Source organism: Mesorhizobium sp. M1252, assembly GCF_040318265.1.
Taxonomy (GTDB): domain Bacteria; phylum Pseudomonadota; class Alphaproteobacteria; order Rhizobiales; family Rhizobiaceae; genus Mesorhizobium.
The window spans coordinates 283,089-511,981 of record NZ_JAMYLX010000002.1 but is presented as its reverse complement, the minus strand read 5'-3'; the positions used below and the strand labels follow the sequence as shown (position 1 = coordinate 511,981).

199 protein-coding genes, 5 pseudogenes and 1 riboswitch (2 of these 205 cut by a window edge) are annotated in these 228,893 nt (G+C 63.4%); of the genes and pseudogenes, 110 read left to right on the top strand and 94 right to left on the bottom strand.

Translation table 11 applies throughout. The features are described 5' to 3' along the window. Positions 1-13, top strand: the end of a protein-coding gene (locus tag NKH22_RS05905) for a caspase family protein (RefSeq protein WP_352909145.1). Its footprint begins 2,618 nt before the window's first position; only the last 13 of its 2,631 coding nucleotides appear in the window; the start codon falls outside the window, past its left edge; the stop codon is at positions 11-13. A 145-nt stretch (positions 14-158) separates the two neighbouring features. Beyond that, positions 159-2,630 (top strand): DNA topoisomerase (ATP-hydrolyzing) subunit B, encoded by a 2,472-nt coding sequence (gene gyrB / locus NKH22_RS05900; protein WP_352909143.1) that lies wholly within the window; start codon positions 159-161, stop codon positions 2,628-2,630. Positions 2,631-2,861: 231 nt separating this feature from the next. Here gyrB and NKH22_RS05895 read toward each other — a convergent pair whose 3' ends face one another. Next, entirely contained in the window at positions 2,862-4,313 is a 1,452-nt protein-coding gene (locus NKH22_RS05895) for a hypothetical protein (protein ID WP_352909141.1), read from the bottom strand. Positions 4,314-4,382: 69 nt separating this feature from the next. On the opposite strand from NKH22_RS05895, the gene NKH22_RS05890 reads away from it, so the two are divergent. Both NKH22_RS05890 and NKH22_RS05885 read left to right on the top strand, forming a co-directional pair. Beyond that, on the top strand, positions 4,383-4,646 hold the full coding sequence (locus NKH22_RS05890; RefSeq protein WP_352909139.1) for a hypothetical protein: 264 nt from the start codon (positions 4,383-4,385) through the stop codon (positions 4,644-4,646). A gap of 9 nt (positions 4,647-4,655) precedes the next feature. Continuing rightward, positions 4,656-5,573 carry a membrane protein gene (locus tag NKH22_RS05885; protein ID WP_023725943.1) on the top strand — a complete coding sequence of 306 codons (918 nt, stop codon included), beginning with the start codon at positions 4,656-4,658 and terminating at the stop codon, positions 5,571-5,573. A gap of 92 nt (positions 5,574-5,665) precedes the next feature. Here the strand turns inward: NKH22_RS05885 and NKH22_RS05880 are convergent, their stop codons facing one another. The 10 genes from NKH22_RS05880 to NKH22_RS05835 form a co-directional block, all read right to left on the bottom strand. Further along, complete coding sequence (locus tag NKH22_RS05880) at positions 5,666-7,063, bottom strand: NAD(P)(+) transhydrogenase (Re/Si-specific) subunit beta (protein ID WP_023671337.1); 1,398 nt, start codon at positions 7,061-7,063, stop codon at positions 5,666-5,668. 6 nt (positions 7,064-7,069) lie between these two features. Next, the gene (locus NKH22_RS05875) at positions 7,070-7,495 is read right to left on the bottom strand and encodes a proton-translocating transhydrogenase family protein (RefSeq protein WP_032885960.1); all 426 of its coding nucleotides are present in this window, start codon (positions 7,493-7,495) and stop codon (positions 7,070-7,072) included. Further along, positions 7,495-8,772: a Re/Si-specific NAD(P)(+) transhydrogenase subunit alpha gene (locus NKH22_RS05870; protein WP_352909137.1), complete on the bottom strand. Its 1,278-nt coding sequence runs from the start codon at positions 8,770-8,772 to the stop codon at positions 7,495-7,497. The genes NKH22_RS05875 and NKH22_RS05870 overlap by 1 nt, the downstream gene beginning before the upstream one ends. A 101-nt stretch (positions 8,773-8,873) precedes the next feature. After that, positions 8,874-9,098, bottom strand: a complete 225-nt coding sequence (locus NKH22_RS05865) for an aa3-type cytochrome c oxidase subunit IV (protein ID WP_023671340.1) — start codon at positions 9,096-9,098, stop codon at positions 8,874-8,876. 164 nt (positions 9,099-9,262) lie between these two features. After that, positions 9,263-9,412 (bottom strand): DUF3096 domain-containing protein, encoded by a 150-nt coding sequence (locus NKH22_RS05860; RefSeq protein ID WP_023671341.1) that lies wholly within the window; start codon positions 9,410-9,412, stop codon positions 9,263-9,265. A gap of 104 nt (positions 9,413-9,516) precedes the next feature. Further along, entirely contained in the window at positions 9,517-10,284 is a 768-nt protein-coding gene (locus NKH22_RS05855; protein WP_023671342.1) for an N-acyl amino acid synthase FeeM domain-containing protein, read from the bottom strand. A 167-nt stretch (positions 10,285-10,451) separates the two neighbouring features. Then, complete coding sequence (locus tag NKH22_RS05850) at positions 10,452-12,794, bottom strand: putative bifunctional diguanylate cyclase/phosphodiesterase (protein ID WP_502896363.1); 2,343 nt, start codon at positions 12,792-12,794, stop codon at positions 10,452-10,454. A gap of 112 nt (positions 12,795-12,906) precedes the next feature. Beyond that, on the bottom strand, positions 12,907-16,377 hold the full coding sequence (locus tag NKH22_RS05845) for an indolepyruvate ferredoxin oxidoreductase family protein (RefSeq protein ID WP_023732630.1): 3,471 nt from the start codon (positions 16,375-16,377) through the stop codon (positions 12,907-12,909). A 221-nt stretch (positions 16,378-16,598) separates the two neighbouring features. After that, complete coding sequence (locus tag NKH22_RS05840) at positions 16,599-17,129, bottom strand: hypothetical protein (protein ID WP_023671345.1); 531 nt, start codon at positions 17,127-17,129, stop codon at positions 16,599-16,601. Continuing rightward, on the bottom strand, positions 17,122-17,733 hold the full coding sequence (locus tag NKH22_RS05835; protein ID WP_023683519.1) for a CGNR zinc finger domain-containing protein: 612 nt from the start codon (positions 17,731-17,733) through the stop codon (positions 17,122-17,124). Before NKH22_RS05835 ends, NKH22_RS05840 begins: the two co-directional genes overlap by 8 nt. Before the next feature lie 89 nt (positions 17,734-17,822). Here NKH22_RS05835 and NKH22_RS05830 point away from each other — a divergent pair, with 89 nt between their 5' ends. The 4 genes from NKH22_RS05830 (at position 17,823) to NKH22_RS05815 (ending at position 22,368) form a co-directional block, all read left to right on the top strand. Beyond that, positions 17,823-18,728: a branched-chain amino acid ABC transporter permease gene (locus tag NKH22_RS05830; RefSeq protein ID WP_023683518.1), complete on the top strand. Its 906-nt coding sequence runs from the start codon at positions 17,823-17,825 to the stop codon at positions 18,726-18,728. A 197-nt stretch (positions 18,729-18,925) separates the two neighbouring features. After that, positions 18,926-19,531 carry a TRAP transporter small permease subunit gene (locus tag NKH22_RS05825; RefSeq protein ID WP_023683517.1) on the top strand — a complete coding sequence of 202 codons (606 nt, stop codon included), beginning with the start codon at positions 18,926-18,928 and terminating at the stop codon, positions 19,529-19,531. Next, positions 19,528-21,306 (top strand): TRAP transporter large permease, encoded by a 1,779-nt coding sequence (locus NKH22_RS05820; protein ID WP_023683516.1) that lies wholly within the window; start codon positions 19,528-19,530, stop codon positions 21,304-21,306. Before NKH22_RS05825 ends, NKH22_RS05820 begins: the two co-directional genes overlap by 4 nt. Positions 21,307-21,339: 33 nt before the next feature. Continuing rightward, a complete protein-coding gene (locus NKH22_RS05815) occupies positions 21,340-22,368 on the top strand; it encodes a zinc-dependent alcohol dehydrogenase family protein (protein ID WP_023683515.1) in 1,029 nt (342 codons plus the stop codon). Positions 22,369-22,619: 251 nt separating this feature from the next. On the opposite strand, the gene NKH22_RS05810 is transcribed toward NKH22_RS05815, so the two are convergent. Next, complete coding sequence (locus NKH22_RS05810; protein ID WP_023671351.1) at positions 22,620-23,729, bottom strand: TRAP transporter substrate-binding protein; 1,110 nt, start codon at positions 23,727-23,729, stop codon at positions 22,620-22,622. 294 nt (positions 23,730-24,023) lie between these two features. Here NKH22_RS05810 and NKH22_RS05805 point away from each other — a divergent pair, with 294 nt between their 5' ends. Beyond that, positions 24,024-24,797, top strand: a complete 774-nt coding sequence (locus NKH22_RS05805; RefSeq protein ID WP_023671352.1) for a gamma-glutamyl-gamma-aminobutyrate hydrolase family protein — start codon at positions 24,024-24,026, stop codon at positions 24,795-24,797. 10 nt (positions 24,798-24,807) lie between these two features. Here NKH22_RS05805 and NKH22_RS05800 read toward each other — a convergent pair whose 3' ends face one another. From NKH22_RS05800 to NKH22_RS05780, 5 genes are all read right to left on the bottom strand, one after another. Next, positions 24,808-25,218, bottom strand: coding sequence for a hypothetical protein (locus tag NKH22_RS05800; RefSeq protein ID WP_023683514.1), 411 nt, complete (start codon positions 25,216-25,218; stop codon positions 24,808-24,810). An 82-nt stretch (positions 25,219-25,300) separates the two neighbouring features. Then, the gene (locus NKH22_RS05795; RefSeq protein WP_023671354.1) at positions 25,301-26,284 is read right to left on the bottom strand and encodes a 2-hydroxyacid dehydrogenase; all 984 of its coding nucleotides are present in this window, start codon (positions 26,282-26,284) and stop codon (positions 25,301-25,303) included. Further along, on the bottom strand, positions 26,281-27,303 hold the full coding sequence (locus NKH22_RS05790) for a LacI family DNA-binding transcriptional regulator (RefSeq protein WP_352909205.1): 1,023 nt from the start codon (positions 27,301-27,303) through the stop codon (positions 26,281-26,283). Before NKH22_RS05790 ends, NKH22_RS05795 begins: the two co-directional genes overlap by 4 nt. Before the next feature lie 67 nt (positions 27,304-27,370). Then, positions 27,371-28,255, bottom strand: coding sequence for a DMT family transporter (locus tag NKH22_RS05785; RefSeq protein ID WP_032886143.1), 885 nt, complete (start codon positions 28,253-28,255; stop codon positions 27,371-27,373). Positions 28,256-28,437: 182 nt separating this feature from the next. Further along, positions 28,438-29,340 (bottom strand): LysR family transcriptional regulator, encoded by a 903-nt coding sequence (locus NKH22_RS05780; RefSeq protein WP_023694713.1) that lies wholly within the window; start codon positions 29,338-29,340, stop codon positions 28,438-28,440. Positions 29,341-29,468: 128 nt separating this feature from the next. Here NKH22_RS05780 and NKH22_RS05775 point away from each other — a divergent pair, with 128 nt between their 5' ends. After that, a complete protein-coding gene (locus NKH22_RS05775) occupies positions 29,469-30,257 on the top strand; it encodes an alpha/beta fold hydrolase (protein ID WP_023689240.1) in 789 nt (262 codons plus the stop codon). Here NKH22_RS05775 and NKH22_RS05770 read toward each other — a convergent pair. After that, entirely contained in the window at positions 30,254-30,661 is a 408-nt protein-coding gene (locus tag NKH22_RS05770) for a DUF2000 family protein (RefSeq protein ID WP_023694715.1), read from the bottom strand. The two genes, NKH22_RS05775 and NKH22_RS05770, sit on opposite strands and share 4 nt — an antisense overlap. A gap of 45 nt (positions 30,662-30,706) precedes the next feature. On the opposite strand from NKH22_RS05770, the gene NKH22_RS05765 reads away from it, so the two are divergent. Beyond that, entirely contained in the window at positions 30,707-31,570 is an 864-nt protein-coding gene (locus NKH22_RS05765) for an AraC family transcriptional regulator (protein ID WP_352909134.1), read from the top strand. Positions 31,571-31,596: 26 nt separating this feature from the next. Here NKH22_RS05765 and NKH22_RS05760 read toward each other — a convergent pair whose 3' ends face one another. Then, a complete protein-coding gene (locus NKH22_RS05760) occupies positions 31,597-32,067 on the bottom strand; it encodes a MarR family winged helix-turn-helix transcriptional regulator (protein ID WP_023694717.1) in 471 nt (156 codons plus the stop codon). Positions 32,068-32,488: 421 nt separating this feature from the next. On the opposite strand from NKH22_RS05760, the gene NKH22_RS05755 reads away from it, so the two are divergent. After that, the gene (locus tag NKH22_RS05755) at positions 32,489-33,544 is read left to right on the top strand and encodes a CobW family GTP-binding protein (protein ID WP_023694718.1); all 1,056 of its coding nucleotides are present in this window, start codon (positions 32,489-32,491) and stop codon (positions 33,542-33,544) included. 248 nt (positions 33,545-33,792) lie between these two features. Beyond that, positions 33,793-34,767 carry a WD40 repeat domain-containing protein gene (locus tag NKH22_RS05750; RefSeq protein WP_023689246.1) on the top strand — a complete coding sequence of 325 codons (975 nt, stop codon included), beginning with the start codon at positions 33,793-33,795 and terminating at the stop codon, positions 34,765-34,767. A 1-nt stretch (position 34,768) separates the two neighbouring features. Here NKH22_RS05750 and NKH22_RS05745 read toward each other — a convergent pair whose 3' ends face one another. Then, positions 34,769-35,221: a hypothetical protein gene (locus tag NKH22_RS05745; protein WP_023683507.1), complete on the bottom strand. Its 453-nt coding sequence runs from the start codon at positions 35,219-35,221 to the stop codon at positions 34,769-34,771. A gap of 155 nt (positions 35,222-35,376) precedes the next feature. Here NKH22_RS05745 and NKH22_RS05740 point away from each other — a divergent pair, with 155 nt between their 5' ends. The 4 genes from NKH22_RS05740 (at position 35,377) to NKH22_RS05725 (ending at position 41,119) form a co-directional block, all read left to right on the top strand. Then, positions 35,377-36,759 carry an aspartate aminotransferase family protein gene (locus NKH22_RS05740; protein WP_023689247.1) on the top strand — a complete coding sequence of 461 codons (1,383 nt, stop codon included), beginning with the start codon at positions 35,377-35,379 and terminating at the stop codon, positions 36,757-36,759. Positions 36,760-36,794: 35 nt separating this feature from the next. Further along, a complete protein-coding gene (locus NKH22_RS05735; RefSeq protein WP_023683505.1) occupies positions 36,795-38,180 on the top strand; it encodes a glutamine synthetase family protein in 1,386 nt (461 codons plus the stop codon). A gap of 231 nt (positions 38,181-38,411) precedes the next feature. After that, a complete protein-coding gene (locus NKH22_RS05730; RefSeq protein WP_023707780.1) occupies positions 38,412-39,647 on the top strand; it encodes a putative DNA modification/repair radical SAM protein in 1,236 nt (411 codons plus the stop codon). Positions 39,648-39,649: 2 nt separating this feature from the next. Further along, the gene (locus tag NKH22_RS05725) at positions 39,650-41,119 is read left to right on the top strand and encodes a UdgX family uracil-DNA binding protein (RefSeq protein ID WP_352909131.1); all 1,470 of its coding nucleotides are present in this window, start codon (positions 39,650-39,652) and stop codon (positions 41,117-41,119) included. A 138-nt stretch (positions 41,120-41,257) separates the two neighbouring features. Here NKH22_RS05725 and NKH22_RS05720 read toward each other — a convergent pair whose 3' ends face one another. The 4 genes from NKH22_RS05720 to NKH22_RS05705 all read right to left on the bottom strand — a co-directional run bounded on the left by NKH22_RS05720 (position 41,258) and on the right by NKH22_RS05705 (position 46,060). Next, positions 41,258-42,538, bottom strand: a complete 1,281-nt coding sequence (locus NKH22_RS05720; RefSeq protein WP_352909204.1) for a glycerate kinase type-2 family protein — start codon at positions 42,536-42,538, stop codon at positions 41,258-41,260. Between the two features lie 168 nt (positions 42,539-42,706). Continuing rightward, positions 42,707-43,213 (bottom strand): heme-degrading domain-containing protein, encoded by a 507-nt coding sequence (locus tag NKH22_RS05715; protein WP_023671370.1) that lies wholly within the window; start codon positions 43,211-43,213, stop codon positions 42,707-42,709. 310 nt (positions 43,214-43,523) lie between these two features. Next, positions 43,524-44,840: a guanine deaminase gene (guaD, locus tag NKH22_RS05710; protein WP_352496981.1), complete on the bottom strand. Its 1,317-nt coding sequence runs from the start codon at positions 44,838-44,840 to the stop codon at positions 43,524-43,526. A gap of 2 nt (positions 44,841-44,842) precedes the next feature. Beyond that, complete coding sequence (locus tag NKH22_RS05705; protein ID WP_352909129.1) at positions 44,843-46,060, bottom strand: urate hydroxylase PuuD; 1,218 nt, start codon at positions 46,058-46,060, stop codon at positions 44,843-44,845. A gap of 135 nt (positions 46,061-46,195) precedes the next feature. Here NKH22_RS05705 and NKH22_RS05700 point away from each other — a divergent pair, with 135 nt between their 5' ends. The 3 genes from NKH22_RS05700 (at position 46,196) to NKH22_RS05690 (ending at position 49,445) form a co-directional block, all read left to right on the top strand. Then, the gene (locus NKH22_RS05700) at positions 46,196-47,116 is read left to right on the top strand and encodes a LysR family transcriptional regulator (protein ID WP_023671373.1); all 921 of its coding nucleotides are present in this window, start codon (positions 46,196-46,198) and stop codon (positions 47,114-47,116) included. Between the two features lie 134 nt (positions 47,117-47,250). After that, on the top strand, positions 47,251-48,189 hold the full coding sequence (locus NKH22_RS05695) for an LLM class flavin-dependent oxidoreductase (RefSeq protein ID WP_352909128.1): 939 nt from the start codon (positions 47,251-47,253) through the stop codon (positions 48,187-48,189). Beyond that, positions 48,186-49,445 carry an LLM class flavin-dependent oxidoreductase gene (locus NKH22_RS05690; protein WP_352909127.1) on the top strand — a complete coding sequence of 420 codons (1,260 nt, stop codon included), beginning with the start codon at positions 48,186-48,188 and terminating at the stop codon, positions 49,443-49,445. Before NKH22_RS05695 ends, NKH22_RS05690 begins: the two co-directional genes overlap by 4 nt. On the opposite strand, the gene xdhC is transcribed toward NKH22_RS05690, so the two are convergent. From xdhC to uraH, 4 genes are all read right to left on the bottom strand, one after another. Then, complete coding sequence (xdhC, locus tag NKH22_RS05685; protein ID WP_352909125.1) at positions 49,442-50,452, bottom strand: xanthine dehydrogenase accessory protein XdhC; 1,011 nt, start codon at positions 50,450-50,452, stop codon at positions 49,442-49,444. The genes NKH22_RS05690 and xdhC overlap by 4 nt on opposite strands. A gap of 74 nt (positions 50,453-50,526) precedes the next feature. Next, a complete protein-coding gene (gene xdhB, locus NKH22_RS05680; RefSeq protein WP_023742580.1) occupies positions 50,527-52,893 on the bottom strand; it encodes a xanthine dehydrogenase molybdopterin binding subunit in 2,367 nt (788 codons plus the stop codon). Beyond that, positions 52,893-54,374: a xanthine dehydrogenase small subunit gene (gene xdhA, locus NKH22_RS05675; RefSeq protein WP_023742579.1), complete on the bottom strand. Its 1,482-nt coding sequence runs from the start codon at positions 54,372-54,374 to the stop codon at positions 52,893-52,895. Before xdhA ends, xdhB begins: the two co-directional genes overlap by 1 nt. 3 nt (positions 54,375-54,377) lie before the next feature. Beyond that, entirely contained in the window at positions 54,378-54,752 is a 375-nt protein-coding gene (gene uraH / locus NKH22_RS05670; RefSeq protein WP_023694734.1) for a hydroxyisourate hydrolase, read from the bottom strand. Between the two features lie 183 nt (positions 54,753-54,935). On the opposite strand from uraH, the gene puuE reads away from it, so the two are divergent. Genes puuE through NKH22_RS05650 form a run of 4 tightly spaced genes read left to right on the top strand, consistent with a single transcriptional unit; the run spans position 54,936 to position 58,338 of the window. Then, positions 54,936-56,354, top strand: a complete 1,419-nt coding sequence (gene puuE / locus NKH22_RS05665; RefSeq protein ID WP_352909123.1) for an allantoinase PuuE — start codon at positions 54,936-54,938, stop codon at positions 56,352-56,354. Positions 56,355-56,386: 32 nt separating this feature from the next. Next, complete coding sequence (locus tag NKH22_RS05660) at positions 56,387-57,244, top strand: bifunctional allantoicase/(S)-ureidoglycine aminohydrolase (protein ID WP_502895707.1); 858 nt, start codon at positions 56,387-56,389, stop codon at positions 57,242-57,244. After that, positions 57,241-57,741, top strand: a complete 501-nt coding sequence (locus tag NKH22_RS05655; protein WP_023732614.1) for an ureidoglycolate lyase — start codon at positions 57,241-57,243, stop codon at positions 57,739-57,741. Before NKH22_RS05660 ends, NKH22_RS05655 begins: the two co-directional genes overlap by 4 nt. Before the next feature lie 3 nt (positions 57,742-57,744). After that, a complete protein-coding gene (locus tag NKH22_RS05650; protein WP_023683488.1) occupies positions 57,745-58,338 on the top strand; it encodes a nucleoside deaminase in 594 nt (197 codons plus the stop codon). A gap of 10 nt (positions 58,339-58,348) precedes the next feature. On the opposite strand, the gene NKH22_RS05645 is transcribed toward NKH22_RS05650, so the two are convergent. Next, a complete protein-coding gene (locus NKH22_RS05645; RefSeq protein ID WP_023683487.1) occupies positions 58,349-58,660 on the bottom strand; it encodes a BrnA antitoxin family protein in 312 nt (103 codons plus the stop codon). Continuing rightward, positions 58,647-58,903 (bottom strand): annotated as a pseudogene (locus NKH22_RS05640) (BrnT family toxin). Before NKH22_RS05640 ends, NKH22_RS05645 begins: the two are co-directional and overlap by 14 nt. A 179-nt stretch (positions 58,904-59,082) precedes the next feature. Between NKH22_RS05640 and NKH22_RS05635 the strand changes: the two are divergent. The 9 genes from NKH22_RS05635 to NKH22_RS05595 all read left to right on the top strand — a co-directional run bounded on the left by NKH22_RS05635 (position 59,083) and on the right by NKH22_RS05595 (position 70,117). Then, positions 59,083-61,068 (top strand): CocE/NonD family hydrolase, encoded by a 1,986-nt coding sequence (locus tag NKH22_RS05635; protein ID WP_023683486.1) that lies wholly within the window; start codon positions 59,083-59,085, stop codon positions 61,066-61,068. Positions 61,069-61,222: 154 nt separating this feature from the next. Further along, positions 61,223-62,809, top strand: coding sequence for an ABC transporter substrate-binding protein (locus NKH22_RS05630; protein WP_023671387.1), 1,587 nt, complete (start codon positions 61,223-61,225; stop codon positions 62,807-62,809). A 16-nt stretch (positions 62,810-62,825) separates the two neighbouring features. Further along, entirely contained in the window at positions 62,826-63,785 is a 960-nt protein-coding gene (locus tag NKH22_RS05625) for an ABC transporter permease (protein ID WP_023671388.1), read from the top strand. Positions 63,786-63,794: 9 nt separating this feature from the next. Further along, on the top strand, positions 63,795-64,619 hold the full coding sequence (locus NKH22_RS05620; RefSeq protein WP_352909120.1) for an ABC transporter permease: 825 nt from the start codon (positions 63,795-63,797) through the stop codon (positions 64,617-64,619). Then, entirely contained in the window at positions 64,619-66,274 is a 1,656-nt protein-coding gene (locus NKH22_RS05615; RefSeq protein ID WP_023683485.1) for an ABC transporter ATP-binding protein, read from the top strand. The genes NKH22_RS05620 and NKH22_RS05615 overlap by 1 nt, the downstream gene beginning before the upstream one ends. Before the next feature lie 64 nt (positions 66,275-66,338). After that, positions 66,339-67,178, top strand: a complete 840-nt coding sequence (locus NKH22_RS05610) for an alkaline phosphatase family protein (RefSeq protein ID WP_023689265.1) — start codon at positions 66,339-66,341, stop codon at positions 67,176-67,178. Positions 67,179-67,465: 287 nt separating this feature from the next. Further along, positions 67,466-68,032 (top strand): sigma-70 family RNA polymerase sigma factor, encoded by a 567-nt coding sequence (locus NKH22_RS05605; RefSeq protein ID WP_023683483.1) that lies wholly within the window; start codon positions 67,466-67,468, stop codon positions 68,030-68,032. A 14-nt stretch (positions 68,033-68,046) separates the two neighbouring features. Then, positions 68,047-68,715: a hypothetical protein gene (locus tag NKH22_RS05600; RefSeq protein WP_023690251.1), complete on the top strand. Its 669-nt coding sequence runs from the start codon at positions 68,047-68,049 to the stop codon at positions 68,713-68,715. Continuing rightward, positions 68,705-70,117, top strand: coding sequence for a S8 family serine peptidase (locus tag NKH22_RS05595; RefSeq protein WP_023711314.1), 1,413 nt, complete (start codon positions 68,705-68,707; stop codon positions 70,115-70,117). The genes NKH22_RS05600 and NKH22_RS05595 overlap by 11 nt, the downstream gene beginning before the upstream one ends. 23 nt (positions 70,118-70,140) lie before the next feature. On the opposite strand, the gene NKH22_RS05590 is transcribed toward NKH22_RS05595, so the two are convergent. Together NKH22_RS05590 and NKH22_RS05585 are read right to left on the bottom strand one after the other, a co-directional pair. Further along, positions 70,141-71,487, bottom strand: a complete 1,347-nt coding sequence (locus NKH22_RS05590; RefSeq protein ID WP_023711313.1) for an NAD(P)/FAD-dependent oxidoreductase — start codon at positions 71,485-71,487, stop codon at positions 70,141-70,143. Positions 71,488-71,653: 166 nt separating this feature from the next. After that, positions 71,654-72,676, bottom strand: a complete 1,023-nt coding sequence (locus tag NKH22_RS05585; RefSeq protein WP_023684299.1) for a substrate-binding domain-containing protein — start codon at positions 72,674-72,676, stop codon at positions 71,654-71,656. A 363-nt stretch (positions 72,677-73,039) separates the two neighbouring features. On the opposite strand from NKH22_RS05585, the gene NKH22_RS05580 reads away from it, so the two are divergent. The 5 genes from NKH22_RS05580 to NKH22_RS05560 all read left to right on the top strand — a co-directional run bounded on the left by NKH22_RS05580 (position 73,040) and on the right by NKH22_RS05560 (position 79,665). After that, positions 73,040-74,395, top strand: coding sequence for an ABC transporter substrate-binding protein (locus NKH22_RS05580; RefSeq protein ID WP_023690253.1), 1,356 nt, complete (start codon positions 73,040-73,042; stop codon positions 74,393-74,395). 251 nt (positions 74,396-74,646) lie between these two features. Continuing rightward, entirely contained in the window at positions 74,647-75,660 is a 1,014-nt protein-coding gene (locus NKH22_RS05575; protein ID WP_023668891.1) for a carbohydrate ABC transporter permease, read from the top strand. 1 nt (position 75,661) lies between these two features. Continuing rightward, the gene (locus NKH22_RS05570; protein WP_023668890.1) at positions 75,662-76,816 is read left to right on the top strand and encodes a carbohydrate ABC transporter permease; all 1,155 of its coding nucleotides are present in this window, start codon (positions 75,662-75,664) and stop codon (positions 76,814-76,816) included. Between the two features lie 5 nt (positions 76,817-76,821). Beyond that, positions 76,822-78,486: a beta-galactosidase BglA gene (bglA, locus tag NKH22_RS05565; RefSeq protein WP_031198273.1), complete on the top strand. Its 1,665-nt coding sequence runs from the start codon at positions 76,822-76,824 to the stop codon at positions 78,484-78,486. Positions 78,487-78,552: 66 nt separating this feature from the next. Beyond that, positions 78,553-79,665 carry an ABC transporter ATP-binding protein gene (locus tag NKH22_RS05560; RefSeq protein ID WP_027049229.1) on the top strand — a complete coding sequence of 371 codons (1,113 nt, stop codon included), beginning with the start codon at positions 78,553-78,555 and terminating at the stop codon, positions 79,663-79,665. 73 nt (positions 79,666-79,738) lie between these two features. Here the strand turns inward: NKH22_RS05560 and NKH22_RS05555 are convergent, their stop codons facing one another. The 3 genes from NKH22_RS05555 to NKH22_RS05545 form a co-directional block, all read right to left on the bottom strand. Then, entirely contained in the window at positions 79,739-79,972 is a 234-nt protein-coding gene (locus NKH22_RS05555; protein ID WP_023715518.1) for a DUF680 domain-containing protein, read from the bottom strand. Between the two features lie 71 nt (positions 79,973-80,043). Further along, positions 80,044-80,247 (bottom strand): DUF680 domain-containing protein, encoded by a 204-nt coding sequence (locus NKH22_RS05550; protein ID WP_023668886.1) that lies wholly within the window; start codon positions 80,245-80,247, stop codon positions 80,044-80,046. A gap of 66 nt (positions 80,248-80,313) precedes the next feature. Then, positions 80,314-80,520 (bottom strand): DUF680 domain-containing protein, encoded by a 207-nt coding sequence (locus tag NKH22_RS05545; RefSeq protein ID WP_023668885.1) that lies wholly within the window; start codon positions 80,518-80,520, stop codon positions 80,314-80,316. A 499-nt stretch (positions 80,521-81,019) separates the two neighbouring features. Then, a riboswitch (cobalamin riboswitch) is annotated at positions 81,020-81,221 on the top strand. Between the two features lie 117 nt (positions 81,222-81,338). On the opposite strand from NKH22_RS05545, the gene NKH22_RS05540 reads away from it, so the two are divergent. The 8 genes from NKH22_RS05540 to NKH22_RS05505 all read left to right on the top strand — a co-directional run bounded on the left by NKH22_RS05540 (position 81,339) and on the right by NKH22_RS05505 (position 89,179). Further along, the gene (locus NKH22_RS05540) at positions 81,339-82,586 is read left to right on the top strand and encodes an aromatic ring-hydroxylating oxygenase subunit alpha (RefSeq protein WP_352909116.1); all 1,248 of its coding nucleotides are present in this window, start codon (positions 81,339-81,341) and stop codon (positions 82,584-82,586) included. Between the two features lie 37 nt (positions 82,587-82,623). Then, the gene (locus NKH22_RS05535) at positions 82,624-83,724 is read left to right on the top strand and encodes an FAD-binding oxidoreductase (RefSeq protein ID WP_023755571.1); all 1,101 of its coding nucleotides are present in this window, start codon (positions 82,624-82,626) and stop codon (positions 83,722-83,724) included. Positions 83,725-83,885: 161 nt separating this feature from the next. Then, entirely contained in the window at positions 83,886-84,308 is a 423-nt protein-coding gene (locus tag NKH22_RS05530; protein WP_023696905.1) for a PqqD family protein, read from the top strand. Positions 84,309-84,460: 152 nt separating this feature from the next. Continuing rightward, on the top strand, positions 84,461-85,510 hold the full coding sequence (locus tag NKH22_RS05525) for a serine kinase (RefSeq protein ID WP_352909115.1): 1,050 nt from the start codon (positions 84,461-84,463) through the stop codon (positions 85,508-85,510). Continuing rightward, positions 85,507-86,250 (top strand): glycosyltransferase family 2 protein, encoded by a 744-nt coding sequence (locus tag NKH22_RS05520; protein WP_352909114.1) that lies wholly within the window; start codon positions 85,507-85,509, stop codon positions 86,248-86,250. Before NKH22_RS05525 ends, NKH22_RS05520 begins: the two co-directional genes overlap by 4 nt. A gap of 33 nt (positions 86,251-86,283) precedes the next feature. After that, positions 86,284-87,036: a glycosyltransferase family 2 protein gene (locus tag NKH22_RS05515; protein WP_023684291.1), complete on the top strand. Its 753-nt coding sequence runs from the start codon at positions 86,284-86,286 to the stop codon at positions 87,034-87,036. After that, on the top strand, positions 87,021-87,713 hold the full coding sequence (locus NKH22_RS05510; protein ID WP_245260725.1) for a glycosyltransferase family 2 protein: 693 nt from the start codon (positions 87,021-87,023) through the stop codon (positions 87,711-87,713). The genes NKH22_RS05515 and NKH22_RS05510 overlap by 16 nt, the downstream gene beginning before the upstream one ends. Next, on the top strand, positions 87,713-89,179 hold the full coding sequence (locus tag NKH22_RS05505; RefSeq protein WP_352909112.1) for a nucleotidyltransferase family protein: 1,467 nt from the start codon (positions 87,713-87,715) through the stop codon (positions 89,177-89,179). Before NKH22_RS05510 ends, NKH22_RS05505 begins: the two co-directional genes overlap by 1 nt. Before the next feature lie 45 nt (positions 89,180-89,224). Here the strand turns inward: NKH22_RS05505 and NKH22_RS05500 are convergent, their stop codons facing one another. From NKH22_RS05500 to NKH22_RS05475, 6 genes and pseudogenes are all read right to left on the bottom strand, one after another. Further along, complete coding sequence (locus tag NKH22_RS05500; RefSeq protein ID WP_352909111.1) at positions 89,225-89,965, bottom strand: FAD-binding oxidoreductase; 741 nt, start codon at positions 89,963-89,965, stop codon at positions 89,225-89,227. Then, a complete protein-coding gene (locus tag NKH22_RS05495) occupies positions 89,962-90,573 on the bottom strand; it encodes a sulfite oxidase-like oxidoreductase (RefSeq protein ID WP_352909110.1) in 612 nt (203 codons plus the stop codon). The genes NKH22_RS05500 and NKH22_RS05495 overlap by 4 nt, the downstream gene beginning before the upstream one ends. A 134-nt stretch (positions 90,574-90,707) precedes the next feature. Next, positions 90,708-90,932, bottom strand: a pseudogene (locus tag NKH22_RS05490) (PDZ domain-containing protein); the annotation flags it as partial. A gap of 21 nt (positions 90,933-90,953) precedes the next feature. Continuing rightward, the gene (locus tag NKH22_RS05485) at positions 90,954-91,718 is read right to left on the bottom strand and encodes an MBL fold metallo-hydrolase (RefSeq protein WP_352909108.1); all 765 of its coding nucleotides are present in this window, start codon (positions 91,716-91,718) and stop codon (positions 90,954-90,956) included. After that, positions 91,718-92,884 (bottom strand): diphosphate--fructose-6-phosphate 1-phosphotransferase, encoded by a 1,167-nt coding sequence (locus NKH22_RS05480; RefSeq protein WP_352909107.1) that lies wholly within the window; start codon positions 92,882-92,884, stop codon positions 91,718-91,720. Before NKH22_RS05480 ends, NKH22_RS05485 begins: the two co-directional genes overlap by 1 nt. 99 nt (positions 92,885-92,983) lie before the next feature. Continuing rightward, on the bottom strand, positions 92,984-93,751 hold the full coding sequence (locus tag NKH22_RS05475) for a L,D-transpeptidase (RefSeq protein WP_023668871.1): 768 nt from the start codon (positions 93,749-93,751) through the stop codon (positions 92,984-92,986). Positions 93,752-93,980: 229 nt separating this feature from the next. Between NKH22_RS05475 and NKH22_RS05470 the strand changes: the two genes are divergently transcribed. From NKH22_RS05470 to xylB, 3 genes are all read left to right on the top strand, one after another. Continuing rightward, entirely contained in the window at positions 93,981-94,604 is a 624-nt protein-coding gene (locus NKH22_RS05470; protein ID WP_352909106.1) for a LysE family translocator, read from the top strand. A 24-nt stretch (positions 94,605-94,628) separates the two neighbouring features. Continuing rightward, a complete protein-coding gene (locus NKH22_RS05465; RefSeq protein WP_352909105.1) occupies positions 94,629-95,954 on the top strand; it encodes a tetratricopeptide repeat protein in 1,326 nt (441 codons plus the stop codon). An 81-nt stretch (positions 95,955-96,035) separates the two neighbouring features. Then, positions 96,036-97,490 carry a xylulokinase gene (xylB, locus tag NKH22_RS05460; RefSeq protein WP_352909104.1) on the top strand — a complete coding sequence of 485 codons (1,455 nt, stop codon included), beginning with the start codon at positions 96,036-96,038 and terminating at the stop codon, positions 97,488-97,490. A gap of 191 nt (positions 97,491-97,681) precedes the next feature. On the opposite strand, the gene NKH22_RS05455 is transcribed toward xylB, so the two are convergent. Continuing rightward, on the bottom strand, positions 97,682-98,044 hold the full coding sequence (locus tag NKH22_RS05455) for a nuclear transport factor 2 family protein (protein WP_352909102.1): 363 nt from the start codon (positions 98,042-98,044) through the stop codon (positions 97,682-97,684). Positions 98,045-98,157: 113 nt separating this feature from the next. Between NKH22_RS05455 and xylA the strand changes: the two genes are divergently transcribed. Further along, positions 98,158-99,483: a xylose isomerase gene (gene xylA, locus NKH22_RS05450; protein WP_023684279.1), complete on the top strand. Its 1,326-nt coding sequence runs from the start codon at positions 98,158-98,160 to the stop codon at positions 99,481-99,483. 471 nt (positions 99,484-99,954) lie between these two features. Here xylA and NKH22_RS05445 read toward each other — a convergent pair whose 3' ends face one another. Continuing rightward, complete coding sequence (locus NKH22_RS05445) at positions 99,955-100,935, bottom strand: GlxA family transcriptional regulator (protein WP_023668864.1); 981 nt, start codon at positions 100,933-100,935, stop codon at positions 99,955-99,957. Positions 100,936-101,013: 78 nt separating this feature from the next. Here NKH22_RS05445 and bcoG point away from each other — a divergent pair, with 78 nt between their 5' ends. From bcoG to NKH22_RS05410, 7 genes are all read left to right on the top strand, one after another. Beyond that, positions 101,014-101,937, top strand: coding sequence for a 3-dehydrocarnitine:acetyl-CoA trimethylamine transferase BcoG (gene bcoG / locus NKH22_RS05440; protein ID WP_352909101.1), 924 nt, complete (start codon positions 101,014-101,016; stop codon positions 101,935-101,937). Positions 101,938-101,950: 13 nt separating this feature from the next. Further along, entirely contained in the window at positions 101,951-102,574 is a 624-nt protein-coding gene (locus NKH22_RS05435) for an HD domain-containing protein (protein ID WP_023715529.1), read from the top strand. Between the two features lie 2 nt (positions 102,575-102,576). Beyond that, the gene (locus NKH22_RS05430) at positions 102,577-103,671 is read left to right on the top strand and encodes a carnitine 3-dehydrogenase (protein ID WP_352909099.1); all 1,095 of its coding nucleotides are present in this window, start codon (positions 102,577-102,579) and stop codon (positions 103,669-103,671) included. A gap of 5 nt (positions 103,672-103,676) precedes the next feature. Continuing rightward, positions 103,677-104,840: an acyl-CoA dehydrogenase family protein gene (locus tag NKH22_RS05425; RefSeq protein ID WP_023696921.1), complete on the top strand. Its 1,164-nt coding sequence runs from the start codon at positions 103,677-103,679 to the stop codon at positions 104,838-104,840. A 3-nt stretch (positions 104,841-104,843) separates the two neighbouring features. After that, entirely contained in the window at positions 104,844-106,922 is a 2,079-nt protein-coding gene (locus tag NKH22_RS05420) for an acetate--CoA ligase family protein (RefSeq protein ID WP_023711295.1), read from the top strand. Then, complete coding sequence (locus tag NKH22_RS05415) at positions 106,915-107,697, top strand: carnitinyl-CoA dehydratase (RefSeq protein ID WP_023696923.1); 783 nt, start codon at positions 106,915-106,917, stop codon at positions 107,695-107,697. The genes NKH22_RS05420 and NKH22_RS05415 overlap by 8 nt, the downstream gene beginning before the upstream one ends. A gap of 123 nt (positions 107,698-107,820) precedes the next feature. Beyond that, positions 107,821-108,762, top strand: a complete 942-nt coding sequence (locus NKH22_RS05410) for an alpha/beta hydrolase (protein WP_023696924.1) — start codon at positions 107,821-107,823, stop codon at positions 108,760-108,762. 6 nt (positions 108,763-108,768) lie between these two features. Here the strand turns inward: NKH22_RS05410 and NKH22_RS05405 are convergent, their stop codons facing one another. Both NKH22_RS05405 and NKH22_RS05400 read right to left on the bottom strand, forming a co-directional pair. After that, positions 108,769-109,632 carry a hypothetical protein gene (locus NKH22_RS05405; RefSeq protein ID WP_352500292.1) on the bottom strand — a complete coding sequence of 288 codons (864 nt, stop codon included), beginning with the start codon at positions 109,630-109,632 and terminating at the stop codon, positions 108,769-108,771. 6 nt (positions 109,633-109,638) lie between these two features. Continuing rightward, entirely contained in the window at positions 109,639-111,231 is a 1,593-nt protein-coding gene (locus NKH22_RS05400) for an ABC transporter substrate-binding protein (protein ID WP_023696926.1), read from the bottom strand. A 202-nt stretch (positions 111,232-111,433) separates the two neighbouring features. Here NKH22_RS05400 and NKH22_RS05395 point away from each other — a divergent pair, with 202 nt between their 5' ends. From NKH22_RS05395 to NKH22_RS05375, 5 genes and pseudogenes are all read left to right on the top strand, one after another. Further along, the gene (locus tag NKH22_RS05395) at positions 111,434-113,689 is read left to right on the top strand and encodes an NHL repeat-containing protein (protein WP_352909097.1); all 2,256 of its coding nucleotides are present in this window, start codon (positions 111,434-111,436) and stop codon (positions 113,687-113,689) included. 10 nt (positions 113,690-113,699) lie between these two features. Next, positions 113,700-116,768 (top strand): annotated as a pseudogene (locus NKH22_RS05390) (DUF7929 domain-containing protein); the annotation flags it as partial. Positions 116,769-117,861: 1,093 nt separating this feature from the next. Next, positions 117,862-118,539 (top strand): ribulose-phosphate 3-epimerase, encoded by a 678-nt coding sequence (gene rpe, locus NKH22_RS05385; protein ID WP_352909093.1) that lies wholly within the window; start codon positions 117,862-117,864, stop codon positions 118,537-118,539. A 494-nt stretch (positions 118,540-119,033) separates the two neighbouring features. After that, positions 119,034-119,771: a GntR family transcriptional regulator gene (locus NKH22_RS05380; RefSeq protein WP_023694237.1), complete on the top strand. Its 738-nt coding sequence runs from the start codon at positions 119,034-119,036 to the stop codon at positions 119,769-119,771. Positions 119,772-119,984: 213 nt separating this feature from the next. Continuing rightward, positions 119,985-121,496 carry a malonate--CoA ligase gene (locus tag NKH22_RS05375; protein WP_352909091.1) on the top strand — a complete coding sequence of 504 codons (1,512 nt, stop codon included), beginning with the start codon at positions 119,985-119,987 and terminating at the stop codon, positions 121,494-121,496. 72 nt (positions 121,497-121,568) lie between these two features. On the opposite strand, the gene NKH22_RS05370 is transcribed toward NKH22_RS05375, so the two are convergent. The 6 genes from NKH22_RS05370 to NKH22_RS05345 form a co-directional block, all read right to left on the bottom strand. Next, complete coding sequence (locus NKH22_RS05370) at positions 121,569-123,623, bottom strand: ABC transporter ATP-binding protein/permease (RefSeq protein WP_352909089.1); 2,055 nt, start codon at positions 123,621-123,623, stop codon at positions 121,569-121,571. A gap of 72 nt (positions 123,624-123,695) precedes the next feature. Next, a complete protein-coding gene (locus tag NKH22_RS05365; RefSeq protein WP_023696931.1) occupies positions 123,696-124,808 on the bottom strand; it encodes an NAD(P)/FAD-dependent oxidoreductase in 1,113 nt (370 codons plus the stop codon). A gap of 9 nt (positions 124,809-124,817) precedes the next feature. Further along, positions 124,818-125,993: an N-acetylglucosamine-6-phosphate deacetylase gene (gene nagA / locus NKH22_RS05360; RefSeq protein ID WP_023806186.1), complete on the bottom strand. Its 1,176-nt coding sequence runs from the start codon at positions 125,991-125,993 to the stop codon at positions 124,818-124,820. After that, positions 125,990-127,021 (bottom strand): SIS domain-containing protein, encoded by a 1,032-nt coding sequence (locus NKH22_RS05355; protein WP_023684262.1) that lies wholly within the window; start codon positions 127,019-127,021, stop codon positions 125,990-125,992. Before NKH22_RS05355 ends, nagA begins: the two co-directional genes overlap by 4 nt. Next, the gene (locus NKH22_RS05350) at positions 127,018-127,800 is read right to left on the bottom strand and encodes a GntR family transcriptional regulator (RefSeq protein WP_023696933.1); all 783 of its coding nucleotides are present in this window, start codon (positions 127,798-127,800) and stop codon (positions 127,018-127,020) included. The genes NKH22_RS05355 and NKH22_RS05350 overlap by 4 nt, the downstream gene beginning before the upstream one ends. After that, on the bottom strand, positions 127,797-128,675 hold the full coding sequence (locus NKH22_RS05345; protein ID WP_023702502.1) for a glucosamine kinase nucleotide-binding domain-containing protein: 879 nt from the start codon (positions 128,673-128,675) through the stop codon (positions 127,797-127,799). Before NKH22_RS05345 ends, NKH22_RS05350 begins: the two co-directional genes overlap by 4 nt. 198 nt (positions 128,676-128,873) lie before the next feature. On the opposite strand from NKH22_RS05345, the gene NKH22_RS05340 reads away from it, so the two are divergent. From NKH22_RS05340 to NKH22_RS05315, 6 genes are all read left to right on the top strand, one after another. Continuing rightward, positions 128,874-129,830 carry an N-acetylmuramic acid 6-phosphate etherase gene (locus NKH22_RS05340; protein WP_023822102.1) on the top strand — a complete coding sequence of 319 codons (957 nt, stop codon included), beginning with the start codon at positions 128,874-128,876 and terminating at the stop codon, positions 129,828-129,830. A 1-nt stretch (position 129,831) separates the two neighbouring features. After that, the gene (locus tag NKH22_RS05335) at positions 129,832-131,091 is read left to right on the top strand and encodes an ABC transporter substrate-binding protein (RefSeq protein ID WP_023711281.1); all 1,260 of its coding nucleotides are present in this window, start codon (positions 129,832-129,834) and stop codon (positions 131,089-131,091) included. Positions 131,092-131,333: 242 nt separating this feature from the next. Then, positions 131,334-132,263, top strand: a complete 930-nt coding sequence (locus tag NKH22_RS05330; RefSeq protein WP_023822104.1) for a carbohydrate ABC transporter permease — start codon at positions 131,334-131,336, stop codon at positions 132,261-132,263. 226 nt (positions 132,264-132,489) lie between these two features. After that, the gene (locus NKH22_RS05325) at positions 132,490-133,329 is read left to right on the top strand and encodes a carbohydrate ABC transporter permease (RefSeq protein WP_023668842.1); all 840 of its coding nucleotides are present in this window, start codon (positions 132,490-132,492) and stop codon (positions 133,327-133,329) included. Between the two features lie 250 nt (positions 133,330-133,579). Continuing rightward, positions 133,580-134,641 carry a Gfo/Idh/MocA family protein gene (locus tag NKH22_RS05320; protein ID WP_023729667.1) on the top strand — a complete coding sequence of 354 codons (1,062 nt, stop codon included), beginning with the start codon at positions 133,580-133,582 and terminating at the stop codon, positions 134,639-134,641. 30 nt (positions 134,642-134,671) lie between these two features. Continuing rightward, complete coding sequence (locus NKH22_RS05315; RefSeq protein WP_023668840.1) at positions 134,672-135,670, top strand: ABC transporter ATP-binding protein; 999 nt, start codon at positions 134,672-134,674, stop codon at positions 135,668-135,670. Between the two features lie 26 nt (positions 135,671-135,696). Here the strand turns inward: NKH22_RS05315 and NKH22_RS05310 are convergent, their stop codons facing one another. The 5 genes from NKH22_RS05310 to NKH22_RS05290 are packed head-to-tail and all read right to left on the bottom strand — an operon-like array spanning position 135,697 to position 140,552. Next, a complete protein-coding gene (locus tag NKH22_RS05310) occupies positions 135,697-136,590 on the bottom strand; it encodes an ROK family protein (RefSeq protein ID WP_023822105.1) in 894 nt (297 codons plus the stop codon). Then, positions 136,587-137,390, bottom strand: coding sequence for an alpha/beta fold hydrolase (locus NKH22_RS05305; RefSeq protein ID WP_023822106.1), 804 nt, complete (start codon positions 137,388-137,390; stop codon positions 136,587-136,589). Before NKH22_RS05305 ends, NKH22_RS05310 begins: the two co-directional genes overlap by 4 nt. Next, complete coding sequence (locus NKH22_RS05300; protein WP_023725883.1) at positions 137,387-138,223, bottom strand: sugar phosphate isomerase/epimerase family protein; 837 nt, start codon at positions 138,221-138,223, stop codon at positions 137,387-137,389. The genes NKH22_RS05305 and NKH22_RS05300 overlap by 4 nt, the downstream gene beginning before the upstream one ends. After that, positions 138,223-139,302, bottom strand: a complete 1,080-nt coding sequence (locus NKH22_RS05295; RefSeq protein WP_023822107.1) for a Gfo/Idh/MocA family protein — start codon at positions 139,300-139,302, stop codon at positions 138,223-138,225. The genes NKH22_RS05300 and NKH22_RS05295 overlap by 1 nt, the downstream gene beginning before the upstream one ends. A 14-nt stretch (positions 139,303-139,316) precedes the next feature. Beyond that, positions 139,317-140,552, bottom strand: a complete 1,236-nt coding sequence (locus NKH22_RS05290; RefSeq protein WP_023746608.1) for an ROK family transcriptional regulator — start codon at positions 140,550-140,552, stop codon at positions 139,317-139,319. A gap of 139 nt (positions 140,553-140,691) precedes the next feature. Here NKH22_RS05290 and NKH22_RS05285 point away from each other — a divergent pair, with 139 nt between their 5' ends. From NKH22_RS05285 to NKH22_RS05275, 3 genes are all read left to right on the top strand, one after another. Next, positions 140,692-141,435, top strand: a complete 744-nt coding sequence (locus NKH22_RS05285) for an ATP-binding cassette domain-containing protein (RefSeq protein ID WP_023822108.1) — start codon at positions 140,692-140,694, stop codon at positions 141,433-141,435. Positions 141,436-141,487: 52 nt separating this feature from the next. Beyond that, the gene (locus NKH22_RS05280; RefSeq protein WP_031198520.1) at positions 141,488-142,468 is read left to right on the top strand and encodes an ABC transporter permease; all 981 of its coding nucleotides are present in this window, start codon (positions 141,488-141,490) and stop codon (positions 142,466-142,468) included. Positions 142,469-142,584: 116 nt separating this feature from the next. Beyond that, the gene (locus NKH22_RS05275; protein ID WP_023822109.1) at positions 142,585-143,595 is read left to right on the top strand and encodes a sugar-binding protein; all 1,011 of its coding nucleotides are present in this window, start codon (positions 142,585-142,587) and stop codon (positions 143,593-143,595) included. 84 nt (positions 143,596-143,679) lie between these two features. On the opposite strand, the gene NKH22_RS05270 is transcribed toward NKH22_RS05275, so the two are convergent. After that, complete coding sequence (locus tag NKH22_RS05270) at positions 143,680-145,482, bottom strand: dipeptide ABC transporter ATP-binding protein (protein ID WP_023822110.1); 1,803 nt, start codon at positions 145,480-145,482, stop codon at positions 143,680-143,682. Positions 145,483-145,673: 191 nt separating this feature from the next. Between NKH22_RS05270 and NKH22_RS05265 the strand changes: the two genes are divergently transcribed. The 8 genes from NKH22_RS05265 (at position 145,674) to NKH22_RS05230 (ending at position 154,163) form a co-directional block, all read left to right on the top strand. Further along, entirely contained in the window at positions 145,674-147,032 is a 1,359-nt protein-coding gene (locus tag NKH22_RS05265) for an LLM class flavin-dependent oxidoreductase (protein WP_352909086.1), read from the top strand. Positions 147,033-147,047: 15 nt separating this feature from the next. Further along, on the top strand, positions 147,048-147,824 hold the full coding sequence (locus NKH22_RS05260; RefSeq protein ID WP_023725876.1) for a DUF427 domain-containing protein: 777 nt from the start codon (positions 147,048-147,050) through the stop codon (positions 147,822-147,824). A 35-nt stretch (positions 147,825-147,859) separates the two neighbouring features. Next, positions 147,860-149,503, top strand: coding sequence for an ABC transporter substrate-binding protein (locus NKH22_RS05255; protein WP_023668830.1), 1,644 nt, complete (start codon positions 147,860-147,862; stop codon positions 149,501-149,503). A 37-nt stretch (positions 149,504-149,540) separates the two neighbouring features. Beyond that, a complete protein-coding gene (locus NKH22_RS05250; protein ID WP_031198523.1) occupies positions 149,541-150,500 on the top strand; it encodes an ABC transporter permease in 960 nt (319 codons plus the stop codon). Next, positions 150,497-151,378 carry an ABC transporter permease gene (locus NKH22_RS05245; protein ID WP_023668828.1) on the top strand — a complete coding sequence of 294 codons (882 nt, stop codon included), beginning with the start codon at positions 150,497-150,499 and terminating at the stop codon, positions 151,376-151,378. Before NKH22_RS05250 ends, NKH22_RS05245 begins: the two co-directional genes overlap by 4 nt. Before the next feature lie 98 nt (positions 151,379-151,476). After that, on the top strand, positions 151,477-151,962 hold the full coding sequence (locus tag NKH22_RS05240) for a hypothetical protein (protein WP_023745190.1): 486 nt from the start codon (positions 151,477-151,479) through the stop codon (positions 151,960-151,962). A gap of 165 nt (positions 151,963-152,127) precedes the next feature. Next, complete coding sequence (locus tag NKH22_RS05235; protein WP_023822111.1) at positions 152,128-153,567, top strand: aldehyde dehydrogenase family protein; 1,440 nt, start codon at positions 152,128-152,130, stop codon at positions 153,565-153,567. A 14-nt stretch (positions 153,568-153,581) separates the two neighbouring features. Continuing rightward, positions 153,582-154,163 carry a DUF1349 domain-containing protein gene (locus tag NKH22_RS05230; protein WP_023822112.1) on the top strand — a complete coding sequence of 194 codons (582 nt, stop codon included), beginning with the start codon at positions 153,582-153,584 and terminating at the stop codon, positions 154,161-154,163. Positions 154,164-154,182: 19 nt separating this feature from the next. Here NKH22_RS05230 and NKH22_RS05225 read toward each other — a convergent pair whose 3' ends face one another. Then, entirely contained in the window at positions 154,183-154,962 is a 780-nt protein-coding gene (locus tag NKH22_RS05225; RefSeq protein ID WP_023822113.1) for a helix-turn-helix transcriptional regulator, read from the bottom strand. A 110-nt stretch (positions 154,963-155,072) separates the two neighbouring features. Here NKH22_RS05225 and NKH22_RS05220 point away from each other — a divergent pair, with 110 nt between their 5' ends. From NKH22_RS05220 to NKH22_RS05200, 5 genes are all read left to right on the top strand, one after another. Then, a complete protein-coding gene (locus NKH22_RS05220) occupies positions 155,073-157,232 on the top strand; it encodes a hydantoinase/oxoprolinase family protein (RefSeq protein WP_023822114.1) in 2,160 nt (719 codons plus the stop codon). A gap of 13 nt (positions 157,233-157,245) precedes the next feature. Further along, positions 157,246-159,450 carry a hydantoinase B/oxoprolinase family protein gene (locus NKH22_RS05215; protein ID WP_352909084.1) on the top strand — a complete coding sequence of 735 codons (2,205 nt, stop codon included), beginning with the start codon at positions 157,246-157,248 and terminating at the stop codon, positions 159,448-159,450. Beyond that, positions 159,447-159,932 (top strand): acetone carboxylase subunit gamma, encoded by a 486-nt coding sequence (locus tag NKH22_RS05210; protein WP_023729650.1) that lies wholly within the window; start codon positions 159,447-159,449, stop codon positions 159,930-159,932. The genes NKH22_RS05215 and NKH22_RS05210 overlap by 4 nt, the downstream gene beginning before the upstream one ends. A 101-nt stretch (positions 159,933-160,033) precedes the next feature. After that, positions 160,034-160,861, top strand: coding sequence for an SDR family NAD(P)-dependent oxidoreductase (locus tag NKH22_RS05205; protein ID WP_023822116.1), 828 nt, complete (start codon positions 160,034-160,036; stop codon positions 160,859-160,861). A 274-nt stretch (positions 160,862-161,135) separates the two neighbouring features. Beyond that, entirely contained in the window at positions 161,136-162,419 is a 1,284-nt protein-coding gene (locus NKH22_RS05200) for an O-antigen ligase family protein (protein WP_023822117.1), read from the top strand. A gap of 10 nt (positions 162,420-162,429) precedes the next feature. Here NKH22_RS05200 and NKH22_RS05195 read toward each other — a convergent pair whose 3' ends face one another. From NKH22_RS05195 to NKH22_RS05185, 3 genes are all read right to left on the bottom strand, one after another. Next, the gene (locus NKH22_RS05195; RefSeq protein WP_023822118.1) at positions 162,430-163,521 is read right to left on the bottom strand and encodes an acyltransferase family protein; all 1,092 of its coding nucleotides are present in this window, start codon (positions 163,519-163,521) and stop codon (positions 162,430-162,432) included. A gap of 176 nt (positions 163,522-163,697) precedes the next feature. Further along, on the bottom strand, positions 163,698-164,921 hold the full coding sequence (locus NKH22_RS05190; protein ID WP_032885928.1) for a polysaccharide biosynthesis/export family protein: 1,224 nt from the start codon (positions 164,919-164,921) through the stop codon (positions 163,698-163,700). Positions 164,922-165,137: 216 nt separating this feature from the next. Then, a complete protein-coding gene (locus NKH22_RS05185; RefSeq protein WP_023668816.1) occupies positions 165,138-165,815 on the bottom strand; it encodes a sugar transferase in 678 nt (225 codons plus the stop codon). A gap of 576 nt (positions 165,816-166,391) precedes the next feature. On the opposite strand from NKH22_RS05185, the gene NKH22_RS05180 reads away from it, so the two are divergent. Then, positions 166,392-166,694, top strand: a complete 303-nt coding sequence (locus NKH22_RS05180; RefSeq protein ID WP_348524462.1) for an exopolysaccharide production repressor protein — start codon at positions 166,392-166,394, stop codon at positions 166,692-166,694. A 47-nt stretch (positions 166,695-166,741) separates the two neighbouring features. On the opposite strand, the gene NKH22_RS05175 is transcribed toward NKH22_RS05180, so the two are convergent. The 6 genes from NKH22_RS05175 to NKH22_RS05150 all read right to left on the bottom strand — a co-directional run bounded on the left by NKH22_RS05175 (position 166,742) and on the right by NKH22_RS05150 (position 172,454). Then, the gene (locus NKH22_RS05175) at positions 166,742-168,577 is read right to left on the bottom strand and encodes an ABC transporter ATP-binding protein (RefSeq protein ID WP_023822121.1); all 1,836 of its coding nucleotides are present in this window, start codon (positions 168,575-168,577) and stop codon (positions 166,742-166,744) included. A 5-nt stretch (positions 168,578-168,582) separates the two neighbouring features. Further along, complete coding sequence (locus NKH22_RS05170; protein ID WP_023715553.1) at positions 168,583-169,551, bottom strand: phosphoenolpyruvate carboxykinase (ATP); 969 nt, start codon at positions 169,549-169,551, stop codon at positions 168,583-168,585. After that, on the bottom strand, positions 169,551-171,467 hold the full coding sequence (locus NKH22_RS05165) for a lasso peptide isopeptide bond-forming cyclase (RefSeq protein ID WP_023711263.1): 1,917 nt from the start codon (positions 171,465-171,467) through the stop codon (positions 169,551-169,553). Before NKH22_RS05165 ends, NKH22_RS05170 begins: the two co-directional genes overlap by 1 nt. A gap of 3 nt (positions 171,468-171,470) precedes the next feature. Then, positions 171,471-171,845 carry a lasso peptide biosynthesis B2 protein gene (locus NKH22_RS05160; protein WP_245263585.1) on the bottom strand — a complete coding sequence of 125 codons (375 nt, stop codon included), beginning with the start codon at positions 171,843-171,845 and terminating at the stop codon, positions 171,471-171,473. Between the two features lie 25 nt (positions 171,846-171,870). Then, entirely contained in the window at positions 171,871-172,140 is a 270-nt protein-coding gene (locus tag NKH22_RS05155; RefSeq protein ID WP_245261370.1) for a PqqD family protein, read from the bottom strand. Positions 172,141-172,301: 161 nt separating this feature from the next. Then, positions 172,302-172,454, bottom strand: coding sequence for a lasso RiPP family leader peptide-containing protein (locus NKH22_RS05150; protein WP_023684233.1), 153 nt, complete (start codon positions 172,452-172,454; stop codon positions 172,302-172,304). Positions 172,455-172,939: 485 nt separating this feature from the next. Between NKH22_RS05150 and NKH22_RS05145 the strand changes: the two genes are divergently transcribed. The 9 genes from NKH22_RS05145 to NKH22_RS05105 all read left to right on the top strand — a co-directional run bounded on the left by NKH22_RS05145 (position 172,940) and on the right by NKH22_RS05105 (position 183,587). Then, positions 172,940-174,064 carry a nucleotidyltransferase family protein gene (locus NKH22_RS05145; protein WP_023711260.1) on the top strand — a complete coding sequence of 375 codons (1,125 nt, stop codon included), beginning with the start codon at positions 172,940-172,942 and terminating at the stop codon, positions 174,062-174,064. Between the two features lie 143 nt (positions 174,065-174,207). Beyond that, positions 174,208-175,230, top strand: a complete 1,023-nt coding sequence (locus tag NKH22_RS05140) for a glycosyltransferase family 2 protein (RefSeq protein WP_023742531.1) — start codon at positions 174,208-174,210, stop codon at positions 175,228-175,230. A gap of 214 nt (positions 175,231-175,444) precedes the next feature. Beyond that, positions 175,445-175,753 carry a hypothetical protein gene (locus NKH22_RS05135; protein ID WP_488494595.1) on the top strand — a complete coding sequence of 103 codons (309 nt, stop codon included), beginning with the start codon at positions 175,445-175,447 and terminating at the stop codon, positions 175,751-175,753. A gap of 121 nt (positions 175,754-175,874) precedes the next feature. After that, positions 175,875-176,774, top strand: coding sequence for an endo-1,3-1,4-beta-glycanase ExoK (exoK, locus tag NKH22_RS05130; RefSeq protein ID WP_023668806.1), 900 nt, complete (start codon positions 175,875-175,877; stop codon positions 176,772-176,774). Between the two features lie 54 nt (positions 176,775-176,828). After that, positions 176,829-178,160, top strand: coding sequence for a UDP-glucose dehydrogenase family protein (locus tag NKH22_RS05125; protein ID WP_023755600.1), 1,332 nt, complete (start codon positions 176,829-176,831; stop codon positions 178,158-178,160). Between the two features lie 31 nt (positions 178,161-178,191). After that, entirely contained in the window at positions 178,192-179,271 is a 1,080-nt protein-coding gene (locus tag NKH22_RS05120; protein WP_352909081.1) for a glycosyltransferase, read from the top strand. Positions 179,272-179,494: 223 nt separating this feature from the next. After that, positions 179,495-180,736: a glycosyltransferase gene (locus NKH22_RS05115; RefSeq protein WP_352909080.1), complete on the top strand. Its 1,242-nt coding sequence runs from the start codon at positions 179,495-179,497 to the stop codon at positions 180,734-180,736. 221 nt (positions 180,737-180,957) lie between these two features. Beyond that, positions 180,958-182,127, top strand: coding sequence for a glycosyltransferase (locus NKH22_RS05110; protein WP_352909201.1), 1,170 nt, complete (start codon positions 180,958-180,960; stop codon positions 182,125-182,127). Further along, the gene (locus NKH22_RS05105; RefSeq protein WP_023684224.1) at positions 182,124-183,587 is read left to right on the top strand and encodes a lipopolysaccharide biosynthesis protein; all 1,464 of its coding nucleotides are present in this window, start codon (positions 182,124-182,126) and stop codon (positions 183,585-183,587) included. Before NKH22_RS05110 ends, NKH22_RS05105 begins: the two co-directional genes overlap by 4 nt. Positions 183,588-183,812: 225 nt before the next feature. On the opposite strand, the pseudogene NKH22_RS05100 reads toward NKH22_RS05105, so the two are convergent. Then, positions 183,813-184,862: pseudogene (locus NKH22_RS05100) on the bottom strand (polysaccharide pyruvyl transferase family protein); the annotation flags it as partial. 294 nt (positions 184,863-185,156) lie between these two features. Here NKH22_RS05100 and NKH22_RS05095 point away from each other — a divergent pair. The 6 genes from NKH22_RS05095 to NKH22_RS05070 all read left to right on the top strand — a co-directional run bounded on the left by NKH22_RS05095 (position 185,157) and on the right by NKH22_RS05070 (position 192,794). Beyond that, a complete protein-coding gene (locus tag NKH22_RS05095; RefSeq protein WP_352909079.1) occupies positions 185,157-186,329 on the top strand; it encodes a glycosyltransferase in 1,173 nt (390 codons plus the stop codon). Between the two features lie 44 nt (positions 186,330-186,373). After that, on the top strand, positions 186,374-187,369 hold the full coding sequence (locus NKH22_RS05090; RefSeq protein ID WP_352909076.1) for a glycosyltransferase family 2 protein: 996 nt from the start codon (positions 186,374-186,376) through the stop codon (positions 187,367-187,369). Beyond that, on the top strand, positions 187,366-188,313 hold the full coding sequence (locus NKH22_RS05085; RefSeq protein ID WP_352909074.1) for a glycosyltransferase family 2 protein: 948 nt from the start codon (positions 187,366-187,368) through the stop codon (positions 188,311-188,313). The genes NKH22_RS05090 and NKH22_RS05085 overlap by 4 nt, the downstream gene beginning before the upstream one ends. Next, the gene (locus NKH22_RS05080) at positions 188,303-189,253 is read left to right on the top strand and encodes a glycosyltransferase family 2 protein (RefSeq protein WP_352909073.1); all 951 of its coding nucleotides are present in this window, start codon (positions 188,303-188,305) and stop codon (positions 189,251-189,253) included. The genes NKH22_RS05085 and NKH22_RS05080 overlap by 11 nt, the downstream gene beginning before the upstream one ends. A gap of 75 nt (positions 189,254-189,328) precedes the next feature. Beyond that, positions 189,329-190,225 (top strand): UTP--glucose-1-phosphate uridylyltransferase GalU, encoded by an 897-nt coding sequence (gene galU, locus NKH22_RS05075; RefSeq protein ID WP_023668795.1) that lies wholly within the window; start codon positions 189,329-189,331, stop codon positions 190,223-190,225. Between the two features lie 190 nt (positions 190,226-190,415). Next, on the top strand, positions 190,416-192,794 hold the full coding sequence (locus NKH22_RS05070; protein ID WP_352909072.1) for a polysaccharide biosynthesis tyrosine autokinase: 2,379 nt from the start codon (positions 190,416-190,418) through the stop codon (positions 192,792-192,794). Between the two features lie 89 nt (positions 192,795-192,883). Here the strand turns inward: NKH22_RS05070 and NKH22_RS05065 are convergent, their stop codons facing one another. Both NKH22_RS05065 and NKH22_RS05060 read right to left on the bottom strand, forming a co-directional pair. Further along, a complete protein-coding gene (locus NKH22_RS05065; RefSeq protein ID WP_245260639.1) occupies positions 192,884-193,585 on the bottom strand; it encodes a metallophosphoesterase family protein in 702 nt (233 codons plus the stop codon). 71 nt (positions 193,586-193,656) lie between these two features. Next, complete coding sequence (locus NKH22_RS05060; RefSeq protein WP_352909070.1) at positions 193,657-195,564, bottom strand: propionyl-CoA synthetase; 1,908 nt, start codon at positions 195,562-195,564, stop codon at positions 193,657-193,659. Positions 195,565-195,782: 218 nt separating this feature from the next. Here NKH22_RS05060 and NKH22_RS05055 point away from each other — a divergent pair, with 218 nt between their 5' ends. From NKH22_RS05055 to NKH22_RS05040, 4 genes are all read left to right on the top strand, one after another. After that, complete coding sequence (locus NKH22_RS05055; protein WP_352909068.1) at positions 195,783-196,580, top strand: DUF2259 domain-containing protein; 798 nt, start codon at positions 195,783-195,785, stop codon at positions 196,578-196,580. Between the two features lie 546 nt (positions 196,581-197,126). Next, complete coding sequence (locus NKH22_RS05050) at positions 197,127-197,414, top strand: PqqD family protein (protein ID WP_023684213.1); 288 nt, start codon at positions 197,127-197,129, stop codon at positions 197,412-197,414. After that, complete coding sequence (locus NKH22_RS05045; protein WP_352909067.1) at positions 197,414-197,848, top strand: lasso peptide biosynthesis B2 protein; 435 nt, start codon at positions 197,414-197,416, stop codon at positions 197,846-197,848. Before NKH22_RS05050 ends, NKH22_RS05045 begins: the two co-directional genes overlap by 1 nt. Further along, on the top strand, positions 197,845-198,834 hold the full coding sequence (locus tag NKH22_RS05040) for a serine kinase (protein ID WP_352909066.1): 990 nt from the start codon (positions 197,845-197,847) through the stop codon (positions 198,832-198,834). The genes NKH22_RS05045 and NKH22_RS05040 overlap by 4 nt, the downstream gene beginning before the upstream one ends. Before the next feature lie 7 nt (positions 198,835-198,841). On the opposite strand, the gene NKH22_RS05035 is transcribed toward NKH22_RS05040, so the two are convergent. From NKH22_RS05035 to NKH22_RS04960, 16 genes and pseudogenes are all read right to left on the bottom strand, one after another. Continuing rightward, positions 198,842-199,849, bottom strand: a complete 1,008-nt coding sequence (locus NKH22_RS05035) for a formyltransferase family protein (protein ID WP_352909065.1) — start codon at positions 199,847-199,849, stop codon at positions 198,842-198,844. Further along, entirely contained in the window at positions 199,839-200,864 is a 1,026-nt protein-coding gene (locus NKH22_RS05030; protein WP_352909063.1) for a nucleotidyltransferase family protein, read from the bottom strand. The genes NKH22_RS05035 and NKH22_RS05030 overlap by 11 nt, the downstream gene beginning before the upstream one ends. 363 nt (positions 200,865-201,227) lie before the next feature. Beyond that, positions 201,228-202,214, bottom strand: coding sequence for a dihydroxyacetone kinase subunit DhaK (gene dhaK / locus NKH22_RS05025; RefSeq protein ID WP_352909062.1), 987 nt, complete (start codon positions 202,212-202,214; stop codon positions 201,228-201,230). Positions 202,215-202,240: 26 nt separating this feature from the next. Then, complete coding sequence (locus NKH22_RS05020) at positions 202,241-202,666, bottom strand: hypothetical protein (RefSeq protein WP_352909061.1); 426 nt, start codon at positions 202,664-202,666, stop codon at positions 202,241-202,243. Between the two features lie 11 nt (positions 202,667-202,677). After that, positions 202,678-204,264: a phosphoenolpyruvate--protein phosphotransferase gene (gene ptsP / locus NKH22_RS05015; RefSeq protein ID WP_352909060.1), complete on the bottom strand. Its 1,587-nt coding sequence runs from the start codon at positions 204,262-204,264 to the stop codon at positions 202,678-202,680. Next, positions 204,248-204,550, bottom strand: coding sequence for an HPr family phosphocarrier protein (locus NKH22_RS05010; protein ID WP_352909058.1), 303 nt, complete (start codon positions 204,548-204,550; stop codon positions 204,248-204,250). Before NKH22_RS05010 ends, ptsP begins: the two co-directional genes overlap by 17 nt. Positions 204,551-204,571: 21 nt before the next feature. Then, positions 204,572-204,961, bottom strand: coding sequence for a dihydroxyacetone kinase phosphoryl donor subunit DhaM (gene dhaM / locus NKH22_RS05005; protein WP_023690004.1), 390 nt, complete (start codon positions 204,959-204,961; stop codon positions 204,572-204,574). Further along, a complete protein-coding gene (gene dhaL / locus NKH22_RS05000; RefSeq protein ID WP_023732533.1) occupies positions 204,958-205,560 on the bottom strand; it encodes a dihydroxyacetone kinase subunit DhaL in 603 nt (200 codons plus the stop codon). Before dhaL ends, dhaM begins: the two co-directional genes overlap by 4 nt. 70 nt (positions 205,561-205,630) lie before the next feature. Then, on the bottom strand, positions 205,631-207,274 hold the full coding sequence (locus tag NKH22_RS04995; protein ID WP_352909057.1) for a dihydroxyacetone kinase subunit DhaK: 1,644 nt from the start codon (positions 207,272-207,274) through the stop codon (positions 205,631-205,633). A gap of 64 nt (positions 207,275-207,338) precedes the next feature. Beyond that, on the bottom strand, positions 207,339-208,352 hold the full coding sequence (locus tag NKH22_RS04990; RefSeq protein WP_023806151.1) for an ABC transporter ATP-binding protein: 1,014 nt from the start codon (positions 208,350-208,352) through the stop codon (positions 207,339-207,341). Continuing rightward, a complete protein-coding gene (locus NKH22_RS04985; RefSeq protein ID WP_023707800.1) occupies positions 208,345-209,457 on the bottom strand; it encodes an ABC transporter ATP-binding protein in 1,113 nt (370 codons plus the stop codon). The genes NKH22_RS04990 and NKH22_RS04985 overlap by 8 nt, the downstream gene beginning before the upstream one ends. Before the next feature lie 2 nt (positions 209,458-209,459). Further along, the gene (locus NKH22_RS04980) at positions 209,460-209,663 is read right to left on the bottom strand and encodes a hypothetical protein (RefSeq protein ID WP_023668776.1); all 204 of its coding nucleotides are present in this window, start codon (positions 209,661-209,663) and stop codon (positions 209,460-209,462) included. A gap of 229 nt (positions 209,664-209,892) precedes the next feature. Next, positions 209,893-210,828, bottom strand: a pseudogene (locus NKH22_RS04975) (carbohydrate ABC transporter permease); the annotation flags it as partial. Next, positions 210,825-211,772, bottom strand: coding sequence for a carbohydrate ABC transporter permease (locus NKH22_RS04970; protein ID WP_031198535.1), 948 nt, complete (start codon positions 211,770-211,772; stop codon positions 210,825-210,827). The pseudogene NKH22_RS04975 and the gene NKH22_RS04970, both read right to left, overlap by 4 nt. A gap of 229 nt (positions 211,773-212,001) precedes the next feature. After that, positions 212,002-213,333, bottom strand: coding sequence for an ABC transporter substrate-binding protein (locus NKH22_RS04965; RefSeq protein ID WP_023684201.1), 1,332 nt, complete (start codon positions 213,331-213,333; stop codon positions 212,002-212,004). A gap of 254 nt (positions 213,334-213,587) precedes the next feature. Then, entirely contained in the window at positions 213,588-214,286 is a 699-nt protein-coding gene (locus NKH22_RS04960; RefSeq protein ID WP_023715560.1) for a PIG-L deacetylase family protein, read from the bottom strand. A 26-nt stretch (positions 214,287-214,312) separates the two neighbouring features. Between NKH22_RS04960 and NKH22_RS04955 the strand changes: the two genes are divergently transcribed. From NKH22_RS04955 to nhaA, 5 genes are all read left to right on the top strand, one after another. Beyond that, positions 214,313-215,203, top strand: coding sequence for a DMT family transporter (locus tag NKH22_RS04955; RefSeq protein WP_023702319.1), 891 nt, complete (start codon positions 214,313-214,315; stop codon positions 215,201-215,203). A 40-nt stretch (positions 215,204-215,243) separates the two neighbouring features. Further along, a complete protein-coding gene (hrpB, locus tag NKH22_RS04950) occupies positions 215,244-217,706 on the top strand; it encodes an ATP-dependent helicase HrpB (protein WP_352909056.1) in 2,463 nt (820 codons plus the stop codon). A 32-nt stretch (positions 217,707-217,738) separates the two neighbouring features. Next, complete coding sequence (locus NKH22_RS04945; RefSeq protein ID WP_352909200.1) at positions 217,739-219,064, top strand: ActS/PrrB/RegB family redox-sensitive histidine kinase; 1,326 nt, start codon at positions 217,739-217,741, stop codon at positions 219,062-219,064. A gap of 85 nt (positions 219,065-219,149) precedes the next feature. Further along, positions 219,150-219,713, top strand: coding sequence for an ActR/PrrA/RegA family redox response regulator transcription factor (locus NKH22_RS04940; RefSeq protein ID WP_023672848.1), 564 nt, complete (start codon positions 219,150-219,152; stop codon positions 219,711-219,713). Between the two features lie 359 nt (positions 219,714-220,072). Then, entirely contained in the window at positions 220,073-221,260 is a 1,188-nt protein-coding gene (nhaA, locus tag NKH22_RS04935) for a Na+/H+ antiporter NhaA (RefSeq protein ID WP_352909055.1), read from the top strand. A 53-nt stretch (positions 221,261-221,313) separates the two neighbouring features. Here nhaA and NKH22_RS04930 read toward each other — a convergent pair whose 3' ends face one another. The 3 genes from NKH22_RS04930 to cueR all read right to left on the bottom strand — a co-directional run bounded on the left by NKH22_RS04930 (position 221,314) and on the right by cueR (position 223,255). Next, the gene (locus NKH22_RS04930; protein ID WP_023692665.1) at positions 221,314-221,814 is read right to left on the bottom strand and encodes an MmcB family DNA repair protein; all 501 of its coding nucleotides are present in this window, start codon (positions 221,812-221,814) and stop codon (positions 221,314-221,316) included. Between the two features lie 563 nt (positions 221,815-222,377). Beyond that, positions 222,378-222,548, bottom strand: coding sequence for a hypothetical protein (locus tag NKH22_RS04925; RefSeq protein ID WP_023685143.1), 171 nt, complete (start codon positions 222,546-222,548; stop codon positions 222,378-222,380). 290 nt (positions 222,549-222,838) lie between these two features. Beyond that, complete coding sequence (cueR, locus tag NKH22_RS04920; protein ID WP_023698939.1) at positions 222,839-223,255, bottom strand: Cu(I)-responsive transcriptional regulator; 417 nt, start codon at positions 223,253-223,255, stop codon at positions 222,839-222,841. 238 nt (positions 223,256-223,493) lie between these two features. Here cueR and NKH22_RS04915 point away from each other — a divergent pair, with 238 nt between their 5' ends. Next, positions 223,494-224,111 (top strand): L,D-transpeptidase, encoded by a 618-nt coding sequence (locus tag NKH22_RS04915; protein ID WP_023692663.1) that lies wholly within the window; start codon positions 223,494-223,496, stop codon positions 224,109-224,111. Between the two features lie 182 nt (positions 224,112-224,293). Here the strand turns inward: NKH22_RS04915 and NKH22_RS04910 are convergent, their stop codons facing one another. From NKH22_RS04910 to NKH22_RS04890, 5 genes are all read right to left on the bottom strand, one after another. Next, positions 224,294-224,863, bottom strand: a complete 570-nt coding sequence (locus tag NKH22_RS04910) for a NifU family protein (protein ID WP_352534560.1) — start codon at positions 224,861-224,863, stop codon at positions 224,294-224,296. Between the two features lie 200 nt (positions 224,864-225,063). Continuing rightward, positions 225,064-225,555, bottom strand: coding sequence for a universal stress protein (locus NKH22_RS04905; protein WP_023672856.1), 492 nt, complete (start codon positions 225,553-225,555; stop codon positions 225,064-225,066). A gap of 101 nt (positions 225,556-225,656) precedes the next feature. Then, the gene (trpS, locus tag NKH22_RS04900; RefSeq protein WP_352514575.1) at positions 225,657-226,724 is read right to left on the bottom strand and encodes a tryptophan--tRNA ligase; all 1,068 of its coding nucleotides are present in this window, start codon (positions 226,722-226,724) and stop codon (positions 225,657-225,659) included. A 172-nt stretch (positions 226,725-226,896) separates the two neighbouring features. Beyond that, positions 226,897-228,504, bottom strand: a complete 1,608-nt coding sequence (gene murJ, locus NKH22_RS04895; RefSeq protein ID WP_352651193.1) for a murein biosynthesis integral membrane protein MurJ — start codon at positions 228,502-228,504, stop codon at positions 226,897-226,899. A 76-nt stretch (positions 228,505-228,580) separates the two neighbouring features. Further along, positions 228,581-228,893: the end of a [protein-PII] uridylyltransferase gene (locus NKH22_RS04890; RefSeq protein WP_352909052.1), read on the bottom strand. Its footprint extends 2,483 nt past the window's final position; only the last 313 of its 2,796 coding nucleotides appear in the window; its start codon lies beyond the right edge, outside the window; it ends in the stop codon at positions 228,581-228,583.

The window sequence follows — 228,893 nt, the reverse complement described above, 5'->3', positions numbered from 1 at the left end:
CGCGAAAAAATAGCCGGCTGCCAGCTCGGGATTCAGCCCTGAAATGCCCGCAAACCTTGGAAAAACCGCCTTTTGCGCCTATATCTAGGACATCAAAGCGGCGTGATTCGAAGCCATTTTTTCGCGCTGAGCATCCGGCATCAATCAGACAGGTTTTCATGAGCGATCAAAGCGACAACGCCAATGGCGCTGAGGCCGAATACGGCGCCGATTCCATCAAGGTTTTGAAGGGGTTGGACGCTGTCCGCAAGCGGCCGGGCATGTATATCGGCGACACCGACGACGGCTCGGGCCTGCATCACATGGTCTATGAGGTGGTCGACAACGCCATCGACGAGGCGCTGGCCGGCCATGCCGACCTGGTCACGGTGACGCTCAATCCCGACGGTTCGGTCACCGTTATCGACAATGGCCGCGGGATTCCGACCGATATTCACACTGGCGAAGGCATTTCGGCGGCCGAAGTGATCATGACGCAGCTGCATGCCGGCGGCAAATTCGACCAGAATTCCTACAAGGTGTCTGGCGGCCTGCACGGCGTCGGCGTCTCGGTGGTCAACGCGTTGTCGGCCTGGCTGAAGCTGAAAATCCGCCGCAACGGCCAGATTTTCGAGATGAGCTTCACGCATGGCAATGCCGATGCGCCGCTCAAGGCGACCGGCAGCTATGATCAGAACAAGCAGCCCGGCACCTATGAGGGCCGCAGCGGTTCCGAGATCACCTTCTTTCCGTCGTCCGAAACCTTCACCATGGTCGAGTTCGACTTCGGCACGCTGGAGCACCGGCTGCGCGAACTCGCCTTCCTGAATTCCGGCGTGCGCATCATTTTGACCGATGCCCGCCATGCCGATCTCGTGCGCCACGAGTTGCACTATGATGGCGGCCTGGAAGAGTTCGTCAAATATCTCGACCGGGTCAAGAAACCGCTGATCGACAAGCCGATCGCCATCAAGGCCGAGCGCGACGGCATCACCGTCGAAGTGGCGATGTGGTGGAACGACAGCTACCACGAGAACGTGCTGGCCTTCACCAACAACATCCCGCAGCGCGATGGCGGCACCCATCTGGCCGGCTTCCGTGGCGCGCTGACGCGCCAGATCACCGGCTATGGCGAATCGTCGGGCCTGACCAAGAAGGAAAAGGTGGCGCTGATCGGCGACGACTGCCGCGAAGGCCTGACGGCGGTGCTGTCGGTCAAGGTTCCCGATCCGAAATTCTCCTCGCAGACCAAGGACAAGCTGGTCTCGTCAGAGGTGCGGCCCGTGGTCGAAGGCCTGGTCAACGAGGCGCTTGGCACCTGGCTGGAAGAACACCCCAGCGAGGGCAAGGTGGTAATCGACAAGGTGATCCAGGCGGCTGCGGCGCGCGAAGCCGCGCGCAAGGCCCGCGACATCACCCGCAAAAGCTCGCTCGGCGTCACCTCTCTGCCCGGCAAGCTTGCCGACTGCCAGGAACGCGACCCGGCGAAATCCGAAATCTTCATCGTCGAGGGTGACTCGGCCGGCGGCTCCGCCAAGGGCGGCCGTTCGCGCCAGAACCAGGCGATCCTGCCGCTGCGCGGCAAGATCCTCAATGTCGAGCGCGCCCGCTTCGACCGCATGCTCGGCTCCGAGATGATCGGCACGCTGATCACCGCGCTCGGCACCTCGATCGGCAAGGACGAGTTCAACGCCGACAAATTGCGCTACCACAAGATCATCCTGATGACCGACGCCGACGTCGACGGCGCCCATATCAGGACCTTGCTGCTCACCTTCTTCTTCCGCCAGATGCCGGAGCTGATCGAGCGCGGCCATCTCTACATCGCCCAGCCGCCGCTCTACAAAGTGACGCGCGGAAAAAGCTCGCAATACATCAAGGACGAGAGCGCCTTCGAGGAATTCCTGATCGGCTCCGGGCTGGAAGAGGCGTCGCTGACGCTTGCCTCCGGCGAGGCGCGGGCCGGACAGGATCTGCGCGGCTCGATCGACGATGCACTGGCAGTACGCCAGCTCATCAACGGGCTGCATACGCGCTACAACAGGGGTGTGGTCGAACAGGCGGCGATCGCCGGCGCGCTCAATGCCGACGTGTTGAACGATCTCGGCCGCGCCAACGCCATGGCCGAGCGCGTCGCCCAGCGCCTCGACATCATTGCCGAAGACACCGAGCGCGGCTGGACCGGCCGGCTGTCGACCTCCAATGAGGGCGTCGGCGGCTACGTGTTCGAACGCACGGTGCGCAGCGTCAAGGAATTCGCGCAGCTCGATGCCGGGCTGATAAATTCGGCCGACGCACGCCAGCTCGACCGCTATGCCCCGCGCCTCATGGAAGTCTATGGCGAGCCGCCGGTGCTGCGCCGCAAGGATGTCTCCGAAACCATTTCGGGGCCGCTGGCGCTGCTCAACGCGGTGTTTGCGACCGGCCGCAAGGGCCTGACCATGCAGCGCTACAAGGGCCTCGGCGAGATGAATGCCGAACAGCTCTGGGAAACCACGCTCGACCCGAATGTGCGCTCGCTGCTGCAGGTCAAGGTGAATGACGCAACCGATGCTGACAGCTTGTTCTCGCGGCTGATGGGCGACGAGGTCGAGCCGCGGCGCGAATTCATCCAGGACAATGCGCTGTCGGTGGCCAATCTGGACATTTGATGGCTGCGCGCCCATCGCTTCGTCATCCTAGGGCGGAGCAAGGAGCGCAGCGACGCAGCGCAGACCCTAGGATCCATGCCGTGAGGTTAAGGCCTTGAAAACGGTGCAGAATTCTACGCCGCTGCATCATTCGACCGAGGTCACGGAATGGATCCCAGGGTCTTCGCGACGGAGCTTCGCTCCTGCTTCGCCCTAGGATGACGAAGTTGAGGGGCTTCAGTCAATCTCCACTCAACTCGGTTCCAGCTTTCGCCCGAGGTCCACCGCGTCGCGCAGCACTTGCAGATGCGAGCGCGGCGCGGTGCCCGCCGGCGGGGCGATTTCGACGCCGTTTGCCGTCGATGACCAATAAAGCGTGTGGGTGAAGATACGGCCAAGTGAGCTGCGAAGCTCGACCTGGATGTTCTCCACACCGGGGCCGAAATTTTCCGTCATCGGACCGGAAATCGGATCGCCTGTCGCCCAGCCATTGCCGCGGTCGTAGACGTTCGTCCAGCGCGTTGCCGCAAACACCGCGCCATGATGCACCGCGCGCTGCGCCTTGCCTGCTTGGCTGTGTCCTTCCTGGTAAAGCACGGTGCCGCCGGCGCGCCCGTCATCGGCAATCGGCGGGCAGGCCGAGAACAGGCGCTCGGCAAGGCCACGCCTGAATTCCGCGAGATTGTAGGTCACCAGGAATTCGCTGTGGGAGAGCGGACTGCCAAGCGTGACGAAATCGCTGATCTTCCAGGGCAGCGGGTGGTCGGCGTCCTTGGTCCGAAGCTGCTGGTAGAGCGCCCATTGGCCGCGCCGGAACCCGGCGAGGTCTTCAAGATTGTTTGGCCACGCTGACCCATCAGAGCCGAGCGTTGCCTTGTCGATGGCCTCGACCGCCGCCAGTTTGGCCTTGTCGCGGACCGCTTCCAGCCTTCGCGGCCGGAACTCGGCCCACAGGATCTGCAGCAAATCATAGGCGATGATCGACCCAAGGCTGTGCGAGACCAGCACGATGCGGTCGTAAGCATCGTCCTTCATCAGCGTCTTGAGCAACGTCAGGCCTCTGTCGCGGATCAGCGCACGCTTCTCGATCGTCGCCGCCTCGGCGCGCACATAAGCGGCGACGTCGCCGAAATAGGGCAGGGCGAACTGATCCACCGCCCAGATGACAAAAGAAGCGAGGGTGGTGATCATCAGGCCGGTCGTCAAGGTAACGGCCTGTTGCCAGACCGATGTTGCCAGCACGAGTGCTGCGCCCAGAATGACGATAACGATCAGAAGTGTGGCGACGTAAAGCTTGCGGGCGTCGAGCGGAATGTCGGCGGGCTTGCGCCACAACAGGTTCGTCACCCAGGCGGCCAGCCGGCCGCGCGTCGTGCCTTGCGTGATGTCGGCCCAATAAAGCTCGTAGAAATCGGTACGGCGGCCATCGACGTCGTAGGGCGTGGTGATGCGGCGCAGCTCGTGTGACTTGGCCCGGCTGTCGGGCGTGATCCAGCTCTGGTTGATCGTGGCGCCTGAAACGGCCGGATCAGGGATGCGGGCGTAAGGCGGAGCACGGGTGGGGTCGCTGCTCCAGACCGCCTGGACGAAGCCGCGCAGCGTACCCATCGGCCGCTGCTCGCCCATGCCATGCACGATCACCACCGCCTGGCTGGGCCTGTGCGGGGCTTTCTTGGAAGCCGACAATCCGACAGCGTCAGGCACCAACGTCTCCGTTGACGGCAGTCCATCGATAGGACCGGACTTCCATCATGCTACCCCTGAACCCCGCTGATGACCAACAGCACGTTGCAGCCATGCCGGATTGACAGGTACCAATCCACAGTTTTGCGGTCGTGGCCGGGCCACGCGGAAAATGGTTCCGCTCCCGGCAAGCAAATCATTTCATTGCCCGTCGGAACGGAAATCGCTCAGGAACATTGTGACGACATCGATCAATTTCTCGCAGGGAGGCTCTTTATGGGACGCGGTATTTTGCTCTGGTTGCTCGGTATTCCGATCCCGATCATCATTCTCATCATGCTGTTCGTACGGTAGGAGGCGTCGATGCAGTCCACCGTATCGGCTGTCGACGTATCCGCCTCAACAGAATCCTCCGCCCCGGCCGTCAGCTGGGGTCCGATCATCGCCGGCGCCTTCGCGGCCTCGACGCTGACCTTCATCCTCATGCTGCTCGGCTCAGGACTGGGGCTGACCATGGTCTCGCCATGGTCCGGCGCCAGTGCCTCGCTGACCACCTTCGCGGTGTCCGGCGCGATCTGGCTCATCATCGTGCAATGGCTGTCCTCCGGGGTCGGTGGCTATCTTGCCGGACGCCTGCGCACCAAATGGGTCGGCATCCACACCGACGAGGTCTATTTCCGTGACACCGCGCACGGCCTCCTCGCCTGGGCGCTGGCGACATTGCTGGTCGTCGGCATTCTCGGGTCGGCGCTGTCGGCAGTGCTTGGTTCAGGCGTGCAGGCGGCTTCTACTGTTGCCTCAGGCGCCGCCATGGGTGCTTCGGCCGGCGCGTCCGCCAATGCCGGCAGCGCACCGGCCGACAATGCAACGTCCTATCTTGTGGATACGCTGTTCCGTCCGGCTGATGCCGCCAGGCTCGCGGCGGCCAATCCGGACAGCGATGCGGCTGCGGCCGGGCAGGCTTCGCGCATCCTCGTCGCCAGTGCGGCGGCAGGCGAAATTTCGGCTGACGACAAGACCTATCTGTCGCAGCTGGTCGCCGCCCGCACCGGGCTTTCCGAGGCTGACGCCAAGGCGCGTGTCGACGCCCTGGTGGCCAGGGTCGAGGACGCCAAGGTCAAGGCCAAGCAGGCCGCCGACGCCGCACGGAAAGGCAGCGCCACCTTCGCATTGCTTGGCGCCCTGTCGCTGGTTATCGGCGCCTTCATCGCCAGCGCTGCGGCAGCACTGGGCGGCAGGCAGCGCGACGACGAGGAAGCGGTTTTCCTGACCAGCCGCTGAACCGGTCTTCAACATCAAAAAGCCCGGTCGAACCGGGCTTTTTTGTTTCCGATGATGGACCGACAACCTTCCAGTGGAAGGTTGCGGCGGGGTCAGTGATCCATGGCCTTGACGATTTCCTCGGTCATCTTCTTGGCGTCGCCGAGCAGCATCATGGTGCCGTCCTTGTAGAACAGCGTGTTGTCGATGCCGGCGTAGCCCGAGCCGAGCGAGCGCTTGACGAACAGGCAGGTGCGGGCCTTGTCGACGTCGAGGATCGGCATACCGTAGATCGGCGACGACTTGTCGTCGCGCGCGGACGGATTGGTGACGTCATTGGCGCCGATGACATAGGCGACATCGGCCTGCGCGAACTCGGAGTTGATATCTTCCAGTTCGAACACTTCGTCATAGGGAACATTGGCTTCGGCGAGCAGCACGTTCATGTGGCCCGGCATGCGGCCTGCCACGGGGTGGATGGCGTATTTGACGTCGACGCCATTGGCCTTGAGCTTATCGGCCATTTCGCGCAGCGCGTGCTGGGCCTGGGCGACCGCCATGCCGTAGCCCGGCACGATGATGACCTTCTGTGCGTTCATCATCAGATAGGCGGCGTCGTCGGCCGAGCCCTGCTTGACCGTGCGTTCGATGCCGTCATCGGCAACCGCCGCGGTCTCGCCGCCGAAGCCGCCGAGGATGACCGAGATGAACGACCGGTTCATGCCCTTGCACATGATGTAGGACAGGATGGCGCCGGACGAGCCGACCAGAGCGCCGGTGATGATCAGCGCCAGATTGCCAAGCGTGAAGCCGAGTGCGGCCGCCGCCCAGCCGGAATAGGAATTCAGCATCGAGACGACGACCGGCATGTCGGCGCCGCCGATCGGGATGATCAAGAGGACGCCGAGCGCCAGCGACGCCGCGACGATCAGCCAGAACACCAGCTTGGCCTCGGTGGTGACCAGAAGCACGATCAGCACGATCAGCGCGATGCCGAGGACCGCGTTGATGATGTGACGGCCGCCGATCATGATCGGCTTGCCCGACATGCGGCCATCGAGCTTGAGGAAGGCGATGACGGAGCCGGTGAAAGTGATGGCGCCGATGGCAACGCCAAGGCTCATCTCGATCAGCGCCTGGGCGTGGATGTCGCCATTCGTGCCGATGCCGAAACTTTCCGGCGCGTAGATGGCGGCTGCCGCGACCATGACGGCGGCAAGGCCGACCAGCGAGTGGAAGGCGGCGACCAGCTGCGGCATCGACGTCATGGCGATGCGGCGCGCTGTAACGGCGCCGACGCCGCCGCCGATGGCTAGACCAAGCACGATCAGGCCGAAGCGCCCGGCGGACGGAGTCGCCAGCGCCAGCGTGGTGGCGATGGCAATGCCCATGCCGATCATGCCGTAGAGATTGCCTTGGCGGCTGGTGGTCGGATGCGACAGGCCGCGCAGCGCCATGATGAACAGGACGCCGGAGACCAGGTAGAGGAAGGACGCGAAGTTGGCGTTCATGGCGCTCTACCGGTCCTTCTTCTTGTACATGGCCAGCATGCGCTGGGTGACCAGGAAGCCGCCAAAGATGTTGACCGAGACCAGCATCAGCGCGACGAAGCCGAAGCCGGTGGCAATGCCGGAGGCCGAGATGCCGACGGCCAGCAGCGCGCCGACGACGATGACCGAGGAGATGGCGTTGGTGACCGCCATCAGCGGCGTGTGCAGCGCCGGCGTCACCGACCAGACGACGTAGTATCCGACGAAGATCGCAAGTACGAAGATGGCGAAGCGGAAGACGAAGGGATCGATGGCGCCGCCGGACAGTGCGTGCGCGGCATCGCCCGCCGCATCGGCGCCACCGGGCGCGTTGGCCAGGTTCTGCACAGCCAGCCGGACGGCGGCACTTGCCTGGTCGAGCTGATCGAGGGCTTTCTGCAAGGTCTGATCCATCACGCGATCCCCTTCGGCTTGGCGGCGGACTTGCCGGCAGTGGCTTTGTCGGACACCTTTTTCGGTGCAGCCTTCTTCGGCGTGGCATCAGCCACCATGGTCTCCGCCGGAATGGCCGCCGGTTCGACATGGGGCTGTTCCGCCGCCTTGGCGAAGGCCGGATGCACCACGCGGCCAGCGTCGGTCAGCATCGTCGCCTTGACCAGATCGTCTTCGCGGTTGATGGCGAGCGTCTTGCTGGTCTTGTCGACCAGCGTCTCGAGGAAGGCGAACAGGTTCCTGGCGTAGAGCAGCGAGGCCGATGCGGCGACGCGGCCGGGCACGTTGAGGTGGCCGACGATTTTCACGCCATTGGCCGTGGTCACCACCTGGCCTGCAACTGCGCCTTCGACATTGCCGCCGCGCTCGACGGCGAGGTCGACGATCACCGAGCCCGGCTTCATCGAGGCGACCATCGCCGCCGACACCAGCTTCGGCGCCGGACGGCCGGGGATCAGCGCCGTGGTGATGACGATGTCCTGCTTGGCGATGTGCTCAGCGGTGAGCGCTGCCTGCTTGGCCTGGTACTCCTTCGACATTTCCTTGGCGTAGCCGCCGGCGGTCTCGGCCGCCTTGAACTCCTCGTCCTCGACGGCGAGGAACTTTGCGCCGAGCGACGCCACCTGTTCCTTGGCGGCGGGACGAACGTCGGTGGCGGTGACGACGGCGCCGAGACGGCGCGCCGTGGCGATCGCCTGCAGGCCGGCAACGCCGACGCCCATAATGAAGATCTTCGCTGCCGGCACGGTGCCGGCCGCCGTCATCATCATCGGCAGCGCGCGGTCATACTCCGATGCGCCGTCGATCACGGCCTGGTAGCCGGCGAGATTGGCCTGCGACGACAGCACGTCCATCGACTGGGCGCGGGTGATGCGCGGCATGAATTCCATCGAGAAGGCGGTGACCCCAGCCTCGGCAAGCGCCGCGACCGCGGCATCATTGCCGTAGGGATCCATGATGGCGATGACCGCCGCACCCGATTTGTAGCCCTTCAGCTCGGCGTTGGTCGGCCGGCGCACCTTCAGCACCACATCCGCCCGGCTCGCATCCGAAGCCTTGCCGATCGCGGCGCCCGCCTTGGCGAACTCCTCATCGGGAATGCGCGACCTGGTGCCGGCGCCCGTCTCGACGGTGACGTCGAAGCCCAGCGCCGCCAGCCGCTTCACGGTATCGGGCGAGGCCGCGACACGAGGCTCGCTGGCATCGAGCTCGCGAGGGATGAAAACCGTCTGTCCCACCGCATGATCCTTTCGGCTGGAACCTGTTTGCGCAAGAGTGCGGCTTTGCGAAAGAGTGCGGCCGGATGTCCGGCTACGCCCTTGGCAAGGGTCTGAAGAGACTATCGGAGAATGAAGGCGCCGAGGGCGAGGATCAGCACGAACAGGATGGTCGCGGAGAAGAAGCCGCCTGCGAAGAAGCCGAAAGCCATGGCCAGGAGCAGGGCGCCGCAGAACAGCGAGCCGTATTTGGCCAGCGCCAGAAAGCCATGATAGGTGCGGTCATGTTCGGCATAGTCCATCTTCGCGCCCAGTTCGACAGGACCGGTCGGCGTGTGATCAGCCATAGGAATACCCCTTCGAAGACATCTTTGAGGCACATAGCGAAAAGCCGGGCCAAGAGCAATGGCGCTATTGCCGCACGACCAGTGACAACAGCCTCAAAGGAATGTTGAAAGCCGGCAGTAGGGCTTGTCGCCGGCCTAACGTCGAACGTTGAGCGTTTTGCGTTTCAACCGGCTAGATGCGGAAACAGCCCGAGCAGCCCAATGACGATCAGATAGAGCGCGACGATGTAGTTGAGCAGCCGCGGCATCACCAGGATCAGCACGCCGGCAATCAGCGAGATCAGCGGGGTCAGTGCTAGCTCGGGAATATGCATGTCGGTTCCTTTCTATGGCCGCATCGGGGTCGTGACGTCCAGAACGCCGAAGCGGCCGGAAAGCTCCTCGCACCGGGCGCTAAAGTGCGCCGGCTTTGCCGACATTACGCTGCTTCGCGAAAATATTTAGCGGTGGGCAGGATGGTCAGCGGCGCGAGCTCGCCGGCCGGCGCCTTGGCAAACAGCATACGCCGCTCCAGCGCCGTCGACTGGAAGAAGGGAAAGCGCTCCAGCGTCGGGGCCATGTTCTGCTCGCAGATCGATTCATAGAAGAAGATCGGCATGGTGAAGGGCGGGTAGAGGCGCGGCTCGCCGACCTGCACCGATCCGAAGATGCGATGGTAGAAGGCCGTGTGCTCCTCGCGGATCATCGAAATGCAGCTGGTGGCGTTGAAGAAGGTGTTGGCGATAACCGCGAGCCGCAGCGTGACATAGGGCAGGGCGCGGTTGGCCGACGACATTTGCGGATCGATCGCCAACCGGCTCGGGTCGATGAAGGTTTCACCGCGCGCCAGCCGCAGCAGCAGCCGGTCGCCGAAAACGGTCATGATCGGCGCTTCGGGGGTCTCACGGGTCAAATGGTGGAGCCTGACGGTGCTGACCAGCTCGCCATCCATGAAGACGCCGAAACAGTAGCAATTGCGCACTTCGTCAAGGTGATCGACGAGCTTCTGTTCGGTAATGGTGTCAAGCAGGCCGTGTGTATGAAAGGCCTTGTAGCGCAGCCGGTAGACCGCTTCGAGATCCTCGCCGCTTTCGCAGCGCCGGTATTCGACACGCTCGAGGACGTCGAGGACGTTGCGGGCGAACAGGGAAGGCGGGCCAGATTTGACTGCCGCACCCGAAAGCACACCTGACTGATGCGTGTCCATTACTTCCCCTCGTACCGCCGCAGGAGAACAATACCGGACGACCGAAGGAACAAGAAGATGAAACTCTAATCGTCTGTGTTTACCGATCATTAACCTTAACAATCAGTTAACGTCTAGACAATACAACGCTTTTTAGACGGGCTTTTCAAGCGCAATTTAATGACGGGTCAGGGCGTGGCGAGTTTTGCCGCCGGCCGCAGCTCGGCGGCGAAAGGCCAGGTCACGTTGGACATGGTCTCTATGCCCGAGGCACTGAGTGCTGCGCCAAACAGGAAGCCCTGGACGAGGTCCGGCTTGACCGAATGCACCAGGATCTTCAGCTGTTCGAAGGTTTCCACACCTTCGATGGTGACGGTCAGCCCGAGCACGCGGGTCAGGTCGACGATGCCCTTCAACAAGTCGAGCGAACGCTTGTTCTGGGTCACGTCCATCAGGAACGAACGGTCGATCTTGATCTTGTCGAGCGGCAGCTTGTGGAGGTAGCTCAGGCTTGAATAGCCGGTGCCGAAATCGTCGAGCGCAATGCGCACGCCAAGCTGCTTCAGTTCCTCGATATACTGGCGCGTTAGCGATTTGTCGTCGAGCAGCGCGGTTTCGGTGACTTCGATCTCGAGGCGGCCGGCGGCGAGCCCCGAAGTGGCAAGCGCGTCGCGAACCTTCTGGACAACGTCGCGGTTGCGGAAATCCTTGGCCGAAAGGTTGACCGAGACGCTGGTCTGGCCCGGCCATTTGGCGCATTCGGCGCAGGCAGCCGCGAGCACGAAGGTGCTGATCTCGGAGATGATGCCCATTTCTTCGGCCAGCGGAATGAAGATGCTGGGCGAAACCGGCCCGAGATCGGGATGATCCCAGCGGCACAGGGCCTCGCAGCTGGCAATGCGCATGGTGTTCATCGCCACGATCGGCTGATAGACCACCCGCAGCGCCTTGCCTTCGACCGCCGTGCGCAGGTCGGCCTTCATCAGCTGGCGGTTGCGGAACGCCGCATCCATCGCTGCCTCGAACAGCCGCCAGTTGTTCTTGCCGAGTTCCTTGGCCTTGTAGAGCGCCAGATCGGCCTTGACGATCATGGCGTCGACATCGGTGTCGTCGACCCTGGACAGCACGGCGCCCGCGCTTGCCTGGATGCGCAGACCGTGGCCTGCGACGTCGACCTCGCCCTGCAGATCGGCAAAGATCTGGTCGAGCAGGCCCGTCAGATGGCTTTCATCCTCGACGCGGTCGAAGAAGATCATGAACTCGTCGCCGCCGAAACGGCTGACATTGACGCCTTGCCCGGCGACGGCCGCCAGCCGCTCGGCAACGGCATAGATAAGTCCGTCGCCGACCGGATGGCCGAGGGTGTCGTTGACGCTCTTGAAATCGTCGAGATCGAGCACCGCCAGGGCACACAGGCGGTCGCGGCTGCCCGACGCCATGGCCTCGCCGACCAGCTCATGGAAATACGCGCGGTTCGGCAGGCCGGTAAGGCTGTCATAGCGCGCCATGAAGCGGATTTTTTCCTCAGCCTCGACACGGGCGGTGACGTCCTCGAAGGTGATGACACCGAGGTCCTGATTGCCTTCGCGGGCCGAGAACTCGTAGTGCTGGCCATTGGAGAAGGAGACCAGCACCTTGCGGTCGCGGCCCTCGCGCAAGGCGCGCGTCAGCTGCGCTTCGACATAACGACAGTCTTTCGGCGCCAGCATGCCGCCGGCGACGCCGCGCAGGAGCAGCGAATGGATCGACCGCCCGAGCAGTTGGTCGGGAGAGCGCAGCGACATCAGATGCGCGGCTTCGGCATTGCCGACCACGACCTTGCCGTCGGGGCCGAGCATGACCAGGCCATGCGACATGGTGTTGAGCGCGCGGTTGAAGCGCTCGGCGAGCCTGGCGGCCGTCTTGCGCTCCGAAATGGCGTTGAACAGCACGGTGCGGACGTGGCTGGCCATCCGGGTGATGATGAAGATGAACGGCACTATGTAGAGGCCGAGGATGAAATCGCCGAGATGTCCCTTGAGCATCAGCCCGACCGCGATCGGCAGCACGACCGTGAAGGCCTGCACCGCAACCATGGTCTTGGAGCCGTAATTGCGGCCGACAATGGTCACCGTCGAGCCCATTATGACGGCGATGGCGGCACTTTCCCCGAAGACATCGGGAATGAGATAGATTGAGGTGAAGCAGAAAAGCCCCATGAAGAAAGCCTGGATGGTGCCGCCAACCAGGTAGTAGCGTTCCCACTTCTTGGCTTGTTCATAAGTTTCGAAACTGCCTATGCGCAGGCCTTTGCGGATGCCGTAGTAACGGTAAAGCCCCGCCCCAAGCATAAGCGCGGCCAATGCAAGATAGGCCGGATGCCCCGAGGTAAAATAAACCAGAATGCCGATGAGGCCATGGCAAAATGCGCCAATCAGCAGGATCCCGGGATCGTTGAACAACGATCGCACGAACCCAGCATAGACGTCCTCACCTATCTCTGCGGCTTTGTTTTCTTGCATGGCCTGCGGTGTCGCACGAACCGCAGTCATGTCACATTCGCCTTAAGAAAGGTTTAGAGATGCCGTTTCGACGCTTGGCGTCAAGTCGGCTCCACCGGCGTAAACCGCGAAAATTCTTGTTCAGGTAAACAAGGCGTATCGATCACTCGGCGGCCTGAAGTTCAGGCCGCGCCGGCGTGTTGGCCAGCCGCTCGACAAGCCTTGTGCGCTCGCCCTCGGCCTTTTCGGCGCTGGCTTGCCTGACATGGCCGTAGCCGCGAATGAGCGCCGGCACTGAGGCAAGGGCGATGGCGGCCTCGATCCTGCCTGGCGCAAGTGCCTTGGCGACAAGCTCCAGATCGGCCTCATAGCGGGCCAGAAGCTGCCGCTCCATGCGCCGCTCAGTGCTGTAGCCGAACACGTCGAAGGCCGTGCCGCGCAGGCCTTTCAGCGCGGCCAGCAGGCGAAATCCCTTCATCATCCACGGGCCGAAGCTCGATTTCCTCGGCTTGCCGTCATTGCCGCGCCTGCCCATGATCGGCGGCGCCAGATGAAATTCGAGCTTTTCGTAGCTCTGGAACTGTTTTGACAGCTCCATAGCGAAGGAGCCGTCAGTGTAGAGCCGCGCCACCTCGTATTCGTCCTTGATCGCCATCAGCTTGAACAGATTTTTGGCGGCTGCCTCGGTCACCGCGGTCGAGCCGGGCACGGCCTTTGCCTCGGCGGCACGCAGGACCGCCAGCCGCTCGACATAGCGCCTGCCATAGGCGGCATTCTGATAGGCAGAGAGGAAAGCGACGCGGCGGGCGATGATATCGTCCAGCGTCTCGGCGATCTCAGTGGCCTTGCTCGGTTGCGCGATGAGGCCGCGCACAAACTCCGGCTGATGCGCGGCGCGCCGGCCCCAGCGGAAGGCGGCGATGTTCATCGCCACCGCCTCGCCATTCAATTCAATCGCTCTTTCAACGGCTTGCGCGGACAGCGGCAGCCCGCCATGCTGGAAAGCGAAGCCGAGCATGAACATGTTGGCGCCGAGCGAATTGCCGAACAATTGGGTGGCGGTGCGCGTGGCGTCGAAGAAATGCGTCTTGTCGCCGCCAGCGGCAGCGCGGATCGCCTTCTTCAGGCGCTCGATGGGCAGCGAGAAATCGGCCGAGCGGGCGAATTCGCCAGGCATGATCTCGGCAGTGTTGGCAAGGAAGATGGTATGGCCTTCGCGCACCGCGCCAAGCACCTTCTTGGCGCCCGAGACGACGAGGTCGCAGCCGAGTACCAGGTCGGCCTTGCCGGCCGAAACGCGGATCGCGTGGATGTCGTCCGGCGTGCGGGCGATGCGGACATGGGTGAACACCGAACCGCCCTTCTGGGCGAGGCCGGCCATGTCGATCATGCCGCAGCCCTTGTCCTCGAGATGGGCGGCCATACCGAGCACAGCACCTATGGTGACGACGCCGGTGCCGCCGACGCCGTCGATGATCGCCGCCCAACCCTCGCTACCGAGCGGGAATTCGGCTGGCACCGGCACGCCGTCAAGCGGGTCGGAGCGCCCGGCAATGCCTTCGGCCTTCCTGATCTTGGCGCCGTGCACGGTGACGAAGGACGGGCAGAAGCCGTTGACGCAGGAGAAGTCCTTGTTGCAGCTCGACTGGTCTATTCTGCGCTTGCGGCCGAACTCGGTTTCGACCGGCTGGATCGAGACGCAGTTCGATTGCACCCCGCAATCGCCGCAGCCCTCGCAGACCAGTTCGTTGATGAAGACCCGCTTGTCGGGATCCGGGAAGGTGCCGCGCTTGCGGCGGCGGCGCTTTTCGGCGGCGCAGGTCTGGTCGTAGAGCAGCACCGAGACGCCCTTGACGTCGCGCAGCTCGCGCTGGACGAGGTCGAGGTCGTCGCGGTGGTGGATGGTGGCGCCGGAGGGGAATTCGGCCTTCCCCGCATATTTGTCCGGCTCGTCGGTGACGATGGCGATGCGCTCGACGCCTTCGGCGCGCACCTGCCTGGCGATCATGTCGACAGTCAGGCCGCCCTCATGCGGCTGGCCGCCGGTCATGGCGACGGCGTCGTTGTAGAGGATCTTGTAGGTGATGTTGGCATCGGTCGACAGCGCGAAGCGGATCGCCAGCGTGCCGGAGTGATTGTAGGTCCCGTCGCCGAGATTCTGGAAAATGTGGCCGCGCTTGGAGAATGGCGCCTGGCCGACCCATTGTGCGCCCTCGCCGCCCATGGCGGTGAAGCCGACCGTGTTGCGGTCCATCCACAGCGCCATGAAATGGCAGCCGATACCGGCGGCGGCGATCGAGCCGACCGGCACCTTGGTCGAGGAATTGTGCGGGCAGCCGGAGCAGAAGAACGGCGTGCGCGAACCGATATCGCTGGTGTCGGCAAGCATCGCCTGGAACTGGCGCAGCTTTGCCACCTTGGCAGTGATCTCTTCCGAAGGGCCGATTGTGCGCAGGATGCGCTCGCCCAGCGCAATGGCGATCTCGTTGGGGTCGAGCGCGCCCTTGGCCGGGAACAGCCAGTCGCCGCGCTCGTCCTTCTTGCCGACGATCATCGGCTGAGTGGCGGTGCCGTAGAGGTTTTCGCGCAGTTGCACCTCGATCAGCGAGCGCTTCTCCTCGACGACGACGATGGTGTCGAGGCCGCGGGCGAATTCGGCGATATGCTGCAGGTCGAGCGGCCATGGGCAACCGACCTTGAACAGGCGGATGCCGATGCGGCCGGCGGCGGCCTCGTCGATGCCGATGTCTTCCAGCGCCTGGCGGACATCGAGATAGCTCTTGCCGAGCGTGATGATACCGAGCTTCGGCGCGCGGCCGCCCGAATAGACGATGCGGTTCAGGCCGTTGGCATGGATGAAGGCGGATGCAGCGGCGCGCTTGTATTCATGCAGCCGCTCCTCCTGGCCGAGCATGTCGATCTCATCGCGGATGTTGAGGCCGCCGGGCGGCATATCGAACTCCGGCACGACGATGTTCAGGCGCTCGAGCGCGGCATCGACGGAGGCCGTGGATTCGATGTTGTCCTTGACGCATTTGATAGCCGCCCAGGTGCCGGCGAAGCGCGACATGGCAAAGCCGTAGAGGCCGTAGTCGATGATCTCCTGAACGCCGGCCGGGTTGAGGATCGGCACCATGGTGTCGACGAACAGGAATTCGGTGGCGTGCGCATTGGTCGATGATTCGGCCATATGGTCGTCGCCCATCAGCGCAAGCACGCCGCCATACTTCGACGATCCCGCGAGGTTGGCGTGGCGGAAAACGTCGCCGGAGCGGTCGACGCCCGGACCCTTGCCGTACCAGACCGAAAATACCCCGTCATGCTTGCCTTCGCCCAGCAATTCCGTCTGCTGAGAGCCCCAGCAGGCGGTGGCGGCAAGCTCCTCGTTGAGGCCGGGCTGGAAAACGATGTCGGCCTGCGCCAGCTGCTTTTTCGCCCGCCACAGCTGCATATCGAGGCCGCCGAGCGGCGAGCCGCGATAACCGGACACGAAGCCGGCCGTGTTGAGGCCGGCCCGGCGGTCGCGCTCGCGTTGCATCAAAAGCATGCGGATGACCGCCTGTGCACCGGACAGGAAGATGCGCTCCTTACCAAGATCGAACTTGTCGTCGAGCGCGACGTCGTGCAGCGTCATCAGGCATTTCCTCTGCGGAGACAGCACCGGGGGCGCGCAGCCAACGTAGGAGTGAGATGGCGCAGTCTTTCTCCGCTTGCAAGGCAGGTCAAACGAAATCGAAAGTGCCAGGCAAAGCGCAACGAACGATCCGCTGCCGTCGCGTATCCGGCACGAAATCGGTCCGCGGCGGTTGTCCGGCGACCAAAAATTTCCACGCAATCGCGCCGGGCTAAGACGCGTCAGCCTTTCGAGCAATCCGGCTTCGGCTCACCCGGCAGCTTGCCGTCGGGATGGCCGGCAAGATCGGGATTGGCCGTATAGAGCTGGTCGACCACCAGCGGCCGGTCGGGAAGGATCGACTGGTCCTCGCTCGACATCAGCGTCGTGTCGATCTTCTGCAGGAACGTGCCGTCAGGACCCCTGATGCTGATCGAAATCGCATAGGGCTTGTCCTTGACGATACAGGTCAGCGCCGGGCTTTCCAGGCTGACCTTGTCGAGCTTCGGCCAGACCTTCTGCTCGATCACCAGGGGAGGACCGCCAGCCGGATTCTGGAAGCTGGCGACCGCAACCTGGCCTTCGCCCATCGGCTGCAGGGGCCGCAGCGTCACGACATAGGTCGCCCGGGCGAGGCGGTAATTGAAGACGACGACCTTGCCGGAAACCTCGAACAGCTTGCCGTCGCCGCCGGTGTCGCGGCAGGCGCCAAGCGCAACGGCTGCAATGAGCGCAGCACCGACAAGGATCGAACGAAAAACAACCCTAGGCATTGTTGACCTCATGGGGCGCCGTGCGGCGGCGGCGATAGTGACGGCTTGCTTTCTGGCGGTTGCCGCACACAGCCATATCGCACCAAAGGCGGCTGGAATTGCGGCTCCTGTCGACGAACAGCCAGCTGCAATTGGGACAGATCCTGAGCCTGGCGACCGTGTCGTCGCGCAGCAGCGACAAGGCCGAAACCGCCAGCGCCGCCTCGAACGCGATCGGCGTCGATGGGTCGCCGAACGGTCTACCCGGTGCGCCGATTTCGGCCAGGCTCCGGTCGAGGCCGTTGGCGCAGGCCTTGAGAAAAGCGGCGAGGTCGCCGGCGGCAAGCGCACCTTTCGACACCGCGCCGCGAAACAGGCAGTCGGTCGTCTCGCGGATCGCCAGCACCACCGGGGCGATCCTGTCCGGCGAGGTCGCCTCCAGCGGTCTGCCGCCAAGCTCGGCACCGCGAAAGCCGCTTGCGGCATCGGCGAAGCGCGCGATCTCGGCCGGATCGTCAAAACGGTCGAAGGTCTTTTCCGGATCGTTGCGCAACACCACGGTGTTGGCCGTATCGAGCGCAAGAATGCCGCCGGTGAAGCGATGTGGGGTCCAAGATACTGTCATATCAGAAATCTAACCCATAAAACGCATTTGACAAGTTAGATTCTACGATGCAAACCTTGGCGCGGGCTCCGGCGCCCGGAAAGCTGTCTATGCTCTATTTCTTCCAGCAGGTGCTGAACGGGCTGCATTCCGGCGCGCTCTATGCGCTGCTTGCCTTCGGCTACGTGCTGACCAACGGCATCCTGCACCGGACCAATCTCGCCTATGGCGCGCTGTTCGCCTTTTGCGGCCAGACGATGATCCTGACCGTGGCCTTCGGCTATCAGGTATTGTGGCTGACCTTGCTGGCGGCAGTGGTGCTCGGCGTCGTCACGGCTTTCCTTTATGCCGCGCTGATCGGCCACGTGCTGTCGCGCAGCGTCTTCGAACCGCTGGCCGACCGCACGCCCAATGCCATTGTGGTGACGACGCTCGGCATCCTGCTGGTGCTGTCGGAAGCAAGCCGTATCGCCGCCGACACGCATGATTGGTGGCTGCCGCCGATGCTGGCGCAACCCATTGTCTTCGCTCAGGATGCCGGCTTCCAGGCGACGCTGACGCTGATCCAGCTCATCGATTGCGCGGTGGTTCTGGCGGCCATCATGCTCGCTGCATGGGCGTTTGCCCGCTCGGGCTTCGGTCGCCGTTGGCGCGCCGTCTCCGACGACCCCAAAGCGGCTGCCATGTGCGGCGTGGACGTGCGCGCAGTGTTCCGGCATGCGGTGCTGTTCGGCGGTTTCTGCGCCGCGCTGGCCGGAATCATGGCCGCCCTTTACTACGGCAATGTCAGCTTCGGCTCCGGCCTCGTCTACGGGCTGAAAATCCTGTTCGTGACGGCGGTGGGCGGCTATCTCTCTCCGCCTCGGGCCGCGCTCGGTGCGGCCGCCTTCGGCATGACGGAGTCGCTATGGGCCGGCTATTTCCCGATCGAATGGCGCGATGGCTGGATGTATCTGTTCCTGGTCGCGGCACTTGTGCTGATCGGTCCCGGCCGCGACCAGCAGAAGATCGCCTGATCGCCGCATCCGCTGTCAGACTTTGGTTGCATGACGCAGCAGCCGGTCGGCACTTATCCCCTGCCTCCCGTCACGACGGCGTTGATCGCGCCCATGCCATGTTGACCCGCCGAACCACGCACGGCATACCGTTGGGCCACAGCGGCGCGACGGAAAATAGGGGAGCCGGCGCGCCTTCGACCTCAGGGAGGAAATGCATGGCAGGGCTGCTCGCTCTATCCAGAACGATCGACCGTATGAACGAGTTCATCGGCCGGTGGATATCGTGGCTGATCCTGCTGGCAATCCTGGTCAGCGCCGCCAATGCCATCATCCGCAAGGTCTTCGACGTCTCGTCGAATGCCTGGCTGGAACTGCAGTGGTACCTGTTCGGCGCCGCCTTCATGCTGGCCGCCGCCTACACGCTGAAACAGAACGACCATATCCGCATCGACATCGTCTACGGCATGTGGTCGCGCCGCGTGCAGCACTGGATCGACCTGCTCGGTCATGTCTTCTTCCTGATGCCGTTCGTGACGCTGATGGTGATCTATTTTGTCCCCTACGTGTCGCTGTCGTTCCGCAGCGGCGAAATGTCGAACAATTCCGGCGGCCTGATCATCTGGCCGGCCAAGGCAATCCTGCTCGTCGGCTTCTTCCTGCTGGCGCTGCAAGGCATCTCCGAGATCATCAAGAAGATCGCCATCATGCGCGGCGACATGGACGATCCCAATCCGTTCATCTCGGTGCACGAACAGGCCGAGCTCGAGGCTAAAGCCCTTGCTGAAGAGGCCAAGGCGCTCGCCCAGGAGGCGCGCCCATGATCGAGTTCATCGCCCAGAACATGGCGCCGATCATGTTCGCTTCGCTGATCATCTTCCTGCTGATCGGCTATCCCGTCGCTTTTTCACTCGCCGCAAACGGCCTGATGTTCTTCTTCATCGGTGTCGTGCTGTCGCCCTATTCGGGCGGCTCGATCAACCTGGCGTGGCCGCTGCTGCATGCGCTGCCCGACAATTTCTACGGCAGCCGGGTGATGTCGAACGACACGCTCTTGGCAATCCCGTTCTTCACCTTCATGGGCATCGTGCTGGAACGATCGGGCATGGCCGAGGACCTGCTCGACACGATCGGCCAGCTGTTCGGCCCGGTTCGCGGCGGCCTTGCCTATGCGGTGATTTTCGTCGGCGCGCTGCTTGCCGCGACCACGGGCGTGGTCGCGGCTTCGGTCATCGCCATGGGCCTGATCTCGCTGCCGATCATGCTGCGCTACGGCTATGACCGACGACTGGCGTCGGGCGTCATCGCGGCATCCGGCACACTCGCCCAGATCATCCCGCCGTCGCTGGTGCTGATCGTTCTGGCCGACCAGCTCGGCCGTTCGGTCGGCGACATGTATGCCGGCGCGCTGATCCCCGGCCTGGTGCTGACCGGCCTTTACACGCTCTACATCCTGATCATGTCGATCGTCCGGCCGAACTCGATGCCGGCGTTGCCGCTGGCGGCCCGCACGCTTGGCCACGGCGTGCTGTCGCTGCTCGCGGCACTGCTGGTGGCAGTCGCGGCTTCCTATGCGGCCTATCGCTACCTTGCGCCGGCGCATGGCGACAATGCCGATATCCTTGGCGCCAGCATCGGGGTGATCCTGATCTATATCGTGGCGATCGCCGACAAGGGCCTGAACATCAACATGATGTCCAGGTTGGCGCAGCAGGTGATCATCGTTTTGATCCCGCCTCTGGCGCTGATCTTCCTGGTGCTGGGCACCATCTTCCTCGGCATCGCCACCCCGACGGAGGGCGGCGCCATGGGCGCGGTTGGCGCCCTGGCGATGGCGGCAATGAAGGGGCGGTTGTCGCTGGATGTCATCAAACAGGCGCTCGCGTCGACCACCAGGCTTTCCTCCTTCGTGCTGTTCATCCTGATCGGCGCGCGGGTGTTCTCGCTGACCTTCTACGGCGTCAACGGCCACGTCTGGGTCGAGCATTTGTTGACGTCGCTGCCGGGCGGCGAAGTCGGCTTCCTGATCGGCGTCAACATCCTGGTCTTCGTGCTCGCCTTCTTCCTCGACTTCTTCGAGCTCGCCTTCATCATCGTACCGCTCTTGGCGCCGGCTGCCGATAAGCTCGGCATCGACCTGATCTGGTTCGGCGTGCTGCTCGGCGTCAACATGCAGACAAGCTTCATGCACCCGCCTTTCGGCTTTGCGCTGTTCTACCTGCGCTCTGTCGCCGCGCGCGTGCCCTATCTCGATCGCCTCACCGGCAAGCAGATCGCGCCGGTGACCACCGGCCAGATCTATTGGGGCGCCGTGCCCTTCGTCTGCATCCAGGTGATCATGATCGGGCTGACCATCGCCTTCCCGCAAATGGTCATGCGCTACAAGGGTGCGGCCGTCGATCCGGGAACGATCGAGATCAACTTGCCTGATATGCCAGGCCTTGCGCCTCTCGGCACACCACCACCAGCCAACGGTGGCCCATCACCCGCGGCGCCACCGTCGAACGATCTCTCGCAGCCGCCGAATTTCGGCGAGACGCCGCCCGCCAAGCCGGCGGCGCCGGCGACCGACCTGTCGCAGCCGCCGAACTTCAACTGATGTGTGAACACTGAGAACCTGAGTGAGGATGTCATGAGAGCCGTGCGCCTGGAAGCCGTGGGCAGCATTGCGCTACGGGAGGTCGACAAGCCTGTTGCGGGACCGCAGGACGTTCTGGTGCGCGTCGAAGCCTGCGGCGTTTGCGGCACCGACCGTCACCTCCTCCACGGCGAATTCCCTTCGAGCCCGCCGGTGACGCTTGGTCACGAATTCTGCGGCATCGTGGAGGCTGTCGGCGATGCGGTTTCCGGCATCGCCATCGGTGACCGTGTTACCGGCGATCCCAACATCTTCTGCGGACGCTGCAGTCATTGCCGAGCCGGCCGCGTCAATCTGTGCAGCAATCTCAGGGCCATCGGCATCCATCGCGACGGCGGCTTCGCCGACTACGTCGTGATGCCGCAGAGCCAGGCCTTTCTTCTGCCTGCGAACCTCAAGCCAACGCATGGCGCCTTCTGCGAGCCGCTGGCCTGCTGCCTGCACGCTGTCGACCTCGCCGGAATCAGACCCGGCGCTGCCGTGGTGGTGCTTGGTGGCGGCGTCATCGGCCTGCTTACCGTGCAATTGGCGAGGCTCGCAGGAGCGGCGACCATCATCCTGTCGACGCGGCAGGCCTCCCGCCGTGCGCTCGCCGAAGAGCTCGGTGCAACGGCGACGGTCGACCCAAACGCGGTCGACCCGATCGAGGCGATCGCCGGCCCAACCGGCCTTGTGCCCGGCGGGGCCGACGTGGTGCTCGAATGCGCCGGTGTCCCCGATACCGTCGAACAATCGATGCGGCTGGCGAAGTCCGGCGGCTCGGTGGTGATCGTCGGCGTGATGCCGCAAGGCGTGAAAGTGCCCTTCGAACCGTTCGACATCCTGTTTCGCGAACTGAAGGTTCTCGGCTCGTTCATCAACCCCTTCACCCACAGGCGGGCGGCGGACCTTGTCGCGTCCGGCGCAATCGAGATCGACAAGCTCATCTCAAGGCAGGTCGGCCTGGAGGAAGCCGCCTCGGTGATCGCCAATCCGGCAGCGCCCGGCGAGGTCAAGGTGTTGGTGGTGCCGGGCATGGAATGAAGGGCAGCCTCAATCCTGCGGCGTTGGCGATTGGCGAAACGGCGATGACCGCGCCCCTCTCCCCGTCACTATACGGGGACAGGATGCCGGCAGGCAGGTGAGGGGTAGCGTCAACGCTCGGAAAAATAAGCTATAATTTCGGGGCGGCTACCAAGCCCAAGGCGATCGATCGCCGAAGTTTGCGCCGCCCCTCATCCACCTGCCGGGACCTTCTCCCCGTATAGTGACGGGGAGAAGGGACAGATCCCAGCCTACAGTTTGCCGTTGCGCTGCTGGACCATCATGAAGGTGTCGTAATTGTACTCGGCCACCTGCGCCCACAGATAGTGCTCCTTGCGGAAGCCCTTGATCGAGTCCCAGATCTTCTTGAACGGTGCGTTGGTGGCTTCCATTTCGGTGTAGACCTCATTGGCCTTCTCGAAACAGGCGGCCATGATGTCCTGGCTGAACGGGCGCAATTTCGCGCCGCCGGCCACCAGCCGCTTCACCGCCGCAGGATTGAGAAAATCGTATTTCTGCAGCATGTTGGCGTCCGCCGCCTGCGCGGCGGTGTGCACAAGCGACTTGTAGGCGGGCGACAGCTCCTCGTACTTGGCCTTGTTGAACAAGAGATGGACGGTCGGGCCGCCTTCCCACCAGCCGGGATAATAGTAGTAGGGCGCGACCTTGTAGAAGCCGAGCTTCTCGTCGTCATAGGGGCCGACCCATTCGGCGGCGTCGATCGTGCCTTTTTCCAGCGCCGGATAGATGTCGCCACCGGCGATCTGCTGCGGCACGACGCCGAGCTTCTGCACCACTTTGCCGGCAAAGCCGCCGATGCGCATCTTGAGGCCGGACAGGTCGGCGACGGTGTTGATCTCCTTGCGGAACCAGCCGCCCATCTGCACGCCGGTGTTGCCGCCGGGCAGGCCGAAAAGACCCTGCGTGGCAAGAAACTCGTTGAACAGGTCGATGCCGCCGCCATGATAGTGCCAGGCGTTCATGCCGCGCGCGTTGAGCGAGAACGGCACCGCCGCACCGAGCGCCCATGTCGGGTCCTTGCCCCAATAATAGTATGACACCGTGTGGCAGGCCTCGACGGTGCCGGCAGTGGTGGCGTCGGCGGCCTGCAGGCCGGGCACGAGTTCGCCGGAGGCGAAGACCTGGACCTGGAAATTGCCGTCCGTCGCCTCAGACAGCATCTTGGAGAAGACTTCGGCGCCGCCATAGATCGTATCGAGTGACTTGGGAAAGGATGACGCCAACCGCCACGTCACTTTCGGATTGGACTGGGCGATTGCCGGTGCGGCTAGCGTAGCGGCAGCCGCCGCTGCGCCCACGCCGGTGACCCCGGCCTTGCGGATGAATGAACGACGATCCATGCAGTTCCTCCCTATTGGACCAACAACCGATATCAGGGACATCTCCTCACGTCCGGTATCGATTTGCCCGAAACAATACACGGGCAAAAGGTCGAGTCCAGCATGGTGGCGGGATTTGACGGCGGCGCTGGCGACAAATCCGCGGGCCGGCCGGCCAGCCTGCAACTATAGTCTAACGTTCGCCGCGTGGCCCATGCGAGATGGCGAAACTTGCCATGGAAAAGCGCCTTCGGATCGCCTATTTTGCAGGCACAATAGCTATTCGCTTCGCGCCAAATGGAATCCGGACCCAAAATGCACCAGCCGCTCGTCGCCATATCAACCGACGTCCGTCAGTTCGACAACTACACCTGGCATGCCGTCCCGCAGCAATATATCGAGGCAGCACTTTCCGGCGCCGGCGTGTTCCCGCTTTTGGTGCCGTCATTCGGTGACCGGCTCGACTTCGACGAGCTGTTGTCTTCGGTCGACGGTGTCATGGTCACTGGCTCGAAGTCCAACGTGCATCCATCGCTCTATGGCGGCGACGCCAGCGAAGCCAACGGCCCCTACGACCCGGCGCGCGATTCCACCACGCTGCCGCTAATCCGCAAGGCGATCGAGCGCGGCGTGCCGCTGCTTGCCATCTGCCGCGGCATCCAGGAGTTGAACGTTGCGCTGGGCGGCACGCTTGGCACCGAGATCCAGGAGCGCGAAGGCTCGCTCGACCATCGCGCGCCGGTGAGCGACAACCAGGACGAACGCTTCGCCATTCACCAGACCATTTCGATCAAGCCGGGCAGCTGCCTGGCCGGCGTGTTTGGCGCCGGCGACATCAAGGTCAACTCGCTGCACCGCCAAGGCATCGACCGGCTCGGCTCGAAGCTGCAGGTCGAGGCGGTTGCCGGCGACGGCACGGTGGAGGCAGTTTCGGTGAAGGACGCCCGCGCCTTCGCCGTCGGCGTGCAATGGCACCCCGAATACTGGGTCAAGTCGGACAACAACTCGGCCAAGATCTTCCGCGCCTTCGGCGATGCGGTGCGGCTGCATGCGGCGGCGAAGGCCGGCGCGCGGGCGGCGGCGGAATAAATCCCGACGATCAATTGCCGGCGGATTGATCCCGTTCGCCGGTTGTCGCCAGCGAAAGCAGCGGCGTGGCCGGAGCGTAGGATTCGTAGCCGTCGCCATCCGCAACCGAGAAGGTGACGATCGGGTCGGTGCCGTCGGCGCTGAACGCGATCGTGCCGTCCTCGCCCTCTCGCCAGAATTTTGCCCGCTCGATCCCCGGCAGCAACCCGCGGCAGTTCGGCGCCACGGTCAACAGCGACAGGCCATCGTCAATCGCGGCGCCGCGGCTAACCGCGCAGTCGCCTTCGTCGCCATTGGCGACCAGCCTGAAGGTGGTTGCCGGCCTTGCTTCATTGGCCGAACTTTCACTGCTGCCGCCGTGAAACAGCTGAAAGCCGGCGAAAAGTGCCGCTGCCGCAATCAATGCCGGAAGTTTCGTCATCTTGCACTCCGCGCCCCCCGGCGCAGATGCAGAATGATTCCAAAGCGTTAAGCCGACGTTAACGAGTGTGGCAGACAGCCGCTCAGCTTCGTGGCTTGACTTGCGCCGTCTCCGGCACCGGGGTCAGTGGCCGGCGCTCGCTGAACCAGGATACCAGATTGTCGACGCACAGATCCGCCATGGCGCGGCGCGTGTGGTGCGAGGCCGAACCGACATGGGGCAAAAGCGAGGTGTTGGGCGCCTCCAGCAAAGCCTTGGGCACATTCGGTTCATCGGCGAAAACATCGAGCCCGGCCGCGGCGATGGTGCCGTTGGCAAGCGCTGCGGCGAGGTCTGCCTCGTCGACCGTGCTGCCACGGCCGATGTTGACGAAAACGCCGTTGGCGCCAAGCGCCGCCAGGATTTCGGCATTGACCGCCTTCTCCGTGGAAGCGCCGCCCGGCACTACGGAAATCAGCGTATCGACCGCTTCGGCAAGGCCCTTCAGCGTCGGGTGGTATTCATAAGCCAGACCTTCGACCTTGCGCCTGTTGTGGTAGGCCACCGGCAGCCCGAACGCTTCCAGCCGGCGCGCAATGGCAAGGCCGATGCGGCCCATGCCGAAAATGCCGACATGCCGACCGCGCAAGGTCAGCCGGCTCAGGGGATAGTTGCCCTTCTTCACCCAACTGCCGTCGCGCAGCCATTTCTCGGCGTTGTAAAGTTCACGCACGGTGTTGAGCAAAAGGCCGATCGTGGTGTCGGCGACCTCCTCGGTCAAAACATCGGGGGTGTTGGTGACCATGATGTTTTTCTTGGCCGCATGGCCGGCATCGACCGAATCATAGCCGACGCCGAAGGAGGCGATGAGTTCGAGGTTGGGCAATGCATCCATCAATGCCGCATTGACGCCGGCAAAGGACGCAATGGCGCGCACGTCATGGCGCATCTCCTCGGTGACCAGGGCGGGATCGGCGCGCTCTATCTTGACCCGCTTGAAGGTGCGGTCGATGCGCTCGACCGCATGGTCGTTGAAATGTCCCGGCACCAGAACGGCGACGGTCTGCAACGCATCAGTCTTGGTCATGCACGCTCCACCGGCTTGCCGGTCGACTGGCGCACATGCAGTTCCGGCTTGATCAGTTCCTGTGACGGCCGTACCGCCTGTCCGTTCAGCTTGTCGAGCAGCGCGCTGGCGGCACGGCGGCCGACCTCTCGCTGGCCATTCCAGACTGTGGTGAGCGCCGGTGTCGCGATTGCCGCCTCCTCGAGATCGTCATAGCCGGTCACCGAGATGTCGGCGCCCGGCACCAGGCCGGCGCGGGCAATGCCGTTAATCAGGCCGATGGCGACCAGATCATTCCAGCAGCAAGCGGCGGTTGGCTTGTCTTTAAGCGCCAGAAACTGTCCAGCCGCCTCGAATCCGCCCTGCTTGGTGCGCGGCCCGGCGATGCGCCAGGACGGCCTGACCTCAAGCCCGGCGGCCTCCATGGCGTTGAGATAGCCCTGGTAGCGGTCGCGCCCGGTCGAGGTCTGGTCGGTGCCGCCGATCATGGCGATGCGCTTGTGCCCGAGCGAGATCAGATGATTGGTGGCAAGTGCCGTGCCATAGGCATCGTCGCCGCGAAACACCGGCACGTCGGCGCCTTCCACGCTGCGTGCGATCAGCACCGCCGGCAGGCCGTTTTCCTCGGCCATGACGATGTCGGAGGCCGGAGTGCCGATGGCCGGGGACATGATGACGCCGTCGGCGCCGAGCTGCAGCAGCGTGTCGATGAAGGTGCGTTGCTTTTCCAGCTGGTCGTAGTGATTGGACAGGATGAAGGTCTGCCGGCTGCGATCGAGTTCGCTCTCGATCGAGCGCAGGATCTCGGCGAAGAACGGGTTCATGATGTCATGCACGACGACGCCGACAATGCCCGAGCGCGAGGTGCGCAGTGAGGCGGCGCGGCGGTTGTAGATATAACCGATGGCCCGCGCATGTTCCTTGATGCGGTCACGCGTGGCGCCGGCGACCAGCGGGCTGTCGCGCAAGGCGAGGGAGACCGTGGCCGTGGACACGCCAAGCGCATCCGCGATCGTCGAAAGCTTGATCTTTTGTGCCAGCCCTTCGCTCCCCGAGTTTTTTTAAAATTTTTTAAATGCGGCGTTATGCCATCGGATTCGGAGCAAATCAAAGTTTTTTCGCCAGCGCCTCCGCCTCGGCATCGACGGTCGTGCGATTGCGCAGCCGCAAACGGTGCTCGCGATGGATGATGTAAAGGCCGCTGGCGACGATGATGGCAGCACCCACCAGCGTCCAGCGGTCGGGGAACTGGTGGAAGATGATCCAGCCGGACAGGATCATCCAGACCATCTGCGAATAGGGGTACGGCGCCAGCGCCGTGGTAGTCGCCAGGCGGTAGGCCTGCACCAGCAGCCAGTGGCCGCCGGCGCCGAACACGCCCAGCATCACCAGTATGAACCAGTGCCAGCCATCCTGCGGCAGCCCATGCGAGAACGGCAGCATCGGCAGAAGCAGCACGGCCGGCGCCAGCGCCGAAAACAGGATCAGGCTTTCCGAGGTTTCGCTGGCTGACATCCGCCGCGTCATGATGACGTAAAAACTGTTCGACAGCATCGAGCCGAGCGCGAAAAGATGGCCGATGCCGAACACGCCGATGCCCGGCCTTGTAATGACGAGCACGCCGACAAAGCCCGACAGGATTGCCAGCCAGCGCCGCCAGCCGGCCCATTCACCAAGCAGCGGTCCGGCAAGGGCGGTGATCACCATCGGCCCGAAGAAGTAGATCGAGGTGGTCTCGGCCAGTTGCAGGGTCTTGAGCGCCATGACGTTGCACATAGTCGAGCCGAACAGCAGACCGCCGCGCAGGATGTGGGCCGGCAGGTTGTTGGCGCGGAAGCGCGACGGCTCGCGCCAGCCGCGCAGGAAGACGCCGACAAGCAGGACATGGACGGTGAAGCGGGCCCAGGCGACGATCAGCGCCGAGACGCCGGCCAGGACCAGATATTTGCTCGAGGTGTCGAGAAAGGTGAAAAAGACATAGGTCGAAAGCATGAACAGCATCGCCGCGGGCGGCGTTGCGCTTTCGTCTGATTTTGCGGGAACGTTCAAATGTCAGGCCGGGCAGGGAGGATCAACGCTTAACCTTTGCGGCAATCGCCTGCGCCCGGCAAGCCAAAAGCGACTGGCACAACAGGAGCCGCGCGCAGGCTCAGCGCGGGCCGATCCTATGCCGGCTAAAGCGCCTCGCCGGATGCCACTTGCGCCTGGAGATGAAGCCACAACGCCTGGGCGACGGGTCCATGCGGTCGGTCGCGCCGGCGCACCGCCGCCAGGGTCTCCGTCCGGCCGGGCAGATGTGCACCAGCGATCGAGATCAGCCTCCTATCCCGCAGTTCGTCCTCGATCAGCCATGCCGGCAGATGGCCCCAGGCCAATCCGTGAAGGATCAGTTCCTTCTTCATCAGATGATCCGGCACCGAGCACTGATGCGCACCGTCGACGAGGAAATAGCTCTCCGGCGACGGCCGCCGCGCCGTGTCGCGGATCACGCACTGGGTGAAGGGCCGCATCTGCTCCGGCGCAATCTCGCGGCCAGGCGCGAACGGAAGGAACCCAGGCGCCACCACCGGCACGAGGGGCACCGCGCAGAGATGGATCCGCTCGAGATGCGGATCGGAAGGATCCGCGCGATGGAAGATGAGGTCAGCCTCGCCTTCCATCAACCGTTCGAGCGGACCGCCGACCGCCTCGTACTCCAGGTGCAGGCGTGTCCCGGTGCGTTCGGCAAAGAAGCCGCTGAGCATAGGCAGGATTTGCGGTCGCGGGCACAGATCACCCACGACCACACGCAGGACCGTCTCCTCGCCACTCGCCAACTGGCCCGCATAGGTTCGCAGATGGTCGAGCTCGCGCAATGTCAGCTGCGCTCGCGCGTGAAACTCGCGGCCCGCCTCCGTCAGCCCCACCCGATATCCGCTGCGGTCGAGAAGTGTGAGCCCGAGCAACTGCTCGAGGCGTGCGACAGCGGCGAAGACGGATGGATGCGATCGGTTCAAGGCAAGGGCGGCCGCCTGGAAGCTGCCCTCGCTTGCCACGGCGTCAAAGCACCGTAGGTCGTGGAGTTTCAGACCATTCATTATCGCCAAAACCTACTGAGATTGTCCAATCATAGTAATTTTCCTGGATAATTACGAGGCCTAGGGTGGCTCATTCAAAGGGCGGCGGGAGCATCGAACTCCTTTCGCCAGGGTGAGATGAGGACCAGATGACTGACACGCTTTATTTTACGACGGGCGACGGCTGCCGGATCGCCTATCAGCTGGCGGGGGCCGGCCCTGTGCTTGTGCTCTCGAATTCCATTGCGACGAACCTGCATATGTGGGACCGGCAGCTTGCGGAATTTGCCGGATCTTTCCGGGTGCTGCGCTATGATCTGCGCGGCCACGGCAGTTCCGATGCTCCGGCCGGAGCCTATTCGCTCGATCGGCTGGGCCGCGACGTCCTTGAGCTGCTGGATGCGCTTCAGATCGCCCGCGTGCATTTCTGCGGGCTGTCGCTGGGCGGCTTCGTAGGGCAGTGGCTGGGTATCCATGCCCCGGACCGCATCGAGCGTCTCATCCTTTCCAACACCTCGCCACATCTCGGGCCGGCTTCTTACTTTGACGAGCAGATCCGTACTGTCCTTGCTGCGAGCAACATGTCGGCCGCCGCGGACATGTTCATGCACAACTGGTTTCCCGCCTCGATGCTTGCCGGCCCAAACGAAACCGTCGACGCGTTCCGCGCGATGGTCCTGGCGACGCCGCCCCAAGGTCTCGCGGGATGCTTCGCCGCCGTACGCGATTGCGATCTGCGCCGGACTGTCTCCCTCATTACCGCCCCCACCCTGGTGATCGGTGGAGAAGACGACAAGGTAACGCTGGCAAGCCACAGCGAGGCGATCGCAGCCAGCATCCCCGGCGCCACGCTTACACTGCTTCCGGGCGTCCATATGCTGAACGTCGAGCGGCCGACTGAATTCATGAGCGCCGTTACACGCTTCCTGCTGAATTAGGCGTGCATGCGGGCGCCCTTGGTGATCTTGTCGACGAGTTTCTTGTCGGCACGCAGCGCGATGCCGACGATCTTGGCGTCCTCAGGGCCGAACTCGGCGAAGACGGCGCGGTTGGCCGCATCGAAGCCGGTGGCAAACATCTCCTCGACATAGGCTGACGCCGTCACGCCCCGCTCCAGCGCCTTCCGGTGGATGGAGTTGAGCGTCGGCCCATCGGCCGAAAGCACGATGACCGGCTGGATCGACAGAGGATTGTAAAGGTTGCCGGCGCGGTCGCGGTAGGGTTCGCCGATAATGTCGGGGAATTGCGCGACGACGCCGCTGGTCAGGAAGGCCGTGACGTTGAGCTTTTGCCAGACGGCGAGATCGTCCCGCAGCACGATTGCAAATTTCGTATCGAACACCAAAATGAGGACTCCGGAGCACGCCATGAAGGGCAGGGATAGGTGATGACGCACGATCTAGAAGGTGAGGCGACACAGGGTCTTGGACGTTCGTGCGCGGATGAAGACCGGATCGTCTCGGCGCCAGGCAGCACCGGCATCGAGCGCATCGAGGCGCATTTCCATGGCAACGCCTTCGACCTGCACCGTCATGATACACTTGCCGTCGGCGTGACGCTTTCCGGTGTGCAGCGCTTCCACTACAGGGGCACTGTCAACCACAGCCTGCCCGGCCAGGTTATCGTGCTGCATCCCGACGAAGTGCACGATGGCGGCGCCGGGACCGAGGATGGTCTGCGCTACCGGATCCTCTATCTGGAACCCTCACTGCTGCTCGACTGCCTCGACGGCGCGCCGCTGCCTTTCGTCAGGGATGCTGTGGTCAGCGATCCTGCCTTGCGTGGCACGCTGCTTTCGGCCCTGTCGCCGCTCGATGAGGAACTGGACGAGCTGTTCGTCGCCGATTTCGTTGCGGAGCTGGCGCAGCATCTGGGGCGTCATGCGGGACAGAAAGCAAAGCCGATGGGGAAGTCGGCCTCGCGTGCGGCAGCGCTGGCGCGCGGCTATCTCGAGGAGAATGCCGAGCGGTCCGTTCGTTCCGATGAGCTGGAAGCCGTCACCGGGCTCGACCGCTATGCGCTGTCACGCCATTTTCGCGCGACCTATTCCACCAGCCCGCATCGGTTCCTGCTGATGCGCCGGCTGCAAAAGGCAAGACGGATGATCGAGGTGGGCGAGCCGCTGGCCGAGATTGCCGTTGGCGCCGGCTTCAGCGACCAGAGTCATTTCAACAGGCATTTCAAGAAAGCATTCGGCCTGACGCCCGGCCGCTGGTCGGCGCTGGTGCGCGGCCCTTCGGTGGCGGCCTAGCTCAAGACACGCGGCCGCCGTGCCGGTCAGTCGTCGATGTCGGCGTCGTCGTCGACGAGCACCAGCTCCTCGTTCGACAAATTGGCCTCGATGCGGGCGAGCAGCTTGAACAGCGTCTTCTGTTCTTTCTTGTCGAGGCCCTTCAAGGCCTGCTTTTCGGTCTTCTTCACCGACTTCTCGATGGCGTGGATGATCTCGCGGCCGGTGTCGGTGAGAAAGATATGCGCCTGGCGTGCATCCGCGGAAGAGGCGCGCTTTTCCAAAAAGCCCTGGGCCTGCAGCCGGTTGATGGTCTTGGTGATGGTCGGTGGGCGCACGCCGAGGCGGCCGGCGAGATTGCCGGGCGTCTGGCCGTCCTCGCGGTCGAGCGTCAGCATGATCTGGTCCTGGCCGGCATAGAAGCCGTGCGCCAGAAGCCGCGCCGCCAGCGCGGTCCTTGCCAGCCTTGCCGCCGAATGCAGCCGGCTCATCGTTGCAGTCTTGTCCGCCTTGGCCATGGTGATCCCTCTTCGGCCGTACCGGTGCGTGCAGCATAGACGCAGCCGGCCGGTTGGCAATCGACGATCCAAAAGATTCCGGCTTTCGAAACAGCTTTGCCGGCAAGCATTTGTGGTGCTCGAAATGGTGATGCCAGATGTTTATTTCAGTTAGATGACAAACGAGTTTCCGCCAAGGCGATTGCAACGGTTTGACGCGGCGCGGCTCAGCACAGGTCAACGAAGAGGCGTTTCCGGCGACGCGTTGATGGTCGGCATCCCTCGCACTCGGCCTCTCGGGTCTACCCATCCGCTTCGTCAATCCTGGGTCAAACACCCAGGCGGTTTGCCTCGTGCAAAAGGCCGGCACACATCCTATATCAGGCCAACAATCCCTTCTTGCGGCCCGCAATTCCGTGGCCCAGCCATTTCGAGGCAAGATATGAGCGAAGCACAGACGCAAATCCCCGTGACCGTTCTCACCGGCTATCTCGGCGCCGGCAAGACGACGCTGCTCAACCGCATCCTGTCGGAAAACCATGGCAAGCGTTATGCCGTCATCGTCAATGAATTCGGCGAGATCGGCATCGACAATGATTTGATCGTGGAATCCGACGAGGAAATCTACGAAATGAACAATGGCTGCGTCTGCTGCACGGTGCGCGGCGACCTGATCCGCGTCGTCGAAGGCCTGATGCGCCGTCCCGGCCGCTTCGACGCCATCGTCGTCGAGACCACCGGCCTCGCCGATCCGGTGCCGGTGGCGCAAACCTTCTTCATGGATGACGACGTGCGCTCCAAGACCAGGCTCGACGCTGTCGTGGCCCTGGTCGACGCCAAGCACCTGCCGCTCAGGTTGAAGGATTCCAAGGAAGCCGAGGACCAGATCGCCTTCGCCGATGTTGTCGTGCTGAACAAGACCGATCTGGTGACGCCCGAAGAGCTGGCCAAGGTCGAAGCCACCATCCGCGCCATCAACCCGGCGGCCAGGATCCACCGCACCACGCGCGCCGGCGTGGCGCTGTCGGAAGTGCTCGACCGCGGCGCCTTCGACCTGTCGCGCGCATTGGAGAACGACCCACATTTCCTCGAGGCGCACGATCATGATCACGACCACCATGACCATGACGGGCACGATCACCACGACCATGATCACGACCATCATCATCACGATCACGCGCATCCCTCCGACATCCATGACGTGACCGTGCAGTCGGTGTCGCTGCGCGGCGGCGAGATGGACCCGAAGAAATTCTTCCCGTGGATCGAGAAGATCACTCAGATGGAAGGTCCCAACATCCTGCGGCTGAAAGGCATCATCGCGCTCAAGGGCGACGACGAGCGCTATGTCATCCAGGGCGTGCACATGATCATCGAAGGCGACCACCAGCGCGCCTGGAAAGACGGCGAAAAGCATGAGAGCCGGCTGGTGTTCATCGGCCGCGAGCTTGACGCCGAACGGCTGAAGAAGAGCTTTGACGCCTGCCAGGCGGCTTGATTTCCGGACTCTATGGCGCTAGCGCTGCCCGCTCTTCCTTCTCCCCTTGTGGGAGTAGGTGGCCTCGCGAAGCGAGGTCGGATGAGGGGTGCTCCAGCTCGGCACCGACGGCGATCCGTCCAACACCCCTCATCCGTCTCGGCGCTGCGCGCCGATCCACCTTCTCCCACAAAGGGGAAGGTTGACGCCAGGCCTGGCCGCCTCAATGGCTTCCCGGGAGTGGTGACAGCTTCATTGGAATGGTCCTGATGCCCACAGTTGCTCCCCTCGACCTGGAAGGTCACTGCCTTGCCGCCGTCTTCCTCGACAACGTGCCGCATTTTGCGCTGGCCGATGGGACAGTTCATAGGCTCGACAACGGCCACAAGGCAATTCAGGCCAATGACGGCCTGCTCTCCACGTTCCATGACGCCGCCAACGACCGCCTGATCACCGGCGGCGAGGACGGCAAGATTTTTGCTGTCACCGCAGGTGGCACCGTCGGCGAATTGGCGAGCGCCGGCAAGAAGTGGATCACCAGCGTCGCCGCCGGGCCGCAAGGCGCTATCGCCTATGCCACAGGCAAGACTGCGTTCGTGCGCTTTGCCGACGGCAAGACCAAAGAGTTTGCCCATCCGCGTTCGGTCGAGGGGCTGGCCTTCTCCCCCAAGGGCATACGCTTCGGCGTCGCCCGCTACAATGGCGCGACGCTGCATTTCCCGGCCGCCGAGGGCAAGCCGGTGGAGCTGGAATGGGCCGGTGCCCATACCGGCGTCACCTTCTCGCCGGATGGCGCCTTCCTCGTCACCACCATGCAGGAAAACGCGCTGCATGGCTGGAAGCTCGCCGACGGCAAGCACATGCGCATGACCGGCTATCCCGGCAAGGTCAAAAGCCTGTCGTGGAGCGTGAAGGGCAAATGGCTGGCGAGTTCCGGCGCGCCGGCGGCGATCGTCTGGCCGTTTTCGGGCAAGGACGGCCCGATGGGCAAGGCGCCGCTGGAGCTCGGCACGCGCGGCAACGCCATGGTGACATCGGTTGCCTGCCATCCGAGCCAGGATGTCGTCGCCGTCGGCTATGATGACGGCATGGTCATGGCGGTGCGCTTTACCGATGCCAAAGAGGTGCTGTTGCGCCGCCCGGGCAAGGGCGCCATCACCGCGATGATGTGGGATAAGGAAGAGCGCCGGGTCGCCTTCGGCAGTGCCGCCGGCGACTGCGGCGTCATCGATATCTCGGCGTGACCTATTCGGCTCCGCACGACACCTTGCCGGTCAATTCTTTCGGCTTGCCGTCCTGTTCCGTGTCGGCGGCGTTGTCGTAGACGGCAAGCGTGTACCGGCCGTCATAGACGCCCTCGTCACTGGTCTTGGTCAGGATCGTCAGTTCGACAGAGTTGAATTTATCTCCGAGCTGATGCTCGTGGTAGACGTTCAGCCGCAACTCCTTGTCGTCCAGCCAGTACTGGGTGAGGTCGGAATCCTCGAAGACGGTCTTGCGCAGACTGTCGCCTTCCGGCCGGCCAAGTATCTCGAGATCGCCGCGAAAATTGAAGGTCGGGCCGCCCATACCTCTGGTGACCCCGGCGCCGACCTCGAATTGCACCGCTTTGTCATCGACGGAACACCAGACGCCGCCCGATGCGGAAGCCGCAGCGGCCGACAAGAGTAGCGCAATAGCGCAGATGATCGTCCGCATTTTTCTCCCCAAACCACAGACCCGATCGCATTGGCGCCCGACTGCGCCGGAAGGTCAAGTCTGCCGAACTTGCTGCTGACCCAATGCAGGGCACCAACACGGCCAATTGCGGTTGCCGTCGCCAATTGGGTAGTGTGCCGGCCGAGAGGGATTTCATGCACAGCACGAACAGTTCAAAAGCATCCATCGACGGTATCAGCCGTGACCGCATCGCTGCATTGCGGACAAGCGAGGCGAACACCTTCCGCAAGGCGCGGCCGAAATCGCAGGCCAAGGTCGGTAACGGCCTGCCAGGCTTCTTCGGCGGTGTGCCGATGCACTGGATGAACGACTGGCCGACGCCATTCCCGATCCTGGTCGAAAGCGCCAAGGGCGCCGCCATCACGGACATCGACGGCAACAGGCTGGACGATTTCTGCCTCGGTGACACCGGCTCGATGTTCGGCCATTCGCCGCCGCCGGTGGCGCGCGCCATCCGCCGCCAGGCCGGGCGCGGCCTGACCTATATGCTGCCTTCGGAAGATGCGCTGGCCATCGGGCCGCTGCTCACACAGCGTTTCGGTCTGCCGTTCTGGCAGATCGCCACCACCGCCACCGACGCCAACCGCTTCGCGCTGCGCGTCGCCCGCGCCGTCACCGGCCGCGAAAAGATACTGGTCTTCAACGGCTGCTATCACGGCTCGGTCGACGAGACGATGGTCCGGATGGTCGACGGCAAGCCCGTGAATCGGCCGGGGCTGGCGGGTGAGTTTCGCGACCTGACCAAGACGGCGAAGGTCATTGAATTCAACGATGTCGCCGCGCTGCAAGCAGCGCTCAAGGACAAGGATGTCGCCTGCGTCATTGCTGAGCCGGTGCTGACCAATTCCTGCATGGTGCTGCCCGATCCGGGTTTTCACGACGCCTTGCGCAAACTGACGCGCGCGGCCGGAACGCTGCTTCTGATAGACGAGACGCACACGATTTCGACTGGACCCGGCGGCTACACCAGGAAATTCGGGCTGCAGCCCGACCTGTTCGTGCTGGGCAAGCCGATCGCCGGCGGCGTGCCGGCAAGCGTGTGGGGCATGAGCGACGAGGTCGCCTCGCGCTATGCCGACTACAATCGAACCAAGGAGCCGGGCTATTCCGGCATGGGCACGACGCTGTCGGCGAACCCGCTGCAGTTCGCAGCCATGCGCGCAACGCTCGAAGAGGTGATGACGCAGGAGAATTATGCCCGGATGGATCGCCTCGCCCTGCGGCTCGATGCCGGGCTGACCGGCGTCATCGATCGCTACAATCTGCCCTGGCATGTCGCCCGCGTCGGCGCCCGCGTCGAGTTCATCTGCGCCCCTGGCCCGCTCAGGAACGGCGCCGAAGCCGAGACTGCCCATGCGCCGGAGCTTGAGGCGGCTATCCATGTCGCGCTGGTCAACCAGGGCGTGCTGATCGCGCCCTTTCACAACATGATGCTGATCTCACCGGCCACCACCGGCGCCCAGGTCAACCGGCTGATCACCGCCTTCGCCACGGTTGCGGCAAGGCTGACGGCATGAGACAAGCTGCCAAGCCAAACTCGAGTACACTAGTCATGACTTCACCTTCGGGCTCGACGCCCGCCGAGGCGCAAGCCTTTCTCGACGCCCATCCCGAAATCGAAGCCTTCGATATCGTCTTGACCGACGCCAACGGCGTCGGCCGCGGCAAGATCGTGCGCCGGCATGAGCTGAAAAGCATCTTCGAGGGCGGCCGCCACATGCCGATCTCGATCCTCGGCCTCGACATCACCGGCGAGGATGTGCACGAAACCGGGCTGATCTGGACGACTGGAGACGGCGATCTCAGGGCATGGCCCATTCCCGGCACGCTGGTGCCGCTTTACGGCACGAACCCGCCGCGCGGCCAGTTGCTGATGGCGATGTACCATCTCGAGGGACAGCCAATGTCGTCGGACCCGCGCTTGGCGCTGGCCAGGCAGGTCGACATCTTGGCGGCCAAGGGCCTCTATCCCGCCGGCGCCTTCGAACTCGAATTTTTCCTGCTGGCCAATGAGCGCGATGCCGATGGCAAGGTGAAACCGGCGGATGCCGTGCTCGACGGCCGCCGCTCGGCCAAGACGGAAGTCTATTCCGTCGACCATCTGCACGGCATGGAGCCGCTGTTTTCCGACATCTATGCCGCGGCTAAGGCGCAAGGCATTCCGGCCGAAACGGTGATTTCCGAATACGCGCCCGGCCAGTACGAGCTGACGCTGAACTACCGCAAGGATGTCATGCGGGCGGCCGACGACCTCGTCATGTTGAAGCGGCTGGTGCGGGCGCAGGCGCGCCGCCATGGTGTTACCGCCTGCTTCATGGCCAAGCCGATCGAAAAATATGCCGGCTCCGGCATGCATTTCCATGTTTCGCTGCAGGACAAGAACGGCCGCAACGTTTTTGCCGAAGCCGGCGGCGAAAGCTGGTCGCTGCCGCTGCTGCAGGGGCTCGGCGGGCTGATCCAGACCATGGCCGAATCGATGCTGGTGTTTGCGCCGCACGCCAATTCCTGGCGGCGCTTCGTCTCGCAGTCCTATGCGCCGGTGGCGCCGACCTGGGGCGTCAACAACCGTTCGGTGGCGCTGCGCGTGCCGGCCGGCGACGCCAAGAACCGGCGCATCGAGCACCGGCCGTCGGGCGTCGACGCCAATCCCTACCTGATCGCGGCAACGGTGCTGGCCGGCATCATCAAGGGTCTGGACGAAGGCCTCGACCCCGGCCCTGAAACCACTGGGAATGGCTATGAAGCCGCTGTCACGCGCACGACCATGCCGGTCGACTGGCGCGCCGCGATCGAGGCGGCGCGCGCCTCGAGCTTCCTGAAAGAGGCGCTTGGCGAGGATCTGCATCGCACCTTCGTGGCGATCAAGCAGTCGGAGTATCTGCGCGTCGCGCGTACGGTGAGCGAGCTGGACTACCACCTCTACCTGCACGAGGTCTGAGAGACCGTTTCGAAATTCTACTCCGGCGGCCATCGATGGTGGTTTCTGCGCTTCCGATGCTCACGGACCAAATGTCCGCTGCGCTTCGGTTCTCGAAACCACCACCATATGACTCGCCAGAGCGAATTTCGAAACGGTCTCTGATTGCCCTGACGGCGGGCGGCGATCACTTTTTCGCCGCCTGCATCAAATGAGGTGGCGCTGCAGCCTTCAAGAACATATCATGAACGGATGAGCGCGCCCACCGTCCGTGAAAAGCTGGCAATCCTGTCTGACGCCGCCAAATACGACGCCTCCTGTGCTTCGTCCGGCTCGGCGAAGAAGGATTCGCTCCAATCCGGCGGTATCGGCTCCACAGAAGGCATGGGCATCTGCCATTCCTACGCGCCGGATGGCCGCTGCATTTCGCTCCTGAAAATCCTGCTCACCAATTTCTGCATTTACGATTGCAGCTACTGCATGAACCGCTCGTCATCGAATGTGCGCCGCGCCCGCTTTAGCATCGACGAGGTGGTGAAGCTGACCATGGACTTTTATCGGCGCAACTACATCGAGGGCCTCTTCCTGTCCTCAGGAGTCATCCGCTCCCCGGACGAGACCATGGCCGAGATGGTGGAGGTGGCGCGGCGGCTGCGGCTGGACGAAAAATTCTCCGGCTATATTCATCTGAAGACCATTCCGGAAAGCTCGGCCGAACTGGTCGAGCAGGCCGGGCTCTACGCCGACCGGCTGTCTATCAATGTCGAACTGCCGACCGATGAGGGCGTGAAGAAACTGGCGCCGGAGAAGAAGCCGCAAACGATCCGGCTTTCCATGGCGAACCTGCGCCGGAAGATGGAGGAAAAGGCCGAGCCGACGTTGCGGACCAAGAAGCGCGAACGCTTTGCGCCCGGAGGTCAGTCGACGCAGATGATCGTCGGCGCCGACAAGACATCCGACGACGGTATCTTGCACTCCAGTGCGCGGCTCTATGGCAGCTACCATCTGCGGCGCGTCTATTACTCCGCCTTCAGCCCGATCCCGGATTCGTCATCGTCGCTGCCGCTCCAGAAACCGCCGCTGATGCGCGAGCACCGGCTCTATCAGGCCGACTGGCTGATGCGCTTCTACGGCTTTTCGCAGCCGGAAATCCTCGCCGGCAGCAGCGACGGCATGCTCGATCTCGCCATTGACCCCAAGCTCGCCTGGGCTTTGCGCAATCGGGCGAGGTTTCCCGTCGACATCAACCGCGCCGATCGGGAAGCGCTGCTGCGGGTTCCGGGTCTGGGCACCAAGGTGGTGGCGAAGATCCTTGAAACCCGCCGCCACCGACGTATGCGGCTGGAAGATGTCGGACGGATCTGCCATTCGATCGCCAAGCTGAGGCCCTTCATCATCGCCGAAGGCTGGTCGCCGGGCGGACTCACCGACAAGACAGGCCTGCGCGATACGATCGTAAAGTCCTGCGAACAACTGTCGCTGTTTTGACCATGCAGCCGGCCCAGCTCGACCTTGCCCGATACACTGTCCGGCTAGCGAGCCAGACCGATTTCGCCGGTTGGCGCGATGCGGCACGGCGTCTGACGCTGAATGAGGTCCGGCCTGAGGATATTAGTTGGGGTGTCGGGTCCGACGCCAATGATCCTCGAGATGCCTTGCCGGCGGTGCCAGAGGGCGCGCAGCTTACCGTCCCGCGCGAGTTCATCGCCCATGCCGAAACCGCCTTCTGCCACTCCGACCCCGGCCGGTTTGCCTTTCTCTACTGGATGCTTTGTCGCCTGCGCACCGAGCCGAAACTGCTGGCGATCGCATCCGATCCCGACACCAGGCGGCTCGAAGCCATGGAAAAGGCGGTGCGGCGCGACAGCCATAAGATGCATGCCTTCGTACGCTTCCGGAAGATCGGCTACGGCGAGGACGAGCGCTACGTCGCCTGGTTCGAGCCGGAGCATTTCATTGTCGAGCGCAACGCGGATTTCTTCGTCCGGCGGTTCACCGGCATGCGCTGGACCGTCCTGACGCCCTATGCCTCCGCCGACTGGAATGGCGAAAGGCTGGCGATCGGCCCGGGTGCGGCCAAGGGCGATGCACCCGATCAGGACGACACCGAGGCGTTGTGGCTGACCTATTTCCAGAACATCTTCAACCCGGCGCGGCTCAAGGTGAAGGCGATGCAGAAGGAGATGCCGAAGAAATATTGGCGGAACCTTCCCGAGGCCTCGCTCATTCCAGATCTGATCGCAGGAGCGGACGAGGCCGCTATAGCCATGATTGCCAGACAACCGACGACGCCGGCGCCGCACCACGCCAAGCTGCAGGCAAGACATTGGCCGAAGCCCGAGCCGGCCGAGGCGCCGGATGAAGACGATGCCAAGACGATTTCCGATTTGCGCGAGGCTGCAAAGGGTTGTCGTCGCTGCCCGCTCTGGCGCGACGCGACACAGACCGTGTTCGGCGAGGGGCCGGATGACGCCAAAGTGGTCTTCGTCGGCGAACAACCTGGCGATCAGGAAGATCTCGCCGGCAAACCTTTTGTCGGGCCAGCGGGCAAAGTGTTCGATGCAATTCTCGATGACGCAGGCGTCGACCGGCAAAAAGTCTACGTCACCAACGCCGTCAAGCACTTCAAGTTCGAGCCGCGCGGCAAGCGCCGCATCCACTCGAAGCCAAATACCGGCGAAGTCCAGGCCTGCCGCTGGTGGATCGGCCGGGAGCTTGAGCTGATCAAGCCGGACCTCGCCGTGGCGCTTGGGGCAACGGCGGCGTTGTCGCTGCTGGGCAAGGCCATTGCCGTGACGAAAATGCGCGGCCAGTTGATCGAACGCGAGGATGGCTTGCGCGTGTTCATCACCATCCACCCGTCCTTTATCGTGCGCATTCACGAGCCGACGGACAAGGAGGCTGAGCGCGAGCGGTTCCTAAAGGATATGAAAGAGGTGAAGCGGCTGATGGGGTCGTGAGATGAGCGAAAGCCTCAGCGACATCGTCATCCGCGGGCGGAACAAGGAGCTTCGCTCCTGCTTCGCCCAGGGATGACGAAGCTGAGTGGCTTCACGGTCGTGAATCCAACGTTGGAAACTTCGGCCGCCACGGCCGAATTAACTGATCAGGATTGCCCTCAGATCATTCACATTCGTACCCGTCGGCCCCGGCACGAACAGATCGCCGATCGCGTTGAACGCCGTCCAGGCATTGTTGCCGGCCAGCATCGCCTTGGCGTCGATGCCGGCGGCACGCATGCGCGAGACGGTCGAGCCATCGGCAAAGGCGCCGGCATTGTCTTCCGAGCCATCGATGCCGTCGGTATCGGCGGCCAGTGCATGAATACCTTCCGCGCCGCTGATGCCGATGGCAAAGGCGAGCAGGAATTCGGAGTTGCGGCCGCCCTTGCCCCTTTTTCCGTCAACAGGGGCCCGCAAAGTCACGGTCGTCTCGCCGCCGGACAGGATCAGCACCGGCTTTTGGAACGGCCGGTTGCGCGTCGCCACTTCGCGCGCAATGGCTGCATGCACGCCACCGACCTCGCGCGCCTCGCCCTCGATGGAATCGGAGAGGATGACGGCTTCGATGCTTTGCCGTTTTGCCTCAGCGGCTGCCGCTTCCAGCGATACGCCAGCCGAGGCGATCAGGTGCACTTCATTGCGTGAAAAGCGCTGGTCATCCGTATCTGGCGCATCGGCCTCTGGCGAGTTGATGTGCGCCATGACGGCGTCGGGCAGCTTCATGCCATAGGCCGCTATCGAGGCCAGCGCATCGGCGCGGTTGCCGGAGTCGGGCACGGTCGGGCCGGAGGCCACCAGGGCCGGGTTGTCGCCGGGAATGTCACAGACAACCAGTGATACCAGTTTGGCCGGCCAGGCGGCAGCTGCCAGCCGGCCGCCCTTGATGGTTGAGACATGCTTGCGGATGGTGTTCATGGCCGCGATCGGCGCGCCGGAGGCGAGCAGCGCCTCGTTGACGGCGATTTCGTCGGCGAGCGTCAGGCCAGCGGCAGGCGACGGCAGCAGCGCCGATCCTCCGCCCGATATCAGCGCCACTACCAGGTCGTCCGCAGTCAGCCTTTGCACCTTTTCGAGCAGGCGCCGCGACGCCTCAAGACCGGCAGCGTCCGGTACCGGATGTGCCGCCTCGATGATTTCGATGCGCTCGCATCTGGCGCCATAGCCGTAGCGGGTGACGACCAGCCCTTCGATTGGGCCATCCCACACCTTCTCGAACGCGGCCGCCATCTGCGCCGAGCCCTTGCCGGCGCCAATGACAATGGTACGGCCCTTGGGCCTGGCCGGCAGATGATCCCTGATGGTCCGTTCAGGATCGGCAGCGGCAACAGCGGCATTGAAGATCGAGATGAGAAAGGATTTGGGATCGAGCACGGTTATCCTTGGCCGTAACTGGCGGTTTTCAAAATGAGCAAACGTTGGCGCTGCCCCTCACCCTCACCCCGTGAAAGACGGGGAGAGGGGATCGCCAGCGCTCGAGCTTGTCCTTTCTCCCCGTCACTATACGGGGAGAAGGTGCCGGCAGGCGGATGAGGGGCAGCGCCAACGTCACGATTTACCTTCCGGCGGCAGCGCCAATTGTGTCCGATCGACGCCGAGATGATCGCACAGTGCATCGACGACGACGCCATGATCCTGGCGTTCCGGCAGGCCGGAGACGGCGATGACGCCGATGACGCCGGCACCCTTTACAGTCACCGGAAACCCGCCGCCGGCCAGTACGTAATCAGCAATATCCAGCCCCTCGCCGACCTTGAAGGTGCGGTCCGGTCGCTGCTGTTCCAGCACCAGACGATAGGTGCTCCTGAGGTAGCGCTTGACCACATTGATCTTGCGTCGTGCCCAGTCGGGGTTGGAGGCGTTTGAACCGGGCATCGCGGCATAAAACAGCGGCCGATCCCACAGCCTGATATCGATGATGATGGGCAGCTTTTCGGCCAGCGCCCGCTCGCGGATCGCCGCGCCGACCTTGAACGCGACGGCCTCGTCGAAGGCCGGGAAGACCAGCGTCTCTTCCTGTTTCTGGATCAGAGCGATGTCGTCTGCGGCGGCCATTTTTGTTCTCCGAAATCGTCACAAATCGTGTGTACGACAAGCTCCGCCCGGTCAAGGTCTCGTCGCGGTGGTGGTCTTGCCCCGCCAGGATCGCCCCCCACTCCGTCGAGCTTCTCTCGACACCTCTCCCCCGATCGACGGGGTAGAGGAAGGGCGCAAAGCTGTCCGAACCGGCGCCCGTCCTCCGAAGCAAAGGCTCCTTCCTCTCCCTCCGGAGGGGGAGAGTTGGCGCCGCGAAGCGGCGACGGAGTGGGGGAACTTCTTGGCAACCAGGCGCAATCATCATCTTGTCCCGCGCGGATGATGAGTCCTAACCCGCGATCATATCGATCTTGGCCGGCCGCCCCGCGACATAGACCTCGCGCACGGCACGGTCGTCGCCCAATGTCTGCAGCAGGAACAGCTCCTCCGCCAGCGTCTCCACAGTCTCCATCCTCAGCCGCATCGCCGGCGTGGCGCGGGCGTCGAGCACGGTGATGTCCGCGTCGGTGCCTTCATCCAGCGTGCCGACCTTGTCCGCCACAGACAGCGCCTCGGCATTGCCACGTGTTAATTGCCAGAAGGACTGGAACGGGTTCAGCTTTTCGCCATTCAGCGCAATCACCTTGTAGCCCTCGTCCATGGTGCGCAGCATCGAATAGTTGGTGCCGCCGCCGACATCGGTGGCGGCAGCGATCCTGAGCGGCTTGTCGCGGCGACGAATGCGCTGGTAGTTGAACAGGCCGGAGCCGAGGAACAGGTTCGAGGTCGGGCAGAACACCGCCACGGAGCCTGAGTCCGACAGCGCATCGGCCTCTCGTTCCGAGAGATGGATGCAGTGGCCGAACAGGCTCTTTGGCCCCAGCAGGCCATACTGCTCGTAGACATCGGTGTAGTCGCGCGCTTGCGGATAGAGTTTTTGCGTGAAGGCGATTTCGGCGTGGTTTTCCGACAGATGCGTCTGCATGTGCAGGTCGGGGTTTTCGCGGCAGAGCGTGCCGGCCATCTCCAGCTGCTCGGGCGAGGATGTGATGGCGAAGCGCGGCGTGATCGCATAAAGCTGGCGGCCCTTGCCGTGCCATTCCGCAATCAGCGCCTTCGTATCGTCATAGCCGGATTGCGGCGTGTCGAGCACGCCTGCCGGCGCATTGCGGTCCATCATCACCTTGCCGGCAATGTTGAGCATGCCGCGCGCATGCGATTCGGCAAAGAACGCTTCGGCAGACGCCTTGTGCACCGAGCAGTAGGCGGCGACCGTCGTCGTGCCGTGGCGCACCATCTCGTCCAGGAACAGCCGAGCGATGCGGCGGCCATGCTGAGCGTTGGCGAATTTGGTCTCTTCGGGAAAGGTGTAGGTGTTCAGCCAGTCGAGCAGTTCGGCGCCGTAGGAGGCAATGACCTGCATCTGCGGAAAATGCGCATGCGCATCGATGAAGCCGGGCAGCAGCAGATGCGGCCGATGATCGATCTTTTTCGCACCGTCGCCCGCTTGCTTTTCGACTTCCGTGTAGCTGCCTACGGCAACGATCCGGCCGTCGCGGATCAGCAGGCCGCCATCCTCCTCATAGCGCCAGGCGGCATGGTCGTCGATGGCTTCGGGCCAGCGCAAAAAACTTAGGGTGCGGCCGCGCAGAAGTGTGGAGGTCATCCCTATTTCCCTGCGCCTTCGAACCAGGCGACCAGCAGCGCCCGTTCCTTGTCGCTGATCTGGGTGACGTTGGCGGGCGGCATGGCGTGGCTGCGCCCGGCCTGCAAATAGATTTCACGCGCATGCTCGGCAATGCCGGCGTCGGTGTCGAGCATCACGCCCTTCGGCGCATGGTAGATGCCTTCATAGACCGGCTCGGCCGTATGGCACATCGAGCAGCGGCCAAGCACGGTGTCGCGCACCGCCGGGAAATGCGACGAGGCGATATAGACTTCGGCCGCGGCGGATGCCTTGGGCTCGCCGGTCAGTATTTTCGGCGCTGTCGACAGCCACATGATGATCATGAACAGAACGGCAGCTGCCATCCAGGTCCAGTGCGGATTGCCGGCACGCTTGTGCACGGTGTTGAAATAGTGCCGGATCAAGACGCCGATGATGAACACCAGCGAGGCGATGACCCAGTTGAACTCCGTCGCAAACGCCAGCGGATAGTGGTTCGACAGCATCAGGAACAGCACGGGCAGCGTCAGGTAATTGTTGTGCAGCGAGCGCTGCTTGGCGATCTTGCCGTATTTCGGGTCGGGCTTGCGGCCGGCAATCAGGTCGGCGACGACGATCTTCTGGTTTGGAATAATCACAATGAAGACGTTGGCCGACATGATCGTGGCGGTGATGGCGCCCAGATGCAGGAAAGCGGCGCGGCCGGTGAACAGATGCGTCAGCCCCCAGGCGATGAACACCAGCACGCCATAGAGCACCAGCATCAGTCCGGTGTCACTTTTGCCGAGCGGCGACCGGCAGAGCAGATCGTAGACAACCCAGCCGACGCCGATCGTCGCCATCGACAGCAGGATGCCCACGGGAACCGACATGGACAGAACATTGGGGTCGATCAGGAACAAATCGGCGCCGGCATAGTAGACCACGCACAGCATGGCGAAGCCGGACAACCATGTGGCGTAGGATTCCCACTTGAACCAGGTCAGGTGTTCCGGCATTTCGGCCGGCGCCACCAGATATTTCTGGACGTGGTAGAAGCCGCCGCCATGCACCTGCCATTCCTCGCCGAATGCGCCGGCCGGCATACCGGGGCGCTGGCGCAGCCCAAGGTCGAGCGCGACGAAATAGAAGGACGAGCCGATCCAGGCGATGCCGGTGACGACGTGCAGCCAGCGCACGGCGAAACTCAGCCAGTCCCAGAAAATTGCGAAATCCATCATTTGAAATTGTCCCTGCCGATCGGCTGACTTTACGGTGTCGGGCGCAAACGAAAAGAGGCGAGGTGTACGATGACTTTCAAAAAAAAATGGAAAATACTAGGCTGACCACGTACGCCGCCACATAAAGAGCCACGAATGGCCTATCTCGACAACATCGCCGTCTTCGTCCGCGTCGTCGAGCTTGGTAATCTCTCGGCGGCAGGCCGCGACATGCGCATTTCGCCGGCGGTCGCCTCCAACCGCATCAAGGAGCTGGAAAAACACCTCGGCGTGCGGCTGTTCAACCGCACCACACGGCAATTGATGCCGACGGAGCATGGCACGGTGTTCTACTCCGGCGCCAAGCAGGTGCTGGAGGCGATCACCGAGGCGGAAGCCGCGGTCTCGGCTCTTTCCGGCCAACCGCGCGGCACCATCAAGGTGACCGCACCGCTCGGCCTCGGACGGCGGCTGGTGGCGTCGGGCATTCCGGATTTCCACGACAAATACCCCGATATCGAGGTGCGGCTGAGGCTCTCCGACCACAATATCGACATCATGAAGGAAGGCATCGACGTCGCCTTCAAGCTCGGCATCATCGAGGATTCCAGCCTGCGGATGCGCGGGATCATGGAATGTGAACGCGTGCTGGTGGCGGCACCGAAATATCTCGAAGCGCGCGGCGAGCCGGTGGAGCCACAGGAGCTGATCGGCAAGAAGCACGACTGCCTGATGCTGCGCTATTCCGGGGCGCGCGAATATGTCTGGACGCTGCAGACGCCGTCCGGCCCGCAGAAATTCGAGGTGCACGGCCCCTACGACACCGACGATGGCGATGTGCTGACCGGCTGGGCGCTGTCGGGCCGCGGCATCATCAACAAGCCGCGCTTCGAGGTCGAACCCTTCATCCGCGACCGGCGGCTGCAGGTCATCCTGGCCAGCACGCCGCCAACGCCGGTGCAGTTCGCCGCCGTCTATCCGCACAAGAAGCTGCAGGACCCGAAGGTGCGGCTGTTGCTCGACTTCATGGCCGAGCGTTGCCAGCGGCTGATCAAGGATTTGCTGGCCGGCAAATAGGGGCTGGCCGGCAAATAGCCTGGCTGGAAAGTGATGGGCTGTTGGCCCAGTCGCAAGGGTTGCCTTACACGCAGGCGACCTTAGGTTTGCATACTCCGCCTCGATGGCCCCGCGCCGACTGACGAGCAAACCCAATGCATCTCGCCGTTTCGCTCAACATTGCTTCCAGGCAGGCGCTCACGTTCAGCGACCTGGCCGGCTTTGCCAAGCAAGCCGAAGCGGCTGGGCTGGACATGATAATCCTCGATGACTCCCCGCCGAACAGCGCCGGGTCGAGTTCTTTCGAAGCGACGACCTTGCTGGCGGCGCTGGCGACGGTGACGAGCAGGATCGGCCTCGTTGCCGCAGCGTCGACCGTCGCCCACCAGCCCTACAATCTGGCGCGCCGTTTTGCCTCGCTCGATATCATCAGCCATGGTCGCGCCGGCTGGCACGCTACCATGGCGCAGGCACCGCGCGACGCCGCCAATTTCAGCCGGCCGGATGGTTTTTCCGATGCCGATTTCCGTCGCCGCACGGAGGAATATATCGGCATCGTTCAGGGCTTGTGGCAGGGTTGGGACGCGGATGCGCTGCTGTTCGACAAGGAAGGCGGCCGCTTCCACGACCCCGAAAAAATGCATCTGCTCGACCACAAGGGCGAATTTTTCTCGGTGCGCGGACCCCTGAACGTCGCGCGCTCGCCACAGGACACGCCGGTGCTGGTGCTGTCGGGTCTGTCGCAAGCCGACCTGGATATCGCCGCCCGTACCGCCGATGTCATCCTTCTGGACAAGGTTCAGGACGCCAAGGCGCGCCATGACGATCTGAAGCGCCGCATCGCCGCCTGCGGACGCGATCCGGGTGCGGTCAAGCTTCTGCTGAACGTTGGCGCAGATGTCGCTGCCAACGCGCTCGAAGCGTCGTTCCGTTCAGAAAGCTGCGACGGGTTTAACATCGCAATGCCCACTGCGGCGCTCGACGGCTTCATCGGCCGCGTGCTGCCGGATCTGCAGCGGCGTGCTCTTGTCCGGCCGGATTATTCGGGCACGACACTGCGCTCGCACCTCGGACTTGCCAGAGGCGACCAATGACCCGCCAGATGAAGCTCGGCGCCTTCCTGTGGGCGACCGGCCACCACATCGCCGCCTGGCGCCACCCGAAGGCGCATGTCACCGCCGGCATCGACATCGACCATTACATCCAGCTGGCGCGTACGGCGGAGGCGGCGAAGTTCGACATGGTGTTCTGCGAGGACGCCGCCGGCTTGCGCGAAGCCAATGTCGGCATCGCCAGCCAGACCTCGCGCTCGATCGGCTTCGAGCCGATCAGCCTGCTTTCGGCGCTCGCCGTCCAGACCAGCCGCATCGGCCTCGTTTCGACGGCCTCGACCAGCTACAACGAACCCTACGGACTGGCGCGGACCTTTCTGTCGCTCGACCAGCTGAGCGGCGGCCGCGCTGGCTGGAATCTGGTGACGTCGGCGAGCCCCATCGAGGCCGCCAATTTCGGCGCGACCGGCCTCAAGCCCCATGCTGACCGCTATGAACGGGCGCGTGAATTCGCCGAGGTGGTGTCAGGACTTTGGCAAGGCGGCGGCTTTCACGGCCATGACGGCCAGAGCTTTTCGGTGCGCGACCCGCTCGATCTGGCGCGCTCGCCGCAGGGCGCACCTGTTATGGTGCAGGCCGGCGCCTCGGATGTCGGCCGCGACCTTGCCGCCCGCACCGCCGATGTGGTGTTCACGGCGGCGCAGACCCTCGCGGAAGCCAAGGCCTTTTACGACGACCTCAAGGGCCGCATGGCTGCCTATGGGCGCGAACCCGATGACATCAAGATCATGCCTGGAGTGGCGCCTGTGGTGGCGGAAACCGAGGCAGAAGCGCAGGAGAAACATGAGGAATTGCAGGCGCTGATCCCCGACGATGTTGGCGTCGCGCTGCTGTCCAGCTATCTCAGCATTTCGGACCTGTGGCGCTATCCGATCGACGGGCCGATGCCGGAACTGCCGGAGACCGAGGGGATGAAGAGCCGGCAGGCGCTGGTTGTCGAGCAATCGCGCCGCGACGGGCTTTCCATCCGCCAGCTTGCCCGCCACTTCGCCGGCGCACGTGGCCATTGGCGTATCGTCGGGACCCCGGCGCAGATCGCCGACGAATTGCAGGCGCGGTTCGAAGGCGGCGGCGCGGACGGCTTCAACGTCATGCCGTCCTGGTTTCCCGGCGAACTCGATGCCTTTGCCACGCTGGTGGTGCCGGAACTGCAGCGACGCGGACTGTTCCGTCGGGAATACGAAGGCAGCACCTTGCGAGATCATCTTGGCCTGAAGCGGTCGGATAAAAAAGATTAGCCGGCTACCTCTTGGCCTTGCCGCGCCTGCTGGCTTACCGCCGGTGCCGCGCCGTGCGCGACCAGCGCCGTCATGATCTCGGCCGCGGCCAGCGCAGCTATGACCGGTGGGCGCTTGTCCTTGACCGCATCGCCGCCGATCGGCGAGACGAGGCGGGCGAACTCAGCCTCCGTGCCCTCAGCCGATTTCAGGAACCAGTTCCTGAACGTCGCTTTCTTGGTCTTCGAGCCGATCATGCCGACATAGGCCGCGTCATCGCGCTTCAGCGCTTCGGCGACGATGAGGAAATCCAGTGCGTGATCATGGGTGAGGATGGCGAAGGCGGTGCCGGCGGGAGCTTTGCGTATCACGGCCTCCGGCATCGGCGTCAGCCGCGTCTCGACCGTCTCGGGCATGCCTTCCAACGCTTCGGCACGTGTCTCGATGACGACGCCATGCACAGGAAGAAGCGCGATGGTCGAGGCCAGCGCCTGGCCGACATGGCCGCCGCCGAAGATATAGACATGTGGCAAATGGGCTTCCTCGGCTTCCGCGGCTGCCACCAGTTCTTGCGCCAGCGTCGCATCGACGAGCCTGATCAACACTTCGACGCGCCCGCCGCAACATTGGCCGATTTCGGGGCCTAGCGGCACATCGAGCGTGGCGCAGACTTCGTCGACCTCGATACGGGTTCCCCTCCCCCTCGAGGGGAGGGTGGCGGCGAAGCCGCCGGGTGGGGTCGCTGCGGCAGTGCGCGACGCCCTTGCGGTGCCTCCTGAGAGGACCCCCTCTGGCCGCTTTGCGGCCATCTCCCCCTCAAGGGGGGAGAAAAGCATCTGCCTGGCCTTGTCGATCGCCATATATTCGAGCTGGCCGCCGCCGATGGTGCCAAAAGTCGCCGCCTGCGAGACGAGCATGAAGGCGCCCTTCTCGCGCGGGGTTGAGCCCTTGGTACTGGCCACTTCGACCAAGGCAAACCGGTCGGCGCTGGCGAGAAAAGCTCTGAGGCTTTGCACTTTCGACTTCATATTTCGCATTCCCGTACGGGAAATATAGGGTTTTTCAGTCTGAATTGCACGTTTTGCCAGAATCCAGGTCAGAGTCAGGCGCTATTCTTGGCTTCACCCTTCAGCCGTTCGATCGCCATCAGCACCCGTTCTGGTGTTGCAGGAGCGTCGAGACGCGGACAGACCTTATGATCGGCCACACTTGCCACCGCGTCCGACAGCGCATGCAGCACAGACATGCCGAGCGGGAAGGGCGGTTCGCCGACCGCCTTGGAACGGTGCACCGTCGGCTCGTTGGCCTCCGGCCAGTCGGCCAGCGTGACGTTGAATATCTTCGGCCGGTCGGACGCGAGCGGGATCTTATAGGTCGACGGCGCGTGCGTGCGCAGCCGGCCCTTGTCGTCCCACCACAGTTCCTCCGTCGTCAGCCAGCCCATACCCTGGATGAAGCCGCCCTCGATCTGGCCGAGATCGATGGCGCGGTTCAGCGAGCGGCCGGTGTCATGCAATATGTCGGTGCGCTCGACGACATATTCGCCGGTCAACGTGTCGACCGAGACTTCCGAGCACGAGGCGCCATAGGCGAAATAATAGAACGGACGGCCCTCGCCCTTGTCACGGTTCCAGTGGATTTTCGGCGTCTTGTAAAAACCCGCCGCCGACAGTTGGATGCGGGCCATATAGGCCTGCTTGACGAGGTCGGTGAAGGCGATCTCCTGATTGCCGATGCGCACCCGGTTGGGCAGGAAAAGCACCTGCTCGCGCGGCACCTGGTATTTTTCGGCGGCGAAGTCGGTCAGCCGTTCCTTGATCTGGCGGGCGCCGTTCTGCGCCGCCATGCCGTTGAGGTCGGTGCCGGACGACGCCGCGGTGGCCGAAGTGTTCGGCACCTTGCCGGTGGTCGTCGCGGTGATCTTGACCTGGTCGAGGTCGATCTGGAACTCTTCCGCCACCACCTGCGCCACCTTGACGTAGAGGCCTTGCCCCATCTCGGTGCCGCCGTGATTCAGATGCACCGAACCGTCGGTGTAGACATGCACCAGCGCGCCGGCCTGGTTGTAGTGGGTGGCCGTGAAAGAGATGCCGAATTTGACCGGCGTCAGCGCCAGGCCGCGCTTGATGAAGCGGCTGTTGGCGTTGAAGGCCTGGATGATGCGGCGGCGCCCCGCATAGTCGGCGCTCGCCTCCAGCTCGGCGACGATGCGGTGGATGATGTTGTCCTCGACCGTCTGGTGATACGGGGTGACGTTGCGGCCCCCGTCTTTATCACCACTGGTGCCATAAAAATTCTGCTTGCGGATTTCGAGCGGGTCCTTGCCGACGGCAAAGGCAACCTCGTCGATGACGCGTTCGGCACCGACCATCCCTTGCGGGCCGCCGAAGCCGCGAAACGCCGTGTTCGACACGGTGTTGGTGTAAAGCGGCGCCGATTGCGCATGCACCGCCGGCCAGAAATAGGTGTTATCGCAATGGAACAGCGCGCGGTCGGTGACCGGGCCGGACAGGTCCGATGAAAAGCCGCAACGCGCCGCGAACATGAAGTCGACGCCAAGAATGTTGCCGGCGTCGTCGAAACCTACTTCGTAGTCGACGAGGAAGTCATGGCGCTTGCCGGTGGCAATCATGTCGTCGTCACGGTCGGGCCGAATCTTGACCGCGCGATGGTGTTTCTTGGCGGCGATCGCCGCCAATGCCGCAAACTGGTTGCCTTGCGTCTCCTTCCCGCCGAAGCCACCGCCCATACGGCGGATTTCCACCGTGATGGCATTGCTCGGCACGCCCAGCGCATGGCTGACCATATGCTGGACTTCGCTCGGATGCTGGGTCGAGGAATAGATGGTGACGTCCTGGTCCTCGCCGGGAATGGCCACTGCGATATGGCCTTCGAGATAGAAATGCTCTTGGCCGCCGATGCGCATCTTGCCCTTCAGCCGGCGGGGCGCCGCCTTGATCGCGGCAGCGGCATCGCCACGCTTCAGCGTGAGCGGCGGCGTGACCAGCTTGTCCTTGCGGGGGTCGAGATCGCCAATGTCGGTGACGAAAGGCAATGGACTGTATTCGACCTTGGCCAGCCGGGTGGCGCGGCGCGCCTGTTCGCGCGTCTTGGCAATAACGCAGAAGATCGGCTGACCATAAAACTGCACCTTGTCGTCGGCCAGCACCGGCTCGTCGTGTCGACCGGTCGGCGAAATGTCATTTTCGCCCGGAACGTCCTTGGCCGTCAGCACATCGACGACGCCCGGCGCCGCGCGCACCGCCGACAGATCCATTTTGCTGATCGTCGCATGCGTCGCCGTGGACAGGCCGAGGCAGCCATGCAGCATGCCCGCCGGTTCCGGCATATCGTCGATATAGACCGCGCTGCCGCTGACATGCTTGTGCGCGGAATCGTGGCGCTGGTCGGCGGCGACGCCACCGGAAATCTTCTGCGCCTTGAGATCTGGAGAGGCGTGCTTGTTCATCAGGCCGCCTCGTTGCGTGACACCTGGAACGGCGCCTTGCTGCCGCTGGTTTCGGCAAAAAAGCGCAGCAGCAGGTTCCTGGCCGCCAGCGCCCGGTACTCGGCCGATGCCCGCATATCGGTCAGCGGGGTGAAATCGCCGGCATATTCAGCCATGGCCGCTTCCACCGTTGTCTCCGTCCACGGCTTGCCGAGCAGCGCTTTTTCGACACCGAAAGCCCGCTTCGGGGTGGCCGCCATGCCGCCATAGGCGATGCATATATCGGCCACGGTTCCGTCCTTGGCCAAGTCGAGGAAAAAGGCGCCAAGGGCTGCGGTGATGTCCTCGTCGCGGCGCTTGGTGATCTTGTAGACGGCAAACTTCGTGCCCTTGGCCGGCACGGGAACGTGCACGGCCTCGACGAATTCGCCTGGCTGCCGGTCCTGCTTGCCATAGGCGATGAAGAAATCCTCGAGCGCGATGGTGCGCCGCTTCTTGCCGCGGCGCAGCGTCAGTTGCGCACCAAGCGCGATCAGGGGCGGCGGCGTGTCGCCGATCGGCGAGCCATTGGCGATGTTGCCGCCGATGGTGCCCATGTTTCGTACCTGTTCGCCGCCGATGCGGTCGAACAATGGCCCGAGCGCGGGGATGCGCTTGGCCAGTGTCGCGAAGGCGTCGGTGTAGGTAACGCCGGCGCCGATGGTGATGACGTCATTGTCTTCGGAGATCGCGCACAGCCCCTCGAGATTGCCGATGAAGACTACCGGTGAGATGTCGCGCATGTGCTTGGTGACCCACAGGCCGACGTCGGTCGAGCCGGCGACAACAGTGGCGTCGGGTTCCTTATCCAGTACAGCGGCGAAATCATCGGCGTTGGCCGGGACGACCAACCTCAGCTTGCCGGCGCCGATTTCGACGCGGGCACCGTCATGCATAGCCTCGAGCCTGGCGGTGATCGCCTTGCGCTCGGCCGCCAGCGGATCCTTCGCCGCCTTGCCGTAGCTGGAGATGGCACGCGCGGCGCGCATGATTGCCTCATAGCCGGTGCAGCGGCAAAGATTGCCTTGCAAGGCCTTTTCGATCGCGGCATTCGACGGGTCCGGCGACTTCATCCACAGGCCGTAGAGCGACATGACGAAGCCCGGCGTGCAGAAGCCGCATTGCGAACCGTGGAAATCGACCATCGCCTGCTGCACCGGATGCAATTGGCCAGGCGCGCCGCGCAGATGCTCGACGGTGACGACATGGGTGCCGTCGAGCGAGCCCAGGAAGCGGATGCAGGCATTGACGCTTTCATAAACCAGCTTGCCGGCGGACAATTTTCCGACCAGCACCGTGCAGGCGCCGCAATCGCCCTCGGCGCAGCCTTCCTTGGTGCCGCGCAGCGAGCGGTCGAGCCGCAACCAGTCGAGCAAGGTCGCGTCGGGCGCCACCGACGACAGCGCGACATCCCTGCCATTGAGGATGAAGCGGATCTCGTTGCGTATGGTGATCTTGGCCATGCGTCAGCTCCCCCTGTAGGTCGAGTAGCCATAAGGAGAGATAAGCAACGGCACGTGATAATGCACGGATTCCGCCATGCCGAAGCGGATCGGCACACTGTCGAGGAAGGCCGGTTCCGGCAGTTTGGTGCCCTGGCCGCGTAGATAGTCACCGGCGGCGAACACCAGTTCGTATTCGCCGAGGCGGAATTCCGCTCCTGCCAGCAGCGGCGCATCGCAGCGGCCGTCGGCATTTGTGACGACGGTCTTCAAATGTATCCGCGCGTCGCTCTCAAGATGATAAAGCGCGATCGACAGGCCCGCCGCCGGCTTGCCGGTCGCGGTGTCGAGCACATGCGTCGTCAGACGTCCGCCATCGGCTTTCGACGTTTCTGCCACTGGCGCCTCCCATTTCCGATACAGCCGAACAAAGCAGTGAATTGTGCGCCAATTAAAGGCGATGCATAAGTCCCGGTCGAGCGGAGTGGCACAAAAACACTTTCAAAAATTTCGGGGGAATGCGCGAGCAACCCTTTCGACTATCCTGATCATAACTTCCGGCAGCGTCCGGCGGGAGGGGCAATGCGTTACTCTAGAGACATGCGCGGCTACGGAGCCAATCCGCCGGATCCGAAATGGCCGGGCGGTGCGCATGTGGCCGTCCAATTCGTCGTCAACTACGAGGAAGGCGGCGAGAACTGCGTGCTGCACGGCGACAAGGCCTCGGAAGCCTTTCTGTCGGAAATCGTCGGCGCCGCGCCCTGGGTCGGCCAGCGCCACTGGAACATGGAATCGATCTACGAATATGGCGCGCGGGCAGGCTTCTGGCGGCTGCTGCGCCTGTTCAGCGAGGCGCGAGTGCCGGTGACCTGCTATGGTGTCGCCACAGCACTGGCCCGGTCGCCCGACCAGGTGGCGGCGATGCAGGAGGCCGGCTGGGAAATGGCCTCGCACGGCCTGAAATGGATCGACTACCGCGACCACAGCGCCGAGGACGAGCGCCGCGACCTCGAAGCGGCGATCAAGCTGCACTACGAGGTGACGGGCCAACGGCCGACCGGCTGGTACACCGGCCGCACCTCGGTCAATACGGTGCGGTTGGTGGCCGAAGAGGGCGGCTTCGACTATGTGTCGGACACTTATGACGACGAACTGCCCTACTGGTTCGAGCACAGCGGCGGCGCGCAACTCGTCATCCCCTACACGCTCGATGCCAACGACATGCGTTTCGCCACGCCGCAGGGATTCAATTCCGGCGACCAGTTCTTCGCCTATTTGAAGGACAGTTTCGACACGCTCTATGCCGAGGGCAAAGCGGGCCGGCCGCGGATGATGAATATCGGCCTCCATTGCCGCCTCGTCGGACGTCCCGGGCGGGTGGCGGCGCTGAAGCGCTTCGTCGACTATGTCAGATCGCACGACAAGGTCTGGCTGGCACGGCGCATCGATATCGCCAGGCACTGGCAGGAGAACCACCCCTACCAGCCGGCGGCGCTCAAGCCGTCGAAGATGGAGTTCGAAACCTTCGTCGACACTTTCGGCGGCGTGTTCGAACATTCGCCCTGGATCGCCGAACGTGCCTATGAGCTGGAGCTTGGGCCGGCGCATGACAGCGCCGGCGGCCTGCACAATGCGCTCTGCCGCGTCTTCCGCGCCGCCAGCGAAACCGAGCGGATCGGCGTCCTCAACGCCCATCCCGATCTCGCTGGCAAACTGGCCGAAGCGAGACGCCTCACTGCGGAATCCACACGCGAGCAGGCCTCCGCCGGCCTCGACGCGCTGACCGACAAGGAGCGCGAGCTGTTTTCCAAGCTCAACGCCGCTTACGTCACCACCTTCGGCTTTCCCTTCATCATCGCGGTGCGGGGCAAGACCAAGGAGGAGATCCTCGCCGAGTTCGAGGCGCGCATCGGCAACAGCCGTGGCGTAGAACTCGATACCGCCTGCAAACAGGTCGAGCGCATCGCGCTGCTCCGCCTGAAAGACATGCTCCCGCTCTAATGAAATGACTGAGGGGTCAGGACCCAATGGATATGATCAAGACTGACCAGAAAACCTATTATGCACCGCATGGCGGCCATCCCGGCCAAAATGAGCTTTTGACCGGCCGCGCCGTCTTCACCGAGGCCTATGCCGTCATACCGAAGGGAGTGATGCAGGACATCGTCACCAGCCCACTGCCGTTCTGGGACGAGACCAGGGCCTGGATCATCGCCAGGCCGCTTTCGGGTTTCGCCGAGACATTTTCGCAGTACATCGTCGAGGTCCTGCCCGGCGGCGGCAGCGACCGGCCCGAGCCGGACGCCGGCGCCGAGGGCGTGCTGTTCGTGGTTGAGGGCGAGTTGACCGTTTCGCTGGCCGGCAAGAAGCACGTGCTGCAAGCCGGCGGTTTTGCCTTCCTGCCGCCGGACAGCGGCTGGACGGTGCGCAACGAAGGTCGCGACGCCGTACGCTTCCACTGGATCAGGAAGGCCTATGAGGCCGCCGACGGCATCGACGCGCCGGAAGTCCTGTTCAGCAGTGACCAGCAAATGACGCCGACGCCGATGCCCGGCACCGAGGGTCGCTGGGCGACGACCCGTTTCGTCGATCCAGCCGACATGCGCCACGACATGCATGTCACCATCGTTACGCTCGAGCCTGGCGCCGTCATCCCGTTTGCCGAGACGCATGTCATGGAGCACGGGCTCTATGTCTTGGAAGGCAAGGCGGTCTACCGCCTCAACCAGGACTGGGTCGAGGTCGAGGCCGGCGACTTCATGTGGCTGCGCGCCTTCTGCCCGCAGGCCTGCTACGCGGGCGGCCCAGGCAAATTCCGCTATCTCCTTTACAAGGACGTCAACCGGCACGCCAAGCTCGGCGGGGCGGGCATTGGCGGTCGCGCGCGGTGACCCGCATCACAGCGCGGCCGCTGACCCGCGAAAGCTTTGCCGGCTTCGGCGATGTCATCGACATGGGCGGCGGCAATCACTACCCGATCAATGGCGGCAAGACCGAGCGCTACCACAATCTCGCCACCGCTGAAGCCGCGGGACCGAATGCCTGCGTGCTGATCTCGATGGCGCGCGGCACGCCTTACGACCTGCCGCTGAAGCTGACCATGGTCGAGCGCCATCCCTTAGGCAGCCAGGCGTTCATCCCGCTGTCACCGCGGCCTTTCCTGGTCGTCGTCTGCCATGACGGCAAGGACGGTCCGCGCGAGCCGCATGCCTTCATCACCGCACCCGGGCAAGGCGTCAACTATCCGCGCAATCTCTGGCACGGCGTGCTGACACCACTCGGTGAAGCGCAGGATTTCGTCATCGTCGACCGCGGCGGTGACGGCTCCAACCTCGAAGAGTTCCATTTCTCGCACCCCTACGAAATCCATCTCCCCAACGAGACCTGAGAAATGACCGACATATCGCTGATCGACCGCCTGCTCGATGTCATCGAGCACGACATCGTGCCGAAAACGGCAGAGGGCGTGGCCCATGGGAACAAGCTGTTCGGCGCCGCCATCCTGCGGAAGGGCGACCGCTCGCTGGTGCTGGCCGAAACCAACAACGAGATGGAAAATCCGCTCTGGCATGGCGAGGTGCACTGCCTGAAGCGTTTCTATGAAATGCCGAAAGCCGAGCGCGTCGACACCAAGGACGCCATCTTCATCGCCACGCATGAGCCCTGCTCGCTCTGCCTGTCGGCGATCACCTGGACCGGCTTCGACAATTTCTACTACCTCTTCAGCCACGAGGATTCACGCGACAGCTTTGCGATCCCGCACGATCTGAAAATCCTGAAAGAGGTCTTCACTCTTGATCCCGGCGGTTACAATGCCGAGAACGCTTATTGGAAGAGTTTTTCCATTCGCAGGCTGGTGCGGGCGCTGCCCGAGGCCGAGCGCGGCCGGCTTGAGGCAAGGATCGGCAATATTTCCGCCCGCTACGACGAACTGTCCGGCGCTTATCAGGCGCGCAAGGCCGAAAACGACATTCCGCTGAACTGACGCGGATTGCCTAGCCTACCTTCGCGTTTTTCAGCACCTCGTTGATCCTGGCCTGCCAGCCCTTGCCGGTCGCCTTGAATTTACTGATGACATCCTGATCCAGACGGATGGACACGACTTGCTTAGGCTTCTCCACGGCTGGCCGGCCACGAGCACGCCTTATGCTCTCGAAAAGTTCTGGAAACACTTCCGCGAAAGGCCTGGCTTGCGCCAACTGTTCGTCTGTCGTCTCCGCATCGTCGGGATCATCAACAATTTGTCTTTGAATTTCCCCTTCCTCCGCATCGGTAAGCGGTCGAACACGCGATTTAGGATTGTTCATATACTGACCTTTCCTTTCGGCTGGCACGGCGCATCGAGATCACCGAAATCGCCTCCGAACCAAGCGGCTTGAAAATCACGGCCAGGATGATCTCTCCGAATTCGCCAATCGCCTTGAACCGGTCGGCCTTGGCTGGAAGGACGGTTGAAGTCGCAAAAAAAACTCAATATCGAGTTCGGCAAAATCGAGACCCCGGCTGTCCAGGTTCGTCACGCGCTTTGGCTCATCCCAAACGATTTTCAGGCGAAATCCTCATCACGTTGGGTTCAGTTAATAAATGTAATACATTAATTATAATCCTGCAACATCAGGGCAAAACAATCGGGCTACATATCGTGGCGTCGTCGCGGCGACACCGGCCGTCGCCCGTTTGACTTCATGACATGCCCGCTCCATGCGTCACTGACATCCTGGAGCATCGCATGAAAACCATCACCGAATTTCCCCGCAAGGTCGTCGAATTCCCCGATATGGGCATCGTCATGCCGGATGGTTGCCGGCTGTCGGCGCGGGTTTGGATGCCGGAGGACGCCAGCAGCGATCCGGTGCCGGCGATCCTCGAGCACCTGCCCTACCGCAAGCGCGACGGCACCATCTTTCGCGATCAGCTGACGCATCCCTATTTTGCCGGCCACGGCTACGCCTCGATCCGCGTCGACATGCGCGGCAATGGCGATTCCGAAGGTCTGATGGACGACGAATATTCCGAGCAGGAATTGCAGGACGCCTGCGATGTGATTGCCTGGGCGGCAGCACAGCCCTGGTGCAACGGCAGTGTCGGCATGATGGGCATTTCCTGGGGTGGCTTCAACTGCCTGCAGGTGGCGGCCAAGCAGCCGCCGGCGCTGAAGGCGGTGATCAGCCTGTGCTCGACCGTCGACCGCTACGCCGATGACATCCACTACAAGGGCGGCTGCCTTTTGACGGAAAATTTCGGCTGGGCCTCGACCATGTTGTCCTATTCGTCGCGACCGCCGGATCCGCTGATTGCGGGCGACAACCGCTGGCGCGACCTCTGGCTGACGCGGCTGGAGAACCAGTCTTTCCTTCTGCCGCTCTGGCTCAGCCATCAGCATCGCGACGCCTATTGGAAACGCGGTTCGATCTGCGAGGATTTCTCCGCGGTCAAAGCCGCCGTGCTGTCGATCGGCGGCTGGCATGACGGCTACCGCAACACGATTTCGCATCTGGTCACCAACATCCAGGCGCCGGTGAAGGGCATTGTCGGGCCATGGATCCACAAATACCCGCATTATGCCGAACCCAAACCCGCCATCGGCTTCCTGCAGGAGGCGTTGCGCTGGTGGGACAGCTGGTTGAAGGGCGTCGACACCGGCGTCGAGGCCGACCCGGACTACCGCGCCTATGTCATGGACAGTGTGCGGCCGGCGCGCTGGCACCCGGAGCGGCCGGGCCGTTGGGTGGCCGAACAGGAATGGCCGTCTCCCAACATCAAGGTCGGGGCGATCGAACTCATTGCTGACGGCGTCAGGCCGGCGATCGTGGCGACCCCGCAAAGCTGCGGGCTCGCCGGCGGCGAATATTTTCCCTTCACCTTTGGCCCGGAACTGCCGGGCGACCAGCGCCCGGACGATGCGCTGTCCGTCTGCTTCGATCAGCCTGTGCTTGCCGAGACACTCGACATCGTCGGCGCGCCGGAGCTTCTCATCCGGGTGTCGTCCGATCGCCCGCAGGCGAACATCGCGGTTCGACTGTGCGACGTGCACCCCGACGGCGCCTCGGAACTGATCTCCTACGGCGTGCTCAACCTGACGCATCGTTCTTCGCACGAACAGCCGCAAGCGCTGGTGCCGGGCGAAACGGTTTCGGCGCGCGTTATTCTCGACCAGTGCGCCTACCGCGTGCCGGCCGGACACCGCCTGCGCATCGCGGTTTCCAATGCTTACTGGCCGATGATCTGGCCGTCGCCGGAGCCGGTGCGGCTCGACCTTTCAGCGGCGACGCTGAGGCTGCCGCTGCGCCCGCTCGCAAAAGCCGACGAGACCTCGTTCCAGTCTCCCGAAGGCGCAACACCCTGGGCAACCGCGACAGTTCGTGCAGCGAATTCCGAGCGTCACGTCGATCGCGATGAGAAGACCGGCATCGTCACGCTGTCGATCACGGATGATTTCGGAGAAGTGCGCGATCTCGCGCATGGACTGGCCAATGGCAGCATTGCCCGCGAGAGCTGGACGATCCACCCCGACGACCCGCTGTCTGCCTCGGGCCGCACGCACTGGACGCAGACCTTGTCGCGAAACGGATGGTCGGTGCGCACCGAGACGTCGGCTGAAATGCGCTGCGATGCGCAAAACTTCATCGTCAGCGCCAGAATCGAAGCCTATGAGGGCGAAACGCTGGTTTTCGAACGCGATTTCGAAGAGACGATCCCGCGCGACCTGCTCTGAGCGTCGACCCGACTGGTCCAGTTGCGACGCACGATTTACGCCACAGTATGTCGCATTCCGTCTTGCTTACGGCTTTGCCTTCCGGTCAATATCCCTTTGGTAACAACAAGCAAAAAACGACCATAAGGTCGAACCAACAGAGTGAGGAACTCAAATGTCCAACGAACTCGAATATCTGAGCCGGCGCGTTGCGTCCGGCAAGCTGAGCCGTCGTGATTTCCTCGGCCGCGCCGCAGCACTCGGCGTCACAGCGCCCTTCGCCAATATGCTGCTTTCCAGTGCGGCTCGCGCGGAAGGCCCGGTCAAGGGCGGCACGCTGAAGGCCGGCCTCGTCGGCGGCGAATCCACGAACAGCCTGGACCCGGCTTTGTTCATGACGCAAGTGCCGTTCGCTTTTGGCAAGATGTGGGGCGAGCTGATCGTCGAGCTGTCCCCGGAAGGCAAACTCGAGAACCGCATCGCCGAAGAGATCGGCTCGTCGGACGACGCCAAGGTGTGGACGCTGAAAATCCGCGACGGCGTCGAATTCCACAACGGCAAGACGGTGACCGCTGAGGATGTGGCGGCAACCCTCGAGCGCCATTCCGATGAAAAATCGAAGTCCGGCGCGCTGGGCTACATGAAAGGCATCGACAGCATCAAGGCCAGTGGCAAGGAAGTCGTCCTGACGCTGAAGGAGGCCAACGCCGACCTTCCCTATCTCCTCAGCGACTACCACCTCATCGTCCAGCCCAACGGCGGCAAGGACAAGGCGGATGCCGGCATCTCGGCAGGACCCTACAAGGTCACTACCAACGAGCCCGGCGTGCGCCATGGCGGCGAGCGCTTCGCCAATTACTGGCAGGCCGACAAGATGGGCCATGCCGACCAGATCGAGATCATCGTCATCAACGACGCGACCGCGCGCACGGCGGCCCTGCAGGGCGGCCAGGTCAACATGATCAACCGCGTCGAGCCGAAGATCGTCGACCTCATCAAGCGCGTACCGGGCGTCACCATCCGCAACCATGCCGGCCCCGGCCACTACGTCTTCATCATGCATTGCAACACCGCGCCCTTCGACAACAGCGACCTGCGCATGGCGCTGAAGCTCGCGATCGACCGTGAGGAGATGCTGAACAAGGTGCTGCGCGGCTACGGCTCGCTCGGCAACGACTTCCCGATCAATTCGTCCTATCCGCTGTTTTCCGAGATCGAGCAGCGCAAATATGATCCCGACAAGGCCAAGTTCCACTACAAGAAGTCGGGCCATGACGGCACCGTGCTGCTGCGCACCTCCGACGTCGCCTTCCCGGGCGCGGTCGACGCCTCGCAGCTCTTCCAGCAGAGCGCGGCCAAGGCCGGCATCAAGATCGAGCTCAAGCGCGAGCCCGGCGACGGCTACTGGAACGAGGTCTGGAACAAGCAGCCCTTCTGCGCCTCCTATTGGGGCGGCCGCTCGACCCAGGACCAGATGTACTCGACCGCCTATCTGTCGACCGCCGACTGGAACGACACCCGTTTCAAGCGTCCGGACTTCGACAAGCTGGTGCTGGCTGCACGCGCCGAACTCGACGAGACCAAGCGCAAGCAGATGTACCACGACATGGCCGTGCTGGTGCGCGACGAGGGCGGCCTGATCCTGCCGATGTTCAATCAGTTCATCGATGCGACAGGCGCCAAGGTCGGCGGCTGGGTCGACGATCCGCATCAGGAGCTGATGAACGGCTACGCGCTGGCGAAGTGCTGGCTCGAAGCCTGAGCCCGGCTTTGCGGATATGTCCTCACCCGTCGTGAAACTTGTGGCCCAGCGCGTTGCGCTGGGCATCGTCCTCTTGCTGGCCGTTTCGGTCCTGATCTTCGCCGGCACCCAGATCCTGCCCGGCGACGTCGCGCAAGCCATTCTCGGACAGTCGGCGACGCCGGAATCGCTCGCCAATCTGCGCGAGCAGCTCGGCCTGAATCAGCCGGCTTACATCAGGTATTTCCATTGGCTAGGCGGTGTGCTCACCGGCGATCTCGGCACGGCGATGTCGAGCGGCCAGGATATTGCCACGTCGATCAAGGGGCGGCTGTGGAACACGCTGTTCCTCGCCTTCTGGGCTGCGATCGTGGCCGTGCCGCTGGCCATCATCCTCGGCCTGATCGCCGTGCGTTACCGCAATGGCTGGGTCGACAAGCTGATCTCCGGCCTGGCGCTCGCCTCGACATCTTTCCCGGAATTCTTCATCGGCTATGTGCTCGTCTATTTCTTTGCCGTGAAGTATCAATGGTTCCCGGCCATTTCCACGGTCTATGACGGCATGCCGTTCGGTGAGCGCATGCAGGCGATCGCGCTGCCGGCCACCGCGCTGACGCTGGTTGTGCTGGCGCATATGATGCGCATGACCCGCGCGGCCATCCTCAACGTCATGCAGTCGGCCTATGTCGAGACGGCGGAACTGAAAGGCCTGTCGGCCTTCAACGTCATCCGCAAGCATGCTTTCCCCAATGCCATAGCGCCGATCATCAACGTGGTCATGCTCAACCTCGCCTACCTCATCGTCGGCGTCGTCGTGGTCGAGGTGATCTTCGTCTATCCCGGCATGGGACAATATCTGGTCGACCACGTCACCAAGCGCGACGTGCCGGTGGTGCAGGCGGTCGGCCTGGTCTTCGCCGCCGTCTATATCAGCCTCAACATCATTGCGGACATCGGGGCGATTGTCGCCAATCCGCGCCTCAGACATCCGAAATAGGCGGCGGGCATGCTCGACATCAAACGCATCCCCATCCCCGCACTGATCGGCATCGTGCTGACAGCTATGTTCGTGCTGGCGGCAGTTTTCGCACCGTTGATCGCACCGTACGGCAATGCCGAAATCGTCGGCGATGTCTGGGAACCGATGTCGGCGGCACATTTGCTGGGCACCGACAATCTCGGTCGCGATCTTCTGTCGCGCATGATCTACGGCGCTCGCATCACGCTGTTCATTGCGGTGCTGGCCACCGCGCTGTCATTCTCGCTCGGCGCCATCCTCGGCTTTTCGGCGGCGGTGTTCGGCGGCTGGTTCGACACGCTGCTGTCGCGCCTTGTCGATCTGCTGATGTCGATCCCGACCTTGATCATGGCGCTCGTCGTGCTTTCGGTGCTGCCGACCAACCTGGTGACGCTGATCCTGGTGATGGGCGTCCTCGACTCGACCCGCGTCTACCGGCTGTCGCGCGCGGTGGCCGTCGACATCAACGTCATGGATTATGTCGAGGCCGCCAAGCTGCGGGGCGAAGGCAGCGGCTGGATCATCTTCCGCGAGATCCTGCCCAACGCGCTTTCGCCGCTGGTCTCGGAACTTGGCCTGCGCTTCATCTACGCGGTGCTGTTCTTGTCGACGCTGTCCTTTCTCGGGCTTGGCGTGCAACCGCCGGATGCCGACTGGGGCGGCATGGTCAAGGAGAACAAGGACGGCATCGTCTTCGGTATCGGGGCGGCACTCATTCCCGCCGCGGCGATCGCAGCACTGGCGATTTCGGTCAATCTGGTCGCCGACTGGGTGCTCAACCGCACGACAAGCCTGAAGGGAGGACGCGGGTGATGGCTGACACAAAAGCAAAGCCCGGCCTGCTGCTCGATATCCGCAATCTGCGCATCGAAGCGACAGTGTTTCCGCCCGGCGAGGCGCCGAAGAACATCGTTTTGGTCCACGATGTCTCGCTGACGCTGGAAAAGGGCAAGGTGCTCGGCCTGATCGGCGAGTCCGGCGCCGGCAAGTCGACCATCGGCCTGTCGTCGATGGGCTATGGCCGTGGCGGCGTGCGCATCACCGGCGGAGAGGTGCTGCTCAACGGCCGCGATATTCTCAAGGGCGGCAAGGAAGGTTTCCGCAAATTGCGCGGCCGCGAGGTCTGCTATGTCGCGCAGTCGGCGGCCGCGGCCTTCAATCCGGCGCACAAGCTGATGGACCAGGTGGTGGAAGCAACGCTGCTGCACGGCACGGCGACACGCGCCGAGGCCGAGAAACGTGCCGTGGCGTTGTTCAAGAAGCTCAGCCTGCCAAACCCCGAAATCATCGGCGAACGGTTCCCGCACCAGGTCTCAGGCGGCCAGTTGCAGCGCGTGATGACGGCTATGGCGCTGTGTTCGGAACCTGACCTGATCGTCTTCGACGAGCCGACCACGGCACTCGACGTGACGACGCAGATCGACGTGCTGGCGGCGATCAAGGACGCCATCCGCGACACCCATGTCGCTGCGCTCTACATTACCCACGATCTTGCCGTCGTCGCCCAGGTCTCGGACGAGATCATGGTGCTGCGCCATGGCAGGCTGGTCGAATGGGGCGGCACTCGCCAGATCATCAAGGAGCCGCGCCAGGAATACACCAATGCGCTGGTCTCGGTGCATGAGATCGAGCATGCCGAGCAGAAGCCCGGCGCCGCGCCGTTCCTGTCGGTCAAGAACGTCACCGCCGCTTACGGCGGCAGCCACGTCAAGGTGCTGAAGAACGTCTCGGTCGACATCTATCCGGGACAGACGCTGGCGGTCGTCGGCGAATCCGGCTCTGGCAAGTCGACGCTGGCGCGCGCTATCACCGGGCTGTTGCCGCCCGGGGAAGGCACCGTCACCTTCGATGGCAGGCCGCTCGCCAACCGGCTTGCCGACCGGCCGAAGGAGGATCTGCGCCAGTTGCAGATGATCTATCAGATGGCCGACGTGGCGATGAACCCGCGCCAGACCGTCGGCACCATCATCGGCCGGCCGCTGGAATTCTACTTCGGCATACGCGGCCGCGAGCGCGACAAGCGCGTCGCCGAACTGCTCGACGAGATCGAGATGGGCAAGGGCTTTCTCGATCGTTATCCGGCCGAACTCTCCGGAGGCCAGAAACAGCGCGTCTGTATCGCCCGCTCGCTCGCCGCCAAGCCCAAGCTGATCATCTGCGACGAGGTGACATCGGCGCTCGACCCGCTGGTGGCCAACGGCATTCTCAAGCTGCTGCTCAACCTGCAGCAGCACGAGAAGGTCGCCTACCTCTTTATCACTCACGATCTGGCGACGGTGAAGTCGATCGCCGATTCGATCGCGGTGATGTACCGCGGCGAGGTGGTGCGCTACGGCGCCAAGAGCAAGGTGCTGACGCCGCCCTTCGACGCCTATACCGACCTGCTGCTGTCGTCCGTTCCCGAGATGGAGATCGGCTGGCTGGAAAAGGCGATCAAGGGACGGCGCATGGCGAGCGCGGGGAATTAGTAGGGAATTCGCGGCCTTTGTCGCGAAAACTTCCTTCAACGGCAAAAGCTTTCCGGAGCCGCCCATGGCGCTCAAGACCAAACTGCTGCTCATCATTCTCGATGGCGTGCCCTACCGGAACTGGCGCCGGCTGATGGGCAATCTCGAGGGCTGGGTGCAGTCGGGCGAGGCGCAGGTGTGGAAGATGCGCTCGGTGCTGCCGTCGACCTCGGCCTGCTGCTATGCCTCGATCCACACCGGGGTTTCGCCGCAGGAGCACGGCATCCTATCCAACGAGAACCGTTTTCTCGTCAACAAGCCGGATATTTTCTCCGAGGTCAGCAAGGCCGGCGGCAAGACCGGCGCAGTGACGCATTCCTACTGGTCCGAATTCTTCCGTTCCTATCCGTTCGATCTGGTCGAGGACATGGAGTATGACGAGTCCAACGGACCGATCGCGCATGGCCGCTTCCACACCATGACCGGCTATAATGCCCGCAACCAGATGACGCCGAGCGATGTCGACCTGTTTGCGACGCTGACCATGCTGACCCGGCGCCATGCCATCGACTACGGGATCCTGCACACCTGCACGCTCGATTCGATGGGCCATCGCTTCGGCCATGACTGCCACGAAATGGACCATGCCTGCTATGCGATGGACGGCATGCTGGCAGCCTTCCTGCCGGGCTGGCGGCAGGCCGGTTACGAGGTGATCGTAACCGCCGACCACGGCCAGACAGACCGCGGCCATCATGGCGGCCGTGACGATGAAATGCAGGATTTCGCGCTGTATTATTTCGGAGCCGGCAAAGGGCCGGATCCGGACACGCTGCTTGATCAGCTGCAACTGGCGCCGACGGTGCTGAAGCGGCTGGGTGTGCCGGTGCCGGAGACCATGAAGGCTAAGCCGTTTTTGGGGTGACGGAGGTCGTCGCTGAGCCGCCGTTCGCTACCCCCTCTCCCCGTCACTATACGGGGAGAGGGTAAGGGTGAGGGGCAGCGCTAACATCAAAATAATTACCCCAACGCCGGCGCCGCCCCTCATCCGCCTGCCGCCACCTTCTCCCCGTATAGTGACGGGGAGAAGGGAGACACTCTGGCAACACTCACCTTCTTCGGTTAGCTTCGCCAAAATTCCTTGGCGGAAGGATGAACCTTTTTGAACCTATCGGCGACAGAGCAGACAGGAGCCAGGCGGCTCGACCGGCCATGACGGCAGCGACCGAGACTGATCGCGCGCTTGTCGACCGGGTCGCGAAGGGCGACCGTGCCGCTGTTCGGCTGCTGTTCATGCGTCACCACGCGCGGGTCTACCGCTTCGTGGTGCGCCAGACGGGATCGGAAATGATGGCCGACGATATCGCAAACGAGGTCTTTCTCGAGCTGTGGCGCCAGGCGCCCGGTTTCGAAGGGCGCTCGGAAGTCTCGACATGGCTGCTCGGCATCGCCCGGTTCAAGGCGCTGTCGATGCTTCGCAAGAAAAAAGAAGACTGGATCGATGACGACGATGCGGCGCAGGTTCCCGACGGCGCCGACACGCCGGAAGTCGCCACCATGAAGGAAGACAAGGGCGCCGCTTTGCGGCGCTTCGTCGATGCCTTGCCGGAGGAACACCGCTCGGTGATCGACCTTGCCTATTACCATGGACAGTCGGTGACGGAGATTGGCGAGGTGCTCGGCATCCCGGTCGCCACCGTCAAGACCCGAATGTTCTACGCCCGCAAGAAACTCGGCGAAGCCCTCAAGGCCGCCGGTTACGACAGGGGGTGGCCATGAGCAATCCTGAAGACATGAGCGCCGCTGAAAAAATGTCGCGCCGTGACGAAATGGAAACGCTGCTGCCGTTCTACCTGAACGGCTCGCTGGAAGGCTCGGACCTCGAAGCCGTCGAGGAATGGCTGGCGTCCGATCCGGCGGCGACGGCGGCGCTTGGCGAGGCTGAGGCGGAATTCTCCGGCGCCACCGCCGCCAACGAGGCGATCCGGCCACCGGCCGATGCGCTCAGCCGCTTTGCCAGGGCGCTCGACGCCGAAGCGGGACCGGTCCGCGCTCCCGCGGGCCGTTCCTGGCTGGCGCAGGCACTCGGCCGTTTCATGGCGGTGCCGGTCGGTGTCGCCTGGGCGGCAGCGGCGGTGCTGCTGGCGTTGGTCGTGGTGCAGTCCTACGTGCAGACCGGCGGCAAGAGCCATGATTTCGAGATTGCCGGCGCCGAGGATGATCTGGCGAAACTGCCGTTCGCGCTGGTCAAGTTCAAGCCGGATGCGAAGATGTCCGACATCGCTGTCTTCCTCGACCAGAACGCGCTGAAGATCGCCGGCGGGCCGGCCGCCTCGGGCGTCTTCCGCATTGCCATCCCGGTCAAGACCGGAGCAGACTACACCAGGCTCGTCGGCCTTATTGCCGCCCAGCCGTTCGCGGAGACTGTGATCGAGGGAAGGAAACCGGTTGATGGCAGCTAGGGCGGTCATTCGATTTGCGGCGATCCTGGTGGCGGCGACGACAATCGTCGCCGTGCCGGCGTCGGCGCAGACCAATGATCCCAATGCCGGCCGGGCCGACTGCACCGACGCGGCCGGAGCGGCGGCTGCCGACTGCCCGAAAGACGGCAATGAGGCCAACGTCGGCGGCGAACCAGGCGCAGTTACCCTTCCGGCCCTGATCGTCGACCTGTTTCCCAACCCACCGGCTCCCGTAGCGCCCGTGCCGACGCCGCGGCCGTCAGCGCCGCCTGCCGACACGCAGGCCGGGCCACCCGCCGGTGGGGCGATCGTTTCGCCGACCGATCTTGTCGCGACCGCGCCGCGGCGTGCCATCGCCGGCGAGTTCGTGCCCGACGAGGTGCTGGTGACCGTCGACGGCGATGCCGGCGCCGTCCAGCAGATCGCCGCCTCCTTCGGCCTTGAAGTGCGCTCGCAGCGCCAGTCGCGGCTGCTCGGCACCACACTGGTGCGCTTCGGCATTCCCGACGGCCGCCCGGTCGGCGCCGTGCTGGCGCAGCTGGCCGCCGATGGCCGCACCCTGCGGCGCGAGCCAAACCATATCTACTCGCTGCAGCAGGCGGCCGGCATCGTCAACTATGCCTTCGAGCGCATTCAGCTCGACAACAAGCAAGCCAGTGGCGAAAACGTGCGCATCGCCGTCATCGACACCGGCATAGACGACACCAATCCGGCGCTGTCCGGCGTCATTGCCGACCAGTTCGACGCCATGCCCAACGTGCCGGTCGAAAAGCGTGATCACGGTACCTCGGTCGACGGGCTGATCGCCGGCGTCGGCGCGCTCGAAGGCATGGCGCCCGGCGCCAGGATCTATCACGCCCGCGCCTTCGAGGACGGCAGGTCGACCATGGATGTCATCCTGTCGGCGCTCGACTGGGCGGCGGACCAGAATGTCAGCATCATCAATATGAGTTTCGTCGGCCCCAAGAACGATCTGCTCGCCACCGCCTGCCGCAATGCGCGCGGGCTCGGCATCATCCTGGTCGCTGCTGCCGGCAACAACGGGCCGAAAGCGCCCTATGGCTACCCCGCCGCCTATGACGGCGTGATCGCGGTCACCGCCACCGACGCCAAGGACGGGCTGATGCAGCAGGCCAATCGCGGCGCTTATGTCTTCATCTCGGCGCCCGGCGTCGAGATGGTGGCGCCGAGCGGCGCCGGCTCTGACGTCGTCACCGGCACCTCATTTGCCGCCGCGATCGTGTCCGGCGCAATCGCCAACCTGATCCACGCCTCACCCGAGCGCTCGGCCGACGATATCGAAAAGGCGCTGGCCGCCACCGCCAGGGATCTCGGTCCGAAGGGACGGGACAATGATTTCGGTTATGGGCTGCTGGATACGAAGGCGGCGGCGAACAAGTAAACCGGAATTTCGCGCCACCCAATTCAGAGCGCCGGACCCAGCCGGACAGGGCTGCCATCATGGAAGCGCGACAGCCGGAAGCGGCTGAGGTCGTGCCCGGTCTGGTTTCCCTGGATCATGTCGGCAACGACCCGGCCTATGCCAGGCCCGATACCGAAGCCGTGACCGCTCATTCCCGTCGCGACGAAAAGACCGCCGACGGCCTGCACATGATCCACGATGGGGACGACGTCCGGCATGGCGTCGATCATGCCGCCCCAGCCTGCCTTCAGGCGAACCCTCTCGAACTGCGGAAAGAGGTGCTTGAACTTGCGTTCTATCGAACGCAGACGGGCCGGTTCAGGGGCCGGGTCGAGCACCCGCATTCTCTCGAAAGGGCTGTGCGAATCCGGCGCCCAATCGCGCGGCGTCGACCAGGCATCGGGGTAACCTGACGGCGCGAACGGAAAGTAGCGTGTCCCCAGCGGATTGTCCCTCAGCGCAGGAAGATATTTGGTGGCGTGCCGGAAGGCGTCAGGTCCCAGGTAATGCAGATGGCTGCCGCCCGCGGCGAGCGTATACCCGCCATCCTGCCGGCGCCTGAAAGCGATGTGTTCGTCAGTCGCCGCCCCTGCATAGATTTCAGCCAAGGGGTCCGTTGCGGCTGCGGTTACCCTGACGCTGAGCTGGGGGATGGAGACGCCGTGTCTTCTCAGGAACAAGGATGACCAGGCACCTCCCGCGACCAGCACGCTGGAGGCCTCGATATACCCCGTCTCGGTCCACACGCCCTTGACCTTGCCGCCTGAGATTTCGAGGGTTCGCGCTGCGCAATTCTCGACGATTTTGACGCCTTTTCGCACGGCGAGCCGGGCAAGTGCGGGCACCGCCAGCCAAGGCTCCGCCCGCATGTCGGAGGGCGTCGTCATCGCGCCCTTGAATTTGCGCGACATGCCTTTGATGAGTGCCGCGGTTTCGTCTGCATCCAGGAGACGGGTGTCGAGCGCATGCGTCGCAGCGATCTTCATGAATGCTTCGAAGCCGGCCATGTCCTTGTCGGTCTTCGCCAGGTAGGTCACACCTGTCTGGGTCAGGCCGATGTCCTCGCCGCATTCCTCAGCCAGTTGCCGCCACAGGCGAATAGCCTCTATGACGATGGGCAACTCGTCGGCGTCGCGTCCCTGCTTCCGGATCCAGCCCCAATTGCGGGACGACTGTTCGGCCGCAATGCGTCCTTTTTCCAGCAGCGTCACCGGGATGTTCCGCTGTGCCAGGAAAAGCGCCGTCGTCACACCGATGATGCCGCCACCGACAATGACCACCTCCGACGTTTTCGGCGGTGGGCCAGGATGCCGGATTGGATCCGTTTCGGAGAACGGGAATATGGGCAAGTGGCGCACCCTGAGGACTGGTTGATGGCTCTGGCTTACTGGTTGCCACCCACTCGAAGCCAAATCAAGGACAGGTCCAGGCAGACCGTTGTCCCAACGAAGTCAATCTATCTGCGGGCAACATCCACATGGGTGAACTTGCCCAGCGGAGCAATTGGATTAATCCCTAAACCGGCGCGCCGGCGACCGAGCCTCTCACCACCAGGTCGACAGGCCAGACCTCGCCTCGCGCCCCTTCTTCCAAGCCGGAAATGCGCGCTGCCAGGCGTTCGGCGATGCGGGCGCCGGCGAGGCGGATCGACGAGCGCGTCGTCGACAGCGGCACGGAAAAATTCTCCGGCTTCAGCCATGGAAAGACGTCGTCATGGGCAATCAACGACAGGTCGCCGGGAATGGTCAGGCCAAGGTCGCGCACCGCGCGCACGACGCCGAGCGACATGATCAGGCTGGAGCAGGCGATCGCCGTCGGCCGCTCGCTCTGTTCGAGCAGGCGCCTGGCGGCGCGGTAGCCGTTCTCCTCGGTCATGGTGAGTGAACAGACATGGCGCTCGCCGAGCGTCAGGCCGCTCGCGGCCAGCGCCCTGCGCATGCCGCGCTCGCGGTGGATGGCGAAGGTCTCGCGGTCGTCGCCATTGATCAGCGCCAGCCGGCGGTGGCCGAGCTGAACCAGCAGCCGGGCGGCGTCGTGGAAGCCGCCCTCATTGTCGATGTCGGTGAAGGGGTAGTCGAAATCGAAGCCTTCGCTGCGGCCATGGACGATGAAGGGAATGCCGAGCGTGTTGACCAGCGCCACCCGCCGGTCGGCCGGGCGCGGCGAGGAGATGTAGACGGCGTCGACCTGGCGGTTGGCGACGATGCGGCGATAGGTGGTTTCCTGGTCGTCGGCATCGGCCGGCGACAGCACCAGGTCGAGCTCGTGCGAGCGGGCATAGTCGCCGAGACCCGACAGGAACTCGACGAAATGCGGGTCGATGTCGACGGAGGCGCCCGTCGGCAGGACATAGCCGATCATGCCGGTCTTGCCGGTCGCCAGCCGGCGCGCGCTCGGGTTGGGCCGGTAGCCGTGGCGCTTGGCGGCATCCACCACGCGCCGGCGGGTTTCCTCGTTGACCTCCGGATAGCCGTTGAGCGCACGGCTTACCGTTGTCTGCGACAGGGCCAGCATATGAGAGAGCTGCTTCAGGTTCACTGGGAGGCCTCCAAGCCTCAAAGCGCTTTTAATTTTTAAGCCACGCGGACCACAATGGGCGCGGCCGAGCTGGTCGACCATACGCACTGGTCCGGCCAGTTTGAAGCTTAATACGCTGCTGCACCGCCGTAAAACTGTGCTGCAGTGCACTTCACCAAGTCTTGCGGCCCGAAATTAAATCGATTAGCCCACCGCCCTCTTGACTTCCAGCCGATTCAATGGCGAGATCAAAACGGCCAAAGCGCTTTGGAAGACTCTTCGAAAGGTTGCGGTTCCTTTCTGAACGAGTCACAGTCCTGCAGCGTCGGCGGGCGGAATGGAGGTTCCGTCCGGGTGTATGTGTCCACACTGGGAGGAATACCGATGAAGAAGATGCTTCTGCTTGGCGCAGCGTTTGCCACGCTCGCCTTGTCCCTGCCGGCGCAAGCCGAACTGAAGTTCAAGCCCGGGGAAGACAAGCGCTTCAACTGGGCCAATTACGAAGAGCTGAAGAAGGTCGATCTCAAGGGCGAGACGCTGACCATCTTCGGGCCCTGGCGCGGCGAGGACGAAGGCCTCATCCGCACTGTTCTCGAATATTTTCAGGAAGCCACCGGCGCCGAGATCAAATACTCCTCGTCGGAAAATTACGAACAGCAGATCGTCATCGATACCCAGGCCGGCAGCCCGCCCAATATCGCCGTACTGCCGCAGCCGGGCCTGATCCAGGATCTGGCGTCCAAGGGCCTTTTGACGCCGCTGGGCGACGACACCGCCAAATGGATCAAGGACAATTACGGCGCCGGCCAGTCATGGGTCGATCTCGGCACCTTCAAGGACAAGGACGGCAAGCCGGGCTTCTTCGCCTTCCCCTACAAGGCCGACGTGAAATCGCTGGTCTGGTATTCGCCCGACAATTTCGAGGAAGCCGGCTACAAGGTTCCCAAGACCCAGGAAGAGCTCGCCGACCTCGAGAAGAAGATCATCGCCGACGGCGGCACGCCGTGGTGCATCGGCCTCGGCTCAGGCGGCGCTACCGGCTGGCCGGCGACCGACTGGGTCGAAGACATCATGCTGCGCACCCAGACGCCCGACGTGTATGACAAGTGGGTAAAGAACGAGATCCCGTTCAACGATCCGGCGGTGGTCAACGCCATCGACATTTTCGGCAAGATCGCGACCGACGACAAGATGGTCGACGGTGGGGCCAAGGCGGTTGCCGCGACCGACTTCCGCGACAGCCCGAAGGGCCTCTTCTCGGTGCCGCCGAAATGCTACCTGCACCATCAGGCATCGTTCATCCCGACCTTCTTCCCGGAAGGCACAAAGGTTGGACAGGACGCCGACTTCTTCTACTTCCCGCCCTATGCATCCAAGCCCGAGCTGGGCACGCCTGTGCTCGGCGCCGGCACGCTGGCCATGATCACCAAGGATTCGAAGGGTGCACGCGCGTTCATCGAATTCCTGAAAATGCCGCTGGCACATGAAATCTGGATGGCCCAGGGCGGCTTCGTCACGCCGCTCAAGTCGGTCAACAAGGATGCCTATGCCAGCGACGCGCTGAAGAAGCAGGGCGATATCCTCGCCAATGCCTCGACCTTCCGCTTCGACGGTTCGGACCTGATGCCGGGCAAGATCGGCGCCGGCGCCTTCTGGACCGGCATGATCGATCTGGTCGGCGGCAAGTCGGCGCAGGATGTCGCCACCGACATCCAGAAGAGCTGGGACGCTATCAAGTAGTCAGCTGGCAAGCAGTCAGCTGGCAAGCAGTCAGCTGGCAAGTAACCACTGCCAAGTAATCAGCCGCTTTTGGCGGCAAATTCAGGACTTCCTCCACAGACTGGATCCGGGCCGCTATGGCCCGGATCCGACCGGCGCCTTACGCCGGACCGATTTGCGTTCGTTCGTTTCAGAATAACTTAAATCGGCGCAGAGCCACATCGCCAGGGCTGTTCAAGGCCCGGCCGATCATGCGCAGGGAAGAGGGACCCATGGCTGCTCAGATCTTATCGGCCATTTTTGTCATCATCATCGGCGTCGGCGGCTGCGTCGCCTATTTCTGGGGCGCCAACAAGCTGGTCGACCTGATATTCCCGTCGCGCGGCGTGGCCGGGGCTGCGGCCATCGACAATCTGCGCCGGCAAGGACTGGTCCGTCCGTGGCTGTTCGTCGGCCCGGCGATGATCATCCTCACCGTCTACCTGATCTATCCGGTGGTGGCGACGCTCTGGCTGTCCTTCCTCGACCGCGGCGGCCAGCATTTTGTCGGCTTCGCCAACTATGAATGGGCGTTCGGCGACCGCGAGTTCCGCAACTCGATCCTGAATAACATCATCTGGCTGGCGGTGGTGCCCGCCGCCTGCACCTTTCTAGGGTTGATAATCGCCGTGCTCACGGACAAGATCTGGTGGGGCACGATCGCCAAGAGCCTGATCTTCCTGCCGCTGGCGATCTCCTTCGTCGGCGCCAGCGTGATCTGGAAATTCATCTACGAATATCGCGGCGAGGGCCAGACGCAGATCGGCCTGCTCAACGCCATCATCCAGTATTTCGGCGGCCAGCCGCAGGTCTGGATATCGCTGCCGTTCTGGAACAATTTCTTCCTGATGATCATCCTGATCTGGATCCAGACCGGCTTTGCCATGGTCATCCTGTCTTCGGCGTTGCGCGGCATCCCCGAAGAGACGCTTGAAGCCGCGGTCATCGACGGCGCCAATCCGTTCCAGATCTTCTGGAAGATCATGGTGCCGCAGATCTGGGGCACCATCGCCGTGGTCTGGACGACGATCACCATCCTGGTGCTGAAAGTGTTCGACATCGTGCTGACCATGACCAACGGCCAATGGAACAGCCAGGTGCTGGCCAATCTGATGTTCGATTGGATGTTCCGCGGCGGCGGCGATTTCGGCCGCGGCGCCACCATCGCCATCATCATCATGATCGCGGTCATCCCGATCATGGTCTGGAACATCCGCCAGGCGAACAAAGAGACGGGAGGACATTGAGATGGCCGTCGCGACCGGAAAGTCCTTTGCCAGCCGCTTCGGCGTCCACATCGCCGTGCTTGTCTTCGTCGCCGTCTGGACCGTGCCGACGCTCGGCATCCTGGTCTCGTCGCTGCGCGACAAGGACCAGATCATCGCCTCGGGCTGGTGGAACTCGTTCTCCAGCTCCAGCCAGACTGAAGCCGGCCGCCTGCCGCCGGCCTCGGCGCAGGTCGAGAAGGACGGCAAGTTCGTGCTTGCCGGCAATATCTTCGGCGACGGTGCTGCGCGCAACATCAGCGCCTTCGGCGTCAAGTCGGCGGCACCGACGCAATATCCGGCCGGCACCACTGCCGATCTCGGCGACGGCGTGACCTTGCAGCTCAATGCCGACGGAACGTTCGTCATGAGTTCGCCCAAGGCTTTCGAAGGCGACCGTGGCCAGCGCGTCTATTACGCCTCGTCGGCGCCACCGAAATTCACCACCGACAATTACAAGACCGTGCTGTTTTCGGAGGGCATCGGCCGCTCGTTCATAAACTCGCTGACCGTCACCATCCCGGCGACGGTCATCCCGATCCTGATCGCCGCCTTCGCCGCCTATGCATTGGCGTGGATGCGTTTTCCCGGCCGCGCCTTGCTGATCGCCACAATCATCGGCCTGCTGGTCGTGCCGCTGCAGATGTCCTTGATCCCGCTTTTGAAGATCTACAACGGCGTCGGCATCTTCTTCGGTGTGCCGTCGAAAACCTATCTCGGCATCTGGCTGGCGCATACCGGCTTCGGCCTGCCCTTCGCCATCTATCTCCTGCGCAGCTATATTGCCGGCCTGCCGCGCGAGATCATGGAATCGGCGCGCATAGATGGCGCCAGCGATTTCGAAATCTTCGTCAAGATCGTGCTGCCGCTGTCCTTCCCGGTGCTGGCGTCCTTTGCAATCTTCCAGTTCCTGTGGGTGTGGAACGATTTGTTGGTGGCAATGGTTTTCCTCGGTACCGAAGGGGACCAGATCGTGCTGACCGCGAAGCTCAACGCGCTGCTCGGCTCGCGCGGCGGCGACTGGGAAATCCTGACGACATCGGCCTTCGTCACCATTATCGTGCCGCTGATCGTGTTCTTCTCGCTGCAGCGCTATTTCGTCCGCGGGCTGCTGGCCGGCTCGGTCAAAGGAGGTTGAGACTTATGCAAGCCGCTTTGAAGGCGACCTCGAAGCCCGATCTCGCCGTCGATCGCGACTGGTGGCGGGGCGCGGTGATCTACCAGATCTATCCGCGCTCCTATCAGGACTCCAATGGCGACGGCATCGGCGACCTCAAGGGCATCATCCGCAGGCTGCCCTACATCGCCTCGCTCGGCGTCGACGCCATCTGGATTTCGCCCTTCTTCAAGTCGCCGATGAAGGATTTCGGCTACGACGTCTCGGACTATTGCGACGTCGACCCGATGTTCGGGACGCTCGCCGATTTCGACGCGCTGGTTGCGGAAGCCCATCACCTCGGCCTCAAGGTGATGATCGACGAGGTGCTGTCGCACACCGCCGACAACCATCCATGGTTCAAGGAGAGCCGCGCCAGCCGTAGCAATCCCAAGGCCGACTGGTATGTCTGGGCCGACGCCAGGCCGGACGGCACGCCGCCCAACAACTGGCTGTCGATCTTCGGCGGCTCGGCCTGGCAGTGGGACACCAGCCGCCAGCAATATTATCTGCATAATTTCCTGTCCGAGCAGCCGGACCTCAACTTCCACAATCTGGAAGTCCAGGACGCGCTGCTCGACGTCACCCGCTTCTGGCTGGAGCGCGGCGTCGACGGCTTCCGCCTCGACACCATCAATTTCTACTTCCACAGCCAGGGGCTGGAGAACAATCCGCCGCTGCCGCCCGAAGAGCGCAACGACCAGACAGCACCTGCGGTCAATCCCTACAACTACCAGGACCATATCTACGACAAGAGCCGGCCGGAAAACCTTGCCTTCCTCGAACGGTTCCGGGCGCTGCTCGACGAATATCCGGCGGCCGCCGCGGTCGGCGAAGTCGGCGATTCGCAGCGTGGGCTGGAAGTGGTCGCCGCCTACACCGCCGGCGGCAAACGCGTCCACATGTGCTATTCCTTCGATTTCCTGGCGCCGGAAAAGATCAGCGCCGCCAAGGTGCGCCAGGTGCTGGAAGCCTTCGGCAAGGTCGCCAGCGACGGCTGGTCGTGCTGGGCCTTTTCCAACCACGACGTGATGCGTCCGGCCTCGCGCTGGGCCGCCGACGAGGCCGACCCGGCCGCCTATCTGAAGGTTATCTCGGCGCTGCTGATGTCGCTGCGCGGTTCGGTCTGCCTCTATCAGGGAGAGGAGCTTGGGCTGGGCGAAGCCGAGTTGCAGTTCGAGGATCTGCAGGACCCCTACGGCATTCGCTTCTGGCCCGAATTCAAGGGCCGCGACGGCTGCCGCACGCCGATGGTGTGGGATGCAACCGCCAGCAATGCCGGCTTTTCGACGGCCAAGCCCTGGCTGCCGGTGCCGGGCAAGCACTTGTCGCAAGCGGTCAATGTTCAGCAGGGCGACGCGGCCTCGCTGCTCGAGCACTACCGGCGCTTTCTCGGTTTCCGCCGCCAGCATCCGGCCTTGGCCAAAGGCGACATCGAGTTCATCGAAAGCGAGGGCGACACCGTCGCCTTCACCCGCCGTGAGGGCAATGAGCAGATCGTCTGCGTCTTCAATCTGGCCAGCAAGCCGGCCGAGGTCGATCTCGGTGGTCAGGCGCTGCTGCCATTGGCCGGGCACGGTTTTTCGGGACAATCCGGCACAGGTTCCATCCGCCTCGGCGGCTACGGCGCCTGGTTCGGGCGCATCGACTGAGTTTTTGACGAAACTGGATTTTTTGAGGAAATCCAGGTTCTCTAGGGAAATCACTGGGAGGAAATTATGGCCGATGTCACGCTGAGACAGGTGAAGAAATCATACGGCAATCTGCACATTCTCCACGGCATCGACCTCGACATAAAGTCGGGCGAGTTCATCGTCTTCGTCGGCCCGTCGGGTTGCGGCAAGTCGACCTTGCTGCGGTCCATCGCCGGGCTTGAGGAGATCACCTCCGGCGAGCTGAAGATCGCCGGCGAGGTGGTGAACGACGTGCCGCCTTCCAAGCGCGGCATTGCCATGGTGTTCCAGTCCTATGCGCTCTATCCGCACATGACCGTCTACGACAACATGGCCTTCTCGATGAAGATCGGCAAGGAAAGCAAGGCCGAGATCGACAAGCGGGTGCGGCAGGCAGCGGAGATCCTGCAGCTGACCAAATATCTCGACCGTCTGCCCAAGGCCATGTCGGGCGGCCAGCGCCAGCGCGTCGCCATCGGCCGGGCCATCGTGCGCAACCCTAAAGTGTTCCTGTTCGACGAGCCGCTGTCGAACCTCGACGCGGCGCTGCGCGTCGCCACCCGCATCGAGATCGCCAAGCTCAAGGAATCGATGCCTGCCACGACCATGATCTACGTCACCCACGATCAGGTCGAAGCGATGACGCTGGCCGACCGCATCGTGGTGCTGAAGGACGGCCATATCGAGCAGGTCGGCACGCCGATGGATCTCTACAAGAAGCCCGGCAATCTGTTCGTTGCCCAGTTCATCGGCTCGCCGGCCATGAACATCCTGCCGGCGACGATCGACAGAACGGGCAACCCGACAATCGTCAGCCATGTCGGCGGCCGCAAGGCAACGGTGCCGATCGCAACGCCTGCGTCAGCCAAGGGTGCGGCAGTCAGCTTCGGCGTGCGGCCGGAGGATCTGTTGGCCGCCACCGGCGCGGAATATCTTTTCGAGGGCGTGGTGGACTATGTCGAGCAACTCGGCGAGGTGCAGCTTGTCTATGTCGATATCGGCCGCGCCGACCTGCCGTTGGTGACCAAGCTGCCCGGCAATGTCGAGGTCAAGCGCGGGGAAAAGCTGCGGCTGACCGCGGATGCCGGGGACCTGCACATCTTCGACGCCGATGGGCACTCCTTCTCGCTCAAGCCGGTGGAAGTGAAGGCGGCTTGAGATAGCTGCGTCGTACAGGCATGAAAAAAGAGCGGCGGGCCAGGCCCGCCGCTCTTTTTTTATGCTTCGGCTGTTAGTTGTTGCCGAACCGATCCCTGTCGCTGCTCTGAGGAACGAACTTCTGTTGGTCGTTCGACGAGTTCAGCAGCTTGTAGACCGCCGAGTTGGTGCCGGTCGACGAAGTGCGGGTGGTGTCGACGGCAGCGGCCGGCTGGTTGGCGCCATTGGAGCCATAATTGTCGCTGCCGGCAAAGGCAGCGCTCGAAACAGCCAGAACGGCTGCGGTGGCAAGAACGATCTTCTTCATTTTAGTCTCCTGAATTTTTCTGATGCCGCCAGCTGCAGCGGATAAGCCCGCCACGTGCTGGAAACCGGCTTTTAGCGGCCGAAAAGGTTACGGTCGGCACCGTGGGCAGGCGCCTGCTCGGCTGGAGCCGACTTCTCAACCGAAGCCGTATGGCCACTATCGGTCGACGTAATCGCAGGCTGGTTGGCGCCGTTCGAACCGTAGTTGTCGCTGCCGGCGAAAGCGCTGCCGGAGATGGCCAAAACGGCGGCGGCAGCAAGGATGATCTTTTTCATTTCAAATACTCCTGAATTTTTTTTGATCCCGAGAGCGACGGGTCAGCCGCCCTTCTTTGGTCGGGATCAGCGATTGCCGTAGAGGTCGCGGTCGGCGCCCTGAACGACAGGCTGCTTGTCAGCGTGCGCCGGCTTCTGAATGGAAGCCGTATACGAGCTGTCGACCGAGACGGCTGGCTGGTTCGCACCATTGGAACCGTAATTGTCGCTACCGGCGAAGGCGCTGCCGGTGATCGCCAAAACGGCTGCGGCAGTGAGGATGATCTTTTTCATTTTTAGTACTCCAGTTTGTCTGTCCGTCTAGCGGCGTGTCTTGGGAGGGAATTCGCGTCGTTCGGAGAGCCCCGATGTGGGAAAGCCATAGGCTGGTTTCCAATCACGAAGTTGTTCCGTGTGGACCACGGTCCTGCACCTTGAAATTGTGCCAGGAAGTTCCTCTATGGTCATTTACCGCATTGTTTTCAGTTGCTTATGTCGAACCGAGTGGTTCGCTCCGGTGTCGGTTTCCGGGCCGTCGTTCACACCGTCCTGCACGCATTGTCAACAGAAACGAACCGTTCGGTTCGATTAGAGATTGCTAATAGTAACTTTTCGATACCGTTGAGCCCTTTTTGCCCCCGATCGAACTGGATTCGCAGCGATTCGAACGGCGATGATGGCGTCGCAAGAAACGTCTCAGCTCTTTGACCGGCGGCGGGGGGCGTATGCCGCGCGTGTCGCGCCGCATGGATACGATGTCGCTTTCATGCCGACGTCGCGATCGCTGCCGTGATTAGATGATCGCATCTCAGGTGCCGCTTCGTGACGACGCAGCGGAGAATTGGGAAGCCGGTCAGAATCCGGCGCTGCCCCCGCAACGGTGGTGGAGTTCAAGTCGCAACGGGAGACCACTGGGCAAGAGCCTGGGAAGGTGTCGCGATGGTCCGCATGGACAACTCCAGAGCCCGGAAACCAGCCCGAGATGCCTAGACTCGACTGATCGCGGTGGGCGGTCAAGAGGTGGATAGTGCATGTCCGGAGCCGCGCCGGCCTGCGTCCGATCCTTCCTCCATCACCACCAAGTTCAGTCCTTAAACCACGAGGACAGAACTATGGATACGCGCAACGACATGCTGAGGCTCCTGAACGGCCGCAAGCAAGGCTTTTCGCTGGAACAGCCCTTCTACACCGACCCGGACTATTTCAAGCTCGACATGGAGCTCATCTGGTATCGCGACTGGCTGTTCATCGGCCATGATTGCGAACTGCCGAAGCCCGGCAGCTATATCACCGTGCAGATCGGCGATTATCCGGTGGTGCTGGTCCGCGACCAGAAGGGCAACATCAACGCCTTTCACAATTCCTGCCGCCATCGCGGCAGCCGTGTCTGCAACACTGAGAAGGGCATGGCGGCAAAGCTTGTCTGCCCCTATCACCAGTGGACCTACGAGCTTGACGGCCGGCTGCTGTTTGCCCGCCAGATGGCCGACGGTTTCGACAAGAGCCAGTTCGGCCTGAAGCCCGTCGCCTGCGAGAGCGTCGGCGGCTACATCTTCATCTGCCTGGCAAAAGAACCTGCCGACTTTGCGCCGATGCGCGCCATGATGGAGCCCTACCTCAAGCCGCACCGGCTGAATGAAGCCAAGGTCGCCTTCGAGAGCACCATCATCGAGAAGGGCAACTGGAAGCTGGTCTGGGAAAACAACCGCGAATGCTATCACTGCGCCGGCAATCATCCGGAGCTGTGCAAGACATTCCCCGAAGCGCCGACGGTGACCGGCGTGCAGGGCGCCGACAGCGATCCGGAGATGCTGGCGCACTGGGCGAAATGCGAGGCGGCGGGCCTGCCGAGCAAGTTCCGCATCGATCCGGCCGGGCAATACCGCGCCACCCGCGCGCCGCTGCTGCGCGATGCCGTCAGCTACACGATGTCGGGAAAGCGCGCGGTGACGAAGAACCTGTCCGACACTGTTGCCGCCGACCGCATCGGCACCTTGATGCACTACCACTATCCGACGACCTGGAACCACATCCTGATCGACCATGCGGTCACCTTCCGGGTGCTGCCGATCAGCGCCACGCAAACCGCGGTGACGACCAAGTGGCTGGTGCACAAGGATGCGGTCGAGGGCGTCGACTACAACCTTGAAGAGCTCACCCACGTCTGGACCGAGACCAACGACCAGGACCGCCGCATCGTCGAGGAAAACGCCTTCGGCATCCTGTCGCCGGCCTATGAGCCCGGCCCCTATTCGGAGCTGCATGAGGGCGGCGTGATCCAGTTCGTCGAATGGTACGCGGCCTTCATCGGCCCGCGCCTTGCCGAAGGCGGCCGGCCGGCGCTGCGCAACGTCGCGTGAGCTGGAGCAGGCGAGGAAGGACCGGAGGATGAATGCGATGACGGATCTTGGGCTCTATCGCCATCTTGACCAGATGGCGCCGTGGAACGATAGGCTGCAGGTGCTGGAAGTGATCGGCGTCAGCGACGAGGCGCCTGACGTCAAGACCTTCACCTTCCGCTCCGACAACCAGACCTGGTTCCGCTACAAGCCGGGCCAGTTCCTGACGCTGGAACTGCCGACACCGGACGGGCCGCTGATGCGCACCTATACGCTGTCGTCGTCACCATCGCGGCCGTTTTCGATCGCGGTGACGGTCAAGGCGCAGGCCGGCAGCATCGGCACGCGCTGGATGTTCGACCATCTGGTGCCTGGTTCGCATGTCAAGGCCTATGGACCGGCCGGCGACTTCTCGTTGCACAGCCACCCGGCGGCCAAATACCTGTTCATTTCCGCCGGCTCCGGCGTGACGCCGATGATGTCGATGCTGCGCTGGCTGAACGACTGCGCGCCATGGACCGATGTCGGTTTCGTCAACTGCGCGCGGCGTGCCGAAGAGATCATCTTCCGCAAGGAACTCGAACTGCTCGGCGGCCATATGCCCGGCCTGTCGCTCGGCTTCATGATCGAGGAACGTTCCAGCCGCGAGGGCTGGTACGGTCATATGGGGCGCATCGACGCGATCCGGCTGCCCTTGCTGGCTCCGGATTTCCGCGAGCGCGAAATCTTCTGCTGCGGCCCCGATCCGTTCATGCGCGCCGTGCGCGGCATGCTGGATGCCGCCGGCTTCGACATGACGAAATACCATCAGGAGAGCTTTGCCGCGCCTGTGATGGAGGAAATTCCGGCGCCGTTTGCCTCCCCGGTCGAGGACGGCATCGCTGCACCTGTCGAAGCCGTGACGCCGATCCGCTTCTCGCTTTCGGAGGTTGATGCCGGCTGCGTCGCCGGCCAGACCGTGCTGCAGACCGCGCGCAGCTCGGGCGTGCGGATTCCCGCCGCCTGCGAGTTCGGCCTGTGCGGCACCTGCAAGGTGAAGAAGGTCTCCGGCGAAGTCGAGATGAGCCACAATGGCGGCATCCTCGACCACGAGATCGATGACGGTTTCATCCTTGCCTGCTGCTCGAAACCGTTGTCGGCGCTCGAAATCGAGGCTTGAGCCGGTCGACTTCGCCGCAACGGTCGCCGACGCAGGCGTTGTGTTCGCGGGTCTTTGTCTTGCCAAGCATAGGCCGAGTGATTTAGACGCACTTAGGAAGGGCTGGGCAGACCGTGAAGCCGGCGCATCCCTTCAGGGCGCATGGGACGGGGGACACAGCGATGCAACAGCGGGTCTACGCGGTCGCAAGCAAGGACATCGTTTTCGAATCATTCGATGGCGAAGCCGTCGTTCTCGATCTTTCGAACGGTAAGTATTTCGGCTTTTCCGATTCCGGCAGCCGGGTCTGGCAGGCTTTGTCGTCCGGCGTCGCCACTGAAGCGCTGGTCGGAGCTGCCGCGGGCGCCGCAAAAATAAGCCTGGCCGACCTCGAAAGCTTCGTTGCCCGACTGCTCGATTTCGGGTTGCTTGCGCCAGCCGAAACACCGGCACAACCGCTTTCGGGCGAGCTGTCGTCTGCGCTTGCTGCCAGCAATGAGCCGCTCAAGGTCGATGTCCATGACGACCTTGCCGATCTCATCATTGTCGACCCGATCCATGAGGTCGAGGAACCTCTCGGCTGGCCGGCGGTGAAACAGGCATAATCGTTTCCCTAAAGCGCGTCGCGTTTGAACGGACTCAGGCGACGCGGTTTAGATCTTTGATTTTATGCATGTCGTCGTCTCAAAACCGGGGCCACCCCGAGCGACATGCATCAGGCGACCCGGCGCAATTCTGGACGCTGAACAACCAACACATGCCTTTGATCACGCTGCAAACCCTGCCGGATTATGCCCGCCATGTGCTGGCGGCCGCGGAAAGCGCCGCCGCCTTCTATCCCGTTGCCGCCAGCGTGCGGTTGCCGGGACTGGACCTGAGTGTCCACCTCGACCATGGCACGCTGGCGGAAGCCATGAGCCATGCCTTCATACCGGCCCCGGAAAATCCGTCTGCATCTGACGGCTGCCGCATTTTCGTCGCCCACCCGGCCATCGATGGCGTCCCCGCCCCGGCCACCTGGGGCCGAGGCGATTACAACCATCATGCCTTTGCCAACCGGCTGGAAGAGGCCGGATTGCGCGGCAGCTACTATCATGACCTCGACTTCTGGCAGTTCCATGATCCGCAACGCCATGTCGGGGCGCAGCTGATGATGTCGGCCGACGCCTTTCCGCCATGGGAACAAGGGGCGCCGCTGCGCGCCTTCCTGCATTGGGAATATGCGGCGCGCGGCATGCGGCTCACCCATGCCGGCACGCTGGGCATCGATGGCAAGGGCGTGCTGCTGGCGGGCTCCGGGGGAGCCGGAAAATCGGGAACGGTCGTCGCCGGTCTGCTCAATGGGCTCGATAGCGTCGGCGACGACTATGTGCTGATCGACCGGACCGAGGGGGTGACGGCCTATCCGCTGTTTGCCACGCTCAAGCAGGATCCGGAGGGCTTCAGGCGGCTGAAGCTGGAGGAGCGGCTAAAGTCGTACCAACCGCTGAACTGGCAAGGTAAGCATGCCTTTCACATCGACGAGATCGCGCCTCGACCAGCTCCTGCAAGTCTGGACATTATTGCTTTGATAGTGCCCCATATCAGGGGAGGTGCGAGAAGCTCGGTCATGCCCATATCGCGCAAGGATGCCATGATCGCCTTGGCGCCGTCAGGAATCGTGCAGATGCCGGGCGAGCGGGAAGCGGGCTTTCGCTTTTTCAGCGAGCTTACCCGCGATCTGCCATGCTACCGGCTGTTGCTGGGGACCGAGCCGCGCGAGATCGCCGGCACGATTGCGGATTTCGTCCTTCGGGGCGCTGCATGAAGTTGAGCGTCATCGTGCCGGTCTACAATCGGGAGATCTATGTCGTTTCGACGTTGCGGTCCCTGCTCAGGCAACGCGACGATGCCGATCTCGATATCATCGTTGTCGACGACGGCTCGACGGACAGCTCCGTTGAAGCCGTCCGCGCCATCATGCGGGAAGCGTCGTGCATCCGCCTGTTCCAGCAGGCCAACCAGGGCGTGGCCAACGCGCGCAACACAGGGCTGAAGCAGTTGCTGCCGCAAACCGAACTGGTGTCGTTCCTGGATTCGGACGACGTCTCGCCGGCTGGACGATTCAAGGCTGACCTACCCCTGTTCGCGACCGACCCTGCGCTCGAGCTGACCTACTCGCTGATGACGCGCGTCGATCTCATGGACGACGAAGCCCTTCAGCCGGCACCGGGCGGCGCAGGTCCCACCGTGCGCGGCGTCAGCCTTAGCGCCGGGATATTCCCCAGGGCACTCATCGACCGTACCGGTGCTTTCGACGAGGAGTTCCGGCAGGGCGAAGACGCCGACTATCTGCTGCGCATTTTCGAAACCAGCCCGAAGCACATTTTTCCCGACACCGTCGCGGTATACTACCGGCGCCACCCCGGCAATTTGACCAAGCAAAGGGATGTGGCGGTGCGCGAATATCTACGTGTAATTCAGAAATCCTTGCGGCGGCGCAAGGCCGATCCGTCGCGGCGCCCGGTCGAGGGGCTTTTCGAGATCAAGCGCCCGGCAGAGTGGTGAAAGAATGAACAGATCACAGCCTGGAATGCGTGCGTGAAGCTGAGCGTGATCATGCCGGTCTACAACCGCGAACGCCATGTCGGCTCGGCGCTGCGCTCGCTGCTGAGGCAGCGCGATGCCGCCGATCTCGACATCATCGTTATCGATGACGGTTCGACCGACAGTTCGGTGGCGGTCGTGCGCTCGCTGATCGCGGAGGCGCCGTGCATTCGCCTTTTCCAGCAGCAGAATGCCGGGGTGACGCGGGCACGCAACGCGGGCTTGCGGCAATTGCTGCCGCAGACCGGGCTGGTATCGTTTCTCGATTCCGACGACATTTCCCCGCCGGGCCGCTTCAAGGCGGATCTGGCCTGTTTCGACGCAGACCCCACCCTCGAGCTCACCTATTCGCGCATGACGCTGGTCGACGACATAGATGACGATACGCTGGAGCCGACAGCCGACAGCCACTCGGTGACGGTTCGCGGCATTCACCTGTCGCCCGCTATCTTCGTCCGGCGGTTGGTCGAACGCATCGGCAGCTTCGACGAGGATTTCCACCAGGCCGAGGACACCGACTATCTGCTGCGCACTTTCGAAAGCGGGCCGAAATTCACGATGCCCGACACTGTTGCGCTCTATTACCGGCGCCATCCCGGCAACATGACCAGGCAGGCCGATGTTCCTTTTCGCGAATTCATGCGCGCCGTCTACAAGTCGATGAAACGGCGCGAGGCCGACCGCTCCTTGCACCCTGTCGACGGCATCTTCGATTTCAAGGAACTTGCGAATTGGCGTTTCCTGTGATGGCCAGCTACGGCGTCGTCATTCCGGCCTTCAACGCGACCGCCACCATCGCCGAGACGCTGCGATCGGTCGCGGCCCAGACGGTCCAGCCCGACGCCATAATCGTCGTCGATGACGGCTCGACCGACGATACGGTCGCGGTGGTCAATGCGCTGGGCATGCCGGTGCAGGTGTTGCGCCAGGACAATGCCGGACCAGGCAGCGCCACCACCAGGGGCATCGCCGCGCTGGCGACGCCCTTCGTCGCCACGCTCGATGCGGACGATCTGTGGCTGCCGACCAAGATCGAAAGGCAGCTGGAGCATTTCGAGCGGTTTCCCGCGACGGCAGGAGTCTTTGCCCACTGGCGGACGTTTCGCGATGACAAGCCCGATGTGCAACAGGACGTGGCGGTGGCGGGCTGGTCGCGCACGACGATGATGATCCGCCGGGAGGTAGCCGAGGCCGTCGGTCCGATCATCGACCCGCAAGGCGGTCGCGGCGACATGGTCGACTGGATCGCCCGTGCCCGCGAGGCGGGCTTTGCGCTTGCCATGCTCGACGATGTCCTGACCTTGCGCCGCATCCGGCCCGACAGCATGTCCTATGGACGCGACCCCGTGCGCGACCGCGGTTATGTCGAAGTCGTAAGGCTGGCCATGCAAAGGCGAGCAGCGAAAAAGGCGAGCGCCGACTGATGGCCAATGCCATGCGCCGTATCGGCCGTCGGTTTCCGGACTATGGTTGGTCATGGCCAACTGGCGGACTCGACCAGCTGCTGAAGGCCGCATTGCTGCCCGATGAAGAAGCGGCAGGGCGTTACGCGGCGCGCTGGCTCGACGAGAACGATATCGACCATGTTGCCTTCCGAGAGCATCGGCTGCTGGCCGCGATCTCCGACAGGTTCGGCCGCAAGCTCGCTGGGCATCCGGCCTATCCACGTCTCGTCGGCCTGCAAAAGATGCTGTGGACCAAATCGCGGCTGGCTGCGCGCGAGGCCGAGCCGGCCCTACAGGCCATGATCGACGCCGGCTGCGCGGTGATGCTAATCAAAGGCGCCAGCCGCATCGCCGTCAACGCGTCGGCGCAGCGCGGCCGGGTGGCGCACGACATCGACATACTGGTGCGCCCGCAGGACATGATTGCCGCCTTCGATGTGCTTAGCGAACGCGACTGGCAGATCGCCACCGGCGTCAGTCCGCAATATCTGCGCACCAGGCTGGCGTCCTTGCGTTCGATGAATTTCTTCAAGGGCAGTTTCGGCGACATCGACCTGCACCAGCTCGCTTATGACGGGTCGCAGCAAAGCGCGGAAGATGATCTGGCGATCTGGCAGCGGGCGCTGTCAGCCGACTTCAATGGCGTCCGCGTGCTTGTGCCCTCTCCGGCCGACCGCATGGCGCTTGCCATCGCACATGGCGGCCTCGATGCCCACACCCACAGCGACTGGCTGGTCGACTGTGCGGTCGCCATCGAGAGTGGCGCAGTCGACTGGGGCGTGTTCGCCGACATCATCGCCAAGCGGGGCCTCGCCGTCGCCGCGGCAGTGGCGCTCTCCTATCTCTGCCTGGAGATCGGCATTGCGGTGCCGGAGGCCGAACTTGCAAAGACGATTGAGTTGGCCGACCGCGCCGGCCTGTCGCGCTGGTCCTCGGTGCTGCAGGCAAAGCCGCGCACCGATTTCGGCGGCCTCGTTTGGCTGTCGCGCGGCTTTGCCAAGCAGTTGCGCCTCAAACGCAAAAAGGGCCGCCTGCAGCAGCCGACGCCCGCCGTCTGGCGCGGCAGGCCGACATTGCGCAAGGCAAGAGCGACGTCGGCGCCGTTTGCACTTTCCCAGACCCTGCCGCGTCCGGACAGGACTGGAGCGATGGTGCTGGACGTCACCGTCAGGATCGTCGTTCCACCAATCCGGCGCCGCATCGAGATGGAAATCAATGCCGGCGGCGGCCATGTCGCCCGCTTGCGTTCCATGGTGATCAGCCGCGCCGGCGGCGGACGTGTGCTGCGCTTTCGCGGCAAGGTAACGGTGGACGACACCGGCCGGCCTCTGGTGATCGAGGCACGGCCATCGCGCCAGTTCCGCAACTGGGACAATGAGGCCGAAGTCGCCGCCTATGGCGCGCTGCCGTTCCAATTGCTGTCGGCAAGGTTTTCACCCGCCTGAGAGCGGTTCGCTGTCTCCATGAAACGGTGAACCACTGTGGCCCTCTCAGACGCCATAGCGCTCGGTGCGGATGATTTCCGCTGGTATGCCGGCGTCGACCAGCGCCCGGGCAGCCGCCGAGACGAAGGTGTTCGACCCGCAGACGAAGGCGAGCGCCGGCGGCCGCGGCAGCCGCGTGAGCGCCTGCATGACCATTGCCGTGTCGATGCGCCTCGAATAGTCGGACGGGCGCCGTGCCGCCTCGCGCGTCAGCGTAAGCACCAGCTCGAACCCGTCGCGGCGGTCACCGAGACCGATCAGCTCGTCGCGGAAGATCACCTCGTCCCAGACCCGCACCGAAAACATCAGCGCCACCGGCACCGCCGATTTGCGCAAGGTCCGGTGACGCACCATCGCCATCAGCGGCACGACGCCGGAGCCGCCGCCGACCAGAAGCAGCGGCCCGCCATCCCCATCGGACCAGACGAAATGGCCGCCGAGCGGCCCGCGCAGTTCGATCTCGTCACCGACCGCGGCGATGTCGTGGAAGAAGGGCGAGACTTCACCGTCGTCGAGCTTCTCGATCGCCAGCTCGATCGTGGCGCCGCTCTCCGGCGCCGAGGCGATGGAATAGGAGCGGCGCGCTTGGTAGCCGTCAGGCGCAGTCAGCCTGACATCGACATGCTGTCCGGCTCGATAGGCGAATGGCCGTGACAGCGCGAAGAAGAAACTGGTGACGCGTGGCGTCCGCTTGTCGATCCGGGTGATTTTCGCCGTCTGCCAGGGAGATTGCGGCGCTTCGCTCATGGATCGCCCCTATAGCGCTGCTCGCGCCACGGGTCGCCATAGATGTGATAGCCGCGCAATTCCCAGAAGCCCGGCTCGTCGCGCTCGGTGAACTGCAGCCCGTTCAGCCATTTGGCCGATTTCCAGAAATAGAGATGCGGCACCAGGAGCCGCGCCGGGCCGCCATGGTCGGCAGTGATCGGCTTGCCTTCATAAAGGAGCGCCACCATCGCCTTCCCCGCGGTGAGATCCTTGGCCGGCACGTTGGTGGTGTAGCCGTCATAGCCATGCGCCAGCAGGAAGCCGGTCGGCGCTTCGATACCGGCATCGGCAAGGATGTCGTCGACCAGCACGCCTTGCCAGGCGGTATCGAACTTGGTCCAGGCGGTAACGCAATGGATGTCGCGCGTCATCTTGGTCAAGGGCAGCGCGTTGAACTCGGCCCAGTTCCACTTCTTGATCGGGCGTGGCCCGTGCTTGAGCGTGAACGACCAGTCCTCGGTGCGCACGCGCGGCGTCGGCCCCGCCGACAGCACCGGAAAGCCCTGTTCGAGATACTGACCGGGCGGAATGCGCGCATGGGTCTCCGTCGGAGGCTTTCGACCGGAGGAAAAACCGCGAGTGACCATTTGACTGTCCGTTTTTAGCAGGCCATTGCCGGCCTGCCGTAATGTTCTCGAAGATGTCGCGGCGGGCAACAGGAATTTTGGCGGGGCCGTGCGGCAGCCCTGCCGATCGTTCAGCGAGCCCGCCGCATCATGTCTCAACCGGCGGCGAAGGGTACGGCGACGAAGATTTGCGAGTCGCCCCGGTCGACCAAAAGCAGCACCGACTTCCCGCCCGATCTGCCGGCCTCGGCGATCGCCTGGTTGGCTTGCCGCGCATCCCGCACGGGCGACCGGTCGACGGCGACGATGACGTCGCCCGGCTGCAGGCCGGCATTGGCAGCTGCCTTGTCCGGATTGACGCGCTCGACCACGGCGCCACGCTGGTTCCAATCACAATGTCGTCAGAGGCCTCCGGTGCGCCTGAGATAGGCTGTGGCGATCTCGCGCATCCGGTTGCCGTCGAAGCTCGGCCCATGGCCGCCATGGCCGAGGCGAACAGGCAGGTCAAGGAGCCGCTGCATGGTACGGCGATAATCAGGCCGGGAGGAATCCGGCAGGTCGTCGATCAGCGTGGAATCGTAGATGGCGTCGCCGGCAAAGAACAGGCCGTCTGCCTCGTCGAACAAAGCGATCGAATCCGGCGAATGTCCGGGCAGATGCAGGACGCGGAACTGCCGGTCGCCGAGGTCGACGATGTCGCCCTCGTCCAGCGTGCGCGTCAGCGGCGCCGGCGGGATCTTGTAGTCGGCCGCCGTCCAGCCCGGCGCCGGCAATTTCGAAACGGCGCCGTCGAGATTGTTGAACATGTAGGCGTAGGTCACCTGATCGTTCATGGTCTCGAAATGCTCGGCACTGTGCCGCGGCCCGGCGCGCAGCGGAAACTCGTGCAGCGAGCCGACATGGTCGAGATGGATGTGGGTGGCGACGACTATGAGCGGCTTGCCCTCGGGCGTGTCGATCTCAGGCGCCAGCGGGCAGATGCCCATGCCGGTGTCGACCAGCAGGTCGGCGTCGCGTCCGCTGAAATGCCAGATGTTGGCGCGCACGAAATCATGCACGAACGGCTCGGTCAGCATCGTCGTGCGGTCGTCGATGATCGTCTTGCCGAACCAGTAGCCGACAACGCGCTCGCCACCAAAACGGACGCCCCCAAAACGGCCGCCCATCAGACGAAGGGCTTTCCCACCTTGTATTTTTCCGGCACCAGCCGCTTCAGGTAAGCCATACCCGCTTCCGAAAGCTGGTTGACATCGGGCTTCATGAAATCGTCGGGCATATGGCGCGTCTTGCCGGCGACGTTCTTCAGGGGCACCTTCTTCAGCACGGTTTTCGTGCCGTCATATTGCAGCGCCACCGAGCCACCGCCTTCGCTGGCAACGGCAACCGCGAAGGCGCCGGCGTCGAAAGCCTCCTGCGCGTCGACGGCGCTGATCGCGCCGACATAGCCGCGCGGCATGTAGCCAAGCGCATCGACGCGGGCGCGCTTGCCCGGCAGGCCTTCGGCGAGCGCACGTTCCAGAGCTGACGGCAGGTCGCTGCCCGACAGTTTGACGTTGCCATGCGCGTCGCGCTCGAGCTTGTCCGGCGGCACCAGGCTTTCGACCAGCGCCTTGCCGTCGGCGGTGCTGACACCTTCGGAGACGGCGACGATGCAGCGCTTGTGGCGGTCGAGCGTGGAGCGCACGTCGTCGATGAAACCGGCGGCGGAGAATGGCCGTTCCGGCACGTAGACCAGATGCGGGCCGCTGTCGGGATCGAGCTGCCAGGCTGCAGCCGCCGCGGTGAGGAAGCCGGCATGCCGGCCCATGACGATGCCGACATAGATGCCGGGCAATGCGCGGAAATCGAGATCGACGGACAGGAAGGCGCCGGCGACGAATTCGGCCGCCGAGATGAAGCCCGGCGTGTGGTCGTTTTCCTCGAGGTCGTTGTCGATGGTTTTTGGCGCATGGACGAAAGCGATGCTGCCGCCGGCTGCGTCGGTCAGGATCTGCTGCGTGCCCGACGTGTCGTTGCCGCCGATATAGATGAAGGCGTCCGCGCCGGCCTTCTTCAGGCCCTTGAGGATGACCTCGCAATAGGCGGCATCCGGTTTGTCGCGCGTCGAGCCGAGCGCGGCACTCGGCGTGCCGGCGATCAGCCGCAGCCGGTCCTCGGGGATGGCGGAGAGGTCGACATAGTTGCCGTCACGAATGCCGCGCACGCCGTGGAGCGAGCCCAGCACCTTGGCGCCGGGATGGCGCTTGCGGACTTCCAGCGTGGCCCCGACAACCGTCTGGTTGATGACGGCGGTCGGGCCGCCGCCCTGTGCGATGACAAACGTTCCAGCCATGCTCGATCTCTCCCGGCGCTGTGGTTTTCAAGTCACCTTGGCCTAGCTTGCCGCATCGCGCAACGGGAGTTTCCAGCGGCGCCAAACCGCCGCACAGGATCAGACGACCACGACCGGGTTCTTCTTGGAAACGCGGCTGTAGAGGTCGATGATATCCTGGTTGATCAGGCGCACGCAGCCCGACGACATCGCCTGGCCAATGCTCGCCCATTCCGGCGAACCGTGTATGCGGTAGCCGGTGTCCTTGCCGTCCTGGTAGATGTAAAGAGCGCGTGCGCCGAGCGGGTTGGTGAGGCCACCGGGCTGGCCGTTTTGCCATTTCACCAGTTCCGGCTTGCGCTGGATCATCTCCGGCGGCGGCGTCCAGGTCGGCCATTCCTTGCCGTACTGGATGTTGGCGCGGCCGGACCAGCGGAAGCCGTCCTTGCCGATGCCGACGCCGTAGCGGATGGCGTCGCCGCCCTCCTGCACCAGATAGAGCTTTCGCTCCTGCAGATGGACGACAATGGTGCCGGGCGCCTCGCCGGTCTCGTTGACGACGATCTGGCGGCGGAACTCCGGCTTGACCTTCTGATAGGGCACCGCCGGCACTTCGAAGCCGCCATCGTTGAGCGAAGCGTACATGACATCGGGGCCGGTGACGTTCTTGTCGACGCTGATCGCCGGACGGATCGGCCGCACAGAGCCGGTGACCGTGTCATCCAGCTGGAATTGCGGCAGCTCGAGCGTCGAAGTGCTGCAGCCGGCCATGCCGAGCAGCGTCATGGCGCCGGCCCCTGACAGGACGAAGCGGCGGGAATAGAGATGTTCGGTCTCGTTTGCGTCGCCATTTGCTGGCGGCGTCACATTCTGCGGCAACTCACGCATGCACCCAAACCCTACGCTGTCGGCGGGAAACACGGTCCGGCCGGATAGCAGGCAGTTTCGCCAAACATGGTTGAAAAAGGGTGAAGGCCCAACGACCGGTCTTAAGCCTGTGCCGCCAATAGCCGCAGCGATCTGGCGAAATGGTCCGCCGTGCATTTTTGGGAGAGGGCTCTTTACATTCCTCCGCACACGAGGATTTATCCTTTTCTTTGCGCTCAAGGAGACAAAGATGTCGTTCGAAAACTGGGCCGCCTTCGCCGCCGCCTCCACCGTCCTGCTCATCATTCCCGGCCCGACCATTCTTCTGGTCGTGTCCTATGCGCTGGGCCAGGGCTGGCGCACCGCCTTGCCGATGGCCGTCGGCGTGGCGCTGGGCGATTTTAGCGCCATGACCCTGTCGATGCTGGGCATCGGCGCGCTGCTGGCCGCGTCGGCGACCGTGTTCACCATTCTGAAGCTGATCGGCGCCTGCTATCTGATCTATCTCGGGGTAAAACTGTTTCGCGCCGGCGGCGCGCTCAAAGCCGAACCACGCACAGATGCCGTCTCGGCCGCCAAGATGATGGCGCACGCCTGGCTGGTCACCGCACTCAACCCGAAGAGCATCACCTTCTTCGTCGCCTTCCTGCCGCAGTTCCTCAATCGGGAAGCCGATTTCTGGACACAGATGCTGATCTTCGAAGCGACCTTCCTGGCGCTCGCCTTCGCCAATGCCTTCGGCTACGCGCTGATCGCGGCGCGCGCCCGCAACGTCGTACGCAACCCCAAGGCGATCCGCATCTTCAACCGCGCCGGCGGCACGCTGCTGGTCGGCGCCGGGATCGCCACGGTGGCGATGCGCTCGGGCAATTAGGAACTGCGGAGCATCAGGGCCGATATGGCAGTAAGAGATCCATTCGGCCTAATGTTTTCGGGCGCGACCGAGGCCGGGTTTTCACCGTACAGCCAGGCCGTTCATGAATTGCAATGCTTCGTCGGCGACCCGGTCGGCTCCGTTGACCGCGCCATATCGGCGGATCCCGATTTCGTCATGGCGCATGTCTTCAAGGGGTATCTGTTCGGCCTCGCCACCGAACGCGAGGCAACGGCGGTCGCCCAGGCATGCCATGCTGCGGCACTGCCGCTTGCCGCGACGCCGCGCGAACAGGCGCATGTGGCGGCCCTTGGCCACCTTGCCGGGGGACGCTGGCATGACGCCGCGCGCCTGCTCGAAGATATCGCCATCGACAACCCGCTCGACGCGGTGGCGTTGCAGGTCGGCCACCAGATCGACTTCTTCACCGGCAATGCCCGCATGCTGCGCGACCGTATCGGCCGCGCGCTGCCGTCCTGGCAGAGCGGCATGCCAGGTTATCACGCCATTCTCGGTATGCAGGCCTTCGGTCTCGAGGAGATGGGCGACTACATCAGGGCTGAAAAGCTTGGCCGGCAGGCGGTCGAAATCGAGCCGCGCGACGGCTGGGCGCAGCACGCGGTCGCCCATGTCATGGAGATGCAGAGCCGGCAACGCGACGGCATCGCCTGGATGCGCACCAACCCCGAGGCGTGGACGAAGGAAAGCTTCCTGCAGGTGCATAATTGGTGGCATCTGGCGCTGTTCCACTACGATCTCGGCGAGACCGACGAGGTGCTCAAGCTCTATGACGGGCCGATCTATGGCGAGCGTTCGACGCTGGCGCTGATCATGGTCGACGCCTCTGCGATCCTGTGGCGGCTTTATCTCGGCGGTGTCGATGTCGGCGACCGCTGGGCAGCGCTCGCTGCCAACTGGGCGCCGAAGGCTGGAGCCGGCAATTACGCCTTCAACGATGCGCATGCGATGATGGCATTCGTCGGCGCCGGTCTCGAAGCGCCGGTCAAGATCTTGCTCGAAGCCCAGCACGAGGCGATGCGCGGCAGCGACGACAACGCCGCCTTCACCCGGGATGTCGGCCAGCCACTGACGGAAGGCATCAAGGCATTCGGCGAGGGCAACTACAGCGAAGCGGTGCGCCTGATCCGACCGATCCGCGCCATTGCCCATCGCTTTGGCGGCAGCCACGCCCAGCGCGATGTGATTGATCTCACGTTGATCGAGGCGGCGTTGCGCGCCGGCGACCCAGCGCTTGCCTGGGCGTTGACGGCCGAGCGCGCACTGGTCCGGCCGGACAGTCCGCTGTCGGCGCTGTTTTCGCAACGCGCCGCCAATTTGTCAGAGAATTGACCCGCGGCGGATCTTGTTTTAAAAACTGGCTAGCCAGATTTTTTCGAGACCCGAAAAAATTAATGGCAATGGGAGGAATGCATGTATCTCGGCCTCGATCTCGGCACGTCGGGCGTCAAGGCGCTGTTGATCGATGCCGGGCAGAAAATCATCGGCTCCGGCCATGCGTCGCTTGACGTATCGCGGCCGCATCCCGGCTGGTCCGAACAAAACCCCGCCGACTGGATCCGCGCCTGCGATGCGGCCATTGCCGAGCTGAAAGCCTCCCACCCGAAAGAGCTTGCCGCGGTCAAAGGCATCGGCCTTTCCGGCCATATGCATGGCGCCACCTTGCTCGATGCCGGCGACCAGGTGCTGCGCCCCTGCATCCTGTGGAACGATACGCGCAGCCACGCTGAGGCCGCGGCGCTCGATGCAGACCCGCGCTTTCGCCAACTCACCGGCAACATCGTCTTCCCCGGCTTCACGGCGCCGAAACTCGCCTGGGTGAAGAACAATGAGCCCTCCGTCTTCGCCAAAGTGGGGAAGGTGCTTTTGCCGAAGGATTACCTGCGGCTCTGGCTGACCGGCGAGCATATCTCAGAAATGTCCGACTCGGCCGGCACCTCCTGGCTCGATGTCGGCAAACGGCGCTGGTCCCCCGAATTGCTTGCGGCGACATCGCTCGACGAAAGGCATATGCCGTCGCTGGTCGAAGGCACGGAGAAGGCCGGCGCCTTGCGCGCCGAACTGGCCGCCAGCTGGGGCATAGCATCGGGCACCCCGGTTGCCGGCGGCGCCGGCGACAATGCTGCTTCGGCCTGCGGCATGGGCACGGTCGGCGCCGGCCACGCTTTTGTGTCGCTGGGCACATCTGGCGTGCTGTTTGCCGCCAACGCGTCCTATTTGCCCAATCCGGCAAGTGCGGTCCACACCTTCTGCCATGCCCTGCCCAACACCTGGCACCAGATGGGGGTCATCCTGTCTGCGACCGACTCGCTGAACTGGCTGTCGGAGATTTCAGGCAAGAAGGCCGGCGAATTGACCGCCGAACTTGGCGATGTGCTGAAAGCGCCGAGCGGTGTGTCGTTCCTGCCCTACCTCTCGGGCGAGCGTACGCCACACAATGATTCCGTCATTCGTGGGTCCTTCACCGGACTGGCGCATGAATCCGGCCGCGCAGTGCTGACGCAGGCCGTGCTAGAAGGCGTCGCCTTCGCCTTCCGCGACAGTCTCGAAGCCTTGAAGACGGCGGGCACGATCTTGACGCGGGTGACGGCGATCGGCGGCGGCTCGCGCTCGCGCTACTGGCTGAAGGCGATCGCCACGGCGCTGCAGGTGCCCGTGGACATTCCGGCCGACGGCGATTTCGGTGCTGCCTTTGGCGCGGCGAGGCTTGGTCTGATCGCGGCGACAGGGGCTGATCCGCTGGAGGTGTGCACGGCGCCGAGGACGGATGCGACGATCGAACCGGATGTCCCGCTTGGCGGGGCGTATGCCGATGCCTATCAGCGCTACCGGGCGCTGTATCCGGCGATCAAGGGCGCCATGGCGTGAGTGAGCGCGAGACACCCCCCTCTGCCCTGCCGGGCATCTCCCCCGCAAGGGGGGAGATCGGCAGCGTCGGCGGGTATGCCAGTCTTGTAAGGTGGGTGATTAGCGAAGGCGTGGATGCCAGCCAATCTCCCCCCTTGCGGGGGAGATGCCCGGCAGGGCAGAGGGGGGTGTCTCGCGCCACCCTTAATCGATCACTGCGCCGGCACCTTGTCCAGAAACCCGGTGACGCTCTTCAGGCGCCCATTTTCGATAACACCGATATCGGTGCCTTCGATAACCGACGGCACGCCTTCCGGCCCAAGATTCCACGAGAAGCGGATGCGGTCGCCAAACCCGTCCGGCGTACCCTTCAGCGAGAACCGGAAGCCGGCGAAGCGCTGCTGTACGCCGTTGATCAGCCCAGCAACGCCGGCGTGGCCGTCGCCCTGCATGAGCGGATCGCGGTAGCTGACGTCTTCGGTGAAGGTGGCCTTGAGCAGTTCGGCACGGCGATCCGCATCGGCCTCGTTCCAGGCGGTGATGTAGTTCTCGGCGATCGTGTTGAGGTCGGTCATGGTCTGTCTCCTTCGTTGAGTGGCTTTGACACGAGCCTTTTCACCCCAAGCGAGAGCGAAACCAATTACGCCTGAGGTAATCAGGGCGAACTATTCGAGAGAGGACAGAAATCATGAGCAGCGGATTTTTCGGCGACATCAAAGCGATCAAGTATGAGGGGCCGGATTCGACCAATCCGCTGGCCTACCGCTTCTACAATCCCGACGAGGTGGTGGCCGGCAAACGGCTGGAAGACCATCTGCGCTTCGCCGTCGCCTACTGGCATTCTTTCGCCTGGCCGGGCGGCGATCCCTTTGGCGGCCAGACCTTCGACCGGCCCTGGTTTCCCAAGGCTGGCGGCGTCGACACGATGGAACTGGCCAAGCTGAAAGCCGACGTCGCCTTCGAGATGTTCTCGCTGCTCGGCGCGCCCTATTTCTGCTTCCACGACGCCGACGTGCGGCCGGAAGGCAAGGATTTCTCCGAAAGTGCCGCGCGGCTCGACGAGATCGCCGACTATTTTGCCGCCAAGATGAAGAAGACCGGCGTCAAACTGCTCTGGGGCACGGCCAACCTGTTCTCCAACCGCCGCTTCATGTCGGGCGCCGCCACCAATCCCGATCCGGATGTCTTCGCCTATGCGGCGGCGACGGTGAAAAGCTGCATCGACGTCACGAAGCGGCTGAAGGGCGAGAATTATGTACTGTGGGGCGGGCGCGAGGGCTATGAAACGCTGCTCAACACCGATCTTGCCCGCGAGCAGGAGCAGGCCGGGCGCTTCCTCAGTCTCGTCGTCGACTACAAGCACAAGATCGGCTTCAAAGGCACGATCCTGATCGAGCCGAAGCCGCAGGAGCCGACCAAGCATCAGTACGACTACGACGTCGCCACGGTCTACGGCTTCCTCAAGCGCTTCGGGCTGGAGAAGGAAGTGAAGCTCAACATCGAGCAGGGCCACGCGATTCTCGCCGGCCATTCCTTCGAGCACGAGCTGGCGCTGGCCAATGCGCTCGGCGTCTTCGGCTCGATCGACATGAACCGCAACGACTACCAGTCGGGCTGGGACACCGACCAGTTCCCCAACAATGTGCCCGAGATGGCGCTGGCCTATTACCAGGTGTTGCAGGCCGGCGGCTTCAAGACCGGCGGCACCAATTTCGACGCCAAGCTGCGCCGCCAGTCGCTCGACCCGCAGGACCTGCTGATCGGCCATATCGGCGGCATGGATTCCTGCGCACGAGGCCTCAAGGCAGCCGCCAAGATGGTCGAGGACAAGGCGCTGTCGGGTCCGCTGGCCGAGCGCTATGCCGGTTGGAACACGGCCGAGGGCAAGGCGATGCTGTCGGGCAAGCGCTCGCTGGAAGACATCGCCGAGCGCGTGGTGAAGAAGAAGATCGAGCCGCAGCCACGCTCCGGCCGCCAGGAGTTGCTGGAAAACATCGTCAACCGCTACGTCTGAGGGCGGAAAGCCGATTCGTTGTGCTCAAGGGTGGCTGGATAACATTCCGGCCGCCCCGGAATGGGGTTTGCGCAAGACCTTATCCGACGACAAGGGTTTGCCCTTTGGCGCCCCTCAATGACCTCGCTCTTGCCTTCAAACTGCCGTCACGTATCTCGTATAAGAGGTCCGTTGTGGCGGGTGAAAAGGAAGGAGGCGAACCGATAATGCAATACGAACGCGAAATCGACGCCCTGCTCTCATCCGGCGAGACCGGATAGATCATCGACCGGCTGATGGCGCTACCGCGGCCGACCGACAGCGTGAAAAACGAATGGGATCGGGCTGTCAGCAGCCGATTTGAACTCCGTCTGGCGAGGCAGATCCGCTCGCAGATGGACGCCGGCGGCGAACGACAGAACGCAGCCTGATCTCCCTTTGTCTGTGCATGTCGTTATCTCAAAACCGCGACACACTTTTGGGCGACAAGCATCAACCTCGGCGCAGCCTGACCGGGGCTTCGCCGAACGCTCTTGAAAACGCTCTGGAAAATGCCGCGGCGGACGAGAACCCCGTCCGCCCGGCAATATCCGCCATGGCGATCCGCGTGTCGACCACCAGCCGCCGCGCCGCGCCCAGCCGCAGCCTGAGATAATATGCGCCCGGCGTCTCGCCGATCGACTTGCGAAAAATGCTCTCCAATGTCCGCGCCGTCACCCCGGCGCGTTTTGCCACCGCGTCGATGGTCAGCGGCTGGTCGACATGCGATTCCATCAGCCGGATAGCCTGCGCCAGACGCGGGTCGTAGCCGTCGAGCCGGCCGAGCGAGACCAGCGGCTGCGCGTCGGTCGCGGCGCGCGCCTGGTCGTAGATGAAGACGCTGGCGACATCGAGCGCGACGGCCATGCCGAGCCGGGTGCGGATCAGATGCAGCATCAGGTCGAAGGTCGGCGACGCCCCGCCCGAGGTGAACACCGGTCCGTCGATGACGTAGCGGTCCGGACGCACGTCGACGCCGGGAAAGGCGGAGGAAAAATCCTCCATGTCTTCCCAATGGGTGGTGGCGCTGCGGCCTTCGAGGAGGCCGGCGCGCGCCACCAGCCATGTGCCGGCCTCGACGCCGCCGCAGGCGCGAGCCGCGCGGGCCGCTCGCCGTAATCCGGAAAGCAGAGCCGATGTCGCGTAATTCTGGGTGCCGAAGCCGGCGACGACGACAAGCACGTCGGTCGGCTCGGCCGCATCGAAGCGGCCCCTGACCGCCACCGGCAGGCCGCATGTGGTGACCGGCGCCTCGCCGGTGACCGAGACCAGTTTGAAATCGAACAGCGTCTCGCCTGAGATGCGGTTGGCGGCGCGCAGCGGGTCGACGGTCGACGCCACGCACATGATGGACGAGCCTGAAAACACCAGCAGCGTCACCTTGAGCGGCGATCGCTCAGCGCGAAAGATGGTCGGTTTTTCGCTTTTGATCACGAGAGCTTCGTAAATTGCAAAACAGTTTCCGGCAAGTCGGTCATTGTTAGGGTCTGTTTCTATGGGGAGGAGATGTCCATGCCGCTCGCGATGAACCGTGAGGTTTTCATTACCTGTGCCGTGACCGGGTCCGGCGGCTCGCAGGACCGCTCCCCGCATGTGCCACGCTCGCCCAAGCAGATCGCCGATTCGGCGATCGATGCGGCCAAGGCCGGTGCCGCCATCGTCCACTGCCATGTCCGCGACCCCGAGACCGGCAAGCCGCGCCGCGATGTCCATCTCTACCGCGAAGTGACGGACCGCATCCGCGCGGCAGAAGTCGATGTGATCCTGAACCTGACCGCCGGGATGGGCGGCGACATGGTGTTCGGCTCACCGGAAGCGCCGCTGCCGCTCAATGAAAAAGGCACCGACATGGGCGGCGCCACCAACCGCATGGAACATGTGCGCCAGTGCCTGCCGGAAATCTGCACGCTGGATTGCGGCACCATGAACTTCGCCGAGGCCGATTATGTCATGACCAACACGCCCGGCATGCTGCGCGCAATGGGCGGCATGATGACGGCGCTCGGCGTCCAGCCGGAGATCGAAGCCTTCGATACCGGCCACCTCTGGTTCGCCAAGCAGCTGGTCGAAGAAAAGGTCTTGAATCCCGACGCGCTGGTGCAGCTCTGCATGGGTGTGCCGTGGGGGGCGCCGGACGACCTCAACACCTTCATGGCCATGGTTAACAACGTGCCGTCGACCTGGAACTGGTCGGCCTTCGCCATCGGCCGCAACCAGATGGCCTATGCAGCCGCTGCAGTGCTCGCCGGCGGCAATGTCCGCGTCGGTCTCGAAGACAATCTCTGGCTCGACAAGGGCGTGCTGGCCACCAATGCGCAGCTCGTCGAGCGCGCGGCCAGCATCGTCACCAATCTCGGCGCCAGGATCCTTGGGCCGGAGGAAGTGCGCAGGAAGCTCAACCTGACCAAGCGGGCGCCGATCGCAGCGGCGGCTTAAGCGGAGGTTGACGATGGCTACCGTCAAATTCACCGCGATGAAGGATGGCGACAGGCAAGACTACGAGTTCCTGACCGCCCATGAGATCGACTATGCCGCCAGGACCGGCGAGCGGCTGCTCGACGCTTTGGTGCAGCTCGACGAAGGCCTGTCCGGCTACAAGATCACCCGGCTCGGCCATTCGCTGCAGGCGGCGACTCGTGCCTGGCGCGACGGCGCCGACACCGACTGGATCGCCTGCGCGCTGCTGCACGACATCGGCGACATCTACGCACCGTACAATCACGACGAATACGCCGCCTCGATCCTGAAACCTTTCGTGCGCGAGCAATGCACCTGGGTGGTGGAAAAGCATGGCGACTTCCAGCGGCTCTATTACGCGCATCATCTCGGCGGCAACCGCCATGCTCGCGACCGCTTCGCCGGCCATGCCTATTTCGACGATTGCGACCAGTTTTGCGAACGCTGGGACCAGTCGAGCTTCGATCCGGACTACGACACGCTGCCGATCGAATTCTTCTGGCCCTTCGTGCTCGAAGTCTTCGCCCGCAAGGCCTACGACCCCTTCGTGATCCGCTCCGGCGAGCGCGTGCCTCTCATCGACCCCGAAACCGCCAAGACAAGAACCGGAGCCTGACCATGAGCATCATCAACAAGGCAGCCGCCATTGGCGGCGGTGTCATTGGCGCCGGCTGGGTGGCGCGGCTGCTGCTCAACGGCATCGACGTGTCGATCTTCGATCCCGATCCGGAGGCATCGCGCAAGGTCTCGGAAGTGATGAAGGGCGCGCGCCGCGCCTACAAGCAGATGGTTCCAGGCGGCCTGCCCAGGGAAGGCAGACTGACCTTTGCCAAGACCATCGCCGAGGCGGTGGCCGACGCCGATTTCATCCAGGAGAGCGTGCCGGAGCGGCTCGACCTCAAACACCGCGTGCTGGCCGAGATCGACCTTTATGCGCCGGCGAACGCCATAGTCGGCTCGTCTACCTCCGGCCTCAAGCCGACCGACATGCAGGTCGCGATGAAGAAGCATCCGGAACGTCTGGTTGTCGGACATCCCTTCAACCCGGTCTACCTGCTGCCGCTGGTCGAGATCGTCGGCGGCGAGCAGACGTTCCCCGAAGCGATCGAGGTTGCCAAGGAAATCTATGCCTCGATCGGCATGAAGCCGGTGGTGATCCGTAAGGAGATCGAGGCCTTTGTCGGCGACCGCCTGCTGGAGGCGGCGTGGCGCGAGGCGCTGTGGCTGATCAAGGACGGCATCTGCACGGTCGAGGAACTCGACGACATCATGCGCTATGGCTTCGGCCTGCGCTGGGCTCAGATGGGCATGTTCCAGGTCTACCGCGTCGCCGGCGGCGAGGCCGGCATGCGCCACTTTATGGCGCAGTTCGGGCCGTGCCTGAAATGGCCGTGGACCAAGCTGATGGACGTCCCGGAGTTCAACGACGAGCTGGTTGATCTGATCGCCACCCAGTCGGACGACCAGGCGCATGGCCTGTCGATCCGTGAGCTGGAAAAGATCCGCGACGACAATCTGGTCGCGATCATGGATGCTCTGTCGAAACAGAACAAAGGCAAGGGCTGGGGCGCCGGCGCCTTGCACAAGGACTATACCAGGCAATTGGCCAAGCTGGCGGCGAAGAAGCCGGCCGCATCCAGGGCCGCCGAGAAGTCCAAGGCATCCAAGCCGGTAAAGAAGGCGGAAAAACCGAAGAAAAAGAAGAAGGGCTGAAGACCATGGATTTCGGGCTGTCGGAGGAACAGAAGCTCATTGTCGAGACGACGCGCGCTTTCGTCGAGAACGAGCTTTACCCGCATGAACGCGAGGTCGAGCGCACCGGCGTGCTGCGCCGCGAGCTGATCGAGGAGATCAAGGTCAAGGCAATCGAAGCCGGGCTCTATGCGGCCAACATGCCGGCCGATGTCGGTGGCGCCGGCCTCGATACGGTGACTTGGCTGCTCTACGAGAAGGAACTCGGCCGCGCCAACTATGCGCTGCACTGGACCTGCGTCGCGCGCCCCTCCAACATCCTGCTCGCCGGCACGCCCGAGCAGCGCGAAAAGTACCTGTTCCCGTGCATCCGCGGCGAGAAGTGGGACTGCCTGGCGATGACCGAGCCCGGCGCCGGCTCCGACCTGCGAGGCATGAAGGCGACCGCGGTGCAGGACGGCGACGACTGGGTCCTTAACGGCACCAAGCATTTCATCTCCCATGCCGATCTCGCCGATTTCGCGATTTGTTTTATGGCTTCGGGCGAGGAAGAAACGCCGCGCGGCAAGCGCAAGAAGATCACCGCCTTCTTCGTCGACAAGGGCACCAGGGGGTTCACCGTGCGCGACGGCTACCGCAACGTCTCGCATCGCGGCTACACCAATGCCATCCTCGAATTCGACGATTGCCGCCTGCCGGGAGCCCAAGTTCTCGGCGAAGTGCACAAGGGTTTCGACGTCGCTAATTCCTGGCTCGGCGCCACGCGCCTGCAGGTCGGCGCCACCTGCCTCGGCCGCGCCGAGCGGGCGCTCGGTCATGCCATCGAATATTCGGCGCAGCGCCAGCAGTTCGGCCAGCAGATTGGCAAGTTCCAGGGCGTGTCGTTCAAGCTCGCCGACATGGCGACGGAATTGAAGGCGGCGGACCTGATGGTGTTCGAAGCCGGCTGGAAGTACGATCAGGGCACCGTCACCGACCAGGACATGGCCATGGCGAAGCTGAAGGCTACCGAAATGCTCGCCTTTGTTGCCGACGAAGCAATCCAGATCCATGGCGGCATGGGGCTGATGGATGACCTGCCGCTGGAGCGCATCTGGCGCGACGCCCGCGTCGAGCGCATCTGGGAAGGCACGTCGGAAATCCAGCGCCACATCATTTCGCGGGCGCTGCTGCGCCCGTTCGGGGCATAAACCATGCATAAGCTTGAACGTCTCCTGCGTCCAAAATCCATCGCCGTGTTCGGCGGGGCGCAGGCCGCTGCCGTCGTCGCGCAATCGATCAAGATGGGCTTTGCCGGCGAAATCTGGCCGGTGCATCCGAACAAGGACGAGGTCGCCGGCCGCAAGGCCTATCGCTCGGTCGCCGACCTTCCCGACGCGCCGGACGCTGCCTTTGTCGGCGTCAACCGGCATCTCACCATCGAGGTAATCAAGGCGCTGGCTGAGCGCGGCGCCGGCGGCGCCGTCTGTTTTGCCGCGGGCTTTCTTGAGACCGAGGCCTATGACGATGACGGCGAGCGGCTGCAGGCCGAACTGGTGGCTGCCGCGGGCCAGATGCCGATCATCGGGCCGAACTGCTACGGCCTGATCAACTATGCCGATGGCGCGCTGCTATGGCCCGACCAGCATGGCGGCATCAGGCTGCCCGAAGGCGCCAAGGGCGTCGCCATCATCACCCAGTCCTCCAACATCGCCATCAACATGACGATGCAGAAGCGCGGCCTGCCGATCGCCTTCCTGATGACCGCCGGCAACCAGGCGCAGACCGGCCTCTCCGAAATGGCGCTCGGCCTGATCGAGGACGAGCGCGTCACCTCGCTCGGTCTGCACATCGAAGCCTTCGATTCGGTAGCCGGCTTCGAGAAGCTGGCGGCGCGGGCGCGCGAACTGAAGAAGCCGATCATCGCCATGAAGGTCGGCCGGTCCGAACAGGCGCGGCAGGCGACGGTCTCGCACACGGCATCGCTGGCTGGCTCGGACGCTGCCTCGGGCGCTTTCCTGCGGCGGCTCGGCATTGCCCGCGTCGATTCCATCCCCGCCTTTATCGAGGCGCTGAAGCTTCTGCATGTCACAGGACCACTGCCCGGCTATCGACTGTCATCGATGAGCTGCTCGGGCGGCGAAGCCTCTGTCATGGCCGACAGCGCCGAAGGCCGCTGGGTCAATTTCCCGGAGCTCACCAGCAAGCACCGCGCCCATGTCAAATCGACGCTCGGGCCGCTGGTCGCGGTCGCCAACCCGTTGGACTATCACACCTTCATCTGGAACAACGAACCGGCGATGACCGCCACCTTCACCGCCATGGTGTCGGGCGGTTTCGACCTCAACATGCTGGTGCTCGATTTCCCGCGCCCCGACCGCTGCTCGGTCACCGACTGGTGGGCGACGCTGCGCGCCTTCGAATCGGCGCTGAAGACCAACAAGGCGCATGGTGCGATCGTCTCCTCGCTGCCGGAGAACCTGCCGGAGGAATATACCGCCGAACTGATGGCGCGCGGCATGGTGCCGTTGTTCGGCATTTCCGAGGCCATGGACGCCGCAGGCGCGGCAGCCTTCATCGGCTGGGCCTGGGCCGAGCCGCAGGCGCAGCCGATCGACACATCGGCTGCCGGTGCTGCCGGCGGCGATCATGTCACCCCTGACGAGGCCGAAGCCAAGGCGCGGCTGATCAAGGCCGGCTTGCCGGTGCCGAAGGCAGAACGTGCCGCTAACGCTGTCGAGGCCGTCATCTCATCCATGGCGCTCGGCTTCCCGGTGGCGCTGAAGGCGCTCGGCGTCACCCACAAATCCGAGGTCGGCGCTGTCAGGCTCAATCTCAAGGACGCCGAATCGGTCAGCACGGCCGCGCATGATCTGCTGCCGCTCGGCACCGGCCTCTATGTCGAACGCATGGTGCGCGACGGCGTTGCCGAGTTGATCGTCGGCTTCACCCGCGATCCGATGTTCGGCGCGGTCATGACACTGGGCACCGGCGGCGTGTTGGTCGAGCTGTTGCGCGACAGCGTTACGCTCATGCTGCCGGCGACGCGCGACGACATCGAGGCCGCCCTGCGTGGCCTCAAACTGTTTCCGCTGCTCGACGGCTATCGTGGCCGGCCCAAGGCCGATGTCGGGGCTGCCATCGACGCCATCGCCGGCATTGCCGGCTTCGTGCAGACGAATGCCGGAGAGATCGAGGAACTCGACATCAACCCGCTGATCGTCTGCGCCGAGGGCAAGGGCGCCTGGATTGCCGACGCGCTGCTGGTGCTGGGAGAGAAGAAGAATGTCTGACGTCATTTCAACTCGCCGCGAAGGCACCATCCTCGAGGTCACGCTCGACCGGCCCAAGGCCAACGCCATCGACCTCAAGACCTCGCGGCTGATGGGCGAGACCTTCAAGGCGTTCCGCGACGACCCGGAACTGCGCGTCGCCATCGTCAAGACCGCCGGCGACAAGTTCTTCTGCGCCGGCTGGGATTTGAAGGCAGCCGCCGGTGGCGACGCGGTCGACGGCGACTATGGCGTCGGCGGCTTTGCCGGCCTGCAGGAGCTGCGCGACATGAACAAGCCGGTCATCGCCTGCGTCAACGGCATGGCGGTCGGCGGCGGCTTCGAGTTGGCGCTGTCCTGCGACCTCATTTTCGCCTCCGACCACTCCTCCTTCGCACTGCCCGAAATCCGCGCCGGCACGCTAGCGGACGCCGCGACGATCAAGCTGCCGAAGCGCATTCCCTATCATGTCGCCATGGACTTGCTGCTCACCGGCCGCTGGATGGATGTAGCGGAAGCGCATCGCTGGGGCCTGGTCAACGAAGTGTTGCCCAAGGAAAAGCTTGAAGACCGCGTCTGGGAGGTCGCAAGGCTACTGGCCAGCGGCCCGCCGCTGGTGTTTGCCGCGATCAAGGAGACGGCGCGGGTGGCCGAGGCGCTGACCTTCCAGGATGCCATGAACCGCGTCACGCGCCGGCAACTGGCGACGGTCGATGCGCTTTATGGCTCCGAGGACGGTATGGAAGGGTTCCGGGCGTTTGCGGAGAAGCGCGACCCGGTGTGGAAGGGGAAGTAGCCTCTTTACCCTCCCCTCGATGGGGAGGGTCGGACCGAAGGTCCGGGGTGGGGTGATGCGCCACCCGCCCCCCCCCCCGCTCCGCGGCGACCGCCCCCATCAAGGGGGAGGTAAAGGAGCTGCATGACCGACTACAAAACCCTCATCGATGCCGAGACCTGGGCCTTCATCGAGCGGACCAATTCCTATTACCCGCCCGATACGATCGACTACACCATCGCCCAGCAGCGTGCGATTTATGACCGGATGTGCCGCGAGTTCTTTGCCGGCTATCCCAATGGTGTGACGGCGGAAACGACTTTCATTGCCAACCGATCACACGACATCCCGATCCGCATCTATCGCAGCGCTACCCCGAACACGGCGGCGATGGTGCTCTACATCCATGGCGGGGGTTTCATCCTCGGCGGCCTAGACAGCCATGACGATGTCTGCGCCGAGCTCTGCGCCCGCACCGGTTACGAGGTGGGTTCCATCGATTACCGGCTGGCGCCGGAGCATTTGCACCCGGCCGCTTTCGACGATGCTTTACGTGCCTTCGAATGGGCAGCCAAAACCTACGACCGCCCTATTCTGCTGTGCGGCGACAGCGCCGGCGGCAATCTCTGCGCGGCTGTTGCTCACGCAACGCGTGGCCATGCCAAAAAGCCGATCGGCCAGGTGCTGATCTATCCGGGCCTCGGCGGCGACCGTTCGAAGGGCTCGTATGTCGCGCACGCCGAAGCACCGATGTTGACCATGCGCGATCTCGAATTCTACAAGCACATCCGCACCGGCGGCGCTGACGGTACTGGTGACATCACCTTGTCGCCGCTCGCCGACACCGATTTCACCAAACTGCCGCCAACCGTGCTGATCACCGCGCAATGCGACCCGCTGTCGTCCGACGGCGAGGCCTACCGCGACCGCATCCTTACCGCAGGCGGACACGCCAGCTGGTCCGAGGAGCCGGGGCTGGTGCATGGCTATCTCCGGGCCAGGCACACGGTCGGCCGGGCCCGCGCCAGCTTCAACCGTATCGTCGAAGCGGTGTCGGTGCTGGGCAAGGGCGACTGGATCTGGTGATCCGGCTCAACCGCGGACAAAGGCGATCAGTTCCTCAGCCATGCGATCGTTGAATTCCCGACGAAAGCGGTTTTTCTTCAGCCATTCAGGGTTTGAGCCGACGGTCTTGTTGGCATCGACGACAATACCTTTGCCATCGACAATGAAATAGTCGATGGCGCCGAAGTCCAGGTTGAGCCGCTGCCGCACCGCCAGCACTTCCGGTGGCACGGCGCCGCCCACCTCATTGCTCAGGATTTTTGAGCCGGCGCACAACACATCGTCGTAGACCTGCCGCATGTTGACCTCGGCACCGAGCAGGAACATGTAGCGGTGCTTGACGATGGGCAGGTCGAGCGTATCGAAAGCGAACTTTTCCACCATCAGGCGATTGTTGCGCCATACATCCCGCGGAACCTCGCCGATCGTCTGGTAGACCTTATAGGGCGGGCACAGGCGGTCCTTGTAGCCGGGTTCGAAGAGCTTGCGGATGGCATGCGCGCTCCTGGTCAGGCCGTTGCGATGCTGCCACCAGCGCTGCTCTGGTCGGCCCCTGGAGTTGAGGACCGTCTTGACGACAACCGGCCCCTTGTGGCTGTCGCCGGCCTCCAGCTTCAGTGTCGAATAAAGGTGCCGGTGGATGGACAGCGCGCGGCCATTGATGGTGCGGTCGTAGAGGTGGCCGAGACCGCGGTACGTTGGCGGCACGATTGTCAGGTCGACATGCAGAAAGGCCACCGGCGCCCGATCTCGGCCGGCCGGCCGGTCGAGCAGGCGCACTTTCAATCCAGCCTGTTCCAGGTAAGGCAGTAACTGCGCGATGCAATAGCTCCGCACCAGTCGGAAATTGCGCAGGCTCTCTACATAGACATCGAGATCTGCGGCAGACACCGAATGCTATTCCTTGATATCGACGCCCGAGAAATCGTGGTGATCAAAGGGGTCCATGACATAGCCCGTCACCTGTTCGCGCATCGGGATCGAGACCACGGAGTGGGCGATAGCGACCCACGGCATCTGCTCCCTGAAGATCGTTTGCGCCTGCGAATAGAGTTTTGCGCGGGCAGCGGGATCGACGATCCCGGCTGCCTGCTTGAGCAGATCGTCGAAGGCCGGAAAACACCAGTTGGCACGATTGGTGGTGCCGACGCCGGCACAGCCAAGCGGCACCGACAGGAAGTTGTCGGGGTCGCCATTGTCGCCGGTGAAGCCGAACAGCATGGCGCCGTCGCGGTCGCGTGACTTCGAGCGGGCAAGGTATTCAGTCCACTCATACGTCACGACTTCCACGGTGACACCGATCTTTGCCAGGTCGGACTGGATCATTTCGGCCATACGCTGCGCATTCGGGTTATACGGACGCTGCACCGGCATCGCCCAGATCTTCATGTGCAGGTCTTTTACGCCGGCATCGGCGAGCCCCTGCCTGGCGGCAGCGGGGTCGAAGACATGATCGGGGCTCGTCTTGTCATAGGCCCAGGAGGTTGGCGGCAGCGGATTGCGTGCGACTTCGCCGGTGCCGCGGAATACGACGTCGACCAGCGCCTGCGTGTCGATGGCAATGGCGATCGCCTTCCTCACCCTTGGATCGTCGAAGGGCTTCTGCAAGGTGTTGAAGGCGAGGTATCCCGTATTGAGGCCCTCCTGCCGCATGACCTTGATTCCGGGCGTCGCCTTGATCGCCTCCAGGTCGGCCGGATTTGGATAGGGCATGAGATCGCATTCGCCGGCGCGCAGCTTTTCCATGCGAATGCTGGCATCGGTGGCAATGGCGAAGACGAGATCGTCGATCTTCGGCTTGCCGCGCCAGTAGTCCGGATTGGCCTTGTAGCGGATGACTGCATCCTGCTGGTAGTCGACAAGCTGGAACGGACCCGTCCCGACCGGCTTCAGCGCCAAGTCGAGAAGCCGCTTCTCTGCGACGAGCTTGTCGGCATATTCCTTGGAAACGAGCGAAGCGAAATCCATCGCCAGGTCGGCAAGCATCGGCGAATGCGGCGCCTTCAGCTTCATCACCATAGTATGGTCGTCAAGCTTGCGCCAACCGGCGACAAGATCCGGCATGCCGATGCCGTCGAAGTAAATGTACTGGCGTTTGGCGTAATTGTTGAACGGGTTCTGCGCGTTGGCCTGCCGGTCGAAGGTAAACAGCACATCATCGGCGTTGAAGTCGCGGCTCGGCGTAAAACCCTCGACGCTGTGGAACTTCACGCCGTGCCGCAGGTGGAATGTGTAGGTGAGGCCGTCGTCGGAAATCTCCCAGCTTTCGGCAAGGCCGGGGCGCACCTTGGTGGTGCCGGGCTCGAACTCGACCATGCGGTTGTAGAGAGCGGTGGCCGAGGCGTCGCGGGATCCGGAGGCGAGTGCGGGATCGAACGTATCGGGGCTAACCTCGGTGCAGTAGACCAAGGTCTTGGCTACGGATTGATGGACCGGCAACGCACATGGAAAAAGCGCCGCCAGCAAGAGAACGAAGTGCCTGCGTGTCATGATCCCCCCAGGGTTGGGAAGACGCTAGCAGAAGCCGGCACTGACGGTAAGTAAGCCGGCCGGTCTTTCGCGCGCCAAGACTGTTTTCCACCTTGAGTTGACACAAGGAATTGGCCGCGCCTCTGTGAAATGGCGGACAGACCCGGCCGCCGTTTTGCATGAACCTTTCCGCTCCAGCCTGCGACTGACGACCAGGCGCCGCATGGTGCGGGCCGGAAAGGATGCCCCCATGACCAGGACCCCAGAGGCTCCACGGTCTCCGGGACCAACGCAAGCTCAGCGCGACCACCGCCTTCGGGATGGAGTCGATGCGCTGGGCTTTCGGCTGATTCCGTTGACCCTGCGCAGGAGCAGGCGTATCGTGAAGATGAGGAAAGCAGACAATTCGATCAGGGACGAACGTGCCGGAACGCCGCGCCTTGCCCTGTTTCGCGCGGCCGGACCGGATGTTCCTCCCGAAAACTTCGGGGGGAGTTTTATGTCCTGCGATCGCGGCGCGTCCATGTCGTCTCCAAGCGGCGGTTTGCGCCGTTCGCTCCATCTGGCCGGCGGTTTGCTTGCCCTGGCGCTGAGCGCCACGCTCTGGTTGGACACAGCCGCCCAAGCGCAGGAAACCCAGATCATCTATCCCGGCTCGATGGCGGTCACCGGATTTTCCGGCACCGTCATTCCCAATTTCGACTCTGCCGATTCCGAAAGGGGGGGGCTGCCGCCCGGCGTCGACCCGGTCGACGAAACCTTCATCGACACGACGCGCGCCACCTTGCGCGTCTTCGACGTTTCGGCGCTCGGCGGACCGGCTTCCGGCCAGCTCGTCTACACGCCGCCGCCTTTCGAGGTGACGGCCGAACAGATCGGCCAGGTATTCGCCATTACCTATGATGACGGTGTGCGCGACGGCGTTCCCACGGGCGTCCCCAACCTCTATGCCGGCGCGACCTCGCTGCACGGCATCCGTATCGTCACCCCGGACGAAGATGCCGACGGTCGGCCCGAGCGACAGCGCCGCGGAACCGCAGGCGCCGTCTTCATGGACGGCCAGTTCGGCACCGAAAGCGGTGGCGGTCCGGGCACGATCTGGAAGATCGACGGCATCACCGGCGCGGTCTCCAAATTCGCCGACATTGACACCAACAGCGGTTCCGGCATCGGCGACATCAGCTTCGACAGCAATCACCGCGAGTTCTTCGCCAGCGACCTCGACACGGGCTTCATCCACCGCCTCGACGCCAACGGCACGCTGATCGACACATTCGATCACGGCGTTGCCGGGCGGCCGGCGCATGGGCTGGCTCCCGTCGCCGATGACGGTGCGGTGATGGACATACAGGGTGCTGCCTTCGACTCGGAAGACCCCGACACATGGGGCTACACGCAGGACGAACGCCGCGTCTGGTCCGTCGCCTATCATGGCGGCCGGCTCTATTATTCGGTCGGCGAAAAGGCCGAGATCTGGTCGGTTGGCATTGCCCGCGATGGCAGCTTTGCCGGTGATCCGCGCTGGGAGCTGACGGTCAAGGCCGACAAGGACTACGCCGTCACCGACATCGCCTTCGACAGCCAGGGCTTCATGTATCTGGCGCAGCGCGGCCCGGTCGAGAATCGCTACGATTACAGCCAGTTCGCCGATTCCGGCAAGGGCGAGGTCATCCGCTACTGGCGCGAAAACCCGGACGATCCGGCGACGGAATCGGTCTGGGTGGAAGAGCCGCAGGAATATGCAGTCGGCTTCCCGCAAGGCAACCGGCAGTCGGCCGGTGGGCTCGACCTGCAATATGGCTATGACGCCGACGGCAATCTCGACACCGGCGTGTGCACCGACACGCTGGTCAACACCGGCGACAAGCTGCGCGACAACCCGACACTTGCCGACCAGCTCGCCGCCGGCGGGCCGCTTGGCGTGCACGGCGTGCAGATCACGCCGACGCCGTTGGTCAAGCCGGCCAACGTGCCGCCTTTCGGCTCGTGGTTCGTCGACTTCGACGGCTATTTCGAAGACCCAGAAGTGGAAGGCCATGTCGGCGACGTCGAGGTCTGGCACCCCTGCGACGGCCGTGCCGGCTATTATGAAGAGATCCCAGGCGGTTATCTGCCGCCGTTCTATCCGCCGGGCTTCCCACCGCCCGGCGATCTGCCTCCGTGCATCGATGTCGAGGATGTTCAGTTCTACTGCACGCCTCGCGGCCTCCAGGCCGACCTCTATCTCCATGACCATGCCGGCTTTGGCGGCGATTCGATCAAGGTCCAGTCCATGACACCAGGCGTCGGGGTGACATCACCCCAGTCGCATGCTCCCGGTAAGCCTTACACGGTCGACATCACCGGCCATTCTCCGGGCGACAGAGTCGATGTTGGACTTTGCTTCTACAGGCAGTCCGACAAGGACAAGGGTGGCTACTACCCTTGCTGCAAGATGACTTTGCCGCTCAGAACCCCAGCCGTCAGCTGCGAACGTTGAGGAGGGGAAGATGAAAAATCTCGCACTTTCCCCGACCGCGAACAGCAGTCAATCCAACGTCATGGAGACCATCATGAAACCCCTGTCATATGCCAGGCGCGGCGCGCGCTGGCTGATGGCGGCCGGTATCGCGGTCGCCATGTTCACCCCTGTGGCAAGCCACGCCGAAGATGCAGTCCCGATCACTCCGGAACTGCGGCTCGACCTCGACAATTCAAAAATCGTCAATCCGAGGCCGGAACGGATTGTGCCGTTCTTCACCAAAACAGGCACACAGAGGAGCTGCGACTACGTCGTCTACTCCCTGAGCTTTGGCCTGCGCGGCGACTCGCAAGGCTTTGCCGACCCAAGCTTTTCGGCCAGGCTGAAGAAACTCCAACTCGACTTCAAGGATCAGCTTCCGCACGGTCTTGCGATCGTCAACGTCAACGTGTCCGGCGACGGCACGGATGCGTCTGGCGGACCGCTGCCGGGTGCGACAATCAGCACCTCGGCTAATCCGAACGATACGGCAAGGGTTTCCGATTTCCGGATTTCCACCACCGATCTCGACGGCGCTGGGGCTGGCAATGAACGCGTCATCAATTTCAAGATCACCGCCAAGATCGACCATGCGGCGTTTCCTTCGCCGACCATCGTCGACAACCAGGGCATGATCAAGGTGACGCCGGGCGTCGGCACGGGGGCCATCATCCCGTCGCAGGATCCGGGCAAGCCCGACGACGGCGACTACAAGACCGGGGCCAAGACCTCGATCAAGATCGACCTCACCAACTGTGACAAGCGGCCTCCGCCTCCCGACCGGGAATGTTTCAAGGTGGAGCGCGGCACGGTCGATTGCGTGCAAGGCGGCGGCGCGTTCATCTACCACATGCCTGTCGGCCCGGAGATGGGCGGCAAATGGGTGCAGGTATCGACGACGACCCCAGGCATCACCATCATCCCCGACACGCAATTGGTGCCGGCGGGCGGCGGTGTGCTGAACTGGAAGATCGTCGGTGCATCGCCCGGCGACGTCATCCACCTCATCGTCACCGGCATCGAGACCTATGCCGGCCCGAAGGAGGGTTGGGGACTATGCTGCACGCAGACCATCGACATCGTCATCCCGCGTGACTTGAGATGTCCCCCCAAGGACAAGGAACCGGACCTCAAGGTCGAGAAACGCGCCGACGTGACGCGTTGCACGATGGGCGGCGGCTGCGACTTCACCATCAAGGTCACCAATGTCGGCGACGGGCCGTATCACGGCAAGATCGTGCTCGACGAGGTGACGCTGCCGGCCGGCTCGACTCTGGATTCAGGGCCCAACCCGCCCTGGGTATGCATGCCCGGCGTGACCCCGATGACGTGCACCTATCCGGTGACCACGCTCAATCCGGGGGCCTCCATCAACCTCAAGCTCGGCTTCAAGCCGGCGGGTGGTTGGCAAGGCAGCGCGTTGCGCAACTGCGCCACCTATAATTACGGCGCCAGCGGCAAGCCGCTGTTCGGCAGCCAGCAGAACGATCGCGGCTGTGCCTCGATCCCGATCTGCCGGCGTGGCGACCGCGACCGCGATTGCCGGCCCCCAGTCGACAAGAAGGTCGACCTGATCCTGAAGAAGCGTGCCCGCATCCCGGTCTGCACGCCCGACGGCATCTGCTACTTCGTGATCGACATCATCAACAATGGCAGCGTCCCCTATAATGGGCCGTTGACGGTTGTCGACAATTACCCGGGCGGCGCGCCGGCCTCTTCGACCTTCGGCCCGTCTCCGCCCTGGACATGCGGACCGAACGGTCCCGGCCAGTTCCGCTGCGACAATGCCGGCATCGTGCTGATGCCGGGCGCATCGACGCCGATCGTCGTCAGGGCGGTCATGCCGGCCGGCTACCAGTCGGATTCGGTCGAGAACTGCGCGGCGCTGAAGCCCGTCTCCGGTGAGGTCGACCTCACCAACAACAAGGCCTGCGCCAAGGAACGCTTCCGTCATCCCAATGGCGGCAAGCCGACCCTACGCATCACCAAGGTCTGCAATGGCTCGCTCGCCGGTGCGGCGGTGGTTTCCTGCCGCATCACCGTCATCAGCCTTGGCACCTCTGCCCCCACCGGTCCGGTGCGGGTCAACGATGCTGCCACGCTGATATCGGGTGGCGCGCCGGTCCAGATCCAGACCGTCACACCCGACGGTGCGGAATGGGCCTGCGGAGCGGTTCCGGCCAATGCGCTGTCATGCCAGATACCCGGCGCCGCGATGACGCCCGGAACCTCCAGGCACTTCGACGTGACGGTCTTGGCCAATGGCGCGTTCGAGAACTGCGCACGCGGCTCGTACGGCCCGGCCCCTGGAGACGACGTCGTCTACCCGATCGGCCAGGCCTGCGCCAAGGGCGGCGGCACGTCCACCATTAGCGTCAAGAAGACCGGCGATGCCGAGTGCCAGCCGGGGCAACCCTGCTCGTTCGAGATCACCATCACCAATGATGGCCAGACCGCCTTCTCCGGTCCGGTCCGCATCGGCGATGCGATCGGGGTGGACGGGCTGGGGCGGCTGCAAGGCGTCGCGATCACCTCGATCGAACCGCCCTTTGGCTGCTCGCCCGAACCGACGACCTTGCCGTTGACCTGCATTGCCAATCTGACGCTCGGCGCCGGGGAAAGCCATGTGCACAAGGTCACCGTGGTCCTTCCCGACGCTCCCCTGGTCAATCTGCGGGGCAACGTCAGCGGCCGGAACTGCGTCGGCGTCTTGTCTCCCGACACCAGGGTGCAAGGCGGCGGCGACGTACTGCCCGGCGACCTGACCAACGTCCAGGGCGATCGCGGCAAGGCCTATGCCTGCCATCCGTTCACCATCAAGCGCGAGGTGAAGAAGGAATGCTCGCCAGGCTTCGTCATGAACGATGCCGGCCGGTGCGTGTGTCCGGAAGGCACGACGTTCCGCAACGGCCAGTGCTCGCCCGACGGCGGCGTCATCATCCAGCCGAAGGATCCGAGGCCCTGCGTGCTGCTCAAGGGCCAGATCCGCACCGAGGATGGACGCTGTGTCTGCCCGCGCGGAACCGAGCTTGAGAACGGCGCTTGCGTCAAGACCGACAAGCCTGGCTGCGCCATCCCCGGTTCGGTCCCGACGTCGGACGGCAATGGCTGCTACTGCCCGGAAGGTACGCATCTCGACCGACAGGCAAATGCCTGCGTGCGCGACAAGCAGAAGCCTCAGGAGTGCAGCATACGCGGCCAGGTTCGTGACGCCGATGGCGATTGTGTCTGCCCGCGTGGGACAGAGGTGCGCAATGGAGCCTGCCGGCCGATCCGGCCAAAGCCTGAACAATGCTCGATCCGTGGTCAGAGCCACAACGCCAACGGCGATTGCGTCTGCCCGGACGGCACAGAAGTCAGGGGCAAGGTCTGCCGGCCGATCCGGCCGAAGCCCGAGCAGTGCTCGATCCGCGGCCAGGTCCATGACGCCAATGGCAATTGTGTCTGCCCGCGGGGTACCGAGGTGCAAGGCAATGCCTGCCGGCAGAAGAAGCCTGTGCTGGAACAGTGCGACATACGCGGCCAGGTGCACAACAAGCGCGGCGAGTGTGTTTGCCCGCGCGGCACCCAGGTGATCGACGGCGCATGCCGCAAGCCGAGGCCGCAGGTGGGAGACTGCGCCCCGGGCTCGCAGATGGTCGGCGGCCAGTGCGTGCCGATCATCAAGCGGCGCTGCCCCGAAGGCACGGTTGGTCGGTTCCCGAACTGCAGGGCGATCCCGCAGCAGCCGTCGCTCGATCCGACCCTGTTGCTCAATCCAGGTGTCCTTCAGCAGTTCATACCGAAGCGCACGCCGCAGACGCAGGTACAGCCGCAAAGGGATCCGGCGGCCAACTTCAAGCCATAGGATCTGAATACGAGTCAAAATTCAGAACCCCGCCGGAGCGATTCGGCGGGTTTTTTCCTTGGGCGCGCTGCGGCGATCAGGCGGCCAGGTATTCGCCGAACCCGCTGCCGGGCGCAGCAAATACCGACTTTCCCTTTCCGGGATCATGGTCTAGAGCAGTTCATCGTTTCGTGGAAACGCCGAACCGCTCTATCTCTTTGTTTTCACGCAATTCCGGACGGAAAGCCGTTCCCACTTTTCCTGGAATTGCTCTAGCAGTCGTCAAGGCCGCGCCCGCAAACAGGGCGCCCAAAGGGGCCGCATCATGAGCAGGAAGACCCTGATCGCGCCATCGGTGCTGGCGTCGGATTTCTCGAAGCTCGGCGACGAGGTCGGGGCGGTGGCGGCGGCCGGCGCCGACTGGATTCATCTCGACGTGATGGACGGGCATTTCGTGCCCAACATCACCTTCGGCCCGCCGGTGATCAAGGCCATCCGCAACCGCACCAAGGCCTTTTTCGACTGCCATTTGATGATTGCGCCGGCCGATCCTTATCTGGCCGCCTTTGCCGATGCCGGCTGCGACGGCATGACCGTGCATGCCGAGGCCGGACCGCATCTCGACCGCTCGCTTCAGACCATCAAGGGTCTCGGCAAGAAGGCCGGCGTATCGCTCAATCCGGCGACGCCGGAAAGTGCGATCGAATATGTGCTCGACCGGCTCGACCTGATCCTGATCATGACCGTCAATCCGGGCTTTGGCGGCCAGGCCTTCATCCCGGCCATGGTCGACAAGGTCAAGCGGGTGAAAGCGCTGATCGGCAACCGGCCGATTCGCATCGAGATCGACGGCGGCGTGTCGCCGGAAACCGCCCCCCTGGTCACATCAGCCGGCGCCGATGTGCTGGTGGCAGGCGCCGCCATCTTCAAGGGCGGCAGCGTCGAAGCCTACCGGGCCAATATAGAAGCCATCCGAACCGCGGCCGACCGGGCTGCCGGCTGACATCAGTTCCAGGGCAAGTTCCCGGCTGGTCGGTTCTCCTCGGCCTGATCTCCCTGCCTGATCCTTCGATCTCCCAAAAAGCCGTCAACGGGTGGCAGCCGCAAGGGCATCGCGGCAAGCGACAGGATCGCGGCATCCGGCACTAGTTTTGGCCCATAAATCTAGTGGATAACTGCCGAAGGGATCTGCATGCGGGGAGAGGTCAATCCGGCGGCATGACGCGCGTTAAGAAAAAATTATCCGTATTCGGGATCTCGAAGCTGTTTCTCGAGGGCACCTGCCATGCTGGCAGACAAACTTTCTTCAGAAGAACAAGTTTTTCACGATTTTAGTTACTTCCGGCGGATAAGATGCGGTCAACCTTCCTCTTTAAGTCGAATATCGTGATCTTTCGCTTGAGGGGCGGATGCCTTAGGAGTTACAGTAAATTTACAGGGGAAATCGTTTGCTTCGCGAACGGGCTAGCGGAGCATGGGAGAGCTACAGGAGTCATATTGACCTACGGATCTGCCGATGTGAGCGAAGGCGCGGGACCCAAGAGCACACTCGCTAGTACGGTCTATCAACAGCTTCGCGACGATCTCCTGCGCGGCGTGTTTGAAAGTGAAAGCAAGCTTCGTGTCGAATGGGTGGTTTCCCGTTACGGCGCCGGCGCCTCACCGGTTCGCGAGGCCCTCAACCGACTTGCTTCGGAAGGCCTGCTCGGCCGCCACGACCAGCGCGGTTTCTTCATCATGCCGGTCAGTGCCCCGGAACTCGAGGAATTGACGCGCACCCGCTGCTGGCTGGAAGAGCGGGCGCTGCGTGAATCCATTGCCAACCGCACCGGCGAATGGGAAGAGCAGCTCGTGCTGGCCTTGCATCGCCTGGCGCGTGCCCCGCGCCGCTTGCCGGAGGATCCGTCCTCGAACAATCCGGAATGGGAAAAGCTGCACCGCGCCTTCCATCGGGCACTGATCGCAGGCTGCCGCTCGCATTGGCTGACCGGCTTTTGCGACCAGCTTTCGGATCAGGCCTCCCGTTACCGGCTGATCTCCCAGGACGGCAGCGAGCGCGACGAAATCAGTGAACATCGGCTGATTGCGGAGCGCACGGTGGATGGCGATGCCGACGGCGCCGTTGAAGCCCTCCTCAACCACTACCGTCTGACGGCAGCCATGTGCATGGAGCGCTTCAACGACAGCGGCGATCCACGCGTGAGCGCCACCAAGGCGCTGCGCAGCCGCAGATAGAAGCGCTTCCGGTCCGCTATCCAAAATCCGCCAGCTATCCAAGTCCGCTTGCCTTCATCTGATCGGCGGCAAACCCGATTTCACGTTTTTGCCGGACGGAGGCGAAATCGTTTCCTTTGTTCCAAGGCCATCCGGCTCTAAATCAAAGGGATAGAGCATGATGTCCTCCGAAAACCGCTTCACACTTTTCGGCATCATCTCTAGGGAATGCGCATGACCAATCACCTGTTCGACGCGTTCCGCAGCCGGATTTCAGCCGCCGAGCGCATCCTGATGGCGACCGATGACGGACGCGCGATCGCCTTTGGCGATATGTTGGCGCAATCGGCACAGCTGGCACATGCGCTGAGGCATTTCGGCGTCGAGCCGGGCGACCGCGTTGCCGTGCAGGTCGAAAAAAGCCCCGAATGCATTTCCCTTTACCTCGCCTGCCTGCGCGCCGGCGCAGTCTTCCTGCCGCTCAACACCGCCTACACGCTGGCCGAACTCGGCTATTTCTTCGGTGATGCCGAGCCGCGGCTGGTCGTCTGCGACCCGGCCCGCGCCGGCGCTATCGCGCCGTTGGCGCAGGCGTCGGGTGCTGCCACCTTCACGCTTGGCAGCAATGGTGAGGGCTCGCTGACCGCACTGGCGGCACAACAGCCCACGGATTTCGACGCCGTGGCGCGCGGGCCGGACGATCTGGCCGCAATCCTTTACACATCCGGCACCACCGGACGCTCCAAGGGCGCCATGCTCAGCCATGAAAACCTGGCCTCCAATGCGCGCGTGCTGGTCGAGCAATGGCGTTTCACCGGGGATGACGTGCTGATCCACGCGTTGCCGATCTTCCATACGCATGGCCTGTTCGTCGCCACCAACGTCACCCTGATGGCCGGCGCCTCGATGCTGTTCGAGCGGAATTTCGACGCCGGCCGCATCGTCTCGCTCTTGCCCCGCGCGACAGTGCTGATGGGGGTGCCGACCTTCTATACCAGGCTCCTGCAGCAGGACGGGCTGGATGCCCAGGCGGCGAAGAACATCCGCCTGTTCGTTTCCGGCTCGGCGCCGCTGCTCGCCGAAACGCACAAGGCCTGGCGCGAGCGCACCGGCCACGCCATTCTCGAGCGCTACGGCATGACCGAGACCAACATGAACACGTCGAACCCCTATGAGGGCGAGCGTCGGGCCGGCACGGTCGGCTTCCCGCTGCCCGGCGTTTCGCTGCGCATCGCCGACCCTGACAGCGGCGATGCGCTTGGCCAGGGTGAAGTCGGCATGATCGAGGTCAAAGGTCCGAATGTCTTTTCCGGCTATTGGCGCATGCCGGAAAAAACCAAGGCGGAGTTTCGCAAGGACGGCTTCTTCATCACCGGCGACCTCGGCATCATCGACGCGGACGGCTACGTCCACATCGTCGGCCGCGGCAAGGATCTCATTATCTCCGGCGGCTACAACATCTATCCCAAGGAGATCGAGAGCGAGATCGACGCCGTTGCCGGCGTCTTGGAAAGTGCCGTCATCGGAATTGCCCATCCCGATTTCGGCGAAGGCGTCACCGCTGTCGTGGTGCGGGCGCCGGCATCGCAGATCACCGGGGCCGAGATCGTTGGCGCCATTGCCGGCCAGCTGGCCAAATACAAGCACCCGAAGCAGGTGATCTTCGTCGATGAGCTGCCGCGCAACACGATGGGCAAGGTGCAGAAGAACCTGCTGCGCGAGACCTACAAGGGTCTCTACGGCTAATCCATAGCCGGCTAATGTCTCTGCCCAAGCGCTTCGCCTGGACATCTGTTCGCGGTTCGGCAGTGGCGCCTTTTACCTGCGCGGTTTTTTCACCCGAGTGCTGGAACCCCACAAAGCGCGGTTCAGCAGGCTGCGTTTGCGCTTGCGCGGGATGAGGTCGACGTCGCTGACGAGCTTGGCGCCGCCCTCGCGCCGCTCCAGGGTGATCTTGCGGCTGTGGAAGGCTTCGAGCTCCGCACGATGCGCCACGCTGATGATGGTGACGTCAGGCAGTTCGCGGATCACCGTCAACATCATCGTGTCCTGGCTCTTCTCGTCGAGCGCCGAAGTCGCTTCATCCAGCACCACGATATCGGGGCGATGCAGCAGCAGGCGCGCGAAGGCGAGGCGTTGCTTTTCGCCGCCCGACAGCGTCTGGTCCCATGGCGCCTCTTCCTTGATCCTGCCGGTGAGATAGCCAAGCCCCACCTTGTCGAGGGCAGCCTTGATTTGCTTGATGGTCCACTTGTCCGCCGCCGCGGGATAGGCGACCGCGCGGCGAAGCGTTCCGGAAGGGATGTAGGGGCGTTGCGGCAGCATGAACAGGCGCCTGTCGGTGTGGAAATTGACGCTGCCGCCGCCCCATGGCCACAGGCCCGCGACGGCCCGCACCAGCGTCGACTTGCCTGAACCGGATTCGCCTGAAACCAGCACCCGCTCGCCCGGCTCGATCACGACCTCGGTTTCCTTGACTACGGAGGTGCCGTCGTCGAGTGTCACGGAAAGATTGTCGAGGCTGAGGATGGCGCCGTCTTCCGCTTCGCCCCGGTTGATGCGTCCGAGCGCATCGCTCTGCTCGGCGCGCTCGAGCCCGTCGAGCGACACCATCAGCGAGGCAAAGCGCCGCGCGGAGGCGTTCCAGTCGGCGAGGCGCGGATAGTTGTCGACCAGCCAGCCGAACGCGCCTTGCACGATGCCAAAGGCAGACGCCGCCTGCATCACCTCGCCAAGCGTCATCGAGCCTTCGAGGAATTTTGGCGCGCACAAAAGGATCGGCACGACCGGCGCAAACAGGCTCGATCCCTGCGACACCGCGGCCGTGCGCATGTGCTGTCCGGTCAGCAGCGCCCATTGCCTCAGCACATGGCCGAAATTCCTGTCGATGCCGCTGCGCTCCTCGTCCTCGCCTCCCAGCAAGGCGATGCTCTCGCCGTTTTCGCGCACGCGCGTCAGCGTGTAGCGCAGTTCGGCCTCCGCCTGGTTCTTCCGCTCGGAGAGCTGGACGAAGTCGCGGCCGATGACCACCATCGAGGTCGAGGTGATGGCGGCATAGATGATCGCGGTGATGACCAGAAAGCCGGGAATGGTGATGCTCTCGCCGCCGATCGGCAGGGTGAGCGCGCCGCCGATGGTCCACAGCACGACGATAAAGGTAGAGGCCGACAGGAATGCGTTGAGGACGCCGGCAGTGAAATCGACCGGCGACTCGGTGGCGATACGCAGATCCTCGGTCATGCGTGCCTCGGGGTTCTGGTGATCGCCGCCCACGAGGTTCAGCTGGTAGTAGCGGCCGTTTGCCAGCCAGCGCGCGACGACCCCGGTGGTCAGCCAGGAACGCCAGCGGCGCTGGATCGTCATGCGCAGATAGACCTGCGCGACGACAAGGCTGCCGCTGCAGATCACCAGCGGCACGAATACGGCGCTGAGGAGATAGACTGTGCGGGCGTTGTGCTGCTCGAGGGCATCGAACATCGAGCGGTTCCAGACGTTGATGCCATACTGGAAACCGATGTTGATGCAGATCAGCAGCAGCACTCCGATCGTCAAAGGCCAGGCGAGCTTGTCGCCATGCCTCCCCCAATAGCCGCGCCCGCTGATCCAGAAACGCCGCAGCAGATATTTTTTGCGCGCCTGCTCGGCCTGCTCGGGCGTCAGCTTGGGATCGGGTTCGACGGCATCCGGCGGCGGCGCAGCCTCGCCAACGGGCTCGGAGGCGGCTTCCACTGTCGATGCTTTTTTCTCGCGCGGCGTGTCCTTGCGCGGTCCATCTCCGCGCGTTTGCCGTGACGGCTTTTCCCGGCGCGACTTCGTGGCATCGCGCGCTCCGACACCGTCGGTCGGTTCCGATTTGGGTTTTGCCTCGGACATATGCCCCGACAACGACCTCCATATCAAAAGGTTTCATGGTATGCGCCTGCCCGACGTTTCAGGAAACGTCCGTCATTGCGGATATAAAAGCCCAACGACATGCTCTGCCATGGCGAGGCTGGCGGTAAGGCCAGGGCTCTCGATGCCGAACAGATTGACGATCTGACCGCCCCCGTGGTCAGCCGGTCCCTGGATGACGAAGTCGGCGGGCGGCTGGCCCGGACCGGACAGTTTCGGCCTGACGCCGGCATAGGCCGGTTGCAGGGCGCCGTCCGCCAGGCCGGACCAGTAGCGCCTGATTTCGTCGTAGAAGGCAGCGCCTCGTGCGGGATCGACGGTATAGTCGACGCGATCGATCCATTCGACATCCGGGCCAAAGCGCGCGCTCCCCGACATGTCGAGGGTCAGATGCACGCCGAGGCCGCCATGGACCGGCACCGGATAGATCAGCCGCGAAAAGGGCGAGCGGCCGGAAAGCGCGAAATAATTGCCGCGCGCCAGCCACAGCGGCGGAACACGGTCTTGCGGGAGGCCTTCGATGCGGCCGGCGAGCGCCTGCGCGTCGAGGCCGGCGGCGTTGATGAAGGCGCCGGTCTTCAAGGTGAAACCCTCGCCATCGGCGTCGCGCGTGTCGATCCGGATGCCGTCGGCTTCGATGCTCGCGCCTGAGACAACGGTGAGCAAGGCGAAAGATGCGCCGGCCGCTTCCGCGTCTCCACGCAATGACAGCATCAGCGCCTGGCTGTCGACGATGCCGGTTGACGGCGACAGCAGCGCGCCGGCGCAGCTCAGCGCCGGTTCCAGGCTTTCGGCCTCTGCGCGCGTCAAAAGCTTGAGGTCACCGACTCCGCATTGCGCCGCGTTGATCTGGATCGCCTGCAGTTTGTCCAACTGCTCGGGTTGGACGGCAACGATCAGTTTGCCGGTGCGATGATGGGCGACGTCGTGCTCGCGGCAATAGGCATAGAGACGCTCGCGGCCGTTGACGCAGAGACGGGCCTTCAGGCTGCCCGGCGTATAATGAAGCCCGGCATGGATGACTTCCGAATTGCGCGAACTGGTGCCCGTGCCGATGGCTGCGGCCTTCTCGACCACCAGCACCTCGCGGCCCGACAGCGCCAGCGCGCGGGCAATGGCGAGGCCGACAACACCGGCTCCGGCGACAACGCAGTCGACATCATGCATGGGTGGACTTTAGCGCGGACTGTCCGCGCCTGCAAAAACCTTGTCGCCGCCGATCCAGACGCCGTTGACGTCGAGGGCGTCCGACAGAGCGACGATATCGGCAGCCGTGCCATTGGCGAAGCGGCCGAGCCGGTGGGCCTGGCCGACCGCCTGCGCCGGATAGAGCGAGGCCATGCGCAACGCTTCCGACAGGTCCAGCCCGACGATCCTGTGCATGTAGCGGACGGCCGAGATCATATCGAGATCGGCGCCGGCCAGCGTGCCGTCGGCCAGCCGCAGACTGCCATCCTTGCGATAGATGATGCGGCCGTTAAGGGTGAACGACGTCATGTCGGTGCCGATCGTCGCCATGGCGTCGGTGACCAGCACGATCCTGCCCGGCCCCTGCTTGGCGCGCAGCGCGATTGCCATGGTGGCGGGATCGACATGGATGCCGTCGGCGATGATCCCGGCCGACAGACTGCCTATGTCGATGGCCGCACCCGCCAGCCCCGGCTCACGGTTGCCGATCTGGCTCATGGCGTTGAACAGATGTGTGACCACGCTGGCGCCGGCATCGGCAAAGGCTCTGGCCGTGGCGTAGCCGGTGTCGGAATGGCCGAGGCTGACAATCACACCGGCCTTGGCCAAGGCCGCAACGCGGGCAGGCTCGACGGATTCAGGCGCTATCGTCGTCAGCAGCACCGGCAGGTTTTTGCGTGCCGCGACCAGCGCCGCTTCATCCGCATCCGTCATCGGCCGGATCAGCGCCGGTTCATGCGCGCCCTTACGGGCGACGGAGAGATGCGGCCCTTCGAGATGCAGGCCGAGAAATCCCGGCAGTTTTTGCCGTGCCGCCCCGGTGCCGGCGGCAATGGCCGCGGCGGTGATGTCAGGCGTATCTGTGATCAGCGTCGGCAGCAGTGCGGTCGTGCCGAACGGCGCATGCGCCCGGCAGATTGTTGCCAGCGAGGCGACATCGGGATGGTCGTTGAGCATGACGCCGCCGCCGCCATTGACCTGCAGGTCGACAAAACCCGGCACCAGCATGCCGCCCCCGGCGTCGATGCGGGCAACGCCCGACGGAATGGCGCCGACGGGATGAATGCCTTCGACCACATCGCCGTGCACGACAAGGGCGGCGTTGTCATGCCAGTCGTCGCCATCGAAAATTCGGGCGCCAGTCAGGGCAAAACGGTCGCTCATACGGTTTCCGTCACCTTGCGCAGATTGCGCGGTACATCCGGATCGAGGCCGCGATGGCGGGCGAAGGCTTCGACGAAGCCGTAGAAGGAGACGATCAGCGTCAGCGGGTCAGTCAAGGGATGACCGGTGGCGACATGCGGCAGCCGCGCCGCGCTCTTGGCTTTGTCCGAGGTTACAAAAACTGCTGCACCCTTGCCGGCAAGGTTGTCGGCAGCCTCTGCCACGGACGGCTCGGAGGCATCGCGGGCGGCGAGCGCCAGCACCGGGAAGCCTGGCCCGACCAGGGCCAGCGGGCCGTGCATGACTTCGGCGGCGCTATAGGCCTCTGCATGCATGCCGCAGGTCTCCTTGAATTTCAGCGCCGCCTCGTTGGCCATCGCCGCCGACGGGCCACGTCCCAGGATGAACAGCGATTGCGGTGTCTCCAATGCGCCGGCCAGCGCCATCCAGTCGCAGGCGATCGCCTTGCTGAAATGCTCGGGCAGGCGGGCAAGGGCGGCCAGCAGTCTGTCGTCGCCGGTGCAATGCGCCATCAGCGCCAGGCCGGCGACCGCCGAATTGACGAATGTCTTGGTCGCCGCGACGCTGCGCTCGGGGCCGGCCAGAATGTCGATGGCAAAATCCGAAGCCCGCGCCAGCGGCGAATCGGCGGTGTTGGTGATGGCGACGGTGAGCGCACCGCCGGCTCGTGCCGTCTCGGCCATGGCGACGATATCAGGGCTTTTGCCGGATTGCGAGATGGCGAGGCAAGCCGAACCGGCGAGCTTGAGCTTGGCGCCGTAGATCGAGGCGACCGATGGACCGACCGAAGCGACGGCCAGGCCGGCGGTCAGTTCGACGGCATATTTCATGAAGGTGGCGGCATGGTCGGACGAGCCGCGCGCGACGGTAACGACGAAGCTCGGATCGCGCTCGCGAATGCCGCGTCCGGCCTCGGTCAGCACCGCCGCCGAGCCATCGAGCAGGCGAGCGACGGCTTGCGGAATTTCGTCGATCTCGCGCCGCATATGGGTGGTCTTGGGGATCATGGTCGGCCCTCTTCGCTCGGCCCTGTCAGGCGCAATTCGGCGACGAAATCATAGGCATCGCCGCGGTAGATGGAGCGGGTGAACTCGATCACCTTGCCGCTCGCGAGATAGGAAATGCGTTCGATGTGCAGGCCGGCAATGCCGGATGGCACTTCGAGCAGACGCGCATCGGCGTCGCCGAGATTGGCGGCCGATATGCGCTGCACCGCCCGCACCGGCCGGTTACCGGTCAGTTGCAGCGCCGCATAGAGTGACGAGCCTATCCCGGCCGGATCCGGCAGCACGCTGGCCGACAACGAGGCGCGCTCGATGGCCAGCGGCGTGTCGTTTGCGATGCGCAGGCGCGCCACGCGCGCCACCAGCTCGTTCGACGACAGGCCGAGCACCATCATCTCGTCGGGCGAGGGCGGGTAGAGGTCGCGATCGAGCCAGGCTGAACGCACCGCCATGCCGCGCCTTGCCATGTCCTCGGTAAATGAAGTGAGCCTGGAGAGCGACTGCTCGACGCGCTCCATGCGCGGCGCGACGAAGGTGCCGGAGCCGTGGCGCTGCACGAGGATGCCGCCCTTGACCAGATCCTGCACCGCCTTGCGCACGGTGACGCGCGAAATGTCGGCCTTGGTGGCGATGTCGCGCTCGGAAGGCAGCGCATCGCCCGGCCCGATCAGGCCGCGATTGACGGCGTCCTCGATGCTTTTCCTGAGCTGCAGATAGAGCGGGGCGCCGCTCTGCGACGACTGCTTCAGCGTGGCGAAGATCTGGTCGGCGGCGTCGCTCATCGCGTCGCCTCCGCTTTGGCGAAGATGCGGGCCGCCATCTGCACGGCGCCGCCCAGCGCATCGTCGAGCGGCGCTTTCACCAGCGCCTGGTAGCGCTGGGAAAGGCGCGGCCCATAGAGCGGCGCCAGCCCGCCGAGCAGGCAGAGCGGGGCGTCATCAGAGAGGTCGAGCGCGTGGAGCGACTCCTCGACATCGGCAACCGACTTGTCCACGATCCAGTTGGCGACGCTGTCGCCCTTCTCGGCATGCTCGAAAACCTTGGGCGCGAAGCCGCCGAAATCGCCGGGCTTGGCATTGGTGGTGAACTCGACCACGTCTTCGGGATTGTTGCGGAAAATGCCCATCATGCTGTCGGTCAGGACTGAGCGCGGCCGGACGCCGTCATGGGCGAGCAGCGTCTGCTCCAGCAGGTCGCGGCCGATCCGGGCGCCGCTGCCTTGATCACCGACCTGAAAGCCCCAGCCGCCGATGGCGCGCGACGTGCCGCCCTTGCGCGCCATATAGGCGGTGCCGGTGCCGAGGATGGCCATGGCGCCGTCACCAGAGCCGACTGCCCCTTCGAGCGCGATCTCGGCGTCCGTCTCGACGCGGCTGATGCTGAACGGGAGGATTGCTTCAAGCTGCTGGCGGTAGGTGCCGACATTGGCGCCGGCAAGGCCGAGAATGGCTGGTGTCTGCGGGATCAGGTCCGGATCTTGCCCGGCGGCGATGAAGGCCTGACGAGCAGCCTCGACGATGTGGGTGCGAGCGCCGGTGAGATCGGTGCGGATGTTGGCGGCGCCGCTTTTGGCACGGCCAATGACAACGCCATCGCCTGTCGCAAGGGCTGCCCTGCAGCTGGTGCCGCCGCCGTCGATACCGAGCACGAATTTCACGCGATGTCTCCTCCGGGCGGATAATACCAATAAAATACCAATAGCCAAGGGATTAATTCCGTTTCAAAAAGATTAAGGCGTATCAGGTTGAAAAACCCGGAAATTTTGCCGGCTCAACGATTTCCAGTTCGCAATTTCGTTAATGCGTGTGGACAAGTGGTATTTTTTTGGTATTGTTCTTCCATCGGAGGGACAGGGATGGCCGAACCGCGCACCGAAGCGCTTCACAGCAATGCCGAGGGACTGGACATCCAGGCCCCGGACGCCATCCTTTCTTCTTTGGTCAATGCGCAGATCGAGGCCGCCAAGGCTGTGCGCGACGCCATTCCCGCCATCGCCGCCGCAGCCGAAATCATCGCCGGGCGGCTGAACGGCGGCGGCAAGCTCGCCTATGCTGCGGCCGGCAGCTCCGGCCTGATGGCGCTGGCTGACGCGCTGGAGTTGCCCGGCACCTTCGGCATCAAGCGCGAACGCATCGCCATCCTCATCGCCGGTGGCGACGACGCTTTCAAGACCCTGGCCGGCGGACCGGAAGACGACACCGACGAAGCCGCGACGGCAATTGCCGGCGCCGGCATCGGCAAGGGCGACTGCCTGATCGCGATTTCGGCCAGCGGCTCGACGCCCTATGCGGTGCAGGCGCTGAAGGATGCGCGCAGCCGGGGCGCGGCAACCATCGCCATTGCCAACAACAAGGACACGCCCCTGCTCAGGCTGGCCGACGTCGCCATCCTGCTCGAGACGCCACCGGAGGTGATTGCCGGCTCGACGCGCATGGGCGCCGGCACTGCCCAGAAGATCGCGCTCAACATGCTGTCGACGCTTACCGCCATCCATCTCGGCCATGTCCATGACGGCTACATGGTCAATCTCACCGCCGACAACATCAAGCTGCGCGACCGCGCGGCTCGCATCGTCGCCGCTATCAGCGGCCGCGACCGGCAAGACGCCGTGCGGCTGCTCGAAGCGAGCGGCGGCGTCGTCAAGACAGCCATTCTGCTCGCCGCCGGCGCTGCCAACGCCGTTGCGGCCGAGAAGATACTGGAAGGGACCGGCCAGAAGCTGCGGCCGGCCCTTTCCGCGATCGAGGGGAACAAGGGCGCGAAGGCCCCTGTTCTCAAAACCGAACCTGAAAAAGGTCAACAGGGAGACTAGCATGACAACGAAATTACTGACGGCACTGCTTCTCGGCACCAGCATTCTCGGCACCGCCGGGTTGGCTCACGCCGATGACGTAACGCTCAATATCGAAAGCTGGCGCGGCGACGACCTTGCCATCTGGAAGGACAAGCTGATCCCGGCTTTTGAGGCCAAGAACCCGGGCATCAAAGTGGTGTTCGCACCGTCGGCGCCGACCGAGTATGACGCCGCACTCGGCGCCAAGCTCGCCGCCGGCTCGGCTGGCGACCTGATCACCTGCCGCCCGTTCGACAAATCGCTCGAACTGTTCAAGAAGGGCAACCTTGCCGATCTGTCTTCGCTGCCCGGCATGGAGAACTTCTCACCGGTCGCCAAGGCGGCATGGCAGACCGACGATGGCAAGGCGAGCTTCTGCGTCCCGATGGCCTCGGTCATTCACGGCTTCATCTACAACAAGGACGCCTTCGACAAGCTCGGCCTCAAGGTGCCGACGACGCGTGACGAGTTCTTCGCCGCGCTCGACAAGATCAAGGCCGACGGCACCTACATCCCGATGGCTATGGGCACCAAGGACCTCTGGGAAGCCGCGACCATGGGCTATCAGAACATCGGTCCGAACTACTGGAAGGGCGAAGAGGGCCGCGCAGCGCTGATCAAGGGCGACCAGAAGCTGACCGACAAGGACTGGGTTGCTCCCTATGAGGAACTGGCCAAGTGGAAGCCTTATCTCGGCGACGGCTTCGAGGCCCAGACCTATCCGGACAGCCAGAACCTGTTCACGCTTGGCCGCGCCGCCATCTACCCGGCGGGATCGTGGGAGATCGGCCTGTTCAACACCCAGGCGCAGTTCAAGATGGGCGCCTTCCCGCCGCCGGTCGAGAAGGCCGGCGACACCTGCTACATCTCCGACCATACCGATATCGGCATGGGCCTGAATGCGGCGTCGAAGAATGCCGACGCGGCCAAGACCTTCCTGTCCTGGGTCGCCTCGCCGGACTTCGCCACCATCTACGCCAACGCTTTGCCGGGCTTCTTCAGCCTAAATTCCACCCCGGTGAAGATGGAAGACCCGCTGGCGCAGGAATTCGTCTCCTGGCGCGACAAGTGCAAGTCGACGATCCGCTCGACCTACCAGATCCTGTCGCGCGGCACGCCGAACCTCGAAAACGAGACGTGGGTTGAATCGGCCAACGTCATCAACGGCACCGACACGCCGGAAGCTGCGGCCAAGAAGCTGCAGGACGGCCTCGACAGCTGGTACAAGCCGGGCAAGTAAGCTCAGAGACAGACAGGGCCCCAAGTGGACGGCCCTGCGTTTTTCGATAGCATCATCGACTACGAACGACGGCGCCGCCCCTCATCCGCCTGCCGGCACCTTCTCCCCGTATAGTGACGGGGAGAAGGATCAGCCGAAACGCAGGCGCCCCTTCTCCCCGTCCTTCACGGGGAGAGGGTAAGGGTGAGGGGCAGCGCTGCCGTCGAAGGCATTGCTAAACCTGATCGGCGGGGACCGCACTCATGGCCGCACAAACACGACCGAAACGACCGTTCCGCTGGCATATCGGCGTCTTCCTGGCGCCGGCGCTGCTGGTCTATACGGCGATCATGATCCTGCCGCTCGCCGGCACGCTGCAGCTGTCGCTGTTCCGCAATGTCGATCAGCATCAGGTGTTCGTCAGTTTCACCAATTTCCGTACGTTGTTCGGCGACCCCAACTGGTCGGTCGGCTTCTGGAACGCGCTGCGGAACAATACCTGGTTCTTCATCATCCACATGGTGGTGCAGAACCCGATCGGTGTCATGCTGGCGGCATTGCTGTCCAGCCCGAGGCTGAGATTCGCCGCCTTCTACCGCACCGCGATCTTCGTGCCGACCATCCTGTCCTTCGTCATCGTCGGTTTCGCCTGGAAACTGATCCTGTCGCCGTTGTGGGGCGTGGCGCCGCATCTGATGGATCTGGTCGGCCTGAAAAGCCTGTTCACGCCGTGGCTCGGCAAAGAACAATATGCCCTGACCGCGCTCAGCCTGATCTCGGTGTGGCAGTTCGTCGGCATCCCGATGATGCTGATCTATGCAGCCCTTTTGTCGATCCCCGAAGAGGTGATCGAGGCGGCCGAATGTGACGGCATCACCGGCATGTCGCAGTTCTGGAAGATCAAGCTGCCGCTGATCCTGCCGTCGATCGGCATCATCTCGATCCTGACCTTCGTCGGCAATTTCAACGCCTTCGACCTGATCTACACCGCGCAAGGGGCGCTCGCCGGCCCGAACTATTCGACCGATATTCTGGGCACTTTCCTCTACCGCGCCTTCTTCGGCTTTCAGTTGCAGACCGGCGATCCCAATATGGGCGCGGCGATCGCCACGATGATGTTCCTGATCATCCTCGGCGGCGTCTGCGTCTACCTGTTCCTCGTCCAGACGCGCCTGCGTCGCTACCAGTTCTGAGGGGCGAGATGTCGAGCTTGAACACCCCCCTCTGGCCTGCCGGCCATCTCCCCCGCAAGGGGGGAGATTGGCAGCTCTGGCCTTGCCGCTCGTCTTGCAACGTTGGCGATTGGCGAAAGCAGTCGCGGCATCTGATCTCCCCCCTTGCGGGGGAGATGTCCGGCAGGACAGAGGGGGGTGCCTTGGTGCCGACCTCAACAGTCATCGCTCGTCAGGAGACCTTCCAATGAGCACCGCCACCCGTTCGCTGCCCCGCACCATCGGCGCCCACGCGATCCTGTTGACCTACACGGCGATCGCGCTGTTTCCGGTGATCCTGGTCATCATGAACTCGTTCAAATCGCGCGCCGGCATCTTCAGCGAGCCGCTGACGCCGCCGACGCCAAAAACCTTCGACCTGATCGGCTACACCACGGTGATCGGCCAGGGCGACTTCATCCATTATTTCCAGAACAGCCTGGTCGTCACCGTCGCCTCGCTGTTCTTCGTGCTTCTGTTCGGCGCGATGGCGGCGTTCGCGCTCTCGGAATACCGCTTCCGCGGCAACACGCTGATGGGGCTTTACCTCGCGCTCGGCATCATGATCCCGATCCGGCTCGGCACCGTCGCCATCCTGCAATTGATGGTGGCGAGCGGGCTGGTCAACACGCTGACGGCGCTGATCCTGGTCTACACCGCGCAGGGGCTGCCGCTGGCCGTCTTCATCCTGTCGGAATTCATGAAGCAGGTGTCCGACGATCTGAAGAATGCCGGCCGCATCGACGGCCTGTCGGAATACACGATCTTCTTCCGGCTGGTGCTGCCGCTGGTGCGGCCGTCGATGGCGACGGTCGCCGTCTTCACCATGATCCCGATCTGGAACGATCTGTGGTTCCCGCTGATCCTGGCGCCGTCGGAAGAGACCAAGACGGTGACGCTCGGCGCGCAGTTGTTCCTCGGCCAGTTCGTCACCAACTGGAACGCCATCCTGGCCGCACTCTCGCTGGCGATCATGCCGGTGCTGACCCTCTACGTCATCTTCTCGCGGCAGCTGATCCGCGGCATCACATCCGGAGCCGTCAAGTGAGCGGAGCCCTACAAATCTCTGCTGGAGCCTTCACCCCACCCGGCGCTGCGCGCCGACCTCCCCATCAAGGGGAGGTAAAAGGTCGTGGCTTCATTCACGACCACCAAAGGGCGACTTTCGGAGAAGCTTCTTTGGCAGTGAGGGTGTTCGCGCCAACGTCCTACCTCCCCTCGATGGGGAGGTCGGCGCGAAGCGCCGGGTGGGGTGACACCCTCTCAGAAGGAACAACTGGAACATCTGGAGTAGTTAGGTGACCTCTAAATCGCCCCTTCGCGTCGTCGTCGCAGGCCTCGGTAACATGGGGCGTAGCCATGCGCTGGCCTACCACACTAATCCGGGCTTCGAGATCGCGGCCCTGATCAACCGCTCCGACGTGCCGTTACCGGACGGGCTGTCGGGCTATGGCATCAGGCGCTCCTTCGACGACGCGTTGCGCGATGAAAAGCCGGATGTCGCCTGCATCGCCACCTATTCCGACAGCCATGCCGACTATGCGGTGAAGGCATTCGAGGCCGGCTGCCACGTCTTCGTCGAGAAGCCGCTCGCAACGACGGTGGCGGACGCCAAGCGCGTCGTCGCCGCGGCCAAGGCCAATGGCCGAAAATTGGTGATCGGCTACATCCTGCGCCACCACCCGTCCTGGGTCAGGCTGATCGCCGAGGCGCGCAAGCTCGGTGGCCCTTACGTGTTCCGCATGAACCTCAACCAGCAATCGTCAGGCCCGACCTGGCAGACGCACAAGCAGTTGATGCAGACGACGTCGCCGATCGTCGATTGCGGCGTGCACTATCTCGACGTCATGCTGCAGATCACCGACGCCAAGCCGGTCGAGGTGCGCGGCATGGGGCTGCGGCTGACCGAGGAAATCGCGCCGACCATGTACAATTACGGCCATCTGCAGGTGCTGTTCGATGACGGTTCGGTCGGCTGGTACGAAGCTGCCTGGGGACCGATGATTTCGGAAACGGCGTTCTTCGTGAAGGACGTGATGTCGCCCAATGGCTGCGTGTCGATCGTCATGAAGGAAGGTGTGAAGTCGGACGACATCGACACCCACACCAAGACCTCGACCATCCGCCTGCACAGCGCTGCGACGGGTGCGGACGGCAAGTTCGCCAGGCCGGACGAGATGCTGTCGATGGACGGCGAACCCGGCCACCAGGATCTCTGCGACCTCGAACAGGCCTTCGTGCTGAAGGCGATCCGGGAAGACATCGACCTGACCCGCCACATGGACGACGCGGTGAAATCGCTCGCCGTCTGCCTTGCCGCCGATGAGAGCGTGCGCAGCGGCGCCCCAGTTAAGCTCTAGTAGGGCAAACTCTAGAACAAGGACGAAGCCGTGGGCTCGCTGGTAATCGAGAATGTGAAGAAGGCCTTCGGGCCGGTCGAGGTGCTGAAAGGCATCAACCTCGAAGTGACCGACGGCGAATTCGTCGTCTTCGTCGGCCCATCTGGCTGCGGCAAGTCAACCTTGCTCAGGGTCATCGCCGGGCTGGAGGATTCGACCTCCGGCAGGGTGGTGATCGACGGCGCCGATGTCTCGGCCACGCCCCCGGCAAAACGCGGCATCGCCATGGTGTTCCAGACGTACGCGCTCTACCCGCATCTGACGGTGAAGAACAATATGGGCCTCGGCCTCAAGCAGGCCGGCACGCCCGCCCCGGAGATCGAACGCCGCATCGGCGTCGCCTCGTCGATGCTGTCGCTGGAACCGTATCTCGAGCGGCGGCCGGCGGAACTGTCGGGCGGCCAGCGCCAGCGCGTCGCCATCGGCCGCGCCGTGGTGCGTGAGCCGAAACTGTTTCTCTTCGACGAGCCGCTTTCGAACCTCGACGCTGCGCTTCGCGTCAACACGCGACTGGAGATCGCGCAGCTGCATCGCCGGCTGAAGGCAACGATGATCTACGTCACCCATGATCAGGTCGAGGCGATGACGCTGGCCGACAAGATCGTCGTGCTCAACGCCGGCCAGATCGAGCAGATCGGCGGCCCGATGGAGCTTTACAATTCGCCGGCAAACGAGTTCGTCGCCGGCTTTATCGGCTCGCCGAAGATGAATTTCATCGACGGCGCCAGATTGGGCGAGACGGCCAAGACGATCGGCGTGCGGCCGGAGCATCTGACCGTGGATCCAAGGTCCGGTGCCTGGAAGGGAACGGTAGTGCACGCCGAACATCTCGGCGCCGACACCAACCTCTATCTCGACTGCGAAAAGGCCGGGCTGATCACGGTGCGCATTTTCGGTGTCTACGACGCCGAGCCCGGTGCGACGCTGTATGCAACGCCCGAGCCGGGTAAGACATACCGGTTTGGGGCGGACGGCAAGACGATCAAGTAATCCTTCGCCGACAGCAATCACGGCGATCACACCGCGCCGAGCAGCACCGCGCCATGGATCGCCGCCTGCCAGCCCAGGGCCGCCCAGCGTATGTCCAGAGGCTCTACAACAAGCGAATGCGGCAGGCTGTCCGCGATGCGCTGCTTGAGCGTCTGGCGGGGATAGGACTTCATGTCGACGATACCGCCGCCGATCAGGATCGTCTGCGGGGAAAACAGGGCGGCTGCGGTTGCGACGGCCACCGCCTGCTGCCAGACGATTTCGTCGAGCCATTCGCGCAGCGATGGCGGCTGCCCGGCCGCCGAAAACAGATCGGCCACCGGGATATCGTAGTCCGCGGCAAGGTCGACAAGCGTTGCCCCCGAGGCATAGGTCTCGACGCGGTTTGGCGGTCCGCTTTCGTCAGGCCGGTAGATCGGCATATGGCCGATTTCCAGCGCCCAGCCGCCGCCCCTGAAAATGCCGTCCTTGCCGAGATAGGCCGCACCGATGCCGGTGCCGAGATAGACCGCCAGCACCTCCTTTTGCCGCTTCACCGCGCCGGCAACGCTTTCGCCCAGCAATTGCAGCACGACGTCGCGTTCGAGCCGCACGGGAACGCGGAGCCGCGATGCCAGTTCCGTACCCAGCCGGATGCCGTTCAGTTCGGGAATGTTGGCCGTGTGCAGCACCGTGTCGAAGTCGCGGTCGATGAACCCAGGCACCGTCGCAACGACCCGTGCAGGTTTGAGCCCGGCATCGCGGCAGGCTGCGGTGACCGCATCGGCCAACCCCGCCACCGGCGCGCCCTTGCGCAGTTGCGCGGTCGGGTAGGTGCGGGCGAAATCCACCGGGTGGCCGCGATCGGCAAAGCCAACCTTGACCGACGTGCCGCCGATCTCGACCACGGCGATGGTCTCATCCGTCGTTTTGTCGGTCATGCGAGCGGTTCCAGGAATTCCGAAAGACAGGCGCGGAATTCCAGCCGGTAGGCGGCGCGATCCTGCGATTTGGCTGTGATGGTGCAAAGCCGGGCCGACGGAATGAGTCCGGCCAGCGTCTGTGCGTCGTCCAGTCGATGGACGAGGTCATGGTCATGGCCGATGACAAGAGTCGGCACCGCGATAGCGCGGATGTCCGCCTCGCTCACGCCGGGACCATCGCCGGCGATCGCCGAAAGCAGCCTGCCGAACAGAACCGGGTCCGGGCGAGTGAAGAAGCCTTGCAGGCTGCCGAGATTGTCCGGCGCCAATCTGGCCAGTTCGCCGGCAACAGCGCTGTCATCGAACAGACGCCTGGCGTCTTGGGGCGAATGCCGCATCAAGAGATCGCCGACCACGGCATAGGGCCTCATATTGGCCGGTGCAGCCTGGGATACCCACGCAGGCCGGGCGAGCACCAGCGCCCGCACCCGCGCCGGCCTGTGCACCGCCAGGCGAAGCGCCAGCGCCGCGCCCATCGAGATGCCGCCGACGACGGCCGGGCCGAGGCCGAGATCGTCGGCCAGTGCATCGACGTCCTCGGCAAACGTCGCGATCGAAAGCTGCTCGACAGGCCCGTAGCCGGATCCACCCTGGCCACGGCATTCGAGCGTCACGCGCCGGGTCACCGGCAGATCGGGAAACACGTCGGCGACCTGCGCCTCATCGCCGCCCAGCCCATGCTGGAAGATGACGGGAAGCCCGGCGCCGACGTCCCGGTAGGCAAGGTCGACGCCATCGCGGCTGAAGGTCTCTTTCACGCGAGCTCGCTCTCTTCCAGTACGGTGCGCAGAAAGGCGCCGACACCTGGCGCCTCGGCCTCTGTCAGGCCATGTGTGATCAAGGGGCCGTCGAACCCGGCAGCCTTCAGGCGGCCGATGAAATGTGGGAAGTCGACCACGCCCTTTCCGGCTGCGGCAAAACTGCCATCGGCATGGCGGTCCTTGGCATGGGCCATGCCGATCTCGGCGGCCAGCAGATCGATGGCTTCGCCGATGAGGCGATGACGCTCCGCGCTGTCGGCCACTTCGAACAGATTGGCCGGGTCGAGCACGATGCGCAGCCGCGTGCTGTTCATTTCGTCCAGCAGGCGGCGTGCGGCCCGGGCGCTGGAGAGGACATTGGCCAGTTCCGGTTCGATGCCAAGCTCGATGTCGAAGCGCTCGGCAATCGCGATCGCCGCTTCCATCTCCGTCCGCAGATCGCTCCATGCCGCCTCGCTTGCATTGTCGGGATGCCAGCGCCACTGATCCTGCGCATCCCTTGTGCCGGTGCACAGCGTAATCAGACGGGTGCCCATATCGGCGCATGACGCGGCCAGTACCTCAAGCCGGGCGAGTCCCTGGATGCGAACCGTGCGATCCGGGTGGATCATGTTGTAGGTTCCCGAAACCGCCGCGATCGAAACGCCGGCCTCGCCGCTCGCCTCAGCGACGGACCGGGCCGCGCCGAGCTCAATGCTGTCCGGCATCGACGGCAGTCCAAGGCACGCCATGTTGAACTGCGCCGCCGTGTAGCCGCCGTCCGCGACCGCGCGCAGCACCGGCAAGGCGCCGGTGGTGGCGAAGGTCTTGGCGAAAATCCCAAGCTGCATCACACGACCCCGTCGACATCGGCCAGACGGACGGCGCGGCCGCCGGCAGCGGCCGAGCGGGCGATGGCCGCCATGCCCCTGACCGAGGCGATGCCGTCCTCGATGCCGGCGCCGATCATCGGCGCGCCATTTAGCACGACATCGGCAAAGCCTTCGAGCTGCCGGCGATAGAAGTGGCCATCCGCGCCAAGCGTCCGGTGCCAACTGCCATCGGCCTCGCGGAAAATGTCGACCTCGCTGCTCTTGTAGTACCAGGGGTTATAGGTCTTCGCGAGAACGCTGCCGTTCTCGCCGTAGATCTGGAACCCTTCGTGCCAGTCCATGCGCACGGCGACCGTCAGGTCGAGATGGCCGATCGTGCCGTCGGCGAAGATGGTGGTGATGAACCAGCAATAGGCGCCATAGCGCTCGGTGAGCCGGGCCTCCACCGCCTCGATCGACCTGTGCAGATGGCGCGCCGTATCAAGGAGATGGCTGCCATGCGCCAGCATGTAGTATTGGCGCAGATCCGCCTTGGGATTGACGGCAGGCTTGCGCGCCTTGGCGCTGGTGATGATCAGCGGTTGCACTGCATCGGTCATCGGGTAGCGGTGGGTGCTGTCGCAGTACCAGCCTTTGAACGCCAGCCGCTCGCCCATTTCGTCGTCGACGAAAGCCTTTGCCGCCTGGATGCCGGGATCGAAGCGCTTCATATGGCCGACCTGAAGCACCTTGCCGCTCTTGTCGAGCGTGGCCCGCAAGCCTTCGACCTCCTCGACCGAAACGCCCAGCGGCTTTTCGCAAAGCACATGCTTGCCGGCATCGAGCGCCAGTTCCGCGGCCTTGACGTGAAAAATGTCCGATGTCGCGATGATGACGGCATCGAGATCGGGATCGGCCAGCATCAGGCCGTAGTCGGCATAGGATTTTTCAGGCTCGTAGGTCGCGGCCATCCTGTCGCGCAGATCGTCGGCGACATCGCAAATGGCATAGAGATCGGCATTGCGTGCCTTGGTGCAGGATTCGAAATGCGCCGCCTGGGCAATCGGACCGCAGCCGAGCACGCCGACACGCAGCCGCTTTTCGTCTTTGCGAGGCATTGAATCTCTCCTGATTAGCGCGCGGCGAGGCCGCGAAGTTGAAATTGCGGATCGCCCGACAAAGCTGCCTGATGCAGCAGACAGGCAGCGCCCAATGCCGGACCGTCGGCCCCGACGCGCGACAGTTCGACCGTGGGAACGGGGTAACCTTCAGCCAGGAAGTCCAGCAAGAAAGCTTCCACCTGCTCGGCGACAAAGGGATAGACCGCATTGACCGAGCCGGAGAGGATGATGCGCTCCGGCTGCAAGGTGCAGGCAAGTGTCGCCAGGCCGCGGCCGAACCAGAGCGCCCAGTCGCGCGCGGTGGCAACGGCTGCCGGATCGCCGCCGGCCAGCGCTGCGACAAACTCATCCACGCCGGCGCGCAGTCCGCTTATGTGCAAATAGCGAGCCAGTAAAGCATCCTTGCCGACATAGGATTCCAGTCGGCCCGGGCGCTTCGCGTCGAAGACAAAACCTTCGTCGCCGATGCGCAGATGCCCGATTTCCCCGGCGCCGCCGAGCCGGCCGCGATGCAGCCTGCCGGCATTGATGATGCCGCCGCCAACGCCGTTCTCGATCAGGATGACCAGAGCATCCTCATGGTCCTTGCCCGGCTGCGCCCGGTATGTCTCGGCCACCGCCACGGCATTGGCATCGTTTTCCAAGAGGATCGGAAAGTCCGCGCCAAAGGCAGTGCGCAAAAGCTCCGCCAGATTGACCCCGTGCCAGCCAAGGATGGTGGCATGGTATGAAATCCCGTCGGCGGCGGGGAAGCCGGGCACGGCGACATTGAGCCCGTAGGGGCGCGTGCCCGCAGGCAATTGTGAGCGGATCTCGGCGACGAGTTCCCCGATGATGTCGACCGCGGCTTCGGGCGTGCTACCGGGGCCGGCAAATGCCCTAGAGGCGCTCGCACGCCGCGCGCCGGCAAGGTCGACAGCCACGGCTGCGATCCAGTTGACGCCGATATAAGCGCCAAGGAAGAAGCCGCCATTGCCGTCGATCTCGACAAGGATACCGGGACGGCCGACCCGACCCTCGCTATCCTGCTCGTCGTCCGTTCCATCCGACCGCTCGCGCGCCAGACCGGCTTCGGTCAGCCCCAGCACCAGGGCGCCGGTGGTCGACCGGGTCAGGCCGAGATCGCGTGCGAGCGCCGCTCGGCTCAACGCGCCGACACGAAACAGCGCCGCAAGTGCCCGCGTTTCGTTCGGCCGAAGATCGGTCGACACCAGCACGTCGTTCTCCACAATTTGTTTGATTATCATACTAATAGAATTTCTAGGCGGTTTGAAAGGCCCAAGGTTGGGTGCATTGCAACAAATATTCAGCATCCCCAGGCCCATTGACCCAAGTTTCAAACGATGATTTGTATCAGAAACTTACAAATTGGCATGGGAGGATGCGATGCCGGTTCTAGCGCGTCTCGAACACATCGTGAAGGATTTCGGTGCCGTCCGCGCGCTGGACAATGTCTCGCTCGACATCAACGAGGGCGAGGTTCTCGGCCTGATGGGCGACAATGGCGCCGGCAAATCGACGCTGGTCAAAACCATCGCCGGAAATTTCCAGCCGACATCAGGCACCTATGTCCTGGAAGGCAAGCCGGTGCTGTTATCGGGGCCTGCGGATGCACGCAGGCATGGCATCGAGGTCGTTTATCAAGACCTGGCGATTTGCGACAATCTGACGGCTTCGGCCAATGTCTTCCTCGGCCGCGAGATCATGAAGCAGGTTGGGCCGCTGAAAGTGCTCGACCACAAGAGCATGAACATGCGCTCGGCCGAGATCTTCCGCGAGTTGAAGTCGGAGACGCGGCCCGCCGATCTCGTCGTGCGCATGTCGGGCGGCCAGCGGCAGGCGGTGGCCATCGCCCGAACCCGGCTGGCCAAATCCAAGATCGTGCTGATGGACGAGCCGACGGCGGCGATCAGCGTCAGGCAGGTCGCCGAAGTGCTGGCCCTGATCCGCCGCATGAAGGACCAGGGCCTCTCGGTCATCCTGATCAGCCATCGCATGCCTGACGTGTTCGAGGTCTGCGACCGGGTCGTGGTGATGCGCCGCGGCCGCAAGGTCGCCGACAAGCCGATCGCGCAATCCAGCCCCGAGGAAGTGACCGGCCTGATCACCGGCGCCATCCAGACCGCCTGAAACAGCCCCGCCACGGAGCCATGCCATGAGCGCCCCCGACGACCATCCCGGAATGGAGATCGACCTTCTGAAAGGGTCGAGCCGCACGCTGTTGAACCGCGTGCTTCTGGCTCAGGAAACCTGGATCGCGCTTGCCATCCTGGTGCTCGGCCTCGTCGTGTCGATGATCGCGCCGAAATTCGCCACCCCTGGCAATCTGCTCAACATCTTCCAGAATGCCTGCTTCATCGGCATCATGGCCATCGGCATGACGCCGGTGATCATCAGCGGCGGCATCGATATCTCGGTCGGTTCGATCCTGGGCATGTGCGGCGTCACGCTGGGCATCGTGCTCAACGCCGACATGCCACTGGTCGTCGGCATCGCGGCGACGCTGGCGATGGGCGTGCTGTGCGGCACCGTCAACGGAACGATCATCGCCTACGTCAAGCTGCCGCCGTTCATCGTCACCCTGGCGACGCTGTCGATCGGCCGCAGCCTGGCACTGGTGCTGACCAATAACCAGGTGTTCTACGAATTCGGCCGGGCAAGCGAGGCGATCGTCGCGCTCGGCGGCGGCTACACATTCGGCCTGCCCAATGTGGTCTATGCGCTGATCATCGGCGTGATCGTCCTGCATTTCCTGCTGACCATGTCGCGCTGGGGCCGCTATCTCTTCGCCATTGGCGGCAACGAGCCGGCCGCGCGGCTGTCGGGCATTCCCGTCGATCTGATCAAGATCTCGGCCTACGCGTTCAGCGGCTTCATGGTTGCGGTGACGGCAATCTTCCTCGTCGGCTGGCTCGGCGCAGTGACCAACTCGATCGGCACCGGCTACGAGTTGCAGGTCATCGCTTCGACCGTGATCGGCGGCGCTTCGCTGACCGGCGGCTTCGGTTCGGCACTTGGCGCCGGCATCGGCGCCATTCTCGTCGAAACCATTCGCAACGCGCTGCTTCTGGCAGGCGTCAACCCGTTCTGGCAGGGCACGTTTGTGGGGTGCTTCATCCTTGCAGCCGTCCTCCTGGAAAGAATCCGCTCTGTGCGACGCTAAGAGCATGATCCTGAACCGAAGGTCAGCGACCGCAAAAGTAGAAACCGGTTTCGGAAAAGATCATGCTCCAACAGAAACCGAGCGGACACGTCACGGCGAACCAAATGGAGGAAACAATGTCGCTTTCGAAAACGCTAGGAACTACGCTTTCCCTCGCCTGCCTTGTAATCGGCATGACGGCCGTCCAGGCCAATGCCGAAGAGCGCGAATTCGCGCTCGTCTTCAAGGTTCTCAACAACGCCTTCAGCCCGCCGATCCAAGCCGGTTGCGAAGCCGCCGCCAAGAAGCTCGGCGACGTCAAATGCACCTATATCGGGCCGACCGAATATGACGAGGCCAAGGAAGTGCAGCTCGCGCAGGACATGGTCACGCGTGGCGTCGCCGGCCTTGGCATTTCGGCCGGCAATCCGAAAGCCATGGCCCGCATCATGAAGATGGCCAAGGAAAAGGGCATTCCGGTCGTCACCTATGACACCGACGTGCTGCCGGAAGATGCCGGCCTGCGCTCGACCTACATCGGCACCGACAATTACGAGTTCGGCGTGGCGCTGGCGCAGAAGGTGCTCGCCCACAAGAAGGACGGCACCGTGTGCATCCAGTCCGGCGCACCGGCTTCCGAGAACCTCAAGGCGCGCGTGCAAGGCATTCGCGATACGCTGGCCGGCGTCACCAAGGACAAGGGCATCGAGACGCTGACCGGCCAGAACGGCTGGACCGAGCCGGCGGGCTGCCCGGTCTACAACAATGACGACATCACGCTTGCCGCCCAGCAGGTGCGCGACGTCATGACCAACAATCCCGATCTCAGCGCCTTCGTTGCAGTCGGCGGTTGGGCGCAATACGCGCCGGAAGCCTACAAGCAGGCGATGACACCGCTGAAGGCGCGCCTCGACAGCAAGGATCTGGTGGTCGTGTTCGGCGACAATTTCGGTCCGCAACTGCCGCTGCTCGCCGCCGGCCTCAGCCACTACAATATCGGCCAGCGCCCCTATGACATGGGCTTCGAGACCATCATGGCGCTGGACAAACTGAGCAAGGGCGGCACGGTCGAACCGTTCATCAAGACCGGCACCGAGATCTGCACGCCGCAAGACGCTCTGACGACCTGCGGCAAGGTCGCCAACTGATCAGGCCTCCCAAGCCTGTCCTCCGGCCGCATCGGCCGGGGGACATCTCCTCGAAGGCAGGCTTGTCAGTTGCCCGCTTCGCAGTCAGAGACTGCTTGCGTCTCTCCAGCAGGCGATCAGATGACCGTCGCCGGCCCGCCTGACGGGTGGTTGCGCCTTTCGGCAATCGGGCAGCGCGACAGGACAGCGGGCGGCAAAGGAGCATCCGGAGGTCTCGGCATCGTGTGCCGCGACGTCGAGCTGAGCCGGAGCCTTCGGCGCCGTCTCATCCGAGGAGGCGGCCAGAAGCAGCTTCGTGTAGGGGTGGTTGGGGCCACGGAAAATCTGCTCGGATGAGCCGGTCTCGACCAGCCGGCCGCGATAAAGCACGCCGATCCGGTCAGCCATATAGCGCACCACCCTGAGGTCGTGGCTGATGAACAGATAGGTGGTGTCCTTGTCGCGCTGCAGGTCGTTGAGCAAATTGAGCACGGTCGCCTGCACGGAAACGTCGAGCGCAGAGGTTGGCTCGTCCAGCACCACGAGCTTCGGCACGCCGGCAAAGGCGCGCGCAATCGCCGCACGTTGGCGCTGGCCACCAGACAGCGATCTCGGCTTCTGGTCGACGGTCGTAGCGGCAAGACGAACCGAGGCCAGGAGATCGGCGACACGCTGCTTCACCTCGCTGCGGCCGAAGCCGGCGAGCCGCCGCAGCGGACGGCCGAGGATCCTGCCGATCCGCTGGCGCGGATTGAGCGTGCGGTCGGGTGACTGGAACACCATCTGCACGTCGCGCCGTTCGCTCAGGCTTCTTTTCTCGACGCGCGGCGCGACAGTGCTGCCGAACAGCTCGACCGACCCAGCGTCCGGCGTCTGGAGGCCAGTCACGATCCTTGCCAATGTCGACTTGCCGGAGCCGGATTCGCCGATCAGCCCGAACGTCTCGCCCTGGGCTATCTCCAGGTCGATATCGTGCAGGACGGCCTGGGAGCCGAAGGCGTGGCTGATGCCTTTGCAGGCGACGGCGATCGGACGTGCGGCTTCCGGTTGATCGCTGCGGACAGGCTTCGACGGGCTGGTTGTGTGCATCTCGGCCAGCCTGCCGTCGCGCTTGGTGAAGTTGAGCGCCGGGATCGAGGCGATCAGCGCCTTGGTGTAGGCGTGAACAGGGTTCTCGAAGACATCGTTGGCGATGCCGCTTTCGACCACCGTCCCCGACTGCATCACGGCCACCCGATCGCAGGCCCGGCGGACCATGTTGATGTCATGGCTGATCAGCAGAACGCTGGTTTTGTGATCGCGGCGCAAGTCCTGCAGGATGGCGACGATCTCGGACTGGACGCTGGCGTCAAGCGCCGTCGTCGGCTCGTCCAGCACCAGCAGCGACGGGTCGAGCGCAATGGCAATCGCGATGTTGGCGCGCTGCTGCATGCCGCCCGACAATTCGTGCGGATAGAGATCGAGCACCCGTTCCGGATTGCTCACCCTGACACGGCTCAGCAGTTCGGCGGCGCGGGTGCGTGCTTCGTCCTGCCGAACCTGGCGATGCCGCATGATCGTTTCGGTGATCTGCCGGCCGATCGTCATGGCCGGATTGAGTGCCGCACCTGGATGCTGGTAGACAGCCGCGATGCGATCGCCCCTTAGCCGGCGAAGCTGCTCGCCGGAGAGACTGCGGATCTCGCGACCCTGGAATTCGAGCGCCGACGCGGCGATCCGGGCGTTGCGCGGCAGATAGCGCAGAATAGCGAGAGCCACCGAGCTCTTGCCCGATCCGGACTCGCCGACAAGGCCGAGCGCTTCGCCTTCGCCGATGGCGAGCGACACGCCGTTGACGGCCGGATGCGATCCCCGGCGTCCATCATAGGCGACGGTGAGCTGCTCGACGTTCAGAACCGATGACGACATGTCTTGCTGAAACCACTTTCTTTCGGCGCGGTCTTCGAGGGCAATCGCTTCCGCTTTCGCGCCGCACAATCTCTATAAAATTACTCGAATTAAGCTGGAGCGCAATCTACCTTTCATCGCTCAGGAGAGATTGTCGCAGCCGGTCGAGGCGTCGCGACGGTCCCTTGGAGCAGTTCTGCAAGGAGGCCGACATGGCACGCGACCACATGATCCTCAGCGCGTTTTTCTTCAACCCGCAGGGCGATCATCGTATGTCATGGCGCCATCCGCACGCGCCCGGCCGCGAAGTGCTCGACTTCGACTTCTACCGCGATCTCGTCCAGTCTGCCGAGCGCGCCAGGATCGATACGATCTTCGTCGCCGACCATGTTGCGATCTGGGATTCCGTACAGAGCGGCGTAGCCCATTACGCCAATGCCCGCCTGGAACCGCTGACGCTGTTGTCGGCGCTTGCCGGCGTGACCAGGCATATCGGCCTCATCACCACCGCCTCAAGCTCCTACAGCGAGCCCTACAATGTCGCCCGCATGTTTGCCTCGCTCGACCATATCAGCAAGGGCAGGGCGTCTTGGAATGTGGTGACGTCGGCCATGGACGAGGAGGCCCGCAATTTCGGCCGCGACGGCAATATCGAGCACGCCTTTCGCTATGAGCGCGCCACCGAATTCCTCGATATCGTCAAGGCACTGTGGGACAGCTGGGAAGACGAAGCCCTGCTTATCGACAAGGCATCGGGCTATTTCGCCGATCCCGACAAGGTCCATGCGATCAACCACAAGGGCCCGCACTTCAAGGTGCGCGGACCGCTCAATGTCTCGCGCCCGCCGCAGGGCCATCCGCTGATCGTCCAGGCCGGCTCGTCCGAAGACGGCAAGAATTTCGCTACCGCGCATGCCGATGCGCACTTTGCCATCTACAGCACCAAGGAAGACGGCATCAAATATAGGCAGGACATCAACGAGCGCCTCGCCCGTTACGGCCGCAAGCCCGAGAGCTTCAAGATCCTGCCGGGCATCCTGCCGATCGTCGCAGCTTCCGAAGCGGAGGGACGCGAGCGGCAGGAGTATCTGCAGAGCTTGCTTCCCGATCGGGTCGGCATCGACCTTCTCTCGAGCTGGAGCGGCGTCGATCTCTCCGTATATCCGCCGGACGGCCCGCTGCCGCCGCTGCCGGACGAGAGCACCTTCAATGGCGGCCGCACCTCGCTCAATCGCGTCAAGGAATGGTCGAAGCAGAACCTCACTCTGCGCGAGATCGCTCGCAAGCTCGCCAACAGCGGTTCGGTGCCGACCGTCGTCGGCACACCGAACCAGATCGCCGATCAGCTGCAGGACTGGTTCGAGGCAGGTGCCGCCGACGGCTTCAACCTGATGTTCCCGCTGCTCCCGGAGGATTGGGTGAATTTTGCCGAGCAGGTCGTGCCGGAACTGCAGCGCCGCGGCGTATTCCCCACCGAATATGCGCCGGGGACGCTGCGTGATCGTTTCGGCCTGGCTCGGCCGGCCAACCGCTTCGCCGAACAGCGCGACAATGTGCGCGCCGTATCCTGACTTGGGGCAACTGATATGACCGCAGCGCCAAAACTTCAGCCCCGCGAAGCCACGGCTCCGCAGCTCATCAATGTTCTGCACAGCCCCAAGCGCATTCGGGTCAAATTCGCCGGCCGCACCATCGCCGACAGCCGCAACGTCCTGGTGCTGCGCTCCAACCATTTTCTGCCGATCTATTTCTTCCCGGCCTCCTCGGTGGACCGCTCGCTCTTGAAGCCGTCCGAGCATCGCCAGCCGCATCCAGTCGGCGGCGAAACCACCTATTGGGACCTGGAGACGGGATCGAAAGCTTCTCCCAATGCGGCCTGGTCGTTTGTCGCGCCGCAGGATGAAAGCCTGTCGCCACTGGCCGGCCGCATCGCCTTCACCTGGAAAGCGGTCGACCAATGGTTCGAGGAGGAGGAAGAAGTCTTCGTCCACGCCCGCGACCCATACGCCCGCATCGACGCTCTGCAGAGTTCAAGCCATGTCCAGATCTGGTTCGACGGCGAAGTGATCGCCGACAGCCATCGCCCGGTGCTGCTGTTCGAAACGCATCTGCCGACGCGTTTCTATTTGCATCCGGACGATGTCAGGCTCGACCGTCTGGTCGACTCGGACAGCACGACGCGCTGTCCCTACAAAGGCATCGCCTCCTACTGGTCGGGCCGGCGCGCCGACGGCTCGGTGAGCCCCGATGTCGCCTGGAGCTACCGCGATCCCATTGCCGAAATGCCCAAGATCAGGGGCCTCATCGCCTTTTACCCGCAAGCCGTCGACCGCATCCATCTCGACGGCGAACCAGTCGCTTAAGCCATTCAACAGTCATTTCAGACAGGGGTTTCAAAATGACCAAACGCAACGACATCAATACGCTTCGCAATCTGTCCGGCGACATCTGGAACGTCGCCGTCGATGAGCACCAGGCCGGCTTCCTCAAGCGCCGCGATCTGCTGAAATACGCAGCCTTGATCGGCCTCACCGGCTTTGCCGCCTCGCAGGGACTTGCTGGTTTCGGCACGGCGCGCGCTGCCGGCGCCGGCGGCACGGTCCGCGTTGGGCTCGGACAGCCGACCAAGGCGATCGATCCCGTCTCCATCACCGATCCGGCCAGCATCGGCGTCATCAGCCAGGTCGGCGAATATCTCATCCTCGACGATCCCAAGGACGGTCTGCAGCCCAAGCTCGCTCTGTCGTGGGAGGCCGACGAGACCGCCAGCCGCTGGACCTTCAAATTGCGGCCGGGCGTAAAATTCCACGACGGCCGCACCGTCACCGCCAAGGATGTGGTGGCGAGCTTCGAGCGGCTGGTCGATCCGGCCAGCGGTTCGTCCGCGTTGTCGGCCTATAAGGGCATCCTGTCCAAGGGCGGCGCCAAGGTCGTCGACGACCAGACAGTCGCCTTCGATCTCGACGGGCCCAACAGCAACTTCCCCTTCTATGTCTCGTCCGACGTCTACAATGCCGTCATCCTGCCGGCCGACTATGCCGGCGATTTCGAGAAGAATTTCAACGGCACCGGCCCGTTCAAGCTCGAATCCTTCCGCCCCAAGCAGGGCGCCAGCTTCGTGCGCAACCCTGATTATTGGGGCGACAAGGCGCTGCCCGACCGCGTCGAAATCAAGTTCTTCGACGACGAGCAGGCGCAGGTGCTGGCGCTGCAGGCCGGCCAGCTCGACGTCATCCCGAGCACGACCCGGCTGGAATTGGCGATCGAGGGCAATCCCAACTTCAAGCTGCTCAGCGTGCAGGCAAGTTCGCATGACGAGGTGCATCTGAGGACTGACCAGGCGCCGTTCACCGACAAGCGCATCCGCCGCGCCTTGGCGCTCACCATCGACCGCGAGGCGGTGGTCAAGGGCTTGCTCAAGGGCCGCGCCATCGTCGGCAACGACACCCCGTTCGCGCCGATCTTCCCCTCGGCCGATCCGTCGGTACCGCAGCGCAAGCAGGACATCGCCGAGGCCAAGCGCCTGCTTGGCGAAGCCGGCGTGCCGAACGGCTTCCCGGTGACGCTGACCACCGAGCGCGCCTATGACATTCCCGATTATGCCGTGCTGATCCAGAATTTTGCCAAGAAGGCCGGCATCGACATCAAGCTCAACGTGCTGCCGCAGGACGCCTATTATGGCTCGGCGAAGTTCGGCTCGTCGCCATGGCTCGATTCCAATCTCGGCATTACCGATTTTGGCCATCGCGGCACGCCCGACATCTTCCTCAATGCGACGCTGAAGAGTTCGGGCGCCTGGAACGCGGCGCATTTCAACAACCCGGCCTATGACGGGTTGCTGCTCGAATACGGCAAGGCCCGCGACCTTCAGGCGCAACGCCTTGCCGCGGGCAAGATCCAGACCTTGCTGCTGGACGAGACGCCGCTGATCATCAGCTACTTCTCGCAATACAGCCGCATCGTCTCGTCGAAGGTCGAGGGCGTCCGCTTCACGGCGATCTCGCATCTGCTGCTCGATCGCGTGACGTTCGCCCAGGCATGATTGCGAGACGTCCAGCCACTCCGGGCACTAAAATCCGATGCTGACCGGCCGCACTGTGTTGGTGCGGGCAGCCTCGCTTCTGCTCACGCTGTGGCTGGTCAGCATGCTGGTGTTCTTCGCCGGGCAGGTTCTGCCCGGCGATGTCGGTCGCCTCATGCTCGGGCCGTTCGCCGATGCCGAGGCCGTCGCGGCGCTGAACAGGCAGCTCGGCGCCGACCAGCCGGTGCTCGTGCAATACTGGCACTGGTTCAGCAGCGTGCTGTCAGGCGACTTCGGCACCTCCCTGTCGTTGCGTTTGCCGGTGGCGCCCTTCGTTCTGGAAAGCCTCAAGCGCTCGGCGGCCCTTGCCGGAATTATCCTCGTCTTTCTGTTGCCGCTGGGCATCGGCGCCGGCATCGTCGCCGGTCTCAACCAGGGCCGCTTTATCGACCGCCTGATCGTACTCGCCGGCGTGTCCTTCGGCATCGTCCCGGACTTCGTCTCCGGACTGCTGTTGCTCATCGTCTTCGGCCTGTGGCTGAACTGGTTCCCGATCACCGGCGCTGCTCCCGATGGCGCCGGGCTGTGGGTCAGTGGCTATTATCTGATCCTGCCGGCGCTGCCGCTGGTGCTGAACCTTGCCGGCTACATCACCCGCATGACGCGGGCCGGTGTGATCGAGGCGCTGGCCGCCGACTATACGCGCACCGCCGTCCTGAAAGGCCTTGAGCGTCGCGAGATACTCATCCGGCACGTGCTGCGCAATGCGCTGACGCCGACCATCGCCGTGCTCGCGACCCAGACCGGTTACATGCTGGGTGGTCTGGTGGTCATCGAAGCCCTGTTCGGCATACAGGGCCTCGGCAACCTTGTCCTCAACGCCGCCAAGGCGCGAGATTTCCCGATGCTCGAAGCCGGCGTGCTGGTCATGGCGACCATCTTCGTGCTGTCGGCCGCGGCAGGCGATCTCGTGAATGCCTTGCTCGATCCGCGGCAGCGCCGCCGTGTCTCGCCATGATGGAACTGATGGAATTGCCGGAGCGCCGTACGCTGCGCTGGCGGGCAGCAAGTCGCATCCGCGAGACTGTTTCGCAGCTGCCGCCCTCGGTCATCATCGGCTCGCTGATCCTGCTGTTCTGGGTCGGCTGTGCCGTGTTCGGCAGCCTGTTTGTGCCCTACGATCCCTATGCCGAGGATTTCCTCGTCATGCTGGCGCCGCCCGACGCGGCGCACTGGTTCGGCACCGACCAACTTGGCCGCGACGTGCTGTCGCGCATCGCCGTCGGCTCGCGTGACATCCTGCTGGTCGCGCCGGCAGCAACACTGCTCGGCGTTGCCGCCGGCAGCGTGCTTGGCCTCGTGCTCGGCTATTTCGACGGGCTGATCGACGCCATCGGCGCCAGGCTGCTCGACACGCTGATGGCCTTTCCCTTCATCGTCCTCGTCACCATGGCGCTGGTCGCGCTTGGGCCATCGAACCTCACCGTCATCCTTGTGATCGGCATCGCCTATGCCCCGCTGGTGGCACGGACGGTGCGTGCCGCCGTGCGCGAGCAGCGCGAACGCGATTATGTCAGCGCCGCTCGTCTCGGCGGTGAGAGCGCTCTTTCCATCATGTTCCTCGAGATCCTGCCTAATGTCAGGGAAACCATTCTCATCGAGCTGGTCACAAGGCTTGGCTATGCCTTCTTTTCGATCGCCACGCTGAGCTTCCTCGGCCTCGGCATCCAGCCTCCCTCAGCCGATTGGGGACTGGCGGTCGCCGACGGCTACGGCTTCCTGACCGGCGGCAAATGGTGGGTGGTGATCTTCAACTCGGCGGCCATCGTCTCGCTGGTCATGGCCACTAATCTGATCGCGCAAGGCATGGGCGCCTTCGAAAACAGCGACCGGTGAAGATCGGCGCTCACCAAAGCTGACGCGCAATTCAGGACCGTGCGCTAAAATCGCTCCTTGTGATTCGGCCCGGATAGGGCATCAGAACAAGGAACGGCATGAGCAAGGCCCTCATTACATTCGCATTGGTCGCGGTGCTCACCGCATTGCTCATGGCGCTCAGCCTGGCGGTGGCCAGGCACGGCTATCCCTATGGCGCGATCGGCGTGAGGCGGCTGGACGGCATTGCCGATGCCCGCTCGTTCCTGCCGCTCGCCGCCGTCTATTTTTTCGGCGCCATGCTGATGATGATCCTGCCGATCCGCGCCGCCGGCATCGTCTTGACCCATGCTGCGGATGCGCTGTTCTGGGCGGTGATTGCCCTGTTCGCCACAATTGTCGGCTGTCTCGTCGCCCGCTGGGCTTTCGGCCAGAGCAGCGTGCTGTGGGCGCTCCTGAACTGGCGTTTCCTGTTCGCCGCGGCCATCGTTGGCAGCCATTTCACCATGAACGGGCTGCGCCGCAACATCCTGCTCAGGAGCTTGTTCTTCGTCATCTTCGCCGCGGCGACGCTGGCTTGCCTGTTCTGGACTTTTCCGACCTGACAGGGCCGCTTCATATTGTCCATCTTGAGGTCGCGGCTTTCATAGCCGCGCGCCATCGGCTATCCAGTCCGCAGCTAGATTTCAGCCCTCACAGTGTCGTCATTTGTCTGATAAATAATTCAGGCATACGGCACCGCCAGCGAACCAATACAAGGAAACCGCGACATGAGCCTGTTTCGTAAAAATCTGATCGATGGCGAGTGGGTGGGCGAGGCCGGCTCGCGCAACATCAATCCCTCGAACACGGGCGATGTCGTTGGCGAATATGCCTCGGCCGGTGCCGAACAGGCCAAGCAGGCCATCGCGGCGGCCAAGGCTGCTTTCCCGGCCTGGTCGCGTTCGGCGCCGCTGGTTCGCCATGCCGTGCTGAAAAAGGCGTCGGACGAGATCATGGCGCGCAAGGAAGAGATCGGCCGCGCCCTGTCGCGCGAAGAGGGCAAGACGCTGGCCGAGGGCATTGGCGAGACCATCCGCGCCGCCCAGATCTTCGACTTCTTCGCCGGCGAGACGCTGCGCCTGTCGGGTGAATTGGTGCCCAGCGTGCGCCCGGGCGTCGGCGTCGAGATCACCCGCGAGGCCGTTGGCGTCGTCGGCATCATTACGCCGTGGAATTTCCCGATCGCCATTCCCACCTGGAAGATCGCGCCGGCGCTCGCCCACGGCAACACCATCGTCTTCAAGCCGGCCGAATTGGTGCCGGAGAGCGCCTGGACCATTGTCGACATCCTGCACCGCGCCGGCCTGCCGAAAGGCGTGCTCAATTTGGTCATGGGCAAGGGCTCGGTGGTCGGCCAGGCCATGCTCGACAGCCCCGACCTCAATGCCATCACCTTCACCGGCTCGGTCGGTACCGGCAAACGCGTCGCCGCGGCAAGCGTCGAGCACATGCGCAAGTTCCAGCTCGAAATGGGCGGCAAGAACCCGATGGTCGTGCTCGACGACGCCGACCTCGCCACGGCTGTCGAGTGCGCCATCAACGGCGCCTATTTCTCGACCGGCCAGCGCTGCACGGCATCGTCGCGCCTGGTGGTGACCGAAGGCATTCACGACCGCTTCGTTGCCGCGCTCAAGGAGCGCCTGGAAAAGCTCGTCATCGGCGATGCGCTCGATGCCAAGACCCAGATCGGGCCCGTCGTCGATGCGAGCCAGCTGAAGCAGGACGAGGACTATATCGCCATCGGCAGCCAGGAAGGCGCCAACCTCGCCTTCGGCGGCGAGCGGATCGATCGCGAAACGCCCGGCTTCTACCTCCGGCCGGCGCTGTTTACCGAGAGCACCAACGCCATGCGCATTTCGCGGGAAGAAATCTTCGGGCCGGTCGCCAACGTCATTCGCGTCAAGGACTATGACGAGGCGCTTGCGGTTGCCAACGACACGCCCTTCGGCCTGACGTCCGGCATCTGCACCTCGAGCCTCAAGCATGCCACGCATTTCCGGCGCAACTCCGAAGCCGGCATGGTGATGGTCAATCTGCCGACGGCGGGCGTCGATTTCCACGTCCCGTTCGGTGGTCGCAAGGGATCGAGCTACGGCCCGCGCGAGCAGGGCCGCTATGCCGCGGAGTTCTACACCACGGTAAAGACAGCCTATACATTTGCCGGCTGATCGCGGGGGAACCGATGACGGCGGCGAAAGAGGACCTGACCTGGCTCAACCCACCGCCGCATCATGTTGTCGGCGACGACACGGTGCATGTGCGCACCGGCGGGGAAACCGACTTCTGGCGCGAGACCTTCTACGGCTTCTGGCGTGACAATGGCCACTTCCTCTACCGGCCGGTCGAGGGTGACTTCAGCGCCGAAGTCACCGTCAAGGGCGACTACAAGGTTCTCTACGACCAGGCCGGGCTGATGCTGCGGCTGAGCGAAACGCACTGGATCAAGGCCGGCATCGAATACACCGACGGGCTGGCGTATTTCTCTGTCGTCGTCACCAACGACACCTCCGATTGGTCCCTTGTAGCCATCGCGGCCGGCCCCGACGGCGTCCGCATCCGCCTGACCCGCCACGCCGAGGCGATCCGCGTCCAGTATCTGGACTCCACCGATAGTCACTGGAAGCCGGTGCGGCTGGCCTATTTCCCGGTCTCGAAATTCGTCGATGTCGGCATGATGTGCTGCTCGCCACAGCGCGAAGGGTTTGAGGTAACATTCTCCGGCTTTACTGTCGGCCCGCCGATTTCCAGGCAATTGCACGACTGACGACGATATCGATGGCGGACTAACCGTCTGCCCGATGCTGGAAGAACTGCAAAAACAGCTCCCGTTCGGTGGTGATGTCGAGCTTCTCGTAGATGCGGCGGCGGTGGTTCTTCACCGTGCCGACGGCGATGCCGAGCCGTTCCGCGATGTTGGCGGTCGGATGTCCCGCCAGGATCAGCTGCACCAGTTCGCGCTCGCGCAAGGAAAGCTCCGGCCACAGGCTCGCAGGAATAGTCGGCTCTTGCCGGGGCGAGGCGCCGGGGCCGGTCGGCGCCGATGTGCGGGAGAATTCCGTCCCCCGCGCCTCAATGTCGAGTGCATGCAGCGCCTCGAACACCGGCAGCCGCTCGTCCAGCAGGGCGATCTCGCTCTCCTTGAAGGTGGAGGTCGAGCGGTCGAGGAAGATGCCGAGGCACCAGTCGCCGCCATCGGCCAGCATGATGCCGACCTCGTCGCAGATTTCCGACTGCGCCAGGAAGCCCGCTATGTACTGGCCGCGCTTGGCCTCGTCGTCGGCAAGCCGCTTCAGCGGCAGGATGCCCAGCCGGCGTTCACGCCGCCACGAGGCATAGAACGGGTCGAAGACGTAGTAATTGTCGAGATAGCGCCGGACCATCTCGTCGGAGAAGCGCCGGTGCTTGATGAATTCCGGCGTCTGCGTCGCCGAATATCTGGTCACGGTGACGAGATCGTGCTCGATGTCGGCTCCGATCAGGTCAATCAGGCAGTCGACATGCCTGTCCGTACCGGTGGCGGCAATCGCTCTGGCGAGCGGCGCCCAGATATTGCCCATGCGCATGCCCTTTTCTCGGCGATCCCGGTCCGGCGGACATTGTGTCTTTTGGCATATGGCGCAAGGCCGCCCAAGGAATCTAGCTTGAGCCATCCTACAGCAATCCTGAGGCGACCGTGACCCAACCCAACCTCACCAGCCCCATCGTCGGCAATCCAATCGTCATCGGCATCGACGCCGGCGGCACCATGACCGACACGATCCTTGTCGACCAGGACGGCCACTTCAAGATCGGCAAGTCGGCAACCACGCCGAAGAACGAGGCCGAAGGCTTCCTCGCATCGGCCGAAGACGCGGCCGACGCCTGGGGCATCTCGCTGGAGCAGCTGTTCTCCGGCGTCAACGTCGTGCTCTATTCCGGCACCGGCATGCTCAACACACTGTTGTCGCGCACCGGGCGCCGGCTTGGCCTGATCACCACCAAGGGTCTGGAAGACATGATCCTGATGGGTCGCGGCCTGCAGGCCTGGGCCGACTATTCCTATGCCGACCGGCTGCATGCGGTGACCCACCATCATCCCGATCCGCTGGTGCCGCGCCGTCGCACCCATGGCGTCACCGAGCGCATCGACCAGTTCGGCGACATCGTGCTGCCGCTCTACGAGCATGAAGTCGCGATTGCGGCCAGGAAGCTGATTGCCGACAAGGTCGAGGCGGTCTGCATCATGACCATCTTCTCGCACGTCAATCCCGTGCACGAAAAGCGCATCGCCGAGATATGCCGCGAGGAGGTGCTGAAAGCCGGCGCCGACATCCTCATCTACACCAGCCACGAGGTCCGCCCGGTCATCCGCGAACAGTCGCGGCTGAACTCGGTGCTGATCGAAGCCTACGCGACGTCGCGCGGCCGCAAGCAGCTTAGGGGTATCGAGGACGTTTCGAAAAAATACGGCTTCAAATACGGCGTGCAGACGCTGCTGTCCTTTGGCGGCCTGACCTCAATCAACCATCCGCGCCTGCACGAAACCATGATTTCGGGCCCGATCGGCGGTATTCTCGGCGCGGCCTATGTCGGCAAGCTGATCGGCAACGACTCGCTGATCTGCTCGGATATGGGCGGCACGTCCTTCGACATGGGCGTGATTTCGCGCGGCCAGACGCGGATCGAGAACGAGCCGCTGATGGACCGTTTCAAGCTCAACGTGCCGACGCTGCATCTCGACACGATCGGCGCCGGCGCCGGCATGATCCTCAAGGTCGACCCGCTGACCAAGAAAGTCTCACTCGGGCCGGAAAGCGCCGGTTCCGACCCCGGCCCCATCTGCTTTGCCAAGGGTGGCACCGAACCCACCATCGCCGATTGCGACGCCATCCTCGGGCGCCTCAACCCGTATTATTTCCTCGGCGGCAAGGTCGTCTTGCAGGTCGAGAAGGCGCGCAAAGCGTTTGAGGAAAAATGCTCCAGCATCCTTGGCGTCGGGGTCGAGGAGGCTGCCGAAGGCATGATCGACATGCTGGAAGCCGATGCCAACAACGCGCTGCGCCGGGTCATTTCCGGCCAGGGCATCCATCCCTCGGAATTCACGCTGCTGTCCTATGGCGGCTCGGGTCCGCTGCATCTGGCCGGCTGCTCCAGGGGCATCGGCTTCAAGGACATCATCACCTTCCAGTTTGCCGCCGCCTTCTCGGCCTTCGGCTGCACCACCGCCGATTTCATGCGTCGGCATTCGGTGTCGACGCAGCACGACATTGGCGCCCGCCCAAGCGATGACGAGCTGCTCGCTTTCGGCAAGAAGGTCACCGACGTCTGGAATGATCTCACCAAGGCGGCGGTCGACGAGATGATCAGCGACGGCCATATCAGAGACAAGATCAAGACCGTGCCGTTCCTGATGATGCGCTACACCGGCCAGCTCGAGGACGTCGATGTCATGGCACCGCTCGCCGAGGTCAATTCGGCTGACGACATGCGTAGGGTCATTGACGAGTTCGAGGCGGTCTACGCCAAGGTCAACCATCGCGTTTCGCGCTATGGCGAAACCGGCTTCACCATCACCGAGCTCGGATTGATCGCCACCGCCGACAAGGTCAAGCCGGTGCTGCTCAAGCGCCCGCTCGGCAGATCGGACCCGGCGGCCGCCCACAAGGGTGTGCGCGAGGCCTATATCGATGGCCGCTGGCACAAGGCCAATCTCTACGAGATGGATCTCCTGCAGCCCGGCCATGAGGTGATCGGTCCGGCCATCATCGAACATCCCGCCACGACGCTCGTCGTTCATCCGCAGGACCGTGTCCATGTCGATGAGTGGACGCTGCTGCACTACACCCACGCTTGAGAGGGCGATCGCCATGTTGGACAAACCTGCCTCGGCCCTGCGCCTTCGCGAACGATTGCTCGATTCAGAACGGCTGATGGAAGAGACCGGCTGCTATGACGGCATCACCGAGCTCACGCTACGCAACCAGGACCCGCTGAAGTTCGAGACGCTGCACACCAAGCTGCGCGCCTATTGCGTCTCGGCCCGCGAAATGGCCCGCCGCATCTCGGCCTCGCCCGGCGTGCGCGAAGTCGGCGAAATGGTGGTGGCGATCTATACGCCCGAGGGCGATGCGATCGCGCTGTCCAACGGCATCATGGTCCACGTCCACACGATGAGCCGCTTCATCAAATGGATGATCGAGAACAATTACGAGGAAAACCCGAAGATCCGCGAAGGCGACATCTTTGCCAACAACGATGCCTTCATCGGCACCGTGCAGGTGCCCGACGTCATGGACGTGGTGCCGATCTTCCATGAAGGCACGCTTGTCGGCTGGGCAGGTGCCGTCTGCCATGAGCTCGAGGCCGGCGGCATCACGCCCGGCGGCGACGTCTGCCTGGCGCAAGAGCGCTTCACCGAAGGCCTGTTCGTCTGCGCCGAAAAGATCGGCGAGAATGACGAGATCCGCCGCGACTACGTCATCCGCTGCGAGCGCAATCTGCGCATGCCGATCTACTGGGTGCTGGACGAGAAGGCCAAGGTCGCCTCCTGCATCGACATGCGCGAAAGCGTCAAGCAGCTGATCTCCGACATCGGCCTCGACTACTGGATGAAGGTGTCGAAGGAGTTCATCGAGGAGGGCCGTCGCGCCCAGCTCGCCCGCACCCGCCAACTCACGGTGCCCGGCATCTATCGCGGCCACACCTTCTACGGCCATGTCACGGCGGGCAAGCCCGGCTTCCAGCTGCTTGGCGATCCCGACTGGCTCTACAACATCCCGATCGAGATGGAGATCACCACCGACGGCAAGATCACCATGGACTTCGAGGGCACGCAGCCCTGGGGCTACCATTCGATGAACTGCACGCCGGCCGGCATGGATGGAGGCATGTTCGTCACCTTGACCCAGCACATGAATTTCGAGGGCCTGGTCAATGACGGCGCCTGGATGGCGACCGAGCTGAAGCTGCCGCACGGCACCTGGACCAACCCCGACAATGAGATGGTGGCGACCGCCACATCCTGGGCGCTGCTGCTGCCGGCCTATGGCGTGTTCCAGCGCCTTTTGTCGCGCGGCTTCGTCGCGCGCGGCTTCGTCGAGGAAGCCTTCGTCGGCCAGGTCAACAGCCCGATGATCGAGATGGGCGGCGAAAGCCAGTACGGTACGCCGTTCGGCATGGCGCATTTCGAATGCGCCGCCGCCGGCTCCGGCGCGCTGGCCATCGCCGATGGCCTCGACACCGCCTATGTCGGCTGGAATCCGGAATCCGACATGGGCAACATCGAGGTCTGGGAACAATCGATGCCGATGGTCTATATCGGCCGCTCGATCGTCCCCAATTCAGGGGGCGCCGGCAAATATCGCGGCGGCTGTTCCTTCGTCTCGACCTGGCTGATCAACAAGACCTCGCACCTGCGACTGCACACCTCGGAACACTCCTCGCGGGTATTCGACAATGGCGGCATGTGTGGCGGCTATCCCGCGCCGACCTGCCAGAAGCATCGCGCGGTACGCAATTCCAACATCCATGAACTGGCGGCAAAAGGCGAACCGCTCGCGCATGCCCCAGGTATCGATCCGCATGTCTCCGACTACGAGAAGAACATCGGCGGCGACCATGCCGTGGTCGAAGGCCCCTACATCACCTCGCCGCACAAGTCGGGGGACATCTTCAGCCATTCCTACAATGGTGGCGGCGGTCACGGTGACGTGCTGGAGCGCGATCCGGTCAAGACCGCCTGGGATGTCGAGAACGGTTTTCTCACCCGCCAGGCGGCGATCCAGATTTTCGGCATCGTGCTGAAGGACGACGCCGAGGGTTATCCGGTTGCCGATATCGACGCCACCGTCGAACGTCGTGCCGCCATGCGCAGAGAGCGTCTGGCCAAGGCGATCCCGGTTTCCGACTGGATCGCTGCCGAACACGGCCGTGTCGAGAAGGCCGACTTCGCGCCCGAGGTGAAGAAAATGTATGCCAGCGCGATCAAGCTGTCGTCGCGCTTCACCAGGGATTTCAGCGATTTCTGGACCGTCGACGCCAGATCGATCTTCATGCCGGGAGCAAAGCCATGACCTCGTACAGCAAGGAAGTCCTCGGCGATCTCTCAGCCGGCAAGCTCCCCTGGCCTCAGACAAAGCGCATCATGAGCGCCTACAAGGACGACGACCGCTTCTTCAAGATGCTCGCCGTCTATCAGGACCGTGTCACCTGGAAGGACCCGATCCTGCTGCCGGTCTCGGATCACCTGTTCATCTGCCAGAGCGGCGACGAGCGCATCACCCGCTGCGAATGCGGCCACTCCTTCGGCGACTACCGCAAGAACTGGAAGCTCAAGGCCGCGATCAACGTGCGCAACACCGAGGCAGCGCTGCGCGAGATCTATCCCAACAGCGATATCCCCGATCCGCAATGGATGGAAATCCGCGAATTCATCTGCCCGCAATGCGGCACCATGCACGAAGTGGAAGCGGCGGCGCCGGGCTACCCGATCGTCCATGATTTCGAGCCAGATCTCGAAGGCTTCTACCGCGAGTGGCTGGGCAAACCGCTTTAGCGAAACTCGATGTTACGGCCGCGTTGCCGGCAAGGTAGCGCTCCTAGCCGGCGACGGACTATGAATAAACGCATCGTACGTCGCATCGGAGACTGCCCACCATGACAGACCTTTCCGGCCGCAGCGCCATCGTCACCGGCGGGTTTTCCGGCATGGGTTTCGCCATTGCTACGGCCCTGGCGCAAGCCGGCGCCAATGTCGCCGTCGGCTCCTACATCGCGCCCGCCGGCGCCGACAGATCCGACGCCGCCTACTATCCCGGCGCCGATGAACTCGAGGGCGTGCGGTTGGCCCTGTCGGCACACGGCACCAGGGTTTGTGCCGCCCATCTCGATGTCCGCGACAGCGAGGTGACCAACCGGTTTGCAGCCGACGTGCAGGCCGCCATCGGCCCGGCCGACATACTGGTCAATGCCGCGGGCACCACCGCCGAACAGCCGGTCTGCGGCCATTCCGACGCGCTGTGGGACAAGATCGTCGACACCAATCTCAGCGGAGCGTTCCGCGTCACCCGAGCTGTGCTGCCCGGCATGATCGAGCGCGGCTGGGGCCGTATCGTCAACATCGGCTCGACGGCGGCTTCCGTCGGCTGGAAGGACAACCCGGCCTACTGCGCCTCGAAGGCCGGGCTGCTCGGCCTTACCCGCTGTGTAGCGCTGGAAGGCGCCGCGCACGGTGTCACTTGCGTCATGATCAGCCCGACCTGGGTCGAGACCGAACTGATGCGCCGCAACGTGGCGCAGGTGGTCGAGCGTGAGGGCAAGGGCAGAACCGCCGAGGAAGCGATGGCCGAGATCGCCAAGGGCAATCCCCAGCAGCGCATGCTGCAGCCGCAGGAAATCGCGGCTCTAGCCGTGTTCCTGTGCTCGGATCTGGCCAAGGGCATCACCATGGAAAACATCCAGATCACCGGCGGAGCGCTGTGGTAGCGGCCAGTTTGAATTTTCGAAACGAGCGAGCCGCATTAACGCCATTTGTCGGTTGCATGGTCGTTTTGGCCCTGCCTGCAGCAACTTTACCCCTCGCGGCAAATTTGCCATTGAGTGACAGGCGATAGAGGTTATATTGTGCACTGCACAATGGATGCCCGCTGATCGGGGTCCGGCAAGGGCAGGTTCCGGCGATCGCGCATGACGCAGAAAAGCCGACCATGGGCGCTTCAGCCCGGCCGAAAGGCGGCAGCATGAGAAATCCGGTACGGATATGAAGATCCCGAAATCCATTCTGATCGATCCGGACAACAACAAGGCCTATGCCGCCTTCGCCGTTGCGGTGTCGGTCTTTGCCTTCGCCTACTCCACCAATTTCGGCCAGATCCTGATCCTCGCCTACTATCTGGTATGGCTGCCGCTGCTGTTCGTCGATTACCGGCGTTTCGCCCGCGATCTCTCCAGCGCCTGGCTGCCGCTGCTGTTTGCGGCCTATGTCTGCCTGTCGCTGTTCTGGTCGCAAGCGGCCGGCACCAGCGCGCGGGCGGGGCTGCAATATTTCTCCCACATGCTGTGCGCCTACATCGCGGCGCGCACCATCAGCACGCGCACGCTGGTGCTGGGCTCGCTGATCGGCATCTTCATCGTGCTGCTGTATTCGCTGAAGGTTGGCGCCTATGCGCTCGACACTATCGACGGCACCACCAATTTCGTCGGCGCCTTCGGCTCCAAGAACCAGATCGGCTTCTTCGCCTCGCTCGGCATCTTCTTCTGCTTCGCTTTTCTGGCCTTCTACCGGCGCAACTGGATGAGCTTCGTCTGGACCGCGCCGATCATCCTGCTGTCGGTCTTTATGCTGGCGATCGCCCACTCGGCGACGTCGGTCGCTTCGCTTCCGGCGGTGATCGGTGTCGTTGCCTTGCTTGCCATGAGCAAGGTTCTGTCACGCCGCTACCGCCGCGTGCTGTTCGTCGTCGGCGCTACCGCGCTGGTCGGCGGTGTGATGGCTGCGCTGAACCTTGGCCTGCTCGATGTCGTGCTCGGCATCTTCGGCAAGGATTCGACGCTGACCGGCCGCACCTATCTCTGGGAACAGGGCTGGGCCGCCGCGCAGCAGCGTCCGGTGCTCGGTTATGGCTATGCCGCCTACTGGATCCAGGGTTTTGCCGATCCGGAACGGCTCTGGGCCGAGTTCTACATCTCCACCCGCACCGGCTTCCATTTCCACAACACCTATATCGAGACGCTGGTCGAGCTCGGCTTCATCGGCGTGACGATGCTGGCGCTGATCATCCTGCGCTCCTTCTGGGGCCATGTTTCGAAGGTGGTGTTCGGTGACTGGAGCGCCGATTCAGTGGTGCTCGCCGGCGCGGTCGGCATGATGCTGATCCGCTCCTTCTTCGAGGTCGAGATCCTCGGCCCCTATTTCATGGCCTCGTTCATCGTCTATTACGGCCTGTTCAAGCTGCGCCCGGTGCCGCTCGCCAGGGCAAGGCGGGCCTATGTTCCGGTGCCGGACGAGAACACCGCCAACGGCCGCATGCCGGCGCGCGTCTGACTTGCTTATCTCAGGCGACGGCGCGCTTGCGCAGCATTAGCCGCTGCAGGAAGCGGCGCAACGGCTCGTCATAGAGGCGCGTGGCGATGTCGGCGATGACGATGACGGAAACCGCCATGACGATGCCGAACCAGGGATGATGCGCGAACGGGTCGATCGCTGCGGCCTTGCCCGCCCCGGCGATGATCATCAGCAGCGGCGTGTGGATGATGTAGATTGGGTAGGAAATCCGCCCCAGCCAGCCATAGAGGCCTGACAGGCGCGGCGCCGTCGTCGCAATAGTGCCGACCACCACCAGCGCCGGGAAGACCAGGACGACGCAGGCGAGATCGTAGGCGACGCGCGCGCCGCCGGCCGGCGCGATGGCAAAGACGATGAGCGTCAGCGCGATCGCACCCTCGACCCACCAGCCGCGCCGCAGGAAGCCGAGCCCGCTTTGATAGCGTGTCATGGACCGGCAAAGCAGCACGCCCAGGAAGAACGAGAAACAGACGCGCGGCAGGCCGCTGATGATGGTCGAGCCGGTCATGCCGAAGTCGAGCGTGCCGGCAATGATAGAGGCGACCACCAGCAGCACCAGGCTGACGGCGATGAGCACGCTCAGCACGCGTTTCGTCAGCAGGAAGAAGACGGCGACATAGGCGATGTTGACGATCAGCTCGAAGAACAGCGACCACGACGCGGGGTTGAGCGGAAAGATCGTGTGATAGGCATCGCTGACCAGCGGGATGAAGAACATGCCGGTCGTCAGCATGGTGCCGATCTCGGAGATCGGCATGTATTCCGCCGGAATCAGCCGGTTCTTGACGATGAGATAGAAGAAACCGAGCAGCGTGCCGGCGAGGTAGAGCGGGTAGAGGCGTATCAGGCGGATCGCCAGGAACGTGCCGAAGCCCATGCCGTTTTCGATCTTGCGGTCATAGGCATGCGCGATGACGAAGCCGCTGAGCAGGAAGAACAAGTCGACCGCCAGATAGCTCGACGGCAGCACCTTGCCGGCGGCCAGGAACGGCGAGAAGTGGTAGAGCATGACGCTGATCGCCGCGACGCCGCGGATGGCATCGAGATTGAGGTAGACGTGGCGCGGTGCGGCGGGCTGCATGGAATGCCTTCAAGCGGTCGGAAAACGGAAGTTCCCGCCCGCACCCTGGCGCGAACGAGCCGAACTTGTTCCTCCCGCCTCCATCGCGCGGGCCTCGCCGAGCGAGCCCGAGCGCTAGAGCAATTCCGGGAAAAGTGGGAAACGGTTTCCGTCCGGAATTGCTCCAAACAAACAGGTTACTGGCTGGCCGTCGGCGCCAGCTTCACCTTGATAACGTCGCCCGGCAGCACCGGCGTATCTTCCTTGGCGTCGATCTCGCTGGTCTTGCCGTCGGTCACGCGCACCAGCGAATAGATGAGCGCCGGCTCTTCATTGTTGTTTGTGATGGCGGCGGTCGTGGCCGGGTCCGATGCCTGGGCCATCAGGCCCTGTTGCATGTTGACCCTGAGTGCGGCTTCGTTGAGGTCTGCTTCGACCTGCTGCCGGTCGGCGGCAAGTCTCGAGTTCAACGTGTTCTGGGCATCGATGGCATCCTGCGTCGCCTTGCTGACCGACTGCTTGGCGGTGAGGATCGCCGTCTCATAGTCCAGGATCTTGCCCTGCAGATCGGTGACCGACTGTTGCGAGGAAAGCAGGCGTGCGTTGGCGACCAGGCCCTTTTGCGCCAGCGGACCAATACTGTCCGCCTGCTGCTGCGCCAGGTCGACCTGCTTTTGCTGGTTGACGATCTTTTTCTGCAGCGCCTCGATTTCGGACTGCAGGACCCCTTTCAGATCGTCAAGCGCCTGCAGCTTCAGCTTCAACGCTTTCTGGTCGGAGATCAGGATCTGCATTTCGTCGGCGACGATTGTCGCCAGGCGCGGGTCGCCCTCGACTTCCTTGGGCGCCTCGAAACTCTCCTTGCCGGCGAGATCGGCATCGATGCGGGCACGCTTGACGATCAACCGCACGCGCTGGTCGTCATAAATGTCGAAATTGCCCTTGGCGGTGATCAGGTCCTTGCCGAGCTGGGTGCCCAAATCGGCGTTGCGCCGGATGCCGCCGGCGATGCTGATCGCCTTGAGCACGGTCAGCTCCGGCACATAGGGAAATTGGCCAGGCGTCTGGATCTCGCCCGAGATGTAGAACGGCCGGAACTGCACCATTTCCACCGAGGCTTCCGGCTTGTCCGATAAGGCAAGCTTGCGCTGCAGGGCGACGCTGATGGCAGCCGCAACCTCCGACGTGGTCTTGCCGGCGGCCGGCAGTTCGCCGACGAACGGCACCGACAAATTGCCGGCGGGACCGACCGAATATTCGCCGTTTACCGCCGACCAGTCACGGAACGTGCCTTCCACCGTCTGCCACTCGGCGACGCGGATGTTGAGCTTGTCCTGCGAGCCGAGCCGGTACTCGTCGGCCATGGCCGGAACCGCGAGCGACAGAGCGAGGCACGTGGCGACGAGCCGTGCCGGCCGCATCGGGCCGGCAAGGCGAAAATACGCTGATATGTCTGTTTTCAACTGAACGTTTCCGATCCGTTTTGGCCCCATCCGCCCGATAGACCTGCTGCCGAGTGCCTCCTTCGGAACCTGGCAGAATTATGGCTGCAATGCGAGACCGGCCCATCGCCGAATAGCTTTGGACCGGATTGGCTTCGGGCCGTACCGGCCCGATTGCTGACCAGTTGCGGTCGGTCAGTAGGAACCGCGCGACATCCACACCGCAGGCACGGTCTTGAGGATGATGCGAACGTCTTCGAACAGCGACCAGTTCTCGACATAGTGACGGTCGAACGCGACGCGGCTGTCATAGGAGACATCGTTGCGTCCGCTGACCTGCCAGAGCCCGGTCAGGCCCGGCCGCGACTTCAAATAATAGACCGCGGCGCTGCCGTAGATCTCAAGCTCGTCACGCACCACCGGGCGAGGCCCGACAAGGCTCATGTCGCCCTGCAGGATGTTGATGATCTGCGGCAGCTCGTCGAGGCTGAGCTTGCGCAGAACGGCGCCGACGCGGGTGACGCGCGGATCGTTCTTCAGCTTGCGGGTCGCGATCCATTCGGCGTTGGCTTCCGGATTGGCCGCGAGATAGGCGGCCAGCACACGTTCGCCGTCTTCGACCATGGTGCGGAACTTGAGGCAGGGGAAAATCCGCCCACCGCGTCCGATGCGCTTGTGGCCGTAGAAGATCGAGCCGCCGTCGGAAAGCTTGACCAGAAGGGCCACCATCAGGAACAGCGGGCTAAGCGCCACCAAGCCGACAAGTGAACCGAAAATATCGAAACTGCGCTTCAGCAGCCCGCCGATGGGTGGCGGAAAATCTACGCCGACATGCGAAAATGCCGCATTGGCCGACTTGGCAACGTCCCTCATGCAAAAGCTCCATACGTTGAACGGATGGTTTATGCCACGATACCAAAAAAATGCTGCAGCGCAACACACAATTTCCCATATGGCTGAAATAGTCACGTCAGGAATTGACTAAATAATAAACCCTCCTTGCCCAAATTTTGCCCTTTATGGCGGGTTTGTGACGAATAATTAGCAACCGTAGGAAATGTAATGCGTTTTTTCGGCGGGTTTTGGGCAAATCGTCCTTTGCCGCAGAGGGAACGGCTTTAACTGATTTTCGAATCACTGGCTTTGCTAAATTAATCAAGTAAAATACTAACAACATTGTAGATTCTACTGTAGTATAAAGCGCATGACGAGTTAGGTCACCACCCCTGCGTGTGCATCGCAGCATGGCGGAGTCCAAGCCGCCGCCAAGCCGAAAATTATTGCAGGTTGCCCTTGCCGTCAGTTTCGCGCCTTAATAGAGTCGCAAATTATTCCTGATAGAGTCTGGATGGGTTGGGAAGGCCGGAAGCAACCGGCCGAAAAAGAGCAGCTAAATAAGCTCGCATGGCGAATGGGGAGATACTCGGGTGGGTAAGTCATCGCTTTTGCATGCTCGGGCCGGTTGACGGGCCGCCGAACATGTCATTACCAAAATTCGTCATTGGAATGGTTTTCGCCCTCGCGATCGTGGTCGCGTGGTCCTATGTCGACGGCGCGACGGTCACCACAACGGTGCTTCGCGTCATCGGCTGCGCTGTCCTCATCCAAGTCGGTTATTTCCTGCTGGTGTATGTTATGATCGCCAGCAGCGCGCCGACATCGGCCGACAGGGCTCGCGACGCCGAAAGAAGCCTCGGCGCCGACAAGGCGGTTGAAGGCGAGAAGCTCTCGGCGAGGCGCAGCGTGCATTGAGCAGTCTGAAGCCGCAAGGTCGGCCTCGGATCATCTTGCTGCCGGACTCAGCCTGCTTCGGCCGGCTCGGGTTCCGATTGCTCGCCTGAAAGCATTTTCGACAGGCGGCTGCCGGCCTTCGCTTTCAACCTCTGATATTGCCCGACTTCGACGATTCGTCCGTTTTCGACTGCAACCACCCAGTCGGCGAAGGCGATCATCGATGGCCTGTGCGCAATGGTCAGGATCGTCATCGATCCGCGCAAGCCGTCGATCGACTTGGCGATCAGGGATTGGTTCTGCCAGTCGAGCGCGCTGGTCGCCTCGTCGAGAATGAGCAGCGAAGGTTTGCGCAGCAGCGCGCGCGCCAGCGCGATGCGCTGGCGTTCGCCGCCCGAGAGCCGGACGCCGCGGTCGCCGACCACCGTGTCGAGCCGCAACTCCAGCCGCTCGACGAAGTCGGCGCCATGCGCAGCGCGCAGTGCAGTCCACAGCTCCGCGTCACTGGCTTGCGGCGCGGCAAGGCGCAGATTGGCGGCGATCGTATCGTGCAGCAGGAACACGTCTTGCGGCACATACGCCACCTGGTCGCGCCAGCGCCGGCGGTTGGCCGCGCCGATCTCGACGCCATCGGCCAGGATTTTGCCCTCGCTCGGTTCGAGCAGGCCAAGCAGCATGTCGGCAAGCGTGCTCTTGCCCGAGCCTGACGGACCGATCAGCGCCGTTACCTTGCCGGCGGGAAGGCCAAACGTCACATCGCTCACCACCGGCTTGCCGCCGGCCTCATAGGCAAAGGAGACGTTGCGGATGTTGAGCCCGACATCGAGCGACAGCTTGGCATCCGATTCGAGGTTTGCCGGCTCGCGTTCGGCATCGAAACGCGCCTGCATGTCGCGCATCGAGGCATAGGCCGGCAGGTTGATCAGCACCTGCTGCGCCTGCATCTGCATGTCCATGAAACGCGGCGCGATGCGCATGAACACCAGAAGCAGGACAACGATCTCGGCCAGCGAGAGGTTGAAGCGGACCAAAGCGACATAGATGAACAGGCTCAGACCAATGACGCTGGCGACCTGGAACAGAGCGGTGCCGATGGTGCTGTTGCGCACATAGTTGATGTTGTCGGCCTTCATCTTCTCCAGCGTCGCGCGAAGCTGCGCGTAATAGGTCGCCTCGACATTCAGGCTCTTGGCGACCTTGATGCCGCCGAGGAACTCCGAGACCGTTCGGTACTGCTCCTGGCGATTGCTGGTCAAAACCCGGCCGAAGGCGCTGGCTCGTGCCCGAAACGGCTGCAGTGCCAGGAAGGTGACGATGCCGACGACAATGGCAAACGCCGTCATTACTGTCGAAATGAACAGCGAGACAACGAGATAACCCGCCAGAAGCACGGCGATCTGCACCAGCATCAGCAGCGAGAACGCCGCCGACTGCACGCGGTCGATATCGCCGGTCAGCGCATGGTCGAGATCGGAGCTGCGCATGCGCGCGAATATCCCCCACCGCGCCTTGCCGATGCTCTCGAACAGGTTCATGCGCAGGCGATTGATGAAGTCGAGCAGCAGCCGCGCCATGTAGACGGATTTATAGCGGTTGAACGCTGCCTGCAGCGCGACAAGCCCGACCAGCAGGCAAAGCACCGTGGTCAATTGCAGCGTTCCGTCCGGAGCCAGCCAGCGCACCCAGTCGCGGTCAGGCAACCTGACCGCGAAATTCTGCTCGGGTCGCCCGACCAGATGCAGCAGCGGCACCAGAAGCAGGATCGAGATGCCTTCGGTCAGGCTTCCCAGGATCAGGAACAGCAATGCCGTGAAGGTCCTGCGCCCGCCGATCCGGGCCATGGCGGCGCCGAAGCCGGCGACATCGCGGCAAAACGAAAAGCGCAGGATCTGCGATGCGGACATGTCAGTCACCGCGGCCCTTTGTCGGCCGCCAGATCGTTTTCGATCAGGGCGACGGCTTCGCCGATACGGTCGAGCCCGGTGGGCACTTCGAGGCGGCAGACGCCGATCTGGCTGGCCAGGGCGGCGCATTGGCGAAGATGTGTCGTGGCAAAATCGCCGACCAGGGCTGGACGGCCGAAACGCGTCACATAGGAAAATTTGATGATTGCCGGCAGGGCGCCGATGCCTGGCAGCGGCGTGATCGCTGCCTTGTCGCTGCGCTCGAGGATATAGATCCGGGTCGCCGGCACCGCGTCTGCCGCAAATCCGGCGTGCAGGCGGTGCTGCATCTTGTCGATCGCCGCATGCACCTGCGGGCGTATCTCTGCCTGGCGGATGGGAAACGCGGCGGCGGCATCGGCGGCGAGCTTCAACTGCGGAAAACCCGGAACGATCATCGGCCGGTCCGTGAGATCGAGCGCCACGACATCGTCGGTCAGCAATCGATGCCCGGCACGGATCATCGCGCTCGCCGTCGTCGATTTGCCGGCGCCCTTGTCGCCCATGAAGACAGCGCTCTTGCCGCCGACCGCAATGGCGCTGGCGTGCAGGATGAGCAGGCCGCGCTGGTGCAGGAGCAGTGCCATGACCGGACCGAGCAGCGGAAACGCCAGCAGCGCATCGTCGACATCGGGCGCCGGCTCCACCTCGATGCGGCAGGCATCGGTGATCAGGAAGGCGCCGACCGTCTGCCATGCCAAATATTGCTGCCGCGGCTCGAAACGGAAAGCAGTTCCGGTCTCGGGCGAGGGTTTTGGCAGGTCGATCGGGCCGACCGTGATCAGCACATCGACGCAAGCTGGTTCGCTCGGCTCTAGCTCAGGCAGTTCGACCTGCGAAGCGATCGTCAGCCCATAGGCTTTGTAGAAGTGCTGTGCGCGAGCAGCAATTGCATGGCGGTCATCAGCGGCAAGAGGCATGTTGGCCGGCATCATCAGTGGCTCCCGCGCTGTTGCACCTGCCGCAGCCACAACGATAGCGAAATCGAACGCCATACATACTGGACATCGGGCAAGGTCGCGGCCTCGGGTTGGCTGGAAATGCGGCCATAGGCGGCGGTCACCTCAGGCAGGTTGACGTAAGGGGCAATCCGCGCCGCATCTTTCACCAGCACCTTGTCCAGGAGATCGCGGTGGTTGCCCAGCATGCCTTTGACCAAATTGGAGGTGAAATCGATCTTGTCGCGCCGCCACTGCACCGCCGGGGGCAAAATTCCTTCCATGGCACGGCGCAACACCGAGCGGCCAAAGCCCTGGTTCAGCTTTTCCGCGCCGGGCAGTGCCAGGCAGAACTCGACCAGAGGCTTGTCCCAGAAGGGGTAGCGCGGCTCGACGCCGAAATTCGCCGCCGCCTTGTCGAGTACCTCGAAGGCGTGCGGCACCATGCCGTTCGACAGCAGCCAGCGATGGGTCAAGGTCTCGCTGGCGCTGACCGCGGGCGGCATATAGCCGGCCCTGCGGAACCGTTCGACGAGGTCGGTACGCATCGCCAGGTCCGGATTGATCAGGGCGCGCCAGCTCGTCGCCGGCCGCCCAGTGGGATGGCGCCGCAATTTGCCAAGCACGCGGTTCGCGAACCGCTTGATTCTCGCGATGCGCCAGGCCGGCCCGTAAAGGGTAAGGAACTGGTAGTAGAGGCCGAGCATGCCATCGCCATAGGTGTTGGAGGCGCTGCGCAGCTCGCGCCACAGCTCCATCCATTTGCCGGCATAGGCGAGTTCGTGCAGATGGCCGTGGCCCTGCGAAACCACCTCGTCGCCTCCATGGCCGTCGAGCAGAACCTTCATGCCCTTGCCGCCGGCGGTCCTGTAGATGTCGCGGGTCAGCGACAGGCCGGGCGCAAGAAACGTTTCTTCCTGCTCCTCCAGGATGCGGTCGAATTCGGCGAAGGGGGCATAATTGCCGACCGAAATCAAAGTGCCGTCGACCTTCTGCTGGCCCAGCACCGCCTCGATGAACGGACGCTCATCCATCGGCGAGCCCTTTTCGAACACCAGCGAGAAGGTCGGCAGCCTCGATCTTTGCTGGGCGGCATTCTGCAGGCCCGCCACGCAGGCGATCGAGGAGGAATCGAGGCCTCCGCTCAGCATAGCACCGACCGCAGGCGTGCCGCGCATGCGGTTGCGGACCGATTGCGAGAACAGATGCCGGAATTCCTCGGCCGTGTCCGATCGCATCGGCCTTGGCGAGGGTTCGATCTGCCAGTAGCGGCGCAGCACCACCTGGTTGCCGGTCACTGTCAGACTGTGGCGCGCCGGCAGGCGGAAGATATCGGCATAGGCTGTCGACTGCGGATCGTCGGGCAGCCCGGCCAGGAATCCCGAAATCTGGTGTTCGCTGATGCGCATGTCGACGCCGCCGGCATCGAGGATCGGCCCGATCTCCGAGGCAAAGACGAAGCGCCGGTCGCTCGAATGATAGTAGAACGGTTTGACGCCGAAATGGTCGCGCACGCAAAACAGCTGCCGGCGCTCGCCATCCCAGATGGCAAAGGCGAAGTCGCCTTGCAGATGCTCGGGGCAGGCTTCGCCCCAGCGCAGATAGGCGCTCATCACAAGCACGGCGTCGGCAACCGAATTGTCCCGGATGCCGAGCCTGGCCAAGAGTTCGTCGCGGTTGTCCAGCCGGCAATCCGCGGTGATTGCGAGCTTGCCGCCGGCCATGGTCAGCGGGCCGGGGCCGGCTTCATCGGTGGTGTTGAGCCAGGCGTGGCCAAGAACGACGCCCTCGTCGATCCACCACGAACTGCCGTCAGGCGCGCGATGCTGCATGCGGGCAAGCATGCGCTGGATGTCGGCCGCGGCGGCCTGCCTGCCTTCCTGCCTCAGCAGAATTCCGGCGACGCCGCTCATCGCTCACTGGCCGTGGTCGACGAGATGGTTAAACCTGCCAAGCGAGCCGCCGAGCACGATATGGTCGCCGCTGACCAGCCAGGCATGCGCCTTCAACTCGGTGCCGGTATCGCGCTCGATGCCGATGCGGATTTTTGAGGCGTTGCCCTGGCGGGCAAGCAAATATTGGCCGGAAAGCGCTTGGGTCAGACAGCTTGCGCCAGGCACCAGGCGGGCAGCCGCAGCCACGCCCCAGGCGACACGCCTGAGATCGCCGATGTCGGCTGGTTCGCGCGCGTCGAGCCGGGTCACCATGCGGCGCACTTTGTTGTAGGAAAGCAGCGTCAGCCCCAGCCGCACCGACACGACCACCGCAAGGCAGTGGGCGAGAAAGAGCATCTCCGGCCCGCTCAGTGAGAAAGCTCTAGACAAGTTCCTCATCATGGAGCCTCGCAAGCCCGGCGTCCGCCAAGCCCTTCAACAATCCATCGACATCGGCCTTGCAGCGTTCCGGATCGACATTGTAGCGATCCAGCACGGCGCTGCGGATTTCGGAAATCGGCCGCGGCTCCTGGATCAGCTCCCAGATATAGGCGCCGACGCCGTTCAGGCTGTAATAGATGTTGGACCTCATATCGAGCAGCGCTAGGCCGTTGCCGAATTCGCAGGCCACGGCATCCTTGCTCGCGCTCATCCGATCATGGTCCGTGGGGTTCCAGTCCATCCTAAACCTCGCTCACAACCAACGCTTCGGCAATTCCGGACAAAGACGCGAGAGCCGGGGTTTGACCCCCGACTCTCCTTAGTGCGCTCTGTTTGCAGAGTCCGGACTTTGTCACCCCAACGAGAGAATACTCAGGAGAAGGTGAGTTCGCCGACCGGCGTATGTGCCGGAAACGAGGCGTCGAGTGCCGTAGTACCGCTACCGCCTTGCGTGATGGTCTCGATCGAGCCGTGGACCGTCAGGCTAGGGGTTTCGTACTCATGCTTTTCAACATTCTGTTCCAATTTACTCTCCACTTGCGGACTGGAAGCGGCCTGTCGATTGCCGGCAGCGAGCTATTGCTGCACCGCAATAGCTGCATGGCAGCATTTATGAGTCAAGCCTGATTTACCAGCCGTTAATCAATTCTCGGTTGCGACTCCCTTCAATGGTGATCAAAGCGCTTTGCATTTTCACATCCCAGGAGAATTCAGCAGAGTGTCCGAGGCCATCAACTAAGTATCTGATTTAATTACGTTAAGTTTTCCTTCGAATGCTCCTCACTTGGGCGCTGGCGCATTCCTACAAAATTGTTGCTGACGTACCCGCCACAAGCCCCGATCAGGCGGCGCCTTGCATCTCGTTGTAGGACTGTGTTGCGAAACGTTCAGGTTGCAGGAAAATTGGCGCCAAAGGAAAAACTGGACGCGGCGCATGAATTTGGCGATGCTTTGCTTCGCAGTTGCAATATAACGCGCCTGGCGAATTTTTTGCGGAGATGCTGCAGCATATGGCATTGCAGGAAGGGACCTTCGAAAGGTTGCGCGCCGCTGGCTGCGCCGACGAAGTGGCCTATGTGCAGGCTTGCCTGCGGCTGTTCTTCGCCTCCAGGGCGAGCCCCAGCGCCGCGCCTGCACCGGCCATCTCCGTTGCCGATGTTTGCGATATCGCCAGGCTGAACAAGGTCGCCACCTTCATGCTGAAGGCGCTGTCGCGCCCACCGGCGGGCGAGACGCCGCCGGGATTGCTCGAGTGGCTCGACACTTATCGCCGGCGCACGATTGCGATGAACTCGTCCGGCATCATGGATTCGATGGCCATCGACAAGGCGCTGCGCGGCAGCGGCATCGATTTCGTCTTCCTGAAGGGCCCCCTCCAGCAGCAACTGCTCTATGGCGACCATTTCATGAAGCCGTCCGGAGATGTCGACATATTGGTGTCGCCGGCCGGCTTCTTTAGAGCTCGCGATGCGCTGCGCTCGATCGGCTACGAGGTCGCCGGCAAGTCCCGCTCCGTCTGGTGGGTGCGCTTTCTGGGCGAGCAGCACATGGTTCGCAGCCAAGGTCGGAAATTGTCCACCGTCGATCTCCATTACCGGCTCCAGCAGCCGGGATCGCCCAGCCCGCGCGATACGGAAGGGTTCCTGCGCCGCAAGCGCGCGCTTGCGATCGCCGGCTCCAGCGTGCCGTTCATCTCGGCCTCCGACACTTTGCTTCTGTCCTGCATCAGTGTCGCAAAGGCGCTGTTCAACCGCGAGCCATGCGCGGGCTATGTCTGCGATATCCGGGCCGCTGCCGGTCGGCTGAGCGAGGCCGAGCAGCAGACTGTGCTCGACTACGCGGCCGAGCAGGGGCTGGCTGACACCCTGCTGCTGGGCCTGCGCGCCGCCGATGTGCTGCTTGGTGGCGCCGGCACGCTGCTGTCGGATCGGGCCACCAGGATCCTGTCACGCATCGGCAATGAAGACCTGTTCCACATGGTCATCGCGCCGTGGCTGTCGTCGCTCAGATGGCCGCAACGGCGCACCGTTTTGTGGGAATTGTGCGGCCGCGAACCTGTCCGCTACCTGACCGAGGCCGGCTGGGCCGCGTCAGCCGACCTCAGCCGGCGGATTTTCGAGCGGGAAAGCCGGTGACGATGAGGGTCGTCATGCAGCAGGCAGATAACGTTCCGTCCCGATCCGCTGGGGATGGATCGGGGGATGGATCTGGGTCCGGCGCCGCGCGCCGGGAGGGCGAGGGACCAATGCGACACTTTATGCAATCGAAAGGCCACCCTATGTCCATGACAGAATCCCGGGTCTGCGTGATCATCGCGGCGCGCAACGCGGCCCGGACCATTCCCGCAGCCATCGCCTCGGCGCTGCGCGAGCCGGAGGTGGCGGAAGTCGTTGTCGTCGACGACGCCTCCACCGACGACACCGCAAAAGTGGCCAGCGCTGCCGACGATGGCAGCGGTCGGCTTTCGGTCATCCGGCTCGACGTCAATCGCGGCCCGTCCTTCGCTCGCAATGCCGCCATTGCCGGGTCGAAATCGCCTTTCATCAGCATTCTCGACGCCGACGATTTCTTCCTTCAGGGACGGTTTCGCCAGCTGTTTGCCAGCACCGACTGGGATTTCGCCGCCGACAACATCATGCTGATCCGTGACGATACGGCGACCGACGTCTCTAAGATCGTCGCCCCGTCCTTTTCGGCGGACCCGGAATTCCTCGACTTCGAGCGGTTCATCGAGGGCAACATCTCCAGACGGCGTGTCCAGCGCGGCGAACTCGGCTTTCTCAAGCCGGTGATATCAAGAGCTTTCCTCGACAGGCATGGGCTGCGTTACGACGAGAACCTGCGTCTCGGCGAAGATTATGAACTGTACGCCCGCGCCTTTGCCCTTGGCGCACGCTTCAAGGTCATCCGTTCCTGCGGCTATGGCGCGATCGTGCGCGCCGATTCGCTGAGCGGGCGCCACAAGACACAGGATCTGAAGCGCCTCGCCGATGCGGATCTGGCACTGCTCAAGATCGACAGCCTGCCGGAAGGCTCCAAGGCCCTGCTGCGCAAGCACGAGCGGCATGTGCGTGACAAATACCGGCTGCGCAATTTTCTCGATGTGAAGGCCGAGCGCGGCATGGCGTCTGCCGCCGCCTACGCGCTGGCCAGCCAGTCGAACTTCATTCCCATCGTTGTCGGCGTGGCCGCCGACAAGCTCGATGCGTTGTTTCGCCACGCCGGTCTGCCCCCGCGGCAGCAGCCGGTGCCGCCCTTGCGCTTCCTCATGGCCGCTACCAGCACGGCGGCGCAAAAGTAGGCTCCGCCAAGTCCGGGACGGCGGCCGCAAGGCTGAAAAAATTGCCTTTCTGAAACTCGGAGGTTGCCTACACGCCCCGACGATGGCACTGTATGTTGCGGTGCAGCAATTTTGGAAGGCCAACCGGATGGCTTCAATTTTCGGCTTCAGGTCCAGGGACCCAGCGCGCGACAAGCAGACCGATCTGGCGCGTTTCGACCGTCTGGCAAAGCTGTTGGATCAGATCACGGCCGAGATTGCGGCCGAGAAGACCGGGTTGGAGGCCCGCTACCGGTCGAAGTCCACCAACGCGGCCTTCCTGGTCGAGTCGATGGAGAACGGCTCGGCGTCGGCAAGCAAGCTGTCGGAAGTCGGCGAGCTGACGAAGTCCATCCTGAACTGCGAACAGCGCATCGCCGAGCTGGTGCGCCAGACGAGCCGGATGAAGGAACTGCGTCATTCACTCGACGCGATCGTCGGCGAGGATGGCCAGAGTTCTGATTCGCACGGGGAATATGTCAAACCCGCAGGTCGCTTCGGCTGAACACGGTCACACGAGACACAGAAGAGAAAGTTCGGGGACGGAGGATCGGGATCGGCCCGTTAGCAATGTGGGCCAATCGGTGACTTTGGGTTGGGGCGGAACAGCACAAAGGTGAATTGATATGAACGCAGATCCGAAGACGACGCCCATGGCGGCAATCGATGCCATGATTTCAACGCGGCCAAATCGGCCAATGCGTCTTGTAAACCCAACGCGTCTTCTATCCGTTGGTGCGCTTCTGTTGGCGGCAGCCGCAGCTCTGCTCGGCGCCGCCCACCCCTCCCGCGCCCAGGACGCCTCCCCGGAGATGCAAAGCGCACCGTCCTTCGTCGACGATTTCAAGAGTTTCGATCGTTCGCGCTGGTATGTCTCCGACGGTTGGTCGAACGGCAATCACCAGAACTGCACCTGGTCGAAAAGCCTGGTAAAATTTTCCGACAACATGCTGACGCTCGGCTTCGAAAAGCGCAAACTGAAGGACCGCGAGTTCGCCTGCGCCGAGATCCAGACCAAGCAGCGCTTCGGATATGGGACCTATGAAGCACGGATGAAGACCGACACCGGATCCGGTCTCAACGCCGCTTTCTTCACCTATATCGGCCCTGCCGACAAACAGCCCTGGTATGAGATCGACTTCGAGGTGCTGACCAAGGATACATCCAAGGTGCAGGTCAACAGCTACATCGCCGGCAAGCCCAAGAACGAGAAGCTGGCCGAGGTCGAAGGCGGCGCCGACAAGGGCTTCAACGACTATGCCTTTATCTGGGAAAAGGACCGGCTGCGCTGGTACGTCAACGGCAAGCTGGTCCAGGAAGTGACCAATCCCGAGCAATTGCCGACCCACTCGCAGAAGATATTCTTCAGCCTCTGGGGCAGCGACACGCTGAAAAACTGGATGGGCGCCTTTTCGGACCCCGGCCGCCAGGTGACGATGCAGGTGCAGCGCGTGGCCTTCACCGCGCTCGGCCAGCCGTGCCAGTTTCCGGAATCGCTGGCATGCAGTGTAAGCAGCATAAAGTAATCTGAACCGGCCCGGCCATATAAGGCCAAAGGGCGTGAACAGGAATTAACCCGAATGAATTTGACGGTCTTTGGAATTGGCTATGTCGGTCTCGTGCAGGCTGCGGTGCTGGCTGAGGTCGGGCACCAGGTGGTGTGCGTCGATGTCGATGAAAAGAAGGTCGAGCGGCTCAACCAGGGCCTGGTGCCGATTTTCGAACCGGGACTGGAGGCCCTGGTCAAGGAGAACCACGCAGCCGGCCGGATCAAGTTCACCACCGATGCCGCCGCCGGCGTCAAGCATGGCGAGATCCAGATGATTGCGGTCGGCACGCCACCCGGCGAGGACGGTTCGGCCGACCTCAAATATGTGCTGGCGGTGGCCGAGACCATCGGCCGCGAGATGGACAGTCCCAAGATCGTCGTCGGCAAGTCGACCGTGCCGGTCGGCACCTGCGAAAAGGTGAAGGCCAAAATCGCCGAGACGCTGAAGGCGCGCGGGCGCCAGGACCTGGCTTTCGACGTCGCTTCCAATCCTGAGTTCCTCAAGGAAGGTTCCGCCGTCGCCGACTGCATGAAGCCCGACCGCATTATCGTCGGCACCAACAGCGAGGACACCGAGGCGGTGATGCGCGAGCTCTACGCGCCGTTCAACCGCAACCACGAGAAGATGATCGTGATGGACGTGCGCAGCGCCGAATTCACGAAATACGCCGCCAACTGCATGCTGGCGACCAAGATCTCCTTCATGAACGAGATGGCCAATCTGGCCGAGCAACTCGGCGCCGACATCGAGGAGGTGCGCAAGGGCATCGGCTCGGATCCGCGCATCGGCTATCACTTCATCTATCCCGGCCTCGGCTATGGCGGTTCGTGCTTTCCCAAGGATGTCCGCGCGCTGATCAAGACAGCCGAAGGCGTCAAGTTCGACGCCAAGCTGCTGCGCGCCGTGGAGGAGCGCAACAATGCCCAGAAGTCGGTGCTGTTCGACAAGGTGCACCGTTATTTCAAGGGCAGTCTCAAGGGCAAGACCTTCGCGCTCTGGGGCCTCGCCTTCAAGCCCAACACCGACGACATGCGCGAGGCGCCGGCGCGCGTCCTGATGGAGGCGCTGTGGCAGGCCGGCGCCAATGTGCAGGCCTACGACCCCGAGGCGATGCAGGAATGCCAGGCCATCTACGGCCTGCGCGACGACCTTTTGTTGTGCGGCACCAAGGAGGCGGCGTTGCGCGGCGCCGACGCGTTGCTGATCGCCACCGAGTGGAAGAGTTTCCGCGCCCCGTCCTTCGACGCGGTGAAGGATGCCCTGACCACGCCGGTCATCTTCGATGGCCGCAACCTCTATGATCCCAAGGTCATCGCCCGTCACGGCATCGAGTATTTCTCGATCGGCAGGATGGCGGCGTGAAGGCAGGGCGGCACAACGCGGAGCCAGGTTCATGAAAGTTCTGTTTGCAGGCGGCACCGGCTACACGCCGCAATTCAGCGGGGGCGTCCAGTCGAGCACCCACCACCTGGTCGAGCAATTGCGCGAAAACGGTCACGAGGCATCCGTTCTGGCAGCCCTGTTCGGCGACGGCATGTTCGGCTTCAGGGCGCGCGCCAAGATGAAGCTCCTTCGTCAGCGCGCGGTCATCGACAATTTCCCGGGCTATCCGGTTGTACGGGCGTGGTTCCCCTGGGAAGCGGCCGACTTCGCCGTCAAAAAGTTGAGGCCGGATGTCGCGGTCGTGCAGTGCCACAATTCGGTGCCGATCGGCAGAGAGTTGCAGAGGCTTGGCGTGCCGCTGACCGTCTATCTGAGGAATGTCGAATTCTACGAATTGGCCGGCGATCTGCGTGAGCTCCATTCGGCGGTCTATATCGCCAACTCCGAGTTCACCGCGCGCGCCTATAAGGCAAAATTCGATATCGATTCGACGGTTATTCCGCCGACCATCAATCCCGCGTTCTACTGCACACCGACGACCGGTGAATTTGTCACGCTCATCAATCCATATGAGGAAAAAGGCTTCGATCTTGCGGTGCGCATTGCCGCCGCCTGTCCCGAGATCCCGTTCCTGTTCGTCGAAAGCTGGAAGCTCGACGACGATCATCGAGCCCGGATCGAAGCAACAATCTCTCCCCTCCAGAACGTCAAGCTGGAAAGCCGCACCAGCGACATGAAGACGGTCTACGGCCGCACGAAAATCCTGCTTGCGCCCAGCAAATGGGAAGAAGCCTGGGGCCGGGTGGCCTCGGAAGCGCATTGTAGTGGCATTCCCGTGGTCGGCTCGCGGCGCGGCGGTCTGCCGGAAGCGATCGGCGCCGGCGGCGTGGTACTGGACTACGACGCCCCGCTCGCCGACTGGGTCGCAACGGTCAGGCGGCTGTGGAGCGACGAGGCCGAGTACAAGCGGCTGTCAGCGACAGCACGTCAGTTTTCGGAGCGGCTGCAAATGAACCCCGACAGCCAGTTCGCAACGTTCATGGGCGTTCTCGACCGCGCAAGACGTGTCGGTTTGGAGCGCGCAGCCTAAACGCGTCGTGTTGCAGTTCAGCTGAGACGCTGCACGACCGTGGTCGCGCAAAGTTCCCGTTAGCCAGGTCCAGGCGTCGTGCGCCCGTCCGGATCACTTTTAATTGCTGCAGTGCAATATCTTGTGGCACTGCAGCAATCAACGTGTATTCTGCCTGTCTACATTAGGGCTTGTGCGATATGGACCGCTTGGTCCGAGCAAGCCCCAACCTTATGGGCGGGTCATGCGCGTGGGCTTTGTCGTCGGCGAATTCCCTCTGCTTTCGGAAACCTTCGTCGTGGACCAGATGGCTGGGCTGCTGGCGCGGGGCTTTCAGGTCGAAGTGGTCTGCGAAAAGATGCAAGGTGACCACCGAATTGACCGGCAAAGCGAGCCGATGGCGACGCTGCTCGCCAGAACCCGACATTGGTGGCGATGGGCCGCTGTAATCAGCAAATTTGTACAGCGTCTGCCGCCGCGTCTGCGATACAAGGCCTCGACCGTTCTCGACATCGCCTTTGCACGCCGCCTGAACCGCTGCGACGTGATTGTCGCCCACTTCGGACAGAACGGCGAGAGAGCAGCCGCACTGAAGAAATGGAAGGTGCTCAAACCACCGATCATAACCATCTTTCACGGCGCGGACGTGGCGATCCCGGCGCGGCAGGCAGTGCTCGCGACACAATATGCCGGGCTGACCAAGCATGGGACCCTGAACCTGCCCGTCAACGATTACTTCCGCACGATGCTGCTGGAAGCCGGCCTGTCCCAGGCGAGCACGACGGTCCACCATATGGGAATTGACACCCGCGAAATCGGCTATCGCTGGGAATCGTGGGAAGGCACCCAACTGGTCGTGACGACGGTTTGCCGCCTGGTCGAAAAGAAAGGCGTCGAGTTCGCCTTGCGAGCCCTGGCCTCCCTCAAGGCCTCCCAGCCGCAGCTAGACTGGCGTTACGACATTGTTGGCGACGGTCCTCTGCGGATGAATCTGGAGAGGCTGGCCGTAGAGCTGGGCTTGGCTGGTCGCGTAACATTCCTCGGCAGCCTCCCTCACGCAGAGGTGAAAAGACGGCTTCGCATGGCGCATCTCTTTTTGCTGCCAAGTATCACTGCCAGCGACGGGGATATGGAAGGCATTCCGGTCGCGCTCATGGAGGCCATGGCCGCCGGATTGATTGCGGTCAGCACGTATCATTCGGGAATCCCGGAGCTCATCAAGGATGGGGAGACGGGGTTGCTTGCGCCCGAGCGAGATATTTCAGCGCTTGCCGGCAAGCTTGCCTGGGCCGGGGAGCACCCGACCGAATGCGAGCGTATCGCGCTTGCCGCACGCCGCAAAGTCGAGGACGACTTCAACGCAGATGTTCTGAATGAACGTTTTGCGCAGATCGTTACCCAACTGGCCACATCGAGCCCTGCGCATGAACCTGCCGGTCATGTCGGGGTTTCCGAGGGCCTGGCGGATCCTTCATCTGCCGGCTGACACTGCTGCTCTGCGTTTGATCGGCAGACACGCCAAGCCGAGGGAAATCTTGCTACAGTGCACCAAAAATGTTGCAGTGCAGCAAGACCTATACTAACGTCCCTGCGGGTGGGCCAACAGCGGTAGAGTTCCATGCTGCATGTCTTGTGCCTCCGGCACCCTGTTTTCGGCCCGGCTTTTGTCAAGGGCACACCGGCTCTCCGCACGAGCGCATCCTGCCGATGAAGATTTGCTTCGTAGTCGACAAGTTCCCCTCATTGTCCGAAACCTTTGTTCTCGACCAGATAGCCGGATGCCTTGAGCGCGGCATGGAAGTCGGCGTCGTCTGCAACGAGACGTCCTTCGGCAGGGACAGCAACATCGATGATCCGCGCTGGCAGGCGCTGCCAGGAAAGGTCATATGCTGGTGGGGTGGCCTGGGTCGCTATCGCCCGCTGCTCAGGAAGTGGTCCGGCAGGTTCTGGGACAAGCTCTCGACCGCCATCGACATTGCTCATGCCCGAAAACTGCAGGGCGCCGACGTCATCGTTGCCCATTTCGGCAACAACGGCATGCGCGTGGCCCGCGCCATCAAGCGCGGGAGGATTTCCGCTCCCCTGGTGACGATATTTCACGGCCGTGATGTCGGCGAACCGCTGCATGACAATACGCTCGCGCGCTACAAGATTGTGTTCGAAAAGGGCGTTCTTCAACTGCCGGTGAATGCGTTTTTCCGCGATGCCTTGATTGAGGTCGGTGCATCGCCGGAGCAGGTTGTGGTTCACCATATGGGGGTGCGGCCGAGTGACATCGACTATCGGTGGCGTTCATGGGAGCAGGCTACGCTCTCTTTCATCTCGGTCTGCCGCCTGACTGAAAAGAAGGGCATCGAATATGCGCTTCGCGCGCTTGCTGGCCTGCCGCGGCGAGACTGGATCTACTCGGTGATCGGCGGCGGAGAACTTCTCGAGCAGCTGAAGGGGATCGCCGCAGAGCTCGGCATTGCCGACAGGGTGAATTTTCTTGGGCCCCGGCCGCACAGCGAAGTCAAACAGCGTCTGTGCGATGCGCATGTATTCCTGCTGCCCAGCGTCGGCGCCCGCGATGGCGATCTGGAAGGCATTCCGGTTTCGCTGATGGAAGCGATGGCCGCCGGCCTGACGGTGGTCAGCACATATCATTCCGGGATCCCTGAACTGATCGACGATCACAAGACGGGTTTTCTCGTGGCTGAGCGGGACGTTGCGGCGCTGACCGGAAAGCTTGCCTGGATCGCCGAGAATCCGAAGCCGTGTGAAGAGATCGCTCTCGCGGCGCGCAAGAAGATCGAGGCCGAGTTCAACTCCGATCTGCTGAACCAACATTTCGTGGAAATCGCCATGCGGCTTGGCGAAACGAGGTCGCTTGCATGAACGCCAATCCGCCCCCCCAGTTCGGTCGTGTCGCCCTGCGCGGCGGGCTGGTAACCATCGGCGCCCAGGGCTTCAAGATGGCGATCCAGTTTCTCTCCGTCATCGTGCTGGCCCGTCTGCTCGTCCCCGAGGATTTCGGTCTGGTGGCTTCCGTCGGGCCGATCGTCGCCTTCGTCGGGCTGCTTCAGAATCTGGGCCTGCAGCAGGCTGTGGTTCAGCGCAAGGACATCAGCAACCAGCAGCTCAACCAGGTGTTCTGGATCAGCGCGCTCGTCGGGCTGGGTAGTGCCGTGGTAGTGGCCGGCCTGGCGCCTGCCATCGCCGCGTTCTATGGCGATCAACGTATGTCCGGCATCACCCTTGGCTCTGCCCTGCCGCTGCTTCTCGGCAGTCTGGCCGCAGTGCCGCTGGCGTTGATGAACCGGCACCTGCAGTTCGGCCAGCTCGCACTGAACGACGTGATAAGCGCCGCCGCCGGACTTCTGGCCGCCGCGATCGCGGCCTATGCGGGGTTGGGCTACTGGTCGCTGGTCATCGGCCCGGCGGTTTCGGCAGCTATCGCCCTGGCTGCCGCCTGGCTGGTGGCGCGTTGGACGCCTTTGCGGCCGGACCTGAAGGTCGATGCCGATATATTGTCGTTCGGCGCCAACCTGACCGGCTTCAACCTCGCCAACTTCTTCTCGCGCAATCTCGACAACATTCTCATCGGAAAATATTCCGGTGCGATCGAACTCGGCTATTACGACCGCGCCTACAAGCTCCTGTTGTTCCCGCTGCAGAACATCAACCAGCCGCTGACACGGGTCATGGTGCCGCTGCTCAGCCGCATTCACGATGACAAGGCCCGCTTTCGCGATATCTATGTGCGCACCAACTGGATGCTGGCGGCCGTTACCATGCCGGGCATCGCGGCGCTGACGCTGACCTCTAATCAGATCGTCGGACTTCTCTTCGGCGCGGGCTGGGCACCGGTCGCACCGATCTTTGCCTGGCTGGGCATCGCCAGCCTGGTCCAGTCCGTTTCAAGCACGACGGGATGGATATTCATCTGTCAGGGCAAGACGAAGACCATGTTCCATTGGGGCATCTATTCGTCGCTGACGACCGTCGCTGCCTTCGTCGTTGGCCTGCACTGGGGCGCCGTCGGCGTTGCCGCGGCCTATGCCATCAGCGGTTACGTGCTGCGCGTTCCCGTGCTGGCGCTACTGGTCCATCGCGTCGGTCCGGTGACCGCCGCCGACTTCCTGCTCATGCAGGGGCTTTTCATCGCCTCGTCCCTGCTTGCCTGGTTCCTGTACCTGTGGTTGCCGGCGTCTCTAACGGGCCAGTCAGACCTGCTCGCGGTCTTTTTGGCGCTTGCCCTCAACTACGGCATCGGTCTCGTTTTCATGCTTGCCGTCCCGCAGTCGCGACGCGCTTTGTTCACCACCCTGTCCAACGCCGCGCGCAATATCCGCTGAGCGGCCGGCGATCAGCGGCGCCAGCAGGTTTGTGGCCGACATTGCCGAAGCATGTTCTTCGAGCACGGCCTGAAGGCTTGTCTTGCGATAGCGGTCGAGATCTCCCGCAAACCGGCCGAGCTTTTCGCGCGCCTCTTCGGGCGTCACGGTGTCGATGTCGAGCAGCACATCGTCGACACCGATTCGCTTGGCCACTTCCTTGGTTTTGAACTCGTAGGCGATCGGCAGCACCGGCGTGCCGACGCAAAGCGACATGATCATCATATGCATGCGCGTCGCGACGACGAAGTCGAAGCCCTTCACCAGCGCCATCAACTGGTCCGGCGTGTGGAACGAAGCGTCCACTGTCACGTGGCTGGCGATCTCAGGATCGAGCTTGGCAACGATGGCCTGCGCGGTCTTGGAATCGTCATGGGCATATTCCGGCACGCCCTGACACGTGGAGACGAAGGTCACCTCCTTGCCAAGGTCCCTGACAAGAATTGTGGCGATCTCGCGGATCGAATCCAGATAGCGGCGCATGCCGCCCTCACCGTCGCTGACGTAGTTCCAGTGGCGGACCGAAATAGCGACGCGGCCCGTCGACGCCGGCGGCTGGCTGGAAGCGAGACGCTTGCCGATCCTGTCGGTATCCGCCAAGGCGAATACGGCATCGGCCACCACGTGGCACTTGCCGAGATCCTTCACCAAATCCCGGATATGGGTCCGCGACCGTTCGTCGCGCAGCAGGACGAGCGGGCTGCGGTTAAAGATCGGGCCGAGCTCCTGGCGGTTGTAACTTTTGTCGAACGGACCGAGGGATTGCGTGAAGAAGACCGGATCCTTGCCAAATACGGCATCGAGCCTGAACTGATTGAGGCGTCGTTCGAGATTGTAGTTCTCGACGAGATAGGTTCCCCCTGTGGTGACCACCATGTCCGCGTCGGCGTAGATATCGAGACCGCGCCGGTCGCGATAGCTGAAAAAATTGCCTAGGGCGCTGCTGCCAAACCAGCGCAGGGCCTGGAGAACGAGCCGATTGTAGATCGGCTTGAACCGGTCCCTCAGCCCGCTGCCATTCTTGTATCGGAACAGGGATTCCGACAGCAGCTTATGAAATTCGAGGTCGGGATAATCCGTCTTCGGATAGAGTCGTTCCGCAACCTCGGGCTGGCTGTCGAAGACGGCAAACCGCACGTCGCCTTGCACGATCGTCTTGAGAATGTGGCGGATCGCCAGCAGAATCGCCGCATCCCCGGTATTCAGGCAGACTGTGTTTTCAACGACGATCTTCATGGGATACCTCATTTCGTCAGCAGATTCCGCGGCGGGGCCTGCGGTGCCTAGGACGGGCATGGTGACCGAAAACACCAACGCCAGGACGATCCCGATGCGGCTCGCGTCACAATTCATCGCTGCATCGGGCTGGGTGACCAGTCAGAGCGGCGCTCAAGCCCGACGGAGGGTAACGCATCAATTTTGCAGTGCAACAAAAAACGTGCACTTATGCTACGGCGCACCAAAAATGTTGCGATGCAGCAAAAGCTGGGTTAGCATTCCCGTGGGTGGGCCAACAGCGGTCGAGTTTTCATGCTGCATGTCTTGTACCTTGTGCACGATGTTTCCGACCCGGCCGTGCGCCGGCGGATCATAATGCTCAAGGCAGGCGGCGCGCGGGTCACGTTGGCCGGCTTCCGTCGGACCACAAATGCTGTTCCCGACGTCGAGGGGCTGCAGCCGGTCGACCTCGGCGCGACGCGTGACGGCCGATTCGGCCAGCGTCTGGCGGCGGTCGCCAAGGCGGCGCTGTCGATAGGCTCGAAGCTTGCGGCGATGCCGAAGCCCGACCTCATCATCGCGCGCAATCTGGAAATGCTGGCGCTGGCCAGGCGCGCCAAGGCCGCCTTTCGCGGCGGCGTGCCGATCGTCTACGAATGCCTCGACATCCATCGCCTGGTGCTGCGCAATGACATGCTGGGCAAAGCACTGCGCACAGCGGAGCGTTATCTCGCCCGCGACGTGAAGCTTCTGGTGACGAGCTCACCGGCCTTCATCGCCAATTATTTCAAGCCGTTCGGGCAGGTCGCCGCACCGGTGGAACTGGTCGAAAACAAATACTTCGAAACCGCGCCGATCGCCTTGGATGACAGGTCAAAGGCCGAAAACCCTGCAGCACCCCCGTGGCGCATCGGCTGGTTCGGCGCGCTGCGCTGCCGCCGCTCGCTGGAGCTGCTGGCCGACTTCACGCGCCGTCAGGGCGGGCGCTTCGAGGTCGTCCTCCGGGGCCGTCCGGCACTCTCGGAATTCCCGGATTTCCATGCTTTTGTCGAGGCCGAACCCTATCTCTCCTTTCGTGGCCCCTACCGCAACCCGGAAGACATGGCCGCGATCTACGGCGAAGTGCATTTTTCCTGGGCGATCGATTTCTTCGAGGAAGGGCAGAATTCGGAATGGTTGCTGCCCAACCGCCTCTATGAGGGCTGCCGCTTCGGCGCCGTGCCGATCTCGATGGGCAATACCGAGACGGGGCGCTTTCTCAACCAGCAGGACATTGGCATCCTGCTTTCTGCTGCCACGCCCGAAATCCTGGAAACCGCGCTCGGCCGCATGGACCAGGAGCACTTCGGCAAGGCCAAGGCGCGTGTGCTGGCCCGCAACCCACGAACCTGGAGCTACGACCGCAGCGACTGCCGCGCCTTTGTCGACAGGCTGCGCGGTCTGGCGGCGGTCCCCGGTCCCTTCGTGACCGAAGCGCTGGCTTAGCGATGGCTGATGATGGGAAAAATACAGAGTATGGGAAGGCGCCAATGACGCAAACCGAAGCGCTTCCGTCGAGCCTGATCGTCATTCCGTGCCTGAATGAGGCAGCCCATATCGGCGTGCTGCTCGAGCAGCTCAGGCCGGCAGCGCTAAGGCTCGGCGCCCGCATCGTCGTTGCCGACGGCGGCAGCACCGATGGCACTTTGGCCATTGTCGAAGCGGTTGCGGCCAAGGACCCTCAGGTCGTCCTCCTGCACAACCCAAAACGTATCCAGAGCGCGGCGATCAACCTCGCCGTTGCCTGCCTCGGTGACGGCGCCGAATATCTGATCCGCATCGATGCCCATGGCGGCTATCCCGCCGATTATTGCGACCGGCTGGTCGAGGAGGCGCTCGCCACTTCAGCCGATTCGGTCGTCGTCTCGATGCTGACCAGCGGCAGCGGCGCGGTGCAGAAAGCGGTCGCGGCGGCGCAGAATTCCAAGCTCGGCACCGGCGGCTCCAAGCACCGGCACCTTTCCGCCGGCGAATGGGTGGACCATGGCCATCACGCGCTGATCCGGATCTCGGCCTTCACCGCGGTCGGCGGCTATGACGAGACCTTCAGCCACAATGAGGATGCCGAACTCGACTACCGCCTGCGCCGGGCAGGCTACCGCATCTGGATGAGCGGCAAGACGCAGATGGTCTACTATCCGCGTTCGTCGCTGAAGGGCCTGTATTTCCAATATCTCGGCTATGGCCGCGGCCGCGCCAAGAATGTGCTCAAGCACCGCATGATCCCGAAAGTTCGGCAGATGATCCCGCTGCTGGTGGCGCCGGTCGTCCTTCTCGCGGTATTTTCCTTTATCCACTGGCTGGCGGCGGTGCCGCTGCTGGTCTGGGCTTCGGTCTGTCTGGGCTACGGCGCTGTGACCGCCATCAGCCAGCGCAATCCCAACAATGTGCTGGCGGGCATTTCGGCGATGGTCATGCATTTCGGCTGGTCGCTCGGGTTTTGGCTGCAACTGCTCGGCTCGCGATCGCAGCGCGGGGTGGCATGATGGTCGCCGACAGCCGCCGAATCGACATCTGCGTCTGCACGTTCCGGCGGCCGGAACTGGCCGACACGCTGCGGTCGCTCGCTGCCATGGATATGCCTGCCGGTTTCGGCATCGGCGTCATCGTCGCCGACAATGACGACGAGCCGACCGCCGAGCCGCTGGTGACCGCGCTGGCGAGCGAATTGAAGCTCGTGGCCCGCTACCGGCACGCTCCGGCGCGCAACATCTCGGTTGCCCGCAACGCCTGTCTTGATGCCAGCACGGCCGATTTTGTCGCCTTCATCGACGACGATGAAACCGCTTCCCGGCAATGGCTGGCCGAACTGATTGCTATCGCGGAGACAAGCGGCGCCGAGGCCGTGCTCGGTCCGGTGCGGGCGCTCTACCGCCCGGATGCGCCGGACTGGATGCGCAAGGGCGATTTCCATTCGACCTTGCCGGTCTGGGTGCAGGGCGAAATCCGCACCGGCTACACCTGCAACGTCCTTTTGAGGATGAGCGCCGACAGCTTGCGCGACCGTCGTTTCAGCCTGGCGCGCGGCCAGAGCGGCGGCGAGGACACCGAATTCTTCGACCGCATGGTCAAGGCAGGCGGTCGCATCGCCTTTGCGCCGGAGGCTTGGGTCGAGGAAGTCGTGCCGCGTTCGCGAGCCGCTTTCGACTGGCTGCGCCGCCGCCGCTTCCGCTTCGGCCAGACGCATGGCCACCTCATCGGCCATGACGCAGGCGTGATAGAGCGTGCGAAGGCTGTCGGCCTTGCCTCGGCCAAGGCCGTCTATTGCTTCGGCATGGCGGCGTTGACCGCGGTTAGCCCGGTCCGCCGCAACCGCAGCGTGCTGCGCGGCATCATGCATGTCGGCGTCGTCAGCGGCCTCGTCGGTATCAGCGAAATTCGCCAATACGGACTGTCTTCCCCGCAGCAAGGAGGCAAGCGTGCAGCCTGACGTCTCCTTTGTCATCGCAGCCTACAATGCCGCGGCCACGCTCGACCGGGCGATCGCAAGCGCCATGGCCCAGCGCGATGTCAGCGTCGAAATCATCGTCGCCGATGATCAGTCGCGCGACAACACGCTCGACGTCGCAAGAGCCTATCCAAAAGATGTCGTCAAAGTGGTTGCGCTGCCGGCAAATCGTGGCCCTGGCGGCGCCAGGAATGCCGGGCTCGAACTGGCTTCCGGCCGCTGGATCGCGGTGCTCGATTCCGACGATGCCGTCCTGCCCGGGCGGCTTTCCGCCATGATCGCGCGGGCCGAAAGCGCGGGCGCTGTAATCGCCGTCGACAACCTCCAGGTGGTGCGCGAGGAAAGCATTGCCGAAGCGACGATGTTTCCCGCCGAATATCTGGAGGGCCTGCGTGAAATCACGCTCGCCGACTACATCGCCGGCAACATCGTTTTCGAATCCACGTTCAACCTTGGCTATCTCAAGCCGATCTTCCAGCGCCGTTTCCTGATCGAAAACGGGCTTCGCTATGATGAAAGTCTGAGCATAGGCGAGGATTACATCCTGCTCGCCAACGCGCTGGCCAAGGGCGGAAAATGCGTGGTCGAGCCGACGACCGGCTATATCTACCACATCCGCACGGGCTCGATCTCGCGCGTGCTCGAGCTTCACCATATCGAGGCGATGCGCAAGGCCGACGCGGTCTTCGCCGAGACCAATTCCATGGACGCTGCTGCTGCGGCCGCCTTCGCCAAACGCGCCCGCAGCCTGCGCAAGGCGGCATCGTTCCTGTCGCTGGTCCAGCACATCAAGGCGCGTTCGCCGTTGAAAGCGATACGCACCGCGCTAAGTGATCCGGCGGCTGTCAGGCACATGTCGATGCCGATCGCCGTCCGGCTCAAAAGGGTGGCGGCGCAGTTTGCCGTCGGCGCGGTGAGGTAAGGAGGGCGAGTACATGAAGACGTTTGTTCGTGGCCTGCAACAGGCTGAAATCGATCTGCTCAGAAGGAATTTGCGATGAAGAAAATCAGGAAGGCAGTCATCCCTGTGGCGGGGCTTGGAACACGGTTCCTGCCGGCAACCAAGTCGATTCCGAAGGAGATGCTGCCCGTGGTCGACCGGCCGGTCGTCCAATATGCGGTGGACGAGGCCTTCGAAGCCGGCATCGAGCACATCGTGTTCGTCACCGGCCGCAACAAGGCTGTCATCGAGGACTACTTCGACCTGCACCCCGAACTGATTGGAACGCTCGAACAAACCGGCAAGAAGACCCAGCTGGAGGCGCTCGAAAGCATGCTGCCCGTGGCCGGCGCCACCAGCTTCATCCGCCAGCAGTCGCCACATGGTCTCGGCCATGCGGTGTGGTGCGCACGCGAAGTCATCGGCGACGAGCCCTTCGCCCTGCTGCTCCCCGATATGGTGTCGTTCGGCCGCCGAGGTTGCCTGGCTGAAACAGTCGATCTCTATCAGCAGACCGGCGGCAATGTGATCGCCGTCGAGCGCTGTGATCCCAGCGAGACCAGCAAATACGGCATCGTCGGGCGCGGCGCCGAGACAGGCAGCGGCTTCGAGGTGACGGCCATGGTCGAAAAGCCGGCGCCGGCCAATGCGCCGTCGAACTATTACATCAACGGCCGCTACATCCTGCAGCCCGAGATCTTCTCGCTGCTGGGCAACCAGCAACGCGGCGCCGGCAACGAAATCCAGCTTACCGATGCCATGGTGCGGCTGGCGAAAAGCCAGTCTTTCTTTGCCCAGCCTTTCAATGGCCGCATGTTCGACTGCGGCTCCAAGGAAGGCTTCATAGAGGCCACCATCGCCTTCGCGCTGGCGCGCGACGACATGAAGGGACCTGTGCTGGAAATGCTGCAGGCGTTCGTGCGGTCGCATGAGCGTCAGGAAGTGGCCGCATAATGCCCATCTTTCGAGGGCATATGCGTTTGGACGATGGCGCGGCTCGTGCCTGCACGCCTGGCCGCTCAGGCCCGGCGCCGGATGGCATGAAGCTTGCGTTGCATATCTTGCCCCCGATCTCCGCAGCTTCGGACGAGGTGGGACCTGACCCGTCTCGCTCCGGCGCCTGTAACCTAGAATTGGATCGAAGATGAATTATGCCAGCTTTCCTCTCGACAAGAGGATGCCATTGCCCAACCCCGATCAGGAAAAGGGTGAAGACTTCATCGACGTCGAGCGCCTGCTTGGCATGGCGGCGCGTCAGGTCAAGGTGGTGGCGGTCTGCGCCATCATTGGCCTGTTCCTGGGGTTGCTCTATCTGCAGACCACGCCCAAGCAATACATGTCGGTCGCCAGCGTGCTGATCGACGAAGGCCTGAACAAGGTCATCGACGACATCTCGGCTGCATCCGTCACCATGCAGACCGACGCCGCCCTGCTCAGCCAGATCGAAATCATCACCTCGGCGCGGCTGGCCTCGGTGGTGGTCGACAAGCTGAAACTCGACCAGAACGCAGAGTTCATGAACCCGCCGCAATCGGCGCTGGTCAAGGGCATCGGCTTCGTGCGCGGCGTGATCGGCTATTTCCGCTCAAGTTCCGCCGAGCAGATTCCCGGCATGGAAAACGTCGATGAGGCGACACGCCAGGCCATGATGCAGACGGCGCGCCACGACTATGCCGTGCTGAAGCTGCAGAGCGAGGTGCTGGCGCAGCGCAACGGCCGCTCCTATGTGCTCGCCATCGGTTACCAGTCGACCAATCCGGCGCTCGCCACCGCCATCACCAAGGCCTATGCCGACGCCTATCTCGCCGACCAGCTCAATGCCAGCTTCGACGCTACCGAGCGCGCTGCGGTCTGGCTGCAGGGCCGGCTGACCGAGCTTCGTCAGAACTCACAGGCGGCCGCTATGGCGGTCGAGAAATTCAGGGCCGAGCATGGTCTGGCCGCCAACAGCGACGGCCAGCTGATCAGCGACAAGCAGATTGCCGATCTCACCGCGCAACTGATCGTCGCGCAGGCCGATACGGCGCGCGCCAGCGCCCGCTACCAGCAATACAAGACCATCGTCGAAAGCGGCTCGGACAATGCCTTCAACGATTCCGCCATCTCAAGCGATCAGCCGGCAAGCTCGGTCATTGCAACGCTCAAGACCCGCTATCTCACAGTGGCCAAGCGGCTGCAGGATGTGACGGCCAATTTCGGCGCCGACCATCCGCAGGCGGTGGCGCTGGCCAAGGAAAAGGCCGATCTGTCGACCCAGATTTTCGGCGAGTTGAAGCAACTGACCGAAAGCTATCGCAATGAATATGAAGTCGCGCTTTCACGCGAGACCTCACTGAGGCAGAAGATCGCCGACGCGGCCGGCAAGAGCTCCATCGACAACCAGAGCCAGGTCAAACTGCGCGAACTAGACCAGCAGGCGCAGGCGCTGACCACGCTCTACCAGACCTTCCTTAGCCGCTACGAGGAGGCCTCGCAGCAGCAATCCTTCCCGGTCGGCAAGGTCCGCATCATCTCGGATGCCTCAATGCCGCTTTCCGCCTCAAGCCCGCGCACCTCCAGGGTGCTGGCGCTGTCGCTGGTGCTTGGCGTGCTGCTTGGCGCCGGCTTCGGTGGCCTGAATGAGTTCAACGAGCGCTTCTTCAGGACCGGCGAGGACATTCGCGATCGCGTCGGCCTCAAATTCCTCGGCTATTTGCCGATGATCGGCGGCAGGCTCGGCAAGGACGCCGACGGCGGTGCGGCGGATGCCAAAGGCGCCAACACATTGTCGGCGACCGAGAAACGGGCGCGCATGCGGGTCAGCGTCGATGCGCCGGCATCGATGTTCTCCGAAACGCTGCGCAACGCCAAGATCGCCTTCGACGTCGTCATGGAAGGGCAAGGCAGCCGGGTCATAGGCGTGGTCTCGGTCCTGCCCGGCGAGGGCAAGTCTACGGTCGCCGCCAATCTCGCCGGATTGCTGGCCGCCAACGGCTCGAAGACGCTTTTGATCGATGCAGATCTGCGCAATCCTGGCCTCAGCCGCAACCTCGGCATGGAGGCCGAGCAGGGATTGATGGAAGCCGTGGTCAACGGCCAGACCTGGCAGTCGGTCGGCAAGGTCGACCGCCAGACCAAGCTGGCGATCATCCCGGCCGTGCTGCGTGGCCAGTTCTCGCATACGAGCGAGCTGCTGTCATCGGCCGGCATGCGGCGCTTCATCGACAACGCCAAGGAGACGTTCGAGTACATCATCGTCGACCTGCCGCCGCTCGGCCCCGTGGTCGACGCCAAGGCGTTTGCGCCGCTGGTCGACGGCTTCGTGCTGGTTGCCGAATGGGGCCGCACGCCGCGCGCCATGGTGCGCTCGCTGCTGGAGCAGGAACCCTACGTCGCAAGCAAGGTCGTCGGCGCCGTGCTCAACAAGGTCGATCTGAAGAAGCTGCCGAAATACGGCTCGCTCGGCGGCTCGGAAAAGTTCTTCGACCGCTATTCGACCTACTATCTGGAGAAATCGGACGTGCGGGCCAAGACCGCCGCCTGAACGGAGCGCGATCCTGAAAAGGAGCGTGATCCGGAAAAGCGGATCCGGTTTTCGGAAAGGATCACGCTCAAACGAAGAAGCACGGCAGGTCAGGAAAAGATCAGCTTGCCGAATTTACCCGCGATCCTGAGCGCTGTCAGCCGGCCGCTTTGAAAGGCGCCGGTGTCGATGCCGAGCCTTCGCCCGTCAAGCTTGGGGATATCGACCGGCGTGTGCCCATGCACCACAAAGCGGTCGAGCAGATGGGCGGCGTTGAAGAACTCGTCGCGGATGTTGAGCAGGTCCTGCTCATCCTGTGCGACCAGGTCGATACCCGGCCTGATGCCGGCATGGACGAAAACGAATTTATCCGAACAGAGCAGCACCGGCAGGCTGCGCAGAAAGTCGATATGGCTGGCCGGAATGACTTCCTTCACGCGCCGGTCGACCTCGTCGCTCGAGGCATAGAGGCTGGCAAGCCGCGCCGGATCGACCCCATAGGAAAACAGCGTCTCGCGGCCGCCGACCGCCAGCCAGCGGTCCCGCGACAGATATCCGTCGAGATAGTTCAGCATCGCCACTTCGTGGTTTCCCGCCAGGCAGACGCGCAGGAACCCTGTTGGCGGTAGCGCCAAGACATGGTCGAGCACGCGCGCCGATTGCGGCCCGCGATCGATATAGTCGCCGAGCATGACGATAATCTTGCGGCCGCGAAATTGCAGCGCGTCGAGCTGGATCTTCTGCTCCAGCGACAGCAATTCCTTGTAGCAGCCATGCACGTCGCCGATCGCGTAGACGACGGTGTCGTCCATATCCATTTCCAGGCGCTCGCGCGGCGCCGGCCGGGGAGGTCTGGACCGCTGAAACAACGCCACTGGGGCCGTCAGACCCCGATGCCGCGGGCTTTGAGCGCCGCGGTGATCTCGTCAAGAATGGCGGGATCGTCGATGGTCGCCGGCATCGTCCATTCTTCCTTGTCGGCGATCTTCTGGATGGTGCCGCGCAGGATCTTGCCGGAGCGCGTCTTGGGCAGGCGCTTGATCGTCACCACGGTCTTGAAGGCCGCGACCGGGCCGATCCGTTCGCGCACCAGCCCCACCACTTCGCCTTCGATGACGGCGGTATCGCGCGACACATCGGCATTGAGCACGACGAAGCCGAGCGGAACTTGGCCCTTCATCACATCGGCGACGCCGATGACGGCGCATTCGGCAACATCGGGATGCGCTGAAAGCACCTCCTCCATGGCCCCGGTCGACAGCCGGTGTCCGGCGACATTGATGATGTCGTCTGTGCGCGCCATGACATAGAGGTAGCCGTCCTCGTCGATCATGCCGGCATCGGCCGTCTTGTAGAAGCCGGGAAATTCCTCGAGATAGGCTTGCCGGAAACGCTCGTCGGCATTCCACAGCGTCGGCAGGCAGCCGGCCGGCAGCGGCAGTTTCACCACCACATTGCCAAGTGTGCCGCGCGGCACTTCATGGCCGGCATCGTCGAGCACGCGAATGTCGTAGCCCGGCATCGGCACGCCGGGCGAGCCGTATTTCACCGGCAGCAGGCCGAGGCCCGCCGGGTTGATGGTCATCGGCGAGCCGGTCTCGGTCTGCCACCAATGATCGACCACCGGCACGTTGAGTTTCTGCTCCGCCCATTTGATGGTTTCCGGGTCTGCGCGTTCGCCGGCCAGGAACAGAGTGCGGAATTTCGACAGATCGTATTTCGGCACGAATTCGCCCTTGGGGTCCTGCCCCTTGATGGCGCGCAAGGCCGTCGGCGCGGTGAACAGCGCGACCACGCCGTGTTCTGCGATCACCCGCCAATAGGTGCCGGCGTCGGGTGTGCCGATCGGCTTGCCCTCGAACAGCACGCTTGTCGCACCATGCAGCAGCGGTCCGTAAACGATGTAGGAATGGCCGACCACCCAGCCGACATCGGAGGCCGCCCAGAATACTTCGCCCGGTCTGACGCCGAACTCGTTTTCCATCGTCCATTTGAGCGCGACCATGTGGCCGCCATTGTCGCGCACGATGCCCTTAGGCTGGCCGGTCGTGCCGGAGGTGTAGATGATGTAGAGCGGGTCGGTGGCGAGCACCGGAACGCAATCGACGTTGGCGCCCGCGGCGCGCTCGCGGGCAACGGCGTCGGCAAAATCGATATCGTAATGCTCCCTCAGATCGCAGCGCAGCTGGTCGCGCTGCAGGATCAGGCAGGCGTCCGGCTTGTGGCGGGACATTTCGATCGCCTTGTCGAGCAGCGGCTTGTAGGCCACGACACGTCCAGGCTCCAGGCCGCAGGACGCGGAGATGACCAGCTTTGGCTTGGCGTCGTCGATGCGGGTGGCGAGCTCGTGCGAGGCAAAGCCGCCGAACACCACCGAATGCACCGCGCCGATGCGGGCACAGGCAAGCATCGCGACCGCCGCTTCGGCCACCATCGGCATGTAGATGATGACGCGGTCGCCTTTGTGAATGCCGCGGTTCTTGAGCACCGAAGTCAGCGCTACCACTTCGCGCTTCAATTCGGCATAGGTGAATTTCTTGACCGTGCCGGTGATCGCGCTGTCGTAGATAAGTGCGATCTGGTCGGCGCGGCCGCTTGCGACATGGCGATCGAGAGCGTTGAAGCAGGTGTTGCAGCTGGCGCCGTTGAACCAGCGCCCGTAAACGCCGGCCTTGGCATCGAAGACGCTGGTCCACGGCGAATACCAGTCGATCGCCTCGGCCGCATCGGCCCAGAATTGTTCCGGGTCGCGTTTCCAGCCGTCATAGACCTCGTGGTAGCGTGACGCCATTCATCCCTCCTCGGGAAAACTCTCTATCTTGCAATAGCCTATGCGGGTTTTCCCGGCCACGTCTTTCCCCAAATGCCATGTCTTTCCCGAAATTTGGGGCTTGGCCGATCTCGCCTTGGCCATAAATTGCAGGCACCATGGCCGGGTTTGAAATCGGGGCAGGGCGCGCAATGACGGTACGATACGGGGTTGGATCTGCCGTTGGAGCAGCGCTGCTGTTGACGATCGTTTCCGCCGCCCAGGCCGGCGATGCCGCCGCGCGGCGCATCATCGGCTTTTCCCCCGACGGCAAATATTTCGCCTTCGAGCAATATGGCGAGCTCGACGCTGCCGTTTCCGGCTGGTCGCAGATCGACATCATCGACACAAGCACAGACGAGTTCGTCGGCGGCAAGCCGATCCTTGTCCTCGATGAATCGGAAGAGGCGACCACAACGGTGGAGCAGGCACGGGCGCAGGCCGCAAAGCAGGCCGCGCCAATCCTGGCCAAATACGGCATCGCCGAGCGCGGCACGCGCACGGCCTCCGACAGGTTCACCTTCCCGGACGACACGGTCGAGTACAACGACATCCCCCGCCTCGAGCAGGCCGCGCAGAAATGGCTGTCGCCGTTCTATGGCGAAACACAGATTTCGACCATCCAGCTCGATGAGATTTTGGCCGACAGCAAGACGGACTGCTCGGCAAGCTTCGATGACGCCAAGCCAAGCGACCAGGCTCTTCCGAGCGACAAGACACTTCAGGGCGAAAAGAAACTTCAAGGCGCCAAGACGGGCAAGGCGCGTGGCTTCCGCCTGTCGCTGCCGGGGCAGGACGGCAAGCCGTTCAAGGTGCTGCACGAGGACAAGGCCGTGCCGGGCTCGCGCAACTGCCCGACTTCCTACAGCCTGTCGGAATCCTACGAATACACCCCGCCCGGCAGGCCGGCGGTAGTGGCGGTGCTGGTGCAGCGCTTCAGCCAGGGCTTCGAAGGACGCGACCGCCGCTTCATCGCCGTAACCGGCCATGCACGCTAAGCCGCGGCCCGTCTTGTGGCAGGCAGAAAAAGCTCATGCGCCCGGAGAAAGCAGGGCGTTCGTGTCGGATATCAGGTCTTAAAGCGGCAAGGCCGCCAGCATCAGCCCGACGCCACCCGCGATCAATATGGCGGCTGCCAATGCTTTTCGATGACGTTCGAACGCGGTCGGAGCCCGCTCCCAGTTGTAACGCATACCCAATGCTCTCCCAAAACCCCGCGACTCCATAGCTTACTTTAGGTAAGAAAAGCAAGACCTTGACCCTGCGAGATAGCTGGCTTGACCGTTTGCGGCGGTGATTCCCAGCTGCAATCACCGACTATTTCTGGGGTGCTTCCCTGTTCTCAGGCTCTGAATCATGTGGAAGTTACCACAATCTGAAATTGGATGTCTCCATTAGGCTTCGGTTGCCTGTGTCGTGAGGATGGTGGCGTTGCCGGATTGCCACAGAACGGTCAGGCCGGCCTGTTCTCCCTCTCGTCCGCGCAATGGACAGACCCGCATCGCCGCGCTATCTGCTCTCCAGGAAAATGGTGGAGGGGCTCCATGGCCCAAATCGGTTCTGAAATGGTTCTGCGGCTGGCGGACGACGCCTCGGTCCAGCATGTCGGCGATGGCGCCGTCGTGCTCTTGGCGCGCAGCGGCCAGCTTTACACCTGCAACGGCACCACCGAAGCCTTTCTCGACAAGGTGGACGGCGCCCGCAGCCTTGACCAGATCGTCGTCCTGTTGTCTGACGAGTTCGAGGTCGACAAGGGCACGCTCGACCAGGACATGGCGGCGCTGGCCGCCGAACTGGTGAGCGAAGGCATTCTCGCCGACCCGGCTCCCTGATGGTGGACGGCGTTCTCCTGCGCGCTTTGTTTCGTGTCCATTTATGGTCAAGCGCGCGGCTGATGCCGACCCTGATCGGCCGCCGCAGCTTCGAATCGGTGCTGAAATGGGCGCCGCTCAGCGCACACACCCCTTATCGCGGCCTGTCGTCAGCCTACATCGTCGCTGCCGTCAACCGGACCGTCCGGCACCCCTGGCTGATGCGCGACCGCAGATGCCTGCGCGAGGGCCTGCTCGCCCACCGCTTCCTGCGCTTTGCCGGCTTCGATCCGGATCTGCGCTTCGGCGTCGATCCGAAGTCGATGCAGGCGCCGCGTATGTCTGCCCATTGCTGGGTCTGTCTCGATGGCCGCCCGGTGGTCTCGGACAGCCTCCCCGGCATGGTGCAGATCTATCGCCATCACGCCGATGCCGGAAAGGCGCACGCTGCTTGACCGGTCCGGCGACCACCTTCTGCTATGATCTCCAGGGCCAGGTCATCAGCATATCGGCCTCGCGGGCCGATCTCTGGCCGAGCTTCGACCTCTTGCTCGGCACGTTGCGCGTGAGCGGGCCGGTCGAGCCCGATTTCCGCGTCGACATCGTCGAGACGCGGGAGTTACCGGAATCGCCTGCCGGAAAACTCGCTTTCGACGGCGAGGTGCCGGAGGACGGCCATTGCCGGCTGATCGACGGTGGCGGCACCGTTCATCTGGTCTTTCCCGGCCTGCAGACCGTCTCGATCAATGCCGATGGAGGCTGGGCCGAGATACGAGTCCATCCCGATGCCAAGGTCAAATGGACGGTGCTGATGATGGTGCTGGATGCAGCACTTGATGCCGGCGACCAGCACATGCTGCACACCGCCGGCCTGACATTGCCCGGCCGCGAGGCGCTCGTGCTGATCCATGCGCCGAGCGGCACCGGCAAGTCGACGACCTCGCTGGCGCTGGCGTCGCAAGGTTTCGGCCTGTGCTCGGATGACGCCATGATCCTCAAGGTTTTGGCCGGTGGCGGCATCACGGCCTGGGGCTTGCCGCGCAAGGTGAAGGTCCACCGCCACACCGCGGCAATGCTGCCCTTCGTGGCGCCTTGCCTTGGCGACAAATGGGACGCCAATGGCGAGCAGGCCGTCTCGCTGGAACGTCTCGCCGAGATCATCCGCATCGAGGAAACTGTCGGCAGACCGGTTGCGGCACTGTTTCATCTCGCCCGCTCGGCGGACGCGCAAACCCGGCTCGTGCCCATGACCAGGACAGACGCCATGGTGGCGCTTGCCACCGACAATGTCAGGACCGGCATGACCGGCCTTTTGCCGGCGCAGAAGCGCCGCATGGCAACGATCGCAACGCTGGTCAAAGCGGTTCCGACTTTTACGCTGGAAGTCGGCGCGAACCCGGCCGAGGCGTCAACATTGATTCGTGCCGCGCTGGCCGACTGACACGCACTTAATCCGTGGATCCAAACTTTCGTATCGGAAGCGCCGGCCTTCGCTGGCCCACGGATCCGAGCTTTCGCTGCAGTTGCATCAGCAGTCGGGTCAGCCTGTTGTAGGCCAGGTGAACAACGCGCCCGTCTGCGCAATCGAATGCCACAACTCCCCATCGTTGCATCGACGCCTTGCCGGTCACGGGTCGGGGCCGCAGGATAGGCTGCGCCAGTCGAACCGGCTTTCCGTTTACCAGCACGTTGACCGCAACGCTGGGCCCTATGATGCGGCATAGTCTGGCGACATGATCGCTCGACGATTCTCCGCCAACGATCAGCGGGCTTCGCTCCAGCTGCGCCCAAACATACTCGCCGCTGGGCTGGGGCATGCCGGTTAGCCTGCCACGGCAATGCTCGGGTGCGGCGTCCGCTACCAGCCTGGCCATTGCTCTGGCTATAGCTGCTGAGACTGTCGCTGCCGAATGCCAATCCTCGATGGATAACGCGACCTGCGCCAGAATATCACCCTGGTCGAATGCCGGCGTCATCTTGTGAAGGGTCACACCGCCGTGGATTTCGTGCTTGCCGTCGATGACCAGCCTGTGAATTGGATGAGGGCCGCGATACTGCGGCAGCAGCGCCGGATGCAAGTTCAACCCGCCCCTTAGAAACAATCTCAGAACCGTCTGCGGGATCAGCCCACGAAAACCGAAGCAGATCAGGAGATCGGCCTCGAGCGCACCTAGCTGCCGCCCTAGCTCTGCCCAATCATAGGGCGGACCGAATTCGATCAGCGGTGGGTGTCTGTGGCCAAGATAGCGCGCTAAAATCGGGCGACGTCGCTGGCGCCGGCGCCAGGTGCTGAAGCTCGACTGCTTGCCCGGCCGCGGGCCGGGCACGACGACGGCTGCGATGCGATGACCTTTCTCAATCCAGGCAGCCAGCATCGGTGCGGTGAGAGAGGAGATTTCGCTGACAAAGACAGCTGACAGCGATGCTTCCGGGTCCGCGGCCAGCTCAGGCTGCATGATGCTTGGATCGGGCAAGCCGTTGGACCCAGCGGAAGGCATCGCGACGCAGGCGCGAATGCATCTTGTCCCTGGAATTGACGCCGAGCAGTGTATCGCCTGTGATGAGCCATTTGGCCAAACGTATCGAGAGGTCGGGCTTGATGCGCTCGGCCAGCTCGATCGCCCGCGGTGCATTAAACAGCCGCCCCGTTACATTGAGAACCGTCGCCAGTTCGAGCTCGATGCCGCTCATGCGCGCCGCCTCGAACAGCCGGTCCTCATCAACGGATGACCGCAGCGCGCGCACGCCTTGGAGCACGTCGACGCAAAGCTGCAACCGGTGGAATTTGTGCCCGCCCGCGGCATGCACGATTGCAATGGTCAGCAACGCGGCCGGCGTGTCGGCCTCGCCGCCATCGATGATCTGCAATTCGCGAAAGCCCAGCGAGAGCCGTCGGCGCATACCGGAATCATGCACCAGGTTGCCGTGCAGTTCGATCAGCAGGCTGGAATTCTCCTTCTCCAGCCACTTGAACTCCTGCAAATCCTGCGACTGCGCCTCGCCGCTCCAAAGATCGAAGCCGCATTCGGCAATCACCGCATTGGCCTCGGCGATGCTGGCCGGCTCGACCAGAATGTCGATGTCGGTGAAGGGCCGGTCGGCGGTGTGGCGGTAAAGTTTGCGCGCGAAGACCGGTCCTTTGACGATCCGGGCCGGAACGCCTTTCGCCGCCAATGCCTTCATAATGCGATCGCCATGATACTGCAGCAGCATCGACTGGCCGGTCGCCAGCGTCGACTGGTCGCGCAGTTCCGACAATTTCTGCTGCAAGGCGGCTTCCGCCGGAAGTTGGGCGTCGCCGATTTCCCTGAGCTTGCGCAGCATGATCGGCAGCACGCCGTGGAACTCGGCATTGGCGAGCAGCGCCAGCAAGCTTTCGGCAGTAACATCACCGCCAACGGCAACCGTCGCCTCCGGGTCGGCGAAGGTCAGCAGCAGTTTTTCATCGGCAGGCGCAAGGGGTGGCAGCATCAAATCAGACGTTTGCCCACTGGAAGAGCGTATGTTGCAGAAATGCATGCAGGAAGCCAGCATGCGGTGTCGAAACGGGCTCGTGAATTGACTTTTCGAACGGCTTCCGTCCATTCTTTCGCACTGGAATCTGGAGGGTGTTTGCAATGATCAAGAAGAAGTACGAGGCGCCTGTGCTGCGCAGGGCGGGAAAATTGTCCAGCCTGGTGGCCGGGGGGCCGTCGAAGGGGGCTTAAATGCAAAGCGGGAATGCGATGATCAAGAAGCAATATGAGAAGCCGGAGCTGCGCAAGGCAGGCAAGCTGTCTGGCGTTGCGGCAGGTCCGTCAGGCCCAGCAGGCTGATCTAGCCTCGTCTAGCGAGTTACATTCCCCAGCGCAGCGCTGATGTATGCACGGGTTCGTCCCACAGTGAGACGGCCTCATCATCTAGCATGGTCAGCGTGATCGAGCAGCCGGCCATATCGAGCGATGTGACATAGGACCCGACCAGCGAGCGGGTCACGGTCAGGCCGTTGCCTTCGAAGATTTTCCGGGCGCTGTTGTACATCAAATAAAGCTCCATCAGCGGCGTGCCGCCAAAGCCGTTGATGAACAGCAGGGCCGGGCCTTTCGCGCTGTCGCCGAGATCGCCCAGGATTGCGGTGCAGATTTCCCCAGCGATGACATCGGCGCTTTTCAACGTGTCGCGACGCCGGCCGGGCTCGCCATGGATGCCGACGCCGAATTCCATCTCGCCATCGCCAATGTCGAAAGTTGGCCTGCCGGCCGCCGGCACGGTGCAGCTGGTCAGCGCCACGCCCATTGAACGCGTCGCACCGTTGACGCGATCGCCGAGCGCCTTGAGATCCGCCAGTGCCATGCCTTGCTCGGCGGCGGCGCCGACGATCTTTTCGACCACCAGCGTGCCGGCGACGCCGCGCCGGCCGGTGGTATAGGACGAATTCTCGACCGCAACGTCGTCATTGGTCACCACTTGCAGGACGCCGTCGGCCATCTCGGCCGCCATGTCGAAATTCATCACATCGCCCTCATAGTTCTTGACGATGAACAGGCAGCCGGCGCCGGTATCGACGGCTGCGGCCGCCGCCAGCATCTGGTCCGGCGTCGGTGAGGTGAAAACCTGGCCGGGGCAGGCGGCGTCCAGCATGCCGTGGCCGACAAGGCCGGCGTGCAGCGGCTCATGGCCCGAGCCGCCGCCCGAGATCAGCGCCACCTTCCCCGGCTTCAGCACCTTGCGGCGGATGAATTTGTGTTCCTCGCCCAGCACCAGGATGTCGGCATGGGCGGCAACGAAACCATCGAGGCTTTCGGTCAGCACCATGTCGACTGAATTCATAAACTTCTTCATGTGTCCTCCCGAACGCCAGGAAACGCTCAGCCCCCGCTTTTACCGGTGATGCTGGTAATCTTCTGGATGAAATCATTGACCGCCCTGTCGAGCGCCGCATTCTGCTTGTCGTCGCCGAAATCGGGCACGATCAGCGACACATGCCTGGTCTTGCGCATGCCTGCCGCGATAGACATCTTGCCTGGATGCGCCAGATGGTAGGCGGCAAGAAAATGATCGCGCTCGGCGGGACTGAAATGGCAGACGGAAAAAATAGCCGGCAAATGTTTTGACGGGATCGGGATCGAATAGGCCGGGCTGGAGATTTGCGTGACGAAGCTGCGGTGCTTGCCCAGCGCATCGGCGAGGCGCTGACGCATGCCCGACGGGCGTTGGTCGATGACCTGCGACAGGATCGTCTTGTAGGCGCGGATCGCCTCTTCGGAGCCGGGTTCGGGTGTCTTGTCGGCCATCTCAGCCACGCCTAAATCGCAACATCTGCTATAGCCGCCTTGGCCATGGCGAGCTGGGCAGGAGCCACCGAAAGATCGCGCAGACCGGCCTCAATCAGCGCCGGTATCGCTGCGGGGTCGCCGCCGGCATCGCCGCACAGGCTGACCGCGATTTTTGCGCGCAAGCCGAATGCGGTCACTTCAGCAACGAGCCGCAGCACGGCCGGATGGCGGACCGAATTGAGATGCGCTACCGCAGCATTGTCGCGGGCGGCGGCCATCACATACTGGGTCAGATCGTTGGAGCCGATCGAGAAGAACGCGACATCAGCAAACGCCTCCGGTACGATTGCCACCGACGGAACCTCGACCATGATACCGAGCGGCGGCATTTTCTGCGCGACCCTTCGCGCGACAAGCCCGGCCTGCTCTTCCGCGAACAAAGTGGCGGCACGCTGGTATTCGTCGATGACGGTGATCATTGGAAACATCACCTTCAGATTGCCGTGCACCGCGGCACGCAGCAACGCCCGGATCTGCACGCGAAACACATCCGGCCTTGCCAGCGACAGCCTGATGCCGCGCAGGCCGAGGAACGGGTTGCTCTCCTCGACCGTAAAGCCCGGCACCGGCTTGTCGCCGCCGGCATCGACGGTGCGGATGGTCACCGGCTTGTCGCCGGCCCATTCCAGCACCTTGCGATAACAGCGGTACTGCGTCTCCTCGTCCGGCGGCGCCTTGCCGAACAGGAATTCGGTGCGCATCAGCCCGACGCCGTCGCAGGTCGAAATGTCGATGCCGTCGACCTCGGACGGATCGGCGATGTTGACCTGCACACGCACCGTCGTGCCGGCCCGGGTTACCGACGGTTTCGCCAGATAGGCTTTGGCTTTGTCTCGACGTGTCGCAAACGAAGACGACGACCGACGGAAAGTTTCGATCTCGGCCTTGGACGGCGCCAATACGATGCCGCCATGCTCCGCGTCGAGCAGAGCCAGACCAACGGGATTGGCCGGCGAAGAGCCAAGTGCCACCACCATCGGCACACCGCGCGAGCGCGCCAACATTGCGACGTGGCTGGCGGTGCTGCCGGCCCTCAGCGCGATGCCGCCGCCGGCACTCCAGTCGGTCTCGAGAAAGCGCGTCGGCGCGATGTCCTCGCCATAGAGAATGGCGCCCGCTGGTGCAGCGCTCTCCTGCTCTTCGGTAAGGGCGCGCAGCACGCGGTCGCGGATATCGCGCATGTCGGCAGCGCGCGCGCGGAAATAGTCCTGGTCTGACGTTTCATAGCCGGCGATCTCGGCGTCCAACGCCTGCCGCCAGGCCATGTCAGCCGGCATGCCGGACGGGATCGCGGCGAAGGCCGGTCCGGTCAGCGCCTCGTCCTCCAGCATGGCGATCTGGAATTCGAGGATGCCGGCCGCCTCGTCATCGGCGGTTTCGATCAGGGTTCCGAGCCGGTCCGTCGCACTGGCGATTGCTGCCTCCAAAGCAGCCTTTTCCCCGCCGATCGTCGCCTTTCCTGTGTAGCGCGCGGCAGCACGGTCGAGGTTGAACAGCGGCCCTTCGGCATAGCCGGCCGAGGCCGAAATGCCTTGCAGCCTAAGCGGTTCGGGCATGGCCCGCGTCCTCGTCGAAATCGCGCCGCACCAGCTCGGCCAGCGCGCCGACGGCCTCAGTGGCGGCTTCGCCGCTGGCCCTGATATGCAGCATGGTGCCTTTCGGCGCCCTGGTTGCCATCACCTTGACGATGCTCTTGGCGTCGAACCACGGGCCGTTGGCGGCAAGCGCGATTTCCACCTCGGCGGCAAAGCTCTTGGCAAGCTTGGTGAACTTCACCGAAGGGCGCGCGTGCAGACCCACCTCGTGGGTGATCAGGACGGTGGCCTCGGCAAATGCGGACATGCGCTCAAAATTCCCGTTCATTCACGAGGGCGACAATTCATGCGCCGTCGCCACCACTTCCTTCAGCGAGGCCCCGCCGGACGCCTCCGTCGCAGCCATCACCGCGCCTTCGACGATCGGCGCGTTGCAGACGACGATCTTCTGCGCCCGCGGCTCGCCGATCATTTCCACCGCCATTTCCGAATTGGTCTCGGCGCCGCCGAGATCGACCAGTATGGCGACGCCCGCCTCCGACCACGCCTTGTCGATGGCGCCCATGATCGCTTCGACGCTGGTGCCGAGCCCGCCATGGCCGTTTCCGCCGCACCATGCAAGCGGCACTTCGTCGCCCACCATCTGCCGCACCATGTCGGCCGTGCCTTCGGCAACCAGCGGCGAATGCGAGACGATGACGATGCCGACATTGCTCATGCTTGCCCCTCGACGGTTTCGGCGACGGTCCGCACCAGCAGCGCCACAGAGCGTCCGCCGGCATCCATATGACCGATTGAGCGGTCGCCGAGGAATGAGGCGCGACCGCGTGTTGCCTTCATCGGCACGGTCGCTTCGGCAGCCGCGTCGGCAATATCAGCGATTTCCGAGCCTGTCTTTCCATTCGCGAGCGCGTCATGCACCGGATACAGCACATCGAGCATCGTCTTCTGGCCGACCTGCGATTTGCCTCTGGCGGCCACCGCCTCGATTGCCTTGCCGAAAGCAGCCGTCAGCTTGGGGCGATCCGGCTCTCCTGAAATCTCCTTGCCCAGCGCCAGGAACAATGTGCCGAACAGCGGCCCGGACGCGCCGCCGACCGTCATCACCAGCTTGGTGCCGATCGCCTTCAGCGCCTCGGGCAGCGGCTTTGCAGCGAACGCCCCGGCATCGGCGCGCACAGCCTCGAAGCCGCGCTTCATGTTCAGCCCATGGTCACCGTCGCCGATCGCCTGGTCGAGCGCGGTCAACTCTTCCGAGTGAGCGGCGATCGTGTCCGCGGCGGCGGTGATCAGCCTGGCAAGGTCGAACGCTGCCATGTCCAGATTCCCGGTTTCGATCCTGCCGGCAGTATCGCAAGAGTTTTCATTCGACAATCGAAGCATGCCGTCAGGCCGCTGCATGCAGCGCGGCGGCGGCCGCGAACACTTCGGCCACGGCATGGGCGCCAGGGTCGACTACGCCTTGCAATTTGGCGCCAACATAGGCGGAGCGTCCGGCCTTCGCCTTCTCCATGGCAGCGGTCGCCTCGGCGCCGTGCCGTGCCGCTGTAGCCGCGGCATCCAGCCCCTTGGCATCGAGCGCCTTCAGCGCCGGCTCCAGGGCATCGACCATGGTGCGGTCGCCGACCCTGGCGCCACCGTAAAAAGTAATGCGGTCAAGCCCGGCAAGCAGCGCCTTGGACAGGGTTGCTCCGCCGTTCGAAGCCTGAGCCGCTGCCGTGAAGAAGATCGACAGCAAGACGCCTGAGGAGCCGCCCATTGCGACGCCCAGACTATCGCCTATAGCCGCGAGCGTGGCGGCAGGGTCGGCCAGCGGCAGTGTATCGAGCTTCTCCAGCACGCTGCGCGCGCCGGTCGCCACCGTCGAACCGGTATCGCCGTCGCCCGCCTTGGCGTCGAGCCCGTTCAGTGTCTCTTCGAGCTCGATCAGCCGTTCGCAGACCGTGACGATCAAACGCCTGGTACCGGGATCCTGACTGGCCTTTTGGGCTGCGCTGTTTCCAGCCGCTTTCGCCATAGGCACGATAGCCGGCGCGACGACGGTTTTGGCCGGCATCCAGGCATGTGGGCCGACAGGCGCCAGCAAGGCTGCCTCGCGCGCCGCATCGAGCTTGATCAGCGACAGCGAAAAGCCGTTCATGTTGAGCGCCGTCATCAGCGGTCCGGGGCCGATCGCAAGTTTGACGGTTTTGGCCAGCGGCGAGGCCAGCACGGCATTGGCGACCAGCGACATCTCAAGCGGCGGCACCGAGCCGAGATTGTTGATGAGCAACGCGTGGCTGGCGTTCGGGTCGAGCCGCGCGGCCAGCCGCTCCGCCATGATCGCCACAAGTCTGTCGGCGCTTTGCACCGCGATGCGCTCGACGCCCGGCTCGCCATGGATGCCGAGGCCGAGTTCGCCGTCATTTTCGCCGAACCGCTCTTCATGTGGCTGGCCGGGGATCGAGCAGGACGACAGCGACATGCCGAGCGAGACGATGTCCTTCGCCGCCGCGCGAGCGGCTGTAGCAACGGCTGCCAAGTCCTGACCGGTCTCCGACAAATGGCCGGCGATCTTGTGCACGAACAAGGTGCCGGCGACGCCGCGCGGCTGGTTGATACCCGGTAGGGCGATGTCGTCGGCAACGATCGCCATCTCGACGCGAAACCCCTCGGCGCGCGCCTTCTCGGCCGCCAGGCCGAAATTGAGCCGGTCGCCGGTGTAGTTCTTGACGATCAGCAGGCAGCCGGCGGGGCCGGTCACCGCGCGGATGGCCGCCAGCACCGCCTCGACGCTGGGCGAGGCAAAGATCTCGCCCGAAACCGCCGCCGTCAGCATGCCCTTGCCGACAAAGCCGGCATGGGACGGTTCGTGTCCGGCGCCGCCACCGGAGACGACGGCAACTTTCGCCTTGTCCCAGTCGGCGCGCAGCACGACCTTGATCTCGGGGTAACCGTCGAGGCGCGCGAGATCGCCGGAACCGATAGTCCGCAACAGCCCGTCCAGCGCCTCGGTGACGATCGTTTCCCTGCGGTTGAAAAAGTGCTTCATCGAATTCGTCCTGTATTCGTCAATCAGAAGCCGGTGCCGTGCCCTTGGCGAGACACCGAAAACCTCACATCAGTCTTTGTCCGTCGGCGCCGAAATAAAGTGGCGAGCGGTAGCGGATCACCACTTTGTCGCCCTCGGCCAGATCCGTATCGGGGTCGGTGAGCGTCACCAGTTTCTTCGGGCCGACCGTAACATGCAGATGGTTCTGGTCCCCGAGATGTTCGACCCAGTCGACGACGCCGTCGGCATGGCCGTTTGCGGTCTTCTCGATCGACAGATGCTCGGTGCGCGCGCCGATGGTCTTGGTTCCGGTCGGCGCCCCACCATCAGGCAGCAGTCCCGCTGGCAGCAGATTGATCGCCGGCTGGCCGAGCCGTGCGGCGACATGAAGGTTTGCCGGCTCGGAATAGATGGTGCGCGGCGTGCCGATCTGCACCAGCACGCCATTGTTGAGGATGCCGATGCGGTCCGCCATGGTCATCGCCTCGATCTGGTCGTGCGTGACATAGAGCATGGTGGCGCCGAGCTCGGCTTGGATGCGCTTGAGTTCGAGCCTGAGATCGGCGCGCAATTTGGCGTCGAGCGACGACAGCGGCTCGTCCATCAAATAGATCGACGGCTTGCGCACCAGCGCGCGCCCAATGGCGACGCGCTGCATTTCGCCACCCGAAAGCTTGGTCGAGCGGTTGGCGAGCTTGTGGTGGATGCGCACCATCTTTGCCACCTCTTCGACGCGGCGGCGAATCTGGTCCTCCGGTACTTTCCGCGCCGGCGAGCGCAGCGGGAAGGCGAGGTTGTCGTAGACTGACAGATGCGGGTAGAGCGAATATTGCTGGAAGACGAAAGCGGTGTCGCGCTCGGCCGGCGACAGCGTCGTCGCATCGTGGTCGCCAATATGGATCGTGCCGCCATCCGGCCGCTCCAGTCCGGCGATCAATCTCAGCGTCGTCGTCTTGCCGGCGCCGGTCGGGCCGAGCAGCACGACGAATTCGCCATCGGCGATGTTAAGGTCGAGGCCATCGACGGCGACATGGTCGCCGAAGCTTTTGGTCACGCCCTTGATGTGCACGTCAGCCATGCTGCGCTCTCCCTTGAGAGGCGGTATCGTGGATCGCGGTGCGCACCGCCCGACCCGAGCCCTTGTCGAACAGCGACAGCCGCGCGCTGTTCAACGTCAGCCCGACATGATCGCCGGCAGCGAGCCGGATTTCGGCCGGCACCCGCGCCTTGATGATGCCGTCCGCCGTCTCCACCGCCACGATCTGCGTCGTGCCGAGATATTCGGTGCCGTAGATGGTGCCGCGCAGTTTCGACGCATCGTCGAAACGGATGTGCTCGGGACGGATGCCGAGCGCCATGTCGGCGGGCGCAATTTCCTCGCGCACTTCCGGCACCGCCACCTTGGCGCCCTGGACGACGATTTCCTTCGCCCCCTTCGCCAGCCCGCCACCGAAGCCCAGGAAATTCATCGGCGGCGAGCCGATGAAGTCGGCGACGAACATGGTTGCCGGGCGGTCGTAGATTTCGCGCGGGCTGCCGAACTGTTCGATAACGCCATGGTTCATCACGGCGATCTTGTCGGCCATCGACATCGCTTCCATCTGGTCGTGCGTGACATAGACGGTGGTGGCGTGGATGCGGTTGTGCAGCTCGCGCAGCTCATGCACCATCAGATCGCGGAATTCGGTGTCGAGCGTGCCGAGCGGCTCGTCCATCAGGAAGCATTTTGGCCGTCGCACGATGGCGCGACCGAGCGCCACGCGCTGGCGGTCACCGCCGGCAAGGCCCGAGACCGATTTGTTGAGCAGATGGTCGATGCGCAGCAGCTTCGCCGTTTCCTCGACACGGCTTCGAATCTCGGCCGAGGGCATGCCTTGCGCGAGAAGCGGGAAGCCGATGTTCTTGCGCACGTTCATATGCGGATAGAGCGCGAACAGCTGGAAGACGAAGGCGATGTCGCGTTCGCGCGCCCGGCGCATGGTGACGTCCTCGCCGCCGAGCAGGATCTGGCCGCCGGTCGGCAATTCGAGGCCGGCGACCATGCGCAGCGTCGTCGTCTTGCCGCAGCCCGAGGGACCAAGCATGACGAAGAACTCACCATCTTCGACGACGAAGCTGGAATCCTGCACCGCGACGAAATCGCCGAAGGCCTTTCTCAAATGTTGGACGCGGATTTCGGCCATGATTATTCCGGGAACTTCGAGACGATGATGAACATCACCGTGCCGGCGAGCATGGTGATGAAGGAGTAGGTGTAGAGCGCCAGCGCGAAGGGCTGGAACAGCATCAGGAATCCAATGGCGATCAGCGTCGTGGCGATGTTTTCCATCAGGCCGCGCCGGGCCCAGCGAGGCCAGGATGACTTTTTGGAGATGGCTGGGCGCGTCATGCGCAGCTTCCTTCCTTCTGCCCGGCAACGGGGCGAGACGGTTGCCAGGTGGTTCCCCCACTCCGTCGCTGCTTCGCAGCGCCACCTCTCCCCCCTCCGGAGGGAGAGGAAGGGAGCCTGGCTGAATGAAGTTCGCGTCCTTCCTCTACCCCGTCGATCGGGGGAGAGGTGTCGAGCGAAGCTCGACGGGGTGGGGGTCGCCCAGGCACCCCCAAAATTTTGGCCCCCCCCCCAAACTTATGCCGCCGAGGAATTGTTTTGGAAGCAGGTTGGTGGAGAGCAGGATCGGCACCAGGAAGATGGTCGTGCCGGCCGCCACCGCCGGCCAGTCCTGGCCGCCTTCGCCGATGATGGTCGGGATGAAGGGCGGCGCGGTCTGCGCGGTGCCGGAGGTCAGGAGTGCGGCGAACGCATATTCGTTCCAGGCGAAGATCAGGCAGAAGATGGCGGTCGCGGCGATGCCGGTAGTCGCTTGCGGCAGCACGGTGCGCCAGAAGGCCTGCAGCCTGGTATAGCCGTCGATCATCGCCGCTTCTTCATACTCGCGCGGGATCTCGTCGATGAAGCCTTTCAGCAGCCACACCGCGAGCGACACGTTGACCGCGGTGTAGAGCAGGATCATGCCGAGCGCGGTGTCGGACAGGCCGAGCTCGCGGTACATCAGGTAGATGGGAATCGCGACCGCGATCGGTGGCATGAAGCGCGTCGACAGGATGAAGAACAGAAGGTCATCGGCCAGCGGCACCTTGAAGCGCGAGAAACCGTAGGCCGAAAGCGTGCCGAGGAATACGGCGCAGAAGGTGGAACCGAAGGCGATGATCAGTGAGTTGACGAAGCGCGGCAGGAAGTTGGACGGGCCGGCAATCACCATGTTGCGCTTGCGCGAGGTCTCGTCGCAGAAACCGGTCGCGGGTCCGAGCGAGTTGATATACTCGGCCGTTTGCCTGGTGCGCGTCGTGAACAGGTTGCAATAGCCCTCGATGCTCGGCTGGAACAGAATCTTGGGCGGATAGGCGATCGAATCCGGCGGCGTCTTGAAGCTGGTGGCGAAGATCCACAGCAACGGCACGATCGAGATCAGCGCGTAGAGCACGATGATCGTGCCGGCGATCCGCTTCGAATTGGCCGAGGGGGCGACGACGGAGTGGGCGGTGGTCAGGCTCATCTCTGCTTCACCTTGTTCAGCGCCTTGACGTAGATGTTGGCCAGCCCAAACACCGCGACGAACAGGATGATGGCGAAGGCCGAGGAATATCCGGTGCGCCAGCTCTCGAAGGCCTGCCGCTTCAGCGTGATCGAGGCGACCTCGGTGGTCGAGCCCGGCCCGCCACCGGTCAGCAGGTTGACCATGTCGAACATCTTGAAGTTCTCGATGCCGCGAAACAGCACCGCCAGCATGATGAAGGGCAGCGCCATCGGCAGCGTGATCGACCAGAACTGCCGCCAGTTGGACGCGCGGTCGACCTCGGCGGCTTCATAGATGTATTCGGGGATGGAGCGCAGGCCGGCGAGACAGATCAGCATAACATAGGGCGTCCACATCCAGGTGTCGACGATGATGATCGACCACGGCGCCAGCGACACGTTGGACAGCATCTGGATGTCGGTCGGTGGTATCCGGGTGACGAACGAGATGGCGTAGGCGAACAGGCCGATCTGCGGCTCGTAGAGGAAACGCCAGAAATTGCCGACCACCGCCGGCGACAGCATCATCGGCACCAGGATGATGGTCGTCCAGAAGGCGTGGCCGCGAAACTTCCTGTCGATCAGCCATGCCAGCGTGAAACCGATCAGCGTCTGCAGCAGGATCGTCCAGAACACGAAATGCGCCGTCGTCTGCATGGCGATCCAGATGTCCTGGTCGCCGAGGATGCGCTGGTAATTGGCGAAGCCGAGGTTTTTCACCACCTCGTTCGGGCGGTTCGCGCGGAAGTTGGTGAAGGACAGGTAGATCGCCCAGAACAGCGGGAAGATGTTGATGGCCAAGAGCAACAGGATCGTCGGCGAGATGAACAGCCAGGCGAGGCCCTTGTCGCTGATCCCCCGGACCTTGCGGGCCAACGGCTCCGGGGTCGCCCGGGCAACGTTCTCCGCAGTCCGATTGAGCATGGTGAGTCCTGCTTCGGTCACGTCAAGTCTCGACACTGGAATTTATCTGAACTGCGTCCCGTGCCAAGGGCAGCACGGGACCAAGAGCATGATGCCGAAAAGTGTGAAGCGGTTTTCGGACGACATCATGCTCTCTCTCTTTTTAGCCCTGAGGCGGATGATTTCTGATCGATTCGGCCTGAAAATCATCCGCCTCTGGGGTCAGGCTCGGGAGGAGCCGTTGGTCCGGTTACATCTTGCCGTCGTCCTGGAACACTTGCGTCCAGTCCTTGACCAGGCCGTCAAGCGCGTCCTTGGCCGAACCCTGGCCGGCAACGACATAGTCGTGGAAGCGCTTCTGCGACGCCTGCAGCAGCGGTGCGTAGCTCGGCTCGGCCCAGAAGTCCTTCACGATCGCCATCGAGTCGAGGAAGGTCTGTGCATAGGGCTGGCTGGACGGGAAGGCCGGGTCCTTGACCACCGCGTTCAGGCAGGAATAGCCGCCGAGCGACCACCATTTGGCCTGTACATCCTTGTTGGCGAACCACTTGATGTATTTCAGCGCCGATTCCTGCTTGTCTGAATAGGACACGACCGAAATGCCCTGGCCGCCAAGCTGCGCAAACTGGGCACCGCCGGGACCCTTCGGATTGACGAAGTAGCCGATCTTATCACCGCCGACATTCTCGTCCTTCTGCAGGCCGGGCCAGGTGAAGGCGAAGTTCATGTGCATGGCCACCTGACCGGATTTGAAGGCGTCGACGCCTTCGCCCATATAGCTGTTCGAGGCACCCGGAGGCGTGCAGCAATCGTAGAGCGACTTGTAGAACTCCAGGCCTTTGACCGCGTCTGGCGAATTGACGAAGCCTTCCATCTCGTAGGGCTTCTTGGGGTTTTCATACTGGAAGCCGTAGCTGTAGAGCACGTCCATGGCGCCCATGGTGATGCCTTCCGAGCCACGCTCGGTGTAGATCGAAGCGCCATAGACGGTCTTGCCGTCGATCTCGCGCTTCTGGAAGAACTCGGCGACCTGCTTCAGCTGGTCGAAGGTGGTCGGTGGGCCGAGGTCCCAACCATACTTTTCCTTGAATTCCTTCTGCAGTTCCGGCTTGGAGAACCAGTCCTTGCGGTAGGTCCAGCCGACGACGTCGCCCATGGCCGGCAGCGCCCAGTAGTTCGGCGTGTTCTTCGGCCATTCGGAATAGCCGACGACGGTTGCCGGCACGAAGTCGTCCATGCTGATCTTCTCCTTGTCGAAGAAGTCGTTCAGCTTGACGTAGTGGCCGTTCTCGGCCGAGCCGCCGATCCACTGGCTGTCGCCGATGATCAGGTCGCAAAGTTTGCCGTGCGAGTTGAGCTCGTTGAGGAAGCGGTCGGCATAGTTGGTCCACGGCACGAATTCGAATTTCATGCCGATGCCGGTTTCCTTGGTAAAATCCTTGGACAGTTCGACCAGCGCGTTTGCCGGATCCCAGGCGGCCCAGCAAAGCGTCAGGTCTTCAGCGTGCGCCGCGTTCGAGACGGCTGTCGACGCGGTAATCGCCGAGGCCAGCCCCAACGCCAGTTTCAAGCTCGATTTCATGCCTTCCTCCCATTTGCGAAACGCGCCCGGATGGCCGTTTCAAGAACCCCTCAACCCTCGCTCCTCCGAGGGGCTAAACACGGCGCGCTATGCGTCGCCAGGGCGGCGCGGTGCGCCGCAGATGTTTAGTAATTTGTTTAGTGATGCAATTTTTACTAAACAAGGCAAGCGAATTCGTCGCTGCGCCGCAACATGGCGAAACGGCGATTGAAATCGTTGGGAAATGATTGCCGGACGGCTCGCCCGGAAGTTGCTTAGCCGGGGTCGCCTATAATTTTCGTCTGCGGCGTCACCGGCCGAACAGGGGGCGCGGGCGGCAGCAGCGCGCGGATGTCGGCGAAGGGAAATGTCGGCTCGAATCGGAAGGCCTCGGCCAGGGAGCCGGGAACGCTGTTGCATTGCCCGGCGCGAAACTCATTCTGGACGCGCGCTCTGTCGACATATTGCTCCGGCCACTGCGACTGGTGCGCTCGGATCGCCTGCGTCTTGATATCGCCGTAGGCGGAAATGTCGACGTAATGCGTCGGCGCAAAGCCGGTGCCGCCCATCGTGTCGGCATGCAGCACGGGGACGCCGAACGAGGCCGCGATGCGCACGCCGTCCGACAAAGCACGATGGTCGGCGTGATAGTCGTTGGGGGCATGCGTGATCACCAGATCCGCCGCGGTCTCGCGTATCAGCGCTTTCAGCGAAGCGATCAGTGCCGCATCGGCCACCAGTTCGCCGTCGGGAAAGTCGAGAAAGCGAAGGGTTGCGCCGAGCAACGCCGCAGCGGCCGCCGCCTCGTCGCGGCGGACACGAGCCAAAACGCTCGGGTCGCCCATGCCGCCCCTGGCGCCATCCGTGGCCACGGCAAAAGTCAGTTCTGCGCCTTGCGTGGCATAGGCAGCCAGCGTACCGAACATGAATATCTCGATGTCGTCGGGATGCGCGCCGAGCGCCAATACCTTCACTGCACTCTCCCCGGAAATGGAAAAACGTGACGAACGGAATCCTGCTCGCCCTCATCGCCTATGCAAGCTATTCGTGCAGCGATGCCGTTATCAAGAGCCTTGGCGGACAGTTCACCGTCTTCGAGATCGGCTTCTTCATCACGCTGTTTGCCGGCTGCTTCCTGTTTTTCAGCCGCCCAGTCGATGAGCGCTGGCGCGACTTCTGGCGCACCGGGCGGCCATGGGCGGTGCAGGCCCGCGCCTGGGCCGGGATCGCCTCGGGCGTGCTCAGCGTCTACGCCTTCACCACCATTCCGCTGGCCGAGACCTATGCACTGATCTTCCTGGCGCCGCTTTGCGTTACCATTCTCTCGACCGTCATCCTGAAAGAAAAGGTCGGTCCATGGCGCTGGCTGGCGGTGGTTGCCGGCTTTGCAGGTGTCATGCTGGTGGTGCGGCCAGGTTTTGGCGAGTTGCATCTCGGACACCTTGCCGCCTTCACGGTGGCCTTCCTTGCCGCGGCCAGCGTCATCCTGATGCGGTCGCTCGCCCAGCAGGAAAAGCGCACCACCATGCTCGGCGTGCTCATCGGTTACGGGCTGCTGTTCAACGGGGCCGGCACCATCGCCACATCGTTCACCCTCCCCAACGCCATGCAGCTGCTGTGGCTGGTGCTGGGCGGCGCCTTTACCGCCGGCGGCCAATTGCTGCAGCTGCTGGCCGCCAAATACGCACCGGCCAACCGCATCGCGCCGACGCATTATTCGCAGATCGTCTGGGCGGTGATCCTCGGTGCGTTGTTCTTCCAGGAGTATCCGGACTGGATATCGCTGGTCGGCTTGGCCGTCGTCGGCGCGTCCGGCCTGCTCACCATGGTGCGCGAGGAGGTGCGGCTGGGCACGGTGCGCTGGAACCCGTTTGCGCGCACGAGGCTTTGAGCCGTTGCACGGTTGTGGTGACCGCTGATATGCGGACGCAATGACGACGAGATCCTTGCCGGAGCTTCCGGTATCCGCCGTGCTGCCGGCCCTGCGCGAGGCGCTCGGCTCCGGCAACAGCGCCGTTCTGGTGGCGCCGCCCGGCGCCGGCAAGACGACGCTGGTGCCGCTGGCGCTGCTCGATGCGCCCTGGCTGGTCGCCGGCAAGATCGTCCTGCTCGAACCGCGCCGGCTCGCCGCCCGCGCCGCCGCCCGCCGCATGGCCGAATTGCTTGATGAAGAGCCCGGCGCCACTGTCGGCTATGCCATGCGCATGGAAAACCGCACATCGGCCCGGACAAAAATCCTGGTCGTCACCGAAGGCGTCCTGGCGCGCATGATCCTAGACGATCCCGAGCTGCCCGGCGTCTCGGCGGTGATTTTCGACGAATTCCACGAGCGCTCGCTCGACGGCGATTTCGGCCTGGCGCTGGCGCTCGACGTGCAGGGCGCGCTGCGGCCGGATTTGCGGCTGCTGGTGATGTCGGCAACGCTCGATGGCGCGCGCGTCGCGAAACTCCTGTCCGGCGCCCCGGTGATCGAAAGCCAAGGCCGTGCGTTCCCCGTCGATGTCAGATACGACGAGCGGCCAGCCGGCGTTCCCATCGAAGACGCCATGGCCAAGGCGATCCGCTCCGCTCTTGCCGGCGAGAGCGGCAGCGTGCTCGCCTTCCTGCCGGGACAGCGCGAGATCGAGCGCACCGCCGAGCGGCTGCAGGGCCGGCTCGGCGCCGACACCGACATCGTGCCGCTCTACGGCCAGCTCGACAACAGGGCGCAGGATGCCGCCATCAAACCGGCGCCGCCCGGTCGCCGCAAGGTGGTGCTGGCGACGTCGATCGCCGAGACCTCGATCACCATCGACGGCGTGCGCGTCGTCATCGATTCCGGCCTGTCGCGGCTGCCGCGCTACGAGCCGGCGAGCGGCCTGACCCGGCTGGAGACGGTGCGTGTTTCCAGGGCGTCGGCCGATCAACGCGCCGGTCGCGCCGGACGCACGCAGCCAGGTGTCGCCATTCGGCTGTGGCGGGCCGAGCAGACGGCGGCCCTTCCCGCGTTCAGCCCGCCCGAGATTCTGGAAGCCGATCTGTCCGGGTTGCTGCTCGATTGCGCCGCCTTCGGCGTCGCCGATCCCGCAAGTCTCTCCTTCCTCGATCCGCCGCCCATTCCCGCGCTTAACGAGGCGCGGGCGCTGCTCACGGCGCTGCACGCCATCGACGCGGCCGGACGGCTGACGGAGGCAGGCGGCGCGATGCGCAAGCTGGGGCTGCCCGTGCGGCTCGCACACATGGTCGCTGAAGCCGCTGGCGGCGGCCACGCGCTCGAAGCTGCGATGCTAGCCGTCCTGCTCACCGAGCGTGGCCTTGGCGGCGACGGCGCCGACCTCGAACGGCGCCTGATGCGCTTCCGCACGGAAAAGTCACCGCGCGCCGTTGCGGCAAGGCAGCTTGCCGGGCGATTGGCGAAGCAGGCGGGCGGCGCCAAGAGCAGCGAAACCGCTTCTGCCGGTCTTCTCCTCATCCACGCCTGGCCGGACCGTGTCGCCAGAGCGCGCGGCGAGCGCGGGCGTTTCGTGCTCGCCAACGGCTCCGGCGCCATGCTCGACGCCGCCGATCCGCTGGCCGGTGAGACCTGGCTGGTCGTCGCCGATCTGCAAGGCAAGGCGCAAAATGCCCGCATCACGGCGGCGGCAGCCGTCGACGAGGCCGACATCCGCGCCGCACTCTCCGACAGGATCGAGACTCGCCGCGAGACAAGCTTCGACCGCGAGCGGCGCGCGGTGCGCGTGCGCGAGACCGCCAGGCTCGGCGCCATCACTTTGTCGGAGCGCATGCTGCCCGCACCAACTGGAACAGACGCCGACCGCGCCATCCTGGATGCCTTGCGCGAGCACGGCCTGTCGCTGCTGGAATGGGGCAAGGACGGCGAGACGCTGCGCCAACGGCTTGGCTGGCTGCATCGCGGCCTCGGCGCGCCTTGGCCCGATGTTTCGGAAGCCGCCCTGCTCGAACGCCTCGACGACTGGCTGCTGCCGTTCCTGTCGGGCAAGGCGTCCTTCGCCGCCATCGAACCCGGCGTGCTGTCGTCAGGCCTGATGGCGCTGGTGCCGCATGATTTGCAGCGCAAGATCGGCACACTGGCGCCGACCCATTTCGACGCGCCGTCCGGCAGCCATGTGCCGATCCGCTATGACGGCGAATGGCCGGTGCTGGCGATCCGCGTGCAGGAACTGTTCGGCCTTGACCGCCATCCGGCAATCGCCAACGGCACCGTGCCGCTAACGCTTGAGCTGTTGTCGCCGGCGCACCGGCCGATCCAGACGACGCGTGACTTGCCTGGCTTCTGGCGCGGCTCCTGGGCCGATGTGCGCACCGACATGCGCGGCCGCTATCCCCGCCATGTCTGGCCGGAAAATCCGCTGCTCGCTGCGGCCACCGCCCGCGCCAAACCGCGAGGGACCTAGCGCTCGTCCTTTCCCGGCTATAATCCTTGGCCATGATCAACATCCTGCACGCGCCAGACTTCCAGCAAAGCCAGCGGCTGCGCCTCAACACGCTGATCCGGCTGCGCTGGCTGGCCATTGTCGGCCAGAGCCTGACGGTGCTGGTCGTCGCCTATGGGCTCAAATTCCCGCTGCCGGTCAGCCTCTGCTTCGCGCTGGTCGCCTGCTCGGCCTGGCTGAACCTGGTGCTGACCTTCCGCTATCCGGCAGCGCACCGGCTGACCCCGTTCTCAGCCTTTTTCATCCTGACCTTCGACAGCCTGCAGCTTGCCGGCCTGCTCTATTTGACCGGCGGCCTCACCAACCCGTTCTCGGTGCTGATGACCGTGCCCGTCGTCATCTCGGCGGCGTCGCTGCCGCTCCGGCTGACTGCGGTGCTCGGCGCGCTGGTCATGGCGGCGGCCACGTTGCTGGTCTTCTTCCACCAGCCGCTGCCATGGTATGAGGGCGCGCCGCTGCCCATGCCATTCATCTATGTCGCCGGCATATGGATGGCGGTGTTTTCCTCGATCGCCTTCACCGCCATCTATGCCTTCCGCGTCGCCGAGGAAGCCCGCCTGCTCGCCAATGCGCTTGCCGCCACCGAACTGGTGTTGCAACGCGAACAGCATCTGTCGGCGCTGGATGGGCTCGCCGCCGCCGCCGCGCACGAGCTCGGCACGCCGCTCGCCACCATCGCCCTTGTCTCCAAGGAAATGGAGAAGGCGCTGGGCAACGATCTTAAATATGGTGAGGATGTGAAGCTGTTGCGGTCGCAGAGCGAGCGCTGCCGCGAGATCCTGAAGCGGCTGACCAGCCTGTCCTCCGAGGGCGAGGCGCATCTGTCCCGTCTGCCGCTGACCTCGCTGGTCGAGGAGGTGACGGCGCCGCACCGCGATTTCGGCATCTCGATCAAGCTTCGGCCCGGCGAGCGCGTCGGCCCCGAACCGGTGGGACGACGCAACCCCGGGGTCATCTACGGCCTCGGCAATCTGGTCGAGAACGCCGTCGACTTCGCCCGCAACAGTGTGACGGTGCGATGGAGCTGGGACGAACTCGACGTCACCTTCTCGATCATCGATGACGGGCCGGGCTTTCCCCCCGAAATCATCGATCGCATCGGCGAGCCCTATATGTCGACACGCCAGGGCAACGAGGCCGGCGGTGGCCTTGGACTCGGGCTCTTCATTGCCAAGACCTTGCTCGAACGCTCCGGCGCCACGCTCGATTTCCGCAATTCGAGCGGGCTGGGCGAGGGCGCCATCGTGCAGATATCGTGGCCCCGCACCGTCTTCCTCAACCCGGAATCGGTGGGGATCTCGATGTTCGACACCGCGTAAAAGCCCGGCGGAGGCGGCAAAATTGGACAATGGCGTTCAGGAACTATATCTGCGTAAAATTAAGGCAGCAGGATTTTTTAAGATAATGACTGGCGAAGAAGCAATTGGCGCAATGGTCGAAGGCGAGGACACCTCGCTGCTCATCGTCGACGATGACAAGCCGTTCCTGACGCGGCTGGCCCGCGCCATGGAAACCAGGGGTTTCGTGGTCGAGACGGCCGAGAGCGTCGAGGAGGCGGTGGCCAAGGCGCGCGCCCATCCGCCGGCCTATGCGGTGGTCGACATGCGGCTCGGCGACGGCAACGGCCTCGACGTCGTCGCCGCCATCCGCGAGAAGCGCGACGATGCCCGCACCGTCATCCTCACCGGCTACGGCAACATCGCCACCGCGGTGACCGCGGTGAAGCTCGGCGCCATCGACTATCTGTCGAAGCCGGCTGACGCCGACGACGTGTTTGCAGCGCTCACCCGCACCGCCGGCGAACGCGCCGCCCCCCCGGAAAACCCGATGTCGGCCGACCGGGTGCGCTGGGAACACATCCAGCGCGTCTACGAAATGTGCGACCGCAACGTGTCGGAAACCGCGCGCCGGCTCAACATGCATCGCCGCACGCTGCAGCGGATACTCGCCAAGCGCGCACCACGCTGAGGTTCACGCGCCGGCGGCGCCGGCCGCCAATTGCCGAACCTCAGCGCTGCCCCTCACCTGCCTGCCGGCATCCTCTCCCCGTATAGAGACGGGGAGAGGGGCGCTCTCATCGCCGGTTTCGCCAATCGCCGGCGTTGCAGGAGACGACGGCGAGGCTGAAGCTGCTGTCCAGCCGATAGATGGGTAACACTTTGAACCGGATACATAGGTGACACTTCTCTCCCCCTATGCGTCCGCCGCAGCGCCAAGCGGATTGGTTGGGGCGGCGCCAACGCTGGAAACAGTTGCGCTTGCCGTGCCATCGACCTTTGCCCATCATCGGCAATAACGCCGCCGGAAAACCCGGCAACGGAGCACAGATGCGCGACAAGCAGCCGAAATCCATCCTTCGCGAATTCCTCGACGGCGAGGCGGCGGGGGGCATCATCCTGATGATTGCGGCAGCCCTTGCGCTGATCGTCGCCAATTCACCATTGGCCGAAACCTATTTCGCCGCTCTCCACGCCTATCTCGGCCCGCTCAGCGTGTCGCACTGGATCAACGATGGGCTGATGGCGGTGTTCTTCCTGCTGGTCGGCCTCGAGATCAAGCGCGAGATGCTCGACGGCCAGCTCTCGACCTGGCCGCGCCGCGTGCTGCCAGGCGTCGCCGCCGCCGGCGGCATGCTGGTTCCCGCACTGGTCTATGTCGCCATCAACCGCAACAACGCCGCCGCGCTCTCCGGCTGGGCGATCCCGACCGCCACCGATATCGCCTTTGCGCTCGGCGTACTGTCGCTGCTCGGCAACCGCGTGCCGGCGTCGCTCAAGATATTTCTCACCGCGCTCGCCATCATCGACGATCTCGGCGCCGTCATCATCATCGCCATCTTCTACACAAGCGGCCTGTCGCTGGCCTATCTCGGTGCGGCCTTCGCCGTCATCGCGGTGCTCATCGTGCTCAACCGCATGCGGGTGACGAGGCTGACGCCTTACCTCGTGCTCGGCGCCGTGCTGTGGGTGCTCGTGCTGAAATCGGGTGTGCATGCGACGCTGGCCGGCGTGGCGCTGGCGCTCACCATTCCGCTGAAAACTTCTCCCGGCAGCGGGCACGATCTCGACCATTCGCCGCTGCACCGGTTGGAGCACGGCCTGCACAAGATCGTGCCGTTCTTCGTCATCCCGATTTTCGGCTTTGCCAATGCCGGCGTGTCGCTGGCCGGCCTCAGCGCCTCTGCCCTGGTCGAGCCGCTGACGCTCGGCGTTGCCGCCGGCCTGGTGCTGGGCAAGCTGGCCGGCGTCTTCGGCTCCTCGGCGCTGGCGATCCGGCTCGGCTTCGCCGACCTGCCGGTCAATGCCGGCTGGCTGCACATGATCGGCATTTCGCTGCTCTGCGGCATCGGCTTCACCATGAGCCTGTTCATCGGCCTGCTCGCCTTCGCCAACGACATGGCGCTGCAGGACGCCGTCAAGGTCGGCATCCTGGCGGGGTCCTTCGTTGCAGCGCTGCTGGGTGCCGCCGTGCTCCTGATGGCGCCGGCGGCAGGGGTGGAGGAGGTGGTGGAGTAGGTGTTCTTGGGTTCCTCGCCCCCGCAAAGCGGGGCGAGGAACTTGAGCTTCGTCTACTCGCTCTCTCCCGCCAGCGCCGGCACCGCCACACCCGCCAGTTCCGCCGCCAGCAGCCGCGCCGCACCCGCCCGTGCGATGCGCAGCATCAGCGCCTTGCGCGTTGCCGCCGCCATCCGGTGCTCGGGCGCATCGCGCAGAATCTCGGCGCCGTAGCCGTCGGAGAGGATGAAGCCGCATTCCTCGGGGAAGATCTCCGATGGCACGCCCGGATGGGTGGCGAAGAAGAAGCGGTCGGAGTGCAGCCGGTAGTCAGGCCATTTGCGGTCGACGCGGAAATCCTCGATCGAGGATTTGACCTCGATGATCCAGATATCGCCCTGCCGGGTCAGCGCCACAAGGTCGGCGCGCCGCCCGGTGGCCAGCGACAGTTCGGGCAGCACATGCATGCCCATTTGCATCAACAGCCTCTGCACGCCGCGCCGCACCAGCATGGCGCGTTCGGACTGGCGGCCGTCGATGAGGGGATTGAGGGGAATCGGCGAAATGATCGGCATGGCACCCACCATGCCAGATTTTGTTCACGGTTTGAACCCATGTTGGGCAAGATCCGATTGACAAATTCCGCCAGATAGGAATATAATCCTGCTACGGTTGATGATCCGAGAGGCATGTCACGTCATGGGCCAGGCGCTACGGGAAGTACTGCGGACAATACTGCGTTGGATCGAATCTCTGATCGGTGTCATCTCCGCGTTTGTGAGAAGCGGGATGGCCGAAAAGGTCCTGAAGTCTCGGATGAGCGAGGTCCGGCCGCTTATGTCACTGCCCGAAGCGGCCTTGTCTTCGCCCGGCCTAAGCCCGCCATATCATCAAAAATCGAGGCAGTCAGGGCCTGTTATCGCCGCGGCAAGCGTGGGCCAGTTATGCAGAGGGCCCATGTCCCGCAACAGCCGTTGCACGCCACGCCGCACCAGCATAGCGCGTTCCGACTGGCGGCTATCAGGGCGGATGCATACGAAACCTTGTAAATGACCAAGCCGTATACGAAACGACGACTCGTAAGCGTTAGGCGGAATTTGGTTCCGAAATTGGTAACTTCCCTACGGCTGGGTAGCTCCTAGAGCCATTTGATGGCTCCCAGGATCAGCACGACAATAACTGCCATCACTAATTCCAGACCAGGCCTGACCTGCGCACGAAGTTGCGGTGAAAACCGGCATGCCAGCAGGACGCCAAGCCCGCCACCGAGCGGCGTTAGAACCTTGTCGATAAACTCAACGGCATTCATGTCTTGACCCCCAAACCCAAGCGCGAGACTAGCAGGGCCAAGGTCGTGAGCAAATGGGTTTGTCAACCATGTATTGATCCGCAGCGGCCCTATGTCGTGCCGATCGACTTCCGTTCTTAGCTATAAATCGGCCGGACTAAGGTCTTACGTCGTGAGCGCAAAGGTCTGATGTAACCGCTTTGGTTCCGTTCTTGTCCATTGGACGTTCCGTAATTTTAGCCAAATGAGATATAGACCTTTGGAGGTTTTTCTTGCGCGTCCGGCGCCCAGTCTATCCCGGCGCCCGTGCTTCAAACCGTGGCCCGCCTGTCTGCGGCCTGCGCAGCCCCCGCAATGTCATCCAAAATCGGGCAATCCGGCCGGTCGTCACCATGGCAGGCCTGGATCAGCGTCTGCAAGGTCGTGCGCATCGACTGCAGCTCGCGCACCTTTTCCTCGATGGCGCTCACATGGGCGGCGGCAATCTCGCGCACATCGTGGCTGGCGCGGCTGCGGTCCCGGTAGAGCGCCATCAGCTGCCGGCAATCGTCGATTGAAAAGCCGAGGTTGCGAGCGCGGCGCAGGAAGGCTAGCCGATGGATGTCGTCGCTGGAATAATCGCGATAGCCATTGCCGGCGCGCTCCGGGGCGATCAGGCCGATCTCTTCATAGTAGCGGATGGTCTTGGCCGGCAGGCCGGACCGCGCCGCGGCATCGCCTACATTCATTGTGATTCCTCGATGTGGTTCCCTGATTCTAGGCTATCCGACAGGGCCGCCCATTGTTTTTCCTTCACAATCCCGTGAGTCCTGTTGCCGAAATGCCATAGTTGACGGCTTACCGGCACGTAAGCTCCTGCATATAGGCATCGCGCGCTTGGCAAGCAAAGCAAATGCCAGCATGAATGATTTCAGGAAAAGCGGCCGTAACGTGTCGCGACATCTTGGCGGGGCATCGGACCATTTCATGCGCATGAAGTCATTTGCAATCGTCGCCGCACTTGCGTTGTCGGCCGCGATCTCGGGTTGCAGCACGATCGGCTCGCAACTGTTCACCAACAACTACGGTTCGGTGAACGATGCAGGCTACCAACTGCCGCGCATCCCGATCGAGAGGGTGCCGCTGAAGTACCACCGGCAAGAGGTGAACTACGACACCTCGGAAAAGCCGGGCACCATTGTCGTCGATACCCAGAACAAGTTTCTCTACTTCGTCGAAGGCGACGGCCGGGCGATCCGCTACGGGATCGGCGTCGGCCGCGAAGGCTTTGAATGGCACGGGACCGCCCATATCGCGCTGAAGCGCGAATGGCCTACCTGGACGCCGCCGCGGCAGATGATCCAGCGCCAGCCGGAGCTAGCGAAGTTCGCGAGCGGCATGGAGCCGGGCCTGAAGAACCCGCTCGGCGCGCGCGCCATGTATCTGTTCAACAAGGGCGGTGATATGGGCTACCGCCTGCACGGCAGTCCGGAATGGAATTCGATCGGCAAGGCGATGTCGTCAGGCTGCATCCGGCTGATGAACCAGGACATCATCGACCTCTACGACCGCACGTCGGTCGGTGCCAAGGTCATCGTGATGTAGGACCATGATCCGGAACCGAGGTCCACGAAAGCGAAAAGTGGAACCGGTTTTCGGGAAGATCATGGTCAAAATAGGCGTTACCCTTCGTACGCGGACCGTCTAGGCAACAACGGACGTCCAAAACAGAAAACCGGGCAATCTGGCCCGGTTTTTTGTTGCTCGCTCGAATGCGTGAAGGGGTCTTAGGAGACCTGCTCGACCTGCTGTACTTCCGGCACGAAGTGGCGGAGCAGGTTCTGGATGCCGTGCTTCAGCGTCGCCGTCGAGGACGGGCAGCCGGCGCAGGCGCCCTTCATGTGCAGGAACACGGTGCCGTTCTCGAAGCCGCGGAAGGTGATGTCGCCGCCATCCTGGGCAACCGCCGGGCGCACCCTGGTGTCGAGCAGTTCCTTGATGGTGATGACCAGTTGCTCATCGGCCTTGTCGTAGAATTCGCCGGTCTGGCTGGTCTCGGCGGCGGGGCCGGCGTTGATCATCACGGGCGCGCCCGACATGAAATGCTCCATGATGGCGCCCAGGATCGCCGGCTTCAGGTGCTGCCAGTCCGGGCCGTCCTTGGTCACGGTGATGAAGTCATAGCCGAAGAAGACGCCGGTCACGCCGGGGATCTCGAACAGCCGGCCGGCCAGCGGCGATGCGCTGGCTGCACTGTCGGCGTCGCGGAAATCGGCGGTGCCTTCAACAAGGACTTCCTTGCCGGGCAGGAACTTCAGCGTTGCCGGGTTCGGCGTCGATTCGGTCTGGATGAACATGGCCGTCTCCGTGCCCCAGTCGGGCAGCTAGTTTGGAATAGTTCTAAATAGGCTCAATCGGCTGGACATTCAAGCGAAACGCGTCGCTCAAAACGGCTGGCTGGCGGAATGTTTTTGCTGGCTGGGAATGAATCCCGCGCGGGCTATAAATCCAGATCGTGATGTTATCCGAAACCGCTTCACACTTCCGGCATCACTCTCTATGCGAGGCTGTCGATCTCCTCGTCAGACAGGTTCTGCGGCACCACTGTGACCGGAATAGGGAAGGCGGCGCCCTTGCCGGCAACAGCCCCCACCAGCGGCCCGGGTCCTTCCTTGCCGGCACCTGCCGCCAGCACCAGGATGGCGATGTCCTGGTCTTCCTCGATCAGCTTGTGGATCTCTTCGGTCGGCTTGCCTTCGCGCACCACCATCTCGGGCTCGATGCCAAGCTTCTGGCGCACCTTGTTGGCGTAGCCGTCGAGTGCCGCGCGTGCCGTGGCATTGGCTTCCTCGCGCATGATCTTCTCGACGCCCAGCCAGTGCTGAAAGTCGTCCGGTGTGATGATGTAGAGCAGCACCAGCGTGCCGCTGGTGCTCTGCGCCCGCTTGGAGGCGTAGGCGACGGCGCGCTCGCACTCCGGCGTGTCGTCGATGATCGTCAGGAATTTCCTGCGATGGCCGGCTTCGCGACTGAGGCGTTTGGAGACCATGTCTATCTACTCGATGTTTTCGGCCGCAATCTGCCACCGCGGCAGACCGGCGGCAAGCCGCCGGCCTTGGGCCAGAATGGTGCGGTGCACTGACGGTAGGATCAGCCCTGCAACAGGCCTATAATGTCGCGTACCGTCTTCATGGTGGTCTCAGCCAGCGCGCCGGCGCGTTCGCCGCCGTCTCTCAACACCGCGTCGACATAGGCGCGGTCGCCCTCGATACGGCGCATCTCGCCGGCGATCGGCGCCAGTTTTTCCACGGCAAGGTCGGCGAGCGCCGGCTTGAACACGGAAAACTGCTGGCCGCCGAATTCCTTCAGCACGTCCGCCTTCGACATCTCGGCCAGCCCTGCATAGATGCCGACCAGGTTTTCCGCTTCCGGGCGGCTTTCCAGGCCGTCGACTTCGCTTGGCAACGCTTCCGGGTCGGTCTTGGCCTTGCGGATCTTCTTCGAGATGGTGTCGGCATCGTCGGTCAAATTGATGCGCGACAGGTCGGACGGGTCCGACTTCGACATTTTCTTCGAACCGTCGCGCAGGCTCATGATGCGCGCCGCCGGCCCGCCGATCACCGGTTCGGTTATCGGGAAGAACCCGTTTACCGTCTCTTCGCCGACCTGCATCTCGACGCCGACGCCAAGACTGGCGATGCGGCTCGAAAAATCATTATTGAACTTTTGCGCGATGTCGCGGGTCAGCTCCAGATGCTGCTTTTGGTCCTCGCCCACCGGCACATGGGTGGCGCGGTAGAGCAGGATGTCGGCCGCCATCAGTGAGGGATAGGCTAGCAGGCCCAGCGAGGCATTTTCGCGGTCCTTGCCGGCCTTGTCCTTGAACTGCGTCATCTTGTTCATCCAGCCGATGCGCGCCACGCAGTTGAAGATCCAGGCAAGCTCGGCATGCTGCATCACCCGCGACTGGTTGAAGACGATGTGCTTCTTCGGGTCGATGCCGGAGGCAAGGAAGGCGGCGGTGATCGAGCGGGTCTGGTCGGCGAGGTCGTCATGGACGAGTTGTGCCGTCAGCGAATGCAGGTCGACGACGCAATAGATGCAGTCGGACGTTTCCTGCAGGGCGACGAATTTCTTGATGGCGCCGAGATAGTTGCCGAGATGCAGATTGCCGGTCGGCTGTACCCCGGAAAAGACGAGCTGTTTGAAGGCGGTCATGGGTTCCTCATGGCTTGTGGAGGGCCGTATAAGCGTGATTCCGAAAAGTTGCAGACTTTTCGGAGCCAATCACGCGGCTGGAAACCACGCGCGGCGAAAGTCTTGCGACGGCGCGCTTATGGACGAAGGGGCGGAGAGGATCAAGACCGGTGTTGCTGTTAGCTCGCCCGGACTATTCGTCCAGATCGGCGTTTGGCGCTGGCGCCGCTGCCTTGCTCGAGCCGCGTTTCACATTGCGCCGGATCATTCCGAAATCGGCGCCGCCGGTGGCGAAAGCCGTGACGAAGTAGAGCAGCGCCCCGCCGGCCACCAATGAGAGAAGCGTCACGGCCTTGATCACCAGTGGCGAGCCGGGGCCGAGCCTGACGGCCAGCCAATGCTCGGCGAAATAGAGTGCTGTCGCCATCACCGCCGCCGACAGCACAAGACGCGGAATGCGCTTCAACAGCGGCACGTCGCGGCCCCAATGGCCACGTCGGATCAGCACCGCAAGCAGCATCACCGCGTTGACCCAGCCGGCGACGGCCGAGGCCACCGCAATGCCGGGCGCGCCCATTTTCGGGAACAGCGTCAGCGCGGTGATCACGTTCACGCCGACCGAGATGGCGGCGAACATCATCGGCGTGCGCGTGTCCTCGCGGGCGAAATAGCCGGGAGTGAAAGCCTTGATCAGCACGAAGGCCGGCAGGCCGAGGCCAAAGATCGCCAGGATTGCGGCCACTGTCGGCGTCGAGCCGTTGGCGGCGAAGGCGCCGCGCTCATAGACCAGCCGCACGATCGGCTCCGCCATCACCCACAGTGCCGCCGCCGCCGGCAAGGTCATGAACAGGGTGAACTCGACCGAGCGGTTCTGCAGATTGGCCGCCTCGACCAGATTGCCCGATTTCAGCGCCCGCGACAGCTCCGGCAACAGCACGATGGCCACCGCGACGCCGACGACGCCGAGCGGCAGCTGGTAGATGCGGTCGGCGTAAGCAAGCGAGGACACGGCGCTGTCCTGCGCCGACGCGATCGCCGTGCCGATCAGCTGGTTGATCTGGGTGATGCCGCCGGTGATCGCCGCCGGCAGCGCCAGGATCAGCAGGCGCTTGACGTTGGGCGTCATCTTCGGCCGGCGAAAGCCGATGGCGATGCCGGCATTGCGCACCGCCACCCAGACGATGGCAAGCTGCACCAGCCCCGCCGCCAGCACGCCCCAGGACAGGCTGAAACCGACCTCACGGGCATCCATGCCGTGGTACCAGGCGTAGCCGAGCACGCTGATCAGGATGATGTTGAGGAAAGCCGGCGCCACGGCAGCCGCGAAATAGCGGCGCAGCGAATTCAGCATGCCGGCCATCATCGCTGCGAGCGACATGCAGATGAGATACGGGAACATGATCGTCGCCAGCAGGACGGTCGTCTCGAATTTGCCCGGCGTGTCGGCAAAACCCGGCGCCACGAGATAGCGCACGATCAGCGGCATCGCCAATTCCATGACGATGGTCAGCGCCAGAAGTGCGGTGAACAGGACGCCGAACACTTCCTCCGAAAAGCGCTTGGCGCCGTCGGTGCCGTGGGTCTCGATCTCCTTGGCAAACAGCGGCACGAAGGCGGCGTTGAAGGCGCCTTCGGCAAACAGCCGGCGAAACGTGTTTGGAAACTGGAAGGCGGCGTTGAAGGCGTCCGCCACCGGCCCGGTGCCGAGTGCGGCAGCCATCAGCATCTCGCGGCCAAAGCCAAGGGCGCGGCTCATCAGCGTGCCGGACGCAACCGTGGCGAATTTCTTGACGAGGCTCATGCGCGGGGAGATTGCCTGGATGATTGGGACAAAGGGGATGATTGGGACAAAGGGGGTGATTGGGACAAAGTGATGGTCACTCGGCCGCCGCCTTGGCCTTGCCGCCGCGCTCTGGGACAACGCCTTCAAGCGCCGCGATCAGCCTGGCGTGGATGGTGGCGGTGCGTGCCGGGTTGTCGATCTTCTGCCCCGTAAGGTCGGTGACATAGAAAGTGTCGATCACCTTCTCGCCGAAGGTGGTGATGTGAGCCGAGGCGATGTCGAGCGAGAGATCGGACAACGCACTGGTGATTTCCGACAACAGCCCAGGCCGGTCCAGGCCCTCGACCTCGATCACCGAAAACCGGTTCGACAGCGTGTTGCGGATTTCGGCGCGCGGCGGAATCTTG

What these genes read in the sequence shown, in the direction of transcription:
- NKH22_RS05145 (WP_023711260.1), top strand. Translation starts at nt 172,940, where the DNA reads ATGGCATTGCAGGAAGGGACCTTCGAAAGGTTGCGCGCCGCTGGCTGC.
- NKH22_RS04925 (WP_023685143.1), bottom strand. Translation starts at nt 222,548, where the DNA reads ATGAATGCCGTTGAGTTTATCGACAAGGTTCTAACGCCGCTCGGTGGC.
- NKH22_RS05370 (WP_352909089.1), bottom strand. Translation starts at nt 123,623, where the DNA reads ATGTCCGAGGCAAAACCCAAATCGGAACCGACCGACGGTGTCGGAGCG.
- NKH22_RS05435 (WP_023715529.1), top strand. Translation starts at nt 101,951, where the DNA reads ATGGCTACCGTCAAATTCACCGCGATGAAGGATGGCGACAGGCAAGAC.
- NKH22_RS05595 (WP_023711314.1), top strand. Translation starts at nt 68,705, where the DNA reads ATGGCAGCTAGGGCGGTCATTCGATTTGCGGCGATCCTGGTGGCGGCG.
- NKH22_RS05525 (WP_352909115.1), top strand. Translation starts at nt 84,461, where the DNA reads ATGCCTTTGATCACGCTGCAAACCCTGCCGGATTATGCCCGCCATGTG.
- NKH22_RS05330 (WP_023822104.1), top strand. Translation starts at nt 131,334, where the DNA reads ATGGCCGCACAAACACGACCGAAACGACCGTTCCGCTGGCATATCGGC.
- NKH22_RS05795 (WP_023671354.1), bottom strand. Translation starts at nt 26,284, where the DNA reads ATGACCAAGACTGATGCGTTGCAGACCGTCGCCGTTCTGGTGCCGGGA.
- NKH22_RS05555 (WP_023715518.1), bottom strand. Translation starts at nt 79,972, where the DNA reads ATGAAGAAGATCGTTCTTGCCACCGCAGCCGTTCTGGCTGTTTCGAGC.
- NKH22_RS05580 (WP_023690253.1), top strand. Translation starts at nt 73,040, where the DNA reads ATGAAGAAGATGCTTCTGCTTGGCGCAGCGTTTGCCACGCTCGCCTTG.
- NKH22_RS05060 (WP_352909070.1), bottom strand. Translation starts at nt 195,564, where the DNA reads ATGGCGTCACGCTACCACGAGGTCTATGACGGCTGGAAACGCGACCCG.
- NKH22_RS05275 (WP_023822109.1), top strand. Translation starts at nt 142,585, where the DNA reads ATGTCGCTTTCGAAAACGCTAGGAACTACGCTTTCCCTCGCCTGCCTT.
- NKH22_RS05180 (WP_348524462.1), top strand. Translation starts at nt 166,392, where the DNA reads ATGCTCGGGCCGGTTGACGGGCCGCCGAACATGTCATTACCAAAATTC.
- NKH22_RS05010 (WP_352909058.1), bottom strand. Translation starts at nt 204,550, where the DNA reads ATGTCCGCATTTGCCGAGGCCACCGTCCTGATCACCCACGAGGTGGGT.
- NKH22_RS05125 (WP_023755600.1), top strand. Translation starts at nt 176,829, where the DNA reads ATGAATTTGACGGTCTTTGGAATTGGCTATGTCGGTCTCGTGCAGGCT.
- NKH22_RS05420 (WP_023711295.1), top strand. Translation starts at nt 104,844, where the DNA reads ATGCATAAGCTTGAACGTCTCCTGCGTCCAAAATCCATCGCCGTGTTC.
- puuE (WP_352909123.1), top strand. Translation starts at nt 54,936, where the DNA reads ATGCGTTACTCTAGAGACATGCGCGGCTACGGAGCCAATCCGCCGGAT.
- NKH22_RS05205 (WP_023822116.1), top strand. Translation starts at nt 160,034, where the DNA reads ATGACAGACCTTTCCGGCCGCAGCGCCATCGTCACCGGCGGGTTTTCC.
- bcoG (WP_352909101.1), top strand. Translation starts at nt 101,014, where the DNA reads ATGCCGCTCGCGATGAACCGTGAGGTTTTCATTACCTGTGCCGTGACC.
- nagA (WP_023806186.1), bottom strand. Translation starts at nt 125,993, where the DNA reads ATGAGCGACCGTTTTGCCCTGACTGGCGCCCGAATTTTCGATGGCGAC.
- NKH22_RS05350 (WP_023696933.1), bottom strand. Translation starts at nt 127,800, where the DNA reads ATGAGCGACGCCGCCGACCAGATCTTCGCCACGCTGAAGCAGTCGTCG.
- NKH22_RS05855 (WP_023671342.1), bottom strand. Translation starts at nt 10,284, where the DNA reads ATGGACACGCATCAGTCAGGTGTGCTTTCGGGTGCGGCAGTCAAATCT.
- NKH22_RS05105 (WP_023684224.1), top strand. Translation starts at nt 182,124, where the DNA reads ATGAACGCCAATCCGCCCCCCCAGTTCGGTCGTGTCGCCCTGCGCGGC.
- NKH22_RS05400 (WP_023696926.1), bottom strand. Translation starts at nt 111,231, where the DNA reads ATGACACGCAGGCACTTCGTTCTCTTGCTGGCGGCGCTTTTTCCATGT.
- NKH22_RS05830 (WP_023683518.1), top strand. Translation starts at nt 17,823, where the DNA reads ATGCTCTATTTCTTCCAGCAGGTGCTGAACGGGCTGCATTCCGGCGCG.
- NKH22_RS05240 (WP_023745190.1), top strand. Translation starts at nt 151,477, where the DNA reads ATGAGCAAGGCCCTCATTACATTCGCATTGGTCGCGGTGCTCACCGCA.
- NKH22_RS05110 (WP_352909201.1), top strand. Translation starts at nt 180,958, where the DNA reads ATGAAGATTTGCTTCGTAGTCGACAAGTTCCCCTCATTGTCCGAAACC.
- NKH22_RS05635 (WP_023683486.1), top strand. Translation starts at nt 59,083, where the DNA reads ATGAAAACCATCACCGAATTTCCCCGCAAGGTCGTCGAATTCCCCGAT.
- hrpB (WP_352909056.1), top strand. Translation starts at nt 215,244, where the DNA reads ATGACGACGAGATCCTTGCCGGAGCTTCCGGTATCCGCCGTGCTGCCG.
- xdhA (WP_023742579.1), bottom strand. Translation starts at nt 54,374, where the DNA reads ATGGCCAAGATCACCATACGCAACGAGATCCGCTTCATCCTCAATGGC.
- exoK (WP_023668806.1), top strand. Translation starts at nt 175,875, where the DNA reads ATGAACGCAGATCCGAAGACGACGCCCATGGCGGCAATCGATGCCATG.
- NKH22_RS04940 (WP_023672848.1), top strand. Translation starts at nt 219,150, where the DNA reads ATGACTGGCGAAGAAGCAATTGGCGCAATGGTCGAAGGCGAGGACACC.
- NKH22_RS05630 (WP_023671387.1), top strand. Translation starts at nt 61,223, where the DNA reads ATGTCCAACGAACTCGAATATCTGAGCCGGCGCGTTGCGTCCGGCAAG.
- NKH22_RS05200 (WP_023822117.1), top strand. Translation starts at nt 161,136, where the DNA reads ATGAAGATCCCGAAATCCATTCTGATCGATCCGGACAACAACAAGGCC.
- NKH22_RS04930 (WP_023692665.1), bottom strand. Translation starts at nt 221,814, where the DNA reads ATGCCGATCATTTCGCCGATTCCCCTCAATCCCCTCATCGACGGCCGC.
- NKH22_RS05325 (WP_023668842.1), top strand. Translation starts at nt 132,490, where the DNA reads ATGAGCACCGCCACCCGTTCGCTGCCCCGCACCATCGGCGCCCACGCG.
- NKH22_RS05115 (WP_352909080.1), top strand. Translation starts at nt 179,495, where the DNA reads ATGCGCGTGGGCTTTGTCGTCGGCGAATTCCCTCTGCTTTCGGAAACC.
- NKH22_RS05070 (WP_352909072.1), top strand. Translation starts at nt 190,416, where the DNA reads ATGAATTATGCCAGCTTTCCTCTCGACAAGAGGATGCCATTGCCCAAC.
- NKH22_RS05850 (WP_502896363.1), bottom strand. Translation starts at nt 12,794, where the DNA reads ATGACTGCGGTTCGTGCGACACCGCAGGCCATGCAAGAAAACAAAGCC.
- NKH22_RS05730 (WP_023707780.1), top strand. Translation starts at nt 38,412, where the DNA reads ATGAGCGCGCCCACCGTCCGTGAAAAGCTGGCAATCCTGTCTGACGCC.
- NKH22_RS05800 (WP_023683514.1), bottom strand. Translation starts at nt 25,218, where the DNA reads ATGACGAAACTTCCGGCATTGATTGCGGCAGCGGCACTTTTCGCCGGC.
- NKH22_RS05190 (WP_032885928.1), bottom strand. Translation starts at nt 164,921, where the DNA reads ATGCGGCCGGCACGGCTCGTCGCCACGTGCCTCGCTCTGTCGCTCGCG.
- cueR (WP_023698939.1), bottom strand. Translation starts at nt 223,255, where the DNA reads ATGAATGTAGGCGATGCCGCGGCGCGGTCCGGCCTGCCGGCCAAGACC.
- NKH22_RS05035 (WP_352909065.1), bottom strand. Translation starts at nt 199,849, where the DNA reads ATGCAGCCTGAGCTGGCCGCGGACCCGGAAGCATCGCTGTCAGCTGTC.
- NKH22_RS05020 (WP_352909061.1), bottom strand. Translation starts at nt 202,666, where the DNA reads ATGGCCGACAAGACACCCGAACCCGGCTCCGAAGAGGCGATCCGCGCC.
- NKH22_RS05775 (WP_023689240.1), top strand. Translation starts at nt 29,469, where the DNA reads ATGACTGACACGCTTTATTTTACGACGGGCGACGGCTGCCGGATCGCC.
- NKH22_RS05170 (WP_023715553.1), bottom strand. Translation starts at nt 169,551, where the DNA reads ATGATGCCGGCCAACATGCCTCTTGCCGCTGATGACCGCCATGCAATT.
- NKH22_RS05160 (WP_245263585.1), bottom strand. Translation starts at nt 171,845, where the DNA reads ATGCTCTTTCTCGCCCACTGCCTTGCGGTGGTCGTGTCGGTGCGGCTG.
- NKH22_RS05030 (WP_352909063.1), bottom strand. Translation starts at nt 200,864, where the DNA reads ATGCTGCCACCCCTTGCGCCTGCCGATGAAAAACTGCTGCTGACCTTC.
- NKH22_RS05715 (WP_023671370.1), bottom strand. Translation starts at nt 43,213, where the DNA reads ATGGCCGCCGCAGACGACATCGCTCTGATCCAGAAACAGGAAGAGACG.
- NKH22_RS05545 (WP_023668885.1), bottom strand. Translation starts at nt 80,520, where the DNA reads ATGAAAAAGATCATCCTCACTGCCGCAGCCGTTTTGGCGATCACCGGC.
- NKH22_RS05355 (WP_023684262.1), bottom strand. Translation starts at nt 127,021, where the DNA reads ATGATCCCCAAGACCACCCATATGCGGCGCGAGATCGACGAAATTCCG.
- NKH22_RS04905 (WP_023672856.1), bottom strand. Translation starts at nt 225,555, where the DNA reads ATGGTCTCCAAACGCCTCAGTCGCGAAGCCGGCCATCGCAGGAAATTC.
- galU (WP_023668795.1), top strand. Translation starts at nt 189,329, where the DNA reads ATGAAGAAAATCAGGAAGGCAGTCATCCCTGTGGCGGGGCTTGGAACA.
- NKH22_RS05700 (WP_023671373.1), top strand. Translation starts at nt 46,196, where the DNA reads ATGGCCTATCTCGACAACATCGCCGTCTTCGTCCGCGTCGTCGAGCTT.
- NKH22_RS04945 (WP_352909200.1), top strand. Translation starts at nt 217,739, where the DNA reads ATGATCAACATCCTGCACGCGCCAGACTTCCAGCAAAGCCAGCGGCTG.
- ptsP (WP_352909060.1), bottom strand. Translation starts at nt 204,264, where the DNA reads ATGCCCGAACCGCTTAGGCTGCAAGGCATTTCGGCCTCGGCCGGCTAT.
- NKH22_RS04990 (WP_023806151.1), bottom strand. Translation starts at nt 208,352, where the DNA reads ATGGCTGACGTGCACATCAAGGGCGTGACCAAAAGCTTCGGCGACCAT.
- xylB (WP_352909104.1), top strand. Translation starts at nt 96,036, where the DNA reads ATGTATCTCGGCCTCGATCTCGGCACGTCGGGCGTCAAGGCGCTGTTG.
- gyrB (WP_352909143.1), top strand. Translation starts at nt 159, where the DNA reads ATGAGCGATCAAAGCGACAACGCCAATGGCGCTGAGGCCGAATACGGC.
- xdhB (WP_023742580.1), bottom strand. Translation starts at nt 52,893, where the DNA reads ATGAACAAGCACGCCTCTCCAGATCTCAAGGCGCAGAAGATTTCCGGT.
- NKH22_RS05215 (WP_352909084.1), top strand. Translation starts at nt 157,246, where the DNA reads ATGTTGGACAAACCTGCCTCGGCCCTGCGCCTTCGCGAACGATTGCTC.
- rpe (WP_352909093.1), top strand. Translation starts at nt 117,862, where the DNA reads ATGAGCAGGAAGACCCTGATCGCGCCATCGGTGCTGGCGTCGGATTTC.
- NKH22_RS05120 (WP_352909081.1), top strand. Translation starts at nt 178,192, where the DNA reads ATGAAAGTTCTGTTTGCAGGCGGCACCGGCTACACGCCGCAATTCAGC.
- NKH22_RS05750 (WP_023689246.1), top strand. Translation starts at nt 33,793, where the DNA reads ATGCCCACAGTTGCTCCCCTCGACCTGGAAGGTCACTGCCTTGCCGCC.
- NKH22_RS05860 (WP_023671341.1), bottom strand. Translation starts at nt 9,412, where the DNA reads ATGCATATTCCCGAGCTAGCACTGACCCCGCTGATCTCGCTGATTGCC.
- dhaM (WP_023690004.1), bottom strand. Translation starts at nt 204,961, where the DNA reads ATGAGCAATGTCGGCATCGTCATCGTCTCGCATTCGCCGCTGGTTGCC.
- NKH22_RS05535 (WP_023755571.1), top strand. Translation starts at nt 82,624, where the DNA reads ATGACGGATCTTGGGCTCTATCGCCATCTTGACCAGATGGCGCCGTGG.
- NKH22_RS05500 (WP_352909111.1), bottom strand. Translation starts at nt 89,965, where the DNA reads ATGAGCGAAGCGCCGCAATCTCCCTGGCAGACGGCGAAAATCACCCGG.
- NKH22_RS05615 (WP_023683485.1), top strand. Translation starts at nt 64,619, where the DNA reads ATGGCTGACACAAAAGCAAAGCCCGGCCTGCTGCTCGATATCCGCAAT.
- NKH22_RS05430 (WP_352909099.1), top strand. Translation starts at nt 102,577, where the DNA reads ATGAGCATCATCAACAAGGCAGCCGCCATTGGCGGCGGTGTCATTGGC.
- NKH22_RS04970 (WP_031198535.1), bottom strand. Translation starts at nt 211,772, where the DNA reads ATGCTCAATCGGACTGCGGAGAACGTTGCCCGGGCGACCCCGGAGCCG.
- NKH22_RS05270 (WP_023822110.1), bottom strand. Translation starts at nt 145,482, where the DNA reads ATGTCGTCATCGGTTCTGAACGTCGAGCAGCTCACCGTCGCCTATGAT.
- NKH22_RS05265 (WP_352909086.1), top strand. Translation starts at nt 145,674, where the DNA reads ATGGCACGCGACCACATGATCCTCAGCGCGTTTTTCTTCAACCCGCAG.
- NKH22_RS05620 (WP_352909120.1), top strand. Translation starts at nt 63,795, where the DNA reads ATGCTCGACATCAAACGCATCCCCATCCCCGCACTGATCGGCATCGTG.
- NKH22_RS05785 (WP_032886143.1), bottom strand. Translation starts at nt 28,255, where the DNA reads ATGCTTTCGACCTATGTCTTTTTCACCTTTCTCGACACCTCGAGCAAA.
- NKH22_RS05645 (WP_023683487.1), bottom strand. Translation starts at nt 58,660, where the DNA reads ATGAACAATCCTAAATCGCGTGTTCGACCGCTTACCGATGCGGAGGAA.
- NKH22_RS05260 (WP_023725876.1), top strand. Translation starts at nt 147,048, where the DNA reads ATGACCGCAGCGCCAAAACTTCAGCCCCGCGAAGCCACGGCTCCGCAG.
- NKH22_RS05825 (WP_023683517.1), top strand. Translation starts at nt 18,926, where the DNA reads ATGGCAGGGCTGCTCGCTCTATCCAGAACGATCGACCGTATGAACGAG.
- NKH22_RS05890 (WP_352909139.1), top strand. Translation starts at nt 4,383, where the DNA reads ATGACCAACAGCACGTTGCAGCCATGCCGGATTGACAGGTACCAATCC.
- NKH22_RS05820 (WP_023683516.1), top strand. Translation starts at nt 19,528, where the DNA reads ATGATCGAGTTCATCGCCCAGAACATGGCGCCGATCATGTTCGCTTCG.
- nhaA (WP_352909055.1), top strand. Translation starts at nt 220,073, where the DNA reads ATGCGCGACAAGCAGCCGAAATCCATCCTTCGCGAATTCCTCGACGGC.
- NKH22_RS05045 (WP_352909067.1), top strand. Translation starts at nt 197,414, where the DNA reads ATGGTGGACGGCGTTCTCCTGCGCGCTTTGTTTCGTGTCCATTTATGG.
- NKH22_RS04915 (WP_023692663.1), top strand. Translation starts at nt 223,494, where the DNA reads ATGCGCATGAAGTCATTTGCAATCGTCGCCGCACTTGCGTTGTCGGCC.
- NKH22_RS05280 (WP_031198520.1), top strand. Translation starts at nt 141,488, where the DNA reads ATGGAGATCGACCTTCTGAAAGGGTCGAGCCGCACGCTGTTGAACCGC.
- guaD (WP_352496981.1), bottom strand. Translation starts at nt 44,840, where the DNA reads ATGACCTCCACACTTCTGCGCGGCCGCACCCTAAGTTTTTTGCGCTGG.
- NKH22_RS05695 (WP_352909128.1), top strand. Translation starts at nt 47,251, where the DNA reads ATGCATCTCGCCGTTTCGCTCAACATTGCTTCCAGGCAGGCGCTCACG.
- NKH22_RS05065 (WP_245260639.1), bottom strand. Translation starts at nt 193,585, where the DNA reads ATGGACGACACCGTCGTCTACGCGATCGGCGACGTGCATGGCTGCTAC.
- NKH22_RS05230 (WP_023822112.1), top strand. Translation starts at nt 153,582, where the DNA reads ATGACGGCGGCGAAAGAGGACCTGACCTGGCTCAACCCACCGCCGCAT.
- NKH22_RS05340 (WP_023822102.1), top strand. Translation starts at nt 128,874, where the DNA reads ATGGCCGAACCGCGCACCGAAGCGCTTCACAGCAATGCCGAGGGACTG.
- dhaK (WP_352909062.1), bottom strand. Translation starts at nt 202,214, where the DNA reads ATGAAGAAGTTTATGAATTCAGTCGACATGGTGCTGACCGAAAGCCTC.
- NKH22_RS05295 (WP_023822107.1), bottom strand. Translation starts at nt 139,302, where the DNA reads ATGCCTCGCAAAGACGAAAAGCGGCTGCGTGTCGGCGTGCTCGGCTGC.
- xylA (WP_023684279.1), top strand. Translation starts at nt 98,158, where the DNA reads ATGAGCAGCGGATTTTTCGGCGACATCAAAGCGATCAAGTATGAGGGG.
- NKH22_RS05335 (WP_023711281.1), top strand. Translation starts at nt 129,832, where the DNA reads ATGACAACGAAATTACTGACGGCACTGCTTCTCGGCACCAGCATTCTC.
- NKH22_RS05520 (WP_352909114.1), top strand. Translation starts at nt 85,507, where the DNA reads ATGAAGTTGAGCGTCATCGTGCCGGTCTACAATCGGGAGATCTATGTC.
- NKH22_RS05300 (WP_023725883.1), bottom strand. Translation starts at nt 138,223, where the DNA reads ATGCAGCTTGGGATTTTCGCCAAGACCTTCGCCACCACCGGCGCCTTG.
- NKH22_RS05550 (WP_023668886.1), bottom strand. Translation starts at nt 80,247, where the DNA reads ATGAAAAAGATCATCCTTGCTGCCGCCGCCGTTTTGGCCATCTCCGGC.
- NKH22_RS05875 (WP_032885960.1), bottom strand. Translation starts at nt 7,495, where the DNA reads ATGGATCAGACCTTGCAGAAAGCCCTCGATCAGCTCGACCAGGCAAGT.
- NKH22_RS05625 (WP_023671388.1), top strand. Translation starts at nt 62,826, where the DNA reads ATGTCCTCACCCGTCGTGAAACTTGTGGCCCAGCGCGTTGCGCTGGGC.
- NKH22_RS05210 (WP_023729650.1), top strand. Translation starts at nt 159,447, where the DNA reads ATGACCTCGTACAGCAAGGAAGTCCTCGGCGATCTCTCAGCCGGCAAG.
- NKH22_RS05415 (WP_023696923.1), top strand. Translation starts at nt 106,915, where the DNA reads ATGTCTGACGTCATTTCAACTCGCCGCGAAGGCACCATCCTCGAGGTC.
- NKH22_RS05755 (WP_023694718.1), top strand. Translation starts at nt 32,489, where the DNA reads ATGAGCGAAGCACAGACGCAAATCCCCGTGACCGTTCTCACCGGCTAT.
- NKH22_RS05455 (WP_352909102.1), bottom strand. Translation starts at nt 98,044, where the DNA reads ATGACCGACCTCAACACGATCGCCGAGAACTACATCACCGCCTGGAAC.
- NKH22_RS05530 (WP_023696905.1), top strand. Translation starts at nt 83,886, where the DNA reads ATGCAACAGCGGGTCTACGCGGTCGCAAGCAAGGACATCGTTTTCGAA.
- NKH22_RS04995 (WP_352909057.1), bottom strand. Translation starts at nt 207,274, where the DNA reads ATGAAGCACTTTTTCAACCGCAGGGAAACGATCGTCACCGAGGCGCTG.
- NKH22_RS05725 (WP_352909131.1), top strand. Translation starts at nt 39,650, where the DNA reads ATGCAGCCGGCCCAGCTCGACCTTGCCCGATACACTGTCCGGCTAGCG.
- NKH22_RS05745 (WP_023683507.1), bottom strand. Translation starts at nt 35,221, where the DNA reads ATGCGGACGATCATCTGCGCTATTGCGCTACTCTTGTCGGCCGCTGCG.
- NKH22_RS05185 (WP_023668816.1), bottom strand. Translation starts at nt 165,815, where the DNA reads ATGAGGGACGTTGCCAAGTCGGCCAATGCGGCATTTTCGCATGTCGGC.
- NKH22_RS05805 (WP_023671352.1), top strand. Translation starts at nt 24,024, where the DNA reads ATGCACCAGCCGCTCGTCGCCATATCAACCGACGTCCGTCAGTTCGAC.
- NKH22_RS05250 (WP_031198523.1), top strand. Translation starts at nt 149,541, where the DNA reads ATGCTGACCGGCCGCACTGTGTTGGTGCGGGCAGCCTCGCTTCTGCTC.
- NKH22_RS05865 (WP_023671340.1), bottom strand. Translation starts at nt 9,098, where the DNA reads ATGGCTGATCACACGCCGACCGGTCCTGTCGAACTGGGCGCGAAGATG.
- NKH22_RS05480 (WP_352909107.1), bottom strand. Translation starts at nt 92,884, where the DNA reads ATGGCTGGAACGTTTGTCATCGCACAGGGCGGCGGCCCGACCGCCGTC.
- NKH22_RS05600 (WP_023690251.1), top strand. Translation starts at nt 68,047, where the DNA reads ATGAGCGCCGCTGAAAAAATGTCGCGCCGTGACGAAATGGAAACGCTG.
- NKH22_RS05235 (WP_023822111.1), top strand. Translation starts at nt 152,128, where the DNA reads ATGAGCCTGTTTCGTAAAAATCTGATCGATGGCGAGTGGGTGGGCGAG.
- NKH22_RS05705 (WP_352909129.1), bottom strand. Translation starts at nt 46,060, where the DNA reads ATGATGGATTTCGCAATTTTCTGGGACTGGCTGAGTTTCGCCGTGCGC.
- NKH22_RS05395 (WP_352909097.1), top strand. Translation starts at nt 111,434, where the DNA reads ATGGTGCGGGCCGGAAAGGATGCCCCCATGACCAGGACCCCAGAGGCT.
- NKH22_RS05375 (WP_352909091.1), top strand. Translation starts at nt 119,985, where the DNA reads ATGACCAATCACCTGTTCGACGCGTTCCGCAGCCGGATTTCAGCCGCC.
- NKH22_RS05810 (WP_023671351.1), bottom strand. Translation starts at nt 23,729, where the DNA reads ATGGATCGTCGTTCATTCATCCGCAAGGCCGGGGTCACCGGCGTGGGC.
- NKH22_RS05475 (WP_023668871.1), bottom strand. Translation starts at nt 93,751, where the DNA reads ATGCGTGAGTTGCCGCAGAATGTGACGCCGCCAGCAAATGGCGACGCA.
- NKH22_RS04965 (WP_023684201.1), bottom strand. Translation starts at nt 213,333, where the DNA reads ATGAAATCGAGCTTGAAACTGGCGTTGGGGCTGGCCTCGGCGATTACC.
- NKH22_RS05660 (WP_502895707.1), top strand. Translation starts at nt 56,387, where the DNA reads ATGATCAAGACTGACCAGAAAACCTATTATGCACCGCATGGCGGCCAT.
- NKH22_RS05050 (WP_023684213.1), top strand. Translation starts at nt 197,127, where the DNA reads ATGGCCCAAATCGGTTCTGAAATGGTTCTGCGGCTGGCGGACGACGCC.
- NKH22_RS05540 (WP_352909116.1), top strand. Translation starts at nt 81,339, where the DNA reads ATGGATACGCGCAACGACATGCTGAGGCTCCTGAACGGCCGCAAGCAA.
- NKH22_RS04910 (WP_352534560.1), bottom strand. Translation starts at nt 224,863, where the DNA reads ATGTTCATCCAGACCGAATCGACGCCGAACCCGGCAACGCTGAAGTTC.
- NKH22_RS05885 (WP_023725943.1), top strand. Translation starts at nt 4,656, where the DNA reads ATGCAGTCCACCGTATCGGCTGTCGACGTATCCGCCTCAACAGAATCC.
- NKH22_RS04980 (WP_023668776.1), bottom strand. Translation starts at nt 209,663, where the DNA reads ATGACGCGCCCAGCCATCTCCAAAAAGTCATCCTGGCCTCGCTGGGCC.
- NKH22_RS05740 (WP_023689247.1), top strand. Translation starts at nt 35,377, where the DNA reads ATGCACAGCACGAACAGTTCAAAAGCATCCATCGACGGTATCAGCCGT.
- NKH22_RS05880 (WP_023671337.1), bottom strand. Translation starts at nt 7,063, where the DNA reads ATGAACGCCAACTTCGCGTCCTTCCTCTACCTGGTCTCCGGCGTCCTG.
- NKH22_RS05575 (WP_023668891.1), top strand. Translation starts at nt 74,647, where the DNA reads ATGGCTGCTCAGATCTTATCGGCCATTTTTGTCATCATCATCGGCGTC.
- NKH22_RS05610 (WP_023689265.1), top strand. Translation starts at nt 66,339, where the DNA reads ATGGCGCTCAAGACCAAACTGCTGCTCATCATTCTCGATGGCGTGCCC.
- NKH22_RS05410 (WP_023696924.1), top strand. Translation starts at nt 107,821, where the DNA reads ATGACCGACTACAAAACCCTCATCGATGCCGAGACCTGGGCCTTCATC.
- NKH22_RS05165 (WP_023711263.1), bottom strand. Translation starts at nt 171,467, where the DNA reads ATGAGCGGCGTCGCCGGAATTCTGCTGAGGCAGGAAGGCAGGCAGGCC.
- NKH22_RS05760 (WP_023694717.1), bottom strand. Translation starts at nt 32,067, where the DNA reads ATGGCCAAGGCGGACAAGACTGCAACGATGAGCCGGCTGCATTCGGCG.
- NKH22_RS05505 (WP_352909112.1), top strand. Translation starts at nt 87,713, where the DNA reads ATGGCCAATGCCATGCGCCGTATCGGCCGTCGGTTTCCGGACTATGGT.
- NKH22_RS05195 (WP_023822118.1), bottom strand. Translation starts at nt 163,521, where the DNA reads ATGCAGCCCGCCGCACCGCGCCACGTCTACCTCAATCTCGATGCCATC.
- NKH22_RS05225 (WP_023822113.1), bottom strand. Translation starts at nt 154,962, where the DNA reads ATGCGCATGGGCAATATCTGGGCGCCGCTCGCCAGAGCGATTGCCGCC.
- NKH22_RS04985 (WP_023707800.1), bottom strand. Translation starts at nt 209,457, where the DNA reads ATGGCCGAAATCCGCGTCCAACATTTGAGAAAGGCCTTCGGCGATTTC.
- NKH22_RS05310 (WP_023822105.1), bottom strand. Translation starts at nt 136,590, where the DNA reads ATGACCGACAAAACGACGGATGAGACCATCGCCGTGGTCGAGATCGGC.
- NKH22_RS05845 (WP_023732630.1), bottom strand. Translation starts at nt 16,377, where the DNA reads ATGACGCTGCACGACGTCGCGCTCGACGACAAGTTCGATCTTGGTAAG.
- NKH22_RS05245 (WP_023668828.1), top strand. Translation starts at nt 150,497, where the DNA reads ATGATGGAACTGATGGAATTGCCGGAGCGCCGTACGCTGCGCTGGCGG.
- NKH22_RS05085 (WP_352909074.1), top strand. Translation starts at nt 187,366, where the DNA reads ATGATGGTCGCCGACAGCCGCCGAATCGACATCTGCGTCTGCACGTTC.
- NKH22_RS05285 (WP_023822108.1), top strand. Translation starts at nt 140,692, where the DNA reads ATGCCGGTTCTAGCGCGTCTCGAACACATCGTGAAGGATTTCGGTGCC.
- NKH22_RS05495 (WP_352909110.1), bottom strand. Translation starts at nt 90,573, where the DNA reads ATGGTCACTCGCGGTTTTTCCTCCGGTCGAAAGCCTCCGACGGAGACC.
- NKH22_RS05560 (WP_027049229.1), top strand. Translation starts at nt 78,553, where the DNA reads ATGGCCGATGTCACGCTGAGACAGGTGAAGAAATCATACGGCAATCTG.
- NKH22_RS05780 (WP_023694713.1), bottom strand. Translation starts at nt 29,340, where the DNA reads ATGAATGGTCTGAAACTCCACGACCTACGGTGCTTTGACGCCGTGGCA.
- NKH22_RS05290 (WP_023746608.1), bottom strand. Translation starts at nt 140,552, where the DNA reads ATGATAATCAAACAAATTGTGGAGAACGACGTGCTGGTGTCGACCGAT.
- NKH22_RS05570 (WP_023668890.1), top strand. Translation starts at nt 75,662, where the DNA reads ATGGCCGTCGCGACCGGAAAGTCCTTTGCCAGCCGCTTCGGCGTCCAC.
- NKH22_RS05155 (WP_245261370.1), bottom strand. Translation starts at nt 172,140, where the DNA reads ATGAGCGCGAGCAAGGATGCCGTGGCCTGCGAATTCGGCAACGGCCTA.
- NKH22_RS05465 (WP_352909105.1), top strand. Translation starts at nt 94,629, where the DNA reads ATGGCAGTAAGAGATCCATTCGGCCTAATGTTTTCGGGCGCGACCGAG.
- NKH22_RS05765 (WP_352909134.1), top strand. Translation starts at nt 30,707, where the DNA reads ATGACGCACGATCTAGAAGGTGAGGCGACACAGGGTCTTGGACGTTCG.
- NKH22_RS05175 (WP_023822121.1), bottom strand. Translation starts at nt 168,577, where the DNA reads ATGTCCGCATCGCAGATCCTGCGCTTTTCGTTTTGCCGCGATGTCGCC.
- NKH22_RS05255 (WP_023668830.1), top strand. Translation starts at nt 147,860, where the DNA reads ATGACCAAACGCAACGACATCAATACGCTTCGCAATCTGTCCGGCGAC.
- NKH22_RS05140 (WP_023742531.1), top strand. Translation starts at nt 174,208, where the DNA reads ATGTCCATGACAGAATCCCGGGTCTGCGTGATCATCGCGGCGCGCAAC.
- NKH22_RS05470 (WP_352909106.1), top strand. Translation starts at nt 93,981, where the DNA reads ATGTCGTTCGAAAACTGGGCCGCCTTCGCCGCCGCCTCCACCGTCCTG.
- NKH22_RS05095 (WP_352909079.1), top strand. Translation starts at nt 185,157, where the DNA reads ATGCTGCATGTCTTGTACCTTGTGCACGATGTTTCCGACCCGGCCGTG.
- dhaL (WP_023732533.1), bottom strand. Translation starts at nt 205,560, where the DNA reads ATGGCAGCGTTCGACCTTGCCAGGCTGATCACCGCCGCCGCGGACACG.
- NKH22_RS05650 (WP_023683488.1), top strand. Translation starts at nt 57,745, where the DNA reads ATGACCGACATATCGCTGATCGACCGCCTGCTCGATGTCATCGAGCAC.
- NKH22_RS05365 (WP_023696931.1), bottom strand. Translation starts at nt 124,808, where the DNA reads ATGCATGATGTCGACTGCGTTGTCGCCGGAGCCGGTGTTGTCGGCCTC.
- trpS (WP_352514575.1), bottom strand. Translation starts at nt 226,724, where the DNA reads ATGACCGCCTTCAAACAGCTCGTCTTTTCCGGGGTACAGCCGACCGGC.
- NKH22_RS05425 (WP_023696921.1), top strand. Translation starts at nt 103,677, where the DNA reads ATGGATTTCGGGCTGTCGGAGGAACAGAAGCTCATTGTCGAGACGACG.
- murJ (WP_352651193.1), bottom strand. Translation starts at nt 228,504, where the DNA reads ATGAGCCTCGTCAAGAAATTCGCCACGGTTGCGTCCGGCACGCTGATG.
- NKH22_RS05690 (WP_352909127.1), top strand. Translation starts at nt 48,186, where the DNA reads ATGACCCGCCAGATGAAGCTCGGCGCCTTCCTGTGGGCGACCGGCCAC.
- NKH22_RS05090 (WP_352909076.1), top strand. Translation starts at nt 186,374, where the DNA reads ATGACGCAAACCGAAGCGCTTCCGTCGAGCCTGATCGTCATTCCGTGC.
- bglA (WP_031198273.1), top strand. Translation starts at nt 76,822, where the DNA reads ATGCAAGCCGCTTTGAAGGCGACCTCGAAGCCCGATCTCGCCGTCGAT.
- xdhC (WP_352909125.1), bottom strand. Translation starts at nt 50,452, where the DNA reads ATGAAGTCGAAAGTGCAAAGCCTCAGAGCTTTTCTCGCCAGCGCCGAC.
- NKH22_RS05485 (WP_352909108.1), bottom strand. Translation starts at nt 91,718, where the DNA reads ATGGGCGGCCGTTTTGGGGGCGTCCGTTTTGGTGGCGAGCGCGTTGTC.
- NKH22_RS05735 (WP_023683505.1), top strand. Translation starts at nt 36,795, where the DNA reads ATGACTTCACCTTCGGGCTCGACGCCCGCCGAGGCGCAAGCCTTTCTC.
- NKH22_RS05605 (WP_023683483.1), top strand. Translation starts at nt 67,466, where the DNA reads ATGACGGCAGCGACCGAGACTGATCGCGCGCTTGTCGACCGGGTCGCG.
- NKH22_RS05840 (WP_023671345.1), bottom strand. Translation starts at nt 17,129, where the DNA reads ATGCCTAGGGTTGTTTTTCGTTCGATCCTTGTCGGTGCTGCGCTCATT.
- NKH22_RS05835 (WP_023683519.1), bottom strand. Translation starts at nt 17,733, where the DNA reads ATGACAGTATCTTGGACCCCACATCGCTTCACCGGCGGCATTCTTGCG.
- NKH22_RS05815 (WP_023683515.1), top strand. Translation starts at nt 21,340, where the DNA reads ATGAGAGCCGTGCGCCTGGAAGCCGTGGGCAGCATTGCGCTACGGGAG.